The organism is Chryseobacterium gossypii (genome assembly GCF_041361455.1).
Classification (GTDB): domain Bacteria; phylum Bacteroidota; class Bacteroidia; order Flavobacteriales; family Weeksellaceae; genus Chryseobacterium; species Chryseobacterium gossypii.
Genome location: NZ_JBGCUR010000001.1, coordinates 1 through 230,686 on the forward strand (window position 1 = coordinate 1; position 230,686 = coordinate 230,686).

At 38.3% G+C, this 230,686-nt stretch carries 230 protein-coding genes, 1 other RNA gene, 3 pseudogenes and 1 riboswitch (1 of these 235 cut by a window edge); of the genes and pseudogenes, 159 read left to right on the top strand and 75 right to left on the bottom strand.

Annotation, left to right across the window (positions count from 1 at the left end):
- Positions 1-81: 81 nt before the first annotated feature.
- Together ABMQ40_RS00005 and ABMQ40_RS00010 are read right to left on the bottom strand one after the other, a co-directional pair.
- Complete coding sequence (locus ABMQ40_RS00005) at positions 82-735, bottom strand: ComF family protein (RefSeq protein WP_370895238.1); 654 nt, start codon at positions 733-735, stop codon at positions 82-84.
- A 147-nt stretch (positions 736-882) separates the two neighbouring features.
- Positions 883-2,361 carry a helix-turn-helix domain-containing protein gene (locus tag ABMQ40_RS00010; protein WP_370895240.1) on the bottom strand — a complete coding sequence of 493 codons (1,479 nt, stop codon included), beginning with the start codon at positions 2,359-2,361 and terminating at the stop codon, positions 883-885.
- A gap of 126 nt (positions 2,362-2,487) precedes the next feature.
- Here ABMQ40_RS00010 and aceB point away from each other — a divergent pair, with 126 nt between their 5' ends.
- The 7 genes from aceB (at position 2,488) to ABMQ40_RS00045 (ending at position 9,004) form a co-directional block, all read left to right on the top strand.
- A complete protein-coding gene (aceB, locus tag ABMQ40_RS00015) occupies positions 2,488-4,062 on the top strand; it encodes a malate synthase A (RefSeq protein WP_370895242.1) in 1,575 nt (524 codons plus the stop codon).
- Positions 4,063-4,190: 128 nt separating this feature from the next.
- Positions 4,191-5,471, top strand: coding sequence for an isocitrate lyase (gene aceA / locus ABMQ40_RS00020; protein WP_370895244.1), 1,281 nt, complete (start codon positions 4,191-4,193; stop codon positions 5,469-5,471).
- A 90-nt stretch (positions 5,472-5,561) separates the two neighbouring features.
- Entirely contained in the window at positions 5,562-5,945 is a 384-nt protein-coding gene (locus ABMQ40_RS00025; RefSeq protein WP_370895246.1) for an acyl-CoA thioesterase, read from the top strand.
- Between the two features lie 56 nt (positions 5,946-6,001).
- Positions 6,002-6,448, top strand: coding sequence for a 6-pyruvoyl trahydropterin synthase family protein (locus ABMQ40_RS00030; RefSeq protein WP_370895248.1), 447 nt, complete (start codon positions 6,002-6,004; stop codon positions 6,446-6,448).
- Between the two features lie 21 nt (positions 6,449-6,469).
- Positions 6,470-7,279 carry a UDP-2,3-diacylglucosamine diphosphatase gene (locus ABMQ40_RS00035; RefSeq protein WP_370895250.1) on the top strand — a complete coding sequence of 270 codons (810 nt, stop codon included), beginning with the start codon at positions 6,470-6,472 and terminating at the stop codon, positions 7,277-7,279.
- A 154-nt stretch (positions 7,280-7,433) separates the two neighbouring features.
- Complete coding sequence (locus ABMQ40_RS00040; protein ID WP_370895252.1) at positions 7,434-8,411, top strand: long-chain-fatty-acid--protein ligase; 978 nt, start codon at positions 7,434-7,436, stop codon at positions 8,409-8,411.
- 50 nt (positions 8,412-8,461) lie between these two features.
- Positions 8,462-9,004 (top strand): hypothetical protein, encoded by a 543-nt coding sequence (locus ABMQ40_RS00045; protein ID WP_370895254.1) that lies wholly within the window; start codon positions 8,462-8,464, stop codon positions 9,002-9,004.
- Positions 9,005-9,044: 40 nt separating this feature from the next.
- Here ABMQ40_RS00045 and aqpZ read toward each other — a convergent pair whose 3' ends face one another.
- Positions 9,045-9,761: an aquaporin Z gene (aqpZ, locus tag ABMQ40_RS00050; RefSeq protein WP_370895256.1), complete on the bottom strand. Its 717-nt coding sequence runs from the start codon at positions 9,759-9,761 to the stop codon at positions 9,045-9,047.
- A gap of 212 nt (positions 9,762-9,973) precedes the next feature.
- Between aqpZ and ABMQ40_RS00055 the strand changes: the two genes are divergently transcribed.
- Positions 9,974-10,591: a DUF5715 family protein gene (locus tag ABMQ40_RS00055; RefSeq protein WP_370895258.1), complete on the top strand. Its 618-nt coding sequence runs from the start codon at positions 9,974-9,976 to the stop codon at positions 10,589-10,591.
- A gap of 139 nt (positions 10,592-10,730) precedes the next feature.
- Complete coding sequence (locus ABMQ40_RS00060) at positions 10,731-12,671, top strand: ABC-F family ATP-binding cassette domain-containing protein (protein ID WP_370895260.1); 1,941 nt, start codon at positions 10,731-10,733, stop codon at positions 12,669-12,671.
- A gap of 27 nt (positions 12,672-12,698) precedes the next feature.
- On the opposite strand, the gene ABMQ40_RS00065 is transcribed toward ABMQ40_RS00060, so the two are convergent.
- The 3 genes from ABMQ40_RS00065 to ABMQ40_RS00075 form a co-directional block, all read right to left on the bottom strand.
- Positions 12,699-13,520 (bottom strand): GLPGLI family protein, encoded by an 822-nt coding sequence (locus tag ABMQ40_RS00065; RefSeq protein ID WP_370895262.1) that lies wholly within the window; start codon positions 13,518-13,520, stop codon positions 12,699-12,701.
- Positions 13,511-14,275, bottom strand: a complete 765-nt coding sequence (locus tag ABMQ40_RS00070; protein ID WP_370895264.1) for a GLPGLI family protein — start codon at positions 14,273-14,275, stop codon at positions 13,511-13,513. The genes ABMQ40_RS00065 and ABMQ40_RS00070 overlap by 10 nt, the downstream gene beginning before the upstream one ends.
- 66 nt (positions 14,276-14,341) lie before the next feature.
- Complete coding sequence (locus tag ABMQ40_RS00075) at positions 14,342-14,647, bottom strand: hypothetical protein (protein WP_370895266.1); 306 nt, start codon at positions 14,645-14,647, stop codon at positions 14,342-14,344.
- Positions 14,648-14,888: 241 nt separating this feature from the next.
- On the opposite strand from ABMQ40_RS00075, the gene ABMQ40_RS00080 reads away from it, so the two are divergent.
- From ABMQ40_RS00080 to ABMQ40_RS00100, 5 genes are all read left to right on the top strand, one after another.
- Positions 14,889-15,242, top strand: a complete 354-nt coding sequence (locus ABMQ40_RS00080) for a hypothetical protein (protein WP_370895268.1) — start codon at positions 14,889-14,891, stop codon at positions 15,240-15,242.
- 161 nt (positions 15,243-15,403) lie between these two features.
- Positions 15,404-17,788 carry a TonB-dependent receptor domain-containing protein gene (locus ABMQ40_RS00085; protein WP_370895270.1) on the top strand — a complete coding sequence of 795 codons (2,385 nt, stop codon included), beginning with the start codon at positions 15,404-15,406 and terminating at the stop codon, positions 17,786-17,788.
- Positions 17,789-17,819: 31 nt separating this feature from the next.
- Entirely contained in the window at positions 17,820-18,383 is a 564-nt protein-coding gene (locus ABMQ40_RS00090; RefSeq protein ID WP_370895272.1) for a hypothetical protein, read from the top strand.
- Between the two features lie 218 nt (positions 18,384-18,601).
- Positions 18,602-19,936, top strand: a complete 1,335-nt coding sequence (locus ABMQ40_RS00095; protein ID WP_370895274.1) for a trigger factor — start codon at positions 18,602-18,604, stop codon at positions 19,934-19,936.
- 101 nt (positions 19,937-20,037) lie between these two features.
- Positions 20,038-20,724, top strand: coding sequence for a hypothetical protein (locus ABMQ40_RS00100; RefSeq protein WP_370895276.1), 687 nt, complete (start codon positions 20,038-20,040; stop codon positions 20,722-20,724).
- Positions 20,725-20,818: 94 nt separating this feature from the next.
- Here the strand turns inward: ABMQ40_RS00100 and ABMQ40_RS00105 are convergent, their stop codons facing one another.
- Positions 20,819-21,136, bottom strand: coding sequence for a helix-turn-helix domain-containing protein (locus ABMQ40_RS00105; protein WP_370895278.1), 318 nt, complete (start codon positions 21,134-21,136; stop codon positions 20,819-20,821).
- A 371-nt stretch (positions 21,137-21,507) separates the two neighbouring features.
- Here ABMQ40_RS00105 and ABMQ40_RS00110 point away from each other — a divergent pair, with 371 nt between their 5' ends.
- The 4 genes from ABMQ40_RS00110 (at position 21,508) to ABMQ40_RS00125 (ending at position 24,615) form a co-directional block, all read left to right on the top strand.
- Complete coding sequence (locus tag ABMQ40_RS00110; RefSeq protein ID WP_370895280.1) at positions 21,508-22,590, top strand: hypothetical protein; 1,083 nt, start codon at positions 21,508-21,510, stop codon at positions 22,588-22,590.
- A gap of 17 nt (positions 22,591-22,607) precedes the next feature.
- On the top strand, positions 22,608-23,171 hold the full coding sequence (locus ABMQ40_RS00115) for a DUF6705 family protein (RefSeq protein ID WP_370895282.1): 564 nt from the start codon (positions 22,608-22,610) through the stop codon (positions 23,169-23,171).
- 39 nt (positions 23,172-23,210) lie between these two features.
- A complete protein-coding gene (locus ABMQ40_RS00120; RefSeq protein ID WP_370895284.1) occupies positions 23,211-23,771 on the top strand; it encodes a DUF6705 family protein in 561 nt (186 codons plus the stop codon).
- 97 nt (positions 23,772-23,868) lie between these two features.
- Entirely contained in the window at positions 23,869-24,615 is a 747-nt protein-coding gene (locus tag ABMQ40_RS00125) for a peptidase associated/transthyretin-like domain-containing protein (protein WP_370895286.1), read from the top strand.
- 34 nt (positions 24,616-24,649) lie between these two features.
- On the opposite strand, the gene ABMQ40_RS00130 is transcribed toward ABMQ40_RS00125, so the two are convergent.
- Together ABMQ40_RS00130 and ABMQ40_RS00135 are read right to left on the bottom strand one after the other, a co-directional pair.
- On the bottom strand, positions 24,650-25,234 hold the full coding sequence (locus ABMQ40_RS00130; RefSeq protein ID WP_370895288.1) for a DUF3109 family protein: 585 nt from the start codon (positions 25,232-25,234) through the stop codon (positions 24,650-24,652).
- A gap of 4 nt (positions 25,235-25,238) precedes the next feature.
- The gene (locus ABMQ40_RS00135) at positions 25,239-26,144 is read right to left on the bottom strand and encodes a DUF6427 family protein (protein WP_370895290.1); all 906 of its coding nucleotides are present in this window, start codon (positions 26,142-26,144) and stop codon (positions 25,239-25,241) included.
- A gap of 41 nt (positions 26,145-26,185) precedes the next feature.
- Here ABMQ40_RS00135 and ABMQ40_RS00140 point away from each other — a divergent pair, with 41 nt between their 5' ends.
- Entirely contained in the window at positions 26,186-26,419 is a 234-nt protein-coding gene (locus tag ABMQ40_RS00140) for a DUF6341 family protein (protein WP_370895292.1), read from the top strand.
- 81 nt (positions 26,420-26,500) lie between these two features.
- Here ABMQ40_RS00140 and ABMQ40_RS00145 read toward each other — a convergent pair whose 3' ends face one another.
- The 5 genes from ABMQ40_RS00145 to ABMQ40_RS00165 form a co-directional block, all read right to left on the bottom strand.
- Positions 26,501-26,938 carry a universal stress protein gene (locus tag ABMQ40_RS00145; protein ID WP_370895294.1) on the bottom strand — a complete coding sequence of 146 codons (438 nt, stop codon included), beginning with the start codon at positions 26,936-26,938 and terminating at the stop codon, positions 26,501-26,503.
- A 59-nt stretch (positions 26,939-26,997) separates the two neighbouring features.
- Positions 26,998-27,603, bottom strand: a complete 606-nt coding sequence (locus tag ABMQ40_RS00150) for a fumarylacetoacetate hydrolase family protein (protein ID WP_370895296.1) — start codon at positions 27,601-27,603, stop codon at positions 26,998-27,000.
- Positions 27,604-27,730: 127 nt separating this feature from the next.
- Positions 27,731-28,132, bottom strand: coding sequence for a putative signal transducing protein (locus ABMQ40_RS00155; RefSeq protein ID WP_370895298.1), 402 nt, complete (start codon positions 28,130-28,132; stop codon positions 27,731-27,733).
- 2 nt (positions 28,133-28,134) lie between these two features.
- On the bottom strand, positions 28,135-28,899 hold the full coding sequence (locus ABMQ40_RS00160; RefSeq protein ID WP_370895300.1) for an exonuclease domain-containing protein: 765 nt from the start codon (positions 28,897-28,899) through the stop codon (positions 28,135-28,137).
- 70 nt (positions 28,900-28,969) lie between these two features.
- The gene (locus ABMQ40_RS00165) at positions 28,970-29,683 is read right to left on the bottom strand and encodes a CDP-alcohol phosphatidyltransferase family protein (protein ID WP_370895302.1); all 714 of its coding nucleotides are present in this window, start codon (positions 29,681-29,683) and stop codon (positions 28,970-28,972) included.
- A gap of 48 nt (positions 29,684-29,731) precedes the next feature.
- Here ABMQ40_RS00165 and ABMQ40_RS00170 point away from each other — a divergent pair, with 48 nt between their 5' ends.
- Entirely contained in the window at positions 29,732-30,421 is a 690-nt protein-coding gene (locus ABMQ40_RS00170; RefSeq protein WP_370895304.1) for a hypothetical protein, read from the top strand.
- A 66-nt stretch (positions 30,422-30,487) separates the two neighbouring features.
- Here ABMQ40_RS00170 and ABMQ40_RS00175 read toward each other — a convergent pair whose 3' ends face one another.
- Positions 30,488-32,098 (bottom strand): ArnT family glycosyltransferase, encoded by a 1,611-nt coding sequence (locus ABMQ40_RS00175; protein WP_370895306.1) that lies wholly within the window; start codon positions 32,096-32,098, stop codon positions 30,488-30,490.
- A gap of 97 nt (positions 32,099-32,195) precedes the next feature.
- Here ABMQ40_RS00175 and ABMQ40_RS00180 point away from each other — a divergent pair, with 97 nt between their 5' ends.
- The 10 genes from ABMQ40_RS00180 (at position 32,196) to ABMQ40_RS00225 (ending at position 42,920) form a co-directional block, all read left to right on the top strand.
- Positions 32,196-33,143, top strand: a complete 948-nt coding sequence (locus ABMQ40_RS00180) for a glycosyltransferase family 2 protein (protein ID WP_370895308.1) — start codon at positions 32,196-32,198, stop codon at positions 33,141-33,143.
- A complete protein-coding gene (locus ABMQ40_RS00185; RefSeq protein ID WP_370895310.1) occupies positions 33,130-33,990 on the top strand; it encodes a lysylphosphatidylglycerol synthase transmembrane domain-containing protein in 861 nt (286 codons plus the stop codon). The genes ABMQ40_RS00180 and ABMQ40_RS00185 overlap by 14 nt, the downstream gene beginning before the upstream one ends.
- 130 nt (positions 33,991-34,120) lie before the next feature.
- The gene (locus ABMQ40_RS00190) at positions 34,121-34,540 is read left to right on the top strand and encodes a DUF2147 domain-containing protein (RefSeq protein WP_370895312.1); all 420 of its coding nucleotides are present in this window, start codon (positions 34,121-34,123) and stop codon (positions 34,538-34,540) included.
- A 110-nt stretch (positions 34,541-34,650) separates the two neighbouring features.
- The gene (locus tag ABMQ40_RS00195; protein WP_370895314.1) at positions 34,651-35,631 is read left to right on the top strand and encodes a pyruvate dehydrogenase complex E1 component subunit beta; all 981 of its coding nucleotides are present in this window, start codon (positions 34,651-34,653) and stop codon (positions 35,629-35,631) included.
- A 111-nt stretch (positions 35,632-35,742) separates the two neighbouring features.
- Positions 35,743-37,737 (top strand): KUP/HAK/KT family potassium transporter, encoded by a 1,995-nt coding sequence (locus ABMQ40_RS00200; protein WP_370895316.1) that lies wholly within the window; start codon positions 35,743-35,745, stop codon positions 37,735-37,737.
- A gap of 67 nt (positions 37,738-37,804) precedes the next feature.
- Positions 37,805-38,278, top strand: coding sequence for a Fur family transcriptional regulator (locus tag ABMQ40_RS00205; RefSeq protein ID WP_002976876.1), 474 nt, complete (start codon positions 37,805-37,807; stop codon positions 38,276-38,278).
- Positions 38,279-38,281: 3 nt separating this feature from the next.
- The gene (locus ABMQ40_RS00210; protein ID WP_370895319.1) at positions 38,282-40,021 is read left to right on the top strand and encodes an OstA-like protein; all 1,740 of its coding nucleotides are present in this window, start codon (positions 38,282-38,284) and stop codon (positions 40,019-40,021) included.
- A 260-nt stretch (positions 40,022-40,281) separates the two neighbouring features.
- A complete protein-coding gene (locus ABMQ40_RS00215) occupies positions 40,282-41,457 on the top strand; it encodes an aspartate aminotransferase family protein (protein ID WP_370896122.1) in 1,176 nt (391 codons plus the stop codon).
- A 189-nt stretch (positions 41,458-41,646) separates the two neighbouring features.
- On the top strand, positions 41,647-42,033 hold the full coding sequence (locus ABMQ40_RS00220; RefSeq protein ID WP_167023321.1) for an START-like domain-containing protein: 387 nt from the start codon (positions 41,647-41,649) through the stop codon (positions 42,031-42,033).
- Positions 42,034-42,167: 134 nt separating this feature from the next.
- Positions 42,168-42,920: an aminotransferase class IV gene (locus tag ABMQ40_RS00225; protein WP_370896124.1), complete on the top strand. Its 753-nt coding sequence runs from the start codon at positions 42,168-42,170 to the stop codon at positions 42,918-42,920.
- A gap of 324 nt (positions 42,921-43,244) precedes the next feature.
- On the opposite strand, the gene ABMQ40_RS00230 is transcribed toward ABMQ40_RS00225, so the two are convergent.
- On the bottom strand, positions 43,245-43,796 hold the full coding sequence (locus ABMQ40_RS00230; RefSeq protein ID WP_370895321.1) for a YqgE/AlgH family protein: 552 nt from the start codon (positions 43,794-43,796) through the stop codon (positions 43,245-43,247).
- Between the two features lie 23 nt (positions 43,797-43,819).
- Between ABMQ40_RS00230 and pdxH the strand changes: the two genes are divergently transcribed.
- Entirely contained in the window at positions 43,820-44,461 is a 642-nt protein-coding gene (gene pdxH, locus ABMQ40_RS00235) for a pyridoxamine 5'-phosphate oxidase (RefSeq protein ID WP_370895323.1), read from the top strand.
- Between the two features lie 73 nt (positions 44,462-44,534).
- On the opposite strand, the gene ABMQ40_RS00240 is transcribed toward pdxH, so the two are convergent.
- The gene (locus tag ABMQ40_RS00240; protein ID WP_084085334.1) at positions 44,535-44,825 is read right to left on the bottom strand and encodes an HU family DNA-binding protein; all 291 of its coding nucleotides are present in this window, start codon (positions 44,823-44,825) and stop codon (positions 44,535-44,537) included.
- Positions 44,826-45,223: 398 nt separating this feature from the next.
- Here ABMQ40_RS00240 and panD point away from each other — a divergent pair, with 398 nt between their 5' ends.
- Positions 45,224-45,574 (top strand): aspartate 1-decarboxylase, encoded by a 351-nt coding sequence (gene panD, locus ABMQ40_RS00245; RefSeq protein WP_370895326.1) that lies wholly within the window; start codon positions 45,224-45,226, stop codon positions 45,572-45,574.
- Between the two features lie 3 nt (positions 45,575-45,577).
- Positions 45,578-46,606 carry a lysylphosphatidylglycerol synthase transmembrane domain-containing protein gene (locus ABMQ40_RS00250; protein ID WP_370895328.1) on the top strand — a complete coding sequence of 343 codons (1,029 nt, stop codon included), beginning with the start codon at positions 45,578-45,580 and terminating at the stop codon, positions 46,604-46,606.
- A 112-nt stretch (positions 46,607-46,718) separates the two neighbouring features.
- Here the strand turns inward: ABMQ40_RS00250 and ABMQ40_RS00255 are convergent, their stop codons facing one another.
- From ABMQ40_RS00255 to ABMQ40_RS00275, 5 genes are all read right to left on the bottom strand, one after another.
- Positions 46,719-47,324, bottom strand: a complete 606-nt coding sequence (locus ABMQ40_RS00255) for an NAD(P)H-dependent oxidoreductase (protein WP_370895330.1) — start codon at positions 47,322-47,324, stop codon at positions 46,719-46,721.
- A 73-nt stretch (positions 47,325-47,397) separates the two neighbouring features.
- Positions 47,398-48,222 (bottom strand): helix-turn-helix domain-containing protein, encoded by an 825-nt coding sequence (locus ABMQ40_RS00260; protein WP_370895332.1) that lies wholly within the window; start codon positions 48,220-48,222, stop codon positions 47,398-47,400.
- A 75-nt stretch (positions 48,223-48,297) separates the two neighbouring features.
- Positions 48,298-50,673 carry a TonB-dependent receptor domain-containing protein gene (locus tag ABMQ40_RS00265; protein ID WP_370895334.1) on the bottom strand — a complete coding sequence of 792 codons (2,376 nt, stop codon included), beginning with the start codon at positions 50,671-50,673 and terminating at the stop codon, positions 48,298-48,300.
- Between the two features lie 92 nt (positions 50,674-50,765).
- Positions 50,766-51,380 (bottom strand): hypothetical protein, encoded by a 615-nt coding sequence (locus ABMQ40_RS00270; RefSeq protein WP_370895336.1) that lies wholly within the window; start codon positions 51,378-51,380, stop codon positions 50,766-50,768.
- A 165-nt stretch (positions 51,381-51,545) separates the two neighbouring features.
- On the bottom strand, positions 51,546-53,564 hold the full coding sequence (locus ABMQ40_RS00275; protein WP_370895338.1) for a M3 family metallopeptidase: 2,019 nt from the start codon (positions 53,562-53,564) through the stop codon (positions 51,546-51,548).
- A gap of 200 nt (positions 53,565-53,764) precedes the next feature.
- Here ABMQ40_RS00275 and ABMQ40_RS00280 point away from each other — a divergent pair, with 200 nt between their 5' ends.
- From ABMQ40_RS00280 to rimM, 5 genes are all read left to right on the top strand, one after another.
- Entirely contained in the window at positions 53,765-54,295 is a 531-nt protein-coding gene (locus ABMQ40_RS00280) for an SRPBCC family protein (RefSeq protein ID WP_370895340.1), read from the top strand.
- Positions 54,296-54,488: 193 nt separating this feature from the next.
- Positions 54,489-54,938: a GreA/GreB family elongation factor gene (locus ABMQ40_RS00285; RefSeq protein WP_370895342.1), complete on the top strand. Its 450-nt coding sequence runs from the start codon at positions 54,489-54,491 to the stop codon at positions 54,936-54,938.
- A 102-nt stretch (positions 54,939-55,040) separates the two neighbouring features.
- Positions 55,041-55,571, top strand: coding sequence for a nitroreductase family protein (locus ABMQ40_RS00290; protein WP_370895344.1), 531 nt, complete (start codon positions 55,041-55,043; stop codon positions 55,569-55,571).
- A 107-nt stretch (positions 55,572-55,678) separates the two neighbouring features.
- Positions 55,679-56,245 carry a 30S ribosomal protein S16 gene (locus tag ABMQ40_RS00295; RefSeq protein ID WP_370895346.1) on the top strand — a complete coding sequence of 189 codons (567 nt, stop codon included), beginning with the start codon at positions 55,679-55,681 and terminating at the stop codon, positions 56,243-56,245.
- Between the two features lie 12 nt (positions 56,246-56,257).
- Positions 56,258-56,800: a ribosome maturation factor RimM gene (rimM, locus tag ABMQ40_RS00300; protein WP_370895348.1), complete on the top strand. Its 543-nt coding sequence runs from the start codon at positions 56,258-56,260 to the stop codon at positions 56,798-56,800.
- A 36-nt stretch (positions 56,801-56,836) separates the two neighbouring features.
- Here the strand turns inward: rimM and ABMQ40_RS00305 are convergent, their stop codons facing one another.
- From ABMQ40_RS00305 to ABMQ40_RS00315, 3 genes are all read right to left on the bottom strand, one after another.
- Entirely contained in the window at positions 56,837-58,486 is a 1,650-nt protein-coding gene (locus ABMQ40_RS00305) for a serine hydrolase domain-containing protein (RefSeq protein WP_370895350.1), read from the bottom strand.
- Between the two features lie 61 nt (positions 58,487-58,547).
- Positions 58,548-59,351: a helix-turn-helix domain-containing protein gene (locus tag ABMQ40_RS00310; protein WP_370895352.1), complete on the bottom strand. Its 804-nt coding sequence runs from the start codon at positions 59,349-59,351 to the stop codon at positions 58,548-58,550.
- Positions 59,335-60,279 carry a helix-turn-helix domain-containing protein gene (locus ABMQ40_RS00315; RefSeq protein ID WP_370895354.1) on the bottom strand — a complete coding sequence of 315 codons (945 nt, stop codon included), beginning with the start codon at positions 60,277-60,279 and terminating at the stop codon, positions 59,335-59,337. The genes ABMQ40_RS00310 and ABMQ40_RS00315 overlap by 17 nt, the downstream gene beginning before the upstream one ends.
- Positions 60,280-60,385: 106 nt before the next feature.
- Here ABMQ40_RS00315 and ABMQ40_RS00320 point away from each other — a divergent pair, with 106 nt between their 5' ends.
- The 3 genes from ABMQ40_RS00320 (at position 60,386) to rpoN (ending at position 64,275) form a co-directional block, all read left to right on the top strand.
- Positions 60,386-61,036, top strand: coding sequence for an LA_2272 family surface repeat-containing protein (locus ABMQ40_RS00320; RefSeq protein WP_370895356.1), 651 nt, complete (start codon positions 60,386-60,388; stop codon positions 61,034-61,036).
- Positions 61,037-61,211: 175 nt separating this feature from the next.
- Entirely contained in the window at positions 61,212-62,660 is a 1,449-nt protein-coding gene (gene asnS / locus ABMQ40_RS00325) for an asparagine--tRNA ligase (RefSeq protein WP_370895358.1), read from the top strand.
- 151 nt (positions 62,661-62,811) lie between these two features.
- Positions 62,812-64,275 (top strand): RNA polymerase factor sigma-54, encoded by a 1,464-nt coding sequence (gene rpoN, locus ABMQ40_RS00330; protein ID WP_370895360.1) that lies wholly within the window; start codon positions 62,812-62,814, stop codon positions 64,273-64,275.
- A 65-nt stretch (positions 64,276-64,340) separates the two neighbouring features.
- On the opposite strand, the gene ABMQ40_RS00335 is transcribed toward rpoN, so the two are convergent.
- Entirely contained in the window at positions 64,341-65,018 is a 678-nt protein-coding gene (locus tag ABMQ40_RS00335; protein WP_370895362.1) for a DUF8845 family protein, read from the bottom strand.
- Complete coding sequence (locus ABMQ40_RS00340; protein ID WP_370896126.1) at positions 65,011-65,502, bottom strand: RNA polymerase sigma factor; 492 nt, start codon at positions 65,500-65,502, stop codon at positions 65,011-65,013. Before ABMQ40_RS00340 ends, ABMQ40_RS00335 begins: the two co-directional genes overlap by 8 nt.
- Before the next feature lie 122 nt (positions 65,503-65,624).
- Between ABMQ40_RS00340 and rnpB the strand changes: the two genes are divergently transcribed.
- Positions 65,625-65,948: RNase P RNA component class A (gene rnpB / locus ABMQ40_RS00345), an RNA gene on the top strand.
- Between the two features lie 63 nt (positions 65,949-66,011).
- Here the strand turns inward: rnpB and ABMQ40_RS00350 are convergent.
- Together ABMQ40_RS00350 and ABMQ40_RS00355 are read right to left on the bottom strand one after the other, a co-directional pair.
- Positions 66,012-66,881 (bottom strand): polyphosphate kinase 2 family protein, encoded by an 870-nt coding sequence (locus ABMQ40_RS00350; RefSeq protein ID WP_370895364.1) that lies wholly within the window; start codon positions 66,879-66,881, stop codon positions 66,012-66,014.
- A 74-nt stretch (positions 66,882-66,955) separates the two neighbouring features.
- Entirely contained in the window at positions 66,956-67,411 is a 456-nt protein-coding gene (locus tag ABMQ40_RS00355) for a DUF1573 domain-containing protein (protein ID WP_370895366.1), read from the bottom strand.
- 128 nt (positions 67,412-67,539) lie between these two features.
- Here ABMQ40_RS00355 and ABMQ40_RS00360 point away from each other — a divergent pair, with 128 nt between their 5' ends.
- The 5 genes from ABMQ40_RS00360 (at position 67,540) to ABMQ40_RS00380 (ending at position 73,428) form a co-directional block, all read left to right on the top strand.
- Positions 67,540-70,155, top strand: a complete 2,616-nt coding sequence (locus tag ABMQ40_RS00360; protein WP_370895368.1) for a valine--tRNA ligase — start codon at positions 67,540-67,542, stop codon at positions 70,153-70,155.
- Between the two features lie 84 nt (positions 70,156-70,239).
- On the top strand, positions 70,240-70,875 hold the full coding sequence (locus tag ABMQ40_RS00365; RefSeq protein WP_370895370.1) for a DUF4241 domain-containing protein: 636 nt from the start codon (positions 70,240-70,242) through the stop codon (positions 70,873-70,875).
- An 83-nt stretch (positions 70,876-70,958) separates the two neighbouring features.
- Positions 70,959-71,855, top strand: coding sequence for a ribokinase (locus ABMQ40_RS00370; protein WP_370895372.1), 897 nt, complete (start codon positions 70,959-70,961; stop codon positions 71,853-71,855).
- 88 nt (positions 71,856-71,943) lie between these two features.
- A complete protein-coding gene (locus ABMQ40_RS00375; protein WP_370895374.1) occupies positions 71,944-72,783 on the top strand; it encodes an alpha/beta hydrolase family protein in 840 nt (279 codons plus the stop codon).
- On the top strand, positions 72,784-73,428 hold the full coding sequence (locus ABMQ40_RS00380) for an HD domain-containing protein (protein ID WP_370895376.1): 645 nt from the start codon (positions 72,784-72,786) through the stop codon (positions 73,426-73,428).
- Here ABMQ40_RS00380 and ABMQ40_RS00385 read toward each other — a convergent pair.
- Positions 73,425-74,666: a hypothetical protein gene (locus tag ABMQ40_RS00385; RefSeq protein WP_370895378.1), complete on the bottom strand. Its 1,242-nt coding sequence runs from the start codon at positions 74,664-74,666 to the stop codon at positions 73,425-73,427. The two genes, ABMQ40_RS00380 and ABMQ40_RS00385, sit on opposite strands and share 4 nt — an antisense overlap.
- 55 nt (positions 74,667-74,721) lie before the next feature.
- Between ABMQ40_RS00385 and ABMQ40_RS00390 the strand changes: the two genes are divergently transcribed.
- A complete protein-coding gene (locus tag ABMQ40_RS00390) occupies positions 74,722-75,312 on the top strand; it encodes a hypothetical protein (protein ID WP_370895380.1) in 591 nt (196 codons plus the stop codon).
- A gap of 20 nt (positions 75,313-75,332) precedes the next feature.
- Here ABMQ40_RS00390 and ABMQ40_RS00395 read toward each other — a convergent pair whose 3' ends face one another.
- The 3 genes from ABMQ40_RS00395 to ABMQ40_RS00405 all read right to left on the bottom strand — a co-directional run bounded on the left by ABMQ40_RS00395 (position 75,333) and on the right by ABMQ40_RS00405 (position 79,315).
- Positions 75,333-76,223: a DUF72 domain-containing protein gene (locus tag ABMQ40_RS00395; RefSeq protein WP_370895382.1), complete on the bottom strand. Its 891-nt coding sequence runs from the start codon at positions 76,221-76,223 to the stop codon at positions 75,333-75,335.
- Positions 76,224-76,433: 210 nt separating this feature from the next.
- Positions 76,434-78,101 (bottom strand): ribonucleoside-diphosphate reductase subunit alpha, encoded by a 1,668-nt coding sequence (locus tag ABMQ40_RS00400; protein ID WP_370896128.1) that lies wholly within the window; start codon positions 78,099-78,101, stop codon positions 76,434-76,436.
- A 239-nt stretch (positions 78,102-78,340) separates the two neighbouring features.
- On the bottom strand, positions 78,341-79,315 hold the full coding sequence (locus ABMQ40_RS00405; protein WP_370895384.1) for a ribonucleotide-diphosphate reductase subunit beta: 975 nt from the start codon (positions 79,313-79,315) through the stop codon (positions 78,341-78,343).
- Between the two features lie 424 nt (positions 79,316-79,739).
- On the opposite strand from ABMQ40_RS00405, the gene ABMQ40_RS00410 reads away from it, so the two are divergent.
- From ABMQ40_RS00410 to bla, 5 genes are all read left to right on the top strand, one after another.
- Entirely contained in the window at positions 79,740-80,429 is a 690-nt protein-coding gene (locus ABMQ40_RS00410; protein WP_370895386.1) for an ABC transporter ATP-binding protein, read from the top strand.
- A 102-nt stretch (positions 80,430-80,531) separates the two neighbouring features.
- Positions 80,532-81,761: an ABC transporter permease gene (locus ABMQ40_RS00415; RefSeq protein ID WP_370895388.1), complete on the top strand. Its 1,230-nt coding sequence runs from the start codon at positions 80,532-80,534 to the stop codon at positions 81,759-81,761.
- Positions 81,762-81,799: 38 nt separating this feature from the next.
- The gene (locus tag ABMQ40_RS00420; protein ID WP_370895390.1) at positions 81,800-83,071 is read left to right on the top strand and encodes an ABC transporter permease; all 1,272 of its coding nucleotides are present in this window, start codon (positions 81,800-81,802) and stop codon (positions 83,069-83,071) included.
- Between the two features lie 79 nt (positions 83,072-83,150).
- Positions 83,151-84,344: an efflux RND transporter periplasmic adaptor subunit gene (locus tag ABMQ40_RS00425; RefSeq protein WP_370895392.1), complete on the top strand. Its 1,194-nt coding sequence runs from the start codon at positions 83,151-83,153 to the stop codon at positions 84,342-84,344.
- Between the two features lie 159 nt (positions 84,345-84,503).
- Positions 84,504-85,253, top strand: coding sequence for a subclass B1 metallo-beta-lactamase (gene bla / locus ABMQ40_RS00430; RefSeq protein WP_370895394.1), 750 nt, complete (start codon positions 84,504-84,506; stop codon positions 85,251-85,253).
- On the opposite strand, the gene ABMQ40_RS00435 is transcribed toward bla, so the two are convergent.
- Complete coding sequence (locus tag ABMQ40_RS00435; RefSeq protein WP_370895395.1) at positions 85,236-85,628, bottom strand: Fur family transcriptional regulator; 393 nt, start codon at positions 85,626-85,628, stop codon at positions 85,236-85,238. The genes bla and ABMQ40_RS00435 overlap by 18 nt on opposite strands.
- A 132-nt stretch (positions 85,629-85,760) precedes the next feature.
- Between ABMQ40_RS00435 and ABMQ40_RS00440 the strand changes: the two genes are divergently transcribed.
- The 45 genes from ABMQ40_RS00440 to ABMQ40_RS00660 all read left to right on the top strand — a co-directional run bounded on the left by ABMQ40_RS00440 (position 85,761) and on the right by ABMQ40_RS00660 (position 131,188).
- A complete protein-coding gene (locus tag ABMQ40_RS00440) occupies positions 85,761-86,666 on the top strand; it encodes an NAD(P)/FAD-dependent oxidoreductase (RefSeq protein ID WP_370895397.1) in 906 nt (301 codons plus the stop codon).
- A 132-nt stretch (positions 86,667-86,798) separates the two neighbouring features.
- A complete protein-coding gene (locus tag ABMQ40_RS00445) occupies positions 86,799-87,125 on the top strand; it encodes an ArsR/SmtB family transcription factor (protein WP_370895399.1) in 327 nt (108 codons plus the stop codon).
- A 51-nt stretch (positions 87,126-87,176) separates the two neighbouring features.
- Entirely contained in the window at positions 87,177-87,647 is a 471-nt protein-coding gene (locus ABMQ40_RS00450; protein ID WP_370895401.1) for a DUF6428 family protein, read from the top strand.
- Positions 87,648-87,778: 131 nt separating this feature from the next.
- Positions 87,779-88,195 carry an arsenate reductase ArsC gene (locus ABMQ40_RS00455; RefSeq protein WP_370895403.1) on the top strand — a complete coding sequence of 139 codons (417 nt, stop codon included), beginning with the start codon at positions 87,779-87,781 and terminating at the stop codon, positions 88,193-88,195.
- A gap of 111 nt (positions 88,196-88,306) precedes the next feature.
- The gene (gene glyA / locus ABMQ40_RS00460; protein WP_370895405.1) at positions 88,307-89,572 is read left to right on the top strand and encodes a serine hydroxymethyltransferase; all 1,266 of its coding nucleotides are present in this window, start codon (positions 88,307-88,309) and stop codon (positions 89,570-89,572) included.
- A 57-nt stretch (positions 89,573-89,629) separates the two neighbouring features.
- The gene (locus ABMQ40_RS00465; RefSeq protein ID WP_370895407.1) at positions 89,630-90,091 is read left to right on the top strand and encodes a regulatory protein RecX; all 462 of its coding nucleotides are present in this window, start codon (positions 89,630-89,632) and stop codon (positions 90,089-90,091) included.
- 296 nt (positions 90,092-90,387) lie between these two features.
- The gene (locus tag ABMQ40_RS00470; RefSeq protein ID WP_370895409.1) at positions 90,388-92,343 is read left to right on the top strand and encodes a polysaccharide biosynthesis protein; all 1,956 of its coding nucleotides are present in this window, start codon (positions 90,388-90,390) and stop codon (positions 92,341-92,343) included.
- A gap of 61 nt (positions 92,344-92,404) precedes the next feature.
- A complete protein-coding gene (locus ABMQ40_RS00475; protein ID WP_370895411.1) occupies positions 92,405-93,208 on the top strand; it encodes a polysaccharide biosynthesis/export family protein in 804 nt (267 codons plus the stop codon).
- Positions 93,209-93,375: 167 nt separating this feature from the next.
- Positions 93,376-94,083 (top strand): polysaccharide biosynthesis/export family protein, encoded by a 708-nt coding sequence (locus ABMQ40_RS00480; protein WP_370895413.1) that lies wholly within the window; start codon positions 93,376-93,378, stop codon positions 94,081-94,083.
- Between the two features lie 6 nt (positions 94,084-94,089).
- Entirely contained in the window at positions 94,090-96,420 is a 2,331-nt protein-coding gene (locus tag ABMQ40_RS00485) for a GumC family protein (protein WP_370895415.1), read from the top strand.
- A 47-nt stretch (positions 96,421-96,467) separates the two neighbouring features.
- Complete coding sequence (locus ABMQ40_RS00490) at positions 96,468-97,802, top strand: nucleotide sugar dehydrogenase (RefSeq protein WP_370895417.1); 1,335 nt, start codon at positions 96,468-96,470, stop codon at positions 97,800-97,802.
- A gap of 51 nt (positions 97,803-97,853) precedes the next feature.
- Positions 97,854-99,245, top strand: coding sequence for a nucleotide sugar dehydrogenase (locus ABMQ40_RS00495; protein WP_370895418.1), 1,392 nt, complete (start codon positions 97,854-97,856; stop codon positions 99,243-99,245).
- 12 nt (positions 99,246-99,257) lie between these two features.
- Positions 99,258-100,388, top strand: a complete 1,131-nt coding sequence (gene wecB, locus ABMQ40_RS00500; RefSeq protein WP_370895420.1) for a non-hydrolyzing UDP-N-acetylglucosamine 2-epimerase — start codon at positions 99,258-99,260, stop codon at positions 100,386-100,388.
- Complete coding sequence (locus ABMQ40_RS00505) at positions 100,385-101,854, top strand: oligosaccharide flippase family protein (RefSeq protein ID WP_370895422.1); 1,470 nt, start codon at positions 100,385-100,387, stop codon at positions 101,852-101,854. Before wecB ends, ABMQ40_RS00505 begins: the two co-directional genes overlap by 4 nt.
- Positions 101,851-102,402: an acyltransferase gene (locus tag ABMQ40_RS00510; RefSeq protein WP_370895424.1), complete on the top strand. Its 552-nt coding sequence runs from the start codon at positions 101,851-101,853 to the stop codon at positions 102,400-102,402. Before ABMQ40_RS00505 ends, ABMQ40_RS00510 begins: the two co-directional genes overlap by 4 nt.
- Positions 102,392-103,528, top strand: a complete 1,137-nt coding sequence (locus ABMQ40_RS00515; protein WP_370895426.1) for a polysaccharide pyruvyl transferase family protein — start codon at positions 102,392-102,394, stop codon at positions 103,526-103,528. The genes ABMQ40_RS00510 and ABMQ40_RS00515 overlap by 11 nt, the downstream gene beginning before the upstream one ends.
- Positions 103,529-103,534: 6 nt before the next feature.
- Positions 103,535-104,674 carry a glycosyltransferase family 4 protein gene (locus tag ABMQ40_RS00520; RefSeq protein WP_370895428.1) on the top strand — a complete coding sequence of 380 codons (1,140 nt, stop codon included), beginning with the start codon at positions 103,535-103,537 and terminating at the stop codon, positions 104,672-104,674.
- Complete coding sequence (locus tag ABMQ40_RS00525) at positions 104,664-105,890, top strand: O-antigen ligase family protein (protein ID WP_370895430.1); 1,227 nt, start codon at positions 104,664-104,666, stop codon at positions 105,888-105,890. The genes ABMQ40_RS00520 and ABMQ40_RS00525 overlap by 11 nt, the downstream gene beginning before the upstream one ends.
- Positions 105,891-105,954: 64 nt before the next feature.
- The gene (locus ABMQ40_RS00530) at positions 105,955-106,686 is read left to right on the top strand and encodes a hypothetical protein (protein ID WP_370895432.1); all 732 of its coding nucleotides are present in this window, start codon (positions 105,955-105,957) and stop codon (positions 106,684-106,686) included.
- Positions 106,687-107,814, top strand: a complete 1,128-nt coding sequence (locus tag ABMQ40_RS00535) for a glycosyltransferase family 4 protein (protein WP_370895435.1) — start codon at positions 106,687-106,689, stop codon at positions 107,812-107,814.
- Between the two features lies 1 nt (position 107,815).
- Positions 107,816-109,015, top strand: a complete 1,200-nt coding sequence (locus tag ABMQ40_RS00540) for a glycosyltransferase family 4 protein (protein ID WP_370895437.1) — start codon at positions 107,816-107,818, stop codon at positions 109,013-109,015.
- 3 nt (positions 109,016-109,018) lie between these two features.
- A complete protein-coding gene (locus ABMQ40_RS00545; protein WP_370895439.1) occupies positions 109,019-109,624 on the top strand; it encodes a sugar transferase in 606 nt (201 codons plus the stop codon).
- A gap of 12 nt (positions 109,625-109,636) precedes the next feature.
- Positions 109,637-110,242: an acetyltransferase gene (locus ABMQ40_RS00550; protein WP_370895441.1), complete on the top strand. Its 606-nt coding sequence runs from the start codon at positions 109,637-109,639 to the stop codon at positions 110,240-110,242.
- A gap of 8 nt (positions 110,243-110,250) precedes the next feature.
- Entirely contained in the window at positions 110,251-111,387 is a 1,137-nt protein-coding gene (locus tag ABMQ40_RS00555) for a DegT/DnrJ/EryC1/StrS family aminotransferase (protein ID WP_370895443.1), read from the top strand.
- A 195-nt stretch (positions 111,388-111,582) separates the two neighbouring features.
- Positions 111,583-112,122 carry a sugar transferase gene (locus ABMQ40_RS00560; RefSeq protein WP_370895445.1) on the top strand — a complete coding sequence of 180 codons (540 nt, stop codon included), beginning with the start codon at positions 111,583-111,585 and terminating at the stop codon, positions 112,120-112,122.
- Positions 112,123-112,145: 23 nt separating this feature from the next.
- Positions 112,146-112,769, top strand: a complete 624-nt coding sequence (locus ABMQ40_RS00565) for a DUF3575 domain-containing protein (RefSeq protein WP_370895447.1) — start codon at positions 112,146-112,148, stop codon at positions 112,767-112,769.
- A gap of 101 nt (positions 112,770-112,870) precedes the next feature.
- Positions 112,871-113,278 (top strand): sugar 3,4-ketoisomerase, encoded by a 408-nt coding sequence (locus ABMQ40_RS00570; protein WP_370895449.1) that lies wholly within the window; start codon positions 112,871-112,873, stop codon positions 113,276-113,278.
- Positions 113,271-113,690, top strand: a complete 420-nt coding sequence (locus tag ABMQ40_RS00575; RefSeq protein ID WP_370895451.1) for a sugar 3,4-ketoisomerase — start codon at positions 113,271-113,273, stop codon at positions 113,688-113,690. Before ABMQ40_RS00570 ends, ABMQ40_RS00575 begins: the two co-directional genes overlap by 8 nt.
- A complete protein-coding gene (locus ABMQ40_RS00580; RefSeq protein WP_370895453.1) occupies positions 113,683-114,168 on the top strand; it encodes an acyltransferase in 486 nt (161 codons plus the stop codon). Before ABMQ40_RS00575 ends, ABMQ40_RS00580 begins: the two co-directional genes overlap by 8 nt.
- A 6-nt stretch (positions 114,169-114,174) precedes the next feature.
- Complete coding sequence (locus ABMQ40_RS00585; protein WP_370896129.1) at positions 114,175-115,275, top strand: DegT/DnrJ/EryC1/StrS family aminotransferase; 1,101 nt, start codon at positions 114,175-114,177, stop codon at positions 115,273-115,275.
- Positions 115,275-116,555 carry an O-antigen translocase gene (locus tag ABMQ40_RS00590; RefSeq protein ID WP_370895455.1) on the top strand — a complete coding sequence of 427 codons (1,281 nt, stop codon included), beginning with the start codon at positions 115,275-115,277 and terminating at the stop codon, positions 116,553-116,555. The genes ABMQ40_RS00585 and ABMQ40_RS00590 overlap by 1 nt, the downstream gene beginning before the upstream one ends.
- Position 116,556: 1 nt before the next feature.
- Entirely contained in the window at positions 116,557-117,618 is a 1,062-nt protein-coding gene (locus ABMQ40_RS00595) for a glycosyltransferase (protein WP_370895457.1), read from the top strand.
- Positions 117,619-117,723: 105 nt separating this feature from the next.
- Positions 117,724-120,066 carry a GumC family protein gene (locus ABMQ40_RS00600; protein ID WP_370895459.1) on the top strand — a complete coding sequence of 781 codons (2,343 nt, stop codon included), beginning with the start codon at positions 117,724-117,726 and terminating at the stop codon, positions 120,064-120,066.
- Positions 120,067-120,087: 21 nt separating this feature from the next.
- Entirely contained in the window at positions 120,088-121,158 is a 1,071-nt protein-coding gene (locus ABMQ40_RS00605) for an EpsG family protein (protein ID WP_370895461.1), read from the top strand.
- Positions 121,159-121,175: 17 nt separating this feature from the next.
- Positions 121,176-122,003, top strand: a complete 828-nt coding sequence (locus tag ABMQ40_RS00610) for a glycosyltransferase (RefSeq protein WP_370895463.1) — start codon at positions 121,176-121,178, stop codon at positions 122,001-122,003.
- Entirely contained in the window at positions 122,000-122,740 is a 741-nt protein-coding gene (locus tag ABMQ40_RS00615; RefSeq protein WP_370895465.1) for a glycosyltransferase, read from the top strand. The genes ABMQ40_RS00610 and ABMQ40_RS00615 overlap by 4 nt, the downstream gene beginning before the upstream one ends.
- 5 nt (positions 122,741-122,745) lie before the next feature.
- Complete coding sequence (locus ABMQ40_RS00620; RefSeq protein ID WP_370896131.1) at positions 122,746-123,765, top strand: NAD-dependent epimerase/dehydratase family protein; 1,020 nt, start codon at positions 122,746-122,748, stop codon at positions 123,763-123,765.
- Between the two features lie 11 nt (positions 123,766-123,776).
- The gene (locus ABMQ40_RS00625) at positions 123,777-124,523 is read left to right on the top strand and encodes a glycosyltransferase family 2 protein (protein WP_370895467.1); all 747 of its coding nucleotides are present in this window, start codon (positions 123,777-123,779) and stop codon (positions 124,521-124,523) included.
- Positions 124,524-124,613: 90 nt separating this feature from the next.
- Positions 124,614-125,561, top strand: a complete 948-nt coding sequence (locus tag ABMQ40_RS00630; RefSeq protein ID WP_370895469.1) for a sugar transferase — start codon at positions 124,614-124,616, stop codon at positions 125,559-125,561.
- Between the two features lie 43 nt (positions 125,562-125,604).
- The gene (locus ABMQ40_RS00635) at positions 125,605-126,804 is read left to right on the top strand and encodes a hypothetical protein (protein WP_370895471.1); all 1,200 of its coding nucleotides are present in this window, start codon (positions 125,605-125,607) and stop codon (positions 126,802-126,804) included.
- Between the two features lie 10 nt (positions 126,805-126,814).
- Positions 126,815-127,360 (top strand): dTDP-4-dehydrorhamnose 3,5-epimerase, encoded by a 546-nt coding sequence (gene rfbC, locus ABMQ40_RS00640; protein ID WP_370895473.1) that lies wholly within the window; start codon positions 126,815-126,817, stop codon positions 127,358-127,360.
- Positions 127,361-127,454: 94 nt separating this feature from the next.
- A complete protein-coding gene (rimO, locus tag ABMQ40_RS00645; protein ID WP_370895475.1) occupies positions 127,455-128,774 on the top strand; it encodes a 30S ribosomal protein S12 methylthiotransferase RimO in 1,320 nt (439 codons plus the stop codon).
- A gap of 373 nt (positions 128,775-129,147) precedes the next feature.
- Positions 129,148-129,762, top strand: coding sequence for a phage tail-like protein (locus ABMQ40_RS00650; RefSeq protein ID WP_370895477.1), 615 nt, complete (start codon positions 129,148-129,150; stop codon positions 129,760-129,762).
- Positions 129,763-129,827: 65 nt separating this feature from the next.
- Positions 129,828-130,526, top strand: coding sequence for a phage tail-like protein (locus ABMQ40_RS00655; protein WP_370895479.1), 699 nt, complete (start codon positions 129,828-129,830; stop codon positions 130,524-130,526).
- Positions 130,527-130,819: 293 nt separating this feature from the next.
- Positions 130,820-131,188 (top strand): septal ring lytic transglycosylase RlpA family protein, encoded by a 369-nt coding sequence (locus ABMQ40_RS00660; RefSeq protein WP_370895481.1) that lies wholly within the window; start codon positions 130,820-130,822, stop codon positions 131,186-131,188.
- Positions 131,189-131,260: 72 nt separating this feature from the next.
- On the opposite strand, the gene ABMQ40_RS00665 is transcribed toward ABMQ40_RS00660, so the two are convergent.
- The 4 genes from ABMQ40_RS00665 to ABMQ40_RS00680 all read right to left on the bottom strand — a co-directional run bounded on the left by ABMQ40_RS00665 (position 131,261) and on the right by ABMQ40_RS00680 (position 134,765).
- Positions 131,261-132,025, bottom strand: a complete 765-nt coding sequence (locus ABMQ40_RS00665; protein WP_370895483.1) for an exodeoxyribonuclease III — start codon at positions 132,023-132,025, stop codon at positions 131,261-131,263.
- Positions 132,022-132,315, bottom strand: coding sequence for a YciI family protein (locus ABMQ40_RS00670; RefSeq protein ID WP_370895485.1), 294 nt, complete (start codon positions 132,313-132,315; stop codon positions 132,022-132,024). Before ABMQ40_RS00670 ends, ABMQ40_RS00665 begins: the two co-directional genes overlap by 4 nt.
- Positions 132,316-132,421: 106 nt before the next feature.
- Positions 132,422-133,966 (bottom strand): T9SS response regulator signal transducer PorX, encoded by a 1,545-nt coding sequence (gene porX, locus ABMQ40_RS00675; RefSeq protein ID WP_370895487.1) that lies wholly within the window; start codon positions 133,964-133,966, stop codon positions 132,422-132,424.
- 421 nt (positions 133,967-134,387) lie between these two features.
- A complete protein-coding gene (locus tag ABMQ40_RS00680) occupies positions 134,388-134,765 on the bottom strand; it encodes a nuclear transport factor 2 family protein (RefSeq protein ID WP_370895489.1) in 378 nt (125 codons plus the stop codon).
- A gap of 208 nt (positions 134,766-134,973) precedes the next feature.
- On the opposite strand from ABMQ40_RS00680, the gene ABMQ40_RS00685 reads away from it, so the two are divergent.
- The 8 genes from ABMQ40_RS00685 (at position 134,974) to ABMQ40_RS00720 (ending at position 142,748) form a co-directional block, all read left to right on the top strand.
- On the top strand, positions 134,974-136,200 hold the full coding sequence (locus tag ABMQ40_RS00685) for an HD domain-containing protein (RefSeq protein WP_370896133.1): 1,227 nt from the start codon (positions 134,974-134,976) through the stop codon (positions 136,198-136,200).
- Positions 136,201-136,272: 72 nt separating this feature from the next.
- On the top strand, positions 136,273-137,304 hold the full coding sequence (gene lpxD / locus ABMQ40_RS00690) for a UDP-3-O-(3-hydroxymyristoyl)glucosamine N-acyltransferase (RefSeq protein WP_370895491.1): 1,032 nt from the start codon (positions 136,273-136,275) through the stop codon (positions 137,302-137,304).
- Positions 137,297-138,694 (top strand): bifunctional UDP-3-O-[3-hydroxymyristoyl] N-acetylglucosamine deacetylase/3-hydroxyacyl-ACP dehydratase, encoded by a 1,398-nt coding sequence (locus tag ABMQ40_RS00695; RefSeq protein WP_370895493.1) that lies wholly within the window; start codon positions 137,297-137,299, stop codon positions 138,692-138,694. The genes lpxD and ABMQ40_RS00695 overlap by 8 nt, the downstream gene beginning before the upstream one ends.
- Positions 138,695-139,486, top strand: a complete 792-nt coding sequence (gene lpxA, locus ABMQ40_RS00700; protein WP_370895495.1) for an acyl-ACP--UDP-N-acetylglucosamine O-acyltransferase — start codon at positions 138,695-138,697, stop codon at positions 139,484-139,486.
- Between the two features lie 70 nt (positions 139,487-139,556).
- Positions 139,557-140,123: an elongation factor P gene (gene efp, locus ABMQ40_RS00705; RefSeq protein ID WP_370895497.1), complete on the top strand. Its 567-nt coding sequence runs from the start codon at positions 139,557-139,559 to the stop codon at positions 140,121-140,123.
- Between the two features lie 68 nt (positions 140,124-140,191).
- Entirely contained in the window at positions 140,192-141,094 is a 903-nt protein-coding gene (locus ABMQ40_RS00710) for a UDP-3-O-(3-hydroxymyristoyl)glucosamine N-acyltransferase (protein ID WP_370895499.1), read from the top strand.
- 90 nt (positions 141,095-141,184) lie between these two features.
- Positions 141,185-142,057, top strand: a complete 873-nt coding sequence (gene sucD / locus ABMQ40_RS00715) for a succinate--CoA ligase subunit alpha (RefSeq protein WP_370895501.1) — start codon at positions 141,185-141,187, stop codon at positions 142,055-142,057.
- A 13-nt stretch (positions 142,058-142,070) separates the two neighbouring features.
- Complete coding sequence (locus ABMQ40_RS00720; RefSeq protein ID WP_370895503.1) at positions 142,071-142,748, top strand: porin family protein; 678 nt, start codon at positions 142,071-142,073, stop codon at positions 142,746-142,748.
- A gap of 88 nt (positions 142,749-142,836) precedes the next feature.
- Here ABMQ40_RS00720 and ABMQ40_RS00725 read toward each other — a convergent pair whose 3' ends face one another.
- The 3 genes from ABMQ40_RS00725 to ABMQ40_RS00735 form a co-directional block, all read right to left on the bottom strand.
- Complete coding sequence (locus ABMQ40_RS00725) at positions 142,837-144,147, bottom strand: ABC transporter permease (RefSeq protein WP_370895505.1); 1,311 nt, start codon at positions 144,145-144,147, stop codon at positions 142,837-142,839.
- A 3-nt stretch (positions 144,148-144,150) separates the two neighbouring features.
- Positions 144,151-145,062 carry an ABC transporter ATP-binding protein gene (locus ABMQ40_RS00730; RefSeq protein WP_370895507.1) on the bottom strand — a complete coding sequence of 304 codons (912 nt, stop codon included), beginning with the start codon at positions 145,060-145,062 and terminating at the stop codon, positions 144,151-144,153.
- Positions 145,063-145,169: 107 nt separating this feature from the next.
- Positions 145,170-145,520, bottom strand: coding sequence for a T9SS type A sorting domain-containing protein (locus tag ABMQ40_RS00735; protein WP_370895509.1), 351 nt, complete (start codon positions 145,518-145,520; stop codon positions 145,170-145,172).
- Between the two features lie 117 nt (positions 145,521-145,637).
- Here ABMQ40_RS00735 and hemB point away from each other — a divergent pair, with 117 nt between their 5' ends.
- Complete coding sequence (gene hemB / locus ABMQ40_RS00740; protein WP_370895512.1) at positions 145,638-146,627, top strand: porphobilinogen synthase; 990 nt, start codon at positions 145,638-145,640, stop codon at positions 146,625-146,627.
- A 96-nt stretch (positions 146,628-146,723) separates the two neighbouring features.
- Here the strand turns inward: hemB and ABMQ40_RS00745 are convergent, their stop codons facing one another.
- Together ABMQ40_RS00745 and ABMQ40_RS00750 are read right to left on the bottom strand one after the other, a co-directional pair.
- Positions 146,724-147,452, bottom strand: coding sequence for a hypothetical protein (locus tag ABMQ40_RS00745; protein ID WP_370895514.1), 729 nt, complete (start codon positions 147,450-147,452; stop codon positions 146,724-146,726).
- A 75-nt stretch (positions 147,453-147,527) separates the two neighbouring features.
- Positions 147,528-147,825 (bottom strand): annotated as a pseudogene (locus tag ABMQ40_RS00750) (TM2 domain-containing protein).
- A gap of 115 nt (positions 147,826-147,940) precedes the next feature.
- Here ABMQ40_RS00750 and lptB point away from each other — a divergent pair.
- The 3 genes and pseudogenes from lptB to ABMQ40_RS00765 form a co-directional block, all read left to right on the top strand.
- Positions 147,941-148,666, top strand: a pseudogene (gene lptB, locus ABMQ40_RS00755) (LPS export ABC transporter ATP-binding protein); the annotation flags it as partial.
- Positions 148,667-149,302: 636 nt separating this feature from the next.
- Positions 149,303-151,030 (top strand): ABC transporter ATP-binding protein, encoded by a 1,728-nt coding sequence (locus tag ABMQ40_RS00760; protein ID WP_370896135.1) that lies wholly within the window; start codon positions 149,303-149,305, stop codon positions 151,028-151,030.
- Between the two features lie 107 nt (positions 151,031-151,137).
- Positions 151,138-152,094, top strand: coding sequence for a helix-turn-helix transcriptional regulator (locus ABMQ40_RS00765; RefSeq protein WP_370895516.1), 957 nt, complete (start codon positions 151,138-151,140; stop codon positions 152,092-152,094).
- Between the two features lie 192 nt (positions 152,095-152,286).
- Here ABMQ40_RS00765 and ABMQ40_RS00770 read toward each other — a convergent pair whose 3' ends face one another.
- Positions 152,287-152,775, bottom strand: coding sequence for a DinB family protein (locus tag ABMQ40_RS00770; RefSeq protein ID WP_370895518.1), 489 nt, complete (start codon positions 152,773-152,775; stop codon positions 152,287-152,289).
- Positions 152,776-153,080: 305 nt separating this feature from the next.
- Here ABMQ40_RS00770 and cmoA point away from each other — a divergent pair, with 305 nt between their 5' ends.
- The 6 genes from cmoA to ABMQ40_RS00800 all read left to right on the top strand — a co-directional run bounded on the left by cmoA (position 153,081) and on the right by ABMQ40_RS00800 (position 158,202).
- The gene (cmoA, locus tag ABMQ40_RS00775) at positions 153,081-153,821 is read left to right on the top strand and encodes a carboxy-S-adenosyl-L-methionine synthase CmoA (protein ID WP_370895520.1); all 741 of its coding nucleotides are present in this window, start codon (positions 153,081-153,083) and stop codon (positions 153,819-153,821) included.
- Positions 153,818-154,540: a methyltransferase family protein gene (locus ABMQ40_RS00780; protein WP_370895522.1), complete on the top strand. Its 723-nt coding sequence runs from the start codon at positions 153,818-153,820 to the stop codon at positions 154,538-154,540. Before cmoA ends, ABMQ40_RS00780 begins: the two co-directional genes overlap by 4 nt.
- Positions 154,541-154,593: 53 nt before the next feature.
- Positions 154,594-155,163: a cob(I)yrinic acid a,c-diamide adenosyltransferase gene (locus tag ABMQ40_RS00785; RefSeq protein WP_370895524.1), complete on the top strand. Its 570-nt coding sequence runs from the start codon at positions 154,594-154,596 to the stop codon at positions 155,161-155,163.
- Positions 155,153-155,785, top strand: a complete 633-nt coding sequence (locus ABMQ40_RS00790; protein WP_370895526.1) for a thiamine diphosphokinase — start codon at positions 155,153-155,155, stop codon at positions 155,783-155,785. Before ABMQ40_RS00785 ends, ABMQ40_RS00790 begins: the two co-directional genes overlap by 11 nt.
- 35 nt (positions 155,786-155,820) lie before the next feature.
- Entirely contained in the window at positions 155,821-156,696 is an 876-nt protein-coding gene (locus tag ABMQ40_RS00795) for a tyrosine-protein phosphatase (RefSeq protein WP_370895528.1), read from the top strand.
- A 108-nt stretch (positions 156,697-156,804) separates the two neighbouring features.
- A complete protein-coding gene (locus ABMQ40_RS00800; protein ID WP_370895530.1) occupies positions 156,805-158,202 on the top strand; it encodes a type III PLP-dependent enzyme domain-containing protein in 1,398 nt (465 codons plus the stop codon).
- 53 nt (positions 158,203-158,255) lie between these two features.
- Here the strand turns inward: ABMQ40_RS00800 and ABMQ40_RS00805 are convergent, their stop codons facing one another.
- Entirely contained in the window at positions 158,256-158,915 is a 660-nt protein-coding gene (locus ABMQ40_RS00805) for an HAD family hydrolase (RefSeq protein WP_370895532.1), read from the bottom strand.
- A gap of 186 nt (positions 158,916-159,101) precedes the next feature.
- On the opposite strand from ABMQ40_RS00805, the gene speB reads away from it, so the two are divergent.
- The 4 genes from speB to ABMQ40_RS00825 all read left to right on the top strand — a co-directional run bounded on the left by speB (position 159,102) and on the right by ABMQ40_RS00825 (position 162,216).
- A complete protein-coding gene (gene speB / locus ABMQ40_RS00810; protein WP_370895534.1) occupies positions 159,102-159,956 on the top strand; it encodes an agmatinase in 855 nt (284 codons plus the stop codon).
- Positions 159,957-160,024: 68 nt separating this feature from the next.
- On the top strand, positions 160,025-160,885 hold the full coding sequence (locus ABMQ40_RS00815; protein ID WP_370895536.1) for a bifunctional helix-turn-helix domain-containing protein/methylated-DNA--[protein]-cysteine S-methyltransferase: 861 nt from the start codon (positions 160,025-160,027) through the stop codon (positions 160,883-160,885).
- A gap of 8 nt (positions 160,886-160,893) precedes the next feature.
- Positions 160,894-161,604, top strand: coding sequence for a class I SAM-dependent methyltransferase (locus ABMQ40_RS00820; protein ID WP_370895538.1), 711 nt, complete (start codon positions 160,894-160,896; stop codon positions 161,602-161,604).
- Between the two features lie 3 nt (positions 161,605-161,607).
- Positions 161,608-162,216, top strand: a complete 609-nt coding sequence (locus tag ABMQ40_RS00825; protein WP_370895540.1) for an alpha-ketoglutarate-dependent dioxygenase AlkB family protein — start codon at positions 161,608-161,610, stop codon at positions 162,214-162,216.
- A gap of 52 nt (positions 162,217-162,268) precedes the next feature.
- Here the strand turns inward: ABMQ40_RS00825 and ABMQ40_RS00830 are convergent, their stop codons facing one another.
- The 3 genes from ABMQ40_RS00830 to ABMQ40_RS00840 all read right to left on the bottom strand — a co-directional run bounded on the left by ABMQ40_RS00830 (position 162,269) and on the right by ABMQ40_RS00840 (position 165,137).
- Positions 162,269-164,125: a CocE/NonD family hydrolase gene (locus ABMQ40_RS00830; protein ID WP_370895542.1), complete on the bottom strand. Its 1,857-nt coding sequence runs from the start codon at positions 164,123-164,125 to the stop codon at positions 162,269-162,271.
- Between the two features lie 95 nt (positions 164,126-164,220).
- A complete protein-coding gene (locus ABMQ40_RS00835; RefSeq protein WP_370895544.1) occupies positions 164,221-164,640 on the bottom strand; it encodes an SH3 domain-containing protein in 420 nt (139 codons plus the stop codon).
- Positions 164,641-164,648: 8 nt separating this feature from the next.
- A complete protein-coding gene (locus tag ABMQ40_RS00840; protein WP_370895546.1) occupies positions 164,649-165,137 on the bottom strand; it encodes a BON domain-containing protein in 489 nt (162 codons plus the stop codon).
- Between the two features lie 221 nt (positions 165,138-165,358).
- On the opposite strand from ABMQ40_RS00840, the gene ABMQ40_RS00845 reads away from it, so the two are divergent.
- The 4 genes from ABMQ40_RS00845 to ABMQ40_RS00860 all read left to right on the top strand — a co-directional run bounded on the left by ABMQ40_RS00845 (position 165,359) and on the right by ABMQ40_RS00860 (position 168,114).
- Positions 165,359-166,609: a dicarboxylate/amino acid:cation symporter gene (locus ABMQ40_RS00845; protein ID WP_370895548.1), complete on the top strand. Its 1,251-nt coding sequence runs from the start codon at positions 165,359-165,361 to the stop codon at positions 166,607-166,609.
- 8 nt (positions 166,610-166,617) lie between these two features.
- Positions 166,618-167,040 carry a phytanoyl-CoA dioxygenase family protein gene (locus ABMQ40_RS00850; RefSeq protein ID WP_370895550.1) on the top strand — a complete coding sequence of 141 codons (423 nt, stop codon included), beginning with the start codon at positions 166,618-166,620 and terminating at the stop codon, positions 167,038-167,040.
- Positions 167,041-167,074: 34 nt separating this feature from the next.
- Positions 167,075-167,230 (top strand): phytanoyl-CoA dioxygenase family protein, encoded by a 156-nt coding sequence (locus ABMQ40_RS00855; protein ID WP_370896137.1) that lies wholly within the window; start codon positions 167,075-167,077, stop codon positions 167,228-167,230.
- A gap of 131 nt (positions 167,231-167,361) precedes the next feature.
- Positions 167,362-168,114 (top strand): SDR family oxidoreductase, encoded by a 753-nt coding sequence (locus ABMQ40_RS00860; protein ID WP_442340149.1) that lies wholly within the window; start codon positions 167,362-167,364, stop codon positions 168,112-168,114.
- Between the two features lie 53 nt (positions 168,115-168,167).
- On the opposite strand, the gene ABMQ40_RS00865 is transcribed toward ABMQ40_RS00860, so the two are convergent.
- Positions 168,168-170,969: a GH92 family glycosyl hydrolase gene (locus ABMQ40_RS00865; protein ID WP_370895552.1), complete on the bottom strand. Its 2,802-nt coding sequence runs from the start codon at positions 170,967-170,969 to the stop codon at positions 168,168-168,170.
- A 126-nt stretch (positions 170,970-171,095) separates the two neighbouring features.
- On the opposite strand from ABMQ40_RS00865, the gene ABMQ40_RS00870 reads away from it, so the two are divergent.
- On the top strand, positions 171,096-172,202 hold the full coding sequence (locus tag ABMQ40_RS00870) for an Mrp/NBP35 family ATP-binding protein (protein WP_370895554.1): 1,107 nt from the start codon (positions 171,096-171,098) through the stop codon (positions 172,200-172,202).
- Between the two features lie 45 nt (positions 172,203-172,247).
- Complete coding sequence (locus ABMQ40_RS00875) at positions 172,248-172,496, top strand: NifU family protein (protein ID WP_370895556.1); 249 nt, start codon at positions 172,248-172,250, stop codon at positions 172,494-172,496.
- Between the two features lie 145 nt (positions 172,497-172,641).
- Here the strand turns inward: ABMQ40_RS00875 and ABMQ40_RS00880 are convergent, their stop codons facing one another.
- The 5 genes from ABMQ40_RS00880 to ppk1 form a co-directional block, all read right to left on the bottom strand.
- Positions 172,642-175,677 carry a choice-of-anchor I family protein gene (locus tag ABMQ40_RS00880; protein ID WP_370895558.1) on the bottom strand — a complete coding sequence of 1,012 codons (3,036 nt, stop codon included), beginning with the start codon at positions 175,675-175,677 and terminating at the stop codon, positions 172,642-172,644.
- A gap of 167 nt (positions 175,678-175,844) precedes the next feature.
- Complete coding sequence (locus tag ABMQ40_RS00885; RefSeq protein ID WP_370895560.1) at positions 175,845-175,997, bottom strand: hypothetical protein; 153 nt, start codon at positions 175,995-175,997, stop codon at positions 175,845-175,847.
- Positions 175,994-176,647 carry an NAD-dependent epimerase/dehydratase family protein gene (locus tag ABMQ40_RS00890; protein WP_370895562.1) on the bottom strand — a complete coding sequence of 218 codons (654 nt, stop codon included), beginning with the start codon at positions 176,645-176,647 and terminating at the stop codon, positions 175,994-175,996. Before ABMQ40_RS00890 ends, ABMQ40_RS00885 begins: the two co-directional genes overlap by 4 nt.
- 185 nt (positions 176,648-176,832) lie before the next feature.
- A complete protein-coding gene (locus tag ABMQ40_RS00895; protein WP_370895564.1) occupies positions 176,833-177,717 on the bottom strand; it encodes a Ppx/GppA phosphatase family protein in 885 nt (294 codons plus the stop codon).
- Positions 177,714-179,786, bottom strand: coding sequence for a polyphosphate kinase 1 (gene ppk1 / locus ABMQ40_RS00900; RefSeq protein ID WP_370895566.1), 2,073 nt, complete (start codon positions 179,784-179,786; stop codon positions 177,714-177,716). The genes ABMQ40_RS00895 and ppk1 overlap by 4 nt, the downstream gene beginning before the upstream one ends.
- Before the next feature lie 253 nt (positions 179,787-180,039).
- On the opposite strand from ppk1, the gene dnaK reads away from it, so the two are divergent.
- The 13 genes from dnaK to ABMQ40_RS00965 all read left to right on the top strand — a co-directional run bounded on the left by dnaK (position 180,040) and on the right by ABMQ40_RS00965 (position 195,410).
- Positions 180,040-181,938, top strand: a complete 1,899-nt coding sequence (gene dnaK / locus ABMQ40_RS00905) for a molecular chaperone DnaK (protein WP_370895568.1) — start codon at positions 180,040-180,042, stop codon at positions 181,936-181,938.
- Between the two features lie 466 nt (positions 181,939-182,404).
- A complete protein-coding gene (locus ABMQ40_RS00910) occupies positions 182,405-185,971 on the top strand; it encodes a hypothetical protein (protein ID WP_370895570.1) in 3,567 nt (1,188 codons plus the stop codon).
- Positions 185,972-185,998: 27 nt separating this feature from the next.
- The gene (locus ABMQ40_RS00915) at positions 185,999-187,561 is read left to right on the top strand and encodes a hypothetical protein (RefSeq protein WP_370895572.1); all 1,563 of its coding nucleotides are present in this window, start codon (positions 185,999-186,001) and stop codon (positions 187,559-187,561) included.
- A gap of 2 nt (positions 187,562-187,563) precedes the next feature.
- On the top strand, positions 187,564-188,043 hold the full coding sequence (locus tag ABMQ40_RS00920) for a hypothetical protein (RefSeq protein ID WP_370895574.1): 480 nt from the start codon (positions 187,564-187,566) through the stop codon (positions 188,041-188,043).
- Between the two features lie 69 nt (positions 188,044-188,112).
- On the top strand, positions 188,113-190,506 hold the full coding sequence (locus ABMQ40_RS00925; protein WP_370895576.1) for an IQM protein middle domain-containing protein: 2,394 nt from the start codon (positions 188,113-188,115) through the stop codon (positions 190,504-190,506).
- A gap of 5 nt (positions 190,507-190,511) precedes the next feature.
- Positions 190,512-190,844 (top strand): hypothetical protein, encoded by a 333-nt coding sequence (locus ABMQ40_RS00930; protein ID WP_370895578.1) that lies wholly within the window; start codon positions 190,512-190,514, stop codon positions 190,842-190,844.
- A 293-nt stretch (positions 190,845-191,137) separates the two neighbouring features.
- Positions 191,138-191,971 (top strand): hypothetical protein, encoded by an 834-nt coding sequence (locus ABMQ40_RS00935; protein WP_370895580.1) that lies wholly within the window; start codon positions 191,138-191,140, stop codon positions 191,969-191,971.
- A gap of 1 nt (position 191,972) precedes the next feature.
- A complete protein-coding gene (locus ABMQ40_RS00940; RefSeq protein WP_370895582.1) occupies positions 191,973-192,416 on the top strand; it encodes a hypothetical protein in 444 nt (147 codons plus the stop codon).
- Between the two features lie 184 nt (positions 192,417-192,600).
- Positions 192,601-193,281, top strand: coding sequence for a hypothetical protein (locus ABMQ40_RS00945; protein ID WP_370895584.1), 681 nt, complete (start codon positions 192,601-192,603; stop codon positions 193,279-193,281).
- 6 nt (positions 193,282-193,287) lie between these two features.
- On the top strand, positions 193,288-193,821 hold the full coding sequence (locus tag ABMQ40_RS00950; RefSeq protein ID WP_370895586.1) for a hypothetical protein: 534 nt from the start codon (positions 193,288-193,290) through the stop codon (positions 193,819-193,821).
- A 378-nt stretch (positions 193,822-194,199) separates the two neighbouring features.
- On the top strand, positions 194,200-194,391 hold the full coding sequence (locus ABMQ40_RS00955; protein ID WP_370895588.1) for a hypothetical protein: 192 nt from the start codon (positions 194,200-194,202) through the stop codon (positions 194,389-194,391).
- Between the two features lie 209 nt (positions 194,392-194,600).
- On the top strand, positions 194,601-194,957 hold the full coding sequence (locus tag ABMQ40_RS00960; RefSeq protein WP_370895590.1) for a hypothetical protein: 357 nt from the start codon (positions 194,601-194,603) through the stop codon (positions 194,955-194,957).
- A 9-nt stretch (positions 194,958-194,966) separates the two neighbouring features.
- Positions 194,967-195,410: a hypothetical protein gene (locus tag ABMQ40_RS00965; RefSeq protein ID WP_370895592.1), complete on the top strand. Its 444-nt coding sequence runs from the start codon at positions 194,967-194,969 to the stop codon at positions 195,408-195,410.
- Between the two features lie 187 nt (positions 195,411-195,597).
- Here the strand turns inward: ABMQ40_RS00965 and ABMQ40_RS00970 are convergent, their stop codons facing one another.
- Entirely contained in the window at positions 195,598-196,002 is a 405-nt protein-coding gene (locus ABMQ40_RS00970) for a VOC family protein (protein ID WP_370895594.1), read from the bottom strand.
- Here ABMQ40_RS00970 and ABMQ40_RS00975 point away from each other — a divergent pair.
- Positions 195,986-196,210 carry a hypothetical protein gene (locus ABMQ40_RS00975; protein ID WP_370895596.1) on the top strand — a complete coding sequence of 75 codons (225 nt, stop codon included), beginning with the start codon at positions 195,986-195,988 and terminating at the stop codon, positions 196,208-196,210. The two genes, ABMQ40_RS00970 and ABMQ40_RS00975, sit on opposite strands and share 17 nt — an antisense overlap.
- Position 196,211: 1 nt before the next feature.
- Here the strand turns inward: ABMQ40_RS00975 and ABMQ40_RS00980 are convergent, their stop codons facing one another.
- From ABMQ40_RS00980 to ABMQ40_RS00990, 3 genes are read right to left on the bottom strand one after another with little or no spacing between them, the layout of a single operon-like run.
- On the bottom strand, positions 196,212-196,610 hold the full coding sequence (locus ABMQ40_RS00980) for a DUF7674 family protein (protein ID WP_370895598.1): 399 nt from the start codon (positions 196,608-196,610) through the stop codon (positions 196,212-196,214).
- A gap of 48 nt (positions 196,611-196,658) precedes the next feature.
- Positions 196,659-196,790 (bottom strand): hypothetical protein, encoded by a 132-nt coding sequence (locus ABMQ40_RS00985; RefSeq protein WP_370895600.1) that lies wholly within the window; start codon positions 196,788-196,790, stop codon positions 196,659-196,661.
- 47 nt (positions 196,791-196,837) lie between these two features.
- Positions 196,838-197,194: a DUF7674 family protein gene (locus tag ABMQ40_RS00990; protein ID WP_370895602.1), complete on the bottom strand. Its 357-nt coding sequence runs from the start codon at positions 197,192-197,194 to the stop codon at positions 196,838-196,840.
- A 368-nt stretch (positions 197,195-197,562) separates the two neighbouring features.
- On the opposite strand from ABMQ40_RS00990, the gene ABMQ40_RS00995 reads away from it, so the two are divergent.
- The 4 genes from ABMQ40_RS00995 (at position 197,563) to ABMQ40_RS01010 (ending at position 202,688) form a co-directional block, all read left to right on the top strand.
- The gene (locus tag ABMQ40_RS00995) at positions 197,563-198,576 is read left to right on the top strand and encodes a nucleoid-associated protein (RefSeq protein ID WP_370895604.1); all 1,014 of its coding nucleotides are present in this window, start codon (positions 197,563-197,565) and stop codon (positions 198,574-198,576) included.
- A 302-nt stretch (positions 198,577-198,878) separates the two neighbouring features.
- Complete coding sequence (locus tag ABMQ40_RS01000; RefSeq protein ID WP_370895606.1) at positions 198,879-201,068, top strand: ATP-binding protein; 2,190 nt, start codon at positions 198,879-198,881, stop codon at positions 201,066-201,068.
- A gap of 27 nt (positions 201,069-201,095) precedes the next feature.
- Positions 201,096-201,647 carry a biliverdin-producing heme oxygenase gene (locus ABMQ40_RS01005; protein WP_370895608.1) on the top strand — a complete coding sequence of 184 codons (552 nt, stop codon included), beginning with the start codon at positions 201,096-201,098 and terminating at the stop codon, positions 201,645-201,647.
- Positions 201,648-201,761: 114 nt separating this feature from the next.
- Positions 201,762-202,688, top strand: a complete 927-nt coding sequence (locus ABMQ40_RS01010; protein WP_370895610.1) for a malate dehydrogenase — start codon at positions 201,762-201,764, stop codon at positions 202,686-202,688.
- Between the two features lie 160 nt (positions 202,689-202,848).
- Here the strand turns inward: ABMQ40_RS01010 and ABMQ40_RS01015 are convergent, their stop codons facing one another.
- From ABMQ40_RS01015 to ABMQ40_RS01045, 7 genes are all read right to left on the bottom strand, one after another.
- Positions 202,849-203,760 carry a helix-turn-helix domain-containing protein gene (locus ABMQ40_RS01015; protein ID WP_370895612.1) on the bottom strand — a complete coding sequence of 304 codons (912 nt, stop codon included), beginning with the start codon at positions 203,758-203,760 and terminating at the stop codon, positions 202,849-202,851.
- 134 nt (positions 203,761-203,894) lie between these two features.
- On the bottom strand, positions 203,895-204,797 hold the full coding sequence (locus ABMQ40_RS01020) for an NmrA family NAD(P)-binding protein (RefSeq protein ID WP_370895614.1): 903 nt from the start codon (positions 204,795-204,797) through the stop codon (positions 203,895-203,897).
- A 199-nt stretch (positions 204,798-204,996) separates the two neighbouring features.
- A complete protein-coding gene (locus ABMQ40_RS01025) occupies positions 204,997-206,052 on the bottom strand; it encodes a tetratricopeptide repeat protein (RefSeq protein ID WP_370895616.1) in 1,056 nt (351 codons plus the stop codon).
- 78 nt (positions 206,053-206,130) lie between these two features.
- Positions 206,131-206,499, bottom strand: coding sequence for a helix-turn-helix transcriptional regulator (locus ABMQ40_RS01030; protein ID WP_370895618.1), 369 nt, complete (start codon positions 206,497-206,499; stop codon positions 206,131-206,133).
- Between the two features lie 295 nt (positions 206,500-206,794).
- Positions 206,795-207,532, bottom strand: coding sequence for an SDR family oxidoreductase (locus tag ABMQ40_RS01035; RefSeq protein WP_370895620.1), 738 nt, complete (start codon positions 207,530-207,532; stop codon positions 206,795-206,797).
- Positions 207,533-207,591: 59 nt separating this feature from the next.
- Positions 207,592-208,176 carry a TetR/AcrR family transcriptional regulator gene (locus tag ABMQ40_RS01040; protein WP_370895622.1) on the bottom strand — a complete coding sequence of 195 codons (585 nt, stop codon included), beginning with the start codon at positions 208,174-208,176 and terminating at the stop codon, positions 207,592-207,594.
- Between the two features lie 216 nt (positions 208,177-208,392).
- Entirely contained in the window at positions 208,393-208,794 is a 402-nt protein-coding gene (locus ABMQ40_RS01045) for a GNAT family N-acetyltransferase (RefSeq protein WP_370895624.1), read from the bottom strand.
- A gap of 194 nt (positions 208,795-208,988) precedes the next feature.
- Between ABMQ40_RS01045 and pafA the strand changes: the two genes are divergently transcribed.
- Entirely contained in the window at positions 208,989-210,635 is a 1,647-nt protein-coding gene (gene pafA / locus ABMQ40_RS01050; RefSeq protein ID WP_370895626.1) for an alkaline phosphatase PafA, read from the top strand.
- 59 nt (positions 210,636-210,694) lie between these two features.
- On the opposite strand, the gene ABMQ40_RS01055 is transcribed toward pafA, so the two are convergent.
- The 4 genes from ABMQ40_RS01055 to nadE all read right to left on the bottom strand — a co-directional run bounded on the left by ABMQ40_RS01055 (position 210,695) and on the right by nadE (position 213,317).
- Positions 210,695-211,294, bottom strand: coding sequence for a Crp/Fnr family transcriptional regulator (locus ABMQ40_RS01055; RefSeq protein WP_370895628.1), 600 nt, complete (start codon positions 211,292-211,294; stop codon positions 210,695-210,697).
- A 145-nt stretch (positions 211,295-211,439) separates the two neighbouring features.
- Positions 211,440-211,748 (bottom strand): barstar family protein, encoded by a 309-nt coding sequence (locus ABMQ40_RS01060; protein ID WP_370895630.1) that lies wholly within the window; start codon positions 211,746-211,748, stop codon positions 211,440-211,442.
- Between the two features lie 183 nt (positions 211,749-211,931).
- Positions 211,932-212,432, bottom strand: a complete 501-nt coding sequence (locus tag ABMQ40_RS01065; protein WP_370895632.1) for a ribonuclease domain-containing protein — start codon at positions 212,430-212,432, stop codon at positions 211,932-211,934.
- A gap of 93 nt (positions 212,433-212,525) precedes the next feature.
- Positions 212,526-213,317: an NAD(+) synthase gene (nadE, locus tag ABMQ40_RS01070; RefSeq protein ID WP_370895634.1), complete on the bottom strand. Its 792-nt coding sequence runs from the start codon at positions 213,315-213,317 to the stop codon at positions 212,526-212,528.
- 237 nt (positions 213,318-213,554) lie between these two features.
- Here nadE and gldB point away from each other — a divergent pair, with 237 nt between their 5' ends.
- The 7 genes from gldB (at position 213,555) to ABMQ40_RS01105 (ending at position 219,256) form a co-directional block, all read left to right on the top strand.
- Positions 213,555-214,538 (top strand): gliding motility lipoprotein GldB, encoded by a 984-nt coding sequence (gldB, locus tag ABMQ40_RS01075; RefSeq protein WP_370895636.1) that lies wholly within the window; start codon positions 213,555-213,557, stop codon positions 214,536-214,538.
- Between the two features lie 23 nt (positions 214,539-214,561).
- On the top strand, positions 214,562-214,888 hold the full coding sequence (gldC, locus tag ABMQ40_RS01080) for a gliding motility protein GldC (RefSeq protein WP_370895638.1): 327 nt from the start codon (positions 214,562-214,564) through the stop codon (positions 214,886-214,888).
- Positions 214,889-214,960: 72 nt separating this feature from the next.
- Positions 214,961-216,100, top strand: coding sequence for a cystathionine gamma-synthase (locus tag ABMQ40_RS01085; protein ID WP_370895640.1), 1,140 nt, complete (start codon positions 214,961-214,963; stop codon positions 216,098-216,100).
- Positions 216,101-216,118: 18 nt separating this feature from the next.
- Positions 216,119-216,577 (top strand): GNAT family N-acetyltransferase, encoded by a 459-nt coding sequence (locus tag ABMQ40_RS01090; protein WP_370895642.1) that lies wholly within the window; start codon positions 216,119-216,121, stop codon positions 216,575-216,577.
- 67 nt (positions 216,578-216,644) lie between these two features.
- A complete protein-coding gene (locus ABMQ40_RS01095) occupies positions 216,645-217,151 on the top strand; it encodes a DinB family protein (protein ID WP_370895644.1) in 507 nt (168 codons plus the stop codon).
- 25 nt (positions 217,152-217,176) lie between these two features.
- A complete protein-coding gene (locus ABMQ40_RS01100) occupies positions 217,177-217,725 on the top strand; it encodes an L-threonylcarbamoyladenylate synthase (protein WP_370895646.1) in 549 nt (182 codons plus the stop codon).
- Positions 217,726-217,837: 112 nt separating this feature from the next.
- Entirely contained in the window at positions 217,838-219,256 is a 1,419-nt protein-coding gene (locus ABMQ40_RS01105) for a CCA tRNA nucleotidyltransferase (RefSeq protein WP_370895648.1), read from the top strand.
- A 157-nt stretch (positions 219,257-219,413) separates the two neighbouring features.
- Here the strand turns inward: ABMQ40_RS01105 and ABMQ40_RS01110 are convergent, their stop codons facing one another.
- The 3 genes from ABMQ40_RS01110 to cdd form a co-directional block, all read right to left on the bottom strand.
- The gene (locus ABMQ40_RS01110) at positions 219,414-220,451 is read right to left on the bottom strand and encodes a YncE family protein (RefSeq protein WP_370895650.1); all 1,038 of its coding nucleotides are present in this window, start codon (positions 220,449-220,451) and stop codon (positions 219,414-219,416) included.
- Between the two features lie 12 nt (positions 220,452-220,463).
- On the bottom strand, positions 220,464-222,293 hold the full coding sequence (locus ABMQ40_RS01115) for a TonB-dependent receptor plug domain-containing protein (RefSeq protein ID WP_370895652.1): 1,830 nt from the start codon (positions 222,291-222,293) through the stop codon (positions 220,464-220,466).
- A 32-nt stretch (positions 222,294-222,325) separates the two neighbouring features.
- Positions 222,326-222,502, bottom strand: a riboswitch (cobalamin riboswitch).
- 65 nt (positions 222,503-222,567) lie between these two features.
- On the bottom strand, positions 222,568-223,050 hold the full coding sequence (gene cdd, locus ABMQ40_RS01120; protein ID WP_370895654.1) for a cytidine deaminase: 483 nt from the start codon (positions 223,048-223,050) through the stop codon (positions 222,568-222,570).
- A 98-nt stretch (positions 223,051-223,148) separates the two neighbouring features.
- On the opposite strand from cdd, the gene namA reads away from it, so the two are divergent.
- Genes namA through ABMQ40_RS01135 form a run of 3 tightly spaced genes read left to right on the top strand, consistent with a single transcriptional unit; the run spans position 223,149 to position 224,867 of the window.
- Positions 223,149-224,201, top strand: a complete 1,053-nt coding sequence (gene namA, locus ABMQ40_RS01125) for an NADPH dehydrogenase NamA (RefSeq protein ID WP_370895656.1) — start codon at positions 223,149-223,151, stop codon at positions 224,199-224,201.
- 26 nt (positions 224,202-224,227) lie between these two features.
- Positions 224,228-224,518: a DUF2752 domain-containing protein gene (locus ABMQ40_RS01130; protein ID WP_370895658.1), complete on the top strand. Its 291-nt coding sequence runs from the start codon at positions 224,228-224,230 to the stop codon at positions 224,516-224,518.
- 22 nt (positions 224,519-224,540) lie between these two features.
- Positions 224,541-224,867 (top strand): CCC motif membrane protein, encoded by a 327-nt coding sequence (locus ABMQ40_RS01135; RefSeq protein WP_370895660.1) that lies wholly within the window; start codon positions 224,541-224,543, stop codon positions 224,865-224,867.
- Positions 224,868-224,938: 71 nt separating this feature from the next.
- Here ABMQ40_RS01135 and ABMQ40_RS01140 read toward each other — a convergent pair whose 3' ends face one another.
- Positions 224,939-226,480: an endonuclease gene (locus ABMQ40_RS01140; RefSeq protein WP_370895662.1), complete on the bottom strand. Its 1,542-nt coding sequence runs from the start codon at positions 226,478-226,480 to the stop codon at positions 224,939-224,941.
- 256 nt (positions 226,481-226,736) lie between these two features.
- On the opposite strand from ABMQ40_RS01140, the gene ABMQ40_RS01145 reads away from it, so the two are divergent.
- Entirely contained in the window at positions 226,737-227,543 is an 807-nt protein-coding gene (locus tag ABMQ40_RS01145) for a T9SS type A sorting domain-containing protein (RefSeq protein WP_370895664.1), read from the top strand.
- 72 nt (positions 227,544-227,615) lie between these two features.
- Here ABMQ40_RS01145 and ABMQ40_RS01150 read toward each other — a convergent pair whose 3' ends face one another.
- Both ABMQ40_RS01150 and ABMQ40_RS01155 read right to left on the bottom strand, forming a co-directional pair.
- Positions 227,616-228,143: a DUF4136 domain-containing protein gene (locus ABMQ40_RS01150; protein ID WP_370895666.1), complete on the bottom strand. Its 528-nt coding sequence runs from the start codon at positions 228,141-228,143 to the stop codon at positions 227,616-227,618.
- A gap of 1 nt (position 228,144) precedes the next feature.
- On the bottom strand, positions 228,145-228,327 hold the full coding sequence (locus ABMQ40_RS01155; protein ID WP_370895668.1) for a C1orf53 family protein: 183 nt from the start codon (positions 228,325-228,327) through the stop codon (positions 228,145-228,147).
- A gap of 41 nt (positions 228,328-228,368) precedes the next feature.
- Here ABMQ40_RS01155 and ABMQ40_RS01160 point away from each other — a divergent pair.
- The 3 genes and pseudogenes from ABMQ40_RS01160 to ABMQ40_RS01170 form a co-directional block, all read left to right on the top strand.
- Positions 228,369-228,696: pseudogene (locus tag ABMQ40_RS01160) on the top strand (hypothetical protein).
- A 139-nt stretch (positions 228,697-228,835) separates the two neighbouring features.
- A complete protein-coding gene (locus ABMQ40_RS01165) occupies positions 228,836-229,738 on the top strand; it encodes a 1-aminocyclopropane-1-carboxylate deaminase/D-cysteine desulfhydrase (protein WP_370895670.1) in 903 nt (300 codons plus the stop codon).
- Positions 229,739-229,753: 15 nt separating this feature from the next.
- Positions 229,754-230,686, top strand: partial view of a glucosaminidase domain-containing protein gene (locus ABMQ40_RS01170; RefSeq protein ID WP_370895672.1) — the 5' portion only. It continues 120 nt past the right edge of the window; the window shows 933 of its 1,053 coding nt (coding positions 1-933); the start codon lies at positions 229,754-229,756; the stop codon falls past the right edge of the window.

A 230,686-nucleotide genomic window follows, 5' to 3' on the forward strand; every position in this document is an offset into this window, starting at 1 on the left:
AAAAGTAAATGATGGTCAATTATTTTTAAACTTCGCTTAACCCGAACTCAGGTTAATTAACAAAAGTTCTTAAGATCTGACTTATTCATCCATAGCCATTACCAGTACGCTCACCTTGTTATCACCGGTTTTTAAAATTTCCCATGCGATGGATGAAACAGTACTTCCCGTTGTAAAAACATCATCAATCAGTAAAATATGCTTTCCGGTAACAGGCCGGGTAACGGAAAACGTGCTGGTTCCTTCCTGTCTGTGCTTTTTGTCTTTCAGGGCCTGGGCTTTTGAATAATGATTCCGTTTGAGCAATTCATGACTGAAAGGGATCTGATAAAATTCCGAGAGCGTTTCTGTAAACAAATGAAGCTGATTATACCCCCTTTCCTTCAGTTTTCTTGGATGAAGCGGAACGCTTACCATAAGGTCAGGTCTTTTTTCTTTAAAATCAAGATGCTTTTGGGTCCATTCGGCAAGAACTTTTCCGGTTTTCTCCCTGTTTCTGTATTTCAGCTCATGGATGATTTTCCGGCTTAATCCTTTCTGCTCAAACAGCATTAAAGCATAGGCATTTTCAACGGGGAATAATAGGCTGCATTTTTCTCTGACCGGATTGTTCTCTCCATACCGGTAATGGGTAAAATGAATTTGGCTGAAGCACAAGCCGCATACCAGCAGGTCAGGATCAATAATTCTGTTGCAGTGAATGCACCGGTTGGGAAAAAGGAGATCTAATATCATGAATGTGTTTTTACTAAAGATAATGAAATACTTTAACAGCGACAGAAATTTTGACGATCAATCGTTTATTTTGGTGTGGCGTCGGGAAAATGATTTCTCCATACCCGGCTTTTCCTGGTTTCCGATTCTTCACTCTGGCCCCCGATGCTATTTTTCAAGCTCCTTTCTGATCTTCTCAATAGAATTTTTCATACTTGCATTGAAGCGTTCCTTTTCCAGGCGTACAGGAGGAGCCTGCCTTACCTCACAATCTGCAATGCTGCAGGATTCACAGGTTACTCCTACATTGATGGTCTTTAAAGATGGAGACTTAATGAAGTTGATCCTTCTGATCGTCTGGGGATTCAGCAGGATCCCTAAGCAATAGCTTCTGTTGCTCCCGTCGGAAAAGGGGTTTTTCTGTGATGTGGAAATAACGAGATAGCTGATCCCCTGGTCTTTATAATGAGAAATCTGCGCATCGGTCAATGTCTCGTTCTCCTTCAGATATTGAAGATTTTTCACGGCGATCCACCTTCTGCAGTAATGCTCATTTGTGGCATTGGCGTGAGGTGCCTGCTGATGATTAAGATGCAGCTCCTTTAAAATCTGTATCCGGTCTGAATTCTTTTTCTTGACCAGGCATAAATAAAACAGATCCTTAATACCAAGCTCTGAAGAAAGTACATTGGTCAGCCGGTAATAAAACGTTTCGGGAGAATGGGTGAAATCTCCGATGAGGCTTTCAAAGCTCACCGGTTCCCAGTTACTCAGCAGGAAAAAATCTGAAATCCTTTCAATAAGCTGTTCCTTTGAGATCAGCAGGGCCCCGGCAAAATAAGAAGCATAGAAGTTGTTCAGGATCTCTTCAAAGCTTCCGAAATCCAGCCATGAATAAGTATGGGGGCGGTTTTTCAAATCGAGAACATTAAAGCCGATTTCTTTAGCCAGGATGAATGTCCTCTGATTTTTTTCAAGTTTATGATTAAGCAAAAGCAGTTTTTTCTCGGGAATGAACAGGGAACGGAGATTATCCAATGTCCCGTATTGCTCAAAATCCTCTGATCTGATGCTGTATCCGAATTTCTCTGCCAGAATATTTTCCAGAACTTCAGTTTTCAGATCCCTGTTGATCTCAAGGCTGTTTTCGTGTGCAAACCGAATGACCTTATCTTCAATCTCAGGAAAATAATTATCATACAGCTCCTGAAAAGACCGTAAAACAGCGAAATAAAAACGCTCTTTACCCAGATTGTAGTTCTGAGAGATTTCAATCAGGGCATTGATGAATGCCGTAACCTTTTTAGGAGCATCACTGATGATGCTGATGAGGTTATTTTTATTGATCCCGAAAAGTCCGAGAGGAATTTCCTTGAAAAAGTCAGATTGGAGAATCTCATTGAAAGGCGCCAGACTCCTGTCCAGCTTTGTCGACACAAGATCATCAAAAGTACATCCCAATATATCAGACAGCTGGATGATCTTGTCATGCTTCGGATACTTCTTTCCGTTTTCTATTTCATTGAGGTAAGATTTTGATAATCCGGTTTTTAAGGCAAGGTCCTGCAGAGACCAGTTTTTCTTTTGTCTCTGTTGCTTGAGCTTAAGCCCGAAAACCGTTTTAATAAAGTCACTCTCGAAATTCATTGCTCAAATATAAATAATTGGATGTAATTTTTGGCATAATAATTTTTGAAATATTTTAGCGAACGTTCGCTGTTTGTGAAAATTTTTATTTAAGTTTGTAATACCAAACCACAAAATCAATAGATTATGGAAACCAAAACCCGGCTAAAAATAAAGCCAGCAGAAGACTTTAAAGACATCTTTGTTCCGGAGCTGGCGGATTTTCTGGTTGAGCTTCATCAGAGATTTAATGACGAAAGGCTGATGCTTCTTAAAGAAAGGCAAAAAAGGCAATCGGAATTTGATAACGGTATTCTTCCGGGATTTTTGTCAGAGACGGAAAGCATAAGGAATACGGATTGGGTCTGTTCCCCGCTTCCCGGGGACCTGCTTGACAGAAGGGTAGAGATCACGGGACCTGTTGACCGGAAAATGATCATCAATGCGCTGAATTCCGGGGCTTCCACCTTTATGGCAGATTTTGAAGACAGCAATTCACCGACGTGGAAGAATTGTATGCAGGGACAGATCAATTTATCAGACGCGATCAACAGAACCATTGATTTTACCAGTGAACAGGGAAAAACCTATCGCCTTCATGAAAAAACATCTGTTTTACTGGTCCGCCCCAGAGGCTTACATTTACCTGAAAAACATATTGAGATCAATGGTGAAGAAGCTTCCGGCTCTTTGACTGATTTTGGCATCTATTTTTTCAGAAACGGGAAAAAGCTGTTGGAAAATGGCAGCGCTCCGTATTTCTATCTTCCGAAGTTGGAGCATTATAAGGAAGCCCGGTGGTGGAATGATGTATTTATCTTTGCGCAGGATTACTTTCAGATTCCGAGGGGAACAGTAAAGGCCACCGTTTTAGTGGAAACCATTACGGCCTCATTTCAGATCGATGAGATCTTATATGAATTGAGAGCGCACAGTTCGGGTCTGAACTGCGGACGTTGGGACTATATTTTTTCTTTTATTAAAAAATTCAGGAACCTTCCGGAATTGATGATCCCGGACAGGGATCAGGTAACCATGGCTTCTCCTTTCATGGATGCATATTCAAAAAGGGTGATAGAAGTCTGCCACAGAAGAAATGTGCATGCAATAGGCGGAATGGCAGCCCAGATCCCCGTAAAGAATGATGATGAGGTTAACAGGGTGGCTTTTGACAAGATAAGGAAAGATAAGGAGCGGGAGGTTAAAAACGGGCATGATGGAACCTGGGTGGCACATCCGGCGTTGGTGGCAGTAGCCAGAGAGATTTTTGATCAATACATGCCTGATGCCAATCAGATCGACAAAAAATTTGAATATCATATCGGGGAAGAAGCATTACTGAAGGTCCCTGAAGGAGATATTACTGAAAAAGGGGTACGGAAGAACATCAATATAGGAATCCTTTACCTTGAAAGCTGGCTGATGGGCATTGGTGCAGCAGCCATTTATAACCTGATGGAAGATGCAGCTACGGCAGAAATTTCCAGGACCCAGATATGGCAATGGCTGAAGAATGAAGCTCTTTTAAGCGACGGCAGAATCCTGACCCGCGAAATGGTTCTTCAGTGGGAGCTGGAAGAAATGGAAAACATAGAGAAATATGTTGACGAAGAACGGTTCAGAAACGGAAAGTTCAACCTTGCAAAAGAACTTTTCAATGAACTGATTTTTTCCGGAAGCTTTGAAGAATTTCTAACCTTGAAAGCTTATCCTTTTATCTGATCAAACCCGGATTACTAAATCAAATCCTTTAACAAATAGCAGCTAAGATCATACCCCGGGAACTTTAATCGCAGTATTCCGGAGCTATTATGGTCAACCATCTTAATACATCCAAACCAAATATTATTATGAAAACACAGCAAGAACAAATCAGAGAAATAGAACAGGACTGGCTTACAAATCCCCGATGGAACGGAATAAAAAGGCCTTATACCGCAGAAGATGTGCTGAAGCTTCGGGGCTCCTATAAACTGGAATATACTATCGCTACCAAAATGTCTGAAAAATTTTGGGAAAAGCTGACGACACAGCAGTATGTGGCAGGCCTTGGAGCATTAACAGGAAATCAGGCCGTACAGGAAGTCGATGCGGGACTGGAAGCTATATACCTTTCAGGATGGCAGGTTGCTGCGGATGCCAATCTGTCCGGTGAAATGTATCCCGACCAGTCCCTCTACCCGGCAAACTCGGTACCTGCCGTAGTAAAGAAGATCAACAATGCTTTGCTGAGGGCTGACCAGATCCAGTCTGTAAACGGGAACCATGATAAAGAATATCTGGTACCGATCATTGCCGACGCAGAGGCCGGTTTCGGAGGAAACCTCAATGCTTTTGAGCTCATGAAACAAATGATAGAAGCCGGTGCTGCTGCAGTACATTTTGAAGATCAGCTGTCTTCAGCAAAAAAATGCGGGCATTTAGGCGGAAAAGTGCTGGTACCCACCCAGGAAGCGGTAAACAAACTTATTGCAGCCCGTCTGGCAGCTGATGTGGCCGGAGTTCCTACTGTCATTATTGCCAGAACCGATGCCGATGCGGCAGATCTGTTAACCTCGGATATTGATGAAAGGGATAAAAGGTTCATAACCGGGCAAAGAACCTCAGAAGGTTTTTATGTGGTGAAAAACGGTGTGGAACAGGGCATTGACAGAGGTCTGTCCTATGCACCGTATGCGGACCTTATCTGGATGGAAACCTCAAATCCGGATCTGGAGCAGGCCCGGAGATTTGCTGAGGGTATCCATTCTGAATTTCCGGAAAAGATGCTGGCCTATAACTGTTCCCCGTCCTTTAACTGGGCAGCGAAGCTAAGTATTGAGGAAATGACGACCTTTCGTGAAGAGCTGGCCAAAATGGGATATAAATTCCAGTTTATCACCCTGGCAGGATTCCATGCGTTGAATACAGCAATGTTTGAGCTGGCCCTGGCCTATAAAGAAAAAGGCATGGCAGGCTATTCTGAGCTTCAGGAGCGTGAATTTGCGCTTCAGAAACAGGGATTCCGGGCGGTAAAGCATCAGTCTTTTGTGGGAACCGGGTATTTTGATGAAATCCAGAATATTGTTACTAATGGGTCCGCGGCAACGGTAGCAATGAAAGATTCCACAGAAACAGCCCAATTCCGTTGAAATTCCATATTTAAATAAACTTTTGATTTTTTAAACCTTCCCGGGTCGGGAAGGTTGCTTTTTATATTATTTTTGAATAAACTTTCCGGAATGAGCTTAATTTATGAAAAACAAATTCATGTGACTGAAGAGCACATAGATCAGAATAAGCATGTCAATAATGTGCAGTATGTGCGTTGGGTAGAAGAAATCGCTGGCGAACATTGGGATTTTGTAAAGCATAAAACGGATTATCCCGGTGATGTATGGATGCTTCTTGATCATCATATTCAATACAAAAAGCAGGTATACCTTGGGGAGACTGTCAGAATAAAAACCTATCCGGTGGATCCTGAAGGTGTCCGGCAGCCCCGGAAAGTTGAGTTTTACTGTAATGATCAGCTGGTTGTAGACTCACGCACACTTTGGGTCCTGGTTGATAAGGAAACACAGAAAGTCAAGAGGCTGGAGAGTGATTGGCTAAAGAAACTTTAAGCATTTTGCCAAACCCTGCTTTTCTTTATTAATCTGTTTTGTCATATCTTTGCACCATGATACGTATTACAAAAATTTTTACATTTGAAACAGCACATGTGCTGTATAATTATGATGGAAAATGTAAAAATATGCATGGCCATTCCTATAAACTGTTTGTAACGGTGAAGGGAAAGCCTGTTAATGATCTCGATAACCCTAAAAATGGGATGGTGGTGGATTTTGGAGATATTAAAAGCATTGTAAAATCTGAAATTGTGGATGTATGGGACCATGCGGTTCTTATCAATGCACTTTCGCCCCATAAAGAGCTTGGAGAAGACCTGGAGCAAAAAGGGCACAAGGTCATTTACTGCACCTTTCAGCCGACCTGCGAAAACATGCTGTATGCCATTGCGGCGAAAATAAAATCAAAGCTTCCGGCCGGAGTATCCCTGGCTTATCTTAAACTCCATGAAACTGAAAATTCCTATGGGGAATGGTTGGCAGAAGACAACCCATAATTCCATACAAAAAATAGAGAAGTGCTTAAGACAATCATTAATTTAGAACCTGGTAAAAAAGCATATTTTGCTTCAGATCAGCATTTTGGGGCACCTAATCCCAGGGAAAGCAAAGTGCGTGAAGAAAAATTCATCCGCTGGATGGATGAAATAAAGCATAATGCCCAGGTCTTGTTTTTAATGGGTGATCTGTTTGACTTCTGGCACGAATGGAAATATGTGATTCCTAAAGGATATGTACGCGTGTTGGGGAAGATAGCGGAATTAAAGGACAGGGGAATACATGTATATTTTTTTGTGGGCAACCATGATCTTTGGATGAAAGATTACCTTGAAGAAGAGATAGGATGCACGGTTTTTTATCAAAAGCAATATTTTGAAATTGCAGGAAAAGAATTTTTACTGGCACACGGAGACGGGCTTGGCCCCGGAGACAAAGGGTATAAGCGCATGAAGAAGCTGTTTACCAATCCTATTGCACAATGGGCTTTTAAATGGCTTCACCCGGATATTGCCATGAAAATTGCCTTATATCTTTCCCAGAAAAACAAACTGATCTCCGGAGACGAAGATAAAGAATTCCTGGGTGAGGATAAGGAATTCCTGATCATCTATTCCAAGGAAAAGCTGAAGACACAGAAAATTGATTATTTTATCTATGGCCATCGCCATCTTCCCATGGTGCTGGATCTGGGACAAAACTCAAAATATATCAATCTCGGGGACTGGATCTCCTATTATACCTATGGGGTCTTTGAAAAGGATTTTGAACTAAGGGCTTTCGAAAAAGATCAAAAAAAATTACCCCTTGAAGAGGTAATTTCCGAATGAACCAGAGCTCACTCTTGTTTTTAATCCATATTCCGGATTGATACTTGCAATAAGTTTACCAAAGTTAAATTTTGGGATTAAAAAAATATTAAAAAACTGCTATTCCTTATTAATATATTCATAATGAGAACATAGCATCAAAAATATCTGTACATTGGAAAATATATTCAGCATAAGAACAGAAGAGGACTTTTTGTCTGCCGCATTGCAGACATTTCGCTACCAGTATGAAAATGTTGAGATATACAGCAGATTTGTAGACTACCTGAAAATGAATCCTGATGAGGTGAAAGAATTGTCACAGATCCCTTTTTTACCCATAGAAATGTTCAAAAACCACATGATTCTCGACAAGAATGTTTCTGCCGGGTTATATTTCCAGAGTTCAGGGACCACGCAAATGAATTTATCAAAACATTTTATCGCCAATGAGGATATTTACCGCGAAAGCATCTATAAAAGTTTTGAACGGTTCATCGGAAAGCCGGAAGATTTTATTTTCCTCGGGCTGCTCCCAAGCTATCTGGAAAGACAGAACTCTTCCCTGATCTATATGGTGGATTACCTGATGGGAAAGTCTGCCAGGCCGGAGAACGGGTACTTTCTTTACAATCATTCGGAATTGTTTGATCTTCTGAGAGATCTGAAAGATCAAAAGGTGATCCTTTTCGGGGTTTCCTTCGCTCTTTTGGATTTTCTGGATTACTGCCATTCACGGGAAGCGCTCCGGTCTTCTGAGAATCTGATAGTGATTGAGACCGGCGGGATGAAAGGCAGAAAGGAGGAGATGACGAAAGATGAGCTGTTGGAGCTTTTGCAGAAAGGATTTAAAACAGATCGTATCTATTCGGAGTATTCCATGACCGAGCTTCTTTCCCAGGCTTATTCCCTGGGAAGGAATGAATATGAATGCCCGGGTTGGATGAAGATTATGATCAGGAATGCCGAAGATCCGTTTACTTATGAAAAGGATGGAAGGACCGGGGCTATTAATATCATAGACCTGGCCAATATTCATTCCTGCTCATTCATTGCTACCCAGGATCTGGGAAAAATAAACGGCGATAAATTCCAGGTTTTGGGCAGGATAGATCATTCGGATATCCGTGGATGCAGTTTGCTGGTAAGTTAAAAAGTATGAGTTGCAGAAGAGAGCTATAATAACAAAAACAATTAGTATTCATGCTGAAGATTGAAGAACTTGTTCACGCCTTTATCCATTCCCAGTGCGATTTCGAAAAAGAAATTGTTCTGACCAATCATTTTCAGGCAGACTGGGAAGCTGATCTGCTCATCATTGATTCTGAAGGCTTCAGCCATGAGATTGAAATTAAGCTGTCGAAAAGTGATTTTAAAAATGATTTCAGGAAATCTTATACCAATGCCAGTACCGGGGAAAGATTTTTAAAGCATGATAAGATCTCCTGTGGGGATTATGTCTGCAACGCATTCAGCTTTCTGCTCCCAATGGGAATGATAGAGCATTCCGTGATTCCTCAACATTGTGGCATCATTGAATTTTATCATAACGTAGACAGCTGGGAGACCGAGTTCTACCTTATCCGGCAGCCGAAGAGGGTACATGAGGACTCCTATTGGAAGCTTAATGACAAAGATCTTTTTATCAGGAAAATGGCTCTGAATCTGCTGCAGAGAAAAATGGAGATCAAAGGAAAGCATGAGGAGCTTATTTTTAAGAATCCTTTTGAGATCAGAAAAAAATAAAAAATCCTGTCACCGACAGGATTTTTTATTTTACTTTATATTAATCAACGACTTCAGAATTTCTTTGAAGCAGGAATTTATAAATTAATCCTCCTACTACACCACCCAGGATCGGAGCTACCCAGAACAGCCAGAGCTGTGACAGGGTTTCCCCACCCACAAAAACCGCTTGTGAAAGTGATCTTGCAGGGTTTACAGATGTATTGGTGATAGGAATGGAGATCAAATGAATTAAAGTTAAGGCTAAGCCAATCGCTATTCCTGCAAATTTCCCATTGGCCCATTTATCTGTGGCCCCCATAATTACAATAAGGAAAAATGCGGTTAGCAGGAATTCTGCCAGGAATGCGGCCCCCATACTGAATGCTTTGCCATTATAGACCGCTTCATTGTAGAAGTTGGTGGCAAAATCGCCCGGGTGTGAGAAGTTGGTTGCGCCGGCTCCGTTAAGGATTACATACAGGCAGCCTGCAGCAACAATAGCCCCCAGACACTGAGCAACAATATAAGGGATAAGGTCCTTGGCAGGAAACCTTCCGCCGGCCAGAAGACCGAATGAAACTGCGGGATTGAAGTGTCCACCGGAAATATGGCCCACAGCATACGCCATAGTAAGTACAGTAAGACCGAAGGCCAGAGAGACGCCCACAAGTCCGATTCCGATGTCGGGAACACCAGCCGCGAAAACTGCACTACCGCAGCCTCCGAAAACGAGCCAGAACGTGCCGAAAAATTCAGCAAATAGCTTTTTTGTCATAATTGTTTATTTTATAGGTAAACCAAATTTAAACTTTAAATTCCGAAATAAAAAGTTAAATTTAAAAGATATGGGTTTTGTTGGCTGGAAAATTGGATATTCTTTACAATTGGAATTGCTGTTTTGGGAAATGTCACCAGGTATTTTTAATTAATAATTGAATTGTATAACATAAATGTTTATTTTTCGTTTAAAAACTTAAAAACTCTTTCATGAAAAAGTTTTTGTGCTTGATTTTTATTTCTTATATATCCATTGCCTATGCTCAGGCCACAAAAAAAACATTACCATGCTATGATCTTGCAACGGTTTTAAAAGTGGAGCCGACTCTGCTTTATAAGCCCCATCTGGACGCCTCTAAAAGCTTCGGAATCAAACTGCTGAGAGATACCAAAACGGTTCAGAAATATATCAATAACGGAAAACTACGCAAAATAAAGAAGACAGGAAAAGGATACAGGATTCAGAAACTGGATTACAGCAGGGCCTACATGGTATCCAAGGCAAAAATAACCCTGGAGAAGATCGGCGCCAGGTTCAGTAAAGAAACCAAAGGACATACCTTTACCGTTTCATCCATGACCAGAACACTGGAGGACCAGTGCAGGCTGAGGAAGGTCAATTCCAATGCATCTCTGGGTATCAGTTCCCATAATTACGGAAATTCATTTGATATCTCTTATGTAAGATTTAATAATGTATTGAAGTATAATCCCAAAATGGACGCGGCTCTGGAGAAAGTTTTAAAATATTACGCCAGGGCAGGCAGAATCTATTATATAAAAGAGAAGCAGCAAAGCTGCTATCATATTACGGTCAGGAATTATTAGCTGTTCAATGGTAAACAGTAAGTCCGGCTTAATACCCCATTCCGGGGAAAGACCTTGTATATTTATCCTTCCTTTTCATTTCTTTTTCCGTATTTTTGCACGCGAAAATTCATTTATTCATCATTAATCATTATTAAAAATGCTTTCGGTTCAAGGTTTAGGATTACATCATTCAGGAAACTACCTGTTTCAAAATGTGAATTTCACGATAAAAAAAGATGATAAAATCGGTTTGGTAGGTAAAAACGGAGCGGGTAAATCCACTTTGTTGAAAATGCTTTCCGGAGAGATCACTTTTTTCGAGGGAAGTGTAGTACCCGAAGGTAATATCACCATTGGATTCTTAAAACAGGATCTTGATTTTGTAAAAGGAAGGACGGTGTGGGATGAGACCATGCAGGCCTTTGAACAGATCAATGCCTGGAAGGCCGAGCTTGAGGATGTCAATCATCAGATGGCGACCCGAACCGATTATGAAAGTGATTCCTATACTGAGCTGATCAACAGGATGACCGAACTGAATGATCTTCTGATGAACCACGATGCCTATAATCTGGAAGGTGATATGGAGAAAGTGTTATTCGGGCTGGGCTTTAAAGCTGATGACTTTCATAAGATCACGGATGAGTTTTCCGGAGGCTGGAGAATGAGGATAGAGCTGGCCAAGCTGCTGCTTCAGAAAAATGATATCATGCTTCTCGATGAGCCTACCAACCATCTGGACATGGAATCTATCATCTGGCTTGAAAATTTCCTGAAGGATTATCCGGGCGCCATTGTACTGGTAAGTCACGATAAACAGTTTATGACTGCCGTTTGCAACAGGACCTTTGATATCAACAATAAGAAAATTGATGATTATAAAGCCAATTATTCCAAATACCTGATCATGCGTGAAGAACGCCGTGAAAAACTTATCCAGGCCAAAAAAAATCAGGATGCCGAGATCAAGCAGATGGAGGATAATATCAATAAGTTCCGTGCCAGTGCTACTAAGGCCTCTTTTGCACAGTCACTGATAAAAAAACTGGAAAAGATTGAGCGTATTGAGGTGGATACCGAGGACGTTTCAAAATTCAATATCCGTTTTGTTCAGTCTGTAGTTCCGGGAAAAGTAATTTTTGAAGCAGAAAACCTCGGAAAATCATATGGGAATAAAAAAGTTTTTGATAATGTAGACTTTTTTGTTCAGAGAGGAGACAGAATTGCTCTGTTAGGGCAGAATGGGCAGGGAAAAACCACTTTGGCCAAAATCCTGGCCGGAGAAATTAAGGATTATACCGGAACCTGGAATTTAGGACATAATGTGAATATCGGGTATTTCGCCCAGAATCAGGAAGAAGTTCTGACTCCCAATAAGACCGTTCTGGAAGAAGCGGAAGATGCTGCGACGGAAGAGACCAGACCAAGGGTAAGAGACCTGCTGGGATCTTTCCTGTTTCAGGGAGAAGCGGTGACAAAGAAAACAAGGGTGCTTTCAGGAGGGGAAAGAAACCGTCTGGCCTTATGCAAGCTGTTACTGCGTCCTTTCAATACACTGATCATGGACGAGCCTACCAACCACCTGGATATTCAGTCTAAGGAGATCATTAAGCTCGCTTTGCAAAAATTTGAAGGAACCCTGATCGTGATCTCGCACGACAGGGAATTTTTACAGGGCCTTTGTGACAAAATATTCGAGTTCCGGGATGGTAAAATGAAAGAATTTCTTGGAAATATTGATGAATATCTGGAATACAGGCAGAAGGAAAGCATCAGGGAGATCTCTATTGAAAAGGCCAAGCTCCATCATGAAGAAGTAAAACCTCAGGAAATACCAAAAGCGCAGCCTGCTGAACAACCAGAGCCTAAGACCCAGCCCCAAACCGGGTTTGTAAGCAAAGAACAGAAAAATATACAAAACAAAATAAAGAAGGTAGAGGAAAAGATTTCAGAGCTGGAAACCAGGATTGAACGGATGGAAGCCTCTTTTGCCAAAGAGAATCCTTCTGATGAGACCTTAGAATTATACAACACAATCAAAGAGGATCTGGATCTTGCTTTACAGGAGTGGGAATATTTAGGTTCCCAGTTGGATTAAATAAAGGCTGCTTGGTATAAGCAGCCTTTATTTATATAAATTTAAGTCCAGAAAATTGTTTTTATGTAAAATCTCTTTTTTTGCCCTTTCTTCTTCTCTTTTATATATCTCGTTCTGATTGAGCATTTCACCATTCCATTCAATAGCGAATTTTGTTTTTGTCTTTGCAGATAATGCCTTTAATCTGGCGTTAGGATCTACCTTATACATCTTCCATTGGGCATTAAACTCTTTCCGGGTAAGAATTTTTGATTCTGTTTTTTCTATTTCAAAAGGAATGCTTTTTTTCTCAATCCCGATCATATTGAAGGTATGCTGCTTTTTTTCATCTTCAATGGAGAGTACCAATCCGGGCAATCCATGAAAAATATAGGGGCCGTCCTGTACCGGAATCTTATCCGAAAACCAGGCGGTCCAGTTTCTTCCTCCGAAGCTTAAAGTAGCTTTCTGGGCTGTGAACCCGGATATCTGTTTTTTTTCCGGTGAAATATTCCATTTAAGCTCTTCACCTTCCCTGAAAGTAAAACTGTTGTTTCCTATTGTACTGTTGACAAGAATATCCCCGGAAGGATATTTTTTTACTGAAAAATTTATTTTGGACGGATAAACGCTGATCCTGGTTTTCTTATAAAAAGATAAGGAATCGTTGAGATACCTTGGTCTGCTGTAGAAATTGGAACCGTTTTCCGTAATATCCAGGTAAACAAATTCCCGGGTGATATTGCCCGGATGCAGGGAGTCTTCCACAAATTTATATTCATAGCCTATTCTCAGGTTTTGGGACAGGCTTCTTGCAGATATGAGTAAAACGAAAAAAAGGATTATCCTGGTCATGCTGATTATTCCCATTCATATTTTTTTTCAATCCCCTTACGTACGGTCCTGAATTCCGAAACTATTGTTCCCTCGGGAAGGTTGGACGTAAGTTTTTTAACATCGTTCCGGTTACCCGATTGGCGCAGTGCCTCAAATTCCTTATATGATATTAAATTTTCCGTATGAGCGGGCCGTTGTACTTCAATTTTTGAATCAAAACCATTTTCAATCCGGAGAGTCACCCATTGATTGATATCAGTATTCTCTTCCCTGATTTCAAGGATCAGTCCCGGCAGCCCCCCAAATTTAAAGGGCCCGTAAGGATAAGGTAAATCGGTCGTATAATAAGCAATTATGGAGCTTCCCCTGAAATTGCCCGTAGCTTTTTTGCATGTGTAGTTGCTAATGATTTTTGTTTCATCATAATGAGTGTTCCATTGTATTTCAGGAGGAGTATCTTCTATCCAGTAGGGTTTATCGGCAATATTACTTTTGATCAGTATTTTTGGTTGTGAAGCAGACTTATAATAAGCTTCTTTATATATCCTGTTCTTTGAACGGATGGCTATTCCTCCATTTTCGCTGGACACATTACTTTTTGGAGCTTTTTCGTAAACGAAAACTGAATCCCTTATATCCAGGGCATGATTGCCTTTGATGTAAAGATCTTCCTGAACCCTGGCATGTAAAGGTGTGAGATAAGTATAAGTAATATGCAGGTTCTGACCATTGAAAAAAGTAAAGGACCAAAGGAAGAGAAGGAATAAATAGAAATTGACCTTTCGCATAATAACATCTGTTAATAACCTAATGATCAAACTTAATTTGATCATTAGGTGTTTAATCTTTATAAATTAATTTCCCGGAGGGCAGTCTCCACTACCACAAGGATCCAAACTGTCAAGCTGTTCCAATCTGTGTTGGAGCAATTGGTTACACTCACTTTGGGTACTTGTTTCATAGGTTTCTGTCCAGTGCGTTTCATTACCCAAGGCATCCGTATGCCATAGGTATAGGGTACAGGTTCCGAAAGCATAGGAAACCTTATATTGTATATTCTGGCTTTTAGTTTCTTTATACTCTTCATTTTTATGGTCGTTCGCAAAAATGAAAGATGTACCACATAATAGAATAGCGGAAGTTAAAATTATTTTTTTCATTTTAATTTGTCATTATATTGTTAATAATATTGTTCTCATGGTTATTGCGCAAAAATTAAGAACATAACAAAGAAAATGAAAAGAAATAAATTGAGCAATTTTTTTTTCACTATTTTTTGAATTTTATTGAATGAAGTGTTAGAGAGTTCTCTATTACCTGTATATCTTTTAATATTTTCTGGCTTTTCGTATAAAAATTAAAAATATAACTTTAACAAAAATATTTTTGTAGATTTGTGCCATGGAATTTGTTAAGGGAAATAAAAACTTAATATCGACACTTCTCGCAAGTGTTTATCTTTTTGTTGTTGTTTTTTCCCAGAGCTTTCACCATCATGATTCTATAGGGTGTTTTAAGAATTTTAACCTGAAAAAAGCAGAAAATTCAATTTCAAAAAGTTTAGCTAAAGACAAGGACGGGGACTGTCTGGCATGTCACTTTTTAGCCACCGGACATACTTTGGTCCCTGAAGAGTTCAATTTTACTTTTGAGAGCCATTCCCATGAAGTAAGACAGATTATTGCCGTTCAGGAAAAAATCTGGGCTCAGACTAAATTCACATTTCAACTTCGCGGTCCGCCTGCAATTTCATAATTTATAGATAGGCTTAATGTTTTTAATACAACGGAGGAATGTCCAGATCAGCTGGCCATTTACCGTAATTGTATTGATGCATTTACTTGTACAGATCTACATCAGATAGCCATTCATATTTACAATGTACTCCCTGAGTACACAAATTATTCTATATAAAAATGAAATTGATATACAGTCTATTGCTGATCTTTTGTGGATTGGCAATTACCAACGCACAGAAAACTTTTTCCGTAGAAGGGACGGTTCAGGATTTTCATGATAAGACCATGCTTGAAAATGCTGAAGTGAAAATCGGGACTTTTACTGCTAAGACAGACGAAAAAGGAAGATTTTCAATCCATAAGATCCCCTCCGGATCTTATACATTAACTGCCAGGCATCCTGATTGCAATGATTATACTGAAAATATAAAAGTTGATCAGGATATTCACCTTACGATCACCCTTGAGCATCATATTGAGGATATCGAAACGGTGACCCTGCACGGAAGCCATAAGAACAATGGCTCCCTGATTATTAAAACCCTGGGCAGATCTGAAATAGAAAGAAATTCCACTGAAAACCTGGGGAATCTATTATCGAATTTATCAGGAGTTACAGCGCTAAAAACGGGGAATAATATCACCAAGCCCGTTATTCACGGATTATACGGAAGCCGTATCACCATTCTGAACAATGGGGTGAAAATGGCGGAGCAGGAATGGGGCGTAGAACACGCCCCGAATGTGGATGTAAATGAATTTGAACATGTAGACGTGATCAAAGGTGCATCTGCATTGAAATACGGTAGCGAAGGTGTCGGGGGTGTGGTTGTTCTGGAGCCTGCTGTTTTGCCTAAGAAGGATACTGTTATGGGAAGCCTGAAGCTGTCAGGCATTTCCAACGGAAGAGGAGGCGAAATAGCTGCCGATGTTGCCAAAACCTGGAAAAACCAATGGTTTGTAAAAACTGGAGGCAGCTATAAAAAAGTGGGTGACCTCTATATCCCTCATCATACACTTCAGAATACAGGTATGGAATTCAATTCCTTTAATTTCTCCTTCGGAAACCATAGCTTCCTGCAGGGATTTGATGTGTCGTACAGTGGGATCAATCAGGAATTTGGGATCTATAAAGGTGCGCATCTGTCAAGTCCCGAAGATTTTTATAATGCAGTGAATTTCGGCCAGGAATACTTTCTGGATCAGTTCAGTTATGATATAGGCAATCCTAAACAGGAGGTTGAGCATCATATTGCAAAAGTATCCGCTTATAAGCGTTTTATGGACTTCGGGAAACTTACATTTCAGTACAGTTTCCAGCTAAACCGTCGCAAAGAATTTGATATCAGAAGGGCGGAACGCAGTGATCTTCCTTCCATGGATCTTCGTTTGATCACTCATTCCGCAAGTATTGTTCATTTGCTGGAGCGGTCAAATTGGAGTCTGGAGAGCGGTATTTCGGGTAGTTTCCAGGATAATTATCCAAATCCGGATACAAAAGCAAGACGCTTGATCCCGGATTATTACAGATATGATGCCGGTGTTTTTTCCGTATTCAAGTACCGTTTTAATTCAAAACTGAATATGGAAGCCGCTGCACGATATGATTTCAGCAGATATGATGTGTATAAATATTATGATGCTTCTGAATGGAATGAAAAATATGCCGCTATATTCCCGGAATTTTTTGTTCAGCAGAATGACAGCAGAATTTTGACGCGTCCTATTCTGGATTTTCATAATTTTTCAGCCAATATTGGTTTGGATTACAAGCCTGTACATAATTTTGAAATTAAATTAAACTTATCAAGGGCAGACAGAACTCCGAACCCGGCAGAGCTTTTTGCAGACGGGCTTCACCATTCTGCAGCGATAATGGAAGAAGGAGATCTGAGGATTAAAAAAGAAGTTGTTTACAATGCGAACCTTTCCCTGGCGGCGCAATTTAATGTGCTTAAGGGATTGCATATTGAAGCGAATCCTTATATAATGCTCTCAGACAGCTTTATCAATCAGATACCAACAGGTGTGGCCTCCACCAACAGAGGAACTTTTCCTGTTTGGACCTATCAGCAGATTAAGGCCAGGATATATGGTATAGACGCTGATATGGAGCTTGGCATCCTGGATAACCTGAAATGGCGGTCAGGCTTTACGGTTTTGAGAGGCGACGATCTGACTAGCAATGAGCCTTTGATTCTGATGATGCCTGCAAAATTGAGAAATGCAGTAGAGCTGAAGCTTAATAAACTTTCTAACTTCTATCTGACATTAGAAAATGATAACGTATCCCGACAAAGACGATATCCGGTCAGAAACTTGCCGGTTACATTCATCAAAGACGGAGAAATCGTTAATGCAGAAGTGGATTTCAGCACTCCTCCCGCAGCGTATACCCTGTTTAATGCGGCAATAGGGGCAGACCTGTTCAGGAATTTTAATATCAACTTCAGAATCAACAATATTTTTAATACAGAATATCGGGAATACCTGAACAGGTTAAGATATTATATGTACGAACCGGGAAGAAACTTCGTGGTTACTCTTAAATACAACTTCTAATTATTAATTACAACTTAAAATTAAATTTAAAATGAAAAAAATATTCAATATAACCTTAGTACTTTTTACGGCAATCTTATTATTTTCTTGTAGAAATGATGACAACGATATCCCTGAAGATATCCATGAACATGAGGAAATTGAGAAACTGGTGGTTACCCTTACCAATAAAAATGATGCTGCGGATGTACAGACCATCAATTATATCGGAGGAGTGGCAGATTCCCACATTCATTTGCATCAGGGAGATGTATATGATGTATCGCTTGATTTTCAGGTAAGGCATGATGATCATTACCACAGTGCCAATGACGAGGTTATAGAGGAAAAAGACGAACACTTTATTACGTATGAATTTGCCAATGCAGACATTAAAGTAAAAAGAGCGGCGGACGATATCGTCAGGACTGACGGTAAGAAGTTAGGACTAAAAACTGAATGGACGGTTACAAGCACTACAGCTACAGGAAAAGTAAATATTAAGCTTATCCACGGACCGACTTCCGTAAACGACAATTCGCCTTCTGCGGATAACCAGCTGGGAGCAGCAGTAGGTGGAGAAAGTGATGTTGATGCCTTAATAGATGTTCACTAACAGCTTGAATGTGGAAAAAGGAAGAGGCTGTCTCAAAAGTACCCCCTCTCTCGGACTCCTGTCTGACAACTTTTGTCATTTAAGAGATTCTCAGAGCGTTAATTTACCTTTTGAGACAGCCTCTTTTATTTATAAATATTTGATGCTTAAGATTTTATTTTAAACGAGTTATTTTCATAAAAAATTCATATTTTTGCAACCTAAAATTTTAATCAATAATGAAGGTTACCGCACAAAACCATGATGACGTAAGTGCATTGCTTACAGTAACATTGGAAAAATCTGACTACAAAGAAAGAGTAGAAAAGCAATTGATTAATTATGCTAAAAATGCGCAAGTTCCTGGTTTCAGAAAAGGGAAAGTGCCTTTAAGTATGGTTAGAAGACAATATGAAGCAGGAATTGCATTCGAAGAAATTAACAGACAGGTTTCTGATGCCTTAAACAACTATGTTAATGAGAATAAGCTGAGATTAGTAGGGCAGCCGGTTCCTCAGCCTGTAAATGAATTCGATTACAATGCAGATCAGCTGGAAGTGGCTTTTGAAGTAGGTTATGAGCCTGAATTCACTATAGATCTATCTAAATATGAAGCTCCTCACTATAAAGTAGAAGCTTCTGAAAAAGAAATCAACAAGAGTATTGAGAACATGCAAAAGCGTTTTGCCGAGCAGGTTCCTCAGGATAAAATCACCAAAGATTCTTACATTGCTTTGGAAATCTCCCAGGTTGTGGAAGAAGATGCTGAAGGAGAGCACCACCACCATCCAAAAAATACTGTAATTACAGCTGAAAACAAGGAAGCGTTCAAATTGGTGAAATCTTTGAAAATGGATGGTTCTGTGAGGGTTTCTAAAGAAACACTGGCCAGTGATGAAGAACTGGCTAAGGAATTAGGGTTCAGCAAAGAAGAAGTAGAGCATCTGCACCATGATGAAGTGGAAGTGAAGGTAAAAGATTTTTATAGCCTGAAACTGGCTGAGCTTAACCAGGAATTATTCGATAAAGTATATGGAGAAGGAAACATCAAATCTGAGGAAGAGCTTAAAGAAAAGGTAAAATCAGAATTGGATGAATATTTCCAGCAAAATGCTGACGTTCACTTTGTGAATAAAGTATTGGAGCAGGTTACTGAGAAAGAAGAAGTGAAGCTTCCGGAATCCTTCCTGATAAAATGGTTGCTATTCTCAAACCAGAATATCCAGTCTGAAGAGCAGGCAAGAGAAATTCTTGAAGCGGAAAAAAATCAGTTGAAATATCAGATCATCGAAGGAAAGCTGATGAATGATAATGATGTGAAAATTGATTATGCTGATGTTCTGGCGCAAGCTGAGCAGTTGGTAAGAAATCAGTTGGCGATTTACGGAATCCACCATTTAGGTGATGAAGAGATCCAGAGCTATGCTGTTGAAATGCTTAAAGATCAGGAGCAGGTGAGACAAATTTCTTCTGAAGTGGCTATGACCAAACTGAAAGATGTAATCCTTGAGAAAGCAAGCAAAAAAGAAACTAAAATTTCTCACGATGAGTTTTTAGAAGAGCTTAAAAAATAATAAGGAACCACCAATTACTGGTGGTTTTTTATTGAAAAAAATAAAACTAAAACGGTCTATATTCATCAATATTCCTATATTTACATTCTTAAATTAGATATATGAAAAAAATCATCATTCCTTTTTTCTGTGCTGTACTTTTCACAACTTCCGTATCGGCACAACAGACAGCCACTGCTTCTGCCAAAACAGAGGCTACAGTATCCAAGCTGACTCCTAAAGAGGTTATCGATAACTACCTTAAAGCTTTAGGAGGAAAAGATAAATTAGAAGCCATCAAATCCGTTATTATGGAAAATACCCTTTCCGTACAAGGTATGGATGTTTCCATGACCACAAAAAAAATGGGGAATAAGTTTAAGTCTGAACAAAGCGTGATGGGGCAGAAGATGATTCAGCTTTTCGATGGTGAAAAAGGTTATTTTGACCAGATGGGACAAAAGATTGATATTCCTGCCGATAAAGTTGCCGAACTGAAAAAAGGAAAGGTAATTGATGCTTTAGGATATGATCCGGCCAGCTTTAAAACAGTAACGGTAGAGAAGATCGACGGTAAGGATTATAATGTTCTTACCTCAGATAAAGGAAAATTCTATTTTGATGCCTCCACGGGATTATTGTATAAATCTTCTTCAGGAGAAGGTACAGCCATTATGAAAAGCTATATGACGGTAGACGGGATAAAGTTTCCAGAAGTAATCGAGGCGGAAGGAAACGGGCAGAAAGTGACCATTAAAACCACTAAAGTAACCATTAATTCTGGGGTTACAGAAGCTGATTTCAAATAAATCCATTCTTAGATAAAAATCAAAACCGCAGATTCTTCTGCGGTTTATTTTTTTAATATTTTTATTTCGTTTTTTAACTCTTCTACTTTTTCTTTCAATTCTTTAATGCGTTCTTCATATTGTTCAATAAGTTTTCAGAAAGCATATTGAAAGTACTAATTCTGGTATCGATATTTATTACTTCTTCATTCTTTTCAACAGAATTAATATTTGTTTTTCCTTCGTCTAAAAGATCGTTAATATTTACATCAAGTTCTTGGGCAATTTTGTTCAGAAGAATAGAATTAGGAATACTTTTATCAGATTCTATACTGGAAATGGTAGTCTGGGCGACGTCTAAACGGAAAGCTAAATCTTCCTGTGACAAGCCTTTTGCTTCTCTGTATTTTCTTACTTTACTTCCGATACTCATTTTAGCATTATTTTGCTCAAAAATAGCAATATTTTGCTAATAACCAATAGGAATAAAAATTAGCTTTGGGAATAATCACATTCATGTGATAATTTTTAGTAAATTTAACTAATAAAATACAAATGCTTATGAAGAAAAACTTAATTTTTCAGTTATTGCTGTTAATAACGCTTTCTCTTTTCTTTCATTCATGTGTTCATGATGAACTCTACTCATCAGTCGATCCGGTTTCAAAAGAATATACTTCAAAAAGTCCGTAGAAAGAAGATAAACGGTATATCCAAAATGTTAAGAAGATTTTTGAGGAGTATTCAAATCCGATATATTTTTCAGGAAAATTTGGGGATATTTATTGGGATTATGCCATAACGATGGGCACAGAAGAAACCTTTTTGGAAGCTCCTGTTATGAAGAATAATAAAGTAAACTTTATTCTTGTCGCATATAAAGATGGCAACAAAGTATTTTTTAAAAGAAAAGATGAGAAAACCTCTAAACAGTTTTTTAGCGCTTTGGTTTTTAATGATAGAAAAAAACTTAGCAAAGCAACATTAAATAGCCCTTTAGGTGCTAATGCTAAAGGAAACTGTATTACTGTAACAACTACCTGGACATGGACGAATGAGACTACAGGCCAGGTGGAATACATAACATCTACCTCAGAAACATATTGTATACCTTCGGGACCCCAATTACCATGTCAAAGCATCTATGAGGATGGCGATTGTGGTTCCTCTACAGGAGGTGGAGGCAGTGGAGGTGGCTATCCTTACACGCCAGAAATTGAACAATTTGTTGATAATTGTGCGAAAGTTAAAAGCTTAACAACAAATACAACCTTTAAAAGTAATATTCAAAATTTAGAAGGTAAAACAGGTTTAAAAACTGAAACAGGATATATTCAGCGTACCGATGGAAGTTATACTTATATGGATACAGCAGGACAAACAGATAACTCAAATACTTTGTCTCTTCCAAGACCTGATTTGCCGGAAAATCAAAATATTATATCTTATATGCATACCCATGTAAACGACTACACATATACCGATACAAATGGAACTGAGATAACAAGAATGGGTATAAAAATGTTTTCTCCGGCTGATATAGCATATTTTATGGACATGCTTAAAAATGCTCAAAATACTGGCAGACCACTTATAGATGTCTATGCTGTTATGGTGACAAGTAAAGGGAATTATCAAATCCGATTTACGGGAAATCAATATCAGATTAAGTCATTTACAAGTCAACAAATTAAAGATTTCAGTGATCAATATAGAATAATTATGGCTAAATCTTCTGATTTAGAATTAAGTTTTTTAAACTTCCTTAGTGAGAAAATGAATGTAAAAGCTATAAATTTATATAGAATGGATTCTAATGGCACTAATTATGAAATAAAATTAAATGATGATAAAATAAGTAAATCTACAACAGGATGTCCTGGTTAATTAATAAAATGAATATTATGAGAAATATTTTAAATATTATTGGCTTTGTTATTTTTATAAACTGCACGGCGCAAACTGTTTCTTTGGAAACAATGGCTCAATGCAATATCCAATCTCAAAATTGCCCTGCGGCTTCTTATGTAAAAGATATCAATAATTCCTTAAATAAATATGTTGGAACCTGGAAAGGAACTCTGAATGGTAAAAATTATGAATTTAATTTAATAAAAAAAGAAAATGTAGGAGATACTCAGAAGTGGGATATGTTGATTGGAAGACTAAAAATAACTAATTCAAATGGTATTACTGAATTTGACAACTTTAGCAAATCTGATATAGAATTACAAACTAAATTTGCAGGATTTAATTTTCAAAAAGATTTGAAGGCATACATGATGTATTTTTCTGGGGATAAGTTAGGATGTATAGATTACGGCTACGTCTACCTAAGAATAAAGCCGGCAATTCCCAATGCCATGAGCATATTGTTTTTTCCTGATAATGATATTGCTACGCAGGATTGTAGCAATTTTGTTACAACTTTGCCTACAAAAACACTTATTAATTTGATAAGACAATAGTTTAAAATTGTGAGAATAGCTTTTGCTTCTTAAGTTTAAATGAAAAATTTATTAAATATTTCTTGTTTTGTAATTTTTACAAGCTGTTATATGGCACAAACTGTTTCTCTTGAGGCTATGGCGCAATGCAGGAGCCAACCTTCAACGTGTCCGGCTGCAAGCTATGTAAAAGATGTAAACAATTTATTAAATAAATATGTTGGAACCTGGCAAGGAACTCTAAATGGGAAAAGCTATGAATTTAATTTTGTAAAAAAAGAAAACTTCGGGGAGTATTTAAAAGCGGACAGATTAATTGGAAGGTTAAAAATAACAGACTCTAATGGGGTTATAGAATTTGACAATTTTAGTAAGCCAGATGAATCTACCCGATTTTGGGGAGATAACTTTCAAAAAGATCTAAAGGCATATATGATGTATTTTTCAGGAGGAAAATTAGGGTGCATTGATTACGGATATGCTTATCTAAGAATAAAACCGGATACTCCGGACAATATGAGCATATTTTTCTTTCCTGATCATGATATTGCCACACAGGATTGCAGTAATTTTCAAACGACCTTACCGGCTAAGAAGCTTATTCATTTAACCAAACAGTAAAAATAATCTTAAGACTCCTTTCATTAACAATAATATCTAACAATTGATTAAAAAAAGCTATAAAGTCAGTAACCCTTGCGCTGAAAAATGGGAGGATATGGAAGATATTCCCGTAGGGAAGTTCTGCGGAATCTGCTCCAGAGATGTGATTGATTTTACGGAGAAAACCGGAGATGAAATAGAAAGCATTTTGAAGAGGCATGAGGCAGGCAGCGTCTGTGGCAGGATATGGAGATACAGAATCCCTTTTATGGCTGCGGGGATTATGCTGGTAACCAACTTAGAATCTGCGAAAGCGCAATCTGTTGTACATCAGGGATCGGAAATATCAGTATTCGAAAAAGATGACAGCATACGGTTTTCAGGAGTTGTACTGAACAGCTCCGATAAGAAGCCGGTCTCTGCTGCGAGGGTATATTTCGTTCACCTTAAAAAGCTTTTAAAAGCCATTACAGACGAAAATGGAGCTTTTACCATGATGATTCCTTCTGATTTAATAAATAATGAGAATATTCTTTATATCAGCTTTGAGGCTTCAGATACCGGAAAATCAGCAATGAAATCCGGTAATCAGACATTCCTCCTGTCTGGAAAGGATTTAACGGAAAATAAGATTTATGACCTGTCTTCCGAAAAATATATCGAGATAGGTGCAGTGGTCGTTACAATACCTTCTCTATCGGATTATTACTATTTTAATGGAAAAAATATACGCCGAAGAAAATTTGAAAAACTGAGGAAAGAAAACCCCGGCAATCAATACTTTTTCTTTGAGGGCAGAGAGGCGGAGGTGATTTCTGGAAAAAAAACTGTTGGCAACTTATACTTACTATTTTCAAATTAAAAATCCTTCATAAGTTGAAGGATTCTTTTCAGCATCAGGAGCCATATTCTTTCTTCCATTCTTCGGCAGCCTCACACAGAATGGTATAAAACTCTTCGCCGTATTTTCTGATCAAAGGAGTTTTCAGGAACTTATAAACGGGAACCTGGAGTTCTTTACCCAATGCGCAGGCGTCGCTGCACACATTCCATTCATGATAATTTAAGGCGGTAAAAGAAGAGTATTCGGTGATACGGATGGGGTAGAGGTGGCAGGAGATAGGCTTTTGCCAGTCTATAGCCCCGTCTTCGTATGCTTTTTCTATACCGCACTTGGTGATCCCCTTTTCATCAAAGGTTACATAGGCGCATTCCCTGTTTTCCACCATGGGGGTTACATACATGCCATCATGCGGATCAGTGGTCCATGTTCCCTGCTCTTCCAATGCTTTTATACCTTCCTGGGTCAGATAAGGCTTTATTTTGTCAAAAATATCATCTAAAATTTCGAGCTCGTTCTTATCCAACGGGGCTCCCACATCACCTTCTACACAACATGCACCCTTACATTTCGTAAGGTTGCAGACAAATTCTTCGGAAAAGATATCCTCGGAAATTAATTTATCGTCAATCTGAATCATAATCTTAAAATAATTGAAAAAATGTACTTACCTTAAAGGTAACCAAACTGATAAGAATAAGCCATACACTTGCTTCGCGCATCCAGTATTTGGGCAGGAATCTCATCATCCTGCTTAGAATAATGCTCGAGGGAAAGGCAAGGAGCAATAAATATTCATAGGTTTTATTCATATAGAGAATAATAGTGACAAGCTGGGCGAGGGAAAATACCAGCAGAAAAGTATATTTATACCGGCTTATCGGGCTTTTTTTATTATAGTTTCTGAAATGATCATAAACGGCATAGACAAGCATTAAGGCAATCGGGATCAATGGAAACAGACCAGTATAATCCGTTACCGGCTTCATTTTTCCAAACGGGAAATAATCAAGGTTCCAGGAAGTAAAGCGAAGAAAAAACATGACGGAGAAATAGCTGAAAGCTATTAATATGATGCCCAGCAAAAACCTGAAAAGGTTTAAGCCTATCCGCTCCGATGTGGCAATCAGGTGAATAATGACGAAAAAAGCCATTGGCCAGGTGGTAGGAAGAAAAATAAAGTTCAATGCAATGATGGCACCTACCAGCACATAGGATTTTTTTCTGAGATCCTCATCCGTACTCGTCAGAAGTAACAAAAGAAAAGAATTGGTAAGCAGGGCGACCGCAATTCCTATATCCAGGCTGCCGGGATAAAGCCCGAAAATGAAAAAAGTATACAGAAACAGAGGCAAATGAGTATGGTAATTAAGGGCAATAGTGTTGAAACAAAAATAGGCCAAAGCAATCCCCAGAAAGGTAATTCCGGCAATTATCGCTTCATAGGTATTGAAATTCAGTATGTTAAATATTACTACTACTAAAAGAAGAAAACCAATATAAACAGGAATTGAAAAAATATTGCTTTCTTTTGAAAGTAATTTAAACATTTTTTATAAATTTGTGCAAAGTTAATTTAAAAAAGGAAATAATGACGTCTTTCTGGTTATTCTTAAGTAAAGTTTTCAAATGGTCTTTTCAGTTCTTTGATACCTTTGGAAATGTTCTAAACTGGATATTGTTTATCGTTTGTTGTGTATTGTTTACTTATTGGTGCTATGTTCTGGTGGCAACATTGGGAAACAATAAAGATAAAGACTACTATTCTCCAACCGAGGGAAAACACCCTTACTACGATCCTAATATCTACAAAAAAGAAGGTTAATTAATTGGTTATATAGTAAAAAACCGATCAAGGCTTATGTACTTGATCGGTTTTTTTATTATTAACGATTAAAATTAATGATTAGTCATGAATCGGGAGTATCAGAAGAGGGATATCAGAACTTTTGGAAAGTCCTTTGGTTAAGCTTCCTACAAATACATCATATATCTCACTTCTTCCGTGCGAGCCTACTACAATGTAATCCGCCTTTTTTGCCCTGGCATATTCCAGGATGATATCCTTGGCAATACCCTGCTTCAGAAGATGCTCGCAATCCACATCATGCGCGAGGATTCTCTGCTCGATCTTGTTCAGCTGCACCAGCTCTTCTCTGATCTCATTTTCTTCAACCTCAGGAAAATATTGAAATCCCATATCACCGATGGCAAAGCCGATATCCGAAGGTGCAACGTGAATTAAATAAATCTTACCATTAATTTCTTTGGCGAACTTAATGGCGCCGTTTACTAGTTGTTCCGTTTTATCGCCAAAATCTACGGGCAATACAATATTTATCATAACCTTTAATTTTGATATTTAAAGATATAAAAAAAATGTCAGAGTTTATGTTAAATTACTTATAATATTCGGATATCAATAATTTTGTCCTGCTCCAGGAAAGCTTCCAGTACATCATTTTCTTCAACCTTTCCCACACCTTTTGGCGTTCCGGTGAAAATAAGATCCCCCACCCTTAAAGTGAAATATTGGGATACAAAAGCGATGATCTCATCAAAAGTAAACATCATGTCTTTTGTATTGCCTTCCTGAACCTTCATTTTATTTTTCAGTAATGAAAACTGTAAGTTTTCAGGAGCATAATTTTCCTTTTTAAAGAAGCTGCTTACCACAGCAGAGCCGTCGAAGCCCTTCGCAAGTTCCCACGGAAGCCCTTTGGATTTCAGCTCGCTTTGAAGATCCCTTGCCGTAAAATCTATGCCCAGGCCGATCTCGTCGTAATGCTTGTGGGCAGATTCTTTCCGGATATATTTTCCGCCTTTGGAAATTTTTAAAACCACCTCCAGCTCATAATGAATATCGTTTGAAAACTCCGGGAGGTAAAAATCATTTCCTTTTAAGATCGCCGTATCGGGCTTCATAAAAATGACCGGTTTTTCAGGAATATCATTTCCCAGTTCCTTTGCATGCTCGCTGTAATTTCTTCCTATGCAGATGATTTTCATAATAACTATTTTTATAATGCCTGCCGCTGTGAAGCTCGGAGCAATCCCACTTATTCCGCAAGATAACTAATCTTGCTTAGTACAGGGATTCTCATTCATATGGCAGACCGTGATTAATTTTTAATGGTTACTGATGTACAAATTCATTTCCGCAATAATAGCAGATATATTTATGGCTCTTCAGAATGGAAACACCAAAGAAGCTTGTAGCGCTGTCATCCCTGTAAATATGATTGGAGCCGCATTGGGGACAGACAAAATCGAAGTCGGGGTTTTCAATAGTATGCTCCACCTCCAGAGAATATTGCTCATTGTCTTTATATTCCTGCAGTACCTGCTTCGCCCTTTCCATATCTTCCTCAAATACCTGAAGCTGTATTCCTCCTACTGCCTGGGAAAGAAGCCAGTCCGACTGAATAAGCTGCTCATTGGCTATGAAGCTGTTGATGCCGTTTTCTGCCAGGATCTGTTTATCCCTGTTGGCTTCGAGAGCAGTTTCATAAAATTTAAAGCGGACAAGATTCGACATATTTAAAATTTACAGGACAATTGTATCTTGGTGAAAACTTTCTTCGTATAAAGAGGAAATTCCGCATTCTGAAGCCACCCGAAATAGCCCAGATCTTTCTGGAAAATGACCTTTACACATTGCCCTTTGTACTTACCGAAATTGAATACTTCTTCCATTTTCTCATTATACCCGATAAATCCGGCCAGGTCGGCATGCTTATTATGGAAGGTATATTCGCTTAAAGGGCCGATTTCATTGGGGATATCATCATATTTTCCCACCTGTGCATCCAGCACTTCAAATGTTGCCAGCACATCAGCCTCAGCAGAGTGGGCGTTTTCCAATGTTTTTCCACAGTAGAACTGGTAGGCAGCACTTAAGTTTCTTGGTTCCTTTTTATGGAAAATGGTTTGGGCATCCACAAGCCTGAATTTGCTCAAGTCAAAATCAATCCCTACTCTCAGGAGTTCTTCGGCTAAAAGCGGAACATCGAATCTGTTGGAATTAAAGCCTCCCAGGTCCGATCCGGAAAGCATTTCCATAATCTTCGGGGCAATTTCCCTGAATGTAGGGGAGTCTTTTACATCCTCATCATAGATCCCATGGATTTCACTGCATTCCTTGGGGATCGGCATTTCAGGATTTATACGCCATGTCCTGCTTTCTCTGGAGGCATCAGGATATACCTTTAAGATACAGATCTCGACAATCCGGTCTCTTCCTATATTCGTTCCTGTAGTTTCCAGGTCAAAGATACAAAGCGGTTTATGTAATTTCAAGTTCATTTTTAGTATAAATTATTAATTATAAGTGATGAGTCGGTTAAGCGCTCAGTATTTAACCCGAACTCCTGAATCATTTAAGTTGTTTCTGAAATATGACCGATATGAAAATGTAATAAATAATCACCATCGGAATCCCGGCAGTCTTAAAAACAGCCAGAATAATAACGGACCCTGCCAATAACGCCAGTTTCGGATAATTATCCTGTAATTTCATCGACCTGAACTTCATAGCGATCATTCTGACCGGGCTTACCAGCAGCCAGGATAAAATGAAGGTCAGAATAACCGGAATCATTGCATTGTTGAAAAGAAACGCAAAGCTTTGCTGTTCCATGAAGGCATAATAGAGCCCGAAAATCAGAATAGTATTAGAAGGGGTATTCAATCCTTTGAAATAATATTTCTGTTCCTCATCCAGATTAAAGATGGCCAGTCTTAAACACGAAAAAAGCGTGATCAGCAATCCTGTATATTTTATTTCAAAAGGCAGATGAACTCCCTGCAGCCCGTTTCCAAAGGGTTCCATAATCTTATACATCGTAAGCCCGGGAACAAAACCAAAACTCACCATATCGGCAAGAGAATCCAGCTGAATCCCCAGACTGGAATTAGATTTTAAAGCCCTCGCCACAAATCCGTCAAAGAAATCCAGAACCAGAGAAAGCAGAATACAGACGGCGGTAATCTGATAATCACCTGAAATAAGATGAATTGCCCCTATACATCCGGAAAAAAGATTGCCCAATGTGATCAGGTTGGCCAAATTATTTTTAATGAAATTCATACCTACAAAAGTAAGAAATTTAATATCAGAATTATTTATATTTGCTTTATGAAAAATTTAAGCTTAGTAGAGAGAATAATCTCTGTGGTTCTCCTGCTCACCGTTATTTTTGCAATATACGTATTCTTTACAGATTCTTCGTATTTTGAATATCTGGTTCAGGAAGACGGTTTTTACGAGAATCTTACTTCTATATTCCTGTTTTTAACAAGTTTTACGCTGATCATAAAGTTTTTTAAATATCAGAAATATTATGGGATCTGGTGGAAAGTAGGTGTGCTTCTGATGGCCGTAGGATTGTTTTTCGGAGGAGGAGAGGAAATTTCATGGGGACAAAGGATCTTCCATATACAATCTTCGGAGTTTTTCAAAGAAAACAATGCGCAGCAGGAAACCAACCTGCATAATATGGTGGTAGGGGACGTGAAGCTGAACAAGCTTATTTTTTCAAATCTGATGTCCATCTGCTTCGGGATATACTTTATCGTATTACCGATTGTGTGGAACAAAGTGCAATGGATCAGGGTGCTGCTGGATAAATTCGGGATTTCAGTGGCAAGACCTGTTCATATCATCATTTTTCTTATCGTTACCGCATTGATTTTACTGCCGATTGACCATTCCAGAAAATGGGAGATATGGGAATATGCATTTGCCCTTATTATGTTCCTTATTGTCTATAACCCTTTAAATGTTAAGCAGATCTTCTCGGTAGAGAACATCCATAAACAGGCTTAATCATGCCGGAACATCCGTGTCGGAATAGCCAAAAAAGGAGGCTGGCCATTTGGCCAGCCTCCTTTTTTATTTTATAACTTTATAAACGTAATGGATTTTCCTTTCCGAATAGTTTTTGGAAGGAGGAGCTTCCTCATTATCATCAAAGGTATCGATATAAGTAAGCTTCCATCCGAGGTTTTCCAGCGTTTTCCGGAAACCGGGATCATTGGTGTTCATTGCAATATAGAATTCCCTTTCCTTAGGGTATGTTTTGGGATCCTCTGCCTTTATTTCAGGCATAAGCTCCTGGTATTTGAACCACACTTCTGGGGAATATTCCGCATAGGTATACAACCTTGAATTCTCACGATGAATCCTTTCCTTAATATGGGTTAAACTTTTGATATCTTTATTGTTGCTCAGCATCTTATCTAAAACCGGAATACCAAAAATCCCGGTAGCGACCATTAAGACAACTACAGCGTAAAAGGCGTTCTCAAAATTTTTCTTTTTATAAACGAAATACAGCAACCCCACCGCTGCAGCCAGTGCAGCAATTGAGAACAGCACAGTATAAACAGTGATGCTCAAAGGTAAAAAATAAACCCCGGCAGCAATACCCAGAGATACCACCGCAAGAATTGTGAAAATGATCTTATTCAGGTTCAGTTCCCATTTTTTTAGTTGCAGGTTCTGGAAAAGATAATAAAGATAATAGCCTGTAGTAGCTGCCAGAGGAACCATCATGGGAAAAAGGTAGCGCTCTTTTTTGGAAGGGATCAGTGATAACAGGATCAATGAAAATAAGGTCCAGTAAAAGAAAAGCATATAAACCTTAGGCTGGTCTGTCCTTTTTCTGATCATCGGGAAAATGAGGCCTATAACACTGTATAAAACCCATACGCCTGTCTGTACAGGGAAACTCAGATATCTTGTAAAAGGTTTCACATCACGGTTCCCTCTTGCCGTAGCTTCTTTTTCCATGATGGCCAGGAAGGTTTCCGGATCGGCCAGGTAAATATAGATATACCAGGAAAAACCTGTTAAGACGGTTATTGCCGCACAAAGAGCTATTCCCCTGATCTCCTTCCATTTTGGCCAGCCAAAAACAATGATATAGCCGATATAGAACGGGATAAGCAGGACGTAAGGACCCGTAGGTCCCTTACTTAGAACCGAAAGCCCGAACAATACTCCGGCAAACAGGTAATTCGGAATGGTTTTGATCTTCTTTAAAGCCAGAATAAAGTAATAGATCCCTATTACCATGAAGCTATAGCTGTAAATGTCCCAGTTTGCCCTTCTTCCGACATAGATCACAAGAAAATTAGTCACTAAAACCATTGAAGAAATAAAAGCAAGACGCGCATTATTAGACAGAAAATTTACGATCCTGTAAAAATAGATGACCAGCAGGAAGCATGACAAGGCAGCCGGAAACCTGAGCGCCCCGATATTTCCGAAACTGAAAATCTCTCCCATCCATGCGCTGAGCCACGTTGGCAAAGGAGGCTTCTCATATCTGGGCAGCCCGTTCATTGTGGTGAAAATCCAATTTCCTTCATCTGCCATTTCCCTGGCAGAAACAAAATTTCTGGCCTCCATGATATCTACATATAATTTCCCTAAATGCGCAAAAAGCAATATTGCGCTTACAGAAAGTAATAAATAGTATAATTGTTTCTGGCTTTTCATGAGTAAATTTTTGCAAAGATATTTAAATGCCGCATTCGATCGCTTAAATATATTTACAGAATCTTAAATTAATTATCTTTGCCCAATATTTAAACGTATGAATTCCGACAAGTTTTATTCTATTGTGGTTCCGTTGTATAATGAAGAAGAAAATGCGCCACTGCTTATATCCGCTATTGATAATGTTCTTAAGAACTATCATTACGAACTGATCCTGGTGGATGATTTCTCCACGGATAAAACAGTGAAGGTGATCAGGGATATCGCTGCCCCGAATGTGGTGCTGATCGAGCTTAAAAAAAACTATGGACAAAGCTCGGCGCTGATGGCGGGGATTGATTATGCTACAGGAGATTATATTATCACGATGGATGGGGATATGCAGAATGATCCTACCGATATCCCGATGATGGTGGACAAAATGGATCAGGGGGGATATGATCTCGTTATCGGAAGGAGGCAGAAAAGACAGGATAACCTTCTGAGGACATTTCCTTCCAAAGTTGCCAATTTTATCATACGGAGAACAACAAAGCTCAATGTAAAAGATCATGGCTGTGCCTTAAAGGTTTTCACCAGTGAGACTGCGAAAAATCTTGATCTTTACGGGGAATCACACAGATTTATTACACTTCATGCGCATATCAATGGGGCCAGAATAGCGGAAGTGCCGGTAAAACACCATGCCAGGCAGTTCGGGGTTTCAAAATACGGGATCGGAAGGACAACCAAAGTGATTAATGACCTTATCCTTTTGCTCTTTAACCAGAAATACCTTCAGAAACCGATCTATTTATTCGGGAATATAGGTATTGTAGCCTTTGCCTTAGGGATGCTGATCAATTTCTACCTCCTTATCGTTAAAATTTTGGGTCATTCCATTGGAGGGAGGCCTTTGCTGATTTTAGGGATCCTTTTGGTTTTTGTAGGGATTCAGCTGTTTACAACGGGAATCATTATAGATCTGCTGATGAAAACCTATTATGAATCCCAGAAAAAACGTCCGTTCAATATCCGTAAAGTGACCACTTTTGAAAAAAACTAAGAAAATCCTTATTACCTTTCTGAAGATCGGCATCAGTTTGCTTTTGCTGTATTTTGTTTTTAGGAAGGTTCCTTTTTCTGATATTTTGGAGCTCGTAAAAACCAGTAAATATTATCTTTTGATCCTTGCCCTGGTTACATTCGTAGCTTCCCAGGTTATCTCTTCCCAGAGATTACTGCAATATTTCTATGCGAATCATTTTTTTATAAATAAAATTGACAACCTGAAACTGTATCTGATCGGGATGTTTTATAATTTTTTCATTCCGGGAGGGATAGGAGGTGACGCCTACAAGGTATACCTGCTGAACAAAGAATTTAAATGGAGCGCTAAGAAACTCACGAAGTCTGTTTTTTGTGACAGGCTTTCCGGCCTGCTGGCCATTGTGGTTTTGACGGAACTACTTGCATTTCCTCTTCTTGAGGGATTCTGGAAATTGCTGATCATTCCGGCAGTGATCCTCTCGGTGCTTATTGCAAAACTATTATTGTCGAGGTTTTTTCCTGAATTTAAAAGGATCTTTTACAAAACCTTCCTGTATTCTCTAAGTGTCCAGCTGCTTCAGCTATTATCCATTTACTTCATTTTAAGATCATTTACACAGGTCAGGGAAGATGCCTGGATCTATTTCATCGTATTTTTGATCAGCGCTGTTCTCAGTATCATTTCCTTTTCCGGAATCGGGGTCCGCGAGTGGCTTTTTATGAAAGCGGCCCAATATTTTACGTTTGATTCGGATATTTCGGTCTCTACGGCGATGCTGTTTTCTTTTATTACGGCTATTGTTGCTCTGATCGGGATCGGGTTTCAGATCAGAAGATTCTCTGTGCGCCTTCAGGATGTTTAGTTCAGGAATTTGGTATATGTATTGTAATATATGTTCCGTATAATAAAAATTTTTGTTTGTGTCAAATTAATTTATATTTTTAACAAATAGACAACAGAAATATTTTATTGGAATTAAACAGGCAATACATATGAAAAAATTATTATTAACATTGGTCCTTTCCCTGTTCAGCACAATTACATTTGCACAAATAGAAGGGAAATGGAAAACAATAGATGATGAAACCAAGCAGGCGAAATCTATTGTGGAGATCTTTAAGAAATCTGATGGTAAATATTACGGTAAAATAAGCCAGCTGCTGATAAAGCCGGCTGACCCCAACTGTTCCGAATGTAAGGGAGACCGTAAGGGAAAACCTATTTTAGGGCTGGAAATTATCAGAGGATTGGTGAAAGAAGGCAATGAATTTACAAAAGGAACGATTACAGATCCTAAAACAGGTAAAACCTATAAATGTACCATTACAAGGAACGGCGATCAGCTGAATGTAAGAGGATACTTCGGTCTGTCGGTGATCGGCAGGACCCAGACCTGGACGAAAGTAAATTAGTCATGTTAAATAAAATTTAAGTAAACGGCATTTCATTTAAATGAAATGCCGTTTTTGTAGGTGTATCATAAAAAAACACTATTTTTGTACTCTAAATTTTTCAAAAAAATATGGCAGAATATACTTTTCGTGAGGTAATTGCACAGGCAATGAGCGAGGAAATGCGTAAAGACGAATCCATCTATCTGATGGGAGAGGAAGTTGCAGAATATAACGGTGCATATAAGGCCTCAAAAGGAATGCTGGATGAATTTGGTCCTAAAAGAATAATCGACACCCCTATTGCAGAGCTTGGCTTTGCCGGAATCTCGGTAGGTGCAGCAATGAATGGTAACAGACCTATAGTAGAATTTATGACTTTCAATTTCTCATTGGTAGGAATTGATCAGATTATCAATAACGCTGCCAAGATCCGCCAGATGAGCGGCGGACAATGGAACTGCCCGATCGTTTTCCGGGGTCCTACAGCTTCCGCAGGTCAGTTGGGTGCTACACACTCCCAGGCTTTTGAAAGCTGGTATGCAAACTGCCCGGGCCTTAAGGTGGTTGTTCCTTCCAATCCTTATGATGCGAAAGGATTGCTAAAAACAGCTATCCAGGATAATGACCCGGTAATCTTCATGGAATCTGAGCAGATGTACGGGGATAAGATGGAAATCCCTGATGAAGAGTATTATATCCCGATCGGAAAGGCAGACATCAAAAAAGAAGGTAAAGATGTTACCCTGGTTTCTTTCGGTAAAATTATGAAGCTGGCTATCCAGGCCGCTGAAGATCTGGCTAAAGAAGGAATTTCCGTGGAAGTGATCGACCTTAGAACAGTTCGTCCTTTAGATTATGACACTGTATTGGCGTCTGTAAAGAAAACGAACAGGCTGGTTGTATTGGAAGAAGCCTGGCCATTTGGTTCGGTAGCTTCTGAAATCACCTATATGGTTCAACAGAAAGCATTTGATTATCTGGATGCGCCAATCAAGAGAATTACCACTCCTGATGCTCCTGCACCATATTCTTCTGCCTTATTTGCGGAATGGTTCCCTAAACTTGAAAAAGTAAAAGAAGAGATTAAAAAAGCAATGTACGTTAAATAATAGAGAAAAACTTCCGAAAGGAAGTTTTTCCATTTATTATATTCATGAGGAAAAGTTCATGGGGTTGTAAATTTGATTTAAATTTGCGCTTTTAAAATTAAATTAGCTGATATGGCAGAAGTTACAGAAGGCGGTCATCATTTTGACATAAAAAAGCTTTCTTTTATTGGAGTTTTGGTTTCTCTTGGAATTGTTTTCGGGGATATTGGTACTTCACCGCTTTACGTAATGAAAGCGATTGTAAATGCAAGAGACGGGGGCAGCAGAATGCCTTTCAATGAATATATCGAAGGGGCTCTTTCCTGCATTATCTGGACACTGACCCTTCAGACAACCATAAAATATGTTATCATAGCTTTAAGGGCAGATAATAAAGGAGAAGGAGGTATCCTGGCACTTTTTTCCCTGGTCAAGAACCTGAAAAAAAGATGGCTCTACCTTATCGCCATTGTCGGTGCCGCTGCACTTATTGCTGATGGAGTGATTACTCCCTCGCTTACCGTGATGTCTGCGATTGAAGGTTTACAGATTTATAATCCTCACACACCGGTTGTTCCTATTACCATTGGTATTTTAATAGTCATTTTTTTTGTTCAGCAGTTTGGAACAAGTTTTATCGGGAAATTCTTCGGGCCTGTAATGGTTATCTGGTTTTTGGTTCTGGGTGGGCTCGGATTGTCTCACCTTAGCGAAAATTTTGAGATCCTGAGATCATTCAACCCTTATTATGCCTATAAACTTATTGTTAATTCGCCAAGTGCAATAGTAATCCTTGGAGCAGTTTTCCTTTGTACAACGGGGGCAGAAGCGCTCTATTCGGATCTGGGACACTGCGGGGCTAAAAATATCAGGGTAAGCTGGGGCTTTGTGAAGATCATGCTGATTTTAAATTACCTCGGGCAAGGTGCATGGCTTTTGGAAAATTACGGAAATCTGGGAGGTTCAGTAGTGAACCCGTTCTTTGGAATTATGGAAGAATGGATGATTGTACCGGGAGTAATTTTAGCAACGGCCGCAGCCATCATCGCCAGCCAGGCATTGATCACAGGGTCATTTACCATTTTTTCGGAAGCGATGTCGCTTAATTTATGGCCGAACCAGAAAATCGATTATCCTTCAGGCGTAAAGGGGCAGATGTATATTCCCAGAATTAACTGGGGGCTTTTGATCTTTTGCATTATTGTCGTTCTTCATTTCAGGGAATCGGGCAGAATGGAGGCTGCTTATGGGCTGTCTATTACGGTAACCATGCTGATGACCACAGTATTACTGGTTTTCTGGCTGCTGAAACACAGGGTTAATAAAATCCTGATTCTGGTTTTTGCCCTGGTATATATGGCAATAGAGCTGGGATTCTTCAGCGCCAATATCATAAAATTCATGGAAGGCGGTTGGATCACCGTTGTTTTGGGAGGCTTTATCGGGGTTTGTATGTATGCATGGTATAACGGAAGACTGATCAAGACAAAATTTATTAAGTTTATCAAGCTTGAAAATTATATTCCGATCATCAAGGATATGAAGCTTGATGAAACCATCCCCAAATATGCGACTAATCTGGCCTATCTGAGCAGGGCTAAAAGAAATGACGAAATAGAATCAAAGATCATTTATTCCATTATTAAGAAGCAGCCTAAAAGAGCCGATCATTATTTCATCCTGAACATTGTCAACCAGGAGGACCCGTATACTTTTAAATATACGGTGGATGAGGTATTGCCGGGAACCATCTATAAGATCAATTTCCTTTTAGGATTTAAAATAGACAGAAGGATCAATGATTATTTTGATATGGTCTTAAAAGATTTAATGGCGGACGGAACCATTCCTTCCCGAAGCAGCCATCCTTCATTGAGGGCCCACAACGTTCCGCCTGATCTTAAGTATGTAATCATAGATAATACCTATATCAATGATATATTACTTACCGTAAAGGAGAAAATCATCCTCAATATCTACAATTTTGTTAAATATATTGGCAGCGATGATTTCAAGGCCTGGGGTGTTACCTCCCATAATGTAGTGGTGGAATCTGCACCTATGACGGAAGAATGCGTAGCAGGGAACCGCATAGAGCAATGTGAATTTATCCGTCACAATAGTTAAATTCTTTAACATGGCAGGGCAATATTTATTTAAATAAAATTCAATAAATTTGTAGATAATTTTATTGATGGATACGATACAAAAAGAAAAAAATATTGCTCTAATCAAAGATGTTTTAAGGAACTATTTATTGGAAAAAGGTTTCAGAAACACTCCTGAACGATATACAATATTAGAAGAGATCTATAATATGGATCATCACTTTAATGTAGATGATCTGTATCTCCTGATGATGCAGAAAAAATATCATGTCTCCAAGGCTACCATATACAATACTATTGAGATATTCCTTGATGCAGGCCTGATCCGTAAGCATCAGTTCGGAGAAAAAACCCTTACTTCTTCTTCCTATGAGAAGTCTTATTTTGATAAACAGCATGACCATCTGGTGATCTACAAAAAAGATTCGGATAAGGAAATTGAAGAAATCATAGAGTTTTGTGATCCTAGAATTCAGGGGATTAAAGAAGCAATTGAAGAAGCATTTGGCGTAAAAATTGATTCTCATTCGCTATATTTTTATGGCACTAAGAATGATTAATCAATGAGACTGATTTTTGTTCTGTTAGTTTTAATCTCAACGATCACTTTTGCGCAAGACCAAAAGCCTGTGCAACGGGATCCCTATTTACAAAATCCTGTTAAAAATACACCTCCGCCTCAGATAGATCCTTCAGAAAGGGTTCATATCCTTAATGCTGATGAAATCAGAAAAGATCAGAAATATGATGGTAACCGCTACCTGGTGGGAAATGTGAAGATTGAGCATAAAGGCTCTATACTCACTGCAGATGAAGTGGTGCTTTATGATCAGGAGAACTTCGTAAAAGCCATTGGGAATACAAAGCTTCAGAATACCGACGGCTCCGTAATTACCGCCGGTGAGATGGAGTATGATGCGAACACCCAGAAAGGGGTTGCCAGGAAAAATGTAGTACTTACTGATCCTCAACAAACGATCAAAACGGATATCTTGTATTATGACAGGCTTTCAAACCAGGCCTATTTTAATACAGGAGGAGTCATTACCGATGGGCAGAATGTAATGTATACCAAGGCAGCTACTTATTTTCTGGATACACGGCTGATTGATTTTGTAGGAGATGTGAAAATTGACAGCCCTGATTATATTGTGGAAGGACCCAATATCAAGCAAAATCAAAACACAAAAGTTGCTGAATTCTTTGGGCCTACTACCATTACCAACCGTAAAAATCCCAAAAACAGGGTTTATACCGAAAGGGGAACCTATAAAATGAATACCAAGGAGGCCTATCTCAATAAAAATTCCAGGATCTTCTATAATGACAAGATTCTTACGGGAGACAATATGTATTACAACCAGATCACTGGTTTCGGGACTGCAACCGGTAATGTGACTTTGGATGATCCGCCGGAGAAAAGATACATCAAAGGAGGCTATGGAGAAATCTTTGAAAAGAAGGATTCTGCCATGATGACTAAAAATCCTTATGCGGTAAAGATCCTTGAAAAAGATTCCATTTATTTTGCCTCAGAGAAAATTATTTCTTACCAGAGGCCGGACTCACTGGATGCAACTGTTAAGAAAAGCTTCTTAAGAGCTTTCAGAAAGGCAAGATTTTATAAATCCAATGCCCAGGGAAGGGCAGATTCTATAGCTTTCAATGAGACAGACGGTGTCATGCATATGTTTACGGAACCATACCTCTGGAGCGGTGAAAAACAGGTCACAGGAGATAAAGTGGAAGCTTATTTCAATACGGAAACCCAGGACCTGGACTCTCTGAAAGTGATAGGAAACGCTTTCGCTATCAGCAAGGTGGATTCGCTAAACCTCAAGGATGAATTTAACCAGGTGAAAGGGAAGCTGATGACTGTTTATTATCAGAATAACAATATAAAAGAGGCGAAAGTAATAGGCAACGCGCAGTCTATTGTATATGTCGATGACGAGAACAAGGAGACCGGAAAACCTGAAAGGATAGGAATTACACTCTCTACCTGCGGGATCATCGGAGCTTTGTTTGAAGAAAAAGCATTGCAGATTATTTCATGCAGTATAGGTGCAAACTCAGATACCTATCCGATGAGTATGATAGAACCTTCCAAAAGAAAGTTTCCGGACTTCAACTGGAATACCAGAGACAGAATCCGGAAATGGCAGGACATTCTGGTGGATTCTCCTAACTATGAAGAAATAAAGTACGAGGCGGATAATACACTTTATAACAAAGCCCAGGAGGCCATAGAAAAAGAAAAAGCCAAAGAAGAGGCCAAAAAACCTAAAAGAGTCAGAAGATAGTCTGACAGATGAGAAATGAATTACAAACATAATTGCTGTTTCAGATCAATGAAACAGCTTTTTTTTGTCGTAGATGCATTTTTAGATATAAGGTCTGGCGCTGCATTACTACCGCTCTGTATTCCTGTGGTGATCTGATAGCTTGTCGCCGTAAAAAAGCCTTGAATGTCTTATCAAGAGTATTTTTTTATTCTATCAGTATAATTTCGGCATTTGATGAATGTTTTTTAGCTTTGCTGAAATTTTTTCACTGAATGGAAATGCAAAAAGATTTTTTTACCTATCAGGCACAGACTACAAAATTTGCAGCAGGTTTTGAGGTTGAAAAAGCGGATGGAAACTATATTTATGGAACAGACGGCAGAAGATATCTTGATTTTGTGGCCGGAGTTTCTGCCAATACACTGGGACATTCCCACCCTAAAGTGGTCAACGCAATTAAAGAGCAGGCCGATAAATACCTCCATGTAATGGTGTATGGAGAATATGCGCAGGAAAAGCCGGTAGCCTTATGCAGGCTGCTGGCGGAATCCACTCCGGATCCCCTTGAGATTACCTATCTGGTGAACAGTGGTGCAGAAGCTATTGACGGAAGCCTGAAGCTGGCCAAAAGATATACCGGAAGAGAAGAAATAGTTTCTTTTAAAAATTCTTATCACGGCAATACGCACGGTGCATTAAGCGTTTCAGGAAATGAAACCCATAAAAGAGAATTCCGTCCCTTACTGCCAATGGTAAGCTTTATCGACTTCAATAATGAAAATGATTTTGATAAAATTACGGAAAAAACGGCCTGTGTGATTATGGAAACCATTCAGGGCGCCGCAGGATTCCTGGTTCCGGATAAAGACTATCTGATAAAGCTGAAAAAAAGATGTGAAGAAGTAGGGGCACTCCTGATCCTGGATGAAATCCAGCCGGGTTTCGGAAGGACCGGAAAATTATTTTCTTTTGAGCATTTCGGGATCGTTCCAGACATTCTGGTAATGGGTAAAGGAATGGGGGGAGGCGTTCCTGTGGGAGCTTTTATGAGCTCCAGGGAGATCATGGAAACACTGTCACATTCACCCAAGCTGGGACATATCACAACCTTTGGAGGAAATCCCCTGATCGCGGCTGCCAGCCATGCTACATTGAAAGAAGTATTGGAAAGTGGTTTAATGGATGAAGTGGAGGAAAAAGAAAAGTTATTCAGAGACCTTCTGGTGCATCCTAAAATTAAAAATATCAATGGAAAAGGGCTTATGCTGGCTGTTAACCTGGGATCGCCCGACTATACTCTGGAAGTGGCTAAAAAATGTATGGAAAAGGGGCTGATCGTATTCTGGCAGCTTTACAGGAATGAATATCTGAGAATTTCACCACCTCTTACACTTTCTCTTGATGAAATCAGAAAAGGATGTCAGATTATATTGGATGTTTTAAATGAAAATTAAATAAAGAATCTCTTCAAAAACTGAAGAGATTTTTGCTTAATATCGGGGAGATTCAGAGCAGATTTATTCTTAAACATTTATTTAAAAAATTCTGATAAATATCATATGGATTATATAAAAAAGTAAATACATTTTTGTGTAATAAAAAAATTAATTTATATATTGCGGGACGATAAAAACAAAGATTATATGGCGAAACATAAAGTCCATTATGAATTTCCAATGCATTGTCTTTCAGAGATTTTATATGAATATCTGGCAACTGCGGAGGGATTATCTGAATGGTTTGCGGATGAGGTAACTGAGAAAGGTGATGATTTCTATTTTAGCTGGGGAGGAGGGCCTGCTGAGAAGGCAACTCTTATTAGATATAAGCCTGAAGGTTTCGTACGTTTCAGATGGGAAGAAGATGAAGGAACCAAAAACTTCTTTGAGATGACTATCGTAATAGACGATATTACCGAAGATTTATCCCTGAATATAACAGATTTCTGTGAAGAAGGGGATGAAGAAGAAAACGCAATGTACTGGGAAAACCTTATAGAAAATCTTAGAATAAAACTAGGGGCGGCTTAATGTAGAGACAGCAGTATTAATAATAAACTGATGAACGATTTATCGTTCATTATTTTTTTTAAATAATCAGATCTAAATTGAAGAACGAATATTTTACATCAGGCGAATTAAATAGCAGGAACAGAGCATTTCTGATGGGAGATGCCGTTACAGTTTCTTTTTTTATCAGAAATAGCGGGCTTATTATAGATGAAGAATGCTATTTTTTCTTAATGGCTTCCATGAGGAAAATGAGGATGAATATTCCGTTGACCTATACGCTGGAATTTTTCCAGTCGCTCTTCCGGAAAGAAGTTATCGATGGAAAAGGTATAAAAAACGGAATTATCAATTTCCAGGTTTTCAGGAATTCTGACCAGATGACCCTGTCAAGATCATCGGTTTCCTATTTTTATGAGGTTGAGGAAAAAGAAGATGTGCTTACGGTACATCAGAGACCTCTGGAGCTTGATCTCATCAAAGAGATCAATGTAAATAACAATTTATTGAGTAATATAAGGGTTCATTGCCCCGAGAATATTTATGGCGAAATCTACGCCCAGGAAAACGATCTGGACGATGTTATTTTGCTTAACCCTAATAAGAGAATTGCCCGTACCACCACGGGAAACCTTTTATTCCTGGAAGGAAACGTGATCAAAGTCCCGAAACAGTCGGAAGGAGCTTACATTTCTCCCCTAATGGAAAATTTCGTAACTTTTTTACATAAAAATAACCTTGCTGACATTCAGGAACATGAGATCATTGCTTTCGAATCCCAGAAAGCAGAAGAGATTTTACTGATTTCCGATGAGAAAGGCATATTTTCTGTAGGTAAAATAAGGAACAAAACTTTTGAAAATTCCCGCTTTATAGAAATGGTGGAAAATTGGAAAAAAAGTTTCTAAAAAATTTGACAAACCCGGTAAACAACAAAGTTCCAAAAGTCCTTTACCGGGTTTTATTCTGAATGATCAGAAATATATTGTTATTAACAGGCAAAAAAGCTTCTGCCTATTATAAGCAATTCTTCTTTCTTTTATAATCCGGCTTAATATATACAGGTTGTAAGGTCTGGGATAATCTTGGAAACCAATGTAGTATCAGTAGTTTAAGTCCTTTCATTGTATTGAAATTTTGGTTTATCAAATAACGGAAATTCTTTCCTAAAAATTGGTTAATGCTATCTTAAAATTTGTTAATTTAATTACCTTTTGAATCTCGGGATCCGGTCAGTTTAAGGAAATGTCTTCAGGGGAATTAGCCCAAAGCAGGTATTCTCCTCCGAGGTTTTGCATGATCGATTTCCAGAGTGTCTGGTCATTTGGCAGTGTATAATCCAGGTTGTAAACATCCACTACCGTCCACATTTTTCGTTGGACTTCATTGTCCAGCTGTAAAGGAGACCAGCCGGAATATCCGGAAAAGATCTTTACATCATGGATTTTCAGTTCTCCGTTCAGGATGGCACTGATGATGTTTTCAATATCTTCGGTCAGGTAAAATTCATCCGTTATTTCGGTGTATACTTCAGTAACCTTTTTTTTACCTTTTATAATAAAGAACACTTTGTCGTTTTCCACCGGCCCGCCGTCATATACTTCAATTTTGAAATCAAAAAAATCTTTGAACTTGCTACTCATTTGGTTATTTTTCTTATTCAATATTAAACCAAATGCACCTTGTTCGCTATGCTCAATGACCAATACTACCGATCTGGAAAAAATATCGCCGGAAATGTCAGGTGTGGAAATTAATATTTTACCTTTGTATGAGTAATTCATACTCAAATTTAATAAAAATTTTTATGGAAAACCTGCACGACAAAAGAAAAGTGTACGAGAAATCCCAACTCATTGAAAGTGAGATCAAACAAAATCCGATGGAACAATTCAGGGATTGGTATCTGGAAGCCAGCGAAAGTCCGGATATTTCTGAAGCCAATGCCATGGCGGTTTCCACGCCGGAAGATGATGGGTGCCCACGTACCAGGATGGTCTTGCTGAAAGCATATACCCATGAAGGATTTATCTTTTATACTAATTATGACAGCAGGAAGGGAAGATCCATTGAGAAGAGCCATAAAGCCTGTCTCCATTTCTTTTGGCCGAACCTGGAAAGGCAGATTATCATTAAAGCCGATCTGGAAAGGATTCCCGAAAATCTGAGTGACGGGTATTTCCATCTAAGGCCGAAAGGAAGCCAGCTTGGAGCAGTGGTTTCGCCTCAAAGCCAGGTTATTCCAAACCGGGAGTTTTTAGAGGAAAAACTGACCGAGCTGGAAAAGGAATATGAAAATAGTGAAGTTCCAAGACCGGAAAACTGGGGAGGCTATATTGCCAGACCTTATGAAATAGAATTTTGGCAGGGAAGACCTAACAGGCTTCATGACAGGATAATATATCAGCTGGAAGGCTTAGACTGGAAGATCTCCCGTTTGGCTCCTTAAAAGCTGCCAATGCTCGATCAAAATAAAAGGCTGTTTCGCAAGAAACAGCCTTCTGGTTTTTTAATCTGAACGATTATTTTTTCTTCACACCAGAAACTGCGTTAGAAAGGTCAGCTCCAGCTTTGAACTTAGCAACTTTTTTAGCAGCAATTTTGATTGGTTTTTTAGTTGCAGGGTTGATACCTTGTCTTGCAGCTCTCTCAGCAACTGAGAAAGTACCGAAACCTACTAAAGAAACTTTTCCATCTTTTTTCTTTAAAGTAGTAGTAACGTTAGAAATGAAAGACTCCAGAGCAGCTTTAGCTGCAACTTTAGTGATTCCTGCATCTTTTGCGATAGCGTCGATTAATTCAGACTTGTTCATAATTTTTAATATTAAAGTTAGTTCGTAATTATAGCAAATATAATACAATTTTCTAATTGTGCAATTTTTTTATTAAAACTTGTGCAATTTTTTTGCTTTTTCAAGAAAACGGTTAAAATATGATAATTTGAATTTTCACGAAAAATCTAGGTTACACGTTACTAAAATCATGCCAAATGCTTATCTGTATTGGCTTTAGCAAAAGAAGGATATTATTTTTTAATTTTATTAAATTCTGAATTTCATATGAAGTATTAACAGTTTTCACGATATGGTTGTAGAATTTATAAGTAAAATTCAAAAAAATTACATTTAACAAAATTAAACTCCTGAGTATCTGTTGGTTTAAAATCATTTTAAAAGCCTGTTTTGTAAATTTTTATTAATAAATTTGCAGTATGTTAATAGAAGTTTTTAAGTCTAAAATTCATAGGGTAAGGGTTACGGCTTCAGACCTAAACTATATTGGGAGTATCACGATAGACGAAGACCTTATTGACGCCGCCGGTCTGGTGGTTGGAGAAAGGGTTTATATCGTAAATGTTAATAACGGGGAACGTTTTGACACCTATGTTATTAAAGGTAAAAGAAAATCGGGAGAAGTTTGTCTGAACGGGCCTGCCGCCAGGAAAGTACAGAAAGATGACATCATCATCATCATCGCTTATGCTCAGATGACCCCTGAAGAAGCAAAGACTTTCCAGCCAAAAATCGTTTTTCCGGATGAAAAAACAAATCTTCTTACCTAGTTCATGGAGAATAAATCTACGAATCCTTTAAAATCAATACTTACAATAGTAATTTCGCTTGCTTTTGCAGGCTTTTTTTTATGGCTGGCCCTTAAGGGTTTGGATTTCAAAGTTATACAGAAGTCTCTGGCCAAGGCCAATTATTTCTGGGTTATTTTTGCAGCCTGCTTCGGGATTCTGGCCTACTGGTTCCGGGCCATACGGTGGAATCTGCTGCTGGAGCCAATGGGTCACAAAATCTCCAGTTCCAATGCGCTCTGGTCTATTTCTTTCGGATACCTGATGAATCTGACGATCCCCAGGAGTGGGGAAGTAGCAAGGGCTACCGCGCTGTATGGGGTGGAAAAAGTTCCTGTTGACCAATCTTTCGGCACCATTATCCTGGAAAGAGTGGTCGACCTGTTGTGTATGCTGGGCTTTTTGGGATTGACCTTTATTTTTAAATATGATGCGATCCTATCATTTTACAGAAACTCCCGGGTGGACATCAATCCCAATAAGATTTTAATTGCCTTTCTGGTATTGATCACCTGTACAGTGCTGTTTTTTGTACTTAAGAAAAGATTGGCTGGTATTCCTTTCCTTGGCAGGATCATAGGATTCATAGATGGTATTTTCCAGGGGCTGACCTCTGTATTTAAACTGAGGCAAAAAGGCAAATTTATTATGTATACGGTAGGAATCTGGGTTTCCTACTATTTTGCAGCATATCTGGTATGCTTCGCCCTTCCCGAAACTTCTGACCTTACTGTTTCCGATGGCTTTTTCATCATTGTGGTAGGTACGCTGGGAATGATCATTCCGGCGAGCGGAGGGATCGGAGCCTTTAACCTGGCGATGAAGTATGGCTTTATGGCCTTGTTTATTTCTATGGGAAAAAGTGCCGAGCTAGGGGGGGAAATGGGGCTTACCTATTCCTTTATTTCTTTGCCTTTACAGATTCTGATTATGCTCGTAATGGGATTGATCTCAATACCAATGCTGGCCAGGGCCAGAAATAAAGTTGTTGCGCAGCAGGAATTTGAAGGCTGATCTGACCGGTTTTTAAAATATTAAATCCGGCCAGGCCGGATTTAAGAAGTATCATTTTCCAGAGACAAATGGCTATAAGAGCTGCCAAACGGACAATGATGTATTCCTATTCTTATGCCTGTTGTCTGCTTACCTCGGGATCTGGCATCAGGTAAGTGTCTTTAAGCTGTTCTTTCCAGATGACGAGATCTTCAGCAGTGGCTTTATCAGCCTTGTCAAAGAAGAAATGTTGCCTGATCTCAAATCCGCAATAGCTGAAAATACCCTTGTCAGAAGTAAGGGAAAGCGCTTTATCCATGCCGATACGCTCATATTCTTCATGAGATTTTCCATGAGTATTGATAATGACGACTTGTTTTCCCTTTAGCAGGCCTTTCTGTATGCCCTGATCATAGCGGTAAGCGAAACCATAGCTGAATACACGGTCGATATAGCCTTTCATGATAGCAGGCATTCCCGTCCACCAGATCGGATAGATAAAAGTGATATGTTCCGCCCATGAAATGAGGTCCTGTTCGGTTTTAACGTCCTCTGAAACCTTCCCCATCCTCTGGCCCCGGATGTCTTCAAGAGATAAAACAGGATTAAAATTCAATGCGTTTAAGTCCCTGACTACTGTATCATGACCTTCGGCCTGGAGACTTTCCGTAACAGTTTCCAGTAAACAATGGTTCAGGCTGTTTTCATTGGGATGTGCATAGATAATTAAATGTTTCATTGTTCTGCTTTTTTTAGTTTATGTGACAAAAGTAGAACAGCTTTTTCCGTAAAAATTGTAAGAAAACGAATGGTTATTCAGATGCGGGGTTACAGATATCCTGCTGGAATTTCAGATATCGGGAAGGGGAAATGTTCATAAAATAATTGAAATCATGGATAAGCTGGCTCTGATCATAATAATTACACGCATGAATGATGCTGAACCACTCCACCTTGCCGTGCTTCCCGATTTCCCTTTCAATCATTCTGACTGCCTTTAAAAAGCGGTTATAGCGGTTTATCTCTTTTGCGGAATATCCGAATTGCTCTTTATGTTTAAGCTGGATATTTCTCTCACTTTGGCCGGTCTTTTCAGCGATAGTTTTAATCGGGTTGAGGTTTTTCCCATCAAAAGTGCTTAAAAGCCGGGAAGTGTTTTCCTGGTTTTGAAGATAAGGCTTACAAAATTCAAGAATGTGGTCTACCTGTTCTGTCGGCTTGTTTAGTTTGGTAAGCTGATACCATAAATCCGTGAAGCAATTCTCCGTTACAAGCTCATCAGGATGTATTGCTGTAGCCCTGGGAGTAGTGATCTTCCCAAAGAAACGGAAGAAGGCATCACCCTGAAAATTGGCCACCAGAATAGAAGTTCCTGGAGGTAAGGTATATTCAAAGGCATGCCTGATCGGACCAAAAATAATACATTTATCAACAGTCACGGTGGTTTTCTCTCTTGTTGTCATAGAAGCGGCTGCTCCAAAACAAAACAGTAAAATAGTCTGGTAGGAAGGCAATAATGTTTTGGTGACAGGATATCCGGAATAATTTCCGGCAAAATAAAAATGTGAGAATATGCTTTCAAATTCCTTCGGAACTGAAATTCTGTGCTGTTGATATTCAGGTTCTTGTACAGACAAGTCAGGATTTTTAACAGTTAAAGATACTTATTTTCATGTAAAGATCCTAAAAACCAGATCATCCAATGGCAGGTTTTAATTGCTTCCGTTTCCTCCGGCCCTGCTGGATTCTTCAAACTTTATTTGCTTTGTAGCTCCCTGTATATTATTGTTCCCGAATTTATAGGTTACGGACAGATATACGTTTCTGGTAATCCCTTTACCACCATATTGCACATCATAATCCGGGTAATATTCCACTCCTTTCCAGCGGTTGGTATTCAGGATATCATTAAGGTACAGATTGATCAGCAGCTTTTTCTGCATCAGGTTCAGCTTAAAACCCGTATAGACAGAAGCGTTCGAATAATAGTAAGTATTTCCGTCCCTGTTGGGAAGATCTGCCCAGATACCAAGCATTAAGGTAACGGTTTTGTCCTTATTGAGAAAGAAATTGTTATCAATATTCAGATTGGCACCATATCCTGCCGGTGCAGCCACCGCTTCAGGGAGATAAGACTTGGATTTGGCGTAAAATCCATTCACGAAGATATTGGATTCCAGCCATTTCAGCTTGTTATAATTATAGCTGATATTGATTCCTGCCTGATTTTCATTATAAAAGTTTTTTACAATACTGTATTTGGTATTACCTTCCAGAACCTGTATCCTGTCCCAGTTATCTTTATTGTAATTGTAATATAAAGTAATGTTCAGGTTATTTTTAAGCACATATCCGAACTCAAAGTTATCTGAAAAAGCAGGGAGCAGATAAGGATTTCCTGTGCTGTACTCAAATTCAGAAGTATAGTATCTGAAAGGGTTAAGATTTCCGAAATAAGGCCTGGTGATCCTTCGTGAGTAGTTAAGGGAAAAAGCGTTGTTTTCATTAGGCTTATAGCTTATATAAGCGGTAGGGAAGAATTTCCCGTAATTGATTTTTGCCGATGAATTGTCATTCAGCGAGATCCCTTCCAGTGTGGTGTACTCATAACGGAGACCTGCTTTGGCATCCCACTGCTCATTGATCTTATAATTTGCCGAGGCATAGGCCGCATAATTTTCCTCATTATACAGGAAAGTGTTGGTTCTGTCTGTGTTGATGATAAATTGCCCGTTTTCGATGTTGAAAAAATTAAATTCAGAATCATTTTTGATCCTGGTATATTTCAATCCGGCTTCCGTCTTTATTTTGGTAAAGTTCTTTTCAAGGTCCGCCTGCCCTGAATAAATTCTGTATTTGCTGACCGGATTGGTGAACGTGGAAATGGTATTGTCAGTAACCGTATTATAAAAATTTCTGGCATTCGAGTTATTGATCATTAAATTGGCAGAAAGGCTCAGCTTGCTTCCCGCACTGTCAAGCTTCACATCATAAAAGGCGGTGGTATTATGAACGTTCCTCCGGTTTTTGTTCCTGTTGTCTGAATAAACCTCAAGAAGTCCTTCCTCATTAAAAATGGTGGAGCGGTTGTAGGCTTGCTCGAGAGGATTGCTGAATGAATAATTATAGCTGATCCCTACAAGATTTTTATCATTGATCTTATACTCAGCCTTTAAGTTGCCGCCTTTGTATTTGTAGTTGTTGTAATTCCGGGTATCCGTATTCCAGTAATTGGAAGCTCCGGACAGGTAATTGTAAGAAGTGTTTTCCCAATAATTGTCACCTGCGGACAAATTGGCTGTAAGGGAAATTTTATTTCCCTGATAGTTAAAGCTGGCTCCACTTCGTGTGGAAACGGTAGGCCTGTTATAGTAATAGCTTCCGGAGGTTTGCAAAGATCCGTTCCATCCTAAGCTGGTATTTTTTTTGAGGATAATGTTAATCAGCCCGCTTTTTCCTTCCGCTTCATATTTTGCCGGCGGAGTGGTGATCACTTCAATTTTTGCGATATCATCAGAACGTAAAGTTTTCAGGTAATTAATGAGCTCCTGGCCGGATAAGTTAAGAAGCCTGTCATTTACCATAACGGCAATATCACTTTTCCCCGCAATAGAGATTGCATCATCCGTTGCACGTACCATCGGGGTTTTTGCCAGAGCCTCCACAACATCTATCCCCTGTGAGGCCACTGAGTTTTCTACATTGAAAACCAATCGGTCTACCTTTCTTTCAAAAAGCTTTTTCCGGGCAGTTATCGTAACGCCTTCTATTTTTTGTTCCGATGCGGCGGGAAGCTCTTTTATCTGGAAATCTTTTTTCGTATTTCCGGATATAGATACAGACTCACTGTTTGTCTTTATTCCGTCTTTGATGATTTCCAGTGTATAATTCCCGTTTTCTTTAACAGGTATTTTAAACACCCCGTTTTCATCTGTGATGGCAGAAAACTTATATTGATCTTTCGTGACAAGGATTTCGGCTTCTGCAGTAGGTTTATTTTCTTTATCCGTAATGATCCCTTCAATGCTCTGGGCAAAAATACATGAGGAGGAGACAAGACCTAAAAGAACAAGTATCTTTGGATTCATATTAATATTTTACCTTATGACATCTGGTGTTGGTAAAATATTACATGAACATGTGAAATAATCCGATTGATTTTTTATTATGATGTATTATTTTAACGGGTATGCAGTTTAATGACGGAACCTTTGTAAAATTTGGTCGAATCATAAAGCTCTGCAAAATGCTTCTGAATTTCAGGGCTCTCGGTTCCCTGAGCAGGATTCAGCTGAAATTGATTTTCTGCAAGGGAATACAGGGCCTGATGATCCTTTTGTAAAAGATCTGAAAGGATATTGTTCTCTTCTTTTTTCCCCATTCCGGTATAAAATATTCCATAGATCAGAAAATTATTGAAGTTTTCGGAATCAGAAATGTAGCTTAGTGTTTTTCCGGAACTTTTTTCATAATCGGCAAGAATCTGCTGGAAGTCTTGAATGGTCTCTTTTGAAAGAAGCTCATAAAATAGATCTATCCCATTGATGAAGAGCTGGGTTTTCACTTCCTCATGATCAGGGCTGTACTGATCATTAAACCATGAAAAAAGCTGTAAAAGCTCTTCACCTGTAAGACTTTCAATACCTTCTTTTATTTTGTCTTTCACCGTTTCCAGGCTTGTTTTATTTATATCAAGGAAGGTAAGTATATGGTCTTCCTCACGGCAGAGTTTATTGTACAAATTGATCTTTGCGACAACAGGATTGGTTTTGATGAAATAAAGTCCTTCTGCCATAATATTAGCCTGTTTTTTCAATATTTTCTGAACTAAGGTAGCGAAAATTTCACATACAGGGAAGAGATAATATTATGTTTATCAATGCTTCTGTATGAAAGAAAAAATCCTTTAAAATTAAAGGATTTAAATATATATGGGTACCGGTTACTCACGTAAGCCATCCTATCCGAATGCCCTTTTCAGCAGGCTTTCCACTTTAGGTTCACTTCCCCTGAAATCCTTATACAGTTCCATCGGATCTTTGGTGCCTCCGGAAGAAAGAAGAACCTTATATTTTGCGGCAACTTCAGGATTGAAGATCCCATTTTCCTTGAAATACTGGAATGCATCCGCGTCCAGTACCTCGGCCCACTTGTAGGAATAATATCCTGCAGAATATCCACCCTGAAAAATATGAGAGAAACTTGGGCTTATTGCTGTTTCAGGATTCAGGGGGTACAGTTGTGTAGCTTTTGTGTAAAGGTCTTCGAATTCTTTTATACTTTTATTTTCCAGTTCCTCTGCTCTGGTATGGTAATTCATGTCCAGAAGCCCGAATCCCAGTTGTCTCAGGGTCTGGTAACCTTCCATGAAGTTTTTAGACTGCTCTATTTTGGCGATCTTTTCATCAGGAAGTATTTCACCGGTGTCATAATGTTTTGCAAAAGTTTTCAGGAACTCCGGTTCATAGCAGAAATTTTCCAGGAATTGGGATGGTAGTTCCACGAAATCCCATTTTACAGAAGTTCCGGAAAGTGTGGGGTATTGTGTATTGGCAAGCATTCCGTGCAGCGCATGACCAAACTCATGGAATAAAGTTGTCACTTCCTGGAAGGTCAGCAGGCTTGGAGTGTCTTTCGTAGGTTTAGTAAAATTACATACGATCGAAATATGGGGGCGGGAGTTTTCACCGTCCTTTTTATACTGATTTTTATAGCTTGTCATCCAGGCTCCGGCTCTTTTGCCTTTTCTCGGGAAGTAGTCCACATACAGCAAAGCTTTGTATTCTCCGTTTTCCTTTACCTCATAGGTTTTTACATCCGGATGATATTTCGGGATATCATTTCTTTCCTCAAAAGTCAGTCCGAAAAGTTCATTGGCAAGCCCAAAAACGGCAGCCTGAACCTGGTTTAATGGAAAATATGGCCTTAACTCTTCATCATTCAGATCAAACTTTTGTTTGCGGAGTTTTTCTGCATAATAGGCATGGTCATAGCTCTGCATATCCTCAATCCCGTCAGCCTTTGCCAAAGATCTTAATTCTTCGATTTCCTGATCGGCATAAGGCCTGGCTTTTGTGAGGAGCTCATTTAAAAATTCAATTACCTTAGCCGGAGACTTGGCCATTCTTTCTTCAAGAACAAAATCCGCATAGTTTTTATACCCTAGAAGCTCCGCTTTTTGTTGTTTCAGGCGGATGATCTCTTTAATAAGATCCTGGTTGTCAAACTCTCCGCCATCAAAGGATTTTTTGCCATTGGCCAGGGCCAGCTCTTTTCTCAGCTCACGGTTCCTGGCATAGGTCATAAAAGGGATATAGCTGGGATATTGCAGGGTAATTACCCAGCCGTCGAGATTTCTATCCCGGGCTTCTTCCGCATATTGTTCGATGATGGCATCAGGGATTCTGGCGAGATCTTCCTTATCCGTTATATGCTTGAAATAAGCATTGGTGGAAGCCAGAACATTCTGCCCGAACTGAAGAGACTTTAAGGACAGATCCATATTGATCTTTTTCAGCTTTTCCTTATTTTCTTCATCCAGTAATGCGCCGCTTCTTACAAATCCCTTGTAGGTTTCATTTAAAAGCATTTGCTGCTCTTCATTGAGGCAGTATTTTTCTTTCTCATCATATACTTTCTTTATTTTTCCGAATAAAGCTTCATTCTGGGAAATCTTTGAAGAATATTCCGTTAAGATGGGAGAGACTTCCTGGGCGATCTGTTGCAGCTCGTCACTCGTTTCCGCAGAATTCAGATTGAAAAATATATTGGATACCACATCAAGCTGCTCACCGGAATAGGCTAGGGCTTCTATTGTATTTTTAAAGGTGGGCTCCTCAGGATTGCTGACAATAGCATTGATCTCCTCTTCTGATTTCTGGATCAGTTCTTTGAAGGCGGGAAGAAACTCATCGTTTTTGATATTTTGGAAAGGGGCAGAATGATATGGGGTGTTAAATTTTTCTGTTAAAATACTCATTTTTAAAAATTTAATTGACGTAAGTTTAATGATTTGTAATAATTCGACAGCTGAAAACACCAAAAATGATGCCTGAATATGAACTTATAATAAATTTTTTATCTTTAATAATCTTGTCATATGCAAAGTCAGGATGCAGTGGGAATGATTAATTTTGACAGGTACAAGCCTTTATTACTATTAACCCTAATATATGAACTATGAAAACAATTTTAAAAATTCTCGGTGTGATCATCCTGCTGATCGTTGTATATGCTGTGATCGCCATGCTAGCCTTCAGCAAAGATTACCATTATGAAAAATCAATTGTCATCAATGCGCCTCAGGAAAAAGTATGGCAGCATGTAGGGTCCACAAGAGCTTTCAATGTCTGGAATCCCTTTGCCAAGGCAGATAAAAATATCCAGATCACCTATTTGGGGACAAGCGGTGAAGTAGGAGATTCTTATCATTGGAAAGGAAATGATCAGGTAGGACAAGGTGAGCAGACCATTACCGCCATTGTGCCTAATGAAAGATTAACCGGAAAGCTCCATTTTATAAAGCCTTATGAAAGCGAAGCTACCCTGGGTTTCATGTTGACACCGGAAGGCAATGGGACAAAAGTGACATGGAGTATGGATAGTGAGCTGAACACCATGATGAAAGTAATGAAGCCTATGATGGATAGCCAGATGGGGAAAATGTTTGGCCAGGGCCTGGAAGACCTTAAAAAAATAGCGGAACAATAATAAATGAGCCTTGTATTGATCTTACAAGGCTTTTGTTTTTCTGATCTTCTTCAATCGTGCGGTATTAGAGGTTCTTTAGAGTGCCATTTCGTTATTTTTCAGATACAGGTGCATTTTAAACGGAGCATTTAATTTTCCATGGTGCTGCTGTATATAATTTTAAAATGTTATCTTTATATTAAAGTTTAGATTTATGGAGAAGATATTGTACGTGAAAAATGACATAAGAAATTATGTGAAAAACGTGATTGCAGAAAAGATCGAAAGGCTGAAAAACTTTATTGAATTTACGCTGGAAGCAAGTCGCGATATAAAAAAAACTCCTAAATATGATAGTATGCGTGAAGAAATGCAGGAAGAGATATATCAGATGCAGAAGCAGCTGGGAGCCTTGAATGATCTTAGGAGAAATATGGCCAAAGTTCTGAATACAACTACGGAAAAAGTACAGCTGGGCTCTTTGGTGATTACCAATAAGGCACGTTTTTACATTTCGGTCTCTTTGGGGGAATTCTTTTTTGATGGTAACCGTTTTTATGCTATTTCACCTGAAAGCCCGATGGCTAAAAAAATGATGGGAATGAAGCCGGGAGATTCATTCACTTTAAATAATATTCATCAGAAAATTGTTGAAGTCTTATAAGGCAGGAGGGGAATTGATTTTCGGGATGGTCTGTCAGCCTTATAGATAAAATCTTATCATAAAAAGGTAATATTTGGCAGCACATATTGTATTTTTGCTTTCATGAATAAAGCAGAAGTTTTAAAAGAGATCATAGAACAAAGACGGAGCATCTTCCCGAAAGATTATACAGAAACAGAAATACCTCAGGAAATTATTGACGAGATCCTGAATTCAGCCACACTGGCACCGAATCACAAACGTACAAAGCCCTGGCGTTTTAAGATTTTCAAGGGTGAAGAAAAGGCCGGATTAGCAGCAGAGATGCAGGCCATTTACAAAGCCACACAACCTGAACAGCTTTTCCTCGAAAAAAAATATAATGATATCGGCTTTAAAATCAATAAAGCGGATACCGTAGTTTCCATTGTTGTCAATTTCAGCGGAATGGTTCCTGAATGGGAAGAAATAGCAGCAGTTTCCATGGCTGTACAAAACATGTACCTTACCTGTACTGCCCACGGAGTCGGTTGCTACTGGAGTTCTCCCAAGATCGTAGACCATCTTAAGGATTCTCTGACGATCGAAGATAACCAGAAATGCCTGGGGCTGTTCTACATGGGCAGTCTGCCTGAGGCAGGGATCATGCTGTAAAAAAATATTGAAATATTAAAAACAGTATATCATCATATCTGAAAAAATAGTATCTTTGCACTCTTAAAATATTTAACTGGGACGAGTTCCCCTAAAATTCAAACATTATGTCAGTAAAAATCAGATTACAAAGACACGGTAAAAAAGGTAAACCTTTCTTCCACATTGTGGTTGCAGATTCCAGAGCAAGAAGAGATGGTAGATTCATCGAAAAACTGGGAACCTACAACCCAATTACTAACCCGGCAACTATCGAATTAAACGTTGATTCTGCTGTAAAGTGGTTAAACAACGGTGCTCAGCCAACTGATACTGCCAGAGCTATCCTTTCTTACAAAGGTGCTCTTTACAAAAAACACTTACAGGGCGGTGTTGCCAAAGGTGCATTCGATGAAGCTGAAGCTGAAAAGAGATTCAATGCATGGTTAGAAGCCAAAGAAGCTAAAGTACAAGGTAAAGTTGAAGGTTTGGAAAAATCTAAAGCTGATGCCAAAAAAGCTGCATTAGAGGCTGAAGCTAAAGTAAACGAAGCGAGAATTGCTGCTGCTGCACAGGCTGAAGCTGAGGCTAAAGCTGCTGAAGAAGCTGCAAACGCTCCTGCTGAAGAAACTGCTGAAGCGGCAACAGAAGGCGAAGCTCCTGCTGCTGAAACAGAAGAAAACACTGAAGCTTAAGAAAACACCTGTATGCGTAAGGAAGATTGCTACTTTTTAGGTAAAATCACACGCAGACATGGCCTTTCGGGAAATGTAATCCTGAAACTGGATACAGATCAACCCGAGCTTTACAATAAACTGGAATCAATATTCGTTGAAATCAACGGATTATTGGTTCCTTTTTTTATTGAAAAAACATCCTGGAGCAAAGCGGACGCTCTGAATATTTCCTTTAAAAATTCTTCCGAAGCCCTGGTGGATCAGGTAGTGGGCAAAAACGTATATCTGCCGCTGGCCACATTGCCAAAGCTGTCAGGAAAACAGTTTTATTACCATGAAGTGATCGGCTTCAACATTCTTGATGAGGATAATGACAACTGTGGTATCATTCAGTCCGTGAATGACCAGACCGCCCAGCATTATTTCATTCTGGATTTAAGCGGGAAAGAAATTGTGATCCCCATTATCAAAGACTGGATTCTTGAAGTGAACAGGGAAGAAAGACACCTTAAAATGCAACTACCCGAAGGCCTGATGGAAGTATTTCTGGTTCCTTCTAAGAAAGACGAATAGCCTTCCTTTAGTTAGATATCCTTTAGTTCTCAATAACTACTCATTCTTCAACACGGCAGGTAAAAGATATTCCTCTACCATAGTATCAGCCTGTGGATGCGCATAAGGCTTGTTATACGCTTTGGCCGTGATCACAATCACAACAGGGATATCCCTGAAGATAATGATCTTATTTCCACCGTTGCCGCTGGCTTGATAGGCTTCATAAACCCTGTTTCCTGCTTTATATACTTTCCTCCAGAATAAATAGCCATACCCTTCAAAATCCGGAAGATCATTGAAATAATTGGTAAAGGACTTTTTTATCCAGTTTTTATCCAAAACGGTTTTTGAGTTCCAGGTTCCATTATTTTTATAAAGCTGTCCGAATTTAGCCAGGTCCAGGGCCCGCATCCTTAGCCCGCCTGCTAAAGAAGGTTTCCGGAGGGGAGTGTACTGCCATTGATAACGGGTGATACCAAGGGGACTGAAAAGCTTTTCATCAGCATAAGACTCCAGACCCTGTGGAAGGGATTTATCTAAAATATCCCCGATCAGAACAACTCCGGCTGTGAAATAGCTCCATTTTTGCCCGGCCGTATTTCCTGTCATTGGCAAATTTAAAGTAAACCTTATCCAATCCTCTGTAGGATACATGTTTTCTTCATTTCCGGGGGACTGATCATTATCATCGTTGCCATCGAAGCCGGAACTCATGGTCAGTAAGCTTTTTATCGTAACGCTGTCTTTTTGCAGCGAATAATTTTTGAATGTTTTTAAATCATAAAACTCTTTAAGATGCTGATCTTCATTTTTCAGGTGTCCCTCTTCAATGGCGATACCTGCGAGAGCGGAAGCGAATGACTTCCCGACCGAACGGGTATCCTGCAGGGAGTCTCTTCCGGAGTCGTCAAAATATTCTTCCAGAAGAAGGCTGTTATTTTTAATGACAACAATACTTGTGATATCTCTGAACCTGTTCTCTGCAATCTTTTTGTTCAGTAACCTGATCCTTTCCCGGTTGAATTTTTCACCCGAAACCTTCCAGCCACTGCCCGGCCTGATCCTCTGAACAGCAATCTGTTGCTCAGATATATCTTTTTTAGGAACAATTAACCGGATTTCTCCCTCAGCAATAACGTTTCCGACTTTTAAAACGGATGTTTTCAAATAGGGTTTGATCTCAACTTTTAAAATATGGTTTCCGGCTTCCAGGGCATCAATCCCGCCATGAGCAAGATAGAAACGCATCCATAAGTATTTCCCCCAGGAGTCTTCATTTTTAACGCTGATAAAAGGTATCCGGAATGTGGTTTTAAGCTTTTTATTCTCTGCTGTTCCTGCTCCCGGATTTAAATTTTCTGTGTAGATCAGCTTTCCATCAACGTAAAAGTTAAACTGATAATTACCTTTAGCAAGCAATTCATCAACGCTTAAGGAAGGATCGAGGCGGTATAAGTAATTGACCAAAGAATTATCCAGAAAAACCCTGATATCAAAATCTTGGTCTTCCTGAAATACCATCCGGATATGAAAATCAGAATCCGTTAAATCTTTAATATCTTTAACTGCATCCAGAAAAGCAATTTTATTTAAGTGGCTTTTCTGTATTGGAAGATTGATTCTTTCAGGCTCAATGATATTTTTAGTCTGGCCCTGATGAAAACCTGAAACAAGAAGTATGATAAATAATAGAACAGATTTCATTTTCAGAATTTTGAATAAAAATAGTAAACCGGCTGCAAAGGAAATAGAATGGAATTAACATCTATCTTTTCATCAGGTTCCTGTATTTTAATGGTGTGATCCCTATATTTTCCTTGAAACAGCGGATAAAATGGCTTTGATCTGAGAATCCACATTCCAGAGCCACTTCTGTCAATGACTTATAATCATTTAAAATCTCCAATGATTTTTCGACTTTCAGCTTTCTTATGTATTCTCCCAGATTGCAGTGGAAATATTTTTTAAAGTCTCGGCTTAAATGCATCGGATGAATCTGCAATGTGGCCGAAAGTGCTGTTAAGGATAGCTTTTCTGTTCTTTGTTCACGGAGAATCTCGTCGATCTGCTTCACCCAGGCCGGCTTCTTTTCTGTCTGGGTTTCGTGACCCGATAACTGACCGAAGATATTCAATAGAAGCTGTGTGATAATTAGCTCAGAAGCGGTGTCCTGGTTTTTAGTTTCTCTGTAAAGCTGATACATCAGTAATTTTACAACAGGGCTTTTGAGGTTAAAGCTTCCTTCGATCTTATCTTTTGAGATCTGAAATTCTTCAAACCAGCCTGAAGGGATTTCAACGTGAAAGCCTCTGGTAAAAACAGCGGGCCTTATATTATAATGCGCATCTTCCCAGTGATGATAAAGCAGGCTTCCGGCCGGGCAATCAAAGGATTCCTTTTTATTTATTTCCCTCATATTTCCTTCCAGCAGAAAGGTAAAATAGGCATTTTCATGATAATGCCAGTCTACAAAAGGATGGGTATATTCAGTGTCCGTTATGGTTAGTTTGCCGAAGTTAAAGCTTTGGTTAGTTTGCCCAAAAAACTCGCCGTTACGAAGTGTGTTCATGATAAATATTGTGCTTTAAACCGTCGATCTGTTCGTACATTCTGTTAAAGAAAACCTTTCTGTCCCGGTTTCCTGACTCATTCAATGATTTTGAATTTTTGATCTGATGCTCGAAATAGCTCAGTGAATCCCGGCACGTAGGTTCATCATTCGTCATCATGTATCCGAACATGCTGAAGGGAATAAAAAACGAACACTGATGTTCATTCCTGAATAAAATACTGTTGTTTAGGATGACCAGGTCGTTCACATAGATCTGGTAATTGGATTTTTCAAGAGTCTTAAGTTCCAGGCTTTTTAAAAGATTCTTCAGATCTTCCAGGATCAAACAGGCATCGGCTTGCTTCAGAAGTCTCATTTCAGAATAAAATGAAACCTGCCTTAATGCACTCATCAACGTAGTATCATTCCAGATCTCAGTCACATTCTGCTTCTCATACAGATCTTTAAGCATCTCATTTTTTGAAGTATGATACGGAAGCCGAAATTCATGGAACGGACTTAAGAACTTATCCTGATTCAGCAGATTCATCCAGACATAAAACTTAAAACGGGACAGAATGGAATCTGAGATCGTATAAAAAAAAGGAATATCTTTTGCGGAATAGAACACCCTGGAATCTGTAATGTCCTGAAATACATCCAGGATCCGGAGCGAACTTTCAAAATAATCAAGCAGGTCTTCCTGGGTTTTCACTGGTTGGGTCCTTTTAACGACCAGCTGGTTTCCGGTTCCAAGGAACTGATCCAGGGAGATCTGATAATATTTTGCCAGCTCCAGGGCTTCTTCAAAGCTGAACTTGGCTTTAAGCGACGTGCGCCTGTGGGCCGCATCATAGCTTATATTGAGAATGTTAGCAATTTCATCGTTCAGGGATCTGCCGCCTGCCTTTTTACGGATTTCCCTGAGTAAGGCTTCCTGATGCATATTTTGCGATTTTCACAAATTTAATATTTTTTTTAATTCCTTTTCGCATTGAAACTGAGGTTTTCTGCAGATAATTTTGAGTTGTAATTTTTTAAAACGACAAGTTATGAAAACACAATTTTTGCTGGTAGCAAGTTTCCTTACAGGATGTATCGCATATGCTCAGGGCAATCCGGATGCCGGGCAGGATAAGATTAAAATGATTGCATTCTCACCTTCTAAAGAAACTAAAAATGTTAACGGGCTGCTCATTAAATATTTTGATGAAATAGACCATGAGATAAATCCTAAACAGGTTAACGGACTGGGACTGGGATTGAATGCTCTTGGAGTTTTCTTTCCGGTACTGATGCTGGTAAACATCGGAACTATCGATAACTGGGCGATTAATGATATTGATACGGAATCTTTACCCCCGGAAATGAATAAAATTAACGGAATGCAGCTTTCTCTGGTAAATATGGAACCTACGGTCACCAACGGCCTTGAAGTAAGCTTATCAAGCAATTTAAGCGCTCCGTTAGTGATCAATGGAGTTGCTATTTCCCCGCTGTACAACTTTCATCATACTTCCAGTGGAGTAGCCATTTCAACATTTGCGAACGTTAGTGCCAGATGCAGAGGTGTTCAGATTGCCCTTGTTAATAGCTGTAAGGATTCAAAAGGAATACAGCTTGGGTTCTGGAATGTAAATGAAAAAAGAAAGCTGCCTTTGATTAACTGGAATTTTAAGGCTAAAAAGAAACCTGTATTATAATTATCCGGTCATGTTTCTTAATTTGTTTTAACTGTATTAATTCAAAAATGATTTGCCGGATACATTTTACTAAGTAAATTAATTCTTTTTTAAAAGCAGCGTGATCATCAAATTGCGCTGTTTTTTTGTAACTTTGCAGACATTAATTTTTATATTGAAAATTTAAAATCAACAAATGAAAAAGCAGACGATCAAAGAAATCCTACAGGATTACAAAAAAGTGTTACATCATGACATTACGGTTTACGGTTGGGTAAAAGCATTCCGTTCTAATCGCTTTATTGCATTAAATGATGGATCTACGATTAATAATTTGCAGATAGTTGTTGATTTCGAGAATTTTGACGAGAATATTATCAATAAGATCAGTACAGCCTCTTCCCTTAAAGTGGTGGGTGAAGTGGTGGAAAGCCAGGGTGCAGGGCAGAGTGTGGAAATTCTGGCCAAAAAGATTACAATATTAGGAGATAACTTTACAGATGAGTTGCAAAGCACTATCCTTCAGCCTAAAAAGCACAGTCTGGAGAAACTTCGGGAACAGGCCCATTTAAGGTTCAGAACAAATCTGTTCGGAGCTATTTTCAGGGTACGTCATGCGATCAGTTTTGCAGTCCATTCATTCTTTAACCAGAACCAGTTCTTTTATATCAATACCCCCATTATTACGGGAGCTGATGCTGAAGGGGCCGGAGAAATGTTCGGAGTGACCAATTTTGATCTGGACAATATTCCAAGAAATGAGGAAGGGGAAATTGATTTTACCCAGGATTTCTTTGGAAAAAAAACAAATCTGACGGTTTCCGGCCAGCTTGAAGGGGAAACGGCAGCCATGGGATTGGGGCGTATTTATACTTTCGGCCCTACTTTCCGTGCGGAAAATTCAAATACGACCAGACACCTTGCCGAATTCTGGATGATCGAGCCGGAAGTAGCCTTCAATAACCTTGAAGATAATATTGATCTGGCGGAAGATTTTATGAAATATGTAATTCAGTATGTTCTGGATCATTGTAAGGATGACCTTGAATTTTTGGACAAACGTTTTGCCGAAGAGCAAAAAACAAAACCTGAAAAGGAAAGAGCCAAAGAAGGACTCATCGAAAAGCTTCAGAACGTTGTTGCCAAACGTTTCAAACGTGTAAGCTATACCGAAGCCATTGAGATACTGCTCAACTCGAAGGAAAATAAAAAGGGAAAATTTGTATACCCGATTGAAAAATGGGGTGCGGATCTACAATCTGAGCATGAAAGGTTCCTGGTAGAAAAGCATTTTGAAAGCCCGGTGGTCTTATTTGATTATCCGAAGGAGATCAAGGCATTCTATATGAAGCTGAATGATGACAATAAGACCGTAGCTGCCATGGATGTTCTCTTTCCGGGGATCGGAGAGATTATCGGAGGTTCCGAAAGAGAAGCGAGACTGGACGTGCTGAAGCAAAAAATGGCGGAAATGCATGTGGACGAAAAAGAGCTGTGGTGGTATCTCGATACCAGAAAATTCGGTTCAGTTCCGCATTCGGGATTCGGCTTAGGATTGGAAAGGCTTGTACTTTTTGTTACCGGGATGACGAATATCAGAGATGTGATTCCTTTCCCAAGGACACCAAAGAGCGCGGAATTCTAACAATAAAAAAAGCCTTAAAACTGAAGTTTAAGGCTTTTTATTTTTAATAGCTTATTATGTAAATAACATAATACAAAAATCATGCTAAATATGGTTTTCTTGAAAAAAAATATTATATTCGTATAAATGTATGTTAAAAAACAGATAGTATATGCTTAAACAACATTTACAACTCAAATTAGGGCAAAAGCTGGCTCCGCAACAAATTCAGCTGATGAAGCTTATCCAGCTTCATACCCTGGAATTTGAGGAGGAATTGGAGAGGGAGTTGGAGGAAAACCCTGCCTTGGAAATTGTAAAGGAGGATCCCAAAGAAGATGATTATTCTTCTCTGGAAGATGCTTATAAGGATGAGGGTACAGAAAGCATTGAGACTGATTTTGATGTTGACCAATATCTTTATGATGATGAGCCTACGTATAAAACAGCGTCAAGCAATTATTCGCCGGATGATGAAGAGTTTGACAATGAAAGCCTTTTAACGGAAGGACAGTCGTTATATGACTACCTGATGGAGCAGATCCATCTGGTGAATATCAGCGATGAAGATCTTAAAATAGCTGAATATATCATAGGAAACCTGGATACGGACGGATACCTGAGAAGGGAGATCAAGTCTATAGTTGATGATCTTGCTTTTTCACAGGGTATTTATACCACCAAAGAAAAAGTTGAGGATATTTTAGAGAACTATATTCAGAAGCTGGATCCACCCGGAGTGGGAGCCAGAGGCTTACAAGAGTGCCTGTTGCTGCAGATTGAGAAAAAAGTAAGCTCTGATAAGGCCGTTTCGTTGGCTGCCAATATTCTGAGACATCAGTTTGATGCTTTAACGAACAAGCATTATAATAAGATCATTCAGAAATATGATATTGAAGAGGACGATCTTAAGGACGCTCTGGATGAGATATCCAAACTATCGCCTAAGGTAGGAGGGAATTTCGATACCCAGACCATTACAATCAATCAGGAAATCATTCCGGACTTTGTTATCCAGGTAAAGGACGGCCAGGTAATTCCAATGCTGAACAGTAAAAACGCGCCTACTTTAAGGGTTTCAGAAGAATATAAAGATATTCTGTCCACATATTCCCACGATAAAAACTCCGCAGAACACAAGCAGGCTGCCTTATTCATTAAACAGAAGCTGGATGCTGCCAAATGGTATATTGATGCCATTAATCAGCGCCAGAATACTTTGTTGCAGACTATTACGGCAATTGTAAAATTCCAGAAAGATTATTTCATTACAGGAGATGAGAAATCCCTGAAGCCGATGATCCTTAAGGATATTGCGGATATTACGGGATTTGATATTTCTACCATTTCAAGAGTGGTGAAAAGTAAATATGCTGACACCCCTAACGGAATAGTTTACCTTAAGGACCTGTTCTCAGACAGTTTAACGAATGACGATGGTGAGGAAGTTTCTACAAAAGAGATTAAAACCCATCTCCAGGAGGTTATTAATAAGGAAAACAAAAGAAAGCCACTTACTGATGATGCCCTGGTAGCTATCTTAAAAGAACAGGGCTACAATATCGCCAGAAGAACCATAGCCAAATATCGTGAACAGCTCAATATTCCTGTTGCAAGATTAAGAAAAGAACTCTAATTCAGATAAAAAAGCATTTCGGATCCGAAATGCTTTTTTACTTTATGCTGTTTTTGAAAGATCTGTCAGGTAGACTCCTGAGAATCTATTTCCTTAAGATGCTTCAGGTTTTTATCCAGTTTTCTAATAATAATTCCGTAAACCAGTCTGTAATATAACCATACCAGCAATACACTGAGTATAGTACTCACGATAATTCCTGCGATCACGATAGCGAGATCAGAATTTGTAGGACGGATATTCTGGGTGTTTAAAGCGTAAAAAATGAATGCTGTAAAAACCGATGTGAAAGCAATTAGTAAAACAATACTGATTAAAATAAATGCATTGACAACCTTTTTGAATTTGATGATTCTGATAATAAGTCCTTTAAGGTTTTCCTCGATTTTTATTTTACGATAGTTTTTATAAAACTTAAATACAAAATAAGCGGTAACCAGTAAGCTTAAAATTTTTATGGCCAGATAAGTATTGTCAAAGCTGGATTCCACTTCAGGGGTTTTCTGGGCACCTAATCTTTCCAGGACTTTAATAAAACTATTGGACTCTTCACCCCGAAAGAAATAAAATAATCCCAGAACAGAAAAGAATAAAAGTTCTGCAACACTGATCCAGAAAATATACTTTACATAATTTCTGGATTTCCTGTTCAGCATCTGAAGGATTTCATTGCTGTCATATTTCTTCTGAACGGGCTGGTCCTGCCATGCTTTCTTCAGGTTGTCTAAATCAAATTCAGGCATATTTTTCCATCTGTTCTTTAAGGGTTTTCTTTAATCTGTTCATTTTCACACGCGCATTTACTTCAGTAATACCGAGGTTTTCTGCAATATCCTTGTATGGCAAATCATCCAGATACATCATTACTATTGCTCTTTCCACATTAGGAAGAGTTTTGATCACAGTATATAAAAGCGAGATCTGCTGCTGTTTTTCATCATCATCATCCACAAAATCTCTGTGGTTGATATCCAGTTCATTGGTGGGAAGGCTCTTGCTTTTTTTTCTGAAAAGGGTAATGGCTGTATTGAGGGCAACACGGTACATCCAGGTGGAAATTTTTGAATTTCCTTTAAAAGAATCATAACTTCTCCAGAGTTGCAGAACAATTTCCTGGAAAAGGTCTTCCTCATCTTCAAGAGAATTGGTATAAAGACGCGAAACCTTGATAATCAATCCCTGATTATCCTTTATAAGCTGCGCGAATTCTTTCTCTTTTAAAGTCAAAATGAATGTAAATAATGGCACGAAGATAATAATTTAGTTGATATAATGTAAGACGCGCCGTCAAATTATCTCCCTACAGCATCAATTATTATTATACATTTATAATCCGTATCTTTGCACCACGAGAAAATCGGCCTGTTGATTCCTGTTTGCAGGGGTAGGAAAGTCCGGGCACCATAGAGCAGCAAAGCGGATAACATCCGTCACCCGTGAGGGTAGGACCAGTGCAACAGAAAGGATGTACAGTTCGGCTGTAGTGAAATCAGGTAAACTCTTTGCGGTGCAATGATAAGTATATCGGTTCTTTTCAGTAATGAAAATAGGAGTTGCTCGCTCTGAAAGCCGAGGGGTAATCAGCTAAAGTTTTGCAGTAATGTAAAACGCAGATAAATAACAGGCGCTTCTTTCCAGGAGTACAGAACCCGGCTTATAGATTTTCTCGTGTTTTTAAAATTGAAGCAGGAAGCTGTAAGTTTGAAAAAAATCAAACTCACAGCTTTTTTTTAGAATCATTCATTTTCCAATTGCTTTTTTGCTTTCTGTAAATCCTGTCTGTCTTTTTCAGAAAGGCCGGGATACTCCAGACCCATTTTTTCCAGGGTATCAATGATGATCTGTATGGCAGCCACTCTGGCAAACCATTTATGATCGGCGGGAAGCACATACCAGGGGGCATAATCCCTGGAGGTTTCGTTGATGGCTGTTTCGTAGGCTTGCATATATTGGTCAAATACAGCCCTTTCAGGCAGATCGCCCATGGAGAATTTCCAATTTTTTTCCTGCTCGTTAATACGGTCCAGAAATCTTTTTTTCTGTTCATCTTTAGAGACGTGCAGGAATATTTTGACGATAGTTGTACCATTCTGGGAAAGGTGCTTTTCAAAATTTCTGATGCTTTCGTATCGGTTTTCCCAAAATTTATCATCAAAATCCTTTACGGAGTCCCAGGTTTTTTCATTCAGATTATATTCGGGATGTACTTTGCAAACCAATACGCTTTCATAATGGGAGCGGTTAAAGATCCCGATCATTCCTTTCTGAGGCAACGCCACATAATGTCTCCATAGAAAGTCATGGGAGTATTCTTTTGGGCTTGGGGTTTTAAAGCTGGTCACATTACACCCCTGCGGATTTACACCTCCGAAAACATGCTCAATCAAACTGTCTTTACCGGCGGCATCCATAGCCTGGAGTATTACTAGGAGTGACTGACTTCCGTCTGCATATAGCTTTTCCTGAAGCTCACGGAGCTTTTCTTTTTCCAGAATTAACAGCTGCTCCCCTTCTTTTTTAGTAAGTTCCCCCTTATATTCTGTAGGGGCTTTCTGAATTGAAAATTTGCCTTTTATTAGAAAATCGTCTGAAAAATTAAGGTCCATAGATGTCTGTTGTTTATATAAATGTAATAAAAAAACCGCCTCGATGTGGAGGCGGTTTTATTTTTTTGTTAAGTTTATTTTTTTGCAGCAACTTTAGCGGCCTTTTTTGCAGCCTTATCAGCTTTTTTCTGCTCTTCAGGAGTTAATGGTTTTGGATCCGGTGCGTTGGCATCCACATTACCTTTAATGTAGATTACGCTTCTGCTGTTTACAGGATCATTGGAGAACACTTCGATCATTTTGTTAAATCCTCCGTTGATTGCGGTGTTGTATCCAACTTTGATTTTAGCAGATTTTCCTGGCATAATAGGATCTGTGCTGAACTGAGGAGTTGTACATCCACAAGAAGCCTTTACGTTAGAAAGAACCAAAGGTTTGTCACCGGTGTTGGTTACAGTAAAATATCTTGTACCATCAGAATTTGGTTTGATAGTACCGTAGTCAAACGTAGTTTTGTCAAAAGTGATTGTTTGTGCAGATGCAATAGCAAACGTTCCGAATAATGCAATTCCTGCGATTAATTTTTTCATATTCTTGAATGTTAATATGTATGTTAGATAAATTTTGAAAAACAAAGTTAAAAATTATTTTAATTCATACTTAAAATTTTTTTTCTTTAGACTATTTTTGCAAATTGTAAGTCAAAGAAACAGAATTTATGCAGATTTCAGAAAAATATAGTCCACAGGAAGCAGAACAAAAATGGTATAATTACTGGCTGGAAAACAAGTATTTCCATTCAGAGCCCAATGATAAGCCACCCTATACGGTGGTAATTCCTCCCCCAAACGTTACAGGGATTTTGCATATGGGGCACATGCTGAATAATACCATTCAGGATGTTCTGGTACGCCGTGCTAGGATGCAGGGTTTTAATGCCTGTTGGGTTCCCGGAACAGATCACGCTTCAATTGCTACGGAAGCTAAGGTTGTGGCCAAACTGAAATCGGAAGGGGTCAGTAAATCAGATATCACCCGCGAAGAATTTTTAAAACATGCCTGGAACTGGACCCATCAGTATGGAGGTACCATCCTTGAACAATTGAAAAAACTGGGATGCTCCTGTGACTGGGACAGAACCCGTTTTACCATGGAAGACAAACTTTCCCGGCAGGTAATCAGAAGCTTCGTAGATCTCTATAACAAAGGACTTATCTACAGGGGCTACAGAATGGTAAACTGGGATCCTGAAGCAAAAACCAATATTTCTGATGAAGAAGTAATATTTAAAGAACAGAATGGGAAACTGTACTTCCTGAAATATAAAATAGAAGGTTCCGAGGAGTTTCTCTCGGTAGCTACTACACGTCCTGAAACCATTTTCGGAGATACAGCCGTTTGTATTAATCCTAATGATGAAAGATATGCTCACCTGAAAGGAAGAAATGTAATAGTCCCTATCGTTAACAGGGTGGTGCCGATTATCGAAGATGAATATGTGGATATGGAGTTCGGAACAGGTGCCTTAAAAATTACCCCTGCTCATGATATAAATGATTACGAAATTGGCCAGAAGCATCATTTGCCAATGATTGATGCCCTGGATGACGACGGCAACCTGAATGAACATGGCTTACACTATGCGGGGCAGAACAGATTCGAGGTCAGAAAACAGATTGCAAGGGAACTGGATGAGAAATCTCTTTTACTGAAGGCCGAAGATTACGTAAATAAAGTTGGAACCTCTGAAAGAACAGGCGCTGTAATAGAACCGAAAGTTTCAGTACAGTGGTTTCTTAAGATGTCTGAAATTGCCAAGCCTGCCTTGGATGTGGTAATGAATGATGAGGTGAAATTTTACCCCGAAAAGTTTAAAAATACCTATAAACATTGGATGGAAAATATCCGTGACTGGAATATTTCCCGTCAGCTTTGGTGGGGACAGCAGATTCCTGCTTATTATTTCGGGGACGGAGAAAATGACTTTGTGGTGGCGGAAACCAAAGAAGAAGCGTTGGAACTTGCCAAACAGAAAACGGGTAACCCTTCGCTGTCTCCTGATAACCTGAGACAGGATGAAGATGCCCTGGACACCTGGTTCTCTTCATGGCTGTGGCCCATGTCTGTATTTGACGGATTGCTCGATCCTGAAAATAAAGATATTCAGTATTATTATCCTACATCTGATCTGGTTACAGGCCCGGATATCATTTTCTTCTGGGTGGCAAGAATGATCATGGCCGGATTGGAATACAGAAATGAAGTACCGTTCAGAAACGTATATTTTACAGGTATTGTAAGGGATAAACAAAGGAGAAAAATGTCCAAATCCCTCGGAAATTCACCGGATCCGCTGGAATTGATTGAAAAATATGGTGCGGATGGAGTCCGGGTAGGTATTTTATTGAGCTCCGCAGCAGGAAATGACCTTCTTTTTGATGAAGATCTAATGCTCCAGGGAAGGAATTTTGCTACAAAGATCTGGAATGCATTCCGGTTGATCCAGGGATGGAAAAGAGAAGATAAGCCGGTAAATACCGCAGATAAGGAAACCTTTGAATGGTTTGAGAACCAGATTAATAAAACAGTAGTGGAAATTAACCAGCAGTTTGCTAAATTCAGAATTTCTGACGCACTCCATTTAATTTATAAATTGATCTGGGATGATTTCTGCTCATGGTACCTTGAAGCAATTAAGCCAAACTATGGGGAGGGAATTTCTGAAGAGGTTTACCAGAAGACCATTGCTTTTTTTGAAGAGCTAATGAAGCTGCTTCATCCGTTCATGCCTTTTCTGTCAGAAGAGCTATGGCAGTCCGTATCGCCGAGAAGTCGGAATGAGGCTCTGATCATTGCCCAGCAGAAAAAGGAAGAAGCGTTCAATGATGATGTTATCAAAAGTTTTGAAACAGCAAAAGAACTGATTTCCGGGATTAGGAATTACCGTCAGACGAAGGGGATTTCTCCAAGAGAGGCAGTGGAAGTTTATACCAGTGCCGGCCAGTTTGAAAATGAAGCAGTAATCAGGAAACTGGCTAACATTTCTGAAATCTATTTTGCCCAGAAAACAGATAAGCCAAGCTTTACTTTTCTGGTAGGGGCAACAGAAGTTTCCATTCCTTTGAGTGAGAATCTGGATCTTGAAGAAGAAAAGAAGAAAACCGAGGAAGAACTGAAGTATCTGAAAGGCTTTTTAATCTCCGTAGAGAAAAAACTTTCCAATGAGAAGTTTGTTGCCAATGCTAAACCTGAAGTTGTAGACATTGAGCGTAAAAAACAAAAGGATACGCAGGAAAAGATCGCTATTTTGGAGGAGAAGCTGAGAAGTTTATAAAAAATAAAGTATATTGTAAAGTATCATGCTGGGCAAAGAATTTTCTTTGCCCAGCATGATACAAGAATAAGTTGTAAAAAGCTGATGACACACCTAGAAAACATAAAAAAATTATTTTCCAAAAACTTTATAGAGAACCCTTTGCTTGAGAGTTTTGAAGTAGGGAAAATTTACCTTTCCAGCGGAAAGCTTGTGGCTTGTGATCCTTTGATAACAAGTGATATGAGCCCTTTTTCTACAGAATTTCCGAAAGGCAGTTTCCCCGTTCTGGTTCATAAAGAGAGAGAAAGTAATTGCGTCGCTTATACCGAGATCATTTTCAGCAGCTCAGCGATAGCGGAATGGAAACTGGCTACCACACCGGGACAGGATATAAGGGATCTGACTGAAGGAGAGGTCTTCGGGTATCCCGTGGAAAGCGGAATGGGGTGTTATATGGATGTTGATACCCAGGATCAGCTTAATCAGCTTGAGCAAAGATTGTATCACAGTAAGGGAGTGGATTTTATGGGAATTTATGAAGAGTTTTTCCATGATTATTTTTTCGATGAAAACGGAGCTATTGATCAATATGCTTTCCTAAAGCCGTCAGAGGGACATCCGGGAACTATTTTTGCTTTTGAAACGGGGTATGGAGAAGGCTTCTATGCAAGCTATATTGCATATAATAAAGAAAATTTTCCGGTGAAGCTTGTAACTGAGTTTATTGAAATTAGTTAATTTAAGTTAATTATTTTGAAAACCATATTCCCTATCATAAATTTGTTAAGAGACCATAGAACCAATTAAAGCCATAAAACACAATGAATTTTTCATCAGAACCGCCTAAGATTATTGTTGTAGGAAGTTCATCAATAGATCTTGTTTTAGAAACCGAAAAAGTTCCATGCGCTAATGAAACTGTTCTTGCACAGAATTCCGAGAGCTATTTCGGAGGGAAAGGAGCAAATCAGGCAGTGGGTGTTGCAAGATTGGGAGCCAGTGTATATTTTATAGGATGTGTAGGAATGGATCCGCTTGGGCAGCAGATTATGAGGAATCTGGTGAGCGAAAATGTAAATGTAAGTTTTGTTTATGAAACCGATAAGGAGGCTACAGGTACAGCGTATGTAACGACCTCCGATGGGAATTCCGCTATTGTGGTGGTGCCGGCAGCCAATAATTATCTGAATAAGGCACACGTTGAAGCGGCGGATAGATATTTCCATACTGCAGATCTTATTCTGGTGCAGCTGGAGGTACCTATAGAGGTTATTGATTATACAGTGAAAAAGGCTAAGAAATACGGCAAAAAAGTTGGCTTGTATGCATCACCGGCAATACCTCTGGACAAGGAAATATTGGATAATGTGGATTTTGTGGTGGCTAAAAGCAACGAACTGCATATTGTTTTCGGTGAAGACCAGAGGGAAGAGATCCTCAAAAAATACTTTAATAAGCTTTTTGTAAGAGATGATACTAATTCTACCATTTATTTTGACGGAACAGAAATGAAATACTTCCGAAATGATGGAAATGGCAATGGGACCGTTCATAAAATGGGAATGGGTGATGCCTTTACATCAGGTTTTGCCGTTGCATTGTGCCATGAGAACCCGCTTGAAGAATGTGTGAGATTTGGAAATGAGGTATCTGCAAAAGTTTCAATGAAAAAAGGTTCACAAACGGGACTTCCGAGAATATCCGATATTTTTTCATAAACTATTTGGTACATATCGAAAATTAAAAAGTTTACCTGAAATTATAAGTAAAATTTCCACTTTTATAGTGGATTTTTTTCTTTTAGTTATGGAAAAATTAATTCTGAAGACCCAGGATGATGTTAGTCTTACCGGACATCTTTTTTTACCCCGAGAAAGCGATCATAAGATTCTGTTAATTAATTCTGCTACGGGGGTGAAACAGCAGGTATATTTTTCCTTTGCCCGGTTTTTTGCTGAAAAAGGTTTTACGGTCATCACTTACGACTACCGGGGAATCGGCCTTTCTAAGCCCCGAAACATGAAGGGATTCCGGGCTTCCATGAGAATTTGGGGTACGCAGGATTACCGGGCGGTGACAACGTATATCAGAAATCATTTCTCAGGGTATCAGAAATATTGTCTGGGACATTCTGTGGGAGCCTTAATACTGGGAATGAATGAAGATTCTACAATATTTGAAGAATTTATTTTTGTGGGAACTCAAAATGCATTTGTAGGAAATCTGAAATGGAGGACAAAGATCGAAGCTTATCTTGGTTTTGGGATTGCCCAACCCGTAACTACCACATTACTCGGGTATTTTCCGGCTCATTGGTTCGGCTTGGGAGAAAGTCTTCCAAAAAATTGTGCTTATGATTGGAGAACCTTAATTTTGAACAGAAAATCAACCAACAGATTATTGGAAAAAACAGAGGATTATTCTAAAAAATTAACACAAAAGGTATTTGTTGTCCGGGCCGAGGATGATGTATGGCTGACGGAAAAAGGAGTGAGAAGCCTGCTTAATGAAACCTACCCCAATCTTCAGCCGGTATACAGGCTGGTTCGGACTTCAGAATCCGAAAAAAGAAAGATAGGTCACATTAATTTTTTTAGAAGCTACAATAAAAGGCTTTGGGATATTATTTTAAATGAATTGATATAGATGGGAAACTTAATTGATAATACAATAGAATTTGTAAAAGCAAAACTTGATGGTGCAGAGGCAGGACATGACTGGTTTCATATTGAAAGGGTATGGAAGCTTTCAAAAAAAATAGCTTTGGATGAAAATTGTAATCTTGAAGTAGTGGAATTGTCCGCTTTGCTTCATGATATTGCCGATCCGAAATTTCATAATGGAGACGAAACCATAGCACTAAAAGTTTCCCGTGAATTTCTGGAAGATCAGAACGTTCCTGAAGATACCATTGATCAGGTTTTATTTGTAATTAAAAATATTTCCTTTAAAAACAGAGCAGAAGCACCTAAAGACCTGCCTATAGAGCTTAAAATTGTTCAGGATGCGGACCGTATTGATGCAATAGGAGCGATAGGTGTGGCAAGGACCTTCAATTTTGGAGGATTTAAAAATAATCTGATGTATCATCCGGACATCAAACCTAATCTGAGTATGTCCAAAGAAGAATACAAAAAGTCCAACGGTACCACCATCAATCATTTTTACGAAAAACTGCTGCTGCTAAAAGATATGATGAATACGGTAAAAGGAAAAAAAATAGCCGAGGAAAGGCATGAATTCATGCTGGCTTTCCTCGACCAGTTTTATAGGGAATGGAATGTAGATTAGAAGATATTATACCCTAAAATGATTGATGCATAGCTCATGTCTGCTGATTGAGCTGCTGAATCATCCATAAGCTGATTTTTTGTATTGTATTTAAATTCAATACTGTATTTGTTATTGTAATTATATCCTATACCAAAAGAAAAGCTGTCCAGACTCTGGCTGGATGATAAATCGGCATGATCAAAATTATACCCTTCGTAGTCCAGATCAATAGTTTTCGCTTTACCAGCTCTTAGTGTCAGAACGTTTACCTGGGCATTGATGAAAAGCTTTGATTTTTCATTTAAAAACATATAGTGTCTTATCCCTATTGGAAGATTGATGAAAGAATAGCTATCCATACTTATATTATAAAGCTGATCACCGGCCGGGGCTGTTATTTTCTTTCCTGTATAAAACGAATACGTAGGCTCAAACATTACGGCCCATTTGTTTTTATTAAAAGGTAAAACCAATTCAGCTTCCAGACCTATCCTGAAGTTTGTTTTAGAAGGAAAACCTTTACTGCCCAGCATATTATCCGTTTTTAAAGCAGAATAAAAGTTAACACCAGGTCTTATGTTCAAATTGAATTGAACAGGTTTCTTTTTAGCCTGGAATTCATTATTACCTGATGTCCCTGAAATCTTTTCGTTGTGAGCTGCAAATATCTTTGTCAGGCTGTTATTGTTATATTTTGTTTGTGGAATCAGTGACTGTACATTCGGGTCCTCTTTAAAGATGTCTTTTAATTGGGTGATGTAAGTATCATTGGTAGCTACCTGTGAGCTATTACCTTCCGGATTATATTTTTTATAGATTAAAGGCTGGATATCCCCTGAAGATGAATCCGAATAAAAATAAGACACAAGTCCTTTAGTTCGGTAAGTGTACAAATTTTTATCACCAGATGTCAATTCCTTTAAGAAAACCGTAGATTCTTTGAATTCCGGTGCGTACTGGGCAGAAAGATTGGAAAGGTCATCTGAAGAATAGTCGATGGGTCCTGTATAGGTTACATATTTTGAATAACCATAAATTCCAAATTCTTTTATATTGGAAGGGATTCCTTTGGATTCTGAAGAGTTTTCATCAGTCTTGTAGTTGAATTCATCCGGATTATTTACCCAGTCGACATTTTTAATAAGTACTTCGTGTCGGGTATTGTCATTAGTTATGATATACCCTTTTTCAAACTTAACCTGTGCATGAATACCGATAAAGAAAAACAACAAGAAGATGAGTGTAGTTTTTTTCATAGTTTATAATTTTTAAATGAGCCCAAATATAGATAAAAAAGTATCTTTGTAAAATATGATGTTTATTATTTTTTTCATTTTTCTTGCATTGATTCTCTCTCTCTTTTTATCAAAAATAAAAAAGGGAAGAGGTGCCGAATGGGCAAAATTGTTTCGTATCCTGTCCGTGGTTTTTTCGATCTCTATTTTTACCTACTGGTTTATTAAAAAAAGCGCGATCGGAATCGTAAAAGATTCCCTGGCACTTCAGGTGATCAATAAGCTCCCGCAGACCCTGGATTTTTATGTGATTAATAAAAATGAAACCGAAAAAAACACGATCCCGGAGGTAAAGCATATCGGCAAGATCCGTCCGGAGTACTACAGAATAGAGTATCTGAAAATGGATAAATCTGATGAATACTGGATTGCAGGATATCTGGGAAAAAAGAACCTGGTATATTTTTCACAACATTCCGTACCTAATAAGAATATCGATCAGATTATTGAAATCCAGAATTATATCAACCAGAGTGTAAGACTTTCTGAAAGTGCCAAAAAGCAGGTCGAAGCTTATAATTATGAAAATATAAAACTTGGAATATGGGTTACACTGGATTTTCTTTTATTGTTCCTTAATCTGGTCCTGCTGATAAGAAAAAAATAACATTTTCAAAATCTGTATTACTAAAACAGAGTGCCTGAACTTTCCGTTGCCAGTTTCGGTATCTGGAGGTCAGTTTTCCATTTTTCATTCATATTTTTTATAAAATAGGCAGACAACAGCGGGGAAGCCTTTTCGATATTCTGGTGTACAAAGAAATACAGATTCTGTAATCCTTCTTCTTTCCATTGGGTCAGGTGGTTGAGCCAGTCATCCAGCCTTTCATAATCACTTTCGGCATTGGCTCCTACATAGCGTATAAAGGCATTGGGTGTGGTGAGACGCATATGAAGCATATCTCTTCTTCCGGCTGTATCCACAATAATGTTGGTAATGTTATTTGCCTCAAAAAGGTCACATGTTGTATTAAGAATATCCTCGTCAGTGAACCATTCCGTGTTCCTTAGCTCAATGGCCAGGGGAACTTCTTTAGGCCATTCTTTTACAAATTTGTCTAGTCTGTCATAATCTTTTGGCTTAAAATTATCGTGGAGCTGCAGGAAGACCATTCCCAATTTTTCATCAAAATTCATCACAGACGTGGCAAACTGTGTAACAGGTTCTGTAACATCGATCAGCCTTTTAAAATGTGAAACAGAATTAGTTATCTTAGGAAAAAATTTAAAGTTTTCAGGGGTCTTTTCCTTCCAGGTAATCACCTGTTCAGGTGTAGGCATTCCATAAAAGGTTGCATTCAATTCAATAGAATTAAACTGTGTGGCATAATATGTCAGCTCATCTTTTGTTCCTTTGGGGTAAAATCCTTTAAGATCGGTCTTATTCCACTTGGCACATCCGATAGATATATTTTCCAGGCCTTTTTTATTCTGGCTTAAAATTTCTTTAGTCCTGGGATGATCTTTTGGTAATGTAAAATCTATTTTTGAAGGATCTTCTACCTGCCCGAATTTCATATTTTTTCTGTTTAACTATCTTAGCAAAGATAAACAAAAACCATAGAATCCATGATCGATTCTGCATTAATCTTTCATTTTCTTCCATCGGCGGCAATCTTCCTTCAGGGAGAATATGTCTGCTTTTAGTTCATTATTCTTAAAGAAAAAGCACACTGAAAAGTGTGCCTGATAGTGAATATGTTGATGTTTATTATTTGTATCCTATGCTTATGCTTCGCAGGAAGAACAGGTAACAAAGTTAACCATCATTTCTTTGGAGACGGAAGAACTTCTCTGATAGTAAAGAGTTTTTACTCCTTTCTTCCATGCTTCAATATACAGGTAGTTCACATCCTTTACCGGCATGGTAGACGGGATCTGTAAATTAAGTGATTGTGCCTGGTCTATGTACTGCTGTCTTTGCGCAGCCTGGGAAATGATTTCCATAGGTGAGATTTCCTTGAAGGTTTTAAATACCGCCTTCTCTTCATTGGTAAGCTCTTTCAGGTGTTGTACAGAACCGTGGTTCAACATGATGGTTCTCCAGGTTTCTTCATTGTCAAGGCCTTTTTCTTCGAGCAATTTTGCCAGGTATTTGTTTTTACGCATAAAATTTCCTTTGGCGAGACCTGCCTTATAGTAATTTGAGGCAAAAGGCTCAATTCCCGGAGAAGTTTGGCCTAAAATGGCTGAGCTTGACGTAGTAGGAGCTATAGCCATCAATGTAGTATTTCTTAATCCGTATCCTTTTAGCAGCTCCGGCTCACCATAGATGTTTGCCAGCTCCCTGGACGCCTGCTCTGCCTGCTCCCTGATATGTCTGAATGCTCTTGCATTGAACTGGGTTGCCTCAAAGCTTTCAAAAGGGATCATATTTTTCTGTAAATATGAATGGTATCCCAATACGCCTAATCCCAATGCCCTGTGGCGCATAGCAAAGTTCCTGGCTCCCTGTAAATAGTAATTTCCTTCCGTTTTTTCTATAAATTCAGAAAGAACGGCATCAAGGAAATAAATGGCCAGTTTCACCGCATTGGTATCTTTCCATTCATCATAAAGCTCCAGGTTCATCGAAGACAGGCAGCAGATGAAGGATTCTTCCATAGATGAAGGAAGCATGATTTCAGAGCAAAGGTTGCTTGCATTGATCGGTAATCCCAGATCCTTATAAACCTGTGGTTTGTTCCGGTTTACATTATCCGTAAAGAAAATATAAGGAAGACCTTTCTGTTGGCGGCTTTCTAAAACCCTTGCCCAGATTTTACGCTTATCCATATCACCATCGATCATGTCCTGCATCCAGTAATCAGGAACACAGATCCCTGTAAACAGGTTCTGGATAGGACTTCCTATATCTTTGATAGAGAGGAATTCTTCAATATCACCATGATCTATATCCAGATAAGCCGCAAAAGCTCCTCTTCTTACCCCGCCCTGGGAAACCACATCCATGGCAGTGTCGAATAATTTCATGAAAGAAACAGCCCCTGAAGATTTCCCGTTGTCTGTTACAGCGGTTCCTCTGTTACGAAGCTCCCCAAAATACCCTGAAGTTCCACCGCCAATTTTTGTCTGCATGATCACCTCACCCATTTTGTGAGTAATCCCTTCAATGCTGTCCGGGATATGCACATTGAAACAAGAAATGGGAAGTCCCCTTTGTGTTCCCATATTGGCCCAGACCGGAGATGAGAAGCTGATCCATCCCTTGGTGATCATTTCTTTGAATGCCGGTTGAAGTTCCGGCTTGTATAACCTTTTTGCAGCAGCAGTTGTGATCCTGTCGATGGCCCCTTCTACAGTTTCACCTTTTAGCAGATATCCCCTGTTGAGCATTTGCTCGGACTCTTCATTGAGCCACCATATATGTGTATTTTGTTCTTCCATAGCTGTTATATTTTCAGATTCCAAGGATTGTTATCCAGGAATTTTGTTGTTCTTATATTGATAGTAAATTCCTTTAAAGTACGCAGATCATTCAGCCCCCTAAACTCCGAATAATCTTTAAAGAGGTCATTTATTAGACCTTATTTGTCTCAGGTAAGGTAATTAATGAACATTCCATGGACATTGTAGTCTTGTCTGAAATGTTCATTGTTATGCCTTTACCGGCGTTATTTCAACAATTGGTCAGATTAAAACAAATCGTTTGCCGTGATGCTCTTATCGTGTTTTGTATAATCTACAGGTCTTTTAGCAAAGAAATCATCCAAAGAATTGGCAAAAACTTCTTCTTCAAACCATGTCATCGGGCGGTACTGTTCCGGAGAAACATTATAACGAGTGGCCATGTTGATTTTCTTTAAGCTGTCGTCCACACGGTATTTCATGAAGTTTAGCAGATCTTCCTTCGAGAAAACACTTAGCTCTCCCAATTCAAAGATCCAGTCCAGGATTTCTCCTTCCAGTTCCACAGACTGGTCAACCAGGGTATAGATATCCTCAATATCCGAATCGGTAAGCAGGTCAGGCTGTTCCTCACGGATTTTATTGATCAGGTAGATTCCTGCGTTGGCATGGATCTGCTCATCCACAGAAGTCCAGGCAATAATATTGGAAACGTTTTTCATGTATCCCTTGAATCTTGTAAAGGAAAGGATAATGGCAAACTGCGAGAAAAGCGATACATTCTCAATCAGGATACTGAATAATAAAAGAGAAGAAACATATTCTTTCGGGGTAGCGGAATTGGCATGCTTAAGAACGTTTGATAAAAAATCAATTCTCTTTCTTACAGATGGAATTTCCACTACATTTAAAAATTCTTCATTGTATCCCAATACTTCCAGTAAACGGGAATATGCCTCAGAATGGCGGAATTCGCATTCTGCAAAAGTAGCCCCCAGACCATTGAACTCAGGTTTCGGAAGATGGTTATATAGGTTTCCCCAGAATGTCTTTACAGACACCTCGATCTGTGCAATTGCTAAAAGTGCGTTTTTCACAGCATGCTTTTCGTGTGGCTCCAACTGCGAATGAAAATCTTGAACATCTGCAGTAAAATCCACTTCCGAATGCACCCAGAACGACTTATTGATCGCCTCTACAAATTGAAGAACCTCAGGGTATTCAAATGGCTTATAACTTACTCTTTTATCAAAAATTCCCATATTAAAAAGTCTTAAAAATTAAATAAATAGATCACTGTGGATAAAATTCAAAAAATATATAACTATCTGTTTTGTTGTAACTTATGTCTGGTAGTTGTTAACAGAAAAGTGTTTTTATTTTTTGTTGCGTACAAGCACAAAGTTCGAAAAAAAGAACTGATTTTAAAAGGGTCAAACACTAAATGGCTGAGTTTTAACCGTAAAAGTTTTCCACATTTACATGAAACTTGCTCTGATATTGATTTATACAGTGTTAAGGCATTAAAATAAATAAAATCAACGAAATGGTATTAAACATTTAATTGTATTATGTTGTATTTTAGAGACTTACGTATTAAACATTAATTTAATTGAATAAATTTTTATTCTTGTAACAAATCGAAAGTTCCATCTACTTATTAGGCATAAAAACATACATCACTTAATGTTAGTAATTCAGGATTTACATAAATCGTACGATACTGGGAAGAGTAAGCTTCACGTCCTTAAAGGAATTAATCTTAATATTTCCGAAGGCGAATTTGTTTCCATTATGGGAAGTTCCGGCTCGGGAAAATCCACACTTCTTAATATAATAGGGATTCTGGATGAGAAAGATTCAGGGACCTACGAACTGGATAACGTTCCGATAGAACATTTATCTGAAGTGAAGGCAGCCGAATACAGGAGTAAGTTTTTAGGCTTTATTTTCCAGTCATTCAACCTTATCGGATACAAAACGGCATTGGAAAATGTTGCCCTTCCGCTATATTATCAGAATGTACCAAGAAAGGAGCGTAATCAGAAAGCTATGGAATATCTGGAAAAGGTAGGGCTGGCTCAGTGGGCCAACCACCTGCCTAACGAACTGTCAGGGGGGCAGAAGCAAAGGGTAGCCATTGCACGCGCGCTGATCACCAATCCTAAAGTTGTTTTGGCCGATGAGCCTACAGGAGCACTGGACTCAAAAACCACCCATGACATTATGAAGCTTCTTCAGGAAATCAATAATGAAGGTAAGACCATCATTGTCGTAACCCACGAACCGGATGTAGCTGCCCAAACCAAAAGAAATGTCGTACTGAAGGATGGGATCATCGAAAGTGATGAGTTTATCAAACAGCATATTCTGTAACAGAAGATCCATTTATCAATGAATCATATTCAGAACAGGAAAAAACTAAACAATCCTTAGAGAATATAAAGCGATTGTTTTATAATATAAAAAAGCAAAATTATGTTTGACCTAGATCGTTGGCAGGAAATATTCAGCTCTATCCGCAGTAATGTATTACGGACGGTACTTTCCGGTTTTACCGTGGCATTAGGTCTGTTTATTTTCATCGTTCTGTTCGGGATCGGAACCGGATTGCAGAATGCTTTTACAGAAGGATTTGCCAGAGATGCCCAAAACCTGATCTCTATATTCACGGGGAGGACTACGGTTGCCTACAACGGATTGCAGTCTGACAGGGTTGTTACCATGAATAATGATGACTATGACTTTCTGGTAGGCATTGACAAAGCTAAAGTAGGACATGCTACCCCAAGATACCAGGCGAACCTGTTAGTAAAATACGGTAAAGAAAGCGGAAATTATCAGGTACATGGTACAGATCCGGAAGAACAGTTCATTGAAAACCGGAAAATCCTTGAAGGACGCTATCTGAACCCCACCGATCTGGAAAGAAAGCAGAACGTTGCCGTTATAGGGAGAATGGTTCAAAGGGATTTGATTAAGAACGGAAGTCCCATAGGAAAAGAACTGGACATTAACGGAACCATGTTTAAGGTAGTAGGAGTATTCTCCGATGAAGGAGGAGACTGGGATGAAAGACATATCACGGTTCCCATTACAACTTTACAGCAAATGAAAAAAGGCTCGGACACTGTAAGCATAGCCTATATCGCCTATAATGAAAACCTGAATCCCCAGGAAGCGATAAAATATGGAGATGAGCTGAGAGACAGGCTAAAAGCAAGAAAAAATGTGTCTCCCGATGATGAAAACGGAATACGTGTCTGGAACAACGCCCAGAATATGAACGATACCTTTACGTTTATGGCCGTACTTACTGCCATTGTAGGATTTATCGGGATGGGAACCCTATTGGCCGGGATCATCGGGATCAGTAATATCATGGTTTATATCGTGAAGGAAAGAACCAAGGAGATCGGGGTGCGGAAGGCGATTGGAGCAAAGCCCCGCAGTATTGTGGCCTTAATAGTGCAGGAAAGTGTGGTGATTACCGTGATATCGGGAATTATTGGTGTAGGATTAGGGATATTGGCCCTGAAATTAATTGGAAACAATCTGGAGGAATATTTTATAAAAAGCCCAAGCGTAGGGTGGGGAACAGTTTTCATGGCTTTCATAGCATTGATTTTCTCGGGGCTGATTGCAGGGTTTGTTCCGGCTTACCGGGCTTCGAAGATCAAGCCAATAGAAGCATTAAGGACTGAATAACAGATAAGATAGAACTCTCGTAATTAGAATAAAGTAAAGTGAACATTTTATTTAAAAAAGATACCTGGCAGGAAATTTATTATTCATTGAGGAATAATAAGCTCCGGACCTTCCTTACCATGATTGGTGTGGGGTGGGGAATGTTCCTGTATGTAAGTTTGCTTGGAGCGGCAAAAGGAATGGAAAACGGCTTTGATAAATTGTTTTCCGGTTTTGCCACCAATTCCATTTTCCTGTGGGCTCAGAATACTTCGATCCCTTATGAAGGCTTCCCGAAAGGCCGGAAAATGGATCTTCACCTTTCCGATATGGAGCTGCTGAAAAGGAAAATCCCTGAAATAGACTACATCTCACCCCAAAATTCAAAAGGAAACTTCGGAACGCAGGGCGAGCAGATGTCCAGAAACGGAAAATCTGCAACCTACACTTTAAATGGAGATTATCCGATCGGGAATAAAATTTCGGAGAAAAAATTAATTTTCGGAAGATACCTGAACGATGCGGATATTTCGCAGAATAAAAATGTTGCGGTAATAGGAGAAGAGGTTTATAAAAACTTCTTCAACGCAAAGAAAAATGAAAATCCGTTGGGAAAATCCATTAATATAAAAGGCATATTCTTTAATGTAATAGGAGTTTTCAGAGTAAAGAAAAGTGGAGGTGCCCTGGAGAGTGACCAGACTGTTTTTATCCCTCTGTCTACCTTTACCAAAATGTATAACGATGGAGACAAGATAAATGTATTCTCTATCGTGAGCAAGCCGACGGCAGATCTGAATATCGTGGAGGACAAAGTGAAAAACGAGCTTAAAATAAAAAATAAAGTTTCCCCTGATGATACCAATGCCTTCGGGACCTTCAACCTGGGAAAGGAATTTGGAAAATTGACGGGTTTCCTGAACGGGATGCAGCTTTTGACCATCATTGTAGGAACTTTAACAATTTTGGCCGGGGTAATCGCCATCTCCAATATCCTTCTTATTACAGTAAAAGAGAGAACCAAAGAAATCGGGATCAGAAGGGCTTTAGGGGCAAAACCGGCAGAGGTGAGAAACCAGATATTGCTGGAGAGCGTAGTGATCACACTTTCGTCTGGGATGATAGGATTTATCCTGGGGATTTTTCTGCTGATGATCCTGAATATGCTGACCCAAAATCAGGATTCATTCCCGTTTTATAATCCAACGGTAAACTATGGGAATGTTTTCGCCGCGATGGCCGTGATGGTGGTCCTAGGCTTGATTATCGGGATGATCCCGGCACAGAGAGCAGTCAGAATCAGGCCGATTGAGGCTTTGAGGACGGAATAATAAATGATGAATTAAAATAATGATAACGATAATAAGATTGAATTTTTCAACCACTTGAATAAAAAAATAAACTATACATATGAAAAAGAAATTCACTTGGAAAAAAGCCATTTATATATTTTTGGGGCTTTTACTTGTAGTGGCGTTGTTCTCGGTAATTGGTTATGTTATAAAATCTAATTCTAAGCAGAGCGAAGCTTTTCTAACCAGAAAACCGGTTATCCAGAACATGGATGATAAGGTAATGGCTACAGGAAAAATCATCCCTAAGGAAGAAATTGAAATCAAACCCAATATTGCAGGGATTATAGATAAGATATTAGTGGATGAGGGAGATAAAGTAGCGGCAGGACAATTGATTGCAACGGTAAGAATTGTTCCCAATATTGCTGATGTAAATGCTGCACAGCAGGAAGTAATGAATTCCCAGCTTCAGATCAGTAACGCTAAAATGAATGTGGAGAATATGCAAAAGCAGTTTGCCATGCAGCAAAAGTTGTTCAATCAGGGAGTGATTTCCAGACAGGAATATTTGAATTCCCAGCAGCAGCTGTTTTCCCAGCAGCAGGCTCTTAAAAACGCTAATCAGCAGCTGATTACTGCCCAAAAAAGATTACAGATTGTAAAAACCGGTGCTACACCTGAATTGCAGAGTCTGGCTACAACCCAGATCAGATCCAAAGCTTCCGGAACCGTTCTTGAAGTCCCTGTGAAAGTGGGAAGTCAGGTGATCGAAGCCAACTCCTTCAATGCAGGAACCACCATCTGCTCCATTGCAGATCTGAATTCATTGATTTTCCAGGGAGAAATCGATGAAGCCCAGGCAGGTAAGCTAAAACAGGGAATGCCTATGAATATCGTTATAGGAGCTTTACAGAACAAAATTTTTCCAGGGAAGCTGACTATGATAGCTCCAAAAGGAAAGGACAACAACGGAACTATAAAATTCCCGGTTGAAGGCGATGTTTATAACCCGAACAATGAATATATACGGGCAGGGTTTTCTGCCAACGGTGAAATTGTTCTCAGTTCCCAGAAAAATGCCCTGCTGTTAGACGAATCACTGATCCAGTATGAGAAGAGTAATGGCAAGGATAAACCTTTTGTAGAAGTGAAACAACCAGACGGTAAGTTCAAGAAAGTATATGTGAAATTGGGTGCCAGCGACGGTATTAATGTCCAGATCCTTTCAGGACTTACAAAAGACTCCGAAGTGAAAGTCTGGAACCCTTCCGATAAAGATAAAGAAGAGCTTAAGGAAAAGAAAAAATAATAAACTAACACTATAAATTCAAACTGTATTCCCGGGGAAATCAACAATTCCCGGGATTTTTATTTGTGCAGTATCAGTGAAGTATTAACAATGTATTAACTGAAAAGGATGCTTGTTTTATTTATAGTTTATTTATTTTCGTTGAAAAGAAAAAATATTATGAAGCCCGCATTTAAAATTCTGTTCAGCTTTTTATTTTTGGTTTTCAGCTTTAGTTTTCAAAGGCATGAGGACAAAGGAAAAATTGTTTATAAGACTGACAATCTGATGGTCATAAAACTGTCTGATCATGTTTATCAGCATATATCTTTCCTGAATACAGAAAGCTTTGGTAAAGTCTCCTGTAACGGAATGATCGTTAATGACAGGAATGAAGCGGTAATTTTTGATACCCCTACGGATGATAAGAGTTCCCGGGAGCTGATCTCATGGATTAAAAACAGCTTGCATTCCAGAATAAATGCCATTGTTGCCACCCATTTCCATGAAGACTGCCTCGGAGGGCTGAAAGAATTTCACAATAATAACATCCCTTCCTATGCCAGCAATAAAACGATTGAGCTGGCAAAAGACAAGGGTTTTAATGTCCCTGACCACGGTTTTGACGGTATATTAACTTTGAAGGCAGGTGAAAAACCGGTATCTGTTGAGTTCTTTGGGGAAGGGCATACCAGGGATAACGTCATAGCTTATTTCCCGGATGAAAAGGTTATGTTCGGAGGCTGCCTGATCAAAGAAACAGGGGCATCAAAAGGATATCTTGGGGACGCCAATGTTAAGGAGTGGCCCGCTACGGTTGAAAAAATAAAGGCCAGGTACCCGGATGTAAAGGTGATCATCCCCGGTCATGGAAAAACAGGCAACAGAAAACTGTTGGATTATACCATTGAGCTATTTAAAAACAGTTGATTCCGGACATTTTGAACAATATCCCGAAATAAACCCGTTGAAGTTGACGGATCTGTACCCTTTTGGCAGTGCAATATCAATTTCATTGGGAAGACATTCGATGGTTCCACATTGTAAGCATTTGAAATGAAAATGGTTATGCTTATGTTTTTTTTCCGAGCAATTGATACAGAAGGCAAAATAAGACTTTCCGTCATCACTTAATATCTTATGTATGATACCATCCTCACAGAAGCTGTTCAGAACCCTGTAGATAGTGGCCCTGTCCACTTCTTCACCCAGCTCTTTCTGTAAAATTTCCTGGCTAATGGCTGATCTTTTGTTCCTTATAGAATCCAGGATCAGTTGTTTTGCTTTTGTGTTTCTTTTATTCATAGTACAAATATAATAATTATTGCGATTAAGTCGCAATAATAAAAAATTATTTTATCTTTGTAAGGACAAAGGCTAAGGAACAGATTTTGTCCATCTTGAATTAAATAGTTATCCATCATTAAAATATACAACATGGAAAATAAAAACTTTGAAGTCATTATCATAGGAGGAAGCTATGCAGGCTTATCTGCCGGCATGGCCCTGGGAAGATCTTTAAGAGACACCCTGATCATAGACAGCGGAGAGCCGTGCAATAAGCAAACCCCACAGTCCCATAACTTTCTGACCCATGACGGAACCCCCCCACAGGAGATCAGTTCAATAGCTAAAGAGCAGGTTCTGAAGTATGACACGGTAAAATTTTATGATGGATTAGTGGTCAATGTCAGCAAAAATTCCGAGGGATTTGAAGTGGTAACGGAAAAAGGAGATAAATTCAATGCCGGTAAGCTGATTCTTGCAACAGGAATTAAAGATTCCAAACCAGATATTCCCGGTTTTGAGGAGTGTTGGGGGATTTCCGTTTTGCACTGTCCATACTGTCACGGATATGAAGTGAAAAACGAAGTTACGGGTATTCTGGCCAACGGAGAGATCGGCTATGAATTTTCAAAACTTATTTTAAACTGGACAAAAAATTTAACCTTATTTACAAACGGAAGATCAGAACTGACAGAGGAGCAGACCCGGAAATTAAATGAGAAAAATATCAGGATCAATGAAGATGAGATTGCGGAGATCAGCCATGAAAACGGGCATATAAAAGAACTTATTTTCAAGAATGGGAATAAAATCCCTTTGAAAGCCTTATATGCAAAGATACATGTTGAGCAGAGTCTGGATATTTCCACTATGCTGGGATGCGAGCTTGCAGAGCACGGAGTGATCAAAGTAGATGCCATGCACAGGACTAATGTTGCCGGTGTCTTTGCATGCGGAGATAGTGTGACAATGATGAGATCCGTGGCCAATGCCGTGGCTCAGGGTAATTTTACCGGAGCAATAGTCAATAAAGAGCTTGTTGAAGAAGAATTTTAAGACCTGTCGCTATCCGGGATAATTCTTCCCTGCGGTATTCTGCAGGGATTTTTTATATAAAAAAGAAGAAAATTTTTTGGCAGAAATAATTTTTTATCGTAATATTGCGATATAGATTTGCGATTAAAAAAAATGGGAGCAACCAAAACAGAATTTTTTACCACAGAACAGAACAAAATTGCAGCTATCGCTAAAGCCTTGGGGCATCCGGCCAGAATTGCCATTATAGAATATCTGTTGAAAGTAAATGAATGTATTTGCGGTGATATTGTCAATGAATTGCCACTGGCACAGCCTACGGTTTCACAGCATTTAAAAGAGCTGAAAAACGCAGGGCTCATCAAAGGAAACATAGAAGGCAATTCAGTATGTTACTGCATTGATGAAAAAGCTTTTGAAACCTTGAGTGAATACTTTTCAAATGTGATTTCAAAAGTTAAAAAAGAAAGATGCTGCTAAAAAATTTGCTCATATATATCGTAATATTGCATTATAACAATATATTAATATATGAAACTATCTGAGATTAAAGAAATTCTGCCGGCTCTGGAAAACGTGGAATTTCAGTTGGAAAACGGAGAATCTGTCCCTGAACATTTTCATGTGACAGAAATAGGGATTGTTACCAAAAAATTCATCGATTGTGGAGGAACGGTCAGAACAGAAGAAAAGGTAAATTTCCAGCTATGGAATGCCAACGATTTCGAACACCGTTTAAAACCCGGTAAGCTCCTTCACATTATCAAACTATCTGAAGAGCAATTAGGAATCAGCGACCTTGAAATAGAAGTGGAATATCAGCATACTACAATTGGAAAATATGATCTGGATTTCGATGGAAAAAATTTCATATTGAAAAATAAAATGACAGCTTGTCTGGCCAAGGATTCCTGCGGAGTCCCGTCTTCGAAGCAAAAAATCAATCTACGGGATTTATCAAAGGATAATAGGCTTTCATGTACGGGTTCAAATTGCTGCTGATGATAAAAGATACACTGATCAGGTACAGGAAGTTCATTATAATTACAACTTCGGTTATTATATTACAGCTTATTTTCGGATTTGATCCCAAGTTTTGGATCATTAATATGATTTGGTTATTGGTTTAAAATATGAAAAAAAGAATTTTAGTCCTTTGTACGGGAAACAGTTGCAGAAGCCAGATTGCGGAAGGTTATCTGAAATATTTTGCCCATGATACGGCGGAGATTTATAGCGCGGGAATAGAAACGCATGGGGTAAATCCCAATGCCATTGAAACCATGAAAGAAGACGGGATAGATATTTCTGGGCAGACGTCAAATAATATCAGCGAATATCAAAATCTGGAATTTGATTTTATCATTACGGTTTGTGATCATGCCAGGGAAAACTGCCCATATTTCCCATCCAAAGCAAAAAGATTCCATCATGATTTTCCAGATCCGGCCAAGGCTACGGGAACGAAGGAAGAGATCAAGGAACAATTCAGGGCTGTACGCGCCGAAATCAAAAGGTATTGTGCACAGTTTATTCAGAATAATTTATAAAACTTTTGATAAATTCTATGGTGAAATTTAATTCTAAAATCCTGTTACGATGATATAACCTCAGGGGAAAATCCGTACATTTGGGGTGGAAAATTTCAAAAATAAAAGTAAATGGACATCATTTTTGACCTGATTGAAAAGGAAAGACAAAGACAAACCCATGGATTGGAGCTTATTGCTTCAGAAAACTTCGTTTCTGATAATGTAATGAAAGCAATGGGAAGTGTACTCACCAATAAATATGCTGAAGGATATCCGGGAAAAAGATATTATGGAGGATGCGAAGTAGTGGATGAGGTTGAAACTTTAGCCATTAACAGGGCAAAAGAACTTTTCGGCGTTGAATATGTGAATGTTCAGCCCCATTCAGGTTCACAGGCTAATGCGGCTATTTATCTTGCTGTTTTGAAACCGGGAGATAAAATTATGGGTATGGATCTTTCGATGGGAGGGCACCTTACTCACGGATCTTCAGTGAATTTCTCAGGAATTCAATACAATGTGGTTTCTTACGGCGTTGAAAAAGAAACCGGTCTTATTGACTACAACCAAATGAGGGAAGTGGCACTAAGGGAGCGTCCAAAAATGATGATCGCGGGATTCTCCGCTTATTCAAGAGACCTGGATTATGCTAAGTTCCGAGAGATCGCAGATGAAATCGGAGCTACGCTTTGGGCCGATATCGCACACCCCGCAGGATTGATTGCCAAAGGCTTATTGAATTCTCCATTTGAACATTGTCATGTAGTAACCACTACCACACATAAAACATTGAGAGGCCCGAGAGGAGGAATGATCATGATGGGCAAGGATTTTGAAAATACATACGGACATAAAACTCCAAAAGGAGAAATCAAAATGATGAGCCAGGTTCTGGATGGTGCCGTTTTTCCGGGAATCCAGGGTGGCCCGCTGGAACATGTAATAGCAGGTAAGGCAATTGCATTTGGAGAAGCTTTGGATGCTAAGTTTGAAACGTATGCCAGGCAGGTTAAATCTAATGCTCAGGCACTGTCCAAGGCAATGACGGACAGAGGCTTTGATATTGTAAGCGGTGGCACGGACAATCACCTGATGCTGGTAGATCTCAGAAATAAAGGAGTCAACGGCAAGGAAACTGAAAAAGCCTTGGTACAGGCAGATATCACCTGCAACAAAAATATGGTTCCTTTTGATGATAAATCACCGTTCACCACCTCAGGAATCAGGCTGGGAACTGCGGCCATCACCACAAGAGGGTTGAAAGAACAGGATATGGATACTATCGCGGAATTGATTTCTGAAGTTGTAGACAACATTAAGAATGAAGAAGTAGTGGCTTCCGTAAAGGAAAAAGTCAATGAGCTTATGGAAGGTAAATTATTATTCAATTATTAATATATATCACGATTAGAATATAATAAGAATGGGCTATGCTCATTCTTTTTTTATATTATGGAAAAAAAATCATATACTTTCGAAGAGATTAAGCAGAAACTGATTAATTATTGTGTTTATCAGGACCGTTCCCATGCAGAAGTAGAGCAGAAGATGAAAGAATTCATCCTGATCCCTGAAGCCAAAGATGAAATTATCCTATACCTGATAAAGGAAAATTATTTGAATGAAGAACGGTTTACCCGGAGCTATATCAGAGGGAAATTTTACATGAAGCATTGGGGAAGGAATAAAATAAAGATGAACCTGAAACAGAAGCAGGTATCTGAAAAGCTGATAAGTAAATGTTGGGATGAAATTGATGAAATTGATTATGAAAAGACTATCAGAAAAATTTATGAAGATTATTGCTCCAGGCAAAAAGGGCTTAAGGAATATCAGATAAGAAGTAAAGCTATAAAGTATCTTATAAGCAAAGGCTTCGAATATGATTCTATTTTGGAAGCGACCCAAAATTAATGACAATATGATTTAATGTGGATGATTTAAAAATAGATTTTTTTACTTAATATATTGATTTAGGAGTTTTTATTTATGATAATGAGAAATATGAGGACTATTTTTAATAATAAATTTTTATATGTAAAATAATAATGGCACGAATAATGCAGTGTGATTAAGTTGGGAATTAATAAAAAATATAGTAACATTCTAAACGTTAATATGGGGAACGTAGAAAATAAAATGTGGTATCCTGTACTTGATATTAATAATATCCATTATCTTTGCGCAATTAATAAATCTCTTAATGTTGGATGAAAAGGTTGTTTGATGCTTTTAGTGCTCTTTACAATGGGGATAATATTGTGAAAATCACGAAGTTAAGATATGTGCCCAGGTGGCTGGTTATCTTTATTGATGTCATAATTGTTTTTCTTTCCATCTTACTATCACGTATACTTTTGGATAATCTGAATGTAAAGGTGAACTTTCCCGAGTACTCACTTGAGAAAAGACTTATCCTCATAGGTGTGAACATCATGTTTATGTATGTTTTCAAGACTTATGCAGGTATCATAAGGCATTCTACTTTCTTCGATTTTTTTAAAATTATTCTATCTTCCGGAAGCACGCTTATTACGCTTTTAGTTCTTAATTATATATTAGAGACAATGATGGGTAAATCATTGTATCTGTACCCTAACCTTTTTTTATATTTTCTGATCTCTGTATCCCTGATGTTCTTCTTCAGGATGGTCACGAAGCAGTTTTTCAATATGCTGATAGATATTAGGGGAGCCTCTTCCCGGGTAAGGGTTGCGGTGGTAGGAGTTGGAGAAGTTTCCATAGCACTGGCGAGGGCCATTATGCATAATCCTAATTATCCTTACCGGCTCGCCGGGTTTATTACAAACAGACAGGATTCCCGTAAAGCCATATTGCTGGGATATAAAATATATAATAAAAACCAGTTCTTCACTGACGAAAAATTGATAAGACAGTTTGATGCGGTTTTATTGATTAAAGAAATCATGCCTAAGCAGGAACTTGAAGAGTGGATGACATTGGCCCTGGATAATGGGTTGAAGGTGCTTAAAGCTCCAACGCTCAGCAAAATGAGGGATTCCGATCTGGTAGGAGGGATCAGCCATCTTCAAATAGAGGATTTGCTGAACCGTAAACCTATTAAAATTGAAAGTGAGGAAGTCAGAAGAAGACATTTTGATAAAGTGGTCCTGGTAACGGGAGGAGCAGGATCTATTGGCAGCGAAATTGTAAGGCAGGTTTCCCAATTTAATCCTTCACTTATCGTTATGCTTGATCAGGCGGAATCACCTTTATATGAACTGGAACTGGAGCTACTTGAGAAGTTCCCTGATCAGAAATTTAAGTTTATACTTGCAGATATTTCCAACAGCTACAGGCTTGAAAAATTATTTGAGACTTACCAATTTTCGATGGTATATCATGCTGCAGCTTACAAACATGTACCTTTAATAGAGGATAATCCTCATGAGGCTATTTTTGTGAACATTCTGGGAACCAAGAACCTGGCACTGCTGTCAAAAAAATATAAGGTCAACCGTTTTGTAATGGTATCCACAGATAAAGCTGTAAATCCTACCAATGTGATGGGAGCTTCCAAAAGAGCCGCCGAGCTGTTTGTACAGTCTTTACAGAATTCTGAAGGCAATACGACAAAATTTATCACTACCCGTTTTGGTAATGTGTTGGGGTCGAACGGATCTGTTATTCCTCATTTCAGAAGGCAAATTGAAAAGGGAGGACCCGTAACAATTACCCACCCGGATATTATCCGTTATTTTATGACCATTCCGGAAGCCTGTGAACTGGTGCTCCAGGCCGGAACGATGGGGAATGGAGGGGAGATTTATGTTTTTGATATGGGTGAACCGGTTAAGATCCTGGATCTTGCCAAAAGGATGATCAAACTTTCAGGCTATACACCGGATATTGATATCAAAATTACATTTATTGGCCTGAGACCGGGAGAAAAGTTGTATGAAGAGCTTTTAAGCAATAATGCCACAACCATCCCTACCCATCATGAAAAGATCATGATATCTAAAGATCCCTTGATGGAATTCGAACAAGTGGACTTTTTATGTAAGCAAATTATAAGGTCGGCTGTGAAAAGGGATAAACTACAGGTTGTGAGGATTCTTAAAACGATTGTCCCTGAATTTATAAGCAATAATTCAGAATTTGAGGTTCTGGATAAGGAATCTGAAGCCAAGATTGAAGAATAAAAATATTGAACCAGATACTTTAAAAGATTAATAATCATATTTTTGTAAAAAAATTTCTAAAATGAATTTTAAATATTTTGTTTATGCTGTTTTATGTCTAACGTTCTTTTCTTGCACTACCAGGCAGGAGATCAGCTATATGAAAGACATTGATGGTATAGTATTGGATAACTCAATTAAAAACAGCAGAAGCACTTTACAACCGGGAGACCAGCTTATAATTACAGTATCTGCGAGAGATATGGAGGTGGTTAAACCTTTCAATCAAACTTATTCTTCCGGTAATACTATTGCACAATATTCTATTCCGAGTTCTAATAACCTTCCTCAGCAAAGCCCTGTTTCAGGACCTACTTATATTATAGACACAGACGGGAATATAATTTTTCCTCAAATAGGAGAAGTAAGTACCAAAAATGAGAATATAGAAACATTAAGAGTGAAATTAACGGATCTTCTTAAAGAATACGTTAAAAATCCTGTGGTTGATATAAAGCTTGTTAATTTTAAGGTATCTGTCCTGGGAGAAGTAGCCAAGCCCGGAACTTACGTAATACCTGACGGTAATACCACTTTATTGGGAGCGCTTGGTATGGCAGGCGATCTTACTACTTTTGGTATGAGAAATAATATTTTGATAGTGAGAAATATTGATGGACAAATTACCAAGGAAAGAATAGATCTCACAAGTGCGAATTTTATCAATTCTCCTTTTTATTACTTAAAGCAAAACGATGTCATTTACGTGCAGCCAAATGCCAACAGAGAAAAATCAGCAAGGCTGGACCCTAATACGGGCTTATATATATCCATTGCTTCTGTAATAGCGTCTATTGCCATAGGAGTTTTGGCTTTAACCAAATAATCTTTCATTGAAATAAGAATTTACAATAAATAACTATTCTGCACAATATCAATTATTTGTATAGAATTTTAATGAGTTTAAATACAACCATGAAGAAAATTATTGCATATATTATCTTGTTATCGGTCATGGCAATATCTTGTAAACCTAAACAGAATATGGTATACATGTCTGATCATAACATGGAGCAGGAAGTGGCACAGGCTAAGTTCAAAGGGCTCCACATCCAGGAAGGAGATGTGCTTTTAATCCTTGTCTCCGCACTTGATGAAGCAGCCGTAAAGCCTTTTAACCTTAATACAGCCAATAAAGTAGGTAGCGAGACCACCACTGGCGTTAATCAATATGTACAGCCCAGTGAATATCTGGTTAATGAAGAGGGATATATCAATTTTCCTGTATTGGGAAACGTTTATTGTAAAGATATGACCCAGGTTCAGCTTAAACAGGAGCTTGAGTCCCGATTGAAAAAATATCTTACAGATCCGTTGGTAACAATAAACCTGAAAAATTTTAATGTAAGTATCCTGGGGGAAGTAAAGGCTCCGGGACAAAAAGAAAGTGCAACTCAAAAACTGAATATTTTCCAGGCATTGAGCTTAGCCGGTGATATGACGGATTATGGAGACCGTAAGAATGTGAAGCTTATCCGTACCGGAGATGATGGAGCTGAACAGGTGATAAACCTGGATATTTCAAGAGCTGATATTGTAAATTCACCATATTACTATATGAAGCAAAATGATGTACTTTATGTACAACCGGACAAGAATAAGCAAATACAGGCCAATACCAACCCTAACCGTGCACTTACATTCCAGATCATTGCTTCTGCACTGGGGGTAGCAACTCTTATTATTTCTTTAACCAGATAACAGAATATGCAGCAGATAGAATTTCAGGAAACGGAAGAAGTATTGAACATCAGGAAAACCATCGGGCCATACTTACGAAAATGGCCATGGTTTGTTATCTCCGTTTTGTTATTCCTCATAGGAGCTTATATTTATCTTAGATATGCAGTGCCTTTATACGAATCAGAGACAACTTTAAAATTTGATAAAAAGGAAACAGATCTTACCTCGGCCTTGGCAGATCTTAATAATTTAGGAATAGGACTCAATAATGCCGATGAGCTGAAAAGTGAAGTAGCAGTTGTTACTTCACGACCTATTCTTTTCCAAGTGGTAAAAAATCTTAATCTCAATGTACAATATTTTAGTTCTGGAGAAATCAAAGATTCAGAATTGTTTACCAAAATACCTATTACAGGAGAAATTATAACTTATTCTAATGCTGATAAATTTGTTTCCTCAGAATATACTGTGACGGAGGTAAAAGGAAATAGATTTACATTATGGAATGAGAAAAAAGGGAATATTAAAGGAATATTTAATCAACCGCTCCACTTGGATTTTGGGACGGTGGTACTGCGATATAATCCAAAGTTTCCTTTTCATTCAAAATATAAAATTGTTTTTTCTAATCCTGTAGAGAAGGTTAAAGAACTAGAACGAAAAATACAAGTTGATTTGCCGGACCAGAAGGCCTTATTGATGGATATCAGCATTATAGGGGCAGTACCTGAAAAGTCAGAAGCTATTCTTAATGAAGTAACCAGACAATATAATTTGGATGGTCTAAGAGATAAGAATTTACAAGCTCAGAATACTCAGGAATTTATAGATAAAAGATTGGAGGTTATTACCCGAGACCTTTCGGGAGTAGAAAACGAAAAGGAAGAATTCCAAAATCGTAACCGTATTGTTGATATTCAAGCGCAGGCACAATTGGCCCTTCAAAATACAAACGATAACACAAAAGCAATTTTACAACAACAAACCCAGCTTGATTTATTAAATTCTCTTGCCACAGAAGTTTCAAAAGGGGGGTTAATGCCTTCTAATTTAGGGCTTACTCCTTCATTAGAACAGGCTATTTCACAATACAATACGCTTCTGATCAGTAGAAATAAGACCCTGAAGCAGGCAACCAGTGAAAATCCTGCCGTTATAGAAATGAACAAAGAGATAACGGCATTAAGAGAAATTATTCGAGATAATATTAATGAGCAGAAGGCAACGGTACAAACAACCATAGCTCAACTGAATAATCAGATTGTAACAGATAAAGGGGTGATAGAGAAGGTTCCTGGCCAATCGAAAATTTATCGTGGGATAGAGCGTCAGCAAAATCTGAAAGAACAACTTTTCCTTTTTCTTTTACAGAAGAGAGAAGAGAATGCAATTAATCTGTCAGTAAATGTTCCAAAGGCAAAAATAGTTAATCCTGCTTTTACCCTGGATGTTCCTGTATCACCCAAGAGAAATATGATTTTGCTGGCTGCAATTGTTTTTGGATTATTATTTCCTTTCGCCGTATTTTATTTGTTCTTCCGATGGGATGATAAGATATATAGTCGGGACGATATTAAAGAGCGCTCTCCATTGGGTGTTTTGGCAGATATACCTGCGTTGAAAGAAAAAGAAAATCATTTAGTGCAGAAAAACGACTTTTCTGAACTGGCAGAAGCTTTTAGAGTACTTGTTTCGAATTTAAAGTTTATACTGCCTACTAAAGATTCCGCTAAAGTAATCATGGTAACTTCTTCTGTGAAAGGAGAGGGTAAAACTTTAGTGTCTGTGAATCTTACACTTACTTTGGCAAATAAAAATGGTAGAGCTCTTCTTATTGGTTCAGACATTAGAAATCCGCAGATTCAGCGATATGATAGTGAGCCTATAAAGAGAAAAGGTCTCACGGAATATTTGTATGATGAATCAACCAGTATCGATGAACTAATTCATACGTCAGATACCAATCCATATTGTGATGTGATTTATGCAGGAAGCATTCCTCCAAACCCTCAGGAGCTACTTTCAAATGGGAGGTATCAGAAGCTTATTCAACAAATGTCTTCCAAATATGCATATATTGTTATAGATTCAGCCCCATTGATGTTGGTTTCAGATACCCTTAGTATAGCAGATGTTGCTGATGCCACACTTTACGTAGTAAGATCAGGAGTATCAAGAAATATGTTGATAGATTTTGCCAATGGATTAGTAAAGGAATCTAAATTATCCAATGTGTCTTTTGTGATCAATGATGTATCAAAACATGCTGGAGGATATGGCTATAATTACGGTTATGGTTACGGATATACTTCAGACAAAAAGCAAGAGTGGTGGGAAAGATTTTTTAGTAAATAAACTTATAAAATTCAAATTATATACAATAAGCAGAGACATTATATTATATGAATACACAAATTAAGATTGGCATAATTGGCTTGGGTTACGTAGGTTTACCTTTAGCTCGTCTATTTGCAACAAAATATTCTGTAGTGGGATTTGATATTAACCAGAACAGAATCGAAGAATTAAACGAAGGTAGAGATTCAACACTTGAAGTGGAAGATGAAATGCTTCAGGCAGTTTTAATAAAAGAAAATCCCTTTCATTATCAAAAAGAAGGAGTCTCTGCAGAAGTTGAGGTTTTAGAAACCACCAAGGGATTATACTGCTCTTCAAATATTGAAGATATCAGAGACGCAAACATTTATATAGTAACGGTACCTACTCCTGTAGATAAACATAACCGCCCAGATTTAACACCTTTATATAAAGCTTCAGAAACAGTGGGAAAGGTTTTGAAAAGAAATGACATAGTAATTTATGAATCCACTGTCTATCCCGGAGTTACAGAAGAAGAATGTGTGCCGGTTTTAGAGAAAGTTTCAGGATTAAAATTTAATCAGGATTTTTTTGCAGGTTATTCACCAGAAAGAATTAATCCTGGAGATAAAGAACGGACAGTGGAGAAAATCCTAAAAGTAACATCAGGGTCTACGCCAGAAGTAGGAAAACTTGTAGACGATCTGTATAAATCTGTTATCATAGGAGGAACACATTTGGCTCCAAGCATTAAAGTAGCCGAAGCTTCCAAAGTAATAGAGAATTCGCAACGGGATATTAATATTGCTTTTGTGAATGAATTGGCAAAAATTTTTAATTTACTGGAAATTGATACTCACGCGGTTCTTGAAGCCGCGGGAACGAAATGGAACTTTCTTCCGTTTAAACCGGGGCTTGTGGGAGGACACTGTATAGGAGTCGATCCCTTTTATCTGGCTCAGAAAGCCCAAGATGTGGGATACTACTCAGAATTAATACTTACAGCGAGAAGATTGAATGATTCAATGGGATCATTTGTAGCTTCTCAGGTTGTGAAAACTATGATCAAAAAAGGAATCAATGTCAATGGTGCTAAAGTGTTGAATTTAGGAATAACCTTCAAAGAAAACTGTCCGGATGTACGAAATACTAAAGCTGCTGACGTTATAAAAAGTTTGGAAGATTACTCTTTAAAAGTGACAACATATGACCCTTGGGCTAACCCCGAAGAAGTATTTCATGAATATGGGACATATTCTATAGATTCCATTGACAAAATCGAAGATCAATTTGATGCTATTGTGCTTACCGTGTCGCATAAAGAATTTTTAGATATTGATCTATCAAAATTTTTAAAGAAAGATGGAATTATCTACGATGTAAAAGGATTTTTAAAACACTATGATTCAAGGCTGTAATCAAAGAATATTTATCAAACTTATCCATAATTGATTACAAATATAGATATAATGAAAGTTAATAATATATGCTGCATTGGTGCAGGCTATGTTGGTGGACCGACTATGGCAGTTATTGCGAAATACTGTCCGGAAATTAATGTTACTGTTGTTGATTTAAATCAGGATAGAATTGCAGCATGGAACGACGAGGATTTAAGCAAATTGCCTGTTTATGAGCCTGGCCTCGATCAAGTTGTAGCTGAAGCTAGAGGTAGAAATCTATTTTTTTCAACAGATGTAAATAAAGCTATAAAAGAATCGGAAATGATTTTTATGGCTGTTAATACTCCAACCAAATTATATGGTGAAGGTGCGGGCATGGCTGCGGAAATGAAGTTTGTAGAGCTTTGTATCCGTCAGATCGCTGAAGTAGCAGATTCTGATAAAATTATTGTAGAAAAATCAACTTTACCGGTAAGAACAGCCAATGTAATTAAGGATATTCTTAAGAATTCAGGAAACCCTCATCATTTTGAAATTCTCTCTAATCCTGAATTTTTGGCTGAAGGTACTGCTATCCAAGATCTTATATATTCAGACAGGGTGTTGATTGGCGGGGATAACACAGATACAGGAATAGCAGCGAAACAGGCTTTGGTCGATATTTATGCTCATTGGATTCCAAAAGAGAGAATATTAACAACTAATGTCTGGTCATCCGAATTAACCAAGCTAACAGCAAATTCATTTTTGGCACAGCGTATTTCTTCTATTAATGCTATTTCTGAATTGTGCGAACATACCGGAGCTAATGTAGAAGAAGTTGCAAAAGCTATGGGAATGGATTCCCGGATAGGATCTAAATTTTTAAAACCTTCAGTAGGATTTGGAGGCTCATGTTTCCAAAAAGATGTTCTGAATTTGGTTTATATAGCAAGATCTTTAGGATTGGAGCAGGTAGCGGACTACTGGCATCAGGTGATAATTCAAAATGACCATCAGAAGAAAAGATTTGCCAGAAATATTGTTAGAAAGTTATTCAATACAGTGGCTGAGAAGAAAATTGTATTCTTAGGATGGGCGTTTAAAAAAGATACTAACGATACCAGAGAATCTGCTGCAATATATGTTGCAGACATGCTAGTGGATGAACATGCAGAAATTCATGTATATGACCCTAAAGTAACTGCAGAGCAGATCTATGCTGATCTTGATTATCTGAATACCCGCTCTCCTGAAGAAAACCGAAAGCGTGTTATAGTGCATAATTATACTGCTGAAATATTCAGGAATGCTCATGCTATTGCCATTTTAACAGAATGGGATGAATTCAAAGATTATGATTATAATGCCATCTATCATCAAATGAAAAAACCTGCTTATATTTTTGATGGGCGTAATATTTTAGATCATGATGTGATTCAACAGATAGGTTTTACTTATGAAGGAATAGGAAATTAGATTAAATTTAATATGACAAAGAAAAATTTAATCATATTTGGAACAAGACCTGAAGCTATAAAAATGGCTCCTTTAGTCAAAGAATTTTCAAAATATGGAGAGTTTGAAACAAAAGTTTGTGTTACAGCACAACATAGAGAAATGTTGGATCAGGTGTTGGATTTCTTTGAAATAACACCGGATTATGACCTGAATTTAATGAAGCCTAACCAGAACTTGTATACATTGACTGCAGACATCATTACCGGGCTTAAGCCTGTTTTAGAAGAGTTTCAGCCTGATTTTGTATATGTTCACGGTGATACAACAACAACAATGGCCGCAAGTATAGCTGCGTTTTATGCAGGGGCTAAAGTATGTCATGTAGAGGCAGGCTTGAGAACACACAATAAAAGATCTCCGTTTCCTGAAGAGATTAATCGCCAGGTAGCAGGCCGGATAGCAGATTTTCATTTTGCGCCTACTTCCCAGTCACAGAAAAATCTGATTGAGGAAAATGTAAATGCTAAGGATATTTTAGTTACAGGAAATACAGTAATTGATGCATTGTTAGATAGTGCAGACCGTGTAAATACCTTATCAAATGAAGAGATTGATTATTTAAAAACAATTGTTGACTCTTCAAAGAAATTAATTTTGGTCACAGGCCATCGCAGAGAAAACCACGGGCAGGGTTTCATCAATATTTGTGAAGCTTTAAAAGAGATCGCAGTTTTGAATCCTGAAGTTTTGATTATATATCCAGTTCATCTTAACCCTAATGTAAAAGGACCTGTTCATGAAATTCTGTCAGATATTGACAATGTAAAACTTATAAAGCCATTGGCATATCCTGCATTTGTATGGTTGATGAATCAATCCTATATGATTATAACTGATTCAGGAGGGGTACAGGAAGAGGCCCCAAGCTTGGGAAAGCCAGTTCTGGTAATGAGAGATACTACTGAGCGTCCGGAAGCTGTAGAAGCAGGAACAGTAATTTTAGTAGGAACGGATAAGAATAAGATTGTGGCTGAAACACAAAGTTTATTATATGATACGGTACGGTACAATTCTATGGGGCAGCTCCATAATCCTTATGGAGACGGGCATGCTTGCCAAAGGATTGCAGAATTCATATTATCAGGAAGTTATATAAATTGAATATAAAAGCATTATATAATAAAGTTTTAGGATCAGGAACCCAACAAAAAATAATAAAAGGTGTTTTCTGGTCGTTTTTGGGAACTTTGATTTCCAAAGGGTTTGTATTTATAGCCCTTTTTCTTGTTGCGAGGATATTGTCTGTGGATAGTTATGGTAAGCTGGGATTGCTTCAATCATATATTAATACATTCACTACTTTCAGCTTAGCCAGTTTTGGTGTGACTGCAACAAAATATCTTGCATTATATGCAGAAACTGATAAAAAAAAAGCGAGTGAGATTTATTCATTAACGAGACTGTCTGTATTCTTGTTGGCAGCTCTGATACTTATTTTTTCTTTAATATTCAATCAGGAAGTAGGAGAATATATTGTCGGGAGTCAAAAAATGTCAAAAGAAGTATTTCTTTGTGCATTTGCTATTTTCTTCTCTTCTCTAAATGGGCTCCAGACAGGTGCATTAGCGGGGCTTGAGAATTTTAAAAGTATTTCATTCGTTAATATGGTCAATGGGATTCTTTCCTTACCATTAATATTATTTTCAGCGTATAAGTTCGGAATTTATGGAGTTGTGGTTTCTCTAGTAGTCATTAACTTTTCTATATGGTTATGCTCAGCTTTTCTATTACAGAAGGAATTGAATAAAAAACAGATAAAATTCACTTTTAGAGGGCTAAAGCAACATTTGGAAACGGTATACAATTTTACATTACCTTCCTTTATTAGTAGTATTATGTTAAGTCCTGTTGTGTTGATCTGTAATTCAATGCTGATTAAGAATAGTGTACACGGATATTATCAATTAGGTATATATAATGCTACATTTAACTTTTCTCAGGTAGCCACTTTGTTATTAGGTGTTATCGGACAGGTTACGTATCCATTAACTATGAAAAACTTTGGAAAGGATAATAAAAAATTTGATTTTTTCAATATTAATCAATCCTATGTTATAGGAGTCGTACTTTTTTTACCTATCTTGGTATTACCAGATTTATTTTCAGGCCTTTATGGAGGTAAATATCAGAATAGTGAAATGTATCTTACATTAATAATTGTTTCATTATCTACTATTATTATTGCTCAAAGACAAGGCATTGCTAGAAACTTTGCTGCTGGTAATTTTATGTGGTTCAGTGTATTTTCTAATATGACCTGGGCAGTTATTACCATTTCTGCATGTTATTTATTAATTGATTATGGAGCTATAGGAAGGGCGATTGGTTTTTTAATAGGATATTTTATTAATACTGTAATATTTATTCCCTTTTACTTAAAAAAAGGACTTATCAGTAAAAATTTAATAATTTCAAAAGAACATTTCTTTTTAATCATCATTATTGTACTATCCTGTTTGTCATTTGTTTATTGTTCTAATTTAATAATCAGGATTTTCATAGCTTTATGTTTTTTAGGGTTAAGCCTTTTAACTTTTTATAAATGGTATAATTCTTATGTAAAATGATAGGGAAAATTTTATTTAAATTAAAGAATTTTGTAGAAAAACAAATACATGCCTATAGAATTCAATTGATAAAAGGAAAGAATATTAGTAATAAATCGAGAATATCGAAAGGTTTTAAATTTACTGATATAGGAAAAATATACATAGAAGATTATGTGTATGTAGGTCCCGATGCTTTTATTTCCAGTTTTGGGAAAGTTCAGATTAAACGAGGAACTATAATAGGACCAAGATTGGTTATTCATACTGCCAATCATAATTATATTGACAATATTAAGGCAATCCCTTATGATAAAGAACTAATTATCAAAGATGTTTTAATTGAAGAAAATGTTTGGATAGGTGACAGTGTCATAATATTACCTGGAGTTGAAATTGGAGAAGGATCAATTATTGCTGCTGGAAGCGTTGTTGTTAAAAGTGTACCGAAGTTTTCAATCGTTGGAGGAAATCCAGCAAAGATAATTAAGGAAAGGACCAATATTGAGGATTATTTAATAAACAAAAAGCAGGATAACATTTATTTAAAATTAAAGAATGAAAACTGATATAGTTATTAGAGGGGGGTATGGTTTTGGTAACTTTGGGGACGATGCATTAATGTATACTATTGTTACTGAATTGGAAACAGTTTCAAAAGATATAATGTTGTTATGTCAGTCGGCATCTTATATCAGTAACATTTTGCCTGGTATAAAGGTATTTGACTATCACAAAATTAAACAACCTATTTATTCAAATTTATTGATATATGGAGGAGGAACCCAATTTTATCATTTCAAAAAAAACAGACTTTCTAAAAAAGGATTGAAGGATAAAATATTAAGCCCTAACCATATCAAGAGCTATATAAGAAAAAAAATTCTGAAAAATAATTATATTGAAAATAAATTTCAAATAAGTGATTATGCCAAGCATATAGCATTAGTAGGGGTTGGAGTAGGTCCTTTTGATATCGAAAACTCTTTTGTTGAAAACAAAACAGCGAATTTATTTGCCAAATCTGATTTTGTAGGAGTAAGAGATGAATTTGCCATGAAAAAGGCGAAAGGATGGGGAGTGGATAAACCGGTTCTGTCCCCGGATATTTGTTATTCATTCAGAAGTCATTTTCTGGAAAATTATAAAAATGATTCAAAAGAAATAAAAAAAATCGGGATTATTGTAAGGGATTGGAATTATGCGAACGGAGGAGGTGAATATTATGAACATTTACAGGAAGCATCAGCCAGACTTGAAAAAGAGGGTTATGAGGTTAATTATATCTTATTTGATATCCAGTCTGATCTCTACTGGTATGGGAAAAGAAATGAATTAAATATCATATTATGGAATCCGGAAAAGGATACGTTTGATTCCTTTTTAGAAAAAATTTCCAAATTTGATCTTTTTATTACTGCACGCTTCCATGGAGCTATTTTTGCCACTTTATTACAAACTCCGTTTATTACTATTGAAGTAGAGCAGAAATTAAAATTTATCTCTGAGACATATAAAGAAAGTTCCTTTTGCTGGGAGAGGCCGTTTATCTTAGATGATCTTTATTCTAAAATTGGTTTAATCAATGAAAATTATAATCATAGAAAAAATATGATTACTCAAAAGATGCTTGAATTCAGACACTTGTCCGATCAGATGTTCTCGGAGCTAAAGGAATATTATAAAACATTATAATCAAGGATGAAAGTACATATTTTTTATTTGGCAGTGATGGATCGTCAGGGAGATCATATAACAGTAGGAGGAATACAAAATTACCTGATAGGATTGGGAGCAGCTTTGAAAGAGGCAGGGAATGAAGTGAGAATTTATCAAGGAGCGGACAAAGACTTTGAATCTACATATAATGATATAAATATTATAGGAAAAAAGAATGAACTAAAAAAATCATTAAAAGGTCAGATAAAAGAAGTGTTTCATCAGGTAAAAGACGAGATATATCCTGATGATGTAGTGATTTTTGGAACGGATAAAATAGCTTTTAAGCTGAAAGGATATTCAAAAACGATATCTATACAACATGGAATATCATTCGATTACATCTCATATAATGCATTTCCTTCTTTTTTAAAAAAAAATTGGATAGGAACAGTATATAAGTGGTTACAATGTTACAGAAATGCCAAAGACTTTTTGATATGTAAAAATGTTGTATGTGTAGACTATAACTTTGTGAATTGGATCAGGACTATATTACCCCGTAACTATTCAGAAAAAACTGTTGTAATTCCCAACTATGCCATACCATCAGAAAAAGTTAGCATCAATCTAATTTCTCATAAAAGTATCAAAATATTGTTTGCAAGAAGATTTGAAATGATGAGGGGAGTGTATATATTGATCGATATTGTGAAAGAAATTAGTTCCAGATATAAGAATGTAGAATTTACAATATGTGGAGATGGTCCACTGAAAGAAAAATTAAATCAGGAACTGGGGCATTTTCCCAATGTACTGATAACAAAATATGGCATAGGAGAATCAGAAAAGTTCAATCTCGAGCACCATATTACTCTGGTTCCTACTTATGGTAGTGAAGGAACTTCTTTTTCATTGTTGGAAGGCATGGCTGCCGGGGCCGTTCCTATTGTTTCTAATGTTGGTGGAATGACTAACATTATTTTGGATGGTTATAACGGCTATATTATGAACCCTCATAGTGAGAATTTTATTGAGAAGATTAGTTTTTTAATTGAAAATCCGGATAAACTGAAAGAAATTTCCGGAAATACAAAGAAAACAGTTGAAGCCTCATTTAATGAAACAAAATGGAAACAGGATTGGATCAACTTTGTAAATAAAGTATATAATGCAAATTAAAAAAAAGCTTTATAATTTTTATGTAATCTTTTCTTTAGCAGGATTCCTTATTTCAAGCTTTCTTCCTTCTATGCTGGGTATAGAAGGAAATGGAATAAATATACTGTATCGTGTATTGGTATTGCTTTTAAGTATATTCATCCTTTTAATTAATATTTCATCTAAGAGTTTTAGCTTAAAAATACTGAACCAGTATCAGCTATTCATAATTTTTTGGGTCTTCTATTCGTTTTTCCTTTTAAAAGATATTTATTATGCACCAGTGAAGTTGGCTCCTAATAAAACTTATTCTGAATATGTACAATTTGCTTTTGGGGTAGTGCTGATTCCTTGTTTGGCATTGATAGTTATTGATTCCAAAAAATTAAATTTTAAAACAATACTCAATACAATATACTATACAATATACATATTATTATTAGGATCATTGATATCCAGAAGCAATAGTAATATTACGGGAAGGAATGTAGGAGATCTCGAAATTGGTGTTTTGGTATATGGGCAATATGGAACAATGCTGGCTTTACTATCCATTTATAAACTGGTTACAGGAAAAAATAAATTATTTTCAATTATATATATACTCGGAATAGCTATAGGAACCCTGACTATATTTGTTTCTGCAAGTAGAAGCCCTTTTATAGCACTCATATTGTCAACGATTTATTTTTTTATAATGAAAAAGGGGACAAAAGGGGTATTTTATCTGAGCATACCAGCCTTTTTTATTGGAACTTTCTTTTTTGAAATCATGGATTTTTTTGGCAGTCTATTTAAAAGTAATTTCCTTCAGAGGCTGGCGTCAACCTTTGAAAAAGATAATGAAAGAGAAAAGTTATATAATGTTGCCTTAAACGAATTTATGGATCATCCTTTTTTAGGAAAACACTTTGTTATACAGACCAACCCTTATATGGGCTCATATCCTCATAATTTATTTATAGAAGGATTTATGGCAACCGGCTTTTTCATTGGAATGATACTTGTAATATTATTTCTACGGACAATTTTAATACAAGGTAAATTTGTTATTCAAAAAGATCATTTTACAGGGTGGATTCCCATGATTTTATGTCAGTTTTTTATTTTTAGTATGTTTTCGAATAATATATATTCAAATAATTTATTGTGGTATTCATTAATTTTAACACTCATTTCCTTTAAATATGAAAAGTTATGTCATTCTTCTTATCCTTCTGTTGTCAGTAGGATCTAAATTAGAGGCCCAGGATTTAGAAATTTTCACTCAGAATAAAAGATATACCCAGAATCAAAAAAACATGACGCAGAACAGAGGAGGTACTTCTCAATGTGCGAATTGTATAAAAAATTATTATTTTTTTGGACAATATTATATTGATAGGAATAAAAAAAACATAATAGATTTAAATTCCTTACAAAAAGGAATTAACAGTATCATCCCAGATAAACAAAGCTCTGATCTGATAGTTCTGGATATTGAAAACAAAATATATCAAGATATAAAGAAAAAAGGCGTTTCTGACAAAAATTATAAATCAAATATTGACAAACTTGTAGAAATGGTCCGTTTTGTAAAAAAAATGAGACCTAATGCTAAAGTAGTATTATATGGGATTCCATTTAATTTTAATTATGATTTCCAAAAAAGTTATAATGACTATAATAAACTGAAACCATTGCTCCAGGTTGTTGATTATTTAACCCCATCACTTTACTTGATGTATTCTGATTTAGAAAAAAGTGACAATTATTTTAAAAATTATATTTTTTCAAATTTGGATCTTACCTTTGAAATGGCTGCAAAAGTAAACAAACCTGTTTTACCATTCATTTGGTACAAAGTACATCCATATAATAAGATTTCGGGTGGAAGCGTAATAAATGACAGTTTATACACCACATATTTAAAACTGATCAAAGACTATAGATACAAAAACAACAAAGTCAGCGGGGTTATTTATTGGGAACCATCTAAAGAAACAATCAATATTAACCAGAAATTGGATAATACAATAAAAATATTACAATAGATGATTCTTCATATTACAAATGACTATTCAGGATCTACAGTTTATAAAAATTTAATTAGAGAATTAGATACTCTAGGTATAGAGCAGATAATTTATAATCCAATAAGAGATGCGGGGCGTAATGGAAAAAATAAAATAGACTTAAGTGTTAGTCATTCTCAGATTATATATAGTAATATCTTATCCAAATATACAGACCGGATTTTTTATCAGAAAAAAATAAAAAAAATAGTTTGTGATATAGAGTCAAAAGTCGATCTCACAAAAGTTACATTTATTCATGCTCATACATGGTACAGTGATGGAGGAGCTGCATATGAACTTCATAAAAAATATAATATACCTTATATTGTAGCGGTACGAAACACAGATCTGAATTTATTTTGGAAATATTTTTTTCATAAAAGAAATTATGGAAGAAAAATCTTTTTGAATGCTAGTAAAATAATAACAATTTCTGCAGTTTATAAAAACAGAATATTTGAAGATGAACGATTATCTTCCATTATTGACAAAATCAAAGATAAAGTTGAAATTATTCCTAATGGTGTTGATCCTTATTGGATTCAAAATAAAGTTTCTGCTAGAAAACAAATTACTGATAAAGATATAATTCAACTGCTTTACATCGGAAAATTTGATAAAGGGAAGAATATTGTCAATCTGATAAAAGCAGTCAAAAATATAAATCAAAATAAGAATAGTCCGAAGCTAAGATTGACTTTAATAGGAGCTAAAGGAAATGATGAAAAAAGAACCCTTGATTTAATTAAGAATGATGTTTATTTTAATTATTTAGGAAGAATAGATGACCTAAGAGAACTAAAAAAACATTTCCAACAGAGTGATATATTCACTATGCCTTCGAAGGCCGAAACATTTGGGTTGGTTTATGTAGAAGCCTTACTTCAGGGATTGCCGGTACTGTATACCAAAAATGAAGGAATTGACGGCTTTTATAATGATTCCATCGGAGAAAAAGTTGAAAATACTTCGGTCGAGGAAATTCAAAATAAAATAGAAAAATTAATTTTGAATTATTATCAATATAATTTTAATATAGTAGAACTTTCTCAAAACCATGACTGGAAAAAAATAGCTGAAATTTACCGTCAATTATATAATTAAAATGAATATCCTATATATCCATCAATACTTTGTTACCCCTAAGGAACCAGGTGGGACCAGATCTTATTGGCTTGCTAAAGAACTCGTAGAAAATGGACATAAAGTAATAATGATTACCTCATCAACGAAATATCCGGATAAAATAAAAAAAATAAATGTAGACGGTATTGAAGTTGTGTATATCAGAGAAGACTATGATCAGAAGATGAGTGTTTCAAGAAGATTAATGGCTTTCCTGAAATTCATGTATAAATCTTCTGCCATAAGTTTGAAACAGAACAATATAGATCTGGTAATTGCTACTTCCACTCCTTTGACCATCGGAATACCGGCTCTTGTATTGAAATGGATTAAGAAAATACCTTTTGTCTTTGAGGTCCGGGATTTGTGGCCGGAAGTCCCGATACAGATGGGAGCTATAAAAAATAAGTGGATCATCAGAACAACCCGTTGGCTGGAAAAAACGATCTATAGAAATGCATCACATATTATTGCCTTGTCGCCGGGTATGCGGGATGGGGTATTACAATATGTGCCGAAAGAAAAAACAAGCATGATCCCCAATATGGCAAAAATGGATGAGTTCTGGCCGCGGGAGAAAAACACGGAGCTGGCCGAAAAGCTGGGGTTGAAAAATCATTCGTTTAAAGTTGTACATTTTGGTTCCCTTGGGCTTGCTAACGGAGCTCATACAATTATAGAATCCGCTAAATTACTAAATGAAGATGATTCCGTAGAGTTTCTATTTGTAGGTGGAGGATCCACAGAAAAAGATTTAATTGATGAAGTAGAAAACAATCAGCTGAAAAATGTAAAGTTCCTAGGCAGATTTCCTATGAAAGAAGTTTCCGAAATTGTTAATTTCTCTGATGTTTCATTGATATCATTTTTAGATCTGCCCATTTTGTATACTAATTCTCCCAATAAGTTATTTGATTCTCTTTCAGCAGGAAAACCTATTATTGTGAACTCGGCAGGATGGACCAAGGATATTGCCGAGAAATATAACTGCGGATATTACGTGAATCCTAATAAACCTCAGGAACTTGTGGATAAGATATTGTATCTTAAGAATAATCCCGGCTTGGTTCAGGAGATGGGAAATAATTCCCGTAAATTAGCAGAGACAATTTATGATAAATCTATCTTATGCAAACAATTTGTAGAGGTAATCGAAAAGGTTGAAGTAACGAATAGATGAGCCATGTACAGAAAATTTGTTAAACGTCTATTAGATTTTATTATAGCATTGATTGGCTTAATATTATTATCCCCTGTTTTTCTGGTTGTTATGATAGGGCTATATTTTGCCAATCAGGGTAAGCCTTTCTTTTTTCAGGCACGTCCGGGTTTGAATGAGAGAATTTTTAAAATTATCAAATTTAAAACCATGAATGATAAAAAGGATGCTGAAGGAAACCTTTTGTCCGATTCAGAACGGCTGACACCCATTGGAAAATTTGTCCGTAAGACGTCTTTGGATGAACTACCGCAACTCATTAATGTTTTGAAGGGAGATATGGCAATTATAGGTCCGCGTCCTCTATTGCCACAATATTTACCTTTGTATAATGAAACCCAGAGACGCCGTCATGAAGTTCGTCCAGGGATTACGGGCTGGGCGCAGGTGAACGGAAGAAATGCTATTTCCTGGACAAAAAAATTTGAACTGGATGTATGGTATGTAGATCATGTATCCTTTGCAACAGATTGTAAAGTGTTCCTTACCACCTTTAAAAAAGTTTTCAAAAGTGAAGGGATTAATCAGGCCGGTCAGGCAACAGCTGAGGCTTTTAACGGAAATAATTAACAGAATTATATTATGTATTTGTACGGAGCGAGTGGTCATGGCAAAGTAGTTATTGAAGTTGCGGAAGAAAACGGATATACTATTGATGCTTATATTGATTTAGATCTGTCTAAAAAACAGCTGCTGGATTATCCTGTCATTCACGAAATTCCCAAAGATGATATAGACGTTATTATTTCCATTGGGAATAACGAGATCAGAAAAAAAATTGTTGAAGAAAATAAACAATTCAATTATAGAACACTTGTTCATCCCAAAGCAGTAGTCTCCAAAAGGGCGAGAGTATCGGAAGGAACAGTCGTAATGCCGGGGGTTACTATAAATTCGGAATCATCAATAGGCAGACATTGCATTATCAATACGAATGCATCTGTGGATCATGATTGTACAGTGGAAGATTTCGTACATATTTCCCCTAATGCATCTTTGGCCGGAGACGTGTATATAGGAGAGGGCACCCATATTGGGATAGGAGCCTGTGTTATACAGGGAATAAAAATCGGGAAATGGTGTACTGTAGGTGCGGGAGCGGTTATTATAAGAGACGTTCCTGATGGTGCAACCGTAGTAGGAAATCCGGGTAAAATAATAAAATTACTTATTGATAATAAAAAATAAACAGTTATATGAATTCGAAAATATGGCTTTCCTCGCCTCATATGGGAGGCAACGAATTGAAATATATCCATGAAGCTTTTGATGCCAATTGGGTTGCTCCTCTGGGCCCGAATGTTGACGGTTTTGAGAAAGATATTGAAAACTATTTAAACGCAGACGTAAAAGTGGCTGCCCTTTCATCAGGAACTGCTGCGCTACATCTGGCATTGGTAGAATGTGGGGTAGGCCATGGCGATGAGGTCATCTGTCAGTCTATGACCTTCTCAGCCTCTGCCAATCCTATTGCTTATCAGGGGGCGGTTCCGGTCTTTGTAGATTCAGACAAAGATACCTGGAATATTTGCCCCGCAACATTGGAAAAGGCTATAGAAGACAGAATTTCAAAAGGTAAAAAGCCAAAAGCTATTATTGTGGTCCATCTCTACGGTATGCCTGCTAAAATGGATGAAATCATGTCAATCGCCGGAAAATATGAAATCCCGTTGCTTGAAGATGCCGCTGAGGCTTTGGGTTCAACCTATAAAGGAAAAGTTTGTGGAACTTTCGGGCGGTTTGGTATATTATCCTTCAACGGAAATAAGATCATTACTACTTCCGGAGGAGGAGCGCTGGTCTGCCATACGCAGGAGGACAAGGAAAAAGCTGTATTCCTTTCAACCCAGGCCAGGGATAATGCACCGCATTATCAACATTCGCATATTGGCTATAACTACAGGATGAGCAATATTACGGCAGGAATCGGCCGGGGGCAGATGGAGGTCCTGAGTGACAGAATAGAAGCCCGTAGAAATATGCATAGCTTTTATGTAGATCTCTTTGGAAATATCGAAGGAGTAGAAGTTTTTTCTGAGCCTGATGCCGATTTTTATTCCAATCACTGGCTGTCTGCTATTACAGTTGATGATAAAATCACAGGTAAAACACGGGAAGATCTGCGTTTGGCGCTTCTTGAAGAGAATATAGAATCCAGGCCACTTTGGAAACCTATGCATATGCAGCCTGTTTTTGCAGAAGCTCCTTATTATGGTGAACAAGTAGCAGAGACTCTTTTTGCAAACGGATTATGTCTGCCTTCAGGATCTAACCTTACAGACGACGACAGGAGCAGGATTGCAAAAGCCATTACGGGTCTTTTTTCAAAATAAACCGGAAAAAAAATTAAAATAAAAATGGATGCATGGAATATGGCATCCATTTTTTATATGGATACGATATATTTAAAAGTAATTTTTAAAATTTAATTTCACAGGATCATTTTTTCAAAACGGGTTTTCCTGCATATTTTATATCTTTGCCTTCAATTCAATATGGTGAGAAAATACCCCTTATGGAAATGGCTTATGGATTACGGCATAACAATTGTTGCCGTTATTACGCTTCTTCCTATGCTATTTTTATTGACAATTTTAACTTCTTATGATACAGGCTTCCCTGGGATCTTTATACAAAGAAGAGTTGGCAGAAACGCAGAGCTGTTTGATATTTATAAATTCAGGACAATACACCCGAAAACCTTCCGGAAATCGCGGATAGGCAATTGGATGAGAAAAACCAAACTGGATGAGCTTCCTCAATTGTTCAATATCCTTAAAGGAGATATGTCCCTAATAGGTCCCCGCCCCGATATTCCCGGATATTATGACAAACTGGAAGGGGAAGACAGGCTTGTACTCCAACTGAAACCGGGACTGATCAGTGAGGCGGGCATTAAATATAGTAATGAAGAAGAAATATTAAATCAGCAGGAGGCTCCTTTGCAATATAATGATCAGGTGCTCTTTCCGGATAAGGTGAGGATGAATTTGGAATATTATCATAATCTATCCTTCAAAACGGATATCCAAATATTATTGAAAGCCTTTTCTATCCTGCGGGTATAATGCAGACAGAAAATTTATGATATATGAAATTGATTTCCAAACTAAGTGTAGTTTATTGTATATTTTCGGCATTTATACTTAATGCCCAGACAGAAATAAAGCTGAATGCACCTTCGGCCCCGGTAGGGATTCTTCATATTGCAGTTGAGAAGCCTTTGAGGAAAAATTATACATTGCAGGCAGAAGCTTTTGTTTCACCCTGGAAATCTTTTGCCGGCAAAAACCTTCAGATTTATATGGGAACGTTGGAAGGCAGGTATTATTTCAATGAGAAAATGAAGAAATGGTATGTCGGAGCTTATATTTCGGCAGCTGCCTTTAATCTTCAGAAATGGGATTATTGGAAAGCAAAGGTTGTAAGAGATGAAAATGGTAATCCGGAAATATTACCGAACGGAAGCCCACGGATAACGGAAAGGTATCAGAAAGGGCTAGCCTTTGTAGGGGGAATAAGCGGTGGGTATCACTTCGTCATTAATGAAAGATGGGGGCTGGATGCCTTTGCCGGAATAGGATTTACCCAATCATTATATAAAGGATACTTAAAAGACAATGATCAAAGATATGACGGCGCCCGAAAATGGAACAAAAGTGGAGAAATTATTCCTACCCGGGCGGGATTAATGTTAACATATAAAATAAATTGATATTGTGATAGCTAAAATATTTCTGGTTATGCTATAATATAATAATAGTACAAAGATTGTGTAAAATATTTAGATATATTTGTACGTCGTAATAATTGATAATGAATAATTCTAAACCTAAATTGATATATCTTCCCAAAATAATTGATAAAAGGGGAAACTTATCTTTTTATGAATACCCGGGGCAGATTCCATTTGAAATTGCCAGAACCTATTGGATCTATGATGTGCCTGGAGGAGAAGTAAGGGGAAGTCATGCCTTTAAAGATCAACAGGAATTTATTGTTGCGTTATCAGGCAGTTTTGATATTGTTTTACATGATGGCAAAGAAGAACTCAGGTTCTCATTAAACCGTTCTTATTACGGACTATATATTCCTAAAATGTATTGGCGAAGAATGGAAAATTTTTCAACTAATTCCCTCGCTTTGATAGTTTCTGACCGTATTTATAATGAAGCTGATTATATAAGAGATTTTGAACAATTTAAAACTTTAAAGAATGGATAAACTTTCGGTTTTTGATTGTTCAATAATTGATTTGGGTAAAATCAGTTTTGATGAGGGAAATCTGACTGTTGTTGAAAATAATTCAGAATTTCCGTTCAATGTAAAAAGGGTTTTTTATCTCTATGATATAGCAGGTGGTGAAAGCAGGGGTGCCCATGCCCATAAGGAATGCCATCAGTTTTTGATTGCGGCCAGCGGTAGTTTTGAAGTAAGCCTGGATGATGGCAAATATAAAAGGCAGGTGTTCCTTAATAGACCTAACTTAGGCTTACACGTTCCACCGGGAATCTGGGCTTCAGAAGTTAATTTTTCTTCGGGGGCAATTTGCCTGGTATTGGCTTCACATGAGTATAATGAGCAAGATTATATCAGAAATTATGAAGATTACTTAAATATCAGGAAATATGGCTAAAATTCATCCATCATCTGATGTTCAGAGTGAAAATATTGGTGAAAACACCCTGATCTGGCAATATTGTGTTATATTAAAAGATGCAATAATTGGTAATAACTGTAATATTAATTGCCAGGTTTTTATTGAGAATGATGTTAAAATAGGAGATAATGTTACTATAAAGTCCGGAGTGCAGATCTGGGATGGAGTAACATTAGAGGACAATGTTTTTATTGGGCCTAATGTTACCTTTACAAACGATCTAATTCCCCGTTCTAAAAAATATCCTGAAACTTTTGCAAAAACCACAATAAAAAAAGGGGCCTCTATAGGCGCAAATTCAACAATTATTGCAGGTAACACGATTGGAGAAAATTCTTTGATAGGAGCAGGTAGTGTTGTTACCAAAGATATTCCAGCTAATACGGTCTGGTTTGGAAATCCGGCAAAACAAAAGGGAATAATCGATGAAAAGGGAAAAATTATTTATTTATAGAAAATGATGATCAAATTTTTAGACTTACAAAAAATAAACCTTGTTCATCAACAGGAAATTGAACAAAGAATCATAGATACTTTTCGTTCCGGTTGGTATCTCCTGGGAAAGGAGGTTAAAAATTTTGAAAATAACTTGGCAGAATATATTGGCGCTAAACATGCAATAGGAGTCGCTAACGGATTAGATGCTTTAAGATTAATACTTCGTGCTTATATAGAGTTGGGAGTCTTCCGGAAAGGGGATGAAATCATTGTGCCTGCCAACACCTATATAGCTTCTATTTTAGCTATTTCAGACAACGGACTGGTCCCTGTATTGGTAGAACCGGATATTGATCATTATAATATTGATGTTTCTAAAGTTCAGGAAAAAATTACTTCAAAAACTAAAGGGGTATTGATTGTGCATCTGTACGGCAGAATAATTTTTTCCGAAGAATTGAGGAATATTGCCACAAAACATAATCTTAAAATTATTGAAGACAATGCCCAGGCAATAGGAGCAGAATGGAATTCGGTAAAATCAGGGAATTTAGGAGATGCAGCCGGATTTAGCTTTTATCCGGGTAAAAATTTAGGTGCTTTGGGAGACGCCGGAGGAATAACCACTAATGATGAGGATTTGGCTAAATGCATTAGAGCATTGGCTAATTATGGCTCTAATCAAAAATATGTAAATATTTATCAGGGGTTGAATTCCAGATTGGATGAGATTCAAGCCGCAGTTTTGGATGTTAAGCTTAAATATATTGACGGGGAAAACCAAAGGAGAAGGGAAATTGCCAGACGGTATATTACAGAAATAACTCATCCGGATATCATACTTCCCGAATATCCTGAAAATGAAAAAGAACACGTATGGCATTTATTTGTAATAAGAACAAAGGGGCGAGAAAATCTTCAGAAATATCTTTCTGAAAATAATATTCAGACACTAATACATTATCCGGTTCCTTCCCACAAGCAGGAGGCCTATAAGGAATGGAACCATTTGAGCTATCCAATCACGGAACAGACTCACAATGAAGTTTTGAGTTTACCTGTAAGCCCGGTAATGAACGATGAAGAAGTTGGTATAGTCATTGAAAAACTTAATTTATTTTAGTGATTCATCTGATTAAAAGGCTGAAATCTAGTAATCTGTTAAGAGTTTTTTCGTTAACGGGCATTTCTACATTGATAAAGATCATTACAAGTTATATAACTGTAAAAGTATTGGCAACTATTGTAGGGCCGGCCGGTATTGCTCTTATCGGGCAGCTGCAAAACTTTACTACAGTTCTTACCACTTTGGGTGCAGGTGGAATTAATAACGGAGTTGTAAAATATGTAGCAGAATACAAAGAAGACCGTAGTATATTATCAAAAATTCTGGGCAATGGGTTTAGAATAACCGCCTGTTTATCTCTTGCCATAGGATTCATAATCATACTTTTATCCGGCTTTTTAAGTAAAATCATACTTTTGGACGAACAGTATTCCTATATCTTTATTCTGTTTGGGATCAGTCTTTTCTTTCTTTCAATTAACAATTTTTTTGTTTCGGTGCTGAATGGTTATCAGGAATTCAGGAAATTTGTCACTGTGAATATCATTACAAGTATTATCGGACTTATTTTTACAATAAGCCTGGTAATTCTCCTCAATATCAGCGGGGCTTTGATTGCTATGGTAACCTATCAGTCTGTAATAGTTTTTTTTACGGTTTTTTACATCAAAAAGTTGGAATGGTTTAGAAGACCTTATTTATGGGCATCTTGGGATAAAAAGATTGTTAAAAAGTATGCATATTATTCTCTTATGGCTATTGTTTCTGCAATTGCTGTTCCATTAACACAGTTTGTGATCAGGAGATTTCTTATTCATGAATATTCGATGACTGATGCTGGTTACTGGGAGTCTATGAATAAGATATCTGGGCTTTATCTGATGCTGTTCACTTCTACATTTAGTGTATACTATCTGCCAAAACTTTCAGAAATAAAAGACCAGCTGAGCCTGAAAAGTGAAATATTCAAAACATATAAAATCTTCACTCCGGTTTTATTGATAAGCCTTATGGCTATATTCTTTCTGAAAGATCTGGTCGTTTCTGTTTTATTTACTCCGAACTTTGCCCCCATTAAGAAATTATTCTTTTGGCAACTTTTGGGAGATTTTTTTAAGATAATGAGTTGGATCCTGGCCTTTGTAATGGTTGCTAAATCAATGAGTAAAATTTACATTTTTACGGAAATTTCATTTTCGGTTTTACAAATTTTATTGACCTATTATTTTGTTGATCACTATGGGCTTACCGGGGCTGTGCAAGCCTATTTTGTAAATTATTTTATTTACTTTTGGACGATGATTATATTATTTAAAAATATTTTATTCAAAAAGTGATATGAAAATATTGATTCCCATAGTAGGCGTTTTTGGGAAGTCAGGAGGTTGGAGAGTTCTATCGAAATTGGCAAACTACTGGATGAAAGAAGGACATGAAGTTCAGTTTTTAGTCTATGAAAAATCTAAGGCACCTTATTTCCCTACAAAAGCAGATATTCTTTATTATAATCTTTCAGGAAATATTGAAACAAATCATAATCTAGATGCTATCTCGCCTTTACTGGGACCTATAAGATTAATTTCAGCATTAACTAAAGCGTTGAACAAGCTTCAGGCTGATATTGTTTTAGCTAATCACAGTTTTTCGGCATATCCGGTTAAAAAATCAAGTATTAAGGCCAAAAAGTTCTATTATATACAAGCTTACGAGCCTGATTTTTATATTAAAAGAGATTTGAAGACCCGGTATTTTAAATGGTTAAGCAAGAAATCTTATACCTTAGGACTTAATATGATTGTAAATGCTCCAATGTATTTGAATTATAGAGAAATTAAAACTGATATGTTTGTGTTTCCGGGACTTGATATGCAGAATTATTGTCCAAGTCACCAGGTAAGTGCTAAGACTGTTTTTATTTTAGGAACAATCGGAAGATCTGAAGAATATAAAGGAACAAAATATGTTATTGAAGCTTTTAGGATCCTTAGGAAAAAACTGGGAAATAAAATAGAGTTGCATATTGCTTTTGGAGATATAAATTTAGAAAAGGAAGAGGGGATAAAAGTTTTAAGGCCAGACGGGGATCAGAATCTTGCTAAATTTTATCAATCTTTAAACATTTACATTTGTGCAGGAACCATTCAACTGGAAGCTGTACATTATCCTGTAATAGAGGCTATGGCATGTAAGATCCCTGTAATTACTACGGGCTATTTACCTTCTTCTTCTTCAAATGCATGGCTAGTTCCCATAAAAGATTCAATGGCAATTTCGGATAAAGTAATTGAAATCATGAACGGAGATACACAACAAAAAATAGAAAAAGCATATGAAGATGTAAAGGTTTTTGAATGGAATAAAATTTCATTAAAAATGATAACCTATTTCAAAGAAAAATGACAGCTTTGTTTTTAAATTATAATTATTCTTGATGTAGTCTTCTAAATTATAATATATTTGCGGAATTTAAGTGTTTTATCCAATAAATATTTCTACAATAACAATATGAAAATAAATAATAAAGATTTAAATCTGAATGAAATAATAAACCCTTATTTAAAAAAATGGCCAATTTTTTTAATTAGCATCTTTATTATGCTTGTTATTTCTTTTATATATATAAAATCTAAAACACCTGTTTATAAAGTGCAGACTTCTATTTTGATAAAAGATGCAAAAAAGATGTCTTCAGATGTTGGGGATATGAGCATTATGCAAGGAGTCCCTGGTTTTGGTGGAATGGGAACTAATAGTATAGAAAATGAATTGGAAATTTTACAGTCCAAGACAATTGTGGAAGACGTTGTAAAAGATTTGAGGCTTCAGACTCCTGTATATGCAAAACAGAGTTTTTATGATATAGAATTATATAAAGATACAAATCCGGTTAATATAGCTTTGGTGAGAGAAGATCCATATGCTGAAAAACCTAAAGAACCAATTCATATTGAAATTGAAACTGATGGAATTGTTTTGTCTTCAGAAGAATTGGAGAAAGACATAAAGGCAAGCTATAATCGATTAATCAGGTTACCTTATGCTGATATTATTATTACTAAAAATAACAATTTCAATAAAAGGAAAGCAAATAAGATCAAACTTGATGATATTTATTTCAGATATGTGGAATTTGATGATGCAGTTGAAGAATATCAAAAGGCAATTTCTGTAGATCTATTGGATAAAGATGCTACGGTGATTGGAATTAATATAATTGATATTAATAAAGATAAGGCAGTAGAGATTCTAAATACACTGGTAAAAAAATATAATTATTATGCGATCAATGATAAAAACACAGAGTCAGAAAAGACAAAAAATTTTATTGATGAAAGGATTGCTATTATTTCTAAAGAATTGGGAAATGTAGAATCTGAAAAACAAAATTTTAAAGTTCGGAACCAGATAGTTGATGTTCAAAGTGATGCAAGGATTAATCTTGAAATTAATGAGGAAGCGAAAAAGAAAATGCTTGAACTAGACACTCAAATTGAACTCAATAATATGTTGTCAAACTATTTGAATAACTATTCCTCGAATCAGCTAATTCCGGCTAATGTTGGATTGCAGAATCCAGTTGCTGTAGCCAGTATCAATAATTATAACAAATTGGTTCAGGAAAGGAACCGATTATTGGATAATGCAACCCCTTCAAACCCTCTTATAAAAGATTTGGATGTCCAAATATCAAGTCTTCGGCATAACATAAAAGAAAGTTTGTTAAAGGATAAAGGAGCATTACAGATAAGCCGTAATAATATTTTAGGACAGAAGGTAAAATCCAGTAATTCCATAGCTACGATTCCGGAGAAAGAACGTGTTTTTAGAGATATTGAAAGACAACAACAAATAAAAGAAAACCTTTTTCTTATTCTGTTACAAAAAAGGGAAGAAGCAGCAATATCAATGGCTATTACATCTAATAAAGCAAGAGTTATTGATTCTGCCTATGCCTTAAAAAAACCTGTTGCACCTAAGAAAATATTTATTCTTGCGGGAGGTCTTTTAATTGGTTTTTTATTGCCAGCAATATATATATTAATCAGGGAATTATTAAATGATAAAATTGTTATAAAGAATGATGTTGAAAAATTATCAGGTATTCCTGTTATTGCTGAAATTCCTAGAACATTAAAAAAATCAGAGCAACTTTTAAAAAGTAATGATTTGTCTCCATTGGCAGAATCGTTTAGAATTCTGGTCACAAATCTACGTTTTGTATTACGTAAAAATCAGAATGCCAAAATCATTATGGTAACGTCTTCTATGAAAGGAGAAGGGAAGACATTTGTTTCTGTAAATTTAGCTTTAGCATTAACAACCCCTAATAAAAAGGTTTTAGTCATAGGAAGTGATATTAGAAATCCACAGTTACAAAGGTACAATCCCTCAATGAAGGTGGCACAGGGATTAACAGAGTTTTTAAATTCAGATATTAAAAATGTAGATGAAATTATTCACCCAAGTGGTTTTATTTCAGGCACTGACTTTATTTATTCGGGAGCAATTCCTCCTAATCCCACTGATCTTTTACAAAATGACAGATATGAAGCTTTGCTTAATGAAGTTAAAAATAAGTATGATTATGTTATATTGGATACAGCTCCTTTAATGCCTGTAACAGATTCCTTCTTAATTGCACATCTTGCAGATGCCACAGTATATGTCGTAAGATCTGAAATATCCCTAAAGAGTTATGTGGAGTTCGCTAATAAAAATGCAGAAAATAAAAACCTGAAAAATCCTGTATTTGTAGTGAATGATATAAAGAAAACAAACTTTGCTTATGGTAATCAGTATGGTTATTCAAATGAAGAAAAGAAATGGTGGCACTTTTTTAAGAAATAATCAGCATCAATAGATACTTTAATGGCATACTATATTGTTTTTGTTTTTTCGGGAGTATTGTCTTTTATAGCAGATTTTAAGTATAAAAAAGCATTATGTATAGTACTTGCAATTGGGCTTTCCATTTTTGCAGGAACCCGGTTTGGTATTGATAGTGATTATTATATGTATCTTAAATCAATGAGATATATTGAGCGTGATATTCCCGATTTTGCTGGAAGAGAAGTGCCCTTAGAATGGTGTATGTTTGTTATACCACATTTTTTTAAATTATTTTTCAATAATAATATTGAAGTTGCTAAAGCGTCTTTTTTATTATTTGCCACACTAGGGGTTTCTTTTAAAATTACAGCAATTGCAAAATATTCTGAATTTATTTTTTTAAGTGTCCTGCTGTATATAGGTAACTTATATCTTATGCAGGAAATGACTACTATACGGGCAGGTGTGGCAGCGGGCATTTTTTTATTATCAATTAAAAATATTGAGGACAGAGAATATGTACCGTTTTTTGTGAAATTATTATTATGTTTCTTCTTCCATTCCTCAAGTATACTATTTCTTCTTCCATGGCTTTTATTTACCCTAAATGTAAATATTAAATATTATTACATTCTGGTGGCTATATCTATTTTTTTACTTGTATTCAATATTAATCTTCTCACAGTATTAATGCTGGACCGTATATTCCCAAGAATTAAACTATATATGGAGATGATGGAATGGATGAAGGAAGATAGCGTTAATATATTTAATTTTAAGATGCTATTTGGTATATTTATGCTGGGTGTATTTTCAATATTTTACACAAAAATGAAGAATATCAGGTTTTTTGATTTGTTATTTAAGATACATATCATTTCGGTTTCTTTATTTTTAATATTGAGTGTGTCTGGTGCACAGGTTTTTTCTACAAGAACGTTTGAAATGTATTCTGTAATACAGATTATACTTTATCCTATGTTAATACACATTTTTCCTGCAAAATTAAAAATTGTTGGCTGGATAATAATTCTAATTTTTTCTTGTATACAGGTTTATTATTTAGTAGAAGTGGCTGATATCTTTAAAGAATATAATTCTTGGTTATAAATGAAAAAGATTAGCGAATGATTTTATTTGGGTTAGTATGTTTTAGAGAAAAATACAATAAATCAATTACTTTTATTGATTTAAAGAATTCTTATAAGTATAGTAATAATCCAAATAAAAAACTTAACTTATTTGTTTTTGATAATACAGATTCAAATGATTGGTGTGTATCCTTTGAGAGGAATACTGATGGAGTTTTCTCATATTATTTTCATGATCCGAAAAACCCGGGAATATCATATGCCTATAACGAAATAGCAATATATGCTAAAAAAAACGGATATCAATATATTATATTTTTAGATCAGGATACACATTTGCCGATAGATTTTTATGATCAGTATTACAATTTTGTTACTCAGAATAATGTATCAATAGCAGTACCTGTCATTATGAATGGAAATCTTATATTTTCCCCTTCAAAGTATAAAAATTATCGTTCAATAAATCTTCATACTTTAAATGATTCTCAAATCAATGCAAAAACTCACACATGTATTAATTCAGGATTATTAGTCGAAACTTCCTTTTTTTTTAAAGTAGGTGGTTATAATAACAGCTTACGGGTGGACTTTTGTGACCATGAGTTTATTCGAAGAGTTTCAAAACATACAGATAAAATTACTATACTTCCTGTTATTTTGAAACAATCTTTTTCAACAGAGGTGAATTCATTGGATAAAGCTGTGTTCAGATACAGAATTTTTTTGAGAGATCTTTTTTCTTTTAAAAAAATCAATAATAGCAGCATACGTATGTTTTTTTTTATAGATTTGCCACATCTAATAAGGCTGACATGGCAATATAAGACCTTAAGATTTATTAGAATAAGATTACAAAAATGATGAGAGAAAATATTTCTGTTTGTATGGCTTCATACAATGGCGGTTGCTATATATCTGAACAAATAGATTCTATTCTGGTTCAACTAATACCAGGAGATGAACTGATTATTATAGATGATTGCTCAACAGATAATACAATAGATATTATAAAAAGCTTTCAAAGCCATTATATTAAACTTTTCAGTAATGAAAAGAATATTGGACATGTCAGAACTTTTGAGAGAGCCTTAGGCTTAGCTAGTAAAAACTATATTTGTTTTAGTGACCAGGATGATATTTGGCTCCCCGGCCGATTAGAAAAATTGTATAATACAATCAAAAAACAAAATGTATTATTAGTTGCATCCAATTTTCATATTAATAATGAGTCAAATAATAGAATAGAATTCCTAAGGCTTAAAAATGAAAATTCAAACAGATTTTCTGAAAATATTCACAGGATTTTTAAAGGCAAATCCGCTTATTATGGTTGTACAATGATAATGCAACGTAGGTTCTTAGAATACATTTTTCCATTTCCGGCTTATATTGAGGCCCATGATTTGTGGATGGCAATAAGCGCAAATATCCTAAAATCTATTTACCATCTTGAAGATGACACTCTTATTTATAGAGTACATTATAATAACGAAAGTTTAAAGAAGAGAAATATTGTTCAAAAACTAAAGGCAAGATATTATTTTTGTAAAAATATTCTGCTTATATTGAAAAGGATAAAATTAATTAACAATAGTTGAAAACTATGAAAAAGGTCGTGATTTTAGGTGGCGGAGGTTTTATCGGAGGCCATCTTGGAAAAAGATTAAAAAAAGAAGGACACCACGTTAGGATTTGTGATATAAAAAAACATGAATACTTTGATCATTCTGAAATTTGTGATGAATTTATCGTTGGAGATCTTACGGACCCCGGAGTTGTAAAACTTGTCATTGAAGAGAATGTCGATGAGGTATATCAGCTTGCTGCTGATATGGGAGGAGCATTGTATATTTTTACAGGTGAACATGATGCAGATGTGATGCATAATTCAGCATTAATTAATCTGAATGTTGCCAGAGAGTGTGTTATAAAAAAAGTTGGGAAAGTTTTTTATTCTTCATCAGCTTGCATGTATCCTGAGCATAATCAGTTAGATCCGGATAATCCTAACTGTGAAGAAAGTTCAGCCTATCCGGCAAATCCTGATTCTGAGTATGGCTGGGAAAAATTATTCTCTGAGAGATTATATCTAGCATACAATAGAAATTATGATTTAAATGTAAGAATAGCAAGGTTTCATAATATTTTTGGACCACAAGGAACTTGGACAGGGGGAAAAGAAAAGTCACCAGCCGCTATGTGCAGAAAAGTGGCAGAGATGACGGACGGAGGCCAAATAGAAGTTTGGGGTAATGGTAAACAAACAAGATCATTTCTATATATTGACGAATGTATAGAGGCCGTATTAAGATTGATGGCGTCAGATTTTTCAGGGCCTGTGAATATAGGAAGTGAAGAGATGGTTTCGATCAATGAGTTAGCTCAAATGGCTATTGATATTTCCGAGAAAGATTTAACGATTAATAATTTGGAAGGTCAGGCATTTTTCGATAAATATGGATTCAAATGCCCTTTGGGTGTAAAAGGTAGAAATTCCCATAATAGGTTATATAAAGAAAAAATAGGATGGGAGGTTTCCCAGCCGTTAAGGGTCGGAATGGAGAAAACGTATCAATGGATTTCTGAACAGGTTCAGAAAAATGCGGTAGTACATTCTGTATAATATAGCTAAAGATGAAAGTAAGTATTGTTACAGTTTGCTGGAATAGTGAAAAATATTTGAAAACCGCTATAGAATCTGTTTTAAATCAAACGCATAAAGATTTTGAATATATTATTATAGACGGAGCATCTACTGATAGAACACTTGATATAATTAGATCTTATGAGCCATTGTTTGAAGGTAAACTGCGTTGGCTCAGTGAGAAAGATAATGGAATTTATGATGCAATGAATAAAGGCATTAAAATGTGTACGGGAGATATTATAGGACTTCTTAATTCTGATGATTTTTATATTTCAGAAACTATTCTACAGAAAATAGTGCATTGCTTTCAAAAAAATAATGTGGATTCTGTTTATGCAGATCTGTATTATGTAAAAGAAGATGATACAGATAAAATCGTCCGAAAATGGAAAACAGGAAAAAGAAAACCCTTTATTAGTGGATGGCACCCGGCACATCCTACTTTTTTTGTAAAAAAAACAGTTTATGATAGATTTGGTTTTTTTGACCTAAAATATAAAATTGCTGCCGATTTTGAAATTATGTTAAGGTTTTTAGAAAAGTCGCAAGTGTCTTCCTTTTACCTTGCAGACTTTATTCTAAAAATGAGGTTGGGAGGGGAGTCTAATAGAAGTTTTTCAAACATAAAAAAAGGAAAATCAGAAATTTTAAACGCATTTATAAAACACAATATAAGGGTTCCTTTCTATTATCCCTATAAAAGATGGATCTCTAAAATTTTTCAATATTTTTGATCAATTTTAGTAATATACAGAATATATAAATTATATATTTGTATTTCCAGGATGCTGGGCAAATAGATTTTTGAGAACTTTATAAAAAGTATGAAAAAATATTTAAGTCTTTCTAATTATGGTGAGAGGTATCTTTTTATTAATATAAGTAATATTACTAAAAAGATTTTAAAAGATGAAAATTTTAAAAAATCTCGGAAATCTGTATTTTTTAATTCAGAGAACAATGATAAAAGTATCTTTGAATATATACAAAAATTAAATATAAAAACTATAGTTATAGAAACGTCAGACCTTAACCGCCTTCCCGAAAAAATAACGAACGATATTATTGAAGCTAAGCTTCAAAGTATACAAGTGTTCGAAGTTCATGAGTTTTACGAGAGAATTTGTGGAAGAATTCCTCTTGTAAAATTAAATGATAATAAATATTTGGCTGATGACATTTTTTCTATTGGTCTGGAAAAAAATGATTTCTTTCTAAAAAGAATTATTGATTTAACAATATCCATAATATTATTACCTATAGCTTTACCAATCATTCTTTTTGGATCTGTATTAGTTTTTTTTAACTCACCTGGAAAAGTTTTTTTTGCGCAGGAAAGAGTAGGAAAAAATTCAAAAAAATTCAAAATATATAAGCTGAGAACTATGAAAAAAAATCATAGTGGGGATTATACTAAAGATAATGATGACAGGTTATTGGCGGTTGGTAAATTCCTTAGAATGACCAAAATAGATGAACTTCCTCAGCTCTTTAATGTTTTAAACGGGAATATGAGCCTTATAGGCCCCAGGCCAGAACAACAAAAATATGTTGAGGAATCTGTTGCTGAAAATTCATATTTTGATTTGAGACATTTGGTAAAACCAGGAATTACCGGCTGGGCTCAAGTAAATTTACCAAAAGCAACGCCCAAAGATAATCTGAAAAAATTGGAGTATGATTTATATTATATTAAAAACTATTCTCCGATGTTGGATATTAAGATTTTATTAAAAACAATTCAGGTAATATTCACTCTAAATAGTAACTAGCTTTATTATAATTTCTATCTTTATAAACGATATATTAAAAAAAATGTTTAAAAGATTAATACTTATCATTTTCCTATTTATATGTGTCCATTTATTCTCTCAAAAAAAGGAAAAGTTACCTGTTTTTGCGTTTCATGGAGTTCCTCCCGGGCAATATTCCACAAAAGACCAGTTCACAACCATGAAAAAAGCAGGTATCGATATATGCTACACATTATTTAACAATAATGAAGAGGTCTTACGTGCGCTTGATGCAGCACAAGAAGCAGGAGTAAAATTAGTTATTAAAGTGGAAACTTTATTTTCTGATACGGAACGAACAGTTAAACTTTTAAAAAACCATCCAGCATTATATGGGTACTGTCTCTTAGATGAACCCCCACCAAGTAAATTTGATGAATTGGCTAAAATTGTACGTGAGATCAGGAAATATGATTCAAACCATATCACTTATATAAATTTATTCCCAAATTATGTGGGCAAAGATGTAATCGATGGGTACAGCTACCGTGAGTATCTGGATCTCTTTTTGCAAAAAGTACCTGTTGAATTCCTGTCATTTGATCATTATCCTATCGTTAATAATGAAGTGAGAGGGGATTGGTATCAGAATCTTGAAACAGTAAGGGATATCTGCCTTAAAAATAAAATCAATTTTTGGGCGTTTGCCAACTCTACAATTCATTATAATTATTTACAACCCACTATTGAAGGCATAAGACTTCAGCAGTTTAGTAACCTCTTGTATGGGGCTCAAGGGTTGCAATACTTTGCTTACTGGACTTTGACGTATGAATATAATTGGAGGAAAGAAAAATATGGATATTCAATAGTAGATGATAAAGGAAATCCTACTCCCACTTATAGCGTCGTAAAAACAGTAAATGAAGAAATTCAGCGTTTGGCATGGGTTTTCCTTGGTGCCAAATCCAATGCAATCTTCCATACAGGAGATAGGATACCTCAAGGTACTAAAAGATTATTTTCTATTCCTAATTCCTTTTCCTCCTTTTCTACCAAAGGTGGAGAAGCGTTGATATCATACATGTCCAATGGAAATAATGAATTTATCATTATCCAAAATAAATCTTTACATCAGAATTTATATTTTTCATACAAATTAAAATTATCACTTAGAAAAGTAAATAATGATACAGGTAAAACTATATCTCTTTTAACAAAAAGAAGGCATAGTGATACGATTTTACCCGGAGATGTACTTATATTTACTTATAAGAAATAATACTGCAACTATGATAATAAAAAACACCCCTCTTAAGGATTGCTATATCATCGAGCCTACCATTTTTGAGGATGATAGAGGCTATTTTTTTGAAAAATACAATGAAAAAAAATTTGAAGAACTTACCGGGATGAACGGCCATTTTGTCCAGGACAATATTTCAAAATCCTCTTATGGCGTACTTCGGGGAATTCATCTTCAGAAAGGGAAGCATGCGCAGGCAAAACTGGTCTCCTGTTTGGAAGGAAGAGTTTGGGATGTCGCAGTAGACCTGAGAGAGGATTCGCCTACTTTTGGAAAATGGTTCGGAATAGAGCTTACCGCAGAAAATAAACTGCAATTGTATGTACCGAGAGGATTTGGGCATGGATTTTCCGTATTAAGTGAAACGGCCATATTTTCTTACAAATGCGATAATTATTATAATAAAGAATCGGAGGGAAGTGTGAAATTCAATGATCCTGATCTTGGGATAGACTGGAAGATAGATGAAACGCGGGCGATTCTTTCTGATAAAGATAAGAATGCTCCTGGCTTCAGGAAAAAAAACTTTTAACACAGATATTACTGAAACCACTTTAATACAGTGGTTTATTTTTTTAATCTGACTGCCTAATAATTTGTATCTTTGCCAACTCAAAATCAAAAAGATGCGTACAAAATCTGTAGGGAAGAAAAAAATAAATATTGTTACTCTTGGTTGCTCTAAAAATGTCTATGACTCCGAGGTTTTGATGAGCCAGCTAAAAGCTAACGGAAAAGATGTTGTACATGAAGACAGAGGGGATATTGTGGTGATTAATACCTGTGGGTTTATTGACAATGCCAAAGAAGAGTCGATCAATACCATTCTGGATTATGTAGAGGCTAAGAACAGGGGAGAAGTAGAGAAAGTTTTTGTGACGGGATGCCTTTCGGAAAGATACAAACCGGATCTGGTAAAAGAAATCCCGGATGTGGACCAATATTTTGGGACCAGAGACCTGCCGGTTCTGCTAAAGCATCTCGGGGCTGACTATAAGCATGAGTTGGTTGGAGAAAGACTTACAACCACTCCAAAGCATTATGCATACCTCAAAATTTCTGAAGGTTGTGACAGACCCTGCTCTTTTTGTGCCATTCCGCTGATGAGAGGCGGCCATGTTTCGACACCTATAGAAAAGCTGGTGACAGAAGCTCAGAAATTAGCCAGATCGGGAACCAAGGAGCTGATTCTGATTGCTCAGGATCTTACCTATTATGGTTTGGATCTATATAAAAAGCGGGCACTTGGGGATTTATTGAAAGAGCTTGTGAAAGTGGAGGGCATTCATTGGATTCGTCTTCATTATGCCTTTCCCAGCGGTTTTCCTGAAGATGTTCTGGATATCATCCGGGAAGAGCCAAAGGTGTGTAACTACATCGATATCCCTCTCCAGCATATCAACTCGGATTTGTTAAAATCCATGAAAAGAGGAACTACCCATGAAAAAACTGATGCGCTTCTAGCCAAATTCAGGGAAAAAGTACCTGATATGGCAATCAGGACCACTTTAATCGTGGGCTATCCTGGTGAAACTGAAGAAAGATTTCAGGAGCTTAAAGAATGGGTAAAAGAACAAAAATTCGACAGGCTGGGATGTTTTACTTATTCCCATGAAGAAAATACAACAGCTTATGCGCTTGAAGATGACATTCCTCAGGAAGTAAAGGAAGCAAGAGTAGAAGAGATCATGGAGATACAATCTCAGATTTCCTGGGAAAAAAACCAGGAGAAGATCGGAAAAGTGTTTAAGTGCATATTCGACAGAAAAGAAGGAAATTATTTCATCGGTAGGACTGAATATGATTCCCCGGATGTGGACAATACGGTTTTGGTTTCTGCGGAAGGGAATTACATCTCGATCGGTGAATTTGCAGAAGTGAAAATTACCTCTGCCGAGGAATTTGATTTATATGGGGAATTAATTAAAAGAATTATAAAAAATTAGCAGATTTTAGAATATTTTTAATAGATAAATCATTAATTTCTTGTATATTAATAAAAATTAATGTTTTTGTCTATGCTTTATTTTGTGCTTAAATCATTGATTTATAAATCGTTGTATTTGTCAAATTAAAAATTATTGATTTTTTTTAACAAGATAGTATAGATATTAAAAATTATATCTTAACTTTGCAATATAGATAGTTTTTATCAATGCTAATTGTTGAATACTAAAGGATTAGGTTGAGATAGAAATTATTTTAATATTTCTTAATTTTTAACTTAATTAATATAGACACAGTTTGAAAAAAAATTACCGGTGAAAATATAATTTAAATCTTTAAAAACTTATGAAAAAATTTTTATTAACAACAACTATGCTTGTTTGCATCTCAGCGCTTTCTAAAGCTCAGCAAGGTCGTGTAGGTATCAATACAGCCACACCATCGGCTACTTTAGACATTGTGGCTAACACTACCGATAATGCTAGGCCTGATGCGCTTTTGGTCCCTCGAATGTCAGAAGATCAGCTGGCTGCTAAAAATGCAGCTTATAATACAGCGCAAAACGGAGCTTTTGTATTTGTAAATGCTGTTGATGGCACTACTACTGCCAAAACGGTTAATGTAACAGCCACAGGGTTTTACTACTATGATGCTCCAAACAATGTTTGGAAAGCAGTAGGAAGTGGATCAGCTGTAAACACGGCATTAGTTGTATCTGCTGAACAAACTACAAGTTACACCGTTCCTGCAACAGAAGATATAATCTTATTAAATGTAAATGTAACAGGACAATCTATTACCTTACCTACTACCGGGGTTACTGTTGGAAAAAAATTATATGTTACAAACAGAGGTTCTCAGCAGGTAGATATTGTTCCTGCTCCTAGAGAAACTGCCAATACAGCTATTCAGCCGCAACAGGCTGCTATCCTGATTTACTTAGGAGGTACTGGCGCTGGTTCTTGGTCTTACTTAACAGGTTTCTAATAATATAACATTTTAAAAATTAAGTTATGAAAAAATTTACAAATAAATTTTTAGCTGTTATATTAATGGCAGCTGGTGTAAGCTTCTCTTTTGCTCAGGTAAGAATCGTTAACAGTAGTACAAACCCTGCAGCTCCTGGTAGCTCGGCATTTATCGATGCATCTTCTAATACTGCAACAAACTCTACTACAAATATAGGTAAAGGTCTGTTATTCCCTAGAACTGACTTATCAACTTTTGCCGCTTTCGGCCTTTCAGGTACGTCAGGTATACCAAATAACTATCCATCTCGTTTTGACGGTATGATCGTTTATAACACCGCAACAGGTGGAGTAGCGGGAGTTGGTTCTACTCAAGGTACCCTGAGCCCTGGATTCTGGTATTATGATAATAAATCTACAACCAATACAGGAGGTACTTGGAGACCTTTGGGTGGAGGTGCTGATCCTAAATTTAATGTAACTAATGATCCGGCTGGTACAGCTACCAATACATTGGTGGACGGAGCTCAGGTGTACGCTATTAGAGGTCAGTTTACAACTACCGGTACTTCTACAGCAGTTACAATAACTCCTCCGGCAGGTATAACCTCTTTATACGGTATCACAATCTTTAAAACAACAGGTACAGGTAATAAAGTAGTGTACGCAAGAAATTTATATTCTTATGACTCTACTACCGGTGCGGCTATTACAGGATCACCAAACATGTCCGTAGTTTATCCGGCAGATACCTATGATTACGTTTTAGAATATTTGAAATAATATCCTATTAATATTATAATAAAAACCAATGAAAATTTCATTGGTTTTTTTTGTTCTGTAATACTATGTTTTCCTATTATTTATTTTGTAGATTGTTTTATTAGTTAAATCTATTAACTTTTCAATGTGTTTTTTAACGTTTTTTAACAATAGGGGTAAGAATCCCTATTTATAGGGAGTTACAGTAATTATTAACAAAATATTTGTTTTTTATTAACATTTTTTAACATTTAAAGTAGGGACTTTGGTGGAATCATGATACATTTGCTGCGTCATAACCAATAAAGTTCAAAGTGATGAAAAGATTCATTCTCGTAATCATAATGATGATTTCAGCCTTTGGTATTTATTCTTTCAAGAATAATGCCATTGCGAAAAAAACAAGCTATGCATCGTACTACCACGATAAGTTTAACGGTAGAAAAACAGCAAGCGGGGAAATTTTTGATAACTCAAAATTTACCGCAGCAAACAGAACGCTTCCTTTTGGAACTAATATTAAAGTTACCAATCTGGACAATGGGAAAGAAGTAGTAGTAAGAATAAATGACAGAGGGCCTTTCCATTCATCAAGAGCATTAGATATTTCTAAAGCCGCGTTCGATGCGATCGGAGACATTGAAGATGGTACAATTCCGGTTGAATATGAAATTGTCGATTAAATTTATGATTTAAAGTAAAAGCAGCCAACCTGATCCAGGTTGGCTGCTTTATTATCTGTATTGTTCATATCATCAAATATCTAACTCCAGCAATGCAGGACAATGGTCCGAATGTACAGCCTCTTTCAGAATAACGGCCCTGGAGAGCTTTTCTTTTAAAGAATAAGAAGCGAAATTGTAATCTAATCTCCAGCCTTTATTTTTAGCCCTGGAATTTTGCCTGTAACTCCACCAGGTGTAGTGTTCGGGCTCCTGATTAAAAAATCTGAAACTGTCTATCAGCTCACATTCCTCTATAAAATTGGTCATCCACTCTCTTTCTATCGGGAGAAAGCCCGAAACGTTTTTAAGCCGCACCGGATCGTGGATGTCTATAGCCTGGTGACAGATGTTGAAATCTCCCGAAATAATAAGGTTGGGAATATCCTTTTTCAAATCCTTAATATAGTCTGAGAAATCATAGCAAAATTGCATCTTAAAATCCAGCCTGTCGATATTGGAGGCGGAAGGCACATATACTGAGATAACGGAATAACCATCAAAATCTGCCCGGATGATCCTGCCTTCATTATCATAACTTTCTATTCCGCAACCATACTCTATATGATTCGGCTGTATTTTTGATGCTATCCCTACTCCACTATAGCCTTTTCTCACGGCAGAATGCCAATAGCTGTTATAGCCTAACCTTTCAAAACTCTCTATATCTATCTGATCATTTCCGGCTTTACTTTCCTGAATACACACTATATCAGGATCTACAGACTTCAGCCAGCCCAAAAAATCCTTGGTAAAGGCAGCCCTGATTCCGTTTACATTATAAGTGATTAATCTCATGCAGTCTCTATAAAAAATTTAAAATTGTCATTGTATTTTGAGGGCAGAAATTCCGTAACGTTGTAATCTGCTATTCGGTGAATATGAAGGGGATCCTCAGTGATCATGTTCATGACCTGATCCCTGCTGTCCGCGTTGGCCAGTATTATTTCTCCTGTTCTGGGTTCTTTTTTTTCCGAAGCAATAAACTTTCCCTGGCGGTAATATTTTTCAAGAAAATCATTATGCTCAGGAATGAGCCTTTCTACCTCTGAAAGTGGTGCTTTATAAGTAAGCGAAATAATCAACATTAATTTTTTTACGAATATATGAACTCTTTTCAGAGTAATAAAAACAGGCGGAAAAAATCAGCTGATTTTTTCCGCCCAAACCCAATTAATAAACTATGAAAAAAAACTACTTGGGTTCTAAAATACTGATGGGAATAATACACTCTTCCAGTGAGATCCCGCCATGCTGATAAGTTTCTTTATAGTAGTTTACAAAATGATTATAATTTTTAGGATAAGCCAGGAAAATATTGTTTTTGGCAAAAATATATTTGGAGCTCAGATTTCCTTTTGGTAAAAACAGTTTTTCCGGATTGGTAATAGCCCATACGTCATTGTCATCATAGGTAAGGCTCTTTCCGGTCTTATACCGGATGTTTGTAGAGGTCTCTCTGTCTCCAACAACCCTGCTGGGCTTTTTTACATATACAGTTCCGTGATCTGTGGTTATTACAAGCTTATAGCCATTTTCAGCAGCTACTTTGATGATCTTCATTAATGAAGAATTTTCAAACCAGTTAAGAGTAAGCGATCTGAAAGTTTTATCATCACGGATCAGCTGGTCCACGATATGGTTATCCGTTTTAGCATGAGAAAGGATATCGATGAAATTATATACGATGACCAGAAGGTCATTATTTTTATGCTGGTTAAAATCATCATAGATCTTTCTTTCAAAATCTGCATTCAGCACTTTCAGGTATTTCATAGACTTAGAGCCCAGACCAATTCTTTTCATCTGATCTTCCAGAAAATCACGCTCATACTCATTTTTATTTCCTTCTTCATTATCATTGAACCATTTGTCCGGAAAACGCTTTTCAATTTCAGAAGGCATAAGGCCTGCAAAGAAAGAATTTCTTGCATATTGTGTGGCTGTAGGAAGGATGCTGTAATAATAATCTTCAGAAACCTTATTGTAATATTTCGTGAACAAAGGTTCAATCACTTTCCACTGGTCATAGCGAAGATTGTCAATCATCAATAGAAGAACTTTATCTTTTTCAACCTCCGGTTTTATCTTTTCCTTAAAAAGAGTATGGCTCATAATCGGCTTATCTGAATCATGCAGCCAGTCCTGGTAATTATTTTCGATGAATTTCGCAAACTGGATATTGGCTTCTTCCTTTTGGGTCAACAATAGATCTGCAAACTCATTATCCGTTACCTTATCAAACTTGATTTCCCAGTTCAGGATCTTTTTATAATATTCTGCCCAGTCGTGGTAGGTTCGCAGGTAAGAAAGCTCCATAGAAAGATTTCTGAACTCCTGTTGATATTGCAGAATGGTTTTTTGTTCAACAAGATTATCCTGCTGAAGGTTTTTCTTTAAGGATAAAAGAATCTGATTGGGATTTACAGGTTTTAAAATGTAATCAGCAATCTGGGAGCCGATAGCTTCTTCCATGATATGCTCCTCTTCACTTTTTGTTACCATCACTATTTTCAAAGAATTATCCTTTTCCTTGATCATAGGAATAGCTTCCAGGCCTGAAATTCCGGGCATGTTCTCATCAATCAGCGTCAGGGCAAACTTCTCTGAATCCATCAGTTCCAATGCTTCATTGACGTTATTAACAGGGGTTACCTGGTAACCCTTTTTTTCTAAAAATACGATGTGAGGTTTAAGTAAATCTATTTCATCATCAATCCATAATATCTTTTCCGACATAATTTATTTTTTACATGGTTATTGTATCAAAATGTTGACCAAATCTTTATAAAATTCTGAAAAAAAACAGGCAAATAAGTTAAATATTAGTTAATATCCATTGACCTTGGCTGTCCGGCCTGTAATCCCGTTTTTTATTTTTCCGATACGGTTTTTTCAGCTATAAAATTTACTCAAAAAATTGATTTCCGAAAAACTTTATTGATCTTATTGAACTTTTTTTACTTCAGAGAGATTTGTTCGGAAAGTTTAAAACTTAGAAAGACCAAAATATTTCTCATTAAAGCTATTGTATTTTCTTTTATATCGTTAAATCAAAGCATTGGATGGCTGTTTGCGGATTGTTGAGGAACGTCCTCATGTACATCCCAGTGTTCAACTATTTTTCCATCCTTCAATCTAAAAATATCTATTGTTGATTTCAATCCCCCATCAGGTCTGATATTTTAATATGAATAAAAACAAGATCTCCTTCTGCTGCAATATGCTGAATATCAACCTTCGTTTTTGGTTTGCCTTCAAACCATTTGGCTGCAGTTTTTTTAAACGCCTCTGCACCATCTGCCACATTAGGGTTGTGCTGAATATAATCAGGGGCAATATATTTATCAACGGCACTGATGTCTTTATCTCCAAACATTTGTTGGTAAAAATCAATAACGATTTTTTTATTCTGCTCGATTGAATAATTTGAACATGAATGATTCCCGTGTGAAGTATTTTGATCTTTGCCCTGGCAGTTATACAATGATGCTACTATTATTACGAAAAGTAAAATAGGGTTTAGTTTTGTTGTCATAATCAATTGTGTTTTAATTTAAAAATTAAAGATAACAAAAATAATTATAGGATAACTGACGTGTGAATAATTAAAAGTGGCAGGTCATTACAGCCTGAATGTTCTGAAAATAGCCGGCTATAATGAACAGTATTAGCATGGTTAATGGTAATTTAATCATTCCTCAAATTTAAAATTCCTAACTTTGTTTACTAATATTGAAGTTTCAATGCAGAATAAGCTAAAAATCATCAACGATCCTGTCCACGGGTTTATCAAAATTCCACACGAAATTTTATTTGATATTATTGAACATCCCTACTTTCAGAGATTAAGAAGAATTGGTCAGACCGGTCTTTTGAATCTTATTTTTCCGGGCGCCACGCATACCAGGTTCCATCATGCCTTGGGAGCCATGCATCTGATGTTTACTGCTTTGGAAACTTTAAAACTGAAAGGAATCCAAATCTCCAAAGAAGAAGAAAAAGGAGCCATGCTGGCGATCCTGATGCATGATATCGGACACGGACCTTTTTCCCATGCGCTGGAAAGCATGCTGATGGATGACTGGCACCACGAGAATCTTTCGTTATTGCTGATGAGCAGGTTGAATGATGAATTCAATGGTCAGCTGGCAATGGCAATTGAGATGTTTCAGGGAAAATATCACAGAAAATTCTTTAATCAGCTTATCTCATCCCAGCTGGATGTTGATAGACTGGATTATCTGAAGAGGGACAGCTTCTTCACAGGAGTTTCGGAAGGGAATATCAATACCCAACGGATCATTTCCATGATGAATGTTTGTGACAAAGGTGAACTGGTGATTGATGCGAAAGGTATTTATTCCATTGAAAACTTTTTAACGGCAAGAATGTTCATGTACTGGCAGGTATATTATCATAAAACATCAGCCCTGGCAGAATTTATTTTGGTTAAAATTCTTGAAAGGGCCAAATATCTGATTTCCCAAAATATTGATCTTCCTGCAACAGATAATCTGAAGTACTTTCTGTATCGTGGCAAAAGCTCTGCAACGGATGAGGATATTGAAAGGTTTACAAAGCTTGATGATAATGATGTGATCCAGGCCATGAAATCATGGCAGAATTCCGATGATTTTGTTTTATCTTACTGGTGTAAATCCGTTATTCAGAGAAACCTCCCGAAAACCATTATTTCATCACATCCGTTCGAAGAAAAATTTATTGAGGAAAAGATAAAGAATACCAATGAATTTTTCGGAATTGATAATGGAACAGAATTGGTACAGGAGATCAAGCGCAAACTTCTGCCTTATAATACGGAGAAACAGCCCATCTTCCTGCTACAGAAAGATGGACGGAAAATCCGCCTGGATGAGTCGGAAGACCAGCTTTTATCGGGACTGATGATGAACAAAACCACCAGGTATATCCTGACTTTCCCAAGGATATTGGGGGCAATGAATTCTTAAAGAATATTAAAATTCAACATCCGAAAACCAAAAAATGTTTGCGAATTATAGAATTTCTTATCTTTGCAGAATATGGAATTTACAGCTTCGCAAATTGCAAGTTTTATTGACGGAAAAATAATAGGTGATGAAAATGCACTTATTACAGGAGTTTCACCAATTGAAAATGGGGAACCGGGGCATCTTTCTTTTATAGCACAAGATCGGTTTTCCCATTATCTGGATACCACTAAATGTTCCGTACTTATTGTTTCTGAAAAGCTTCTGACAAAAGAAACCTATGATTCTACGATTATTTCTGTAAAAGATGCCTATTTGTCTTTTCAGGTCCTTATGAACCTTTACCAGGAAATGCAGGGCAGAAAAGAAGGTGTTGAAGACGGTTCTTCCATTCATGATACCGCTAGGATCGGGGATAAGGTGTATATAGGAGCGTTTACCTATGTTTCTGAAAAGGTGAAGATCGGGGAAGGATCCCAGATCTATCCTCATGTTTATATAGGAAAAGGAGTCAGGATAGGAAAAAACTGCAAGATCGATAGCGGAGCGAGAATCTATGATTACTGTATCATTGGTGATAATTGCGTTATCCATTCCAATACCGTTATCGGAGGTGATGGTTTTGGTTTCCAGCCTACTGCGGAAGGATTCAAGAAAATTCCCCAGCTGGGAAATGTAATTATCGAAGATGATGTTGAGATCGGCTCTAACTGCAGTATAGACAGGGCTACCATTGGCTCTACCATTATCGGAAAAGGAACTAAAATAGATAATCTTATACAGATTGCTCACAATGTTAAGATAGGGCAGAATAACGTAATTGCAGCCCAGGCCGGAATTGCAGGCTCTACTACTATCGGCAACTGGAATCAGATCGGAGGACAGGTCGGGGTTGTGGGACATATCAACATTGGCAACCAGGTTAAAATCCAGGCTCAAAGCGGCGTAAACAATAATGTGGAAGACGGCGAGGTTTTATATGGATCACCTGCAATCTCCGCATCAGACTTCCGCAGAAACTATGTCCACTTCAGAAACTTTACTGAAATTGTAAGCAGAATAAATAATCTTGAGAATAACTCAAAAGATAAAACTAATGAGTGATATGCAAAAAACGCTTCGGGAAGCAGTAACGCTTTCCGGAATAGGCCTTCATACTGGTAAAGAAGTAAAACTGACCATCAGACCTGCCAAAGAAAATACAGGTTTTGTTTTTGTAAGAACGGATTTGGAGGGGCACCCTCAGGTAGAAGCAGATGTTAATTATGTAGTAGCAACCGAAAGAGGAACAACATTAGAAAAATTAGGTGTAAAAATTACTACCTGTGAACATCTCTTAGCTGCTTTAGTGGGATGTGACGTAGACAATGCCATTTTGGAGATGGATGCCTCAGAGCCTCCGATTATGGACGGATCTTCAAAATATTTTGTGGAGGCTATTGAAAGTGTGGGAGTGGTAGAACAGAACGTGGCCAGGGAATATCTGGTTATTAAAGAAGTTCTGAACTATACAGATCCTGCTACCGGATCAGAGATCACCATTATTCCTTCAGATACCTACGAAATTACAACCATGGTGGATTTCGGGACCAAAGTATTGGGTACCCAGAATGCCACCCTCAAACATATTTCAGAATTTAAAGATGAAATTTCATCCGCAAGAACATTTAGCTTCCTGCATGAGCTGGAAATGCTTTTGGACCACGGATTGATAAAAGGGGGAGATATTTCCAACGCTATTGTTTACGTAGATAAGGATCTGACCCCTGATACTACGGAAAAGCTGAAAAAAGCCTTCGGAAAAGACAATGTTTCTATCAGACCTAATGGCATTCTGGACAATCTTACCTTAAACTACCCTAATGAAGCGGCAAGGCATAAATTGCTGGATGTGATCGGTGATTTGGCTTTGGCAGGGGTGAAAATAAAAGGAAAAGTGATAGCAAATAAGCCGGGGCACTATGTAAACACCCAGTTCGCAAAAAGACTGAACCGGCAGTGGAAATTACAAAAAAAGAAAAACGTTCCCGATTTTGACCTTACTAAAGAACCTGTTTTCGATATCAACGGAATTATGCGTCTCATGCCGCACAGGCCTCCGTTTTTGCTGATCGATAAAGTTCTTGAATTGTCAGATTCTCACGTTGTAGGTCTGAAAAATGTCACAATGAATGAGCCTTTCTTTGTAGGACACTTCCCGAAAGAACCTGTAATGCCCGGAGTCCTTCAGGTAGAGGCTCTTGCACAGACAGGAGGTATCCTGGTACTGGCAGGCGTTCCTGACCCTGAAAATTACTCTACCTATTTTATCAAAATTGATAAAGTAAAATTCAAAAGAAAAGTAGTTCCCGGAGATACGCTCATTTTCAAGATAGAATTGATCGAGCCTATCAGAAGAGGCATTGTTCACATGCAGGGGTACGGGTATGTGGGAGATTCCATAGCAGTGGAAGCGGAATTAATGGCTCAAGTTGCAAAAAATAAAGTTGATTAAATGATTCATCAATTAGCAGCCGTAGATAAACGTGCAAAAATCAGCAAAAACGTTATTGTAGAACCTTTTACTACAATTGCAGGGGACGTGGAAATAGGAGAAGGAACCTGGATCGGTCCTAATGTTACCATTATGGATGGAGCAAGAATCGGTAAAAACTGTAAGATTTTCCCGGGAACTGTGATTTCGGCGATCCCTCAGGACTTAAAATTTGATGGAGAAGATACCCAGGTAATTATTGGCGATGATACTACCATCCGGGAAAGCGTAACGGTAAACAGAGGAACAAAAGCCCTGGGATATACCAAGATCGGAAAAAACTGCCTTATTATGGCAACTTCCCATATCGCTCATGATTGCGTCATAGGAGATCACGTTATCATTGTAAACGGCTGTGGTATCGCCGGGCATGTGGAAATTGGCGATTATACCGTAATGGGTGGCCTTAGCGCGGTTCACCAGTTCGGAAAGATCGGCAAGCATGTAATGATTTCAGGAGGAACTTTGGTAAGAAAAGACATCCCACCTTACATCAAAGTAGCAAGGGAGCCAATGTCCTATGCGGGGATCAATTCAGTAGGGTTAAGAAGAAGAGGATTTACCAACGAGAAAATCTTTGAGATCCAGAAGATCTACAGATCGATATTCCAGATGAAAATGAATGTTTCCCAGGCCATTTCTTACATTGAAAAAGAAATGCTTCCGACTGCTGAAAGGGATGAGATCCTTCAGTTTATTCAAAATTCACCAAGAGGTATCGTGAAAGGGTACGGAACAGGGAAAGAAAATTAAATAACGAAATCTGATTTGAAATTATTTTCGTATAAGCATAGCAATAACAAAAAGATAATATAAAAAATTAATGGCAACAAGTAACGATATCAGAAAGGGACTTTGCATCGAGTACAACAACGATATTTATAAAGTAATCGAGTTTCTTCACGTAAAACCAGGAAAAGGACCTGCTTTCGTAAGAACAAAATTAAAATCAGTAACCAACGGTAAGGTGATTGATAACACTTTCTCAGCAGGTCATAAAATTGATGAGGTAAAGGTGATCACAAGAAAATACCAGTATCTGTATGATGATGACAACGGGTTCCACTTTATGAATAACGAAGACTTCTCTCAGCTATACATCAATAAGGACATGATTGAGAACTCCCAGTTTATGAAACCGGGCGAAGAAGTGACCATTATTCTGAAAGAGGCAGATGAAACCCCGCTTTCTGCAGAGCTTCCGCAATCCGTTTATCTGGACGTTATTGAAGCAGATCCGGGTGTAAAAGGAAATACAGCTACAAATGCTCTTAAAAATGCCATCGTGGAAACAGGGGCAAGAGTTATGGTTCCTTTGTTCATTGAGCCGGGAGACAAGATCAAGGTGAATACAGAAGACGGGTCTTACCTGGAAAGAGTAAAAGAATAATAATAAAAATTATATAAATTCGGTTTGCAATTGCAGTCCGAATTTTGTTTTATAAGAAAATTAATCCTATGAGATTCCATTCTCCACAAAAGCTTAAAACTATAGCCGGTTTAATAGGTGCAAAATTTGTTGGGCCTGAAGACTTTGAGGTTCTGGGAACTAATGAGATCCACATGGTAAAGCCCGGGGAAATAGTTTTTGTTAACCATCCTAAATACTATGATAAAGCCCTGCATTCGGCAGCAACCGTCATCCTGATTGATAAGGAAGTGGAATGCCCGGAGGGAAAAGCACTCCTGATCTCTGATGATCCTTTCAGGGACTTTAACAGAATCAATACTCATTTTACAAGAATATATAACTTCACGGAAGAGCTTAATGATGTTGAGATCGGTGAAGGAACAAAAATCCATTCTTCGGCGGTCATTGGAAATAATGTGAAGATCGGGAAAAATACCCTGATTTTCCCTAATGTGGTCATCGGGGACAGAACGGTCATCGGTGATAATGTGATCATCCAGTCGGGAACTGTTATCGGTGGCGATGCTTTCTATTACCGTAAACTGGACGGAAATTTTGATCGTTTGATCTCTGTAGGAAATGTTGTTATTGAAAATAATGTGGAAATCGGAAACAATTGTACCATTGACAGAGGTGTTACGGATTCTACAGTGATCGGGGAGGGCTCCGTTTTGGATAATCTGATCCAGATCGGGCATGATACGGTGATAGGTAAAAAATGTCTTATCGCTTCTCAGGTGGGAATTGCAGGCTGCTGCATCCTGGAGGACGAGGTGACGATCTGGGGGCAGGCCGGGGTAGCTTCCGGGATAAGGCTTGAAAAAGGAACCGTACTTCTTGCACAGGTAGGAGTGAACAGAGACCTGGCAAAAGGAACCTATTTTGGTCCTATTGCCGAAGATTTCAGAACCTACCTCAAAAAAGAAGTGAAATTAAGAAACCTCGAATAAAACAAATCATTTTCATTGATCTATAATCAAGAAAAATAAGTAAATTTGTGAGCATTAATAAATAAAAAAATAAATTTAAACAACAATAAAATGTCAATTTTAGTAAACAAAGATTCTAAAGTAATTGTACAAGGATTTACAGGGAACGAAGGTACTTTCCATGCAAGCCAGATGATTGAATACGGAACAAACGTAGTAGGAGGGGTTACTCCTGGAAAAGGAGGCAGCGAGCATTTGGGGAAGCCTGTATTTAATACGGTGGCTGAAGCGGTTGAAAAGGCGGGAGCTAACGTGAGCATTATTTTCGTACCACCTGCATTTGCTGCAGATGCAATTATGGAAGCTGCTGAGGCAGGTATCAAAGTGATCGTATGTATTACTGAAGGTATTCCTGTAGCGGATATGGTAAAAGTAAAATCTTATATCGCTGACAGAGACTGCAGGCTGATTGGCCCGAACTGCCCTGGAATCATTACTTCTGAAGAAGCTAAAATTGGTATTATGCCAGGTTTTGTTTTCAAAAAAGGAAAAGTAGGTATCGTTTCCAAATCAGGAACCCTTACCTATGAAGCAGCTGATCAGGTGGTGAGAGCCGGTTACGGTATTTCTACCGCTATCGGTATCGGTGGTGATCCGATCATCGGAACAACTACAAAAGAAGCTTTGGAATTGTTCATCAACGATCCGGAAACAGATGCCGTAGTAATGATTGGTGAAATTGGCGGTGGTTTGGAAGCTGAAGCGGCAAGATGGTATAAGGCCAGCGGATCTGCCAAGCCGGTTGTAGGATTTATCGCAGGACAAACTGCTCCTAAAGGAAGAACCATGGGGCATGCCGGTGCTATCGTAGGAGGTGCGGAAGATACGGCTCAGGCCAAAATGGAGATCATGAGAGAAAACGGTATCAACGTTGTGGATTCTCCGGCTGACATCGGCGCAACTGTGGCAAAAGTATTAGCATAATTAAAACAATGATATGAAAAAATTTTTATTAGCCTCTGCCTTGGTTTTTTCTACTTTCTCATTCGCACAGATTGATTTTAGTAGCACAAGATTCGGGGTCACTGCAGGAGCAAACTATTCCAGAGTAAAAAATGCCCACAACCCTTCAGGACCAAGGTATACCTTTCAGGCAGGAGCCTTGGCACTAATTCCTTTGGGGAAATCAAACCAGTTTTTCCTTCAGCCGGAAGTGGTATACTACGGTGCGGGAGAGACAGGGAAAGACAAGGATGTTAAAGGAGTAGACGGTTATGATGCTGTCTATGCCAATAACTATCTGAGTGTTCCGATTTATTTCAAAGGATATTTCTCTGAAGCGGAATCGGAGTTTTTCGGAATGGTAGGTCCCAGATTTAACTTCCTGTTAAGTCAGAATACTAAGAATGTACCGGTTAAAAGGCCTTATTATGATCCCGATGTTACAGATCCCAGCCATCCCGAGATCAGTGGAAAGGCTAACGGATTCAACTTCGGTATAGGGTTGGGATTAGGATACAGCTATAAAAGACAACTGGAACTAACGATAAGATATGATCTCGGTATTTCCGATACTTATCCGGACCTTGTTGAAAGCTGGACCAAATCCGGAGATACCGGAAAAAGCAAATCTGAACAGGTGTTCAGCATAGGCTTAAGCTATATCTTCAAATAGAATTAATTGATTTTATCCGATCAATGATCAATAAAAATCCCGGAACATTTCCGGGATTTTTTTCATATACATATATTTAAATAACTCTCTATCCTCTGATCCATTTCCAAAGCTCTTTCAAAGTAGCTTTGTTCCCGTACATCAGTATACCTACACGGTAGATTTTGCCGGCCAGGAAGATCATAAAAATGGTTGTCCCCAGTAATAATGCAATGGATAAAGCGATCTGCCATGCCGGAACCCCGAACGGGATTCTTGCAATCATTGCAACAGGAGAAGTGAACGGAATAATGGACAGCCAGAATCCAAGCGGGCCATCCGGATTATTCATTAACGAAAAGCTTCCGTACATTCCCAAAGTTAGAGGTAATATGGCAAATAATGTGAATTGCTGGGTCTCGGTCTCATTATCCACGGCAGAGCCGATAGCGGCATAAATAGAGCTGTAAAAAACATATCCCAATAGAAAAAAGACAATGAATACAAATATGATCAATGGGAAATTCAGCTCCAGTAAACTATGGGAAATCTGTGTGGCAATCTGCGCAATATCCAGCTTATTCATCATTTCTTCACTGCCTCCGGGTATATTTTTCTGTATCGATGAGAAGCCCGTATTCAAAATAAGAGCGCCGATAACGGACATACTGATCCATATGATAAATTGCGTTAAAGCAACCAGGGTTACCCCCAGGATTTTTCCCATCATCAGTTCAAAAGGCTTTACCGAAGAAATGATGATTTCAACCACGCGGTTGTTCTTCTCTTCCAGAACACTTCTCATTACCCTCACACCGTAAATGATGATGAACATGAAGGTTACATACATCAGAAGCATGCTTAGCCCCGTCTTGACCCCGAAGGCAAGATCAGAATCTTCTTTATTGTCCTCAGAGACATTGATGGTCTTCAAGGTGAAGCTTTTATCAAGATTGTTGAGTTGGCTTTCAGCAATGCCCAGTTCCCTGATCTTTTCTTTTTTTATAACATTGGCAATATCAGAAACGATTCTCTGCTTGGTGTCAAAACCTATTTTATTATTGATGACCAGTCTTGTATTAGCTTCCAGGCCGTCAAAATCATGATTTTTCAGTTCGGGCAGAATTAAAATTCCATCCAATGATTCGTTGCTCTTCAAGCTGTTGATCTTTGCTTCTTCGTCGGAAGCCGGAACAAAGACATAATTAAGCTGATCATCTGATTTTAGCTGATTCTTAAATAAACCACTTTTGTCAACAACCTGGATAACGCTGTGCGATTGGTTAGCCTTAAACATCAGGCCTATAATTGCCCCGAAAGCAATAAGCATGACAGGGGCCAGTAAAGTTAATATAATGAAGGATCTTTTCTTAACCTGAGTAAGAAATTCCCTTTTTGTAATTAAAAAAATGTTGTTCATAAATTAAGAATGATTACTTACGGCATTAATAAACACTTCATTCATACTAGGAATCCTTTCGTCGAACGACCGTACTTTCCCCACCCGTACAAGATCCAGAAGAATGGCATTTTGATCACTTTCATTTTTCAGGTCAAAGGAGACCAGATTGTTCTCATGGATAACATTAAATATCTCGTATTTATTGCTGAAAGCTTCCAGCTGTGTGTTGTCGGCTTCGGAAAGGGTGATCCCGAAAATATTTTTTTTGAATTTTTCCCTCACATCAAAAACCTTTCCGTCAATGATTTTTTTGGAATTATTGATTAATGCTACATAATCGCACATTTCTTCCACACTTTCCATTCGGTGGGTTGAGAGGATAATGGTAGTTCCGTTGTTTTTGAGGTCAATGATCTGATCTTTGATAAGATTGGCATTCACAGGATCAAAGCCTGAAAAAGGCTCATCAAGGATCAGTAAATGGGGTTTGTGAAGAACCGTGACAACGAACTGTATTTTTTGTGCCATCCCTTTTGAAAGTTCAGAGAGCTTTTTTTTCCACCATTGGTCTATATTCAGCTTCTCAAACCACTTTTTGGCTTCAGCCAGAGCATCATTTTTGCTCATGCCTTTCAATTCTCCAAAATAAAGGATCTGATCACCTACGCTCATATTTTTATACAGTCCCCGTTCCTCAGGCATATAGCCGATATTTTTAATATGAAGAGGATTAAGCTTTTCCCCGTTGATATACACCTCCCCGGAATCTGCCTGTGTAATTTGATTAATGATACGGATAAATGAGGTCTTTCCGGCTCCATTCGGCCCTAAAAGACCGTAAATACTTCCTTTCGGGACATGTATACTGAAATCATCCAATGCTACCTTTTTACCTGCATTGTAGGTTTTCGTAATATGTTCAGCTTTTAGCATTAAATTCTTTTTCTGTAATTAGTATAAAAATGTTCCGAAAGTTACGGAATTATTAAAACAGAATTAGCTGAAAAGAAAAAATCCTGATGATTATCAGGATTTGATTATTATTGTTTTACTATCTGGGTAACCTTTTGGGTATTATCGCTTAATATATAGCGGATCAGATATTTTCCGGGTTTTAATTTTTCAATATTAATCTCTCCGGAATTCATATTTACAGAATAATTGGCGACCTGTGTACCTAATATGGAATAAAAGGTAACACTTTTAATTTTTAAGGCCGGATCTTTAGCCTTTACAATTAAAAAGTCTTTCGCCGGATTAGGGTATGCTACAAGCACTCCATCATCAGATCTCTGAGAGATGGAACCTGGCTCCCGCAGCTGAGCTTTTACATTGTTGGAAAAACCAACAAAAGCCACTAAAAATAGAAATAAAAGTAAAAATTTTTTCATCAAATTATAATTTCTCGAATATCAACTACAAAAATAAAAAAATCCACAATTCTTTGCAATAGTTTTTATAAGAACTTGTAGTAAATTTGTATAAAAATATTCAAAAAGTATTCCAAAATGATATATTCAAGAAACAGAAGGCTGAGAGTGAATGAATCCATGAGAAGTCTGGTAAGGGAATGCACCCTTACCACCAGTGATTTTGTAATGCCGATCTTTGTAATGGAGGGGGAGAATAAGCAGGAACCCATCCCGTCAATGCCGGGGATTTTCAGAAGAAGTATAGATCTGACGGTAAAAGAATGTAAAGAATTATTTTCTTTAGGAGTAAAATCTGTTAACCTGTATATGAAGGTTTCCGATCATTTAAAAGATAATACAGGAAAAGAAGCATGGAATAAGAACGGGCTGATGCAGAATACCATAAGGGCTATCAAGGATGCCGTTCCTGAAATGATCGTCATGCCGGATGTGGCTTTGGATCCGTATTCCATCTATGGACATGATGGAATCATTGAAAACGGAAAGGTTGTGAATGATGCTACTGTAGACGCATTGGCAAGAATGTCTGTCTCCCACGCTGAGGCAGGAGCCGATGTGGTGGCCCCAAGCGATATGATGGACGGAAGGGTACAGGCGATCCGTGAAGCATTGGAAGAGAATGGATACACTGATGTAGGGATCCTAAGCTATTCCGCAAAATATGCGAGCTCTTTTTACGGACCTTTCAGAAGCGCTTTAGACAGTGCTCCTAAAGATAATATGGAAATTCCCAAAGACAAAAAAACTTACCAGATGGATTTTCATAACTCCCGCGAAGCGCTGAATGAAGTATTCAAGGACATTGAAGAAGGTGCGGATATCATCATGATAAAACCGGGACTTCCTTATCTGGATATTGTTTCAAGGGTGCGGGAGGCAATAGACCTTCCGATTGCGGTTTATAATGTAAGCGGAGAATATGCCATGGTAAAAGCGGCAGCCCAAAACGGCTGGCTGGATAATGACAAAACGATCATTGAAAGCCTGACCTGCTTTAAAAGAGCCGGAGCCGACATGATCTTTACTTACTTCGCAAAAGAAGCAGCCATGCTCCTGAACAGGTAAAAAGAAGTTATGAGTTATGAATTATGAGTTATAAGTTGCTGCTTAATCTTTAAAATAAATACTAGCCATAACTCTTAACTCATAATTCATAACCCTTTACATGATATCAAAATCTTTTCCCTTTGTAAATTTAGCGGCGAAAGGCGCCTGGTTTCCGGAATACTTTAAGACAAAATGTTTTTTTGTATCCGTATCAACCTTGGCTTCCACCTCTACATTTTCGGTCTGGAAGCTTACCTCCAGTCCGACCCCGGAATCTTTTTCCAGGTAAATCTCCACACTTTCGGCATAGAATAATGAAGTGCTCAGGTAATTGAATTTGATGTTCTTCCTGTATGTTTTTGATTTAGATTGGGTAAATATGGAATAATTCCGTAAAATCTCAATTCCCGGAGAATCAATATTGGTGATTCGGGATTTCGTTACTCCGTTTACTCTTACCGAAAAGCTTTTTGCGTTTTTGATATTCCCGTTTACTCCGATATTGAACAGTGAGGGAAGAGAAAGCCCATATTCGATCATGCTGTCTTTGGTAAACTCAAAGTCAGGGATCAGGGCAGGGTTTTTCGGGACATTGATCAGTTTGTTTTTAATGTAGTTCAGGTTTTTCCCTGAATACAAATATCCTATAAGATTATTTCCCGTTGTTCTCCAGTTTCTGCCGTTCCATTCAAAGATCTCGCACAGCAGGGTATCAGTGGAAGAATGCGGGAGCAAATCCATATCCTGCCATTTAAAAACTTCCTTGGCATAAGGTCTGCGGTCTACGATATTAATGCCCAGATCCAGGGCCAGGAGCTCGGTTAGGTCTTTATTATTTTCCATATTAATTTTATATTGCTGATTGGTGTTATAAAATTATGGAAATAAAACAGAATTTCACAGATAATATGTTAAATATTAAAACCAGCCCTTTCTTCCGTATACATAGGTATCATCGAATTGCTTGTCACTCATGAAAAGATATAGAATCCCCTCAATGAAAGGAATGATACTTGCGGCCCCCCAGGGTAACCACGTTTAAAACCAGCTGTATGATTCCTTCCTTGGTATAGCCTAGATAGAATTTATTCAATGCCAGCCAGCCTACCAGGATTCCCAATAAAGCGGCAGGGATTTTCTTTTCTGAACGGTAAGGCATATTCGTTGGCTGATGTTGGCCGCCGTTCCCTGTTTTAGTATAACCGTAATTTTCCATTCTATAATATTTTGAGATAATAATTGTTCCTGATATGTCGGATAAAAGTAAAAGTAGTTACAAGTAACTTCAATAAACCTAAACGAATAAATTTATAAATTGATATATTTGCTCCATGATTTTACGAGGAGAAAACTTAATCAAGGAATACGGTCCTAAAAAAGTTGTAAAGGGCGTTTCTGTGCAGGTTCAGCAGGGAGAGATTGTTGGTTTGCTAGGTCCGAACGGAGCCGGTAAGACCACTTCGTTTTATATGATTGTAGGCTTGGTTAAGCCCACTTCAGGTAAAATCTTCCTGGACAAACAGGAAATTACAGGTGATGCCATGTACCGGAGAGCCCAGAAGGGTATCGGTTATCTGGCCCAGGAAGCGTCTGTTTTCAGGAAGCTTTCCGTGGAAGAAAACATTATGGGGGTTTTACAGCTGACAAAGCTATCTAAACGTGAGCAGCAGATCAAATGTGATGAACTGATCGAAGAGTTTTCACTCCAGCACGTACGTAAAAACCGGGGTGACCTTCTTTCCGGGGGAGAAAGGCGTAGAACGGAAATTGCCAGATGCCTTGCAACAAGCCCCAACTTTATCCTTCTGGATGAACCCTTTGCGGGGGTAGACCCGATTGCGGTGGAAGATATCCAGAAAATTGTAAGGAGCCTGGTAGATAAAAATATCGGGATACTGATCACCGACCATAACGTACAGCAGACCCTGGCAATCACCAATAAAACCTATATCATGTTTGAAGGCAGGATCCTGAAGGAAGGTCTTCCGGAAGATCTGGCCAACGATCCCCAGGTAAGGGAAGCCTATCTTGGTGAGAATTTTGTTTACCAGAGCATCCTGGATAAGCCTAAAAAGAAAAAATACATCTACAATATCTGGGCTGGGAATTTTGATTCAAAAGCCCAGCTGCAAAACTTTGTAAATGACCGTTTTTCGCAGTTTGATGACCTCAGGCTGATGTATGGCTTTGAAGATATCAGCTTTGCATCCCTGGCCAATTCTGAAATAGAACATATTTTCAATGACGTGGTTGATAAAGGAGCTAATAATTCCTTTGTATTCCAGAAAAAAGAGATCACTTCCCAATATTCCGTGGAACAGGCGGAAGCAGATTCCAAAGCGGCAAGCCAGCCGGAGCTGCATTACCTTACCACTTACGTATACGAAGGATAATACTTAGCCGGACTTCTTTCCGGATCTAAGTATTCCCGGTAATGAACATATGTAGTCTTATATGTCATATGAAACGGTTTATAAGACCATTCGCATCAGTTCGGGGATCAATTGTCAACGGGATTGAAAATTTTATGGCAGAATAGATTCAGACAGCCGGTTAAATCAATTATAATTCGTACCTTTTCTCTCTAAACAGTACGTTTATTTTATATTTCCATGGCAAAACCTTTTACAAGAACAGTTACGTTATTTGGAATCTACAAGCAGCTTATCCCGTTTATAAGGCCTTACCGGCTGATGATCTACGGGACTCTGTTTCTTACCTTTCTGGGAGCACTCGCAGCGCAGGTGAATCCATTGGTTTTGAAATATACAGTGGATGAAGTTACCAAGCTTACCCATCTTCCGCATCCCATGTCTGAAGGCATCCACATATTGGTATTGATATCCGTTATTTTACTGGGAAAAGAACTGTTGAATATCTTTATCAATTTCGGGCAGAAGTTCTACGGTGAGAAAATAAGAATCAATGTAAGCTCGGTACTGGCCCAATCTGCCATTGATAAGATCCTCACGTACAGGGTTGCCTACTTCAATGATGAAAACCATGAGTCAGGGAAGCTGCAGATCCGTATTGACCGTGGGATCGAAAGCCTCACGAGACTGGTACAGAACTTCTTTATCGATATTTTACCGCTTTTTTCCAATGCCATTATTGCTTTGGTCATTATGTACATGCAGAATGTATATGTAGGCGCGGTATCCACCGTGATTGTCCCCATATATTTTTACATTAGCTCCTTACAGGCCAAAAAGCTTGGGGGTGTACGCAGGCAATTGAGGAATCAGCGTGAACAGAAAACTTCAGGGCTTCTGAATCTCATCAATTCCATTATGGTAATTAAAAGCTTTGTCAGGGAAAAATTTGAAGGCAAAAAGCAATATGACCTTCAGATGCAGTTGATGGAAAGCCAGATGTTTACCAGGAAGACCAATTTTATTTACGACGGGTTAAAAACCTTTATTGAGCAGTTTGGAGTCGTTTTGATCATACTTTTAACAGTTTATCTGGTGCTGGACCAGCAGATGACCATAGGGGCCATTATGCTCCATATCATGCTTTTCAATAACGTTTCGGCACCAATCCGTCAGCTTCACCGGATTTATGATGACATGAATGACGCCATGATCTATGCGGAAGGCTATTTTGATATTTTAAACGCCGATCATGAGAAAGAGCCTAACGGAACCTTCGTAGAGAAAGAAATAAAAGGAAAGTTTGAACTGAAAAATGTAAATTTTACCTATCCAAACGGTACACAGGCTTTGCATAATGTTTCAATGACGATCGAAAATGGGAAAACTACCGCCCTGGTAGGATTGAGTGGAGCCGGGAAATCTACCATTATCAATCTCCTGTGCAAGTTCTACCTTCCGGATTCAGGGGAGATTTTACTGGATGGTATTGATCTGAACAACTATGATAATACTTTCCTCAGAGACGATCTGGGATTGGTACTTCAGAAAAATCATATTTTCCAGGGAAGCATTGAAGATAATATCCGTTACGGAAACATGAATGCCACTTTTGATCAGATCCGGGAAGCTGCAAAAAAAGCATATTTGCATGACCAGATCCTTGACCTTCCGGATGGATATCAGCATGATGCCACACAGCTTTCCGGAGGACAGCAACAAAGGATTGCTATCGCAAGGCTGTTTTTAAAAGATCCGCCGATCATCTTCCTCGATGAGCCTACAGCCAGCCTGGATGCCATTGCGACGGAACAGATCAAAAATTCCCTGGATGCGATAAAAGAAGGCAGAACGGTTATCATTATTTCTCATTCACTATCGCAGATCCTTGATTCCGATAAAATTTATGTGATGAAGAAAGGAAAGGTGGTGGAAAGCGGAACGCATGATGAGTTGGTACAAATTAACGGGACCTACCGTGAGATTTTTGACGCATCGGCCAGAAGTCTTAATCTGGATAAGCTGGTGAATACCTACAAGGAAAGCTGACATAAAGCCGGAATTAGGATAGTCAGTTACCATCTTATTCAAAATACAATAAAAAGTTGCTAAATTTACCAGCATACATCAGAAGGATTTAGATTCGCCAGACAAAAATGAACGACCATTATCTTAAAAAGCTCGACCGGGTAACTGCCATACTTACCCAGCTGCAATCGAAACCTCTGGTAAGGGCACAGGACTTAGCTGAGAAATTTGAAGTGAGCATCAGGACCATTTACCGGGACGTAAAAACACTGGAGAATGCGGGGATTCCTATCGTGGGGGAAGCGGGAAGCGGCTATTCCCTGATGGAAGGCTATAAACTTCCCCCGGTAATGTTTACCAAGGAAGAGGTGCTGAGCTTTATCACTGCGGAAAAACTGATGCAGAAATTTTCCCATCAGAGTCTGGGGATCCATTACCAGACAGCTATGGAAAAAGTCCGCTCCGTATTAAGATATTCGGATAAAGACCTGATTCAGAATATCGAGAGCCAGATAGGCGTTTATAATTATCACGTACAGCCCGGGGATTCAATTAAGAATGTCATTCCCATAATTATGGAAAGCATTGCTGAAAAAAAGCAGCTGTCTATAAAATATAAAACGGTTGATTCCAGAATTTCGGACAGGATCATAGAAGCCGTCGGAGTATTTTTTGAATTTAATTATTGGTATATCATGGCTTTCTGCACTCTGAGAAAAGATTTCAGGCAATTCCGGGTAGACAGGATTCTTCAGATCTCCAAAACACAGAATCCGTTTTTGCAGGAATATGGCCAGCTTAATGACTACAGGAGAAACTCGGAAGGTGAGAAGACAAAGGTCAGACTCCTTGTCGATAAAAAGATTATGGGGCATCTGGTGAATTCAAAAAAATACTACGGACTGACAGAAGAGGTAGAGACAGATCAGGGCATTGAACTGACTTTTGAAACAGAGTGGATCAATGAAGGATTTCCCCGTTGGCTGATCACTTTTGCAGACTATGCGACGATCCTGGAACCTGAAAGCCTGAAAACCAAGCTCAGCCATTTGCTCAGGGCGATCTCGAAGAAGCATCAGCAATAAGCCTCAACAAATTACTTGTTGAGGCCAGGCAATATTAATTTAATTGATAGAAGATAGCTTAAGCTAAAATAGGATCTGCCGGTAAGGTTATTGGCCCAATCTACATAGGCTTTTCGTATCCTGTGGAATGTTTGAGCAGGTCGGCATTCAGCCGGATCAATACTTTCAGCTTCAGTAAGGGCATCAAAGGTGCTAAAATCTCTCCCAAAAAAAAGGGGGTTCAATGCCTAAAGCTCTCAGATAAACATATCCCTGTCCACGATGATGGATCTCATTATCAATGAAATAAAGGATGTTCTGATAAACCGGAAACTCATACTGGCCGAATAAATTGAAGGTTTCCTGGAATCTTTCTTCAGTGATCCGATTAAAATAATGGTTGATCACTTCCGTTTCCTGATCCCACTTCTTAAGAATATCCTCTTTTGTTTTCGGCTGAAAAGCTTCCTCGCTGTAGGCTTCCATATTCTTTTCTACAATACCCCTTAGGGCCGGTCCACCGATGCTGATCAGTTCTACAGCCAGTTTGGCAAAGGGTCTCATGCCTGCTACTGAAAACTCAAATAATTCTTTTTCAGGAAATGCTTCTATCACCCTTCTTGTCAGATTTCTGTGTCCTTGCCAGTGCTCTAATAGTTGTTGCGATGTCATGAATTGTTGTGTTGTTACCGTAGTTGTCATAATTTTTAGGTTTAGTTTGTTATTGTTGAGACAAAGGTAAGACAGGGTAATGACAACAGTTTGTCAGCAGGATTTTATCCGGGGAAAAAAATATAAAATCTTTTATTAACAAATATTTAAGATAACCAATGAATTTTTTTGGAATATTGAAGATATTTTTTTATTAATTTTATAATTGATTATGAAAATACACTATATGTATTGAGTTTTTATTTGAAGACCGTATTACAGGATATTAAAAATGCGGCCGGTAAAATTAATACTCAATTCAAATAGGGTTTAATATTTTTGAAAAATTAAATCTTATGTCACTACCTATTAATTCAGATGAAGTTTTTAAGGAAAAGCTTGAAAACCTTTCCGACTTCGAATTTAACACTAAAGTTGCCGGTGTTTTTGATGATATGGTAAGCCGTTCTGTACCTTTCTATGATGAATTGCAAAGAATGACAAGTGAGCTTGCCGGAAACCACGCACAAGCAGGAACCAATGTTTATGACCTGGGCTGCTCTACAGGAACTACGATGCTGCTCATGGATAAAACCGTTCAGGAAGGTATCAGGTTTATCGGTATTGATGATTCGGAAGAAATGATAATTAAATGCAGGGAAAAGCTTAATAATTTTAAGCTGAGCCGGGATATTGAGCTTCAGGTTGCAGATGTTACCCAGCATGTTCCTGTAGAGAATGCTTCCGTAGTGAGTATGGTTCTGGTTTTGCAGTTTATCCGCCCTATCAACCGGCTAAATATTGTAAAAAAGATCTATGATGGCATGACCCCGAACGGTGTTTTTATCCTTATTGAGAAAATCCTGACGGAAGAAAAATCCTTCAACCGCGAATACATAGATTATTACTATGACTTTAAACGCAGAAACAATTACAGTGAGCTTGAGATCTCGCAGAAGAGAGAAGCTCTGGAAAACGTTCTGATCCCTTATAAGACAAGTGAAAACATCAATATGCTGCATGAAGCCGGATTTGATGAGGTGGAAGTATTTTTCAGATGGTATAACTTTACAGGTATTATTGCAAAAAAATTATGATACAGATCGGTAACTTTTTCTTTAAGTACAGGAATCTCCTGTTCATTGTTCTATATTTATTGTTATTCATTCCATCTCCGCCATTGTTCGGAGAAGACCGGTTTGGGGCGGATCATTACTGGATAGCCATTATATCAGGATTGATCATCACTGTTCTGGGGCAGCTGATCAGGGGAGGCACCATCGGCCTTGCCTATATTGTAAGAGGCGGGAAAGATAAAAAAGTATATGCTGAAGGGCTGGTTACGGAAGGAATTTTCAGCCATGTCAGGAATCCCCTGTATGTGGGAAACATTCTGATGCTCCTGGGCGTCGGGATCCTGGCCAACTCACTGATCTATACCTTTATTGTGATGCCGGTTTTCCTTTTTATTTATCAGTGCATCGTTCTGGCCGAAGAAAATTTTCTGAGAAGTAAATTCGGTGAGGATTTTGATGCCTATACCCGGAAGGTCCACCGGTGGATCCCTAAGGTTTCAGGATTGCGCAAAACTTTTTCTTCGATGGAATTCAAATGGAAAAGATGGCTGATCAAAGAATACAACACCCAGTTTGTATGGCTTTGCGGTATAGTGCTCATTCTTCTGTTTAAATATCCGCAGCTTACCAACAGCGATGACAGTTTCAGGAATATCCTGGCCACTATTTTTATCCTGATCTTTGCAGGCTATTATTTCCTGATAAGATATATGAAAAAATCAGGTAAGTGGGTTGCATGATAAAATGTTAAAACATTATTGTCCGCTTGCTTTGAAAAAAGTATCTTAGTGTTATGAAAATTTATACGAAAACGGGCGACAAAGGGCAGACTGCCTTGTACGGGGGTACAAGAGTTTCCAAAGCCAGTGCCAGAGTGGAAAGCTACGGGAATATAGATGAACTGAATTCATTTATCGGTATTGCCAAAAGCCATATTGAAGATGAAGAAGTTTTAAGACAATTAAAGAAAATCCAGTTTGACCTTTTTACGGTAGGCTCGGAGGCGGCTACCCCGGTCGATAAGCTGATGCTTGCGAACGGGAAGTCACGTCTGCCACTAACCATCTCCGAATCGGAGATTGAAGAGCTTGAACATTGGATGGATGCCTTTGATGAGAAGCTGGAACCTCTGCAATACTTTATCCTTCCGGGTGGAGGAAGACCTGCTACCTTTTTACATGCCGCAAGAACTATATGCAGACGTGCAGAACGTTCTTTGGTCTTTCTGAATGAATTAGAAGAAGTTCGCCCCGAGCTTATCAAATATTTAAACCGGCTTTCAGATTATCTCTTCGTTCTGGCCAGATACATTTCAAAGCTGAATAATGAACCGGAAGAATACTGGAATCCGAATGAAAGATGATAAAGCATTACTTTTCATCAACGGAGATGCCCCCGGGAGCTTTCCCGCTCTGGAAAACTATAGTCTGATAGCCTGTACAGATGGAGCCTTCCATTATCTGAAAAGATTAGGATTTCCGCTGGACAGGCTGGATTTTATATCCGGTGATTTTGATTCCCATTCCGGAGCTGATGAGAATATCTATGAAGAGAAATTCATCCCTACACCGGATCAGGATAAAACGGATTTTCACAAGGCCCTGGAGATTATTCAGGAAAAAGGCATTAAAAATGTTGATGTTTTAGGGGGTAGCGGAGGAGAACAGGATCATTTTTTAGGAAATCTCACGGTTGCCTATACTTTTAAAAATAATATGAGCATCAGGTTCTATGATAAATTTTCAGAATATTACTTTGTACCCAAAAACTTTGTCCTGAAAGGAGTAAAGGATAAAATGGTCTCCCTGTATCCGTTCCCTTGTATTGAGAACATTACGACGAGAGGCCTCAACTGGCCCCTGACCAATGAAAACCTGAACATTACTTCCAGAATCGGAACCCGGAATTTCGCCGTTGAAGATGAAGTAACAATTGAATATGAAAAAGGAGATCTCCTGATCTTTATTGGCGGAAATTATCTGTAATCTGAGCCATCAGCAAAACCGGAAGCTATAAACTGTTGAAAAAGCTTATAAAAATATCGTTTCTGCTTATTTTGCTGTTCTGCATTTTTTCCTGTAAAGTGCAGCATTTCTCTGCACCCGAATACGGTGAGATTAAAGCAGAAAGATCTTTCGGAATTAAAAAAGTGACCAATTTCCGTACTTTAGGAGGTATCCGGAATACAGAAGGAAGAACCCTGAAAGATGGAATGTTATACAGAAGCGCCCAACTTCATAAACTGAGCAAAAGATCTTTTGACGAGATCCGCGGGCTGAAAATTGAAGAAATCATAGATCTCAGGAACGGGAATGAAATTGCAAAAAAACCGGACCATCTTCCGCAATTTGTAAGGTACCGTAATTATTCGGCATTTGAAGATGAAGGCGACCAGCTGGATCAGGCCAAAAAGCTGGTGCTGAAGGGTAAGGTGAATGCCACTGACGCAGAAAAAAGAATGGTGGAGTTTTACCGTGAATATGTTACGGAAAATCCTGAGATAATAAGGAAGATCATAACTGAAACGCTGGAATCGGATAAGCCGGTTCTCTACCATTGCACAGCCGGAAAAGACAGGACCGGAATAATTACCGCCCTGATCCTGACCATTCTGAAGTTTGATAAAAAGACCATTTATAACGAGTACCTATTATCCAATAACTTCAGACAAAAGGTTATAGACAAAAGGCTGAGCCTCGCCCATAACCTGCATTTTTTATACCCTAAAATGGACCCGGAAGTTTTAGAAAAGCTCAGCTGGGTTGAAAGAAGCTATCTGGATGCGGCCTTTGATGAAATCAATAAAAAATATGGATCTGAGGACGCTTATATTCAACAGGTTTTAGGAATTTCTGATAAAAAAAGAAAAGAATATATCCATAAGTTCACTTACTGAAAAACAGGTACGTTTTTTCATTGAAAATCACTTTAAAATTTATAATAATTTTAATCCTTAAATCAAACTTTTTTAGCAATTTTGCATTCTTAATTCACTTGTCTAGAAATGAAAATAAAATACTCGGAACTAATTGATCAGACATTATATTTTCCCACCGAAGAATTTAATGTTTCTGAAAACAATTTGTTGTTTCACGATATTCCGTTGATGGATGTTGTTGAAAAATTTGGTACTCCGCTAAAAATTAGCTATCTGCCGAGAATTTCTCAAAATATTCAAAAGGCGAAAGGCTGGTTTAAAGAAGCTTTTGAGAAAACCGACTATAAAAAGAACTATACTTATTGCTACTGTACAAAATCCAGCCACTTTAATTTTGTGATCGAGGAAGCGTTGAAAAATGATATTTCTATTGAAACATCCGCAGCCTATGATATGGATATCGTAAAATCTTTGTATGAAAAAGGTAAAGTAGACAAAAATATTGAAGTAATCTGTAACGGATTTAAAACGGATGATTATCTGGCAAAGATTTCAGATATGATCAACAGCGGTTTTGAAAATATAACCCCGATTCTGGATAATTACCGCGAGCTGGATAAGCTTACGGAAAGCATTGATACCACTTTCGACATAGGGATCAGGATTGCCTCCGAAGAAGAGCCTAAATTTGAGTTTTATACATCAAGACTGGGGATAGGGTATAAAGATATCATCCCGTATTATAGCCAGAAAATAGCGGAACATCCGAACGCAAGGCTGAAGATGCTCCATTTTTTCATCAATACCGGCATCAAGGATACGGCATATTACTGGAACGAATTGTATAAGTGCCTCCGTGTATACGCCCGTTTGAAGAAAATTGCTCCTGAAGTGGATTCCCTGAACATCGGTGGAGGTTTTCCTATTAAAACTTCCCTGAATTTTGATTACGATTATCAGTATATGGTGGAGGAAATTGTTTCCCAGATCAAAAAGTTCTGTGAAGAAGAAGGTGTGGAAGAACCGAATATCTATACGGAATTCGGAAGCTTCACCGTTGGAGAGAGCGGGGCTAACCTGTATAAGGTGATTTCCCAGAAACGTCAGAATGACCGGGAGAAATGGAATATGATCGACTCTTCCTTCATGACAACACTTCCTGATACCTGGGCCATTTCAAGACATTTTATCATGCTTCCGCTTAACCGCTGGGAAGATACTTACGAAAGGGTATTCTTAGGTGGGCTTACCTGTGATTCTGACGACTATTATAATTCAGAACAGCATACCAATGCCATCTACCTTCCGGTATTCAGCGATACAAAGCCTTTATATATCGGCTTCTTCCATACAGGAGCTTATCAGGAAACGATCAGTGGTTATGGAGGTGTTCACCACTGCCTGATGCCACAGCCGAGACATATCCTTATCCAGAAAGACGAAAACGGTGAGTTTCAGTATGAAATTTTCCGTGAGAAACAGGAACCTGAAGATATTCTGAAGCTTCTCGGATATAAGCAATAAGCAGAACGTAAGAAATGATATAATAAAGAAGCTCCCGCAGGGAGCTTCTTATCTTAAAAATATTTTGAAATTTTATCCAGCTCCAGTTCGGCATAATCGGAGACAACGATATTGGCTAAAGTATAATCCTGATTTTTTGAATGCTGGCTTCTGTAGGCGGAACAGAAAATATTCGCTTTATGGGACGCTATGATCCCGTTGGTAGAATCTTCAATTACCATACAGCTTTCGGCCGGTTCTTCGGCAATCTGGGCTGCCAGAAGGAAAATTTCAGGGTGAGGCTTTGATTCCTTCAAATCCGCGCCGCTGATCTTTCCGCTAAAATATCTTTCAAGACCGAACTTTTCAAAAACCATATTAATGGTGGTCATGGTAGCTGAAGAAGCCAGGACCAGTTTCAGCCCGTTTTCATGATAATGCTCTATTAATTGTTTCACACCCGGGATCAGATCAAAATCATCATCATGGTAAAAATAATCTTTAAAATAATTTCTTTTGATCTCTGCAAGATCCTCATGGCTGTGGTTAAGGCCAAACTCCCGTATTAAGGTTTCGCATACCTTTTTGGTTGAGGCACCGGTAAAGGAGGCATATAAATTTTCAGAAACCTGAATATCCAGGTCACTGAACATCTTAAAATAAGCTTTTCTGTGCAATGGCTCTGTATCTACAATCACTCCATCCATATCGAAAAGAACAGCTTTTAAAGGCATATTGAAAAATTTTAGCAAAGATAAGCATTTGGGTCTGGAGTATAAAGTTTTGAATTGGATGTTTTGGGTGAGAGCAGCAGTATCAGCCTTTAGTCCAGCGTAGGCAATAACCCGCACTATTAACTCATCTAGTTTTGTATCTTTGCAGTAACAATTTTATTCGATCATTTAAATTTTAAATAGAACATGAGAACATACGCAGGAATTCCTGAAGAGAACGCAAAGCTTGAGAGCTCAAAAGTAATGCTGGTAACCGTACCCTATGACGGAACTTCAACATGGGGGAAAGGGGCTGATAAAGGCCCGGAATTATTTCTGGATGCTTCTGAAAATATGGAGCTTTATGATATTGAAACAGGAACTGAACCCTATCTTCACGGAGTTTACCTGGCAGGAGAGGTCACTGAAAACTCCTCACCAGAAGCAATGACGGAAGCGGTTTACCAGAAAACCAAAGAGCTTTTGAACCACGAGGGTAAATTATTTACACTTTTCGGAGGAGAGCACTCCGTATCTATCGGATCTATCCGCGCCGTAGGTGAAAAATATGATAATCTGACCGTTCTTCAGCTGGATGCTCATACCGATCTGCGCCACGAATTCCATGGCTCTACCTCCAATCATGCCTGTGCGGTTTTTGAAGCTAATCAGAAGCATAATCTTGTACAGGTGGGAATCCGTTCCATGGATATTGAAGAAAATGAGTATCTGCCGGAAGGAAGAGTGTTCTTTGCCCATGAGATTGCCAATAATGAGAACTGGGTCAACGATGTGCTGGAAAAAGTTTCGGGAAATGTATATATTACAATAGATCTTGATGCTTTTGACCCTTCCATAGCACCGTCTACAGGAACGCCGGAACCGGGCGGGCTGCAATGGTATCCTACATTGGAGTTACTGAGAAGGGTATTTGAGAAATGTAATGTGGTGGCCTTTGATATTGTAGAACTCATGGATTCTCCGATGGCCAAGCCAACGGCATTCCTGGCGGCTAAGCTGTATTATAAGATGCTTGCCTACTATCACATCAATAATAATTAAAATTCCGCAAGAACCGGATTTTTTCTGCCGCCTATTCTTTGGAAATTTGTGAGGTAAAATAAAATGATATGTCTACACAAGATCAAATAGATTACAACAGGATTGCCAAAGCGATAGAATATATCCAGGGCAATTTCAGGCTTCAGCCGAGCCTGGATGAGGTGGCGGAAAAAGTGCACCTGAGCCCTGCCCATTTTCAGAAAATATTCACGGATTGGGCAGGGACAAGTCCTAAGAAATTTTTACAGTTCATCAGTATTGAACATGCAAAAAATCTATTGAAGGAAGAAAAGGCAAGCCTTTTTGATGCGGCCTATGAAACAGGGCTCTCCAGTACAAGCAGGCTTCATGACATGTTTGTGAAAATAGAGGGAATGTCACCGGCAGAATATAAAAACGGCGGAAAAAACCTGAACATCAATTACAGCTTTTTTGAGAGCCCTTTTGGTAACGTTATTACGGCGTCTACAGAAAAGGGAATCTGTCATATGGCTTTTGAAAATGATAATGAAGTGGCATTAGGGAACCTGAAACACAGATTTCCCAATGCTGCTTTTTTTGAAAAACAGGATGAGCTTCAGAAAAATGCATTATCTATATTCAGTAAGGACTGGACGAAGCTTAGCACAATAAAATTACACCTTAAAGGAACAGATTTCCAGCTCAAAGTTTGGGAAAGTCTGCTGACCATTCCTATGGGAAGGTTATCCACCTACGGCAGTATGGCGCATAAGATCGGGAATCCCAAAGCCTCCAGGGCGGTGGGAACGGCAATAGGAAGCAATCCCGTAGCTTTCCTGATCCCTTGTCACCGGGTAATCCAGTCTTCCGGAAATATAGGAGGGTACCGATGGGGAAGTGCCAGAAAAAAGCTTATGGTAGGCTGGGAAAGTTCGCGAGCAGCCAATTATGAATCACCAGAAAAGTAAACAAATTCATGATCAAAGAGAAAATCATATCCGCTTATGAAAAAATTGCTGAAAAATACAACGAGCTGATCGACCATAAGCCCCATAATGCCTATTATGACCGGCCAAACACGCTGGAGCTGATCCCTGATGTGAAGGAAAAAACGATTCTGGATGCAGCCTGCGGTCCCGGAAAATATGCGGAAATATTGCTGTCTCAGGGTGCGAAGGTGAAAGGTTTTGACATCAGTGGAAAAATGGTGGACCTTGCACGGATAAGAAATAATAACAAAGAAGATTTCTTTGTCCATGACCTGTCATTACCGCTGGAAATGTTCAGCGATGAGACATTTGATATTGTCATATGTACACTGGCCCTTCATTATATCCGGGATTGGACGGTGCCGGCTCAGGAATTTTCAAGAGTTTTAAAGCCCGGAGGTGTACTGGTAATTTCCATTGAACATCCGTTTTTTGAGTATACCTGTTTTAATTCTGGTCAATATTTTGAGATTGAGCATGTGAGCTGCATCTGGGAAGGATTTGGAGATCCCGTGGAAATCAGCAGCTTCAGGCGACCTTTAAGCGAGTGTCTGTCTCCGTTTACGGATAACGGCTTTTATATTGACAGGCTGGTGGAACCGAAACCTGTAAAGGAATTTGAACAGTATGATCCGAAGCATTATAAAGAATTGAATCATTTCCCCGCCTTTATGTGTATCAGGGCGGTAAAAAAATAACCTATGGATCTATTTGAAGAAATAACAGACTTTCCGCTCAATATCCTTCCGAAAGACGGCACTGCTCATTACTACGGGAAAATTTATTCCAAAGAAAAATCAGATTTTTATTATGATTACCTCCTGAACCGGATTCCCTGGGAAAATGATGAGGCGGTAATTTTCGGAAAACTGATATTGACCAAGAGAAAAGTGACCTGGTTCGGGGAAAAGGCTTTTGAATATACTTATTCAAAACGGACCAAATATGCAAAACCATGGACCCCGGAATTATTGGCATTGAAACAGAAATGTGAGGAAATTTCAGGGGACACCTATAACTCATGTCTTCTGAACCTGTATCACGATGGCAGCGAAGGGATGGCTTATCACAGCGATGGTGAAAAAGACCTCAAAAAACATGGGGCAATCGCCTCATTAACTTTTGGGGCGGAGAGGAAATTCCTGTTCAAGCATAAACAAACCAAAGAAAGGATCGAAATATTCCTGGAACACGGAAGTTTATTGGTGATGAAGGGAACAACTCAGGACCACTGGCTGCACCGGCTTCCACCTTCGGTAAAAGTAAAGCATCCGAGAGTGAATCTCACTTTCCGGACCATTGAAGAATAAATATTATCCCGATCCAAATGAAAAACGCTGTATTCAGATACAGCGTTTTTTTCTATTTAAGAATCTCAGCTTCTATTGCGCTGTCTTCATAAACTTTTATAAAAGCCTTGGTATAATCTTCTTTTGTCGCAAAATTTGGATTGTTCATAAACTTTTGAGGATTGACAGCAAAAAGAGGGAACCATGTACTGCTGATCTGTATCTGTATTTTATGGCCTTTTTTGAAAGTATGGACCACATCCTGAAGTCTGAAATTAACGGCAGTTTTCTGATCAGGAACCAAAGCTTCCGGTTTTACCCTTGAATTTCTGAATCTCGCCGGCATGATTTCACTTCTTACCATTTGGTGATAATTGCCGTAAATAACACCGTCTTTCTTTTCTGCCGGCTGATAATCCTCAGGATAAATATCGATGAGCTTTACAGCAAAATCAGCATCGGTGGAAGTGGAAGCAATATTCAGCTTAGCCATGATTTCCCCCGCAAAAGTAATATCCTCTGTAAGGGGATCTGTAGTGAAGTTCAGGACATCAGGCCTGCCGACTGCGAATCTCTGGTCTTCAGACATGTAGTTTCTGGGTGTGAATCCGTTGAAGTCTTTCAGGCTGGCAGAGCTTAGGACAGGATTATTGGGATCGCTGTAATATTCTGAAAAGCCTTGTCCGGCAGTATTTTTTAAAGCTCCTTTGGTCAGATAAAAATTGATTTTCTGTGTATTTTCAGGCGGATAGGTAGCAAATTCTTTCCATTCCTTGGCACCTGTGTCATACATGAGCGCTTCCGGAAGCCCTGCATCTTCTTTGGAATTACCTTTCAGATAATGACTGAAAAAACGGGTCTCGATGTTTTTCTGATAATAGGTGGCAAGGCTGTCACCGAAATAAATGTCATTATGAAAATGTTTTCCCTGCTCCTGGGACCAGCCGCCATGGGAAAATGGTCCCATCACAATGGTGTTTTTTGCTTTTGGGCTTGTCTTCTCTATGGTTTTATAAATATTTAAGGGTCCGGAAAGATCTTCCGCATCAAACCAGCCACCGACAGTCATTACCGCATGGTTAACGTTTTTCAGATGAGGTAAAAGGCTTCTTTTTTGCCAGAATTCATCATAGTTCGGATGATTCATAATTTCCGTCATAAAGAAGTTGTCCTTATAGTATTTCTCATAAGCATCCTTCAGGGTCCCCAGTTCTCTGTAGAATTTCAGCCCGTCTTCGGAAGTTTGCTTTATAAAAGAATCCATAAACCAATTTTCTTTTTCCGCTTTGGTTTTCTGAACCCCGAATACAGGGAATGTTCTGAAATATCCGAGCATAAACCTTCCGTTATGAAGGAAATCATCGTTCCAGAAATCTGAAATGGGTGCCTGTGGAGATGAAGCCACCAGAGCCGGATGATCTGCCAATATTCCGGCAGCAGTGTAAAAACCGGGATATGAAATTCCGAACTGACCTACCTTCCCGTTGTTGTTTTTGATATTTTTCAACAGCCACTCAATCGTGTCATAGGTATCTGTACTTTCGTCAACATCTTTTTTGGTTTTGCGTTCCACCTGAGGAGTCATATTGGTGAAAGTGCCTTCGCTCATGTATCTTCCCCGTACATCCTGGTAAACAAAGATATATTTATCCTTCATAAGGTACGGGTTCGGGCCGAGCTTTGTTTTATATTCACTTTCCCCATAAGGAGCAATACTGTAGCAGGTTCTTTGCATTAAGAACGGATATTTGTTTTTCCCTGAAATATCTTTGGGGATATAAACGGCAGTGAAAAGCCTGACCCCGTCACGCATCGGAATATAAAATTCTTTTTTTGTAAAGTTGTCCCTGACAAAAGTATCAGCCTGGGTGTTTTGTGATTTCACAAAAACAAAGAAGACAATAAAAAAGATTGAGAAATGTACCTTCATAAACTTAATTTGAAGCTAAAATATAAATAAATATGATTATGTTAAATAAAAATCCCCCGGAAACTCCGGGGGATCTTCATATATTATTTTGTCTGTTATGCTCTTAAATATCTTGAATAGGCGTATCCTTCCTGGCCGTCAGCTGTTTTTACTTTCCACCAGTCGTCAGACGTCTGCTCAATTAAGGTCACTGAAGAACCTTTTGCAGCTTTTCCTACCACAGCCGCTTCCGTAGAAGGCTCCTGTCTGATATTCAGATTGGATTCTTCTGTAGCAACGGTAAGAGCCGAGCCTGCAGCAAGACCTGCTACCTGAACATCAATATTGATATCTGAAGCGGAATAAGAAGAGTCAATAGCTCCCAAAGCATTCCAAACAGCGTCTTTAGCTGCTGTGTTAGAAGCCTGGCCGGAAACATATAAAATACCATCCTGTTCCTGTACCTGAAGATTTGAAATCCCTGCAGACTGGGCAGCCGAGATTACTCCTGAATATTTATCCTGTAATGTGCTCATTTTAATAATTATTTTACGACTAGATTATTGTTATATTTTCCGATCTTCAAAGCATCCACAGATTCTTTGATTTTTCTGGCCTGTTGAGCAGAAACGTTTCCGGTAAGCGTTAATTCTCCGTTTATCACTTCTACTTTTACCGAAGGGAAATCTTTAACAGCATCCTTAACTTTTTGCTGAACAGCAGGATCTACAGCAGATTGAGTCTCAACCGGTGCAGGAGCCGCCGCCGGAGCAATCGTAGACATATCCATCACGTCTTTTATACCATTGATAGCTTTTAACTGGGTAATCATGGCATCCTTGGATGCCTGATCTGTAAAAGTACCACTCAGGTGAGCAACACCGTCCTTTACCTCTACAGAAGCATTAGGGTTAGACGTTACTACAGTGGTAGCCTGGGTCTGAAGATCGGCATCAGAAACTTTCTTTTTGCAAGAAACCGCTCCGAAGGATACAGCTACAGCCAATGCAGCCATCGCGATAGTTTTTTTCATAATTGTATATTTTAATAATGTTAATACAATCAAATGTAATAATAAAATTTGTACCAAAAGAATAAAAGTTAAATAAATATTTCTTAATTTTTTTACAATATTTTCATTTTCAACATAATTGATTTCAATGTATTGAAAATGTAACATAAATTTAATCCCAGGTGCTTCCGTCCCGTGCCAATGATAAAAAACGTTATATTTGTGCAATTTGAAATCTGTATATGAAAGGACAAAATAAACTGTTTATAGCAATCATTATCGCACTTGTTCTGGGTGTAGGAATCGGTGGGCTGGTACATTTGCAGTATCCGGAAAGCGCGGAACCGTTTTCCAGGAATATAAAACTTCTGGGAACCATTTTCATCAGGCTCGTGCAGATGATTATCGCGCCTTTGGTTTTCACTACGCTGGTGGTAGGTATTGCCAAGATGAGCGATATTAAAATGATTGGCAGAGTGGGAACAAAAGCAATGCTTTGGTTTATTTCTGCTTCCCTGGTTTCACTTTTTATAGGATTGATACTGGTTAACTGGCTGGAGCCGGGGCATATTACCAAACTGCCGATCCAGGATGCTGCCTCTGCGGAAGAACTGTTGAAAAGCAGTAAGGGCTTTTCCCTAGAGGATTTTGTAAAGCACGTTATTCCGAAAAGCATATTTGAAGCTTTCGCTGAAAATGAAGTATTGCAGATCGTGGTCTTTTCAATCATGTTCGGGATTGCATTGGCCAATATGGGGGAAGAATATGCCGGGCCGGTGATTAAGCTGTTTGATATTGTAGCCCATGGGATCCTTAAAATGGTAAGCTATATTATGTGGTTCGCTCCGCTGGGAGTTTTAGGGGCTATTGCAGCAGTGGTGGCTACCAATGGTTTTGAAATCTTTAAAGTATATGCAATATATCTCAGAGATTTTTTCTTTGCCTTAGGTATCCTTTGGCTTGTCCTCTTACTGATCGGATATTTTATTCTCGGTAACCGTCTCTTCGAATTGATGAGAAGAATCAAGGAACCTTTGCTGATCGCTTTCTCAACAACAAGTTCCGAAGCTGTTTTTCCGAAGCTCGTAGAAGAGCTCGAAAGATTCGGATGCAACAGCAGGGTGGTTTCATTTATCCTGCCACTGGGGTACTCATTCAACCTGGACGGAAGTATGATGTATATGACATTTGCTTCTATTTTCATTGCCCAGATCTACGGAATAGAGATGACTCTGGGACAGCAGATAACCATGCTCCTGGTCCTGATGCTTACCTCAAAAGGAATTGCCGGTGTTCCGAGAGCTTCCCTGGTAATTATTGTTGCCACTTGTTCCATGTTCGGAATCCCACCAGAGGGTATTGCCCTGATATTACCGATAGATCATTTCTGTGATATGGGAAGAAGTATGACCAATGTGCTGGGTAATGCATTGGCCACTTCAGCGGTTTCTAAATGGGAAGGGCAGCTGGAGGGCCACGACGGTAAAATATAAAATTATCAATGACGGAACAAAATTTGGAAGGCCATAAGGATCTCATTCTTGAAAATGGCTTTACGGTCATCAGCAATGTCTTTTCTGATCAGGAAATTGAAAAGATTACCGATATTATCCGGAATGCGGATCATTCAAGAGAAACCTTCAGGAAGTCTGGAGATCTGTTTGCAATAAGACAGTTTTTAAAGGAAGTTCCGGAGGTCAGGGAGGTGATCTTTAATGTGAATATACAGAAGATCATCAGAGAGGTCTTCGGAAACAGATATTTTGTTGTCAAGAGTATATATTTTGATAAGCCTGAAATATCCAACTGGTATGTTGCTTATCATCAGGATCTGACCATCTCCGTAGACAAAAAAAACAGATATTTCCGGGTTCGGTCCCTGGACAGGCAAACAAAATCAATTTGCTGTTCAGCCTCCGCCTGATATTCTTGAAAACATTTACACGATCAGGATTCATCTGGATGATACCGATGAAAACAACGGCGCCCTTAAAGTTATCCCGAAGAGCCATTCTAAAGGAATCATCAGAGTGGATGGTACAGATCCGGGGACTATTGAAGCCGAAAAAATCTGCAATGTGGAAAAAGGCGGGATAATGATTATGAACCATTGATTTTCCATGGATCAAACAGGACCACCAATGGTAAAAGACGAAGAGTAATCCATATTGAGTTCTCTGATATGGAGCTCCCGGAAAATCTGAATTGGTCCGAAAGGATGAATTAATATAAACATTATTTTTCCATGTATGAATATAAAATACCAAAGACTATTGTCATCACGGGAGCAAGCAGGGGGATTGGTGCCGCAACGGCTATACTTGCCGGGAAAAAAGGCTATAATGTAGTGGTGAATTACCTGAAAAATCGGGATGCGGCAGAAACTGTGGCTGATGAGATCCGGCGGGCAGGAGGGAAGGCTATAGTAGTGAAGGCGGATGTTTCTGAAGAAAAGGATGTGAAAAGATTATTTGCGGCAGCCGTAGACGCTTTCGGAAAAGTAGATATGCTGGTGAATAATGCCGGGATACTGGAAAAGCAAAGCAGATTGGCTGATATCAGCGCAGACAGATGGCAACGTATTTTTCAGGCTAATGTGCTGAGCTGCTTTTTATGCTGCCGGGAAGCTATAAAGCTCATGTCCGGAAATAACGGTGGAAGCATTGTGAATGTATCTTCTGTTGCCTCTCAGACCGGGTCACCCAATGAATATGTGGATTATGCCGCATCCAAAGGAGCTGTGGACAGCCTTACCATAGGTCTGGCAAAAGAAGTGGCGGCAGAAAACATCAGGGTAAACGGAGTAAGGCCGGGATTTATCTATACGGATATTCATTCAGATGGCGGCGAACCGGATAGGGTGGAAAGATTAAAGAATACCATCCCTATGCTTCGGGGAGGAAGCCCTGAAGAGGTTGCCCATTCCATTTTATGGCTTCTTTCTGATGAAGCTTCTTTCTGTACCGGGACCTTCATCAACGTTACAGGCGGAAAATAGGCACAAAAAATAATAAAATAATCAAACGGTGGCCATATATGGCCACCGTTTGATTATTTTGCTGAAATTTCATCAATAAAGATATAGGCTTCTCCGCCTGCCCCCTGATGCCATTCCGGAAGCTTTCCGAAATAAAAAGCTTTTACTTTTATATAACGGACCTGTGTAGGCAAGATATCAGCGGCAAATTCTTTGATCTGAACCGTTTCATCTTTCGGATCCACAGCATTGTCCACCGTTTTTAAAAGAATGAAATCCTTGCCGTTCATGGATGCATAATATTCTACTTTTTTAGGCATTAGAATCCATGCCCTGCTGTCCTGAAGATAGGTTGAAGACAGCTTTGTAATATCCTGAGGCGAGTTGAAATCTATAATAGCTTCAAAGTTCTGCCCCTGATAGCCCTGCCATTCGCCTTTTCGCCAGTTGACAGCTCCGTTAATGCCATCAATAAGAGCAAGCTTTCCGCCTGCCGTATATTGAGGGTTGACGGTTGAATTTACGGTAATATTCCAATAATTGGGTCTTTTATTAAAGCTGGCAACAGTAACGGAGCTCTTTTCTCCGTTCCTTTCGGCATAGGCCAGGACCTGGGTGGTTTTGTCGATGGTAAACGGCTCTTTATAGACCTTGAAGGTTTTTCTCACCTGGGCATCACCGTTATCCATGGTCATATAGTATACCTTATCCTGAGGATTCAAAGGGGTGATCTCAACTTTAGTGGAAAAATCAAAAAGCCTGTTTGCGGAAATCACCGGAGATGTTGTCAGCTCATCGTACTTAAAATCCTTTACGGGAGTCAGATTTTCAAAGCCGAGTTTTTTAAGCTCTGCCCTGGAAATATTAGGAGTGATGGTTCTTGTTGTGCCGTCTTCCAGGCGGATATTCACCTCATCGAAATATGGCCTTGTTGTTTCCCACTCGGGCTTTCCGGGAGTTACAGAATAAATTCCCATAGCACTTAGCACATACCATGCGCTCATCTGTCCGCAGTCTTCATTTCCTATCAGTCCGTCAGGAGCATTTTTGTAGAAATTATCCAGGATATATTTTATTTTGTCATCCGTTTTCTGAGGTTTATCCACAAAGTTGTATAGATAGGCGATATGATGGCTCGGCTCATTTCCCTGGGCATATTGCCCTATTAAACCTGTAATATCCGCCTGATCCCTGCCGGTAGTTTTGTCTGGTGCCGAGAAGATGGCATCAATAAACTGCTCAAACTTTTCTTTCCCGCCATGAGCTGCAATCAGCCCCGGAATATCCTGTTGCACAGAATAAGAATAGTGCCATGAATTTCCTTCCGTATAATTATTATTGACTTCCCTAGGGTCGAATGGCTCATACCAGTTTCCGTTCTTTCTTGGCTGCATAAAACCGTTTTTAGGATTATAAAGGTTTTTCCAGTTCTGAGACCGTTTCATAAAGTACCTGTAATCTTCCTTTTTCCCTAATATTTTAGCCATCTGCGCAATGCACCAGTCGTCATAGGCATATTCCACCGTTTTGGAAACGCTTTCGTGTTCGTCATCAATACTGATATAGTTATTCTGCTTGTAGGCATTAAGCCCGAAAATATCCAGCATTGCCGAATGTTTGGAAGCTTCAAACGCTTTTTCATAATCAAACCCCTGGATGCCTTTCGCCATTGCGTCTGCGATAACAGAAACGGCATGGTAGCCAATCATGCATTCCGTTTCATTGGATGCCAGTTCCCAGACAGGGAGTTTTCCCCCCTGCTCATATTGCTTAATAAAGGTATTGATGAAATCAGCTGTTCTTTTCCTGTCAATTAAAGTCATCAAAGGATGAGCTCCCCTGAAAGTGTCCCAAAGGGAAAAAACCGTATAATAATCGAAGCCGTTTGCGGTATAGAATTTATTATCCCTCCCCCTGTATTTTCCGTCAACATCCATATTGATGTTGGGCTGGGTAAAAACATGGTATAATGCGGTGTAGAAAACGGTCAGCTTATTTTTATCGTCCGATTTTACTTCTATTTTAGAAAGCTCCCTGTTCCATTCATCAGCTGCCTGCTTTTTAATCCTTTCAAAATCATCAGACCTGCCTTCAGCCAGCATGTTTTTTCCTGCTCCTTCATAGCCGGTAGGTGAAAGAGCTACCTTTACCCTTATTTTTTCACCTTTTTTTACCTGTGTTGAAAAAGCCAGCGCTAATCTGGTCCCTGTGTACAGATTATTGTCCTGCTTTCCGTTTACCTCTTTCTTTGAAATTTTCATGGATTTTGAAAATTCAATCCGTGCATAAATATACTGGTTGGTAGCCCAGGCCTCACTTCTTCTGAAAACCTCAATGGTTCTGTCATCAATCACCCTGACTTCACCTTCCAGAAGTTTATCCCTGTGATTCAGGTCAAGAATGATATTGGCATTGCCGGCATTGTTAAAAGTATACTCATGATAGCCAACCCTTTTGGTGGTTGTCAGCCGGACATCGATATTGTTTTTATCCAACTTCACGGAATAAAATCCGGCAGTTGCTTTTTCATTTTTATGCGTGAATTTTGATGCATACTCCTTATTGTTCAGGCTGGGGCTTCCCATAGTGGGCATTAGCATGATATCCCCATAGTCTGAAACTCCGGTTCCGTTGAGATGGGTATGGGAGAATCCGTAAATTACAGAATCTGAATAATGATATCCGCTGCAGCCGTCCCAGCTCCCGTCTATCCTGGTATCCGGAGAAAGCTGTACCATTCCGAAAGGTACAATGGCCCCGGGGAATGTGTGTCCATGGCCACCCGTCCCGATGAAAGGATTTACATATTGTGAAAAATTTTGTGAAAATAAATAATGAGAAATAATTCCTAAAAGAACAATGAATATCTTTTTCATTTTTTGAATTAAAATTCCTTAAAAATACTACAAAATTCCGATGTGCAAAAGAATTTATCTATCACAATGTTTATTGATTCTAAATAGATAAAATTTCCTTAACTTTGTAGACAATTTATTTAGTTTATGTTGACGAAAGAAAAGGTTCAGAATTTCCTTAAAGAGATAGAGGTTGATGATTTGGTGAATAACCTTCAGATCATGGGTGATGATGTATATATAGATATGACCGCCCATTCTCCTGCCATGCACGAAAAAAAGAAGTTGGAAGCAGCCATGAAGCAGGCTTTTGCAAGCGAGTTTGGGGAAAACATTCATTTAAAACTTAAGATAGTTTCTCCGGAGCCTGGTGAGATCCAGAAAAGCCAGATCAAAGGAAAGCAGATCCCGGGAATCCAGAATATTATTGCCATTGCTTCCGGAAAAGGAGGGGTAGGGAAATCTACAGTGGCTGCAAATATGGCAGTAACACTGGCCAAAATGGGCTTCAAAGTAGGATTACTGGACGCGGATATTTATGGCCCGTCTGTTCCCACTATGTTTGATACAGAAGGAGAAAAACCGATTTCCGTAGAAGTAAACGGAAAAAGCATGATGAAGCCTATTGAAAACTATGGAGTGAAAATGCTTTCTATAGGATATTTTTCAGGGGCTAACCAGGCTGTGGTATGGAGAGGGCCGATGGCTTCAAAAGCATTGAACCAGATGATCAGGGATGCTGCCTGGGGAGAACTGGACTTTTTATTGATAGATCTGCCTCCGGGTACCGGTGACATTCATTTATCGATTATCCAGGAAGTTCCGGTAACGGGTGCCGTCATCGTGAGTACACCTCAGCATGTGGCCCTGGCAGACGTAAGAAAAGGGATTGCTATGTTCCAGATGGAAAGTATTAACATTCCGGTTCTTGGATTAATCGAAAATATGGCGTATTTTACACCGGAAGAATTGCCGGATAATAAATATTATATTTTTGGCAACCAGGGAGCCCAATATCTGGCTGAAGATCTTGGAATCCCGGTATTAGGAGAGATTCCTCTGATCCAGAGTATCAGAGAGGCGGGAGATGTGGGAAGACCAGCTGCATTACAGGAAAATTCCAAAATTGCGGATATCTATACGGAAACTGCACAAAAAATGGTGGAAAGCCTGGTAGAAAGAAATAAAAACCTTCCTCCGACGGAAGCTGTAAAAATTACAACCATGGCGGGATGCTCACCAAAAGCAAAATAACTTCATTCTGATTGATTAAAAACCGAATGAGCTGAATTAAAAAATATGGAAACAAATATAACACACGAAGATACGGTAACAAGAGTAATGGAAGCTCTGGAAAGTATCCGGCCGTTCCTGAACAGGGACGGAGGAGATATTGAGCTTATTGATGTGAAAGATAATCAGGTTTTTGTAAAACTTTTAGGAAACTGCTCCGGATGCTCACTGAATTTTTCGACTTTGAAATTAGGAGTGGAAAATACCATAAAGCAGCATGCTCCGGAAATAGAAAAGGTGATAAGCGTAGAATAAAAATAACGGATATATTTTTTAAGACAGGTCAAGGCCTGTCTTTTTTATTATGCTGCGAACCATTAAGGCCCAAAGCGGGATTTACACTGATATATAGAAATGCCTCAGGATTTTTCCTGAGGCTTGGTCAACCAGATATTTTATTCTATTTTACAATAACTCTCCTGATATGCCCTTCCGATGTTTTTATCAGGTAAACTCCTGCGGAAAGCCCGGAAGTGTCTACGGTCAGAGCATTTTTCTGTTTTCCGGCTAATTTTCCGGACATATCGTACAGTTCATAATCCTGTGCCCTGTTGAAATAGAGGATATTTCCTTTAGTCACCGGGTTCGGGAACACATTGAATGTTGCCTTCTCCGCTTTTGTTTCCCCTACAGCCAGTGTTGAACCGGCAATTTCATACATTGATAATGTACCACTAATCTCATTGGCAATTATAACATATCCTTTTCCGGTTGTTGTATTTTCAGGAGCGATATAAATAATTCCTTCCGGTCCGTTATCACCTCCGTAAGCCGATGTCATCCGGGAATGCTTGTAGTCTGTAAAGGTAGGATTATTGGGATCGGTGATATTGTATACCATCACTCCTCCTGTCCTTTCTAAAGTAATGAAAGCATACGTCTGTCCGTTGATGGTAGCCAGCGTCACCCCTTCCGGTTCAGGCCCTTTGGCGCGGCTTCTGTTTTTGGCACCGTTACTTTCATTATCAGCATTGAAAATCAAAGGGTGATGAGCTTCAATATACCTTTCGAACCTGTCACCGCTGTCATAAACAATCTGTTGGGTATCCGCATTGAAAATTGAAAAAGAACGGGCTCCCAGAGCCGATATTTCTTCAAAATCAGTGTCATTATCAGTATTTCCGGTAGCATTGGTCACCCTGAACCTGCCCAGATTATAAGAAGCTTTTAAAACCGAGGAATTCGGGAAAAGAGCCGGATCCAATGTGTAGCTGTTTGCGCCTACCGTAGTTCTTTCACTAAAGCCTGACAGATCTTTTTCGTCACCCTCATTGGCCGTTACAATATAGTTGGTATTTCCCACTTTGTAATTTTGTATGGCATCAGGAATGTAATACGCCTTTACAGGCCAGTTGGCGATCAGGATTTCATTATTATTGTCAGAAGCGTCGAAGCCGTTTCCTGGCAGGCTCATGTCTTTTTTACCCAATCCCCAGATGGCTGTTATTGTTTTTGTGGAAAGATCCACTTCGGCAATGGCATTATTTTCCTGAAGCGTTACCCAGGCCTTCTGGCTATCTGCACTTACGGTTACATATTCAGGCTCCAGGTCTTGTGAAAGGCTATTGTTGGTTCTTACCTTTCTTAGTCCGGTTGCTGTTAGTGCGGCTAGCTGGGAATCAAAGTTATTGAAGTTAAGGGTAGTAACATTGTTTTGGGTTAAACTGCTGATTCCTCCCGAAATATCAATAATGCTGACAGAGCCTTCAGGATCTACCGTATAAGCATCGTTTGGTTCGCCCTCATTAGCGGTGATGACTTTGGTTCCGTCAGGAGTGAAAGTAATCATGTCCGGTAAGGCTCCTACGGTAACCTGTTTCAGGAAGTTTCCGTTGATATCAAAGAAAATAACCGAGCCGTTCTGCTGGGGATCAGCATTTGGAGACGCTACAGCCAGGATTCCGTTTTTAACTGCAATACTTGTAATTCCGCCATAAGGAGCCATATTCACCGTTTGAATAACAGACGGAGTGTCAGGATTGCTGAAGTCGATGATATCAAAAACATCCGTTACGGAGCTTATGGTGAATAATCTTTGGGTAGCCGGATCGTGAACGACAATTTCAGTGGAACTGCTATTGTTTCCGGAAGGATCAAAACTTCCGATATAGTTTAGCTGGATCTGATGGGATGGAGCGGGGGCCGGCTTATCATTATCAATGATATATACGGTTGCGGAATGATCCCCTGTAATGGTGGCGCCCACAGGATCTTCCAGACTTACCACAAAATACTCAGCTTCCTGTTCCTGTAAAGTATCATCAATGATCGGGATATTTACAGTATAGCTGGTGATAGAAGGAGAAATAGTGATCGTCTGGTTGCTCAATGTGAAATCATTCTGATCGGCGGTACTGTACGGAGCGGGCTTTACAACCAGGTTAACCGTTGAATTTGAAGGATTGTTAACATTAATTTTGAAGGCTAAGTTCCCGGAATTTTCATTTACCTTAATGAAATTTTTATCTAGTGAGACGGTTGTGCCGCCGGTTGTGAAAGTGCTTGAAGTAGATGCGGCCACTGCGTTGTCACTGAAATCTTCAATGGTGTCGGGCTTTAAAGCGAGATAGTACGTCTGGTTTGGAACCAGGCCGGCAGTGGGGATTACCGTGATCGTATTGTTACTGAATGTAGTGGTAAAAGGAACCTGTGTACCGGTGGAATTTCCGATACGGAACTCAATGAGGTTCTGAGCATTGGAACCGGTAATTGCTGAATTATCGATCAGCCTTACATTTTCATTAAAAGAAATGGTAGGATGTACCGTGGTAGAAGCATTGTTTGCATTGTTCGCAGGAAGATAGGTCACTGCCGGCGGAGTAGTGTCTGCCCCTCCAGCAGCTGTTGCATCCACAGTAAAATTATCAAATCGGTTGTTTCCGACATTTCCTCCTGATCCGGTTGAAAATTCAACTTTTAATTTAAAATCCGGATTGTTTGAGACTCCCGGAACGGCTGAAAAATCAAAGGTGATCAGCTGGGGGTTAGCATCCTGTGGAGATACGGTCTGATAAGGCTGGAAAGTAATTCCGTCAGTTGAATAAGACCAGGTCTGGGTTCCTGCTCCGGAGCCTGATCTTCTTGTTGTGAATTTTACCACTACATTATCATATCCGGTTGTAGGCAGGGAGAACTGCAGGGCACCGCCTATAGGATTGTTGAATCTTAAATGTGTTCCGGCCGGATCGCCATTTCTCGCATTCAGATTTTCCACATTAAAGTTTTGTCCGGTTCCACCTGCGAAATCTATTTCGCTTGCTCCGCCGGCAATGGCCGTAAGAGAGCCGTTAAGTAAAGTAGATGCAGGAGTGGTGATGGAGGCTGCAGACGCATTATTATTGAAATTCCAGTAATGAATAAGGGTCTGCCCGAAAAGCCCGCCCTGAAGAAAGAACGCAGCTATGACAGATCCTTTTAAAAGGTAATTATTCGCCATTTTACATAAATTAGTTTATGCAAAAATGAACTTTATACCCTGTAAATATTTTAAGGGAACTTTAATAAATGTTTAACAATATTGTAATTATATCAATTGTTGATGTAAAAAATAAAGCAAAGTAAATAGCCATATCCCTGATAGAAATGAATGGAGTAAACCGGTGTCTATCTTGTCTTTTTTGCCGAGATATTTAGATGCTTACCTGTGGTTTTCGTTCCTTCCAAAGGATGCTTTTGCATATAAAAATATCCCGAAATAGCAGTCAGAACCAATAAAATAAATGCAACCAGAAAAATTCTTTTAATCATCTCTTTCATATCGCTAAATTTTTAATGTCCTTGATTTCTAAAGTTGATATTGGATATCCTTTCTGCACCGCATGCACCATTGCTTTCCCGACTTCGTGTAAAATTAATGATTTTGACGGTAAAAAAACAGGAAAAAACCAAATAAATGGTTTAAAGAACCATTTTACATTTACCTGACCCTTCACGGGCTTCATAAATCCGGGCCGGAAATTATAAACATCCCTGAATTTCATCTTTTTCAAAGCGTTTTCGGTTCTTCCTTTTACCCTTGCCCACATAAGCCTTCCGTTTTCCGTACTGTCCGTGTGAGCTCCTGAAATGTAATTGAAAACCATGTTTGGATTCTGGTTCAGGACAGCTCTTGCAAAATGTAAAGTGGTATCATAAGTGATCCGGGTATAATCTTCTTCATTCATGCCTATACTGCTGATCCCTGCACAGAAGAAACATGCATCATAGCCTTTCAGGTTTTCATCATTTAAGTCTATTTTCAAGAAGTCGGGGACGAGGTATTCCTTTAATTTGGCATGTATTTTTCCCGAAGGCTTTCTGCTTACGCTGAGTATTTCGGAAACGGCGGGATTTTCAAGGCATTCCATTAAAACACCTTCTCCTACCATTCCCGTAGCTCCCGTAAGAATTATTTTAATTGAGTTCATTTTTTTAATATCGATATTCTGTTGACGGTTTACAATATGCTTTTACTTTACCTAAGATAAAAAATTTTGGGATGATCTTAACTCTATCATAAATTGCCGGTATAGATAAATCCCTGAGCCTCAAAAGCAGGAATAAAAAATCCGGCCATAACTGGCCGGATCTGGATATATGAATCTTAGCTTTTCTACTTTTTATCCTGCAGCTGGCTGTAAATATTATGTATAAGCCCGTCTGCCACGGATATTTTAGGAACAAAAATTCTTTTGATATCAGCCCAGGACATTATATTATTATAGATTTTCAGTGCATGGACCAAAACATCAGCCCGGTCTTCCCTCATATTGTATCGGGTCATTCTTTCATCCACAGAAAGACTGTCAAATTCCTTATATACCTTTTTGAGATGTGCCAGGGACATCGGTCTGCCGTCCTTGGTCTTGCTCATTGAGAAGACCTTGTTGATATTTCCGCCCGAACCGATAGCCACGATAGGCTTCTTGCTGACAATATAGGTTTTGACTTCTTCTTTCATTTCTTTCCAGTTATCCAGGGTAACCAGATTGTTCAGTAACCGTATGGTTCCGATGTTGAAAGATTTTTCATATTTCATTTTCCCGTTTTCATAAAAGGTAAGTTCCGTAGAACCGCCTCCCACATCTACGTACAGATATGCAAATTCTTTGTCCAAGCCTTCGGCAATATGGTTTTCATATACCAGGGTAGCTTCTTCATCCCCGGAAATGATCTCAATGTCTATGCCGGATGTTTTCTTTACCTCTTCAATGATATCCTTGCCATTCGCCGCATCACGCATGGCACTGGTGGCACAGGCCCTGTAATGATCTACTTTATAAATTTTCATCAGATCACTGAAAATTTTCATAGAATCAATTACCATTTTTTCTCTTTCCGCACCAATCTTTCCAAGAGTAAAAACATCCATTCCCAATCTCAGCGGGACTCTCAGAAGGTTAAGCTTAATAAATTCCGGTTGTTTATTATTGATCTTAACTTCATTGATCAAAAGTCTGGCTGCATTACTCCCGATGTCTATGGCTGCAATCTTCATTTCTTGTTTGTTTTGGCTTTTAAGTATTTATACGTTTCAATCTGAGAACGACACTCGTCTTTATCATTCCGTACGTATTCGTTTCTCAATTTTTTGTCTAAAATACGAGCTTTTACATTATCTTTCAACTGAATGTCCAGAATATCTTTCAATTCATTTTTAAGGTCATTATCGGTAATCTTTACTGCAGCTTCAATTCTGTAGTCCATATTCCTTGTCATCCAGTCTGCGGAAGAGATGTAGATGTCTTCGGAGCCTTTATTATAAAAATACATTACCCTGGCGTGTTCCAGGTATTCGTCAACAATGCTTATGGCTTTAATTTTTTCTTTAAAGTCTTTCTGGTTGACAGCACAGTATATTCCTCTCACAATCATTCTGATGATAACTCCTGCCTTGGCAGCATCATATAATTTGGTAATCAGTTCACGGTCACTCAGGGAGTTGACCTTAATGATCATTTCAGCTCTTCTTCCCGCTTTGGCCTCTTCTATTTCCTTTTCAATATGATGTATGATCCTGTCCCGCATAAACTGAGGACAGACCAACAAGTTTTTACAGGTTTTCAAAACCGGCAGATAATCTTCTTTGGGTTTTTTCAGCACATTGAATACTTTATTGATATCTGCCATAATGCCGCGGTCTGCCGTCATCAGCAGGTGGTCTCCGTAGATCCTGGCTGTCTTCTCATTAAAGTTTCCGGTGCTTATAAAGCCATACTGGATGGTCTTGTTATGTGCTCTTTTCTTGATAACGCAGAGCTTGGCATGTACTTTTTTATCAGGAATTCCTATCAGCACTGTTACACCTTCCGGTTCAAGAATTTCTTTCCATTCAAGGTTGGACTCCTCGTCGAAACGGGCCTGGAGCTCAAGCATTACCGTTACCTCTTTCCCGTTCCTTGCCGCATAAATCAGGGCATTGATGATTTTTGAGTTGCTGGCTAAACGGTAGGCCGTGATCTGGATAGATTTCACATCCGGATCCATTGCCGCTTCCCGGAGAAGGTCGATTACCGGGTTGTACTTATGATAGGGAAAAGTAAGGAGAACGTCCTTTTTTAAAATGACATCCGTTATCCTTTCCCCATGCTCAAAAGCGGGATGTGAAAAAGAAGTTCTTTCCACAGGTCTTTCATAAGCTTCAAAGACCTCGGGAAAATCCATGAAGTGTTTAAAATTATGGATTTTGCCTCCGGGGATGATGCTGTCTCTTTTGGTTAAGTTCAGTTTCCGGATAAGCAGCTCAAGCAGGGCTTTATCCATATCCTTATCAAACACAAATCTGGTGGGTTTGCCCTTTCGCCTGTTTTTGAGACCTTTTTCTATTTTCTCTGCAAAATTGGTCCTGATATCATTATCCAGATCCAGTTCGGCATCTTTGGTAACCTTAAACGCATTGGCTGCAAATTCGTCATATCCGAAATAAGAAAAAATATGGGGTAAGTTGAAGGTGATCACATCTTCCAGCAGCATTACATTTTTTTCTTCCGGATCTTCCGTAGGAAGCAGTACAAACCTTCCCACAAAACGGGACGGAATTTCAATAATGGCATAGTTGCTGGAATATTGCCAGTCCTTTTTCCTCATGGCGACACCCAGATAAAGACTTTTATCCCTTAAGTAAGGCATTGGAGTATTCTCATGAAGCAGAATGGGGATCACATTGGATTCTACCACTTCATCAAAATAGGTTCTTACAAATTCCTTTTGCCTGGAGGTCAGATTTTTTGGAGTTTTAATAAAAACCTTATGATCTGCCATCTCATCCTGGATTTTTTTCCAGGTTTTATCAAAGTTTTGCTGTTGCCTGATGACGATCTCGTTGATCTTCTGCAGAATTTTGGAAGGAGGCTGGAAAAAAGATTCTGCAATAACTTTTTCTTTAAAATCCATGGCACGCTTCAAACCCGCGACACGAACCCTGAAAAATTCGTCCAGATTGTTGGAAAAAATTCCCAGAAAGCGGATTCTAAGATGCAAAGGGACCTTGTCATCCATAGCTTCCTGTAAAACCCTTTCATTAAAGGCAAGCCATGTAATATCTCTTGGATTAAAATGTAATGACATTCTTTGGTTTATATTTTATCAAAAATAATAATAAGTAGGCTTTCCCGGTCATTTTAGAAGTTAAACTTAGATTAAATTTTAAGCATTGCAGATGCGCAATGTGTCTTGAATAGCATGATTTAACATAATGTTGAGATGAATAATGAATGCACGAAAGGTATGTGTGTCAATTTGTCACAAAATGGCAGATGGTATAAATATTGAGAAATTCAGAATGTAAAACGAACTTAAAATTAGAAAAATATAAAATATTATGAGTAAAATAATTGGAATTGACTTAGGAACAACCAACTCTTGTGTTGCTGTAATGGAGGGTAAGGACCCTGTTGTTATTCCTAACGCGGAAGGGAAAAGAACCACTCCTTCTATCGTGGCGTTTACAGAGGACGGGGAAAGAAAAGTTGGTGATCCTGCAAAAAGACAGGCTGTAACGAATCCAAAGAAAACAGTATATTCTATTAAAAGGTTTATTGGTACTCATTTTAAAGATGACGGAAGTGAGATTGCAAGGGTACCTTATGAAGTGGTAAGCGGGCCTAATGATACTGTGAAAGTAAAAATCGATGATAGAGAATATACTCCGCAGGAAATCTCTGCGATGATTCTTCAGAAAATGAAGAAAACAGCTGAGGATTATCTTGGACAAGAGGTGACAAGAGCGGTAATTACTGTTCCTGCCTACTTCAACGACGCACAAAGACAAGCTACTAAAGAAGCCGGGGAAATTGCCGGGCTTAAAGTGGAAAGGATCATTAACGAGCCTACAGCTGCTGCCCTGGCGTATGGTTTGGATAAAAACCATAAAGACCAGAAAATTGCGGTATATGACCTTGGAGGGGGTACTTTCGATATCTCTATCCTTGATCTGGGTGATGGTGTATTCGAAGTATTGTCTACCAATGGTGATACCCACCTGGGAGGTGATGATTTTGATGATGTGATCATCAACTGGATGGCTTCGGAGTTCCAATCTGAAGAAGGTGTGGATCTGAAAGCAGACCCGATCGCTCTTCAAAGGTTGAAAGAAGCTGCCGAAAAAGCTAAGATCGAGTTGTCTTCCTCACCACAAACGGAGATCAACTTACCTTATATCACCGCAACGGCTACAGGTCCTAAGCACCTGGTGAAGACCTTAACTAAAGCTAAGTTTGAACAGTTGTCGGCAGATCTTGTAAAAAGATCCATGGAACCTTGTAAAAAAGCTCTTCAGGATGCCGGATTATCTACTTCCGATATTGATGAGGTGATCCTGGTAGGTGGTTCTACAAGAATCCCGATCATCCAGGAAGAAGTGGAAAAATTTTTCGGTAAAAAACCGTCTAAAGGTGTTAACCCTGATGAAGTTGTAGCCATTGGCGCGGCTATCCAGGGAGGAGTATTAACAGGAGATGTAAAAGACGTATTGCTTCTTGACGTTACTCCGCTTTCTTTAGGTATCGAGACCATGGGTTCCGTATTCACTAAATTAATTGAAGCGAATACAACGATCCCAACCAAAAAATCTGAAATATTCTCTACGGCTTCTGATAATCAGCCGGCTGTAAGCATCAGGGTAGGACAGGGAGAAAGACCGATGTTCAACGACAATAAGGAGATCGGTAGATTTGATCTTACAGATATCCCGCCTGCACCGAGAGGAGTTCCTCAGATTGAAGTAACTTTCGATATCGATGCCAACGGTATTCTGAGCGTTTCTGCCAAAGATAAAGGAACCGGTAAAGAGCAGTCTATTAAAATCCAGGCTTCTTCAGGTCTTTCCGAAGAGGAAATCGAAAGGATGAAAAAAGAAGCTCAGGAGAATGCTTCCGCGGATGCCAAGAAAAAAGAAGAGGTTGAGATCTTCAATAAAGCTGACGGCCTGATCTTCCAGACTGAGAAGCAGTTGAAAGAATTTGGCGATAAGCTTTCTGCGGATAAAAAAACTGCTATTGAAAATGCTCACGCCGCATTGAAAACTGCTTTCGAAGCTAAAAATGCTGATGATGTGAAAGCTAAAACAGAAGCTTTGGATGCAGCATGGATGGCCGCTTCAGAAGAACTTTACGCTGCAGGTCAGCAGGCACAGGGTGCTGATGCGGGTGCTCAGAACCCCGGAGGAAACAACCCTGGAGGTGAAGATGTACAGGATGCAGACTTCGAGGAAGTAAAGTAAATAGTCATATAAAGAGTAAACCATAAAAAAACCGCTGTAAGTGTAATGCTTACAGCGGTTTTTTTATGCCGGTACTTTCCGGAACAAGCTTTTTGATTCAGACATGCCCTTTTATTTCTGCTGCTATTTTAACTGGTCTGAAGAATTATCCTGATATCTTTCGCCAACACGTTTTACCTAAAGCCAATAATATATTGCTTGCAATTCTGATTCTCATATGGAAGTTCTCTGAATCCTGATGTCTGGTTGATTTTTTCCTAAATAAAAATTTTAACGACGAGTTCTGTCGCTATGAGTACTGATCTTTGTATCCAGAAAAAGACGGGAAATGAAAATGGATATTAAAGGTCATGGTGGATATCCTTTGCCGGAAACCACCTAAAAAAATAAGGCTAAAATCCGAAGCTACTCTACTAAAAAGAGCCTTCAAATCTTAACCTATTTAAAACCAACCAAATTTACAAAAATGGAAGCCATTAACCAAAATAATAGCTCGCAAACTTTATTCAGGTTCGCAACCATGCGTAACGCTGAATTATCAGATCCGAAAAACAAGGAAAGAAGATTTATTTTCAGGGATTTCAGGTCTCAAAACGGTGTATTTGATGCCAAATTAAATTCGTCCACAACACTAAAGAAACTATGCGAAAGACCCGAAGATTTACCCCTGACCATACTTTCCGAAGAATCTTTAAAAGCAATTGACCCTGCATTTTATGATCTGGCCGTTTGGGTCGCAAGAAATAAGACCAAAGTGACGAAGGCTGAATTTGATGCCAAGATCAATGAATACAAACAGCTGCAGCATCCCATCATCGTAATTGATTCTAAGATCTGGGATAATCTTATTTACCAGGTAGTTACCCAAAAAGACTTTTATGCCAAGGAAACGTTAATGCAGTTTCTGCATTTGAATCATATCCTGCTCAACTACGATGGTGCCAGGCAGGAGCAGTATGATGATGTGATAAAAGCCAAAGTAGTTCTTCCCAAGGAACTTTTCAAAATGGAAGCAAGTTCCGCTTCAAATTCAACAGCTTCAAATAATGAAACCATCATACCCAAAGTTCGTTTTAGTGAAAAAAGCATGCAGATGGCGGAAGCTTCAATGCACCTTAAAGCAAATCAGAGTTTGGCTTCGGCTTTGGAAGGTCTGGAAAAAGCTTATCTGAAAGAATATGATCAAAATTATAAAGAAGCATATTCAAAATATCTGGAAGAAATAAAACCTGTACAGGCAGAATATGATAATCTGGTAAAAGAGCAGGAATATCAGAAGGAAATTTTTATGGCAGCCGAAAACCATGAGGCATTATCCAACTTAAAATATATTCCGGTTCCTGAAATTTCAGCTTTTACATTTGAATTCCGTCCGGAAATCCAGGCGGATGAATTGTCCCGAAAATTAGAGCAGGATAATCTTGCTTCCTTGTGCAGGATTTTTGGCGCTTCCGATCCGGCTACGGCATTGAACGGGATTTCCACATTTACGGAGATCTTTCAGGCAATTGAGCAGAATAGCCAGTTACTGCAACAAACCATTGTAAATAATACGGTTCTGAATCCTCAAATTTCTACAACCGTAGGAGGGGTAGTAGTTCCGGTCACAAATTCAGTAGCCGGCAATACGATTATTCCTTTTTTCGCCAGAACTTCTACTATTACAATGTCATTTGATCATTTAATGATGATTTCCACTGATCTGAGCCTGCCTAAATATATTGTAAGCGGAAACTTTCATGTTAAAGGTGGAGGGCAGATCATTGTAAGTTCTTCTGAGGTATTCAATTATAATTCTCCCAATGTGAGCATACTATTTAGTGATAACCAGCGTATTCCCGGAAGAATTATTGAAAATTATGAAATAATAGAGCTGGAGGGAGAAGTGACGCTTAATGACGGGCTGGTCTATATCATGCAGGCAACCTTAAATGTGACCTCAAGCAATACTTATAAATTTGAAGGTCCGGGAACATTTACCTTAAAAGATAAGGGGAACCCGCCAACAGATCCGGGCACAGGAAATCCGCCAGCCAATCCGGGAACTCCGGTTAACCCGAATGATATTTTTATTCCTTCAGGATTCGGAATGAAAAACATAGGGATTGCCGATTACCGAAAAGTAGAGCAAAGCACTTATTGCTATGTGGAAGGAGATGTTTCCCATATCGAAAACATTATGGCAAGGGAGTACAGGGAAAAATCGACAAGAAGGTTAAAACGCAGCGAATCCCAGATTACAAAATCTACGGAATCCGAAAAAGAAAAGCTGACAGATACCACGTCTACTGAGAGAAATGAAATGCAAAATGAAGTTTCTAAAATTCTCCAGGAATCCAAAGACTTTGCCACCCAGGCAGGGTTCAGCGTCGGATGGGGTGGAGGAAGCAGTGTCTCACCGAAATATATGCTGAATACGGCTGCCAACTATGCTACTCATAATTCTAAAGAGGAAAGCATCAGACAGGCTGTTACCGAAGCTAAGGAAATCACGGCAAGAGCATTGGACAGAATCGTTACCAAAGTAAAAGAAGAGCGTATAGATAAAATTCTTGAAGAATACGAAGAAAACAACAAGCATGGTTTTGACAATACGAAAGGCAGCAGCCATGTTGTGGGCGTTTACCGTTGGGTGGATAAGGTGGTGAAAAACCAGATCTACAACTATGGAAAACGTATGATGTTCGAATTCATGATTCCGGAGCCTGCCAAATTGCATTCATTGGGAATGAAGGTTAGCAATAATACCGAAAATCAACTGATAAAGCCAATCGATCCAAGGGAAGCCGCTGCCATGCAGATCAAAGACTGGAGCGCACTTGCGGATTCAACAAAACTAAAATACTGGCTGGGATACTATAATGTAGAAGTTGACGAAAGATTGGAACCGGTAGTGTATGTTGGAAAAGCAATAGACTATTCTTCCACGGAATCAAAACAAGCCTCATCAAAATCAGATACTATTGCCATCCCGGAACATTATATCACGGAATCTTTTGTTGTGCAGAGAGCCAATGCTTTTCCCGGCTATAACGGATGGGGAAATGGCGCCAGTCTGTTTGTAGGAGGTAATGATAGTGCGGGTGGCTTTTTAAGATTTGTCAGAGAAGTTCCTATCACCATTGCTACGACAAATGCACACTATTTCCATGCAACGGTAAATATTAAATGTGTTCTGCAGGAAGAATACAAGAACGGATGGCTGCAAAAAGCTTTCAACAAAATTATTGAGGCATATGAAACGGAACTTGCCAAATATGAAACTGCGCTGGCAGACGCAAAAGCCATAGGTACTCAGATCAAGGGATCTAACCCTGGATTCTACAGAAAGATAGAAAACACGATTTTGAGAAGAAACTGTATTTCCTATATGCTGAACCAGAATCCAAACGCAACACTTACTTTCGGTAAGAAGAGATATTATACCAATGACAGCGCTGCTACTGAAACATTTACCAATACAGATATTTTAGTTGATCACGATCTGGATCAATACGCTGCATTTGTCAAGTTTATGGAGCAGGCTTTTGAATGGGAAATCATGAGCTATCATTTCTATCCATACTATTGGGGTGAAAGGAAGTCATGGGCAGATTTGTATCAGTTTGACGATAATGATCCGATCTTCAGAGCATTTATGCAATCCGGAATGGCAAGGGTTATTGTTACGGTAAGGCCCGGATTTGAGGAAGCGGTAAGACACTTCATGGCAACCGGACAGATCTGGAATGGCGGAGAAGTTCCGGTGATTGATGATCCTTTATTCTTATCTATTGTGGATGAATTGCGTGCTCAAAAAGCTACTAAAGAGGGTGAACCATGGAGAGAAAAAATCCCGACTTCCCTTACGATTCTTCAGGCAGGCTCTATTGGCCTGAAAGTGGAAAAAGCATTGCCTTGCCACTGTGAGCCGGGAGTAAAGTTTGATGATGATCTGGGAGATGTCTGTGACACCAATTTTGAGTCCAATGATAATCTTCTCGGAGTAGAACCTGGTGAAGAAGAAAAAATCATTACAGGAGACTGGCTTTAAGAAACCTTTAATTAAAAAACAAAACTTATGTCGAATATAGGAAAAATTATAAGGGTAAATGCATTGCCTCCGGCTGGAGAAAGAGAGACCAATGTTATTTACCAGGTAGCGGCATTAGGATCTGCTACCTACACGGATTATGCTGTAGATGCTAATGGAGATTTAAAGACCCATGCCGTGGTGGATGGATCGATCCCGGTGGAATTATCGGATGATCATGTAAGCATTTCGGATTTGGATCTGATTGCAGAAGGGATTTCAACCCAGGCTATGTACAATAGCGATACGAGAGAAAAATTAAACCAAAAATTAGAGATTCCTTCAGCGGACGGTAATGCCCAGGATTATCCAAAAATTATCGGTCTGAATGATAGCGGAGAAGCAGCCAAACTACCGGCGGGAGATCTGGGGAAAAATGTGGCCAATTCATCCCTGACCACAATAGCCGGGGCGGGGCTTACTTTAGGAGCCAACTGGACCCTGAATACTTCCGGGCTTTATTACTCGATCACAGGATTGAACGATGTTTCCAATGATTCCACCTTTGATACATTCCTGTCTCAGAATGCTTCCGGCCGTGTTGGAAAAACCAATGGAAAGCAGCCTTTTTTAAGTCTGCCAACCACGCTTTCAAATGCTGAAAAAACAGCTTGGAAGACTGCCATGAACGGGGGCTGGACCACTTCTACAATGAGTGTAGCTTCCATATCCCCGCCTATTGTGGACCGGAAAAATAAGCCCTCATGGATCACACTGAAAGGAGCTAATTTAAATTTACCTCCTGCTACTTTTAAAATAGAGCTGTGCACAGAAACCAGCACAGATGTAAGCCCTGTAGTAGTGGCTGAAATTCCGGCATCACAAGTTCAGCTAAATAACAATGGCATTGATCTTTCTTTTTGGTTTAATTTTTCAACCATTCCGGAAGGAAAATATAAAATAAGGTTATGGAATGGCGTTGCCTATTATTTAACAGGCGCTAATACCATGCTTCAGGTTGTTACTTCAACAGTACCATTTGTACCTTCCTTAACGTGGACTTATGCAGAATATACCCCTGATACTAATACAATGATAGGAGGTAACAGTTCGGTTACCTATAATAGCAATCCTGCCAATAAGGCATATCAGAGCGGCGACTTAACAACTGTTTCGGTAGGTAAATCCAGTGAATTATTTGGTGTAGATGACAATTTCTACTTAAGAATAGGTGTGAATATTACCAATGTCCAGGCGGGATTTGATAATAATACCCCCTTTGTAATCGGTCTTTGTAACAGTACTGATGTTGTCAGCCTTAGTGACTTGTCAGTCATAAAATGTAGAGGAACCATCAACTACAGAGGCGGAGGAATTGGAGTGTTCCCAGACCTAGGATCACAGGGTGTTAATCTTTGGGGAATTTACAATGCCGAAGTGCAGATCATACGTAATAACGGACTTTTTACCATAGCTGTTACCATGAATAATACAACTCAAATTTATACAAAGTCTGCTCCGGCTATTGCTTTAAGCTTATTTGCCATGATGGGAAATTCGCCATCTGCTACCACAACATCATTTAACATTTTAGAACAATATACATTTTAATCATGAACGAACATTTAATCATACCGGAAGATATCCGGGAAACTATTAAGAATATTGAAGAAACAACTTTGAACCTTGCAGAGTTACCACTGCAGGCACACCCGACCCTTCCCCAGTTCAACAGAAGTATCAGGGTGCTGGATATTGACGCCAAATCCGAACAGCAGTTTATCTCGTTCAGGTATGAGCAGGTGCTGAAAAATAAAGAGACCGGTGAAGAGGTTAAGATCTCTTTACCTACTCCGGAATGGATCATCTATAAGGAAACATGGAGCTATCTCCTTGATGACTCCGGCAATCTCATTGAACTTCCTTTGAGAGAGCCGCAAGAAGACCAGCTCGCCGATAAGGTGAAGGTCCCGAGCTATAAGTACATACTCTGGCTGCTGAAAAACGATAAGACCGGATTTTTAGAGTTTTTAACGCATTATCTGCAGCAGTTTGTAAAAGACCATAAAGACCAGCTGGATAAGCTTTCATAAACATCATGCTATAAGGCAGAGCCTGAAAACTCTGCCTTTTTACTTATGTTCAATTGAAAAAGAAACATTATGGAAACATTAGAAATCAGGGATATAGTAAGCAAAGAATGGCGAACTGATGACTTTATTAATAAACAGTATCTGTGTTATAACCTTCGGAGATCTAATACTATTCCCAATCATTTTATATTGGAATATGATATCGATGATTATGACTGGCATGCCGAACAGACTTCGGTAAAAGATACATCAGAAAATGTAATACGGCTGAAAACCTATCTCAATAAGAATAAGGAACTGGTAGATCTGTCACAGACACAATGTGAAATAGGATTTGATATTGATTTGGCTGAAAAAAAGCTAAGCTTTCAGTTGAACTATTATTTTCACAGGGATGCGGATACGGAAAATCTCCGCCGAAGAAAAGCCATTGTACTGGAAACCTTTTCTTACCAGGAATTTAGAAATCTGATGATGTATGTCGGGTATGGGGATTTTGAAAAAGATTCTTCATTTGATTACCTTAATTATTTCACAAATATTTATCAGTTTTATTTTCAGAAAGCAGGCAGCCCGGAAGAGCTTCTCTTCCTTTATTCCCATACACCGGATTTTGTTTTTGAAAGAATGGTTTTGGATGACGAAAAGGCTATGGATCATCTTATCACTCTTGCACAATATGATGATACCGGGTTTTGGAGCGGCTGGAAAGACGGAAGCTCAGCTTTGGTGAATGTGCTTAAGGCATTTTCAAGCCCTGCCTATTTATTGGAACGGTTTAAAAAAGAACCGGAACTTTGCAACAGAATTTACTATAATCTGGATAAGATGAGTGAATTTGAAGGACAAATGAAATCCAACCGTATCATTTTTGCTAACATTCTGATGCAGTATTGTCTGTTCTCACCCAATAGGCCCGAAGCAGGGGCACCTACGTTCAGAATGGGAAAAGGGTATAAAGTGAGCACAAATGTAATGGAGCTTTCAGGCCCCTTATTGGGTTTCGGGCAATCCAATGAAAAAACATTCTTTTTACAGCAGCAGAAGGAAATGCTGCAAAGAACTGCAATTATCCCCAAAGAGGGAGACCCTAATGCAACACAACTGGTTGCGGCAGATCTGGAAGAGGGTAGGCAATATTTCCCGCTAGAAATGGTATACTTTATTAATGAAGATGAAAAGACCATCCATCCGGAAACCGGAGAACCAATGCCTCCGGCAACCATGATGGTTCCGGCTATCTTTGTGAAAGCATGGGCGGATGCAGAAAACTGGGCGGAGATCAACGAATTTATCCGTATTACGGCAGATATTTTGGCGGTTACCCTCGGAATTGCTACATTAGCCACTACAGGAAATCCGTATCTGATACTCGCTGCTATGGCAGATCTCAGTTTAGCAGGCATAGATCTTACGGTGCAGGCTCTTCGGGAGGAAATCGCAAAGCTTCCTGGAGGAGAAAGGTTTCTGCAGGACTGGGATCTTATCTATGGTACAGGAGGAGCCATTATAGCCGGACCACAGCTTATTGTAGCTGCTTACAAAGGGCTATTTGTATTATTGCCTAAAGCTGCAACCAATGTGCAGCAGGGTTTGAAAACAATGGCAATTTCCTTATTTTTGGATTTAAATTCGGGACGTTTTGAACGTAGTCAGTTACATTTTTTGCAAACAACAGAATGGGTAGCTCCGAGTGGTGGTTTCTTTGATAATATTACCGGAGCCAGATTAGGAAATGTAGGCGCAGCTTTTATAGAAATTGCTAATGAAACAGGTAAGGCAAGTAAACAAGAATATATACTTGCCTATAGAGGGTTGCCTGTTGCAAAAGGAAATAAATATATTAAGCCTTATGCAGATCTTATGCAAAAAGTAAAACAGGCAAGCTACAGTGAAGAAAAACTTGTAAATGTGCTTGAGGAAGCGCTTGACGACACTTGGCAGTATTTTGATAAAGAACCGGCATCCGGAGGAAAATATGAGACAAAAGATTTGGAAAGAATCTATACAAATGGCTCGAAAAAAGAATTTGAAAAAGGGGTAAAGTATCTCTCTGAAAAAGAACGAGAAGCTTATGAAATTTTTGTTCAATATGACAAAATAGTAGATGTAGAAGGAAACTTAGTAGATACCAATGGAAGTATTTCTATTTTACCAAATGGACAACCAATTATAACAGAAAAAGCAATATTTGTAATGTCTGATGACGGGAAGTTGTATTTGTCTAAAAACTATGCTTATGGCAAGTTTCATCACTCTTCTTTTCTAGCTGGAAAACCTATATCAGCTGGGGGTGAAATATATATAGAGAGAGGTGTTATTAAAGAGATAACTAATGATACTGGTCATTATATGATTAGTCTTGAACATATGAAGATAAATACTTTAAAAGAATTACAAGCAAGGCATTATTTTAATTTAGAAAATACAAAGGAAAAAATTATATTTAAATCAAATTATTAATAACAATGGAGCAGAAATTAATTTTAGATGCAATACACGCAGCAGTATGGAGAAGGCCTGTGAAACAGATTCATACTTTAAAAGACATGTACAAAGGTGTACAGGAAGATATTGACCTAACTAACCTAAAAATTGACTTTGTTTTAAATGATAAAAAGGTTTTTGAATGGATTATAGAACACCCTGAATATGATTATAAAGGATTATTAGAATCTCCTTATAGCAATGAAGAACTTTTTAGATTTTTTAAAATTCATTATGAATATATTATTTATACATTAAATAAATATTTTAGTGAGGATTATCTTATAAGATTATCAGAAATAGAAGCAATGTAAAAATAGGACCGTCTGTAATGTCAGACGGTTTTTATTTCTAAGGTGTCTTCATTATTAAACAATGTTTATAGCAAATTCCTCATTCATCGTTTTAGTAGGATTAGTAACAACCGCTTAAGTAATTAAGCTAATTATTTATTTTTATACTTTCCCTATTTTTGGATATGAATAGCGGAGTCTTCCAAAGGAAGGATCTCCGCATATTTCAGCAGACAGAGTGGGTAATTCCAAGCGCAGGGTTCTTTTCAAAAACGTCAGAATGTGATGCCTTGATACAACATGGGGCATTCTTTATGGAACTGGATGCAGCAGCTATTACCGAACAAATAGGAAAGGGAATTAATCCTGATGTAATAGGAGCCATAAGCTCGAACAGAAAGTTTGCATTGGTATATAAAGGAGAGATTATTGCTCAGGGAAGCAGATATGATAAGGCTTATCAAAAAACTTTGATGGATTTAAAAAAGGTGAGCTACAACCCAGAGAAAGTCGGGGAATATTTAGAAACCATTATTAACCGAAGAAGAATTGTGTCTGTAGAAGAGGGTGCGGAACTCGGAAGAACTCCGGACAAAGGAATTAAAATGAGTTTCAAACTAATCGATGAATTTGGAAATTATGCTGGAGAACTTATAAGAGCGCAGGAAAAAGGAGACAAGCTGGTATATAGCCTTAGTATAAGAGGAAAAACAGAGAAGCTAAATTGTTTTACCCGCCTGTTGGATGCTAAAAGTGCTAAAGCAAATGAGTTACCGGTTTTTGATAATGAAAAAATGTTGATGGGAGATTTTAATATTCCTAAAACTATTACAGATAAATATTCGGGATTAGGAGATTCAATACTTTCGGATGCTATCACTTTTTATGAGACTAATAAAAAGTTTGGACAATTAGATGGTGTTATCGGTTGGTGGAAAAAAGCTACGATGTATGAAGATTATGGAGGGCAATCTATTAATTTGACTAAATTTTGGGAAGTTAGAGCTGCTGGGAAAAGTATTGAAGAAGCTGCATTGTCCACTTTTACTGGATCTAAAATGAAAGTAAAAGGGTTCGGAAAAGTTAGGTATGATATAGGTAATATTAAAGAAGACGAAATAATTGTTAATTTTTTAAAAACAAAATAAAATGAAAATAGTATTTAGTAATGCAATGAAATATAATCAAGATCATTTTGATTTTATTAAAAATAAAAAGAACAAATATGTATATGGTTCAGAGTTTACGTACTCGGATGAAAAATATTTAAAGTTAATAAATAAATCTATTCCACATTACTTACAAAGTATGAATTTTAAGGATAGATCACTAACCAAAGAAGAAACACTTGCTTTTAATAAGACATTGGAAGAGCAGATCGAATATTGGTTGTCATTTAGAGTTCATATTCCGATAAAAGAAGGGACGGATACAGTAATTTATAAAGGAGAAACTATTGAACTTGATATTCGTCCAATAGATATTAATGATAATGATAAAGCTTTACGAGATTTATTACAGCTTCATGAAATCATAAAAGAATGTTTGGCAGAAGAAAAACCTTTGTATTTAAGTATCTATAAGGAAGAATAACTATAAATTTAAGCCGCTCAAAAATGGGCGGTTTTTTCATTCCTTCCTTTAGATATGAACAGCGGAGCTTTTCAAAGGATAAACCTTCGTTTGTTTCAGCAGATAGAGTGGGGTAATCCCAAGTGCAGAGTTCTTTTCAAAAACGTCAGAATGTGATGCCTTGATACAACATGGGGCATTCTTTATGGAACTGGATGCAGCAGCTATTACCGAACAAATAGGAAAGGGAATTAATCCTGATGTAATAGGAGCCATAAGCTCGAACAGAAAGTTTGCATTGGTATATAAAGGAGAGATTATTGCTCAGGGAAGCAGGTATGATAAGGTTTATCAAAAAACCTTAATGGATTTACAAAGAGCAAGTTCAAATTTCGGAAAAGTTGGAGGAATTCTAGAAGAACTTAGAGTATCTGCTTTTTGCAAAAGAACACCAAAGATTACTAATAAATTTCCTACAGAAGGGTTGCCAGAAGATGGATTTATTTTATCTTATACTGTTGATTCTAATGGGATTTTTAAGCAAACAACAGGGAATATTTTTAAAACTAGAGAATATGATTTTGTAATTACAAATGATGGATTGTTAAGATTAGGAGAAAAACATCATTTATTAGGTAACCGAGAAGAAGTTTTAGCAGCAGGAAGCATGCGTTTTAAAAATGGGAAAATTTCGGAATTGCATAATTTATCAGGGCATTATAGGCCAACACTTGAAGAGGCTGAAAGGTTAATAGAAATATTAAATAAACTTGAAGTACCAATAAAAAGGGCAAGATATGACATTTTTATTATAGAGTCTAACAATGCGGGCTTTGTTACAAGTATGAGAATAAATAAAAGAATATTTATTGAAAATTTAAAATAATAAAATATGGAAGAAATTATACAAAAACTACACCAAGGATTAAAACAAAACGGTTGGGATTCTTATAAACTCTTGAAAAATGAATTACTAACTTATAATCCTAAAGATTTAATAATTAGTTTGCTTAATACAAAAGAATTGTGGAATACTGATTTAAGAAGTCTTTTTATCATTATTCCAGAAATATGGAAAGATTTTAACTTAAATGATTGGAAATATATAATTCAAAGTGTTAATCGTCCATCAAACTATAGAATATTAATAGATCATGGGCCTTTCTTTGAGGACATTCGTTTTCTTTATAACTGGATTGGTATAGACAGTATCAGCCTATATAAAAATGATCCGGGAATTTCTTTGGAAAATAAGAAAAATTTAGATAAAGTCTTTCCTGCATTTTTATTAGATCCTATGAGAGATGGTGAATTATATAAGGAAGATTTCCAAGACGGGACTTTTGGAGATATAAAATATTTTAAAGATATGAAAATCCGATTAATTAATGAAGGCGCTAAAGCCAGTCCTATGCCAGATTTATAAAAGCTTGAACATTATCCTTACTTCTGCTTTTCGTAATTATATAATTAAATTATTTAGCTAACCGTTCAGTTTTTGAACGGTTAGTGTATTTTATAGTTTGTTGAGGGAATTACATTACAAAGGCACATAAAGAGTTTCAGATTGCAGTAACAATTGAAAAAGGAGCTAAAGTTCTTACTAAATATTTAAGTAAAAGATTATAAAAATGAAACCTATCAAGAACAGTCAATTTATTTTACCGATACTGATGACGGAATAAAAAAAAATTTTCTTAGAGAAAAGTATTTTGAATTTGTATGTTTATTAATTACAGATTATTATGAAAAAGAAATCGTAGAAAATGATTTTTATAAGTATTTTGTAAATTTATTAAATGATTTGGAAGACGATTCCGGAGTATTTTTCATTGAACACCAAATGCCACCTTATTTTGCTTTAGGTATCATAGAAAATAAAATCCCTGAAAAATCTTTTAAATATGACGAAAAAATGAAGGAGATCACAGAGAAATTTGATAAGGAAAATAATATAAAGTCATTTGTGATAGACTATCATAATATTCTAACATAATTTTTAGAAAATCATTAACAACTGCTTTTAAGTAGTTAGAAGCAGTTTTATTTTATGTTCGAGTTGGCGCGATATCTTAGTATAGAATGCTACATCTTTGGAGCAGATGCCTCTACCATGATATAGTAGAGATGTTAATCCCGTGTGGTAATCGTATAAGCTCAAACAGAAATTTTGCATTGATATATGAAGACGAAATAGTCTGGAAAGTGGCAGATGAAAGATTTGTTTGGAAAAACTCTGCGAGAGTATGGGGAGGGGAGTTGGAGTTTGATTTTAATACCTATGGAGTAAGAGGACTAGGGCAAAAATTTACCGATGAAGCATTTAACCATTTTGCAGGAAGAATAAAAACGATAAAAGTGGAATGGAAACAATTGCCTGATTATCCAGGTGGAGAATCCTTGGGATACAAACAGTATTGGGAAACTTATTTTGAAATAGGTGATGATATGCAAGCTGTTAGAAATACAGCTTTTTATAAAACAATGTCTAAAAGAGGATTTATCCAAATAAGGAGTATTCGTTTGGAAGATGAATCAGTAATAGTAGTATTAGAAAAATAAAATTTAAAAATGGATAGAAATAAATATTTACAAAAGGTATTTGAGAAAGGATTACATTATGGTCCAATAATTAAACAATATTTTATCGAAGAATATAAGAGTTTCCCTATTTCTTCGCTATTGAAGAGTTCTATCGAAAAAAAAATTAGTGGGAATGAAAATTTTGAAATAAATGTGACAGAACTTCAAGAAATACTACCTACTCTGGATAGAAGAATAGAAGAATTATTAAAACATCCTGATTTTAACCCTTTTAAAGAAGAATTGCGGCAACAATTTCCGGAACAATACGGAAGCCAGCCTTTTGAATTTAAAGGAACTACATACTATCTTTATCACAAAGGAAGAGAATTTTATGTAGATGGTTTAATTTATGGAGCTTTAGGATTCAAGAAGTTAATAGAAGACCATATTGCCGCAAATAAACCTTTGAGGTATGTTTATAAAGAATAATAATAATAACCGCCTTCACAAGAGGCGGTTTTTTATACTTTACAAAACAGCTGGAGAAACTTATAATAAGCATACAAACAAAATATAATTGAGAGATTTCCGGAATAATATTAAAGAAAAAATGTTATCGTAATACACGCCCTCAACTACATTATCATGACCGCTTATGGCTATTGCGGCACATCCATTAAGTACTGAATTTCTTAACTGCTTCCGGTGTTAATGGGGTGAAAAAATTTACCAGGTTTCCGTCTGGATCGCGGAATAAAAGAGATTTATTTCCCCAGGGCATTGTTGTTGGCTTCTGGACGAGGTACGGATGCAGGAAATCTGCCAATCTTTCATAATCCTTCTCTACATCATCAACCCTGAACTCTATGATGGTGCTGCGGTTTTCCGCTGGTTGAGCAATATGCTCACCACCAAAAAGCTGCAATGTCTTGGTACTGCCGATGGCTAAGGTTGCAGTCTTTGTTTTTAGTTCGACAAAATCAGGAGTATATTGTACAACAGATTCTCCTGTTACCTGCTCGTAAAATTCTATCAGGCCATTGATGTTGGCGGTGATAATACGGATGGATACTAAATTCATTTTGCTGTTGTTTAAAAATTACTTTTCAAAGGTAACTACAGGCTATGACAAGGGTATGTCAGTGGGAGTTGAATTTTCCATACCGGCACGGCAGATTCATAAAGACCTGACATGTATGGGGCTGGCTTTTGGGGTTGAATATAACAATTCATCCGCCAATCCAAAAAAAACTCCCCGGATTCCCGGGGAGCTGACTCTTTTAATCTAATCTAATTTTTACCGAAAAAGATTTCGTCCTTTCTTTGCTGTTCGTTGTAAATCATCTGGAAACTCATGGGCATGTACTGGTAAAGAAGCTTCCAATGCTGGGTTTTTGCGTGCTTTTTAAAACTTTCAAATGATCTTACAAAAAGATTTTCGATCATATCTCTTACATAAGAATTCCCGTTTCTGTAAATCCAGTCCATCAACTTGATGTGATGAGCGATGATATTAATTTTGGATTCCTGTAAAAGATCTTTCAGATAGTTGATCGTTGCCTGGATGATTCCTGCAAAATTATTTTGCGTTGACAGTTGTGTGATCTCATTTCGGATGGTTGGATAGAAAAATTTTAAATACTCTACAGCTATTCTTTGATTAATAGTTTGCATTTGCGCGTTCATCATATTAATATTTTTCAAAAACATTTTTATTGCAGCTAAAACTGTACCGAACTATAAACAGGCTGCCAGTAAAAATACCCCGATGATCACTGCAACATGGATCGCCAATATCTCCATATTATGCCTGTAATTCGCTCTTTTCCATTGTTTCCAGTCTGATGACTTTCTGACTTTTGTCTTCATAAGATCATATTTTTGTAATAAAATAGTTGAAAAATGTAATGAAAATTTTACATGCTGTGCTTGTACACCTGTCTTGAATATATCTGCTGCATTTCCCGGGAAATATAGCTGAAGATAACCTTCCTGTATTCTTCACTACAGCATATGGTGCAACTGTCCAGAGAGTAGATGAACGTATGTTCCACTGCACTTTTAAGCAGGGTATCTCCGTTCCTGTAAATGCTGTTCATTTTCTTCAGGCTTTTAAACAGAAGATATCTGTCATTTTGGCGGATCATCCTTTTGATCCGATCTGTAAAAGTCTGGACAACACTGTAAGAATTTTGAATCTTATATTTCTTCAATTCTTTTTGAATGTCAGGAACCACATCTTCAATTTCCTGAACTGCCTGTAAATAATCCATACTAATTTAATTTTGTTCTATAATTTTTATAAAAGCACCCATAATTAAAGCCGTCATGAAAGCCATTAACAAGAGGTGGTAAGGCTTTAACCATTCTGGAGTTGCCGGCCTTTTGCTTTTCAGTCTTCTTAACCTGTCAATCCGGTTTACTGTTTTTAAGTCCATTACTTATGTTTTAAAGTGAGGATGCCAATGGTGTTCCTTTGAAATTAATTTTATAGTATTTATCTGTAAATCAGTTATTTGGTTTATTTATGATGCGGATTTAAAATGTTATCACCTTGTCAGAATGATAAGGTTTTTATCAGAATGGAATGCTCTGGAATATATAAGATAATTAATATCTTTGCAGTCCATAAAAATCAAAGATGTTTTCAAAAATCATAGTACACAGAGTAGGAAATAAAATTAACGGAGAGTCTTTAATCCTTTCCCAGGAAGAACTGCAGCTGGACGAAGGAATGGCAGAGCTGCTGGAAAATTACTTTCTAGGTTCTTTCAAATCCGAAGAAACTTACCAGTTTTACAGTGATTCTTACCTTGTAAATAACCCTGTTTACAGCTCTGTTTCTGAAATTTTTGATGATAAGGCAAAATTTCTTTGGGAATCTGAGAATATTGCGAAGCATCTTTTTGAAGCTGCTGAGAATCCGAGGGTCCAGGGAGGCGAGCTGTTTATCGTATATTTTGACGGTGAGGGAGAAGGTGCTGATAAAGTGGATAAAATCGGGATCTTTAAAACGGAAAAGAGGGAGTCTTTTCTGAAGATATTCCCTCAGAATGAGAGTTTCGAACTGGAAAAAGATCAGGGGATCAGCCTTTCGAAAATTGATAAGGCCGCCCTGATTTACAATAACGGGAAGGAAAGCGGATACGTGCTGTCTGTGGTTGATAACAACAAGAATGGAGATGTGTATTACTGGTTTGAGGATTTCCTTAAAGTAAAACAGCGTGATGATGAATATTTCCATACCCAGGAGGCTCTGATGGTATATAAAGATTATATCACCAAGCAGCTGCCCCAGGAGTTTGAGGTGTCCAGGGCAGACCAGGCTGATTTTTTAAATAAGTCCATTAACTTCTTCAAAGAAAAGGAAGAATTTAATCTGGATGAATTTAATAAAGAAGTTTTGGGTGATGAGCATGTGATCGAAAGCTTTGTCAATTTTAAAACAGACTATGAGCAGGATATGCAGATCAATATTGCTGAAGAATTTCCTATCAATCAAACGGCTGTAAAGAAAACACAGCGGCATTTTAAAAGCATTATCAAACTGGATAAGAATTTCCACATTTACATCCACGGTAACCGGGAAATGATTGCCCAGGGGCAGGATGAGAAAGGGAAGTATTATATGCTGTATTTTGATAAAGAGGCATAACGTAGGCAATATAACAGATTACGGATTATAATTTTCTGACATGACACCAGAAATCATCGACCTGTCTAAGCCCATACAGTATGTGCCGGGGGCTTTTGTCATGAAGGGGAAAAAATTAGACATAAACCCCCAAGAATAATCGCAATCGTTGAAGAAAAATACCTGATGCCTTCAGGCTGCCATTACCGTTACCTTTAAATGTACACAAAACCGAGACCTAATGCGTTTTTGTGGTATCTGTTTCTGCATTAAAATACGATAAATGTAAAAAAAACGTTATATTTGATAGGTCAAAATATTATATGAATTTTGTAGAGTGTCATGAGGAACCCATTCATATCCCTGGGTGCATACAAAGTTTTGGATATCTGATTGGCATTGACTCAGAGTCCTATTCCATTACTTTTTTTAGCGAAAATATTACGGATATATTTACTATTGAGAACATACAGCAGCTTTTCGATAAAAAAATCACTGACTTTCCTGAAAGTTTTCAAAGCATCATCAGTTCGGATATCTATACCTCTTTGGAAAGGTTTACGAAAAGAGAAAACGAAACCTATTTTGATAAAATTTTTATCAATGGAAAAGAATATCATTTCTCCGTTTTCAGAAGCAATAAAGATATCTTTCTGGAATTTGAAGAAGTTGTAGTGAATCCTAACAAACGTATTTCCAACAAATATGATAATTTCTACGTTATAGATGATGAGCAGGAGCTTTGGGACCAGCTTCTGAACACTCTTTTACCCATAGTGAATTATGATCGTCTGATGGTATACAAATTCATGATGGATGGCTCCGGGAAAGTGATTGCCGAAAAAAGAAAAGAGGACATGGAAAGCTATCTCGGTCTTCATTATCCGGAAACGGATATTCCTAAGCAGGCCAGAGCGCTTTATCTGAAGAAAAGGAAAAGGATTTTCAGTAATGTATACGCTGAAACCGTCCCACTTTTAAGCAAAAGAGAAGCTATCGACCTTACTTTTACGGCTTCAAGGGCCATGTCACCCATTCACGGGCAGTATCTTAAAAATTCGGGAGTGGCATCAAGTTTCAGTGTTTCCATAATTATCGATGATCATCTCTGGGGCCTCATCACCTGTCAGAACCCGGAGCCTAAGCATATTGATCTTGAGGACAGGGTACAGGCAGGGATTTTTACGGCTTTGGCCTCGAATGCATATTCTTCTTTTAAATCCAAAAAAGAGCTGAAATACCGTCTGGAGCTGAATGATAAATCTTCCCGTCTGAAGTCTGAATTCCTGAAGTACAATAATCTGTTCGATGCGCTGACCCATAATAAAGCCGAAATCAGGAAATTGCCGGGGGCGGATGGTCTGGCTATTGTTTCAGATGAAAATGTGATAATCGAAGGCATTGTTCCGGAGCGTGCGGCCATTGACAGGATTGTGCAGTGGGCGCAGAACAATACAGAAGAAAATATCTATATAAGCCGGAGCTTTCTGAAGGATCATGGAGAAGAGCTGGGACTGGATAAAAATACGGCCGGGATAATCATTTACTTTATTGAAAGGAGTAAAAATGAAATGTTGATCTGGTTCCGTAAAGAATTTGATGAACATATCAACTGGGCCGGAAACCCGGAGAAAAAGATCACTGTATTCTCTCAGAACGGAGAAGAAAGGCAGATTATTTCCCCAAGGACCTCTTTCCGGCTTTTTACAGAGAATATTAAAGGAAATTCTAAAAGATGGAATTCCAGAAACATCAGTGCCGTGCATGCGATAAGAGACCTTATTCTGGAAACTTCCCACAAAAACTATAATGCCATTAAAAGGCTGCATGATGAACTGAAAAAAGTGAATGAAGAGCTGGACAGCTTTTCCTATACCATCTCTCATGATCTGGGAACGCCTCTGACAGTGATGAAGCTTAATGCGCAGATGTTGCTGAATAATCTTGCAGACGGCTCGGAAAAAAGTAAAAGTAAGATCAATACCATTATTGAAGAGATTGATAATATGGCGGAAATGATGCATGACGTTTTACAGCTAAGCCGTGCCAAATACAGTGAAATACAATTGGAAAGCCTGCCCACCGGACAAACAATCCGGAAGATTTCCGAAAATGCCAGAATCACGTATAACAGCCCGAAGACTGAAATAATCATTAAAAACTGTCCCGATGTGCTGGCAGACAAGACCATGCTTCATCAGGTGTTTCTGAATATCATCAATAACGCTGTAAAATATTCGTCACATAAGGATGAACCCAAAGTGGTGATTGAAGGTACCGAGGAAGGGGAAACCGTCTCATACAGGATTACGGATAATGGGATAGGCATCCCCGAAGAAGAAAAGCATAAGATGTTTAAGATCTTCAACAGGCTGGATAATGCGAAAAAGTTTAAAGGGAACGGTGTAGGATTATCTATTGTTCACAGGATTATGAAAAGGATCGGCGGACAGGTTGACTACGAAAGTAATAAAGAGGGAACTTCTTTCATTTTAACGTTTAAAAAGCCTTAAATTTGGGGAAAGTTTAAATCCTCTATTATGGTATCTGAATATCTTAAACAAAATACGGCTGAATACCACGATGCTGCCGAGAAGCTCTTTAATTCCGAAAAAATTTTTAATAAGACTTTTTCCCTGGAGGATTATAAAAAAATTATCCGGGCGAATTATCTGATGCTTCTTCATTCCGAAGATCAGATATTCAGCAGCCTGTCGGGGAAATTCGCGGAAAAGCTGCGTCTGGATCAGAGAAAAAAGCTTCCCCTTATCAAAAAAGATCTTGAAAGTCTGGCTTTGGAGAGCCAGGAAGCTTCCCATCATCTGGAATTTAGCAATGAGCATGAAGCTTTGGGAGCCATGTATGTGATCGAAGGCTCTACTCTGGGAGGAAATGTGATCGTAAAACAGCTGTCCAAAACTGAGGGCTTCAGTCATATTACCTTTAACTTCTTTGGCTGCTATCAGGAAAATACAGGACTGATGTGGAAAAATTTCAAGGAAGTGCTGGATACTGAGGTGAAAAAGGAAAATTATGATGAGGTATTGTCCGGAGCCAAAAAACTATATACTTTTTTACTGAACGTTAACTGATTTTCATCATCTGGAATAAATTCCTGAAAAATTGCTCAACTTTTCAGGAATGTTTAAATTTGGGAGTCAAAATTGGATTAAACGAGAACAAATAATTTAAAAAAATAAATCAAAATGAAAGTAACTGTAGTAGGTGCAGGCGCTGTAGGAGCAAGCTGTGCAGAATACATCGCAATGAAAAACTTCTGTTCAGAAGTAGTTTTAGTAGATATTAAGGAAGGCTTTGCTGAAGGTAAGGCAATGGATCTGATGCAGACAGCATCGCTGAACGGTTTTGATACCAAAATTACCGGAACAACAGGAGATTACAGCAAAACTGCAGGTTCTCATGTGGCAGTGATCACTTCAGGGATCCCAAGAAAACCTGGAATGACCAGAGAAGAGCTTATCGGTATCAACGCAGGTATCGTGAAGGAAGTTACTGAAAATTTGGTGAAACACTCTCCGGATGTGATCATCATTGTAGTTTCTAACCCAATGGATACCATGGCTTACCTTGTACACAAAACGTCTGGTCTTCCAAAACACAAGATCATCGGAATGGGCGGGGCATTGGACTCTGCGAGATTCAAATACAGATTAGCGGAAGCGTTAGAAGCTCCGATCTCTGATGTAGACGGAATGGTAATCGCTGCTCACAGTGATACTGGAATGCTTCCTCTATTGAGCAAAGCGACAAGAAACGGTGTTCCTGTAACTGAGTTTTTAGATGAAGAAAAGCAGAAGTATGTGATTGAAGAAACTAAAGTGGGAGGGGCCACCCTGACAAAATTATTAGGCACCTCTGCCTGGTATGCTCCGGGAGCTGCTGTTTCCGTAATGGTTCAGGCAATTGCATGCGATCAGAAAAAAATGATCCCTTGTTCATTAATGCTTGAAGGGGAATACGGACAAAACGACATCTGCCTTGGTGTTCCTGCTATCATCGGGAAAAATGGCGTAGAAAAGATCGTGAACGTTACCCTTACTGCTGAAGAGCAATTGAAATTCGCTGAGGCTGCAAATGCCGTGAGAGAAGTGAATGGGGATCTGAAGTTTTAATGGATCAGATTTACATTATATAAATTGCTTCCCGCGCCCATTGGGCGCGGGAAGCAATTTATAAGAACCATGGCAGGGTGAACAAATGTCACTATACTCTAATAAATCAGATAACCATTCTCTGATCCAGGAGTCCCAATTCAATTACCTGATCCCACTATCAGTTGAAAGACCTTCTGAACTCTAAAGGAGAGAGATTTGTCTTGCTTTTAAACAGCTTACTGAAAGACTGGGGATGTTCAAATCCCAGCTCATAGGCAATTTCACTGATGGATAGCTGGGTAGTTGACAGTTTTTCCTTCGCTTTTTCAATCAGCTTTTCGTGAATGTGCTGTTGAGTATTGAGCCCTGTCAGGACTTTCAGTAAGCCCGTAAGATAGCTCGGCGAAACATTCAGCTGGTCAGCGATAGACTGCACGCTCGGTAATCCTTTTGTTGCCAGGTCTCCATTGTTGAAATAGGCAGTGAGCAAGTGCTCTAATGAGTCCAGAATCTTATGGTTGGAGATTTTCCGGGTAATGAACTGCCGCTGGTAAAAGCGCTCCGAATAGTTCAGTAGGGTCTCAATCTGGGAAATGATGATATTCTGGCTAAAGGTATCAATATTGGAGTGATATTCCTGCCGGATATTCTCAACAATCTGGGTGATGATATTTTCTTCCTTTTCAGAAAGAAATAAAGCTTCATTCACAGCATAATCGAAATACTCATATTGCTTTATGGTTTTGGCCAGGGAGGTGTTCCAGAGGAAATCCGGGTGGATCAGTAATATCCATCCCGTATGCTGCACTGTGGATTCCGGGTCTACTGTAATGCTGAAAACCTGCCCGGGAGCCATAAAAAACATTACTCCTTCATCAAAATCATATTCCTGCTGGCCATATTTCATTTTCGCATTGGAAGTCCGCTTGATGGAAATGGAATAGAAATCAAAAATCCAGCTCAATTCCTTCACATCAGCTTTATGTTTAATGCTACTGTAATCCACCACGCTGATCAACGGATGTGCGGGCTTCGGCAGATTACGGAACTGATGGAACTCGCTGATAGTCTTTATTCTGATGGGTTTCATAATATAAAATTAATTATTTTCTTTGATTTGAAATAAATGGAGCCAAAAACTGAACTCCCATACCCTCATTCAAACACACAAATATTTCTTCAGGCCAATCTGAATTTCCATCCCGGTAAATTGCGCGGAACAATTTAACTATTGTGATAAGCTTTGGCAAAATCTTCCGCAAAATCTTTTACCTTTACATTTCCTAGCACCGGTCTGTTTTTATAATAATCCTCATATAAAAGCCCGCTTCGTCTTGCCATATTCATTTCAACAAAGCCTTTTGCCGTTTGTGGATTCATCCCTGCCTGAATGAGGTTGCTCAGTATCTCGTTGTCGGGAATGATTAGCCATTTCAGGTCAGGTTTGCCGATAGCTTCTCCTAAAACTTTAGCAATTTCATTCGGAGATATTTCTTCACTGGCGATATAGCGGACCTCTCTTCCGTGAAAAGGTTTTTCGATTTCTTCAGCAATAACCGACGCAATATCCAAAGGAGATACCCAGGGCTCCTTCTCATCTCCGCCATAATTTTGGATGATGGCGTCCTGGGATTTTATAGTCGGTATGAATGCGAACATATTATAATAGAACCCTACCGGACGCATATATTTGATGGAAACACTTTCCGGGAGCCCGTTCAGGATATTCTCAATTTCATAATGAGAGGCAAGAATTCCGTTTCCTTCCTTCAGGTGAGCTCCGATGCTGCTGAGGTGAATCACTTTTTTCACACCGGAATTTTCAATAGCTTCCTTATAATTTTTTCCGATCCTGATATTGGCCTGAATAAAATCAATATTATGATCAAAGAATACCCCATAATTCAATGCTTCCATGGCATATACTGTATCTGCACCTCTGAAGGTTTCCGTCAGGAAATCTACGTTTTCCATTGCCCCGGTTGCCGCCTTAGCTCCGAGTTTTTCAATTTCAGGTCGTCTTTCCGGACTGCTGCTGATTACAGTTACGTCATGTCCTTTACTGATAAGTTCTTCCGTTAATGGCTTACTGATGTTCCCTAATGAGCCTGTTACGATAATTTTCATAATGTCTGATTTTTATGGGAACAAAGTTCAGGATTAGCTGAAAGCCGGATGTAGCCGGATCTACTTTTTCCGTAGTCAAAAAGCCTGATCAACAACTAAAGATCCTGTATGATCAATGATGCTATATCTTTTGCCATAAACAGGTTGTATATCATGAATAAACAGAATGAACCGTATTTTGAATTGATAAGTAGGGTAATTATTTTATTTGATCAGATATAAATGCATTTGCTCTATCAATTTTAATAACATTCTCCTTGGTTGTATACCAGTCGGCAAATTTGTCATATTCAGCCTGATTATTAGCTTGCCATAATTTAAAAGCTTGTACATCACCCATCTGGAAAATATAATGATTGTAAGCATTCAAGACATTATTATCTTCCATCTTTTTGAAATAGCTGAAAAGTATATTGGGATAATCCTTATAATCTTCTTTGAAATACTCCTTTACGAACCGGTTACGTATTGCCGCAAGATTTTCAAAATTAAATTCATTTTGATTTATAATTACAGAAATAAAATTTTTTCCAAAAACTACACATAAAGGATATTTTTTATTTTGTACATCAATTACAGCTTCACAAAAATCAATTTTTATTTTATCCTTAGACTCAAAAATGATGGATTTTTTATATCCTTCATACAACAGTTTACCCATTTCCTGTGTACGGGGAGTTGTTCGTTCTAAATTGAGAAAAATTTCACCATAAATCAAACCAGATAATTTATCGTTAGAATTTAAATATAATTTGGCGGCCCGGTAATAATTTGAAGGATAGGAAGGATCCAGTGCAATTCCTTTTTCATACATTTTTATTGCCTCTAAAGGCTTATCATGTTCGTTCATTACACCTTTTTCCAAATAAAGCCTTCCTGAATTCGGGAATTTCTTTAACCCTTCCTCGTAGGTATGTATTGCTTTATCAGGATTGCCATCGTAATCATATACATTTCCAAGTAACTGAAAATAATCTGCTTTGATATTTTCATAATTTTTTATTTTTTCCAGTTGGGAAATTGCATTCTTATAATCTTTTTTCTGAAAGAATGCATACGCTATTTCATAAGGATAGGAATAATCCTTTGGGTCAATTTTTTCACATTCCCTAAGAATTTCTATACTTTCATCATACTTTCCGGTGTCCATTAATTTTATGGCGTCGTATATTCTTTCACATTTGAAAGACCTTGTCTGGGCATTTATCAATTGAAGAGATAAGGTTGTTAAAAGCAAATAAACAGGCAATTTCATAGTAAATTAGTTTAGTTCAAATATGCATATTTTCTCTTGAAATTAACAAATATTATAAAGAATTGTCTCAGCCAATGTTTAAATTTTCAGCTTTCCTGCTTTCGATGGCGAGATGCCAAATTCTTTTTTGAAAACATATGAAAAGTGGGATAGATCTTCGAAGCCCAGATCAATATAGATGTCCGTAGGTTTTTTATGTTCTTTATTCAGGAGAAAGTACGCTTCCTGAAGCTTGTTCATCAGCCATTTCCCGGGAGTTGTATTGAAAATTGCCTTAAACTCCCTTTTAAATGTTGACAAGCTCCTTCCTGTCATAAATGCAAACCGTTCCAGGCTTATATTGAATTTAAAATTATGGTTCATGAAAGATTCCAGATCAATTTTGTGGGGAATATTGAAGTTGAAGAAAATATTTTTCAGGTCCGGATTGCCCTTTAACAGAATCATGAGAAGCTATTCGCGCTTGATGTCAGCGAAAGCATCATCCAGCTGTTCGGTCCCGCTATAGTAAGGTTCAAGTGACTGGATGAAACTTCTGATCATGTGGATTATTGGAAGAGAAGATTTTGTTGTAGCGTCCAATTTTTGTTTGTTGTAGAGTTCAGGAATACTGATGGCCGGAATAAAAAGCCAACGCAATAAATGCGTTGGCTGCCTATGAAAATTTAAATATATGAAGAAGCTTAAAATTTAAGCCGGTATATTGCTGCCTTACCCTTTGTAGGAAATAGATTACGATTACTTATTTATTAAAGGTACTGAATGCCCCTTCTGTAGCCGCAAAGAAATTGTCATACAATAAACCCGTATTTCCCACACGAACTTCATAAATATTTTCCCGAAGCGCTTTTACAAGCTCGCTGGCAACATCCGATGCGGGGATTCCGTTTTCCTTACCGCCGATCTCCGCGGAAAAATCTGTGTCAACCAATGGGGGCATCAGTTCAAAAACTTTTACATGGGTATCTTTTGCCAGCTCGTATCTCAGTAGCCTGGTATGAGAATGAAGCGCTGCTTTGGAATCAGAATAGGTAGGAACATGAGAGCCGGGTACAAAGCCTACGATGGAAGAAACATTTACAATGGCTGCTTCTTCTTGTTGCTTTAGCAAAGGAAGAAATTTTTCGGTAAGCCGGAGCGGTGCAAAGTAATTCGTAGTAAATTCTGCTACCGCTTTACCATGCATATCAGCATTTTCCGTAAGAGTATAAGCGTAAGCATGGCCGGCATTGTTGATCAGAATATTCAATCCTCCGAAAGTTGTTTTTACCTCTTCATACAATCTGTTGATATCCGCTTCGTTCGTAATATCAGCCTGGATAGTGAAAACATTTTCCAGATCCTTGGCCGCGGCATCTAGTTTCTCTTTGTTTCTGCCTGCAATAATGATCTTATTTGCCGTGCTTAATGCTTTTGCGATTTCCAAACCGATCCCTGAGCCTCCGCCGGTGATCAAAATAATGTTGTTTGTAATGTTCATAATAAAATATTTTAATTGTTATTTATTGTACTATTTGGTACAAAATAGATGAAAAAAATTTAGTTTAATAATTTCAGGTTCATTTCAATCAGGGACCGAAGGATTTCCGGTGAGCTTTCCATACGTCTGGTCACATGGATCCCGTTCCAAAGATTGGTTAAGTGCCAGGCCAGAATTTCAGGATTTTCCTTATTTTTCAATTGCCCTGATCGCTGGGCATTTTTAATTACTCTGGCAAAATTCTTTTGCAGGTCTTTTAAAAGCCCGGCCGTAATTTTTTTTATGCTTTCATCTTTTTCAGAAAGCTGTACCAGCGCATTTCCGAGGTAACAGCCCCTTTCGATATCACAATCCTCAGCATCAGCCAGTCTCAGGAAAAATTGCCGGATAAATTCGATCTTATCTTCTGATTGTTCTATTGCCTGGGCGATCCTGCGATTGAAGTTTTCTGCAAATTGTCTGATAGATCGAACATATAGCTCCTGTTTGCCTCCTTTGAAAGCAAGATAAAAGCTCCCTTTTCCAATTCCCATAGCTTGCAGCAGCTCATCCGCAGAGGCTGTGTCATAGCCTTTGCTCCTGAAGATTTCCGTGGCTTTTTCTATAGCCTGGGTTTCGTCGAATATTTTGGGTCTGCCTGCCATTATTGTATTTTGATGATACAAAGATATATAATTGTACCAAACGGTACAAAATAAATTCTTAAATAACCTTCATAGTTTTTGTCAATCAACCTCAAAGCTCATGTATAAAGCTGTTTCGGTGGAATCATTATACAGTTTTGTATTGATCCCCGTGAAAAGGAAGCCGGCCTTCTGATAAAACTTAATGGCGGGATAATTGGTATTCTGGGTTTCCAGTTAAACGATTCTGCATTGCAGCATTCTCGCTTCCCGGTTGATGCTTTTTATCAATAACCTCCCGATATTCTGTCTCCGGTACCTTTCATTGATGAGCATATTCTCAATAAAAAGGCTGTTGTTCCAGGCCCTGAAATCGCATATGACCCAACCTATCAGTTCATCCTTTTCAAAAGCTCCGAAAGAATATCCTTGCCTGATAATAGCATTGAGGTCATCAATATCCTCGGAGTTTATTTCCCAGACCTTTCTGTAATACTGATATTTCTCTCTGAGATTAAATTCAAAGGAATTTCCGATCCCGATGGCTGAAACTACAAAAATTTTATGGGTTTCATAACCGTTTAATCCCCAGTTGAGGGTCGGGTTACAGGTGAGTTCTTCCAGCTTTTTAATTTCCATATCAATGATCAGGATTAAAGAATTGTTTCAGGCTATTTATATAAAATATGGCCGAATATAAGCAGAATTATTGTATAAACGGTTTCAAATTTCATGGGGCAACATTTAAATGAACATAACGGCGAAATTTAAATAAAATTTCACATACCAAAATTATCAAAACCCGTACCTTTGTCTCCAGTAAAATTTAGCAGATGGTTAGGAAATTTTCGCTTGCGGCAGCTACATTCTTGTCCGTAGTTGCAATCAGTGCACAAAAGAACAGAAACTCCCAGTTAGAAAGACCAAAATTAGTTGTAGGCCTGGTGGTAGACCAGATGAGATGGGATTATTTGTATCGTTTTTACGGTAAATATGGTAATGATGGCTTTAAAAGGCTTCTGAATACCGGATATTCATTGAATAATGTTCATATCAACTATGTTCCTACGGTTACCGCCCTGGGGCATACGTGTATTTATACAGGTTCGGTTCCGGCGATCCATGGAATAGCAGGAAATGACTGGACAGATAAGGAAACGGGGCAGAATGTATATTGTACTACGGACGAAAGCGTAAAGCCTGTAGGTACTACCAATGTGAAAACAGGAAGCCACTCACCTAAAAACCTTTGGTCAACAACCGTAACGGACGAATTGAGGTTAGCGACGAATTTCCAGGGAAAGGTTATCGGGGTTTCATTAAAAGACCGGGCCTCAATTCTTCCCGCAGGCCATACCCCGAACGGGGCTTACTGGTTTGATGATGCCACGGGGAACTTCATTACAAGTACCTGGTATATGAATGACCTACCGCAATGGGTAAAGGCGTTCAATGCACAGAAATTACCGGATAAACTCGTTGCCAATGGCTGGAATACATTACTTCCCATCAGCCAGTATACGGAAAGCACACCGGACAACTCTTCCTGGGAAGGCCTGCTTGGAAGCGCAAAAACGCCTACTTTCCCTTACAGCAATCTGGCAGCGGATTATCAGGCTAAAAAAGACAATATCCGGTATACGCCTTTCGGGAATACGTTGACGTTAAAATTAGCTGAGGCTTCAGTGGACGGTGAGCAATTAGGAAACGATAACATTACAGATTTCCTGGCCATCAACCTGGCTTCAACGGACTATGCCGGCCATAAGTTCGGACCGAATTCCATTGAAGTAGAGGATGTTTATTTAAGGCTTGACCAGGATCTTGCCCAATTTTTCAATTACCTCGATTCAAAAGTAGGAAAAGGAGAATATACTGTATTCCTTTCTGCAGACCACGGTGGAGCCCATTCCGTAGGCTTTTTGCAGGAGCATAAAATTACAACAGGCTTTTTCGGGGAAGGAATGGAAAAGAATATCAATCAAAGACTGAAAGAAAAATTCGGGGTTGACAGGCTGATTAATGCAGTTGACAACTATCAGATTTATTTTGACCGGAAATTGTTAAAAGATAATAAATTAGAATTGGATGATGTAGTGGATTTTACGGTACATGAGCTGGAAAAAGACCCTACTGTGCTGTATGCGGTTTCTGTACAGAAAGTTCAGGAAGCTACAATCCCGGAACCTATAAAACAAAGAATCATTAATGGGATCAACAGACAGAGAAGCGGGGACATCCAGCTGATTTCCCATGATTCCATGCTTCCTCCCTATTCTAAAACAGGGACTACCCATAGTGTCTGGAACTCTTACGATTCACATATCCCGTTGATCTTTATGGGATGGGGGATTCAGCATGGAGAAAGCAATAAGCCTTATAATATGACGGATATTGCTCCTACGGTTTCCTCTTTACTGAAGATCCAGTTTCCAAGCGGAAATATAGGAAATCCGATCACCGAAGTCATCGGAAAATAAACTGACTGATTGATTGAAACATAAAATCCTTAACGAATGGTTAAGGATTTTTTATTGCTTTAGTAATAAATTCTGGTGTTGTCCAGTTTCACCAGATCTTGTTTTTCCATTTTTTTGATGGTCCGTATAATGGTCTCAATGCGTAATCCCGTGAGTGCTGCCAGTTGTTGTCTTGTATACGGAACCAGAAAAGAAAAACGCTCCTCTTCAAAACCGAAATAGTTTTTCAGGTGGCTCATTAGCTTTTTCAGCTTAGTGAGCGGATCCATCATAGAAAGCGGAGCGGATATAATATACTTATAACGCATGCGGTCAGCCGTATATGAATAAAGATTAAACAACAATTCAGGGTTTTTCAAAACGAGATCCTTAAACTTACTATTCTCCAGTTTTATGATTTCACAATCTGTGACGGCAACGGCATTGATACCGTACTTTTTATCAATAAAAGAATAGGTTTCCGCAACGGAATGCCCTTCAAATGGAATGCCGTGGATAAATTCCTTTCCATTTTCATGATAGTTATTCAGTTTAACAATTCCGGACTTTATCTGCAAATAATATTTTGCCATACTTCCTTCATGGAAGATAATTTCACCGGGATTATAGTTTTGCAGTCTTGCTCCATAAGAAAACAGCAAGCTTTCACAGATGATCATAAGAGGTAATATTGATTTTTAAAAGTATTAAATAGACACAGTGCTAACAAAAAAAAAAACACACAAAACGGATCTATTGTTCCATTTTTAATTAATGTATTTTACATGTTGTCAATAGCTATGGCAGGGTCAGGTGGCTTTAAAGTTATTCTTGGTCTCCCTCATAATCTTCCTCATCCTCATACTGCTCCAGGTAATAGCTGAAGCTGAAGCCTTCCACTTCTTCTTCGGCATCTTCAAGAGTGGTCAGCAGGTCTTCAAATGTTTCAAGCTGGTCCACGGTCATATTTACAAATTCGATGTGAAGAGGCATTTCCAGGTTTCCTGAAACCACATCATACAGTGCATCGAGGTTATCCCCGAAGTACCCGGGAAGCAAAAGTTTTTCTTTTAGTTGTGTATAAAAATCTTCATAGTCACCTATGTCTGTAAAATCTATATATATTGTCTTCATTTTGTATTGATTTCCGTTTTTTTATCGGTTAAAAAAAGTTATAGAAGCCTGCTTCTTTATTTGTTGGATTTGCCTTGTTAGGCAGTTATAAATTTAATGCTCACAGGCTGAAATCATTGAACGGGCAACCTTCTTTAGTCTTTTCTAAAGAACGAAGACCAGGGATATTCAAACTGAATGTGGTTACTGTTTCTCAAAGCTCTTATAATGATCTTTGGTAAGATAAACATCACCATCAGGGGTAAATACGATCCTGTCTGCATTTCTGCCACCACAATGATAATTGACATCAGCTTCGAAATACTTTTTGCCCTTTGGGAGGTTTCCTTCCCGGTTTCCAAACCTGTCGCCTCCGATCGCCTTTCCGGGTAATACCTCACAAAGATTTTCCCTGGCAGGATTCCAGCCCAGGCTTCTGGCCTCGTTTTTAGTAATATAATAGTCCGGAAGCCTGTGGTTTTCTTTTACATATTCAATAACGGTTCTTTCTTCCGTCAGCCGGTCAATGGAAATCTGATCCGAAGAGTTTTCATCATGCTGTTTCTCTGCAGCTGTGTTTTCTGTTTTTACAGGGGTTCCGGCTCCTTTTCCATCAGCAGTGAAACTTTGATAGAAGTACATCGCAGACATACCGAAAAGAAGGCCCAGCCCTATGAAAAACAGAGCTCTCGTTTTACTGTTCATAGCAAAAGGTATTATGCAGCAACGTATTGCCCGGATTAGAGGTATTTATGATATCAGTCATTGGTAGGGTATTACAATAGCGGTCGGAAATGATTAGTTTTTCCATTCTTCAGGGATATGGCAGATGGGGATGGGTTCCATTTTATGTTTGGCGGCTTTGTGCATCCTGTCGAAAATCAAAAAGACCTCCTTATCCCTGCCTTCATAATCATCTGCTGTTTTAGTCCCGTATTCTTTCTGGATTTTTTCCAGCTCCGGATAAGTGGCTCCGATTTGCTGCTCATCTGTCCTGTCGATATCCCAAAGCCCGTCTGTCGGAATGGCTTCCTGTATGCTTTTGGAGAGATTTAAAGCTTTGGCTAATGTGTAAACTTCCGTTTTGTAAAGATCTGCGATCGGGGAGACATCTACTCCGCCATCTCCGTATTTCGTGTAAAATCCGATCCCGAAATCTTCAACCTTATTCCCGGTACCACACACCAGAAGCCCGTTGATCTGTCCGTAATAATATAATGTAAGCATTCTTAGCCTTGATCTTGTATTGGCAAAAGCCAACTTTTCATTAGGAAATATATCATCCTTTACATCGAATGTTTTATAAAGCTCTTCAAACGCAGGGGAAAGATTTACGGTCATTATTTCCACATTTGAAAATCTTGATTTCAGGTCATTCATATGCTCCTGAGCCCGGTCTACCTGATCAGCTTTCTGACGGATCGGCATTTCTATCAGTAATGTTTTCAGGCCGGTCATTGCAGCTAAAGTGGAGACCACTCCGGAATCCACACCTCCTGAAACTCCTACCACATAGCCGTTTGCCTTTGCTTTTACCGCATAATCTTTTAACCAGCCTACTATATGATCTATTACTTTTTCTGTTTGCATTATCGTTTATTTTTTAATCTGTTTCAATTCTTTTCTCCTGTATTCATGAGCGTAAGATGGTGTATCCCGGGTTTCAGTGTTCACAACCGTCTTTCAATATCCTATCCTTGAATTTCCTGTATCCGGAAACAAAAATAGAAAGAACGGAAAAAATACAGGGAGATAAATATTTTGTTTTTCATCATTACATTATGTTTAAATCTGTATTTTTGTGTACTTAAATTTCATGTAAAAATAATGAAGATTTTTAGAATTGCTGCACTTTCTATGATTTTAGTTTTTGGTTTGAATTCTTGTAAAAAAGAGTCCGGGAATCAATGGAACGTAGAGGTGAAGAATCCGGCCGAAAAAGTAGAGATAACGGATATTTCCAAAGAATTCTATGATCAGAATATACCTTTGGAACGGTTTAAAGCCAAATTTCCCTGGTTCCAGGGAACCGTTACCGATGAAGACTTTGTGAAAAGAAGGTCGGATGCGGAAGAGATCAAGATTTACAGGGAAGCTGTAGGAAAAATTGATCAGCAGAAGCTTGGTAAGGATCTTCAGGATCTGTTTTCACACATCAAGTATTACTTCCCGAAATTTAAGAGCCCTAAGGTATATCTGTTTTCATCAGCATTACAGATGGCTCAGGATCCTGTTTTCTACGATTCCAAAGGAAATTTGCTGTTCATAGATATTACGGGCTTCATGGGAGATGGCAACGCCCGCTACAAAGGTTTGGAAATGTACTTCCAGAAATCCATGAACCCTCAGAATATTGTTCCGAAAGTTTCCATGGTTTTTGCCGAAGATGCGGTTCCGGGATCTCCGGAGCATCAGAAATTCATAGACCAGCTTATCCTCAACGGGAAGATCATGATATTACAGGATGCCTTTTTACCCGGTTATCCGGACTACCTGAAAATGAACTATACCCAGAAGCAATATGACTGGGCCGTAACCAACGAGGCCAATATCTGGAATTATTTTGTAGAAAACAATCTGGTTTTCAGTGACGATTCGAGACTGGTGGATCGTTTCATCTCTCCCGGGCCGTTCTCAAAATTTTATACGGAAATAGATAACGAATCTTCGCCTCAGATTGGAATCTTCACCGGCTGGCAGATCTGCAAAAAATATTTTAAAGAAAAACCTGATACAAAACTGACCGATTTCCTGAAACTGGATGCCAACACCATTTTTAATGAATCAGGTTATAAACCTAAAATGAAATAATAAATTAGAAAAAGTAGAAAGCAATGAGAAAAACCCAGATTACAATAGAGGTAGAGCTGGATGAAAACCATATCCCGGAAAATATCAACTGGAACGCACAGGATGGAGGCATTGAAAAAGAAGATACGAAAGCAACAATGATCTCTGTCTGGGATGATAAAAATATGGAAGCTTTGAGGATTGACCTCTGGACCAAAGAGATGCCTGTAGACCAGATGAAGATGTTCATCCATCAGGTTTTGGTTTCTTTGGGAAATACCTATCAAAGGGCTACAGGTGAAGAGGATGTGGCGCAATGGATGGAACAGATGGCAGAAGAATTTGCAATAAAATCTGCAATAAAGATGTAAATGGATATTAATAATTAATGATGTGGCAGTACGACAAAGATCGTAGCTGGTACATTCTAAAATATTAAAAATATGAATTTTAATACAAAAGTTATTCACGGAGGACAACACCACGAATCTGCCACAGGTTCTGTAAATGTTCCCGTATTTTTAACGTCTACCTTTGCACAAAAGAGTCCGGGAGTACATTCCGGCTATGAATATTCACGGGCAGCCAACCCTACAAGACAGGCGCTGGAAGATTCCCTGGCAAGCATTGAAAACGGAGCGAGAGGCCTGGCCTTCGGTTCCGGTCTGGCTGCTATTGACTGTGTTCTGAAATTGCTGAATCCCGGGGATGAGGTAATTGCCGTAGATGATCTTTACGGCGGTACTTACAGAATGTTTACAAGACTTTTCGAAAAGTACCAGCTGAAGTTTGTTTTTGTAAACTTTGAGGATGTTTCCGAAATTTCGCAGGTGATCAGCGACAAAACCAGGCTGATCTGGATAGAAACACCCACAAACCCGCTGATGAAACTGGTAGACATTAAAGCCGTTGTGGATGTGGCCAGAGGAAAAAATATCCTGGTTGCTGTAGACAATACTTTTGCAACACCTTATATCCAGAGGCCATTGGATCTGGGAGCTGATATCGTGATGCATTCTGCTACCAAATACCTGGGCGGGCATTCAGATGTTATTGCCGGAGCCCTTATTGCCCGGGAGGCCGAACTGGGAGAAAAACTTCACTTTATCCAGTTTGCAAGCGGAGGTATTCTGGGCCCTCATGATTCTTACCTGGTGTTAAGGGGAATTAAGACCTTGGCTTTAAGAATGCAAAGGCATTCCGAAAACGGGAATGCTATAGCCGGGTATCTCGAATCCCATCCGGCAGTAGATAAAGTGATTTATCCGGGACTGGAATCCCATCCGCAGTATGAGCTCGCAAAATCGCAGATGAAAGAATTTGGAGGAATGGTTTCCTTTACGTTTAAATCCGGTAAAAAAGAAGATGCGATCAAATTTCTGGAAAAACTGAAAGTGTTTACACTGGCGGAATCTTTGGGTGGTGTTGAATCGCTGGCCAATCATCCTGCTCTGATGACCCATGCTTCCATTCCTGCCGAAAAACGGGCTGAGCTGGGGATCACTGATGACCTCGTACGTCTAAGTGTGGGAATTGAAGATAAGGAAGACCTTATCGCGGATCTGGAAAGAGCATTCTCTTAACTTCCTAAACAGGTTTTTATGGTCAAGCATACCAGAAAAGCAGGTCCTGAAGATTTACGGCAGCTGTCAGAATTATTTGATCAGTACAGGATTTTTTATCATCAAGAATCTGATGTTCCGGCAGCCATGGAGTTTCTGAGGGAAAGGCTGGAAAATAAAGATTCCGAAATCTTTATTGCGGAAAAGGATGGGAAAATGCTGGGGTTTGTTCAGCTGTACCCTATATTTTCATCAACAAGAATGAAACGCTACTGGTTGCTGAACGATTTGTTTGTGAGTGAGCACCACAGAGGAAAAGGCTACTCCAAAGAACTGATCGAGGAGGCTAAAGAGCTGTGCAGATCTTCAAAAGCCTGTGGTATCCTTCTGGAGACAGGAAAAAGCAACGATATCGGTAACAGACTCTATCCGTCCTGTGGGTTTGAATCCTATGATTCCGTTAACTTCTATGAATGGACCAATCAATCCATCCATTGAAATAAAATTGAATAAAAAAATAGAGCAACAATATCGGTTGACACATAATTAAAAATTCATATTAATAATGTCAGATTTTCAAAAATACGTTCAAAGATACCTGGACCAGATCCCATCCGGAAACTGGTTGGAAGAATTGAAAAATTCGGGGGACCAGACCGTAGAAATATATTCCGGGATTACGGAAGAACAATCACAATTCGCTTATGCTGCAGGGAAGTGGACCCTGAAAGAACTGCTTCTGCACCTGTCCGATACGGAAAGAGTTTTTCAATACCGTATTTTAGCTTTTGCAAGAGGAGATAAAAATCAGCTGCCGGGTTTTGATGAAAACGGTTACGCAGACCACTCATTTGCAAACAGCAGGAACCTGCAATCATTGCTTGAAGAATACAGGACTGTGAGGAAATCTTCACAGATCTTGCTGGAAACACTTAATCCGCAGGCAATGAATAATAAAGGTATAGCCAACGGAAATGAGATTTCCGTAGAAACTATCGGTAAGCTGATTGTTGGGCACAATTATCATCATCTGAATATAATCAGGCAGAGATATCTGCCGGGATTGCAATAAATTCAAAGAATTATTGACCTGAACAATGGAACATATTGTCGAAATACTGAAATCCGGGGGAACAATCCTTTATCCTACCGATACCATCTGGGGGATTGGCTGTGATGCTACTAATGTGGAGGCTGTCAATAAAATTTTTGACATCAAGAAGCGTGAAAGGAACAAATCTATGATCATTCTGGTAGAATCAGAAAAAAGGCTTCAGGATATGGTGGACGTTCCGGAAATGGCCTGGGAAATCATAGACCTCAGTGAAAAACCTGTGACCATCGTCTATGAGAACCCACGTGGCCTGCCAAAAGAATTGCTGGCGGAAGACGGCAGCATCGGGATAAGGCTGGTAAAGACAGATTTCTGTAAGAAGCTGATTTCAAAACTGAACAGGCCATTGGTGTCTACGTCAGCCAATTTCAGTGGAGATAAAAGCCCTATGAAATTTTCCGATATCTCTCCCGAGATTATAAGTCTGGTGGATTATGCGGTGGAAGAGGACAGAGAAAAAGTTTCCAAATATTCGGGCTCTTCAGTGATTAAAATATGGGGTGATAACAGGATAAAAGTTCTTCGGGAATAAAAATCAAGATTTATTATCTTTGCAAAACCATTTAACCATTAAGGCGTCAGAAATATTTTGCGATAGCTTGATAAAACTGATCCCTTAGTGGTTTTAAATTTAAATAATAAACATGTTCATTAATCTCAATCAAAATAAAAATTTAAAGCTTTTCAAAATAATTTCTGAAGTTGCGGACAGGAATAACCAGTCTGTTTACATCGTCGGCGGATATGTCCGGGATCTACTGATGAAAAGAAAAGTGTCTACAGATATTGATTTTGTTACTGAACAAAACGGAATAGAGCTGGCTCAAAATGTTGCTGCAGAAATAGATCCGAAACTGAAGGTTTCCATTTTTAAGACCTATGGAACGGCCATGATCAGATATAAGGAGCTGGACCTGGAGTTCGTGGGAGCAAGAAAGGAAAGCTATACCGAAAACAGCCGGAAGCCTGAGGTGGAAGGAGGAACCCTTGAAGATGACCAGAAAAGAAGAGATTTTACCATCAATGCCATGGCCATTTCCCTTAATAAGGAAAACTTCGGGGAATTGGTAGACCCTTTCCATGGGATTGAAGACCTGGAGAAAGGCATCTTAAGGACTCCTTTGGAACCGGTACAAACCTATTCCGATGATCCTTTGCGGATGATGCGGGCCATCCGCTTTGCCTCGACGCTTCAATTTACTATTGAAGAAAATTCTTTGTCGGCAATAAAGCAGGAAGCTGAAAGGATCAAAATAGTCTCAATGGAAAGGATCATGGTTGAATTTAACAAGATCATGCTTTCCCAAAAGCCTTCTGTAGGTTTGAAATTAATGGAGGAAACAGGACTTTTAAAACTTATTATTCCGGAACTGATTGATCTTAAAGGTGTGGAAGAGGTGGAAGGACAAACCCATAAAGACAACTTTTATCATACGCTGGAAGTTGTAGATAATATCTCGGAGAATACAGACAAACTGTGGTTGCGCTGGTCTGCATTGCTTCATGATATCGGTAAGGCGCCTACCAAGAAGTTTGTTGAAGGAACCGGCTGGACCTTCCACGGACACGAGTTTTTAGGATCAAAAATGGTGAAATCCCTGTTTCAAAGGCTGAAATTGCCATTGGGAAATGATATGAAATATGTCCAGAAAATGGTGAAGCTTTCTTCCCGCCCGATCGCACTGATTACGGATGATGCTTCTGATTCAGCATTAAGAAGGCTGCTGTTTGACGCCGGTGAAGATCTGGAAGATCTGTTTACCCTTTGCAAAGCGGACATTACAACCAAAAACACCAGGAAACAGGAGAAGTTCAAGAAGAATTTCGAGTACGTAGCCGTGAAGATAAAGGAAGTGGAAGAAAAAGACCATATAAGGAATTTTCAACCGCCTATTTCAGGGGAAGAGATTATGGAAATGTTCAACCTTAAGCCCGGACGCGAGATCGGTATTTTAAAAGAAAAAGTGAAAGAAGCTATTCTGGAAGGCGAAATCCCGAATGAAAAAGAGCAGGCAAGGAATTTTGTGATTTCAGAAGCCGGAAAACTAGGACTGAAAATATAATGATTATACCAATAAAGCAACTGAAATCCGGTTGCTTTTTTTATGCAATTCATACCCAAACAAAACCCGGCGGTTTCGGAGAAACCGCCGGGCAAAAAAACACAAATGATGAAAAAAAAAATATTTATTTTATACGGGAGTATATGAGCATAGCTTCCTAGTTGATATAGAAACCGTTAGCACCTTTCCCTGCCGTAAAAGTCTGAAGCAGTGATCCGGACAGGTTGTAAACTTTGATCTCGCTGTCCTGTGTAAATCCCTTTGAATCCGAAGTGAAGATCCTTCCGTTGATCACATTGAATCCGTACAGAGTGGAATAAGGCCCGTTATCGGTCACTGTAATTATCGGGTTTGTAGGTACTGTGTTCGTATTCATATTCATGGCATATATTTTATTGCCGGAAGTGAAATAAAAGGTATCACCATAAATTTCAAGATTGGTGGCATTGGCGATTCCGGTCAGGGTGGTGGTCTTTACAATATCTCCTGTGCTTGATATCTTATAGATATAAGAATCTGTAGTTCCCGCAGCAATAGAGTACACATTATTGTTATTGGCAATAGTCTTATTGATATTTCCGTTAGGCAGGGTGATCACAGACTCAATTTCGTTGTTTGAAGTATTGATATAGGTGATCTTATTTCCCATGCCGTAAGAGGCGTTCTGAACGAAAATATTACCGCCGGCCTGTACAATTCTTTCAGCAGTGTCAGCCAAAGGAATCTTTTTCACAAAAGCCGAATTAGCCGCATTGTAGACACTTACATATTTATCACCGTTGAATACATCATTAGTCACGTAAATATAATTGTTGGCAAAAGCCATGTATCGGGGCTGATTGATCTGTTCGGTAATCTCACCGTATTTTTTGAACGTATTGCGGTCTACAATCTGGATTTTATTGGAGTTGTTCAATACCAGATAAGCCGCGCCACCATTAAAGACAATGGTCTGCAAAACATCACCTAAGCTGGCGCCCCCATTGCTGTTTGAGAAAATATTATCCTGTTTTGATGTTAAGTCACTGGTTACGAAAGTTACATCAGCATTCGGGGTTCCGAAGTTGCCCTCATTGGAAATAAGGTATCCGTTACCGTAAAACATCTCCTGGGTGACGCTGCTGTCACTGTTACAGGAAACATTAAAAAGCAATGTCAATGCAAAAATAAGAGGTAAAAGCTTAGATATTTTCATATATTTTAAATTTTAAAAATTTATTGTTGCAAAAATAGTATAATTTTTCTTTGGCATAGGGTAGTAGGCTACAGTTTCGTAAACGGTGTTCGTAACGTTATTTATTCTGAAACCTAATGTATATTTTTTTAAAACTGTTGCTGACAGCCCTGTATTCAGAACAAAATAAGGGTCCAGAGCATCAGCCTTTTTCCCGTCTGTGGTTGTATAGGTAAGCCCGTTGAACATTCCCTGTACAAATATCCTGAAGAAGCTGTACCGGTAATCAATATTTCCGAAGGCCTTATGCAAAGGTACGTACATCAGCTGTTTTTTTGTTTCCTGATTAACGGACTTTGCGAATGTATAGCCTGCATTCAGGCCGATCTGGTGACTACCGAAACTTTTATTATAAGTGATCTGGGATTCCAGCCCGTAGGATTCCACCTTAAGGGTATTAAACGGTGCCCAGTATCCGTATGGGGTGGGAAGCCAGTTGATAAGATTGGAAATGTTCATGTAATAAGGGCTCAGGATGATCTTAAAATTACCAAAGCTGAATTCATGATCCATATCCGTCTGAATGGAAGTTTCGGCTTTCAGGTCAGGATTTCCTCCGGGTTGCCAGTAAAGATCGTTGAAAGTGGGAAACCTGACGTTTCTGGAAAGGTTCAGTCCGATGCTGTACCATTTTAAGGCCCTCCATTTCCCGGAAAACGAATACAGAACGGGGGAGGAAAAGCCTTCCGCAAAATCTTTCTTGATCCCGGCCTCAAAACGCAGATCTGAGATGGCAAAATACCTTAATAAACCAGCCACAGAACCGGCGTTTCTTTTAACGTCGCCAACACCTGAGGTGCCGGCACCTTCTCCGGTATTTACCTGGAATTCGGTAATAACGTTCATATTGAGCTTAGGAAGAATGAAATAATTGAAATCATTCTTCACAATATAATTTTTCCCGGTGGCACCACTGGTTTCAGGCTTGCTGATATCACTGAAATACTGGAAATTTTCTTCAGTATAAGCCGTCTTCAGGCTGTTGGATAACTTTCCGGTATTGACGTCCCAGGCCAGTAAGGTCCGTACACTCTGAGTTTCATACTTTGTCTTGTTCCCATTTTCAACGAAAATCGGGTAGTGTTGGGAAGAATCGAAAAACTGGCTTTGCCACGAAATCGTCTGATGGCGGGCAATCTTATAAGAAGCGCCGATATTGAAGGTAGCATTGTTATATTGTCCGTTCCGGTTGATATAGTTCCTTTCCTCCACTTCATAATCATTGCGGCTGATAAAATAATTCCCTGAAACCTTAATGCTGAACCTGTCATTGCTGAAAGACGCTTTGGCGAAATGATTATAAGTATCGAAAGAAGACGCTTCCGAATAAAGTGAGGCATGAAAACCTTCATTGAAGTGGAGATTGTTATTCAGATGAATGCTCCCGCCTATTGCACCGCTTCCGTAAACAACACTCCCGCCCCCTGGTTTTATTTCCATCTGATCATAGCCGAATAAAGGGATGTTGTTGATGTCTCCCTGCCCTAAAAAAACGGAGTTGATGTTGATCCCGTTCCATACAAAAGCGGTCTGTTGTGCGGTAGTTCCCCTGAATGAAGGTGATGATACCGCTCCACGGCCGTTTTCCTTAATATAAAGAGAAGTTTGGAAGCGTAAAACATCAGACAGGCTAGCAGAGTTTTTTTGGATATCCGTGGCAGAAAGCGTATTTACCTTGTGGAAAAGTTTCGCTTTATTCATCTGATTATCAAAAATATATACGGTGTCGATGGTTTTCTCTTGTCCAAAAAGAAAACATCCGTAAGATGAAAAAAGCAGTACTAAAGATCTTTTTATATCCATACTATTTTACTTTTCCTCCGAAAGCAACATATTTTTGATTTTTAATTTTGGCAGGTCTCCTGGCTTTCGCTTTTCTGCACCTTCCCGTTTGCACAGTGGTTTTTTTGCAGAAACACTTACTACGATTTACAGTTGCGGGGACAGCTTGGGATTTTCACCCAATTCCCTATTATTTCCGTTTTATGGAAACCAAAATTTTTGCAAATATAAATTTATTAAACCGAAATGCAAAAAAATCATTACGGCTTTCAGTGTTGGGGATCAGTATTCAAGGTTATAAAAAGGTAGCATCAAAATAAAACGGAAGAAGATCTTTGATAGAATATACTTTTACCACTTCCTCATTCATACTTGAAAAATAAAGATTTATATTTTCGTTTTGCTTCGTTTCATATTCAATCAGACTTTGCCTGCAGGCCCCACAGGGAGGGATCGGAGGATTTTTTTCATCGGACCCTTCGGGGCCGCCTACGATAAAAATCTTTTTTACTTTTACATCCGGAAAATTGGCTGCAACCCAGAACAAAGTGGTTCTCTCAGCGCAGAGACCGGAAGGGAAGGCAGCATTTTCCTGGTTGTTCCCGGAATAGATCTCGCCGTTTTCCAATAGTACGGCACAGCCCACCAGAAATCGTGAATAGGGCGCATAAGCATTTTCACGGGCCTGCTTCGCCCTCTCAAACAACTTTTTCTCTATATCGTTCAGCTCATTGTTACTTTTAAAGTATTCGTAACTGATTTGAGTTTCTTTTTTCATATATTGTGGATTAAAAAAAGGGGGATAAATTTAGCTCTTTTTACCAAGGTGGACAATAAATTTATACACTAAAAAAAACTTAAAAATTCAGACTGAACATGTTATATACTCCTATTAAATTCAGGAATGTGGAATTGAAAAACCGATGGGTGATGTCTCCGATGTGTATGTATTCCTGTGAAGACGGCATGGCGAATGATTTTCATTTTGTACATTACGGAAGCAGGTCGCAGGGAGGAACCGGTTTGATCATGGTAGAAGCTGCCGGTGTAGAACCCCGTGGCCGGATCACCAATCACTGCATGGGGATCTGGACGGATGAACAGGCGGAAAAACTACAGAAAATCGTTGAATTTGTGCACGGAAATTCAGAAAGCAAGATCGGAATCCAGCTGGCGCATTCCGGAAGAAAAGGATCTACCTGGAACAATGTACAGATCCCGGTTGAAGAAGGATGGGAAACCGTTGCTCCAAGCCCGATTCCTTATCAGCCTTCTGAAAGGATCCCGCATGCGTTGACGAAAGAAGAAATCAAAGAAATAATCCTGCGTTTTAAAGAAGCAGCCGCAAGAGCTGTAAAAGCCGGTTTTGATGTGGTTGAAATTCATGGCGCGCATGGTTACCTTGTTCATCAGTTCCTGTCTCCGCTTTCCAATATCAGAACAGATGAGTATGGCGGCAGCTTTGAAAACAGGATCAGATTCCTGCTGGAAATTGTAGATGCGGTGAATGAAGAACTGAATGAAAATGTTGCCCTATTTGTAAGGATCTCAGGAACCGAATATGCTGAAAACGGCTGGAACATACGGGACAGTATAGAGTTGGCAAAAGTGTTGAAGGAGCATTCAGTAGATTTGGTTGACGTATCAAGCGGAGGCAACATTCATGGTGCAAAGATTCCTGTTTATGAAGGCTATCAGGTTCCTTTTTCTTCACAGGTAAGAAACGAGGCGGAAGTAAAAACCGGTGCAGTAGGGCTGATCACCAGGATAGATCTGGCGGAGGAGATTCTTCGGAAAGGAGAAGCTGACCTGATATTCGTGGCAAGAGAAATTCTGAGAAATCCCTATACTGCGGTCCAGGGTTCATTTGAAATGAAAGAAGAATGCTTTTTTCCCCATCAGTATACCAGAGCGAAAATTTCTTCATAATTTTACCGGACCCGACAAAATGCAATATGAAAATTGAAGACTTTATGCTGCCCTGTCCCAGTAAAAAGTTCCTGGGGATAGAATGCTTCGGATGCGGTACCCAGAGAGCCATTGTTATGGTTTTTGAGGGAAGATTCTCCGAGGCATTCCATATGTTTCCGGCAGTATATACCCTTTTGCTGTTTTTTGCTACGGTTGTCCTTAATTTTATTGACAGAAAAAGGAACTATGGTAATGCATTGATTTTTCTGGCGATAGTCAATTCAGTTATCATGGTATTTTCATACTTTTATAAACATTTCTTTATAACACATTAAAAATAATCTTAAATTATAAGCTATGGACCAAAAATTGCCAAATGCACAAACAGTACTTATTCTAGGAATCGTTTCAGTAGTGGGAACATGCTGCTGTACAGGTTTAGTCGGAATTATATGCGGACTTATCGGCCTTAATAAATATAAAAATGATAAACTGCTTTACGATCAGAATCCGTCACTATATTCAGATTTCAATAACCTGAATACGGGGCGTATCTTATGTATCATAGGCCTGGCACTAGGCTCTTTGCAGGTCCTTTATATGGTTTATGCCATTGCAACCCTGGGCTGGGATGGATATATGCAGCAAATACAGCAGCTTTCCAGAATGGGAAGAGGGGTATAATGGACAGATCGTTATTGAAAAAATCAAAGGCCGCATGATTGCGGCCTTTGACTTTTTCAATAGATGAATAGTTATCTAACAATAAATTTTAGCAGAGTACTGTCCAGTTTTAAAATATAAATTCCTGGTTCGAGTTTTTGGATCCTTATAGAATTTCCATTTCCTTTGAAGGGGTTTTCAATGGTCTGCATTATTTTTCCCTGAAGATTATAAATTTCAGCCTTTTTGATATTCTGGGTGTTTCCTTTTATAAAAATTTCCTGATTTGAAACCGGATTAGGATATACCTGCAGGCTTTCTGCTTCCGATGATCCGGAAATATTGCTGCTTAGCTTTGAAGCTGTTGTTCCCGGATAGCAGGTCCAGCTCAGATTATCAATGGCAACACGGTTGCTTGTTGAACTATTGGTCAGGGTTACGATCACATTTCCGGAAACATTGATGTTGCTGAGGGTAGTGGTGGTTACATTGGAATTATAAGGAATGGTTCCTACGGTGACCCCATTCACCTGGACATTGAAGGTGCCGCTGCTTCCGCTGAACTTTAACTGAGTGGTAACGGTCAAAGAGCCGATACCATTACCCGAAGCGCTGGATTTTAATGATCCGTTTCTTACTGTGATGGCTTTATTGGTGATGGTCTGATCAGTTCTTGCATCCGTTGCGGTCCAGGTTACTCCGTTATTGGTCCACGTTCTTGTGGTATAGCTGGATGAGCTGCTTGTCGGAATCGTTTCAAAGGTCTCGTTTATACAGCCGGAAGGAGCAGGTGTTCCCGGATCCGTACCACCGCCTCCTGAATCTGAGCCGGAACCCCAGATAAGATTCACATAATTTGGATTGTCGATGAAAGGATTTCTGTTCCCCTGATAGGTATAGGATGAATTATTCCTGTTGATTTCAGCCTGAGAAACAGGATCCTGATTATGCCAGGCCAGCAAAACATTCAGCTCCCAGGTCTGCAGCCCCGGAAATGCTGAATTTCCCAGCATATTTCCTGAAGAAAAGGTAGAAAGCTTATTTTGATAACGGGTCACGAAATAGAAGATCATACGGGCCACATCACCTTTAAACTCATCGATAGGCTCAAACACGGTTCCTGAGTATCCTGATGAAACAGAATTTCCCAGCTTGGATCCGTTCAGCGATGTAAAAGTAGCTGTTCCCACCTTTCCAAAAGGATAATTGCTTCTCATCCCATTCACTTTTCCATCAGTGGCTCTGATAAAATGAATATCGGAAACCATCGGAGAAGCTTCATTAAATAAGCTTTGGGGAACGATATGCTCACGGTTGTAGCAGTTTCCTTCCACTGAATAGGTTCCGCACTGGTTCACTCCCGGGGTATATTTGTACGGATCTGTTCCGGCAGGCCTTTCTGAATAGATATCCAGAATAGACCCGTCATTTTCGTAATTTTTGTCGATGTCTGCTGTTTTATAACCGGTCCATAATCCGCTATAGCCCTTATCCTGGTGCCCGTTTGTAATGATGTTGCTCAGTGCGGTTTTCAATGCGGCGCCTGTCAGACCATTGGCAGCACTATAATAGCCCGCAGGAGCCTGGGCACTGGCTAAAGCTCCGAATACAAGAAATAATAATGTTTTTTTCATAATATAATATTTCGGTAAGATTACTACATTTTCTAGAGAAAAAAATTACGTGATTGTTAATTTTAATACGTCACGCATTTTATTTTTCATTCCATTAAAATACAAGATTATGTTGTAATAATTTTTATTTTATCATTGCTTGTGTTAATTTTTTTAGCTCTATTTCAATTTTTTATTTAGTTGATAAAAATCATGAATATTTTAAGATGATTATACGGATAAATAATTAATTTCGTCTTTATTATTTTTATTTAGAATGATTAAAAACTTATCTCTTAGAATTTGTCTGCCTGTAGCAGGCCTTTTATGCGGTATCTCATATACCCATGCACAATGTAATGCCGTGAGCGGTTTTGCGGAAAATTTTGATTCCTATAATGCTCCTGAAAGTATTGTTCCGGATTGCTGGGACAGGATTGTTCTGAATGGTGCCAGCCAGATTATCTCGAGTACGCAGCCCGCTTCGGGAACGAGCCAGATATATCAGTTCGGATATGGGAACGGCAAGATCTCAATAGTAATTATGCCAAGGGTCACCAATATCAATGCGGGGACCCACCGTTTCAGGTTCAAGGTGAAGGCGAATTCCGCGGGATTTTTGGAATTCGGCTATATTACGGATCCTTCCGATGCATCAACTTTTGTGGTCCTTGAAAATATTACGATCACAAATACCGCTTATGATAGTTCATCAGAAAGGATCTTCACCGTACCTGCTTCCGTACCTGCGAATGCCCGGCTGGCGATTCGTAATCCCGGAACGAGCTGGGCGGGGCATTATTGGGATGATGCAGTCTGGGAACCTATCCCGAACCTGGCTACTCATGAAACCTATTTGAATCCGGTAAAGGCTTATCCGAACCCCTTTAATGATGTCTTGCATATTTCGGATCTGAAGGAGGTAAAGACTATTACTGTTAATGATGCTGTGGGAAGAACGGTAAGAACCATCACGAAACCGGAAAAGGAATTGTATCTGGAAGATCTGGAAAAAGGTGTATATTTTGTAACGCTCCGATATAATAACGGTACGGACAGGATTATCAAAGCCATTAAAAAATAATTGCCAGCATTGCCATATAGTAAAAGCCGGTAACATCTGTACCGGCTTTTTTATGGTGAATGATTTTAAATATTATTTTCTTTGAGGAGGATAGTTGGCCATGATCTCGGCCATGATCTCAGGGATCTGCCTTTGTTTGGCTTTCGGTGAATCTACAGAAATTCCGCTTCCGATCCCCTGCCAAACCAGTTTATTGGTTTTTGCATCAATAAGATCAACGATCAGGGCACCTTCATTGTAATTACTGGTCCATGTTCTGTTCATGCCTATACCCCATCCGAAAGGACCGCCCCAGCCATACATGCCATAAGGAGAATTGGTGGTGATATCTGTTACCTTTTTATGATTAGCTTTTACATTTACGATAAGATCAGGGTTTTCCCCGGATGCAAGACCTTTGCTTTGTAATTGCCTTGATAATTCATTCAGAACCCTGTCTTTATCAATATCATTCAGTTTCAGATCATCAATTCTTATCTTATAGGTTTTATAAGAATTGAAATTGGCTGTTTCAGCATAATCTGAGCGAACCTGGAAAGGACTGCAAGACGTTAAACCCAAAGTAGCCGCAGCTAACAAAATAAAAATATATTTTTTCATTTTATTTATTTTTTTTATCGTTTTTAATAAATGTGTCGGTCTTTTTATCGTATCCATATGGACAATGCCTACAGCCACTTTTACAGCAATATCCTCTTTTCAGGTGAAATTTTTCTGTAAAAACCTTGTAACCCTGCTCATTGTAGTAAAAGTCTTCATTTTCTTTGATGTCAAAATGGGCCATAAGTTAAATTCTTAAATCAAAAAACTTTTATATTTGTTAGTATGATAATTGTGTGCCAAAAGCCGTTAAAAAAACTGAAAATTAACGGCATAGCCCTCTTTCCCTTTATCTTCATTAGGAGACCCGAAGATAAGGAAAATAAAGTACTTATTAATCATGAAAAAATTCATTTGAGGCAACAGCTGGAGCTGCTGGTGATTTTCTTTTATTTTTTCTATGTTATTGAATATTATTACTGGCTTTTCAGATTGAGAGACAGCTACCGGGCATACATGAGCATTTCTTTTGAGAGAGGCCTATACCTGTGAAGGAGATCTAAACTACCTCAAAAAAAGGAAACCCTGGAGCTTCCGGAAGTATCTTGGATAATTTCTGTATGTTCAGATATGAAATATATGGCTATCGGGAAATCCGGAAAAGCTAAAAGAGTGTAAGGATTTGTCTTTTTAAGTTTTGTTTAACTAATTTAAAAATGATCTTTTAAAATAAATTCAGGAAATTTGCACGGATGAAACTTCCGGATATTCATATTCCTATTGTAGAAATCCCTGCCGGGAAAAACCTGAGACTCTTTATAAAAAGGGAAGACCTTGTTCATCCCCTGATTTCGGGGAACAAATACTGGAAACTGTTTTATAATATCAATAATTATTTGGGCCGTAATCCTGCAGAGCCTTATCTGATAACTTTCGGCGGAGCTTTTTCCAACCATATTTCCGCGGTTTCCGCATTGGGAGAGATGATGGGCATCAGGACGCTGGGCATCATAAGAGGAGAGGAACTACAGCATAAATGGCGTGATAATCCAACCCTGGCTTTTGCCAAAAGGAACGGTATGAATTTAAAATTTGTGACCCGTGAGGAGTACCGGCATAAGGAAAAACTGGCGGAATTCCTTCAGCAACAGTTTCCTCATGCCCTGATCATTCCTGAAGGCGGAACCAATAAAGACGCCGTAGCAGGCATAAAAATGATGCTCAATGACGAAACAAAAGATTTTGACTATCTTTGCACTGCAGTCGGGACCGGGGGAACCATTGCAGGGATTTCCAGATTTTGTGAAGATAATCAGAATGTTATAGGCTTTAAGGTGGTTGATGATTCTTCCCTGGAAAGTAAAATCAGGGAACTAACCTTAAGAAGAAATTTTGATCTAATAGATTCGCACTTCGGGGGGTATGGTAAAATAAAAGATGAGAACATCCGTTTTATCAATGAGTTCAGGGAAAGGTACGGCATCCCTCTGGAGCCGGTATATACGGGGAAAATGATGCAGAAAATTTTTGAGCTGATCGATGAAGGCTACTTCCCTGAAAACAGTAAAGTTCTATGCTTCCATACCGGTGGTTTGCAGGGAATAGAGGGCGCGAACCTGCTTTTAAAAAAACAGAATAGAAATTTAATTATATAAGTAAAATTGAAAAACATGAAAAGACTTTTCTTATTAATAAGCCTTTTAGTTTTATCAAAATTCTCAGCCCAGACCTGGGCCACTGAAGATCAGTACATTCAAAAATTTGCTCAATATGCCGTGGAAGAAATGGAGAAATATAAAATCCCGGCTTCTATTACGCTCGCGCAGGGGCTTTTAGAAACAGGAGGCGGGCAAAGCAGGCTGGCACAGCAAGGAAAGAATCACTTCGGAATAAAATGTAAAGAGGACTGGACAGGCAAGACCATGACCCATACAGATGATGCTCCTAATGAGTGTTTCCGTGTGTATGACGATGCGAGACAGTCTTATGAAGATCATTCGATCTTTTTATCTACGAGAAAATATTATGCGAACCTTTTCAAACTGGATATGAAAGATTACAAAGGATGGGCTTATGGCCTTAAAAAGGCCGGCTATGCTACCAACCCACGGTATGCGTCTATCCTGATCGGTAAAATTGAAAAGTATAAGCTGTATGAGTTTGATAATACTAATTCTAAAGAAGTATTGTACGCCGTTCTTAAAATGTATCCTGAGCTGAAAGACGACAGAGCCTTCATGGCCCAGCTGGAGCCTTCAAAAATGGTAAAAAAGGAACCTGTTACGGTGAATGTTCCATACAAACAAACCTCTTACGCCCAACAGCAAAAAAGAGTGGAAAAGATCAAGACCAAAGCTGAGATCCTCAATTCCATCATCATAAAAAGTCACCCGAATGAAGGGCTGAAGTATATTGTCATTCCTGAAGATACCAATGTTCAGTTCATAGCCGGTAAATTCAAGATAAGCGAAAGCAAACTCATTAAATGGAATGAGCTTGAAAGCAATGTGCTGAAGAAAAATGACATCATCTTCCTTGAATCTAAAAACTCTGAAGGAAATACGCCTACCTATAAGGCAGCATCAGGAGAGGATATGCATGAT

Coding starts and splice junctions, on each gene's coding strand:
- ABMQ40_RS00575 (WP_370895451.1), top strand. CDS start 113,271: ATGGATAAACTTTCGGTTTTTGATTGTTCAATAATTGATTTGGGTAAA.
- ABMQ40_RS00765 (WP_370895516.1), top strand. CDS start 151,138: ATGAACGACCATTATCTTAAAAAGCTCGACCGGGTAACTGCCATACTT.
- ABMQ40_RS00600 (WP_370895459.1), top strand. CDS start 117,724: ATGAAAATAAATAATAAAGATTTAAATCTGAATGAAATAATAAACCCT.
- ABMQ40_RS00915 (WP_370895572.1), top strand. CDS start 185,999: ATGTCGAATATAGGAAAAATTATAAGGGTAAATGCATTGCCTCCGGCT.
- ABMQ40_RS00065 (WP_370895262.1), bottom strand. CDS start 13,520: ATGGGAATAATCAGCATGACCAGGATAATCCTTTTTTTCGTTTTACTC.
- ABMQ40_RS00005 (WP_370895238.1), bottom strand. CDS start 735: ATGATATTAGATCTCCTTTTTCCCAACCGGTGCATTCACTGCAACAGA.
- ABMQ40_RS00465 (WP_370895407.1), top strand. CDS start 89,630: ATGGAAAAAAAATCATATACTTTCGAAGAGATTAAGCAGAAACTGATT.
- ABMQ40_RS00525 (WP_370895430.1), top strand. CDS start 104,664: ATGCAAATTAAAAAAAAGCTTTATAATTTTTATGTAATCTTTTCTTTA.
- ABMQ40_RS00605 (WP_370895461.1), top strand. CDS start 120,088: ATGGCATACTATATTGTTTTTGTTTTTTCGGGAGTATTGTCTTTTATA.
- ABMQ40_RS00665 (WP_370895483.1), bottom strand. CDS start 132,025: ATGAGATTAATCACTTATAATGTAAACGGAATCAGGGCTGCCTTTACC.
- ABMQ40_RS00295 (WP_370895346.1), top strand. CDS start 55,679: ATGTCAGTAAAAATCAGATTACAAAGACACGGTAAAAAAGGTAAACCT.
- ABMQ40_RS00935 (WP_370895580.1), top strand. CDS start 191,138: ATGGAACTGGATGCAGCAGCTATTACCGAACAAATAGGAAAGGGAATT.
- ABMQ40_RS01060 (WP_370895630.1), bottom strand. CDS start 211,748: ATGAAGACAATATATATAGATTTTACAGACATAGGTGACTATGAAGAT.
- ABMQ40_RS00025 (WP_370895246.1), top strand. CDS start 5,562: ATGAGCTTAATTTATGAAAAACAAATTCATGTGACTGAAGAGCACATA.
- ABMQ40_RS00920 (WP_370895574.1), top strand. CDS start 187,564: ATGAACGAACATTTAATCATACCGGAAGATATCCGGGAAACTATTAAG.
- ABMQ40_RS00225 (WP_370896124.1), top strand. CDS start 42,168: ATGGGAGATGCCGTTACAGTTTCTTTTTTTATCAGAAATAGCGGGCTT.
- ABMQ40_RS00355 (WP_370895366.1), bottom strand. CDS start 67,411: ATGAAAAAATTAATCGCAGGAATTGCATTATTCGGAACGTTTGCTATT.
- ABMQ40_RS00230 (WP_370895321.1), bottom strand. CDS start 43,796: ATGAATTACTCATACAAAGGTAAAATATTAATTTCCACACCTGACATT.
- ABMQ40_RS01105 (WP_370895648.1), top strand. CDS start 217,838: ATGTTCATTAATCTCAATCAAAATAAAAATTTAAAGCTTTTCAAAATA.
- ABMQ40_RS01040 (WP_370895622.1), bottom strand. CDS start 208,176: ATGGCAGGCAGACCCAAAATATTCGACGAAACCCAGGCTATAGAAAAA.
- ABMQ40_RS00720 (WP_370895503.1), top strand. CDS start 142,071: ATGAAAAAATTTTTATTAGCCTCTGCCTTGGTTTTTTCTACTTTCTCA.
- ABMQ40_RS00290 (WP_370895344.1), top strand. CDS start 55,041: ATGAATAAAGCAGAAGTTTTAAAAGAGATCATAGAACAAAGACGGAGC.
- ABMQ40_RS01035 (WP_370895620.1), bottom strand. CDS start 207,532: ATGAACATTACAAACAACATTATTTTGATCACCGGCGGAGGCTCAGGG.
- ABMQ40_RS00475 (WP_370895411.1), top strand. CDS start 92,405: ATGAATTTTAAATATTTTGTTTATGCTGTTTTATGTCTAACGTTCTTT.
- ABMQ40_RS00930 (WP_370895578.1), top strand. CDS start 190,512: ATGGAGCAGAAATTAATTTTAGATGCAATACACGCAGCAGTATGGAGA.
- ABMQ40_RS00270 (WP_370895336.1), bottom strand. CDS start 51,380: ATGGCAGAAGGACTTTATTTCATCAAAACCAATCCTGTTGTCGCAAAG.
- ABMQ40_RS00555 (WP_370895443.1), top strand. CDS start 110,251: ATGAATTCGAAAATATGGCTTTCCTCGCCTCATATGGGAGGCAACGAA.
- ABMQ40_RS00725 (WP_370895505.1), bottom strand. CDS start 144,147: ATGAACAACATTTTTTTAATTACAAAAAGGGAATTTCTTACTCAGGTT.
- ABMQ40_RS00320 (WP_370895356.1), top strand. CDS start 60,386: ATGAAAACACAATTTTTGCTGGTAGCAAGTTTCCTTACAGGATGTATC.
- ABMQ40_RS00115 (WP_370895282.1), top strand. CDS start 22,608: ATGAGAAATATTTTAAATATTATTGGCTTTGTTATTTTTATAAACTGC.
- ABMQ40_RS00415 (WP_370895388.1), top strand. CDS start 80,532: ATGTTTGACCTAGATCGTTGGCAGGAAATATTCAGCTCTATCCGCAGT.
- ABMQ40_RS00890 (WP_370895562.1), bottom strand. CDS start 176,647: ATGAACTCAATTAAAATAATTCTTACGGGAGCTACGGGAATGGTAGGA.
- ABMQ40_RS00120 (WP_370895284.1), top strand. CDS start 23,211: ATGAAAAATTTATTAAATATTTCTTGTTTTGTAATTTTTACAAGCTGT.
- ABMQ40_RS00770 (WP_370895518.1), bottom strand. CDS start 152,775: ATGACAACTACGGTAACAACACAACAATTCATGACATCGCAACAACTA.
- ABMQ40_RS00160 (WP_370895300.1), bottom strand. CDS start 28,899: ATGAACTTGAAATTACATAAACCGCTTTGTATCTTTGACCTGGAAACT.
- aceB (WP_370895242.1), top strand. CDS start 2,488: ATGGAAACCAAAACCCGGCTAAAAATAAAGCCAGCAGAAGACTTTAAA.
- ABMQ40_RS00250 (WP_370895328.1), top strand. CDS start 45,578: ATGGAGAATAAATCTACGAATCCTTTAAAATCAATACTTACAATAGTA.
- ABMQ40_RS00760 (WP_370896135.1), top strand. CDS start 149,303: ATGATCTACGGGACTCTGTTTCTTACCTTTCTGGGAGCACTCGCAGCG.
- ABMQ40_RS00845 (WP_370895548.1), top strand. CDS start 165,359: ATGAAAGGACAAAATAAACTGTTTATAGCAATCATTATCGCACTTGTT.
- ABMQ40_RS00075 (WP_370895266.1), bottom strand. CDS start 14,647: ATGAAAAAAATAATTTTAACTTCCGCTATTCTATTATGTGGTACATCT.
- ABMQ40_RS01000 (WP_370895606.1), top strand. CDS start 198,879: ATGAATTTTGTAGAGTGTCATGAGGAACCCATTCATATCCCTGGGTGC.
- ABMQ40_RS00925 (WP_370895576.1), top strand. CDS start 188,113: ATGGAAACATTAGAAATCAGGGATATAGTAAGCAAAGAATGGCGAACT.
- ABMQ40_RS00110 (WP_370895280.1), top strand. CDS start 21,508: ATGGGCACAGAAGAAACCTTTTTGGAAGCTCCTGTTATGAAGAATAAT.
- ABMQ40_RS01015 (WP_370895612.1), bottom strand. CDS start 203,760: ATGAAACCCATCAGAATAAAGACTATCAGCGAGTTCCATCAGTTCCGT.
- ABMQ40_RS00655 (WP_370895479.1), top strand. CDS start 129,828: ATGGCAGCTGGTGTAAGCTTCTCTTTTGCTCAGGTAAGAATCGTTAAC.
- ABMQ40_RS00215 (WP_370896122.1), top strand. CDS start 40,282: ATGCAAAAAGATTTTTTTACCTATCAGGCACAGACTACAAAATTTGCA.
- ABMQ40_RS00135 (WP_370895290.1), bottom strand. CDS start 26,144: ATGTTTAAATTACTTTCAAAAGAAAGCAATATTTTTTCAATTCCTGTT.
- ABMQ40_RS00155 (WP_370895298.1), bottom strand. CDS start 28,132: ATGTCGAATCTTGTCCGCTTTAAATTTTATGAAACTGCTCTCGAAGCC.
- ABMQ40_RS00425 (WP_370895392.1), top strand. CDS start 83,151: ATGAAAAAGAAATTCACTTGGAAAAAAGCCATTTATATATTTTTGGGG.
- ABMQ40_RS00805 (WP_370895532.1), bottom strand. CDS start 158,915: ATGCCTTTAAAAGCTGTTCTTTTCGATATGGATGGAGTGATTGTAGAT.
- ABMQ40_RS00865 (WP_370895552.1), bottom strand. CDS start 170,969: ATGAAAAAGATATTCATTGTTCTTTTAGGAATTATTTCTCATTATTTA.
- ABMQ40_RS00210 (WP_370895319.1), top strand. CDS start 38,282: ATGAGACTGATTTTTGTTCTGTTAGTTTTAATCTCAACGATCACTTTT.
- ABMQ40_RS00165 (WP_370895302.1), bottom strand. CDS start 29,683: ATGAATTTCATTAAAAATAATTTGGCCAACCTGATCACATTGGGCAAT.
- rfbC (WP_370895473.1), top strand. CDS start 126,815: ATGATAATAAAAAACACCCCTCTTAAGGATTGCTATATCATCGAGCCT.
- ABMQ40_RS00220 (WP_167023321.1), top strand. CDS start 41,647: ATGGCGAAACATAAAGTCCATTATGAATTTCCAATGCATTGTCTTTCA.
- ABMQ40_RS00150 (WP_370895296.1), bottom strand. CDS start 27,603: ATGAAAATCATCTGCATAGGAAGAAATTACAGCGAGCATGCAAAGGAA.
- aceA (WP_370895244.1), top strand. CDS start 4,191: ATGAAAACACAGCAAGAACAAATCAGAGAAATAGAACAGGACTGGCTT.
- ABMQ40_RS00635 (WP_370895471.1), top strand. CDS start 125,605: ATGTTTAAAAGATTAATACTTATCATTTTCCTATTTATATGTGTCCAT.
- ABMQ40_RS00625 (WP_370895467.1), top strand. CDS start 123,777: ATGAAAGTAAGTATTGTTACAGTTTGCTGGAATAGTGAAAAATATTTG.
- panD (WP_370895326.1), top strand. CDS start 45,224: ATGTTAATAGAAGTTTTTAAGTCTAAAATTCATAGGGTAAGGGTTACG.
- ABMQ40_RS00680 (WP_370895489.1), bottom strand. CDS start 134,765: ATGACAACAAAACTAAACCCTATTTTACTTTTCGTAATAATAGTAGCA.
- ABMQ40_RS00615 (WP_370895465.1), top strand. CDS start 122,000: ATGATGAGAGAAAATATTTCTGTTTGTATGGCTTCATACAATGGCGGT.
- ABMQ40_RS00175 (WP_370895306.1), bottom strand. CDS start 32,098: ATGAAAAGCCAGAAACAATTATACTATTTATTACTTTCTGTAAGCGCA.
- ABMQ40_RS00545 (WP_370895439.1), top strand. CDS start 109,019: ATGTACAGAAAATTTGTTAAACGTCTATTAGATTTTATTATAGCATTG.
- ABMQ40_RS00410 (WP_370895386.1), top strand. CDS start 79,740: ATGTTAGTAATTCAGGATTTACATAAATCGTACGATACTGGGAAGAGT.
- ABMQ40_RS00815 (WP_370895536.1), top strand. CDS start 160,025: ATGTCTACACAAGATCAAATAGATTACAACAGGATTGCCAAAGCGATA.
- ABMQ40_RS00745 (WP_370895514.1), bottom strand. CDS start 147,452: ATGGAAAATAATAAAGACCTAACCGAGCTCCTGGCCCTGGATCTGGGC.
- ABMQ40_RS01100 (WP_370895646.1), top strand. CDS start 217,177: ATGGAACATATTGTCGAAATACTGAAATCCGGGGGAACAATCCTTTAT.
- ABMQ40_RS00375 (WP_370895374.1), top strand. CDS start 71,944: ATGGAAAAATTAATTCTGAAGACCCAGGATGATGTTAGTCTTACCGGA.
- wecB (WP_370895420.1), top strand. CDS start 99,258: ATGACAAAGAAAAATTTAATCATATTTGGAACAAGACCTGAAGCTATA.
- ABMQ40_RS00870 (WP_370895554.1), top strand. CDS start 171,096: ATGTTGACGAAAGAAAAGGTTCAGAATTTCCTTAAAGAGATAGAGGTT.
- ABMQ40_RS00630 (WP_370895469.1), top strand. CDS start 124,614: ATGAAAAAATATTTAAGTCTTTCTAATTATGGTGAGAGGTATCTTTTT.
- ABMQ40_RS01115 (WP_370895652.1), bottom strand. CDS start 222,293: ATGGATATAAAAAGATCTTTAGTACTGCTTTTTTCATCTTACGGATGT.
- ppk1 (WP_370895566.1), bottom strand. CDS start 179,786: ATGTCATTACATTTTAATCCAAGAGATATTACATGGCTTGCCTTTAAT.
- ABMQ40_RS00480 (WP_370895413.1), top strand. CDS start 93,376: ATGTCTGATCATAACATGGAGCAGGAAGTGGCACAGGCTAAGTTCAAA.
- nadE (WP_370895634.1), bottom strand. CDS start 213,317: ATGCAAACAGAAAAAGTAATAGATCATATAGTAGGCTGGTTAAAAGAT.
- pafA (WP_370895626.1), top strand. CDS start 208,989: ATGGTTAGGAAATTTTCGCTTGCGGCAGCTACATTCTTGTCCGTAGTT.
- ABMQ40_RS01155 (WP_370895668.1), bottom strand. CDS start 228,327: ATGGCCCATTTTGACATCAAAGAAAATGAAGACTTTTACTACAATGAG.
- ABMQ40_RS00385 (WP_370895378.1), bottom strand. CDS start 74,666: ATGAAAAAAACTACACTCATCTTCTTGTTGTTTTTCTTTATCGGTATT.
- ABMQ40_RS00455 (WP_370895403.1), top strand. CDS start 87,779: ATGAAAAAAAGAATTTTAGTCCTTTGTACGGGAAACAGTTGCAGAAGC.
- ABMQ40_RS01030 (WP_370895618.1), bottom strand. CDS start 206,499: ATGATTCTGTTAAAGGGCAATCCGGACCTGAAAAATATTTTCTTCAAC.
- rimO (WP_370895475.1), top strand. CDS start 127,455: ATGCGTACAAAATCTGTAGGGAAGAAAAAAATAAATATTGTTACTCTT.
- ABMQ40_RS01085 (WP_370895640.1), top strand. CDS start 214,961: ATGAATTTTAATACAAAAGTTATTCACGGAGGACAACACCACGAATCT.
- cdd (WP_370895654.1), bottom strand. CDS start 223,050: ATGAAAAAAGAAACTCAAATCAGTTACGAATACTTTAAAAGTAACAAT.
- ABMQ40_RS00730 (WP_370895507.1), bottom strand. CDS start 145,062: ATGCTAAAAGCTGAACATATTACGAAAACCTACAATGCAGGTAAAAAG.
- ABMQ40_RS00070 (WP_370895264.1), bottom strand. CDS start 14,275: ATGCGAAAGGTCAATTTCTATTTATTCCTTCTCTTCCTTTGGTCCTTT.
- ABMQ40_RS00435 (WP_370895395.1), bottom strand. CDS start 85,628: ATGAATAAAAGAAACACAAAAGCAAAACAACTGATCCTGGATTCTATA.
- ABMQ40_RS01055 (WP_370895628.1), bottom strand. CDS start 211,294: ATGATCATCTGTGAAAGCTTGCTGTTTTCTTATGGAGCAAGACTGCAA.
- ABMQ40_RS01065 (WP_370895632.1), bottom strand. CDS start 212,432: ATGAACAGTAAAACGAGAGCTCTGTTTTTCATAGGGCTGGGCCTTCTT.
- ABMQ40_RS00695 (WP_370895493.1), top strand. CDS start 137,297: ATGAGTGATATGCAAAAAACGCTTCGGGAAGCAGTAACGCTTTCCGGA.
- ABMQ40_RS00610 (WP_370895463.1), top strand. CDS start 121,176: ATGATTTTATTTGGGTTAGTATGTTTTAGAGAAAAATACAATAAATCA.
- ABMQ40_RS00205 (WP_002976876.1), top strand. CDS start 37,805: ATGGATACGATACAAAAAGAAAAAAATATTGCTCTAATCAAAGATGTT.
- ABMQ40_RS00685 (WP_370896133.1), top strand. CDS start 134,974: ATGCAGAATAAGCTAAAAATCATCAACGATCCTGTCCACGGGTTTATC.
- ABMQ40_RS00985 (WP_370895600.1), bottom strand. CDS start 196,790: ATGAAGACAAAAGTCAGAAAGTCATCAGACTGGAAACAATGGAAAAGA.
- cmoA (WP_370895520.1), top strand. CDS start 153,081: ATGTCACTACCTATTAATTCAGATGAAGTTTTTAAGGAAAAGCTTGAA.
- ABMQ40_RS01135 (WP_370895660.1), top strand. CDS start 224,541: ATGGACCAAAAATTGCCAAATGCACAAACAGTACTTATTCTAGGAATC.
- ABMQ40_RS00315 (WP_370895354.1), bottom strand. CDS start 60,279: ATGCATCAGGAAGCCTTACTCAGGGAAATCCGTAAAAAGGCAGGCGGC.
- ABMQ40_RS00140 (WP_370895292.1), top strand. CDS start 26,186: ATGACGTCTTTCTGGTTATTCTTAAGTAAAGTTTTCAAATGGTCTTTT.
- ABMQ40_RS00970 (WP_370895594.1), bottom strand. CDS start 196,002: ATGAATTTAGTATCCATCCGTATTATCACCGCCAACATCAATGGCCTG.
- efp (WP_370895497.1), top strand. CDS start 139,557: ATGGCAACAAGTAACGATATCAGAAAGGGACTTTGCATCGAGTACAAC.
- lpxA (WP_370895495.1), top strand. CDS start 138,695: ATGATTCATCAATTAGCAGCCGTAGATAAACGTGCAAAAATCAGCAAA.
- ABMQ40_RS00440 (WP_370895397.1), top strand. CDS start 85,761: ATGGAAAATAAAAACTTTGAAGTCATTATCATAGGAGGAAGCTATGCA.
- ABMQ40_RS01110 (WP_370895650.1), bottom strand. CDS start 220,451: ATGAAAATATCTAAGCTTTTACCTCTTATTTTTGCATTGACATTGCTT.
- ABMQ40_RS01010 (WP_370895610.1), top strand. CDS start 201,762: ATGAAAGTAACTGTAGTAGGTGCAGGCGCTGTAGGAGCAAGCTGTGCA.
- ABMQ40_RS00885 (WP_370895560.1), bottom strand. CDS start 175,997: ATGAAAGAGATGATTAAAAGAATTTTTCTGGTTGCATTTATTTTATTG.
- ABMQ40_RS00540 (WP_370895437.1), top strand. CDS start 107,816: ATGAATATCCTATATATCCATCAATACTTTGTTACCCCTAAGGAACCA.
- ABMQ40_RS00515 (WP_370895426.1), top strand. CDS start 102,392: ATGAAAACTGATATAGTTATTAGAGGGGGGTATGGTTTTGGTAACTTT.
- ABMQ40_RS00105 (WP_370895278.1), bottom strand. CDS start 21,136: ATGAGTATCGGAAGTAAAGTAAGAAAATACAGAGAAGCAAAAGGCTTG.
- ABMQ40_RS00100 (WP_370895276.1), top strand. CDS start 20,038: ATGAAAAAAATCATCATTCCTTTTTTCTGTGCTGTACTTTTCACAACT.
- ABMQ40_RS00620 (WP_370896131.1), top strand. CDS start 122,746: ATGAAAAAGGTCGTGATTTTAGGTGGCGGAGGTTTTATCGGAGGCCAT.
- ABMQ40_RS01095 (WP_370895644.1), top strand. CDS start 216,645: ATGTCAGATTTTCAAAAATACGTTCAAAGATACCTGGACCAGATCCCA.
- ABMQ40_RS00495 (WP_370895418.1), top strand. CDS start 97,854: ATGAAAGTTAATAATATATGCTGCATTGGTGCAGGCTATGTTGGTGGA.
- ABMQ40_RS00195 (WP_370895314.1), top strand. CDS start 34,651: ATGGCAGAATATACTTTTCGTGAGGTAATTGCACAGGCAATGAGCGAG.
- ABMQ40_RS00365 (WP_370895370.1), top strand. CDS start 70,240: ATGACACACCTAGAAAACATAAAAAAATTATTTTCCAAAAACTTTATA.
- ABMQ40_RS00840 (WP_370895546.1), bottom strand. CDS start 165,137: ATGAAAAAAACTATCGCGATGGCTGCATTGGCTGTAGCTGTATCCTTC.
- pdxH (WP_370895323.1), top strand. CDS start 43,820: ATGGAAAACCTGCACGACAAAAGAAAAGTGTACGAGAAATCCCAACTC.
- ABMQ40_RS00470 (WP_370895409.1), top strand. CDS start 90,388: ATGAAAAGGTTGTTTGATGCTTTTAGTGCTCTTTACAATGGGGATAAT.
- ABMQ40_RS00820 (WP_370895538.1), top strand. CDS start 160,894: ATGATCAAAGAGAAAATCATATCCGCTTATGAAAAAATTGCTGAAAAA.
- ABMQ40_RS00085 (WP_370895270.1), top strand. CDS start 15,404: ATGAAATTGATATACAGTCTATTGCTGATCTTTTGTGGATTGGCAATT.
- ABMQ40_RS00090 (WP_370895272.1), top strand. CDS start 17,820: ATGAAAAAAATATTCAATATAACCTTAGTACTTTTTACGGCAATCTTA.
- asnS (WP_370895358.1), top strand. CDS start 61,212: ATGAAAAAGCAGACGATCAAAGAAATCCTACAGGATTACAAAAAAGTG.
- ABMQ40_RS00965 (WP_370895592.1), top strand. CDS start 194,967: ATGGATAGAAATAAATATTTACAAAAGGTATTTGAGAAAGGATTACAT.
- ABMQ40_RS00710 (WP_370895499.1), top strand. CDS start 140,192: ATGAGATTCCATTCTCCACAAAAGCTTAAAACTATAGCCGGTTTAATA.
- ABMQ40_RS00350 (WP_370895364.1), bottom strand. CDS start 66,881: ATGGACCTTAATTTTTCAGACGATTTTCTAATAAAAGGCAAATTTTCA.
- ABMQ40_RS01020 (WP_370895614.1), bottom strand. CDS start 204,797: ATGAAAATTATCGTAACAGGCTCATTAGGGAACATCAGTAAGCCATTA.
- ABMQ40_RS00265 (WP_370895334.1), bottom strand. CDS start 50,673: ATGAATCCAAAGATACTTGTTCTTTTAGGTCTTGTCTCCTCCTCATGT.
- ABMQ40_RS00145 (WP_370895294.1), bottom strand. CDS start 26,938: ATGATAAATATTGTATTGCCCGTAGATTTTGGCGATAAAACGGAACAA.
- hemB (WP_370895512.1), top strand. CDS start 145,638: ATGATATATTCAAGAAACAGAAGGCTGAGAGTGAATGAATCCATGAGA.
- ABMQ40_RS00130 (WP_370895288.1), bottom strand. CDS start 25,234: ATGATTCAGATTGACGATAAATTAATTTCCGAGGATATCTTTTCCGAA.
- ABMQ40_RS01150 (WP_370895666.1), bottom strand. CDS start 228,143: ATGAAAAAATATATTTTTATTTTGTTAGCTGCGGCTACTTTGGGTTTA.
- namA (WP_370895656.1), top strand. CDS start 223,149: ATGTTATATACTCCTATTAAATTCAGGAATGTGGAATTGAAAAACCGA.
- ABMQ40_RS00240 (WP_084085334.1), bottom strand. CDS start 44,825: ATGAACAAGTCTGAATTAATCGACGCTATCGCAAAAGATGCAGGAATC.
- ABMQ40_RS00055 (WP_370895258.1), top strand. CDS start 9,974: ATGAAAAAGTTTTTGTGCTTGATTTTTATTTCTTATATATCCATTGCC.
- ABMQ40_RS00275 (WP_370895338.1), bottom strand. CDS start 53,564: ATGAGTATTTTAACAGAAAAATTTAACACCCCATATCATTCTGCCCCT.
- ABMQ40_RS00405 (WP_370895384.1), bottom strand. CDS start 79,315: ATGGGAATTTTTGATAAAAGAGTAAGTTATAAGCCATTTGAATACCCT.
- ABMQ40_RS00835 (WP_370895544.1), bottom strand. CDS start 164,640: ATGAGCACATTACAGGATAAATATTCAGGAGTAATCTCGGCTGCCCAG.
- ABMQ40_RS01045 (WP_370895624.1), bottom strand. CDS start 208,794: ATGGAAATTAAAAAGCTGGAAGAACTCACCTGTAACCCGACCCTCAAC.
- dnaK (WP_370895568.1), top strand. CDS start 180,040: ATGAGTAAAATAATTGGAATTGACTTAGGAACAACCAACTCTTGTGTT.
- ABMQ40_RS00895 (WP_370895564.1), bottom strand. CDS start 177,717: ATGAAGATTGCAGCCATAGACATCGGGAGTAATGCAGCCAGACTTTTG.
- ABMQ40_RS00735 (WP_370895509.1), bottom strand. CDS start 145,520: ATGAAAAAATTTTTACTTTTATTTCTATTTTTAGTGGCTTTTGTTGGT.
- ABMQ40_RS01090 (WP_370895642.1), top strand. CDS start 216,119: ATGGTCAAGCATACCAGAAAAGCAGGTCCTGAAGATTTACGGCAGCTG.
- ABMQ40_RS00940 (WP_370895582.1), top strand. CDS start 191,973: ATGAAAATAGTATTTAGTAATGCAATGAAATATAATCAAGATCATTTT.
- bla (WP_370895394.1), top strand. CDS start 84,504: ATGAAGCCCGCATTTAAAATTCTGTTCAGCTTTTTATTTTTGGTTTTC.
- ABMQ40_RS00580 (WP_370895453.1), top strand. CDS start 113,683: ATGGCTAAAATTCATCCATCATCTGATGTTCAGAGTGAAAATATTGGT.
- ABMQ40_RS00060 (WP_370895260.1), top strand. CDS start 10,731: ATGCTTTCGGTTCAAGGTTTAGGATTACATCATTCAGGAAACTACCTG.
- ABMQ40_RS00780 (WP_370895522.1), top strand. CDS start 153,818: ATGATACAGATCGGTAACTTTTTCTTTAAGTACAGGAATCTCCTGTTC.
- ABMQ40_RS00095 (WP_370895274.1), top strand. CDS start 18,602: ATGAAGGTTACCGCACAAAACCATGATGACGTAAGTGCATTGCTTACA.
- ABMQ40_RS00390 (WP_370895380.1), top strand. CDS start 74,722: ATGATGTTTATTATTTTTTTCATTTTTCTTGCATTGATTCTCTCTCTC.
- ABMQ40_RS00950 (WP_370895586.1), top strand. CDS start 193,288: ATGGAAGAAATTATACAAAAACTACACCAAGGATTAAAACAAAACGGT.
- rimM (WP_370895348.1), top strand. CDS start 56,258: ATGCGTAAGGAAGATTGCTACTTTTTAGGTAAAATCACACGCAGACAT.
- ABMQ40_RS00945 (WP_370895584.1), top strand. CDS start 192,601: ATGGAACTGGATGCAGCAGCTATTACCGAACAAATAGGAAAGGGAATT.
- ABMQ40_RS00535 (WP_370895435.1), top strand. CDS start 106,687: ATGATTCTTCATATTACAAATGACTATTCAGGATCTACAGTTTATAAA.
- ABMQ40_RS00785 (WP_370895524.1), top strand. CDS start 154,594: ATGAAAATTTATACGAAAACGGGCGACAAAGGGCAGACTGCCTTGTAC.
- rpoN (WP_370895360.1), top strand. CDS start 62,812: ATGCTTAAACAACATTTACAACTCAAATTAGGGCAAAAGCTGGCTCCG.
- ABMQ40_RS00125 (WP_370895286.1), top strand. CDS start 23,869: ATGGAAGATATTCCCGTAGGGAAGTTCTGCGGAATCTGCTCCAGAGAT.
- ABMQ40_RS00490 (WP_370895417.1), top strand. CDS start 96,468: ATGAATACACAAATTAAGATTGGCATAATTGGCTTGGGTTACGTAGGT.
- sucD (WP_370895501.1), top strand. CDS start 141,185: ATGTCAATTTTAGTAAACAAAGATTCTAAAGTAATTGTACAAGGATTT.
- ABMQ40_RS00030 (WP_370895248.1), top strand. CDS start 6,002: ATGATACGTATTACAAAAATTTTTACATTTGAAACAGCACATGTGCTG.
- ABMQ40_RS00860 (WP_442340149.1), top strand. CDS start 167,362: ATGTATGAATATAAAATACCAAAGACTATTGTCATCACGGGAGCAAGC.
- ABMQ40_RS00975 (WP_370895596.1), top strand. CDS start 195,986: ATGGATACTAAATTCATTTTGCTGTTGTTTAAAAATTACTTTTCAAAG.
- ABMQ40_RS00565 (WP_370895447.1), top strand. CDS start 112,146: ATGAAATTGATTTCCAAACTAAGTGTAGTTTATTGTATATTTTCGGCA.
- ABMQ40_RS00530 (WP_370895432.1), top strand. CDS start 105,955: ATGACGCAGAACAGAGGAGGTACTTCTCAATGTGCGAATTGTATAAAA.
- ABMQ40_RS00850 (WP_370895550.1), top strand. CDS start 166,618: ATGACGGAACAAAATTTGGAAGGCCATAAGGATCTCATTCTTGAAAAT.
- ABMQ40_RS00875 (WP_370895556.1), top strand. CDS start 172,248: ATGGAAACAAATATAACACACGAAGATACGGTAACAAGAGTAATGGAA.
- ABMQ40_RS00830 (WP_370895542.1), bottom strand. CDS start 164,125: ATGAAGGTACATTTCTCAATCTTTTTTATTGTCTTCTTTGTTTTTGTG.
- ABMQ40_RS01130 (WP_370895658.1), top strand. CDS start 224,228: ATGAAAATTGAAGACTTTATGCTGCCCTGTCCCAGTAAAAAGTTCCTG.
- ABMQ40_RS00880 (WP_370895558.1), bottom strand. CDS start 175,677: ATGGCGAATAATTACCTTTTAAAAGGATCTGTCATAGCTGCGTTCTTT.
- ABMQ40_RS00445 (WP_370895399.1), top strand. CDS start 86,799: ATGGGAGCAACCAAAACAGAATTTTTTACCACAGAACAGAACAAAATT.
- ABMQ40_RS00255 (WP_370895330.1), bottom strand. CDS start 47,324: ATGAAACATTTAATTATCTATGCACATCCCAATGAAAACAGCCTGAAC.
- ABMQ40_RS00570 (WP_370895449.1), top strand. CDS start 112,871: ATGAATAATTCTAAACCTAAATTGATATATCTTCCCAAAATAATTGAT.
- ABMQ40_RS01140 (WP_370895662.1), bottom strand. CDS start 226,480: ATGAAAAAAACATTATTATTTCTTGTATTCGGAGCTTTAGCCAGTGCC.
- glyA (WP_370895405.1), top strand. CDS start 88,307: ATGGACATCATTTTTGACCTGATTGAAAAGGAAAGACAAAGACAAACC.
- gldB (WP_370895636.1), top strand. CDS start 213,555: ATGAAGATTTTTAGAATTGCTGCACTTTCTATGATTTTAGTTTTTGGT.
- ABMQ40_RS00305 (WP_370895350.1), bottom strand. CDS start 58,486: ATGAAATCTGTTCTATTATTTATCATACTTCTTGTTTCAGGTTTTCAT.
- ABMQ40_RS00990 (WP_370895602.1), bottom strand. CDS start 197,194: ATGGATTATTTACAGGCAGTTCAGGAAATTGAAGATGTGGTTCCTGAC.
- ABMQ40_RS00380 (WP_370895376.1), top strand. CDS start 72,784: ATGGGAAACTTAATTGATAATACAATAGAATTTGTAAAAGCAAAACTT.
- ABMQ40_RS01005 (WP_370895608.1), top strand. CDS start 201,096: ATGGTATCTGAATATCTTAAACAAAATACGGCTGAATACCACGATGCT.
- ABMQ40_RS00080 (WP_370895268.1), top strand. CDS start 14,889: ATGGAATTTGTTAAGGGAAATAAAAACTTAATATCGACACTTCTCGCA.
- ABMQ40_RS00825 (WP_370895540.1), top strand. CDS start 161,608: ATGGATCTATTTGAAGAAATAACAGACTTTCCGCTCAATATCCTTCCG.
- gldC (WP_370895638.1), top strand. CDS start 214,562: ATGAGAAAAACCCAGATTACAATAGAGGTAGAGCTGGATGAAAACCAT.
- ABMQ40_RS00800 (WP_370895530.1), top strand. CDS start 156,805: ATGAAAATAAAATACTCGGAACTAATTGATCAGACATTATATTTTCCC.
- ABMQ40_RS00670 (WP_370895485.1), bottom strand. CDS start 132,315: ATGTTGATTATTTCGCTTACTTATAAAGCACCACTTTCAGAGGTAGAA.
- ABMQ40_RS00910 (WP_370895570.1), top strand. CDS start 182,405: ATGGAAGCCATTAACCAAAATAATAGCTCGCAAACTTTATTCAGGTTC.
- ABMQ40_RS00510 (WP_370895424.1), top strand. CDS start 101,851: ATGATAGGGAAAATTTTATTTAAATTAAAGAATTTTGTAGAAAAACAA.
- ABMQ40_RS00585 (WP_370896129.1), top strand. CDS start 114,175: ATGATCAAATTTTTAGACTTACAAAAAATAAACCTTGTTCATCAACAG.
- ABMQ40_RS00010 (WP_370895240.1), bottom strand. CDS start 2,361: ATGAATTTCGAGAGTGACTTTATTAAAACGGTTTTCGGGCTTAAGCTC.
- ABMQ40_RS00395 (WP_370895382.1), bottom strand. CDS start 76,223: ATGAAATTCGGGCAGGTAGAAGATCCTTCAAAAATAGATTTTACATTA.
- porX (WP_370895487.1), bottom strand. CDS start 133,966: ATGTCGGAAAAGATATTATGGATTGATGATGAAATAGATTTACTTAAA.
- ABMQ40_RS00285 (WP_370895342.1), top strand. CDS start 54,489: ATGGAGAAGATATTGTACGTGAAAAATGACATAAGAAATTATGTGAAA.
- ABMQ40_RS00995 (WP_370895604.1), top strand. CDS start 197,563: ATGTTTTCAAAAATCATAGTACACAGAGTAGGAAATAAAATTAACGGA.
- ABMQ40_RS01025 (WP_370895616.1), bottom strand. CDS start 206,052: ATGAAATTGCCTGTTTATTTGCTTTTAACAACCTTATCTCTTCAATTG.
- ABMQ40_RS00595 (WP_370895457.1), top strand. CDS start 116,557: ATGAAAATATTGATTCCCATAGTAGGCGTTTTTGGGAAGTCAGGAGGT.
- ABMQ40_RS00335 (WP_370895362.1), bottom strand. CDS start 65,018: ATGCCTGAATTTGATTTAGACAACCTGAAGAAAGCATGGCAGGACCAG.
- ABMQ40_RS00650 (WP_370895477.1), top strand. CDS start 129,148: ATGCTTGTTTGCATCTCAGCGCTTTCTAAAGCTCAGCAAGGTCGTGTA.
- ABMQ40_RS00180 (WP_370895308.1), top strand. CDS start 32,196: ATGAATTCCGACAAGTTTTATTCTATTGTGGTTCCGTTGTATAATGAA.
- ABMQ40_RS00790 (WP_370895526.1), top strand. CDS start 155,153: ATGAAAGATGATAAAGCATTACTTTTCATCAACGGAGATGCCCCCGGG.
- ABMQ40_RS00310 (WP_370895352.1), bottom strand. CDS start 59,351: ATGAACACACTTCGTAACGGCGAGTTTTTTGGGCAAACTAACCAAAGC.
- ABMQ40_RS00560 (WP_370895445.1), top strand. CDS start 111,583: ATGGATTACGGCATAACAATTGTTGCCGTTATTACGCTTCTTCCTATG.
- ABMQ40_RS00045 (WP_370895254.1), top strand. CDS start 8,462: ATGCTGAAGATTGAAGAACTTGTTCACGCCTTTATCCATTCCCAGTGC.
- ABMQ40_RS00520 (WP_370895428.1), top strand. CDS start 103,535: ATGAAAGTACATATTTTTTATTTGGCAGTGATGGATCGTCAGGGAGAT.
- ABMQ40_RS00370 (WP_370895372.1), top strand. CDS start 70,959: ATGAATTTTTCATCAGAACCGCCTAAGATTATTGTTGTAGGAAGTTCA.
- speB (WP_370895534.1), top strand. CDS start 159,102: ATGAGAACATACGCAGGAATTCCTGAAGAGAACGCAAAGCTTGAGAGC.
- aqpZ (WP_370895256.1), bottom strand. CDS start 9,761: ATGACAAAAAAGCTATTTGCTGAATTTTTCGGCACGTTCTGGCTCGTT.
- ABMQ40_RS00170 (WP_370895304.1), top strand. CDS start 29,732: ATGAAAAATTTAAGCTTAGTAGAGAGAATAATCTCTGTGGTTCTCCTG.
- ABMQ40_RS00280 (WP_370895340.1), top strand. CDS start 53,765: ATGAAAACAATTTTAAAAATTCTCGGTGTGATCATCCTGCTGATCGTT.
- ABMQ40_RS00550 (WP_370895441.1), top strand. CDS start 109,637: ATGTATTTGTACGGAGCGAGTGGTCATGGCAAAGTAGTTATTGAAGTT.
- ABMQ40_RS01165 (WP_370895670.1), top strand. CDS start 228,836: ATGAAACTTCCGGATATTCATATTCCTATTGTAGAAATCCCTGCCGGG.
- ABMQ40_RS00360 (WP_370895368.1), top strand. CDS start 67,540: ATGCAGATTTCAGAAAAATATAGTCCACAGGAAGCAGAACAAAAATGG.
- ABMQ40_RS00485 (WP_370895415.1), top strand. CDS start 94,090: ATGCAGCAGATAGAATTTCAGGAAACGGAAGAAGTATTGAACATCAGG.
- ABMQ40_RS00190 (WP_370895312.1), top strand. CDS start 34,121: ATGAAAAAATTATTATTAACATTGGTCCTTTCCCTGTTCAGCACAATT.
- ABMQ40_RS00200 (WP_370895316.1), top strand. CDS start 35,743: ATGGCAGAAGTTACAGAAGGCGGTCATCATTTTGACATAAAAAAGCTT.
- ABMQ40_RS01145 (WP_370895664.1), top strand. CDS start 226,737: ATGATTAAAAACTTATCTCTTAGAATTTGTCTGCCTGTAGCAGGCCTT.
- lpxD (WP_370895491.1), top strand. CDS start 136,273: ATGGAATTTACAGCTTCGCAAATTGCAAGTTTTATTGACGGAAAAATA.
- ABMQ40_RS00450 (WP_370895401.1), top strand. CDS start 87,177: ATGAAACTATCTGAGATTAAAGAAATTCTGCCGGCTCTGGAAAACGTG.
- ABMQ40_RS00980 (WP_370895598.1), bottom strand. CDS start 196,610: ATGATGAACGCGCAAATGCAAACTATTAATCAAAGAATAGCTGTAGAG.